Raw genomic sequence first — 230,686 nt, forward strand, 5'->3', positions numbered from 1 at the left:
ATAAGATTTATTGAAACTACAGACTTTAGAAGCTTAAAAATAGAGTTTTTCCTGATGTAACAATACTTTTACATTAATGATTAACTGTCAAATAAATTAAAACGAAAAACTCATTAGAGCAAATCAAAGCTTGGTTTGAAGCAGGTGATATTTGAACGCAGCAACAATTTTATGATATATGCGATTGTTTTTATTATAAAGATGGTGGGCACATTACTAATAGTAAAATTATAAATACCATAGGAGATATTCATCTCAAGTTTTAGGACGGAGAAGAAATTACTATAGAAAACTTCAGTCCTGAAAAAACAAGACCTATAAGCTACATAAAGAAGTAAAAGAACAGATGCTAAGTTATTTCAGTGAAAGTGAGGGATAGTGATGTTTTAGTTTATGGTAACAAGATTTCTAAACAACTTTTTTATGTGAGAAGAGAAAGTACCTCCTAGATAATTTTATACATCTAGCAGGTATTTATATGCTTCAAGCTACTTTATTGTAAATTTTCTTTCGAAATAAACTAGCAATAATGGTATAAATTAAACAATGTATTGGTGAGCTTTAGATATTGTGGCTTAATTCTTTTATTGTCTTAGTGGTAAAAAACTAATACTCTATCTTATAAAGTTTTTGAAATTGGTTGCTTTTACTGTAGTTTAGGTTAATTAATAGTTTCTTATCAACAATTTTGTTAGTCACTTTAAATTTTACTAGATTGCCTGTCTTTTTAATATTTTGATAGTTAGTGTTTTATTTTTCGTTTACTAACGATATGAAATAAAATAACCTATCAATGGTGAAATACAAAAATGATGGGCAGAAAATCGCTAACAGATATAAGACAAAAAGAAATTATAAATGCATTTTATGAAGTAGCAAAAAAAGACGGACTAGAGAACGCTTCTATAGGAAAAGTAGCAGAAGCCATGAAAATAAGTAAAGGGCTTGTGCTACATTATTTCGAAAGTAAAGAAGCTTTGGTTCTTTCGTTAAATACTTTTATTTTAGATAGATATGTTGTTTTTTTAAATGATAGCTCTAAATATACAATGACTTCCAAAGAAGATATTGAATCATATATAGATTTACTATTTAGTAGAGATTGGGGAGGGTATATTGATGATGGGGTTTTTTATAGTTTTTATGCATTAATTTATCAAAATGATACTGTTAAAGAGAATTTTAGACTGCATCATGAAGAGTTAGTTAAGGTATTGAGAATTAAGCTTAGTGAGGCAGTACTAAACGGTGTTTTGAAGAATACTAAAATTGAAGAATTAACGCGACTGATATTTTCATTGGTTGACGGTGCATACTATACATTAGGAGCTTTTGTGAAAGAAGATGAAGAGTATTTAAAAAGGGTTGAGTTATTTTCGTCTCATGCAAAAGGCTTATTGGTATATTATTAGTCTTTTTTTTGTTTTGTTTTCAATGTTGCAATAACTGCTATTAGGCCCCATGCAGCATTTAAAAAGATTGCAGGAAAGTCATTTCTGGGTATTCCGTTGACAATCAAAGCACATGCTCCTAATATGTTTAAAACATGATATGTTGGTTTATCAGATTTCAGTCGATTTAAGCTCAAAAGGGCATAGGCTATTAAGTAAATTATAGCGCCAAACCAACCAATAATCGAATAAAAATACATACTTAAATAAAAGTTAAATAATTCAAAATTAAACTAATTAATTGTATTTACTTGTTAAGCCAATATCAAAAGGTGTCCAAAAGCATGATTTTAATCCACTCTCTTTAAATGCTGAATTCACCCAGCTATTACATGTTTTGAAACAGGAATAACGTCCTTTGGCATGGTAAAAATTATCTTTATTTGAATAACCTTTGTTTTTTAGAATAATTGTAGAACCGTATTTGTTTTTTTGAAATGAATTATAGAGGTAGTTATTTAATTTTTTAAGCGCTATAGTACTTATTTTTATTTCAATCCAAGTTGATCGTTTTTGCTGATAACGTGTTACATGGATTAAAGTTTTATTTTTTAAAAACAAAGCTTTAATGCTGTTTAGGATGCTAATATCTTTCCAGCTAGGTGTGTTCAGATAAAAGTTTTCTTCACCCCAACCAAAAGCAAAATAGGTGTCGTTATTTTTATAATATAAGCTGTTTAATAATTTATTTTGAATATTTTCTTTTGGAATTAAGATGTCTAAGTGAACTCCATTTGAGCTCAGGTAAATAGTTTTTTCTAACTTCTTATTTTTACTTAACCGTTTAACTGTAATTAAGGACAGTATTATTGAAATAAACAAATAGGTTAGAGGAATAGTTAAAAGTGTAATTAGGCACTTCTTAAGTAATTTGATTTTTATGACGTTGAATGATTTTGAAATAATAGTTTAGTATTAGTTAGGAAAGTTACCTGTTTCTAAGTTACTCTTTCCTATGTTTTTGATGAAAAAAAAACAAAAAAGCGCTTGTTTTTTTAAATGTTTTTGATAAAAATGTTTTTTTATCAAAAATAAACCATACCTTTGACCTGTTCAAGTGGAACACCTTTTCAATCTTAAGGTAGTATTTAGTATTTAGTTTTTTGAGTTTACTCCTCTTACTTCCCTTATTACATCTTACTTTATTTTTTTAAGTGTTTTTTTAAATTCTTTTACTTTGTATCAGATGGTCAAAGTTATAAGTTTTATAATTAAGTATATGGTTGTTCTTTCTTTAACAAGATAGTATTAATAATTTAAAATTAAGTAAAGATGCAAGAAGGCACAGTAAAATTTTTCAACAATGCAAAAGGATTCGGATTTATTAAATGTTCAGAAACAGGAGAAGAAATTTTTGTACATAATTCAGGTTTGAATGATGATATTAGAGAAAATGATAAGGTACAATATTCAACAGAACGCGGAAGAAAAGGTCTGAACGCTGTTGATGTTGAATTAATCGAATAGTTTATTTTAAGGTATTTATAATGACAAAGGTTTGATAAAAAAAACTTTGTCATTTTGCCTTAATATTTACAAAAAATAGACCGTAATTTATAAATGATTTCCATAAAGGGGATCAGTAATATCAATCTTTAGCTTATTTCTCTAAAATATAGATTTAGAGAATAATCATTTCTTTTATTGAAAAACTATTTAGCTTTATAATGGTGGTATTTATTTTCGCCAATAGATAAATTTTATTGACCTAATGAAATAGAATTTATCATAATAGTTTTAATAGTGATTATTACTTTACTAATCACTTTTTCAATACCTTGTTCGTAACATTTTTTAATTTTCTTTTGAGGGTGTTTTAGCAGCTTAGGAAATAATTTTCTAAGAGTTTAAAGATAATGATGTAAAAACTTCAAAAAAAATGAAAAGTGTAAAACACAAACAAAATAGTGATAAAAAAAATATAATTAAGAAGAATAAAGTACTTCAAAAAATAAGAAGAACAGCGGAATTATCAACTGCAATAGAAACCAAACAAGAACTAGTTTATGTTTCAAAACATACCTTTAGCGAAAGTAAACTTCATCAAAAACTCAAAGCAACCATTGCGTCAAAAGGTTATGCAAATCCTACTGAGGTTCAGGAAAAATCGATAGAGCCATTACTGAATAAAAACGATTTAGTTGGTATTGCAGCTACGGGCACAGGCAAAACGGCTGCTTTTTTAATTCCAATTATTCACCAAATGCTATTAAGTAAAGAGAAAACGGCACTTGTTATTGTGCCTGTTAGGGAGTTAGCGCAACAGGTTAAGGAAGAGTTTATGTCCTTAACAAAAAAAATGGGCTTGTCGGCATCTTGTTTTGTGGGAGGTACAAACATAAATAAAGATATTGCAATAGCCAGAAATAAACATCGTTTTATGGTCGCTACACCAGGAAGATTGGGAGACTTAATTGACCGTAAAGCGATCGAATTAGAGGAGGTTTCAATATTGGTTTTGGATGAGTTTGATAGAATGTTAGATATGGGGTTTATTAGAGATGTTCGTAAAATTTCATCAATAATGTCAAAAAGAGAGCAAACCATTCTTTTTTCAGCAACTAAAGAACCGTCTCAAGAGAATTTGATCAATGAACTTGTTGATTCACCAGTTTATTTGAATGTATCATCAGGATTAAATTCTAGTGAGAATGTGGAACAAAATATGGTAGAAGTTTTAGCCTCAGAAAATAAATTTGATATTTTGTTAAAATTGCTAAATAAAGATACCTTTAAAAAAGTTATACTTTTTTTAGAAACTAAAAGAGGAGCCGACAGGATTCATAAAAAACTTCAAAATTCGGGCTTAATATCAGGGACAATTCATGGAGGTAAGTCACAGAGTTACCGCAATAGAGCCATAAGATTATTTAAATCAGGTGAAATAAAAATACTGGTAGCAACTGACATTGCGGCGAGAGGGATTCATGTAGATAATGTTTCTCATGTGATTAACTATCAGCTACCGATGACAATGGATAGTTATATTCATAGGATAGGAAGAACAGGTAGGTCAGGAAAATTAGGGAAGGCCTATACTTTTATTAATTAAATTCAAAAACATGGCAACCAAATCACAAATAACCTTACGGAAAAAAGAAAAAGAAAAACAAAGAGCTCGAAAAAAGAAATTGAAAATGGATAAAAAGGAGCTTAAAAAAAATACGGTAAAAAAAGAGCCTGAAATTAATTGGGATATTGCTCCTAAAAATAAAACGTTAACAGAAAAAGAGAAAGCGTTTAAGGAGTCAAATAAACTAAACTATTTGAAACCTTAAAAGGAATGTCTTTTGGAAAGATTATAGCTTTATAGAGTCTGTTCTTTAAGTTAAGAGTAGGTTGAGGTGAAAAATAGAAAGAATAAAGTTTCGCGATGATTTCAAATAATAAGTAACATTTGTTATTGTGTACGGTAAATAATAAAATAGAACTGAAAAACAAATTATTTTAGCGGAATTAGAGGAAAACAAAGGCAATGATAAGAATCATTACCTTTGTTTTTTAACTTTATTAGTATTGTTAAATAAGTTACAACAATACTTTTTTAGCCTAAGTCTAAGTAACTTATTTCAACAAGCATGTTCTTATTCTTGTTTATATTCACTATGCCACACAGCATCTTCAGGTCCATCTCCTTTATGGCCGTCTAGTTGGATAACAAAGCTTTTAGAAGGAAAATAAGGTGTGATATGTATATCTAATAAAACACGATCTTTTTGCGTTTGATCTTGTTCTATTTTCATAACTCTAAAACGTTCAATTAGTTTTGTAGGACCTTGTATATCATCTAAGAATTTAACAATTTGACGACGAAGATCGGCTTCGGTTCTTGAATTCCAGTTTTCAAAAGCACGACGGTTTAAAAAGTCGAATAAAACTTTTGTAATATGATCGAATACTCTAACTACAGAATAGGTTTGTAAGCCTAAATTATCTCCATTAAAAAGTGTTTTGGCAGAGAAAGCCATCACTTTACTATATTCGTTTACCATTGGAACAAGTCCTAATTTTTCAATCTCTGAAATTTCACTTTTTTTAAGGTCAAAACGCACACTTTCTACTTCATTAATATCACCAAATTTCTTACCGGCAACTACTTGAGACATTAAGGTGTCATATATTTTACCAGCTAAAGCTGATGAAGGAGGCACACACAGATCATCTTCTTCTCCTACAGCATCTTCTTTTCTTCTGCCAAGAAGCCAGTTACAAGTCATTAGCGTATTCGATTTATAATTTTCCTGCCCAGAATGATCTACATTAGCATACATATCAATCACATCATCAGGAGTTTCTAGGTCTTGAAAATCAGTTAACAATACGGCTTTATTTTCATAGGCAATTTTTGACCATTTATTAAGTACTGCATTTGAACCTAAATAGCCTGGAATAACTAGGATAGAGTAATTTGATCTTAAATCTAATCTATCAAAATTTTGCTTAATTTCATTTGAAACATAATCGATAAAAAGAGGGTTTTCTAAGTCTTTTACTTGATCAAGGTCTGCATTTAGTATCGTGATATTTTTCACCTTATCTCTATCGGTATTTTTATAAAATAACGCTGTTGATCTGTATGCAGTCTCTAAGTTTTTAGTCTTATCTAATACACTCTTTAGGTTGAAGTTTAAAAGTTCTTCGGTTTTTAATGACTTTTCCTTAGCTTTATCTATCATTTCATCAGTTTGGTCACTACTTTTTAAAATTTCTAACCAAACAGAAAGTTTATTTTTTAAATTCTTTCTCTCACCTTTCCATTGATCATCATTCAGAAAAAGGTTTTTCCTAGCTTTTCTTTTAGGGTTTAGGTTGGAGTAGCCGTCTATAATATTTTCTACAAAAGCAAATCCACCGTACTCTTTTATTTTTTCAATAGCATCAGCAACAGATTCTTGAGGTGAAGAAGATACAGTTTTTTGTTGTGAAGTTATTGGCTTGCTATCTATTTTTTTATTGCAAATAAAAGATAGAGCATTATATTTTTATAGCATACCAATTTTTTTTGGTACAGCTCAAATAATTTATTTATTGCTAAAAAAGAAAAAAAAATTATTTATTCTAGACAGAAAAAATCAAATAATTAGTTATCCTAATTTTTTATTAGGAAATCTTATAAATATTAAATTTAATGACATACCAATTTTTATTGGTAGTATTGGACGTTATGGAGCTTCAGCTTTAAAAATAAAACACCTAAATAATATTACCTCATATACTTTTTCTATATTAGATACACCATTTTGGTCCTTTATGGTTTGGTATATGGATAAAAATCGTCCTTTGCCGCCAGGTAGTACTTTTGACTCATATAGACAAAAAGATTTTGAACGCAGAAAAGCCGAAGGATTTCCTCCTCCGTTATACTATAGTACAGGTATTCTAACCCCAGAAGCTACGCCAGCGCAACAGTTAGAAAGAGAACAATATTGGAAAGATCAAGAATATTTTGCCCCACCGATTAAAAGAACAAAAGATTCAGAAATTTTCAATACGAGAACTCATAAAAATTGGAAGAAAGTTACCTATGATCATGGAGGTCGTGTAAAAAAGAATACTTGGCATGAATTCACGTTTAATAATAAAACGGTATACATGCTAACCAATGAAAAGGGAGAAGGGTATTTACCACCTGATGGCGAAGATTACAAAGTAGCCTCGCTTACAATAAAAGATTCTTGGTTTTAAAATAGGCATTGATAAAAAGAATCATATGATTCTAAAATAGCTACATCCAATACTATTTATTATGAAAGTAACAAAGTAAAAGTTTTTATGTATTCTGCAATAAAAACCCCCAAATTTGGGGGCGTTTGTTATATTTTAAGAAGGTCAACAATGGGTAAAAGTGTGGCAGCTATTTCTTTTATATCTGCGTTTTTATGTTTTTTAAACAGTTGTTGGGCGCTTTGCGTAAGAGCTTTAGCAGCCTTATAACAAAGGTCATTGTCATGTCCGTATTTTCGAAGTAGCTTATCGGCTGCCATGGTTAAAATCGCATTGTACTGTTTCTGTTTTTCTCTTTTAAAATTATTGGGTAAAGGTATCTTAAAATCAGGATGGTGTAGGTTAAAGTATTGTTTACCCAAGGCTGCTTTTTGTATTAGCTCATGATTTGATAAGCCAGCTACAATAATATGGTATGCCTCTTCTCCTTCCATAATTAAATCGTCTAGTCGGTAGTTCGTATTTTCTCTATTTCCAAAATGTACTACCTTCTTTGCATTGGCAATTTTAAATATAGTAGTTTCATGTATTTTGTTGTGAATACGGTTACTTTTTCTTACGGTTTTAGTATAGGTTTCGCCATAGTGTTTTAATATTTTTTCAGCTAGTTTTAAAGATACATTGGTTAGGTTATAGCGCTTTGTGGTCTTATCTACTAATTTGGTTACTTTGGTAGCAGCATTACTTTGTCCAAATACAGGTACTATACCAGTAAAGCTTTGGTTTATGTTTAAAAAGTCACCTTCTACCATGTATAAATTACCGTCAACAATATCACAAAAGCTTCCAAAAGCAGGAAATGGGTTGGCTATCTGTTGTCCTTCATTGATATAGCTGATCGCTGCTCTCCAAAGATTTTGAAGCCCTGTATCTTGTTGGTTTAGTTGTGATTGTATAATGTATTTTACGCCCAATCTTTCAGCTATTTGAATATTACTATGCTTTGTAAACTGTTTTAAGAAAACTTTAAACGGCGTATCAAGAACATGAAGCTTATTTTCTTTAGCCAATCTAAGTAGGTGCTTGTTGAGTTGCTGTGCGTAATAGGGAACCTTGTTTTTAAAGTTACTTTGCTTAGTGTAATGGTATTTTTCTGCGTTAGCTTTATAAAGAATATCAGCAATGGCTTTATGTTGCGGGGTAAAATGGCGCTGTTGCGCACTATCAATTCCGAGCACTTCTAATTTGGTATTTAAAGGTACATTTGCAAAAGAGTCTAGGTATTGACGTGTCCAAAATTCTTTTAAAGGGACGGCTTGATCAATTATTGCTTTAGTGATATTTGTTTCATAAATTACTTCTTCTTTTGCTAGCAATATGCTAATTCCAGAAATCACACTTTCGTATTGAATGTCACACGAAAAAGGCATCGGTATTTGGTTTGAAGTGTAGGTGCCGTTATTGTTTTCCGTTACTTCTGTAGATGCATTTTTTTGCCATTGCTCGAGTGTCCAATTAGGGTATATTGTTGATTGCAGTGTGTTATTGATAAACATTATTGGGGCGTTAATCCAAAACGCAAGATCATTGGGGTGCTTTTTTATCTTATGGCTGGGCTTTGTAAGTTTAAATGTTTTGTACTGATGGTAATTGTACAGATAATACCCCTTTTTAAATTCACCATGTATTGAGTGAACAAAAACTTTTTGCTTTTTAATTTTTCCTTCCACATCTTTTTCAATTGGAACAACTGTGATAATGTATGCTTTTGTTTTTCCATTTATTTTTTGCAAGAGCACTTTACTTTTGTGCTTAATATTCCAATTTGGGGCGCAATCAGCAGCAATAACCATGTTTTGCATTCTAACTGCTTTTGTTTTTTCTGCGGTGCCCCAATCAATATGGGCTTTAAAATTTGCATGTTGATTAGGAGATACGTTTTTTGTACAGTGAAGTAGAAGTGTATCTGCTAAAGTAGCATCCAGAAAATTTTTAGCAGCCTTTAATCCTAGTGCATCGTTTTGTAAGACTGGAAATTCATTATTTGGTATTGCTTTTGCAAGTTTCAAATCGTTATCACAGTTGCCTAATAATAAACTTCCAAGAACAAGTAATATTAGGGTAGATCTGTATCCCTTTTTTTTCTTTTTGATTCCCATATAATTTTGTTTTTAAGTATGGTATTTGGTTAAATATTGTATAGAGAAAAAATGCAAAATGCAATCTCGAAAAAGAAGCTGTGCTTTCTTTCTCATAACGCTATTTTTTTATTTTTTTTCAACGACGAAACTATATAAAAAAATATAATAAAGCCAGTGTTTACGGTGTTTTTGAGGTTGAAAATATTTTTTTTATTCCAATGAGTTTATATAGAATTACTTACTATAAAAGCTAGTGAAAAAAGTTTTTTTAGGCATTTATTTACGTTTTATTATTAAAAAATATAGTAACTTTGTAACCGCTCAAGAGACGTCTTGAGTTCTTTTTCATAGCAATTTTCCCGCTCAATTTTTGAGCGGGTTTTTTTGTAAAAAATGTTGAGGTTTGGAGTATGGTTTTTGCTATGTTTTTTTAGAATCTTTCTTAATGTAATGTATAAATGATCTTTATTGTATTACTATAAAGAAGATCTTCTGTCTTTAATTTTTATATGTTTTATAATATCGAAGTGAGGCACTGAGTAAATCCATGTAGAGCACTAAAAATTATGTTTATTTCTAATAAATCAATATAAAACATCAATTTACCTACAGCTTTTTTGGTCTCTTATTAAAAGAGGATTAATGCTAGGAGATTTGATAAAAACCACAAAAAAAGCATCAATTTTTAATTGATGCTTTGCGAAAGGTGGTCCCACATGGGCTCGAACCATGGACCCCCTGATTATGAGTCAGGTGCTCTAACCAACTGAGCTATAGGACCGGTTATTTTCGGTGTGCAAATATATAAACTTTTTTAGAATATCCAACAATTTTTAAACATTTCTGCTCATTAAATTAAGCCCTAATTGGCGTAGTCCCATTTTCGCTTCATCGTTAATTAAAAGTTTTTCAATACAACTAAAAGCTTTATTTGTGTATTTTTCAATAAGTTGCTTTGTAAGTGTAGGTATTTCGTTACGCTGAAAAATAGCGGTAACAGCAATTATTTTTTCTTTGTTATTTTTTTCATTACCGTTATAAAAAGAAATTAAATCTTTAATATCGGCATCATTGGCCACCTCCAAAGTTTTTAAATACAAGTAGGTTTTTTTGTTTTCGATAATATCTCCGCCAATTTGTTTACCAAAAGTTTTAGAATCTCCAAAAGTATCTAAGTAATCGTCTTGTAACTGAAAAGCAATACCTAAGTTCAAACCATAATCATATAAATATTGCGCTTGTGCTTCATCGGCTTTTGCTACAATCGCCCCCATTTTTAGAGCAGCACCTAATAAAACAGATGTTTTTAACGTAATCATCTGGAGGTATTGATCAATGGTTACATCGTTTTTCGTTTCAAAATCAATATCAAGCTGTTGCCCATCGCAAACTTCTAGCGCGGTTTTGCTAAACAATTGAGCCAGTTTTTGAAAAATTACGGGTTCGTAATTTTCAAAGTATTGATAGGCTAAAATTAACATTGCATCTCCCGAGAGAATCCCCGTGTTAAGATTCCATTTTTCATGAACTGTTTCCTTTCCTCTCCTCAAAGGAGCTTCGTCCATAATATCATCATGAATCAGCGTAAAGTTGTGAAAAATTTCAACTGCTAAAGCAGCAGGAAGTGCTTTTTTAAAATTTTCTGAAAAAATATCAGCGCCTATTAAAGTTAAAATAGGTCTTATTCTTTTACCTCCTAATTGTAAAATGTAGTCAATCGGTTCGTAAAGATTTTTAGGAGTTCTTGTATAGTCTTGTTGATGTAGGTGAGCTATAAATTCTGAATGATAATTTAATAAATCCAATTTTTAAATTTTTGATAAAAATAGGACAAATAAAGGTATTTGAAAAAAAGCAGTTGAAAAAAACAAAAAACCAAGGAAACTTTTTTTGTTTCTAAAGTTTCCTTGTGTACATTTGCAATCGCAAAGTAAGATTTATAATGGAGGATAAAATTTTAGAAATAGCAGGAGAGTTATTTTTAACCTTAGGTTTTAAAAGTGTAACCATGGATGATATCGCATCAAAAATGGGAATCTCAAAAAAAACACTTTACAAGTATTTTTCAAATAAAATAACGTTGATAAATGCTACTACTGCTTCCTTTCAAAACTCCATAGAAAAAGCAATTTCATTTGTAAAATCTCAAAATTACAATGCAATAGAAGAGGAGTTTGCAGTAAAGGCGATTTTTGATGAAATGTTTAAAAATGCAAAAGATTCTCCCATGTTTCAGCTAAAGAAATATTATCCAGAAACATATGGGTTGTTGATGGAAAGGGAATTACGCATGTTTCGCGAGTGTAATATTGATAATCTTACCAAGGGAATTGATCAAAAATTATACAGAAGTGATATAAAAAAAGAGGTGGTAAGCGGCTTCTTTTTTACCATTATACATCAAGTGTTCGAGTCAGATAGTTTTTTGAATATGCAGGAAATTATCAAAGCAGAATACGAGGTTTTAGAATATCATATACGAGCTATTGCTACAGAAAAAGGAATTAAAGAGCTAGAAAAACAATTAGAAATCATAAACAAAAAATAGTGAAAACAATGAGAAAATACATATTCAGTATATTCATGTTATTTTTTACTAGCATACTACTAGCACAAGAAACGGTATTACGTTTATCAATGCAAGAGGCAATTGATTATGCAATTAAGAATAACTACGAAAATAAAATAGCATCAAAAAACATTGAAGGTGCTAAGGAAAGAAAGTGGGAAACAACAACTATCGGTTTACCTCAAATAAATGGTAAATTAGACTATCAGAACTGGTTAAAACAACAGGTGGCTTTCCTACCAGCAGAGTTTACAGGTGGAGCGCCAGGTACTTTTCAGGCTATAAAGTTTGCACCCGATCAAACAATGAATGCTTCTGTAACGTTAACACAATTGATATTTGATGGCTCTTACCTTGTAGGGTTACAGTCCGCTAAAACTTACTTGAAAATATCAGAACAGGCAAAAGAGAAAACAGAAATGGCAACCAGAGAGGCGGTTATCAATGCCTATGGTAATGTGCTCATAACTGAAAAAACTATTCAAATCCTAGAAAATAATCTTCGCGTACTTAAAAAGAATTTATTCGAAGCTCAAAAAACATATGAAAATGGATTGATGGAGCAAGAAAAAGTAGAGCAGTTACAAATTACGTTAGGAAATGTAGAGAATAACCTTAGAAATGCAAAAAGAATGAGTTTGATAGCCTATAAAATGCTAAATATAGCATTGGGTAACTCGATAGAGAAGAGATTAGAGCTATCAGATACACTAGATAATTTGGTGGTTTCAAGTACTAACTTAGATCTTCTTGCGTATGAATTTGATGTTGAAAAGCACATTGATTTTCGTATGGTTGAAAATGAAAGAGAAAGCAAGCGATTGTTAATGAGGCTTGAGCAAAGTAAAGCCCTTCCAAGTTTATCAGCATTTGTAAACTATGGAGCTAACTCAAATTCAAATACATTTAGTTTTTTTGATGCAAAGCAACGATGGTTTGATTATTCTTTATTAGGGGTTAGCTTGAATTTACCTATCTTTAGTAGTTTTGGTAGACAAGCAAAAACAGCAAGAGCAAAAATTGAACTTGAAAATGCGGACATCAGAATGGAGGAGGCACGTCAAAAACTTAACTTACAAGCGGAGGTAGCTAAAAGTGAATACCAATTAAGCATTGGTAATTACGAAACCGCTAAAAAGAATTTAGGATTAGCTGAACGTATTGAAAAGAAACAGCAAATTAAGTTTTTTGAAGGGTTGTCAAGTAGTTTTGATTTGCTTCAGTCTCAAAATCAGTTGTATACTCAGCAAAATCAATACGTTCAATCTATGTTGAACGTTATTGCAAAAAAAGTAAAATTAGAAAACGCACTAAACATATCTATAAAATAATAAACGAATGAGAAGGATTTTACTACACACTTTTATTGTTTCTCTTCTAGCTTCATGTGGAAGTAAGGAGAAAACAGTAGACTCGGTTATAAGCACAAAGGATATTCAAAAAATAAGAGCTAAAAAAGATTTGCTGAATGAAAAGCAAGAATTGTTAGCCTCGCAAATTAAATTACTCGATGCTGAAATAGCAAAGCTAGATACGAGTAAAAAAGTTCCTTTAATCACCACTTTTAAAGTTGAAGAAAGTGTTTTTACGCATTACTTGGATTTACAAGGAAATGTTCAGACTAAGAAAAATGTTCTTGTGTATCCTGAAATGCCAGGTCAATTGGTGAAAATTTATGTTAAAGAAGGACAATATGTAGCAAAAGGGCAAGCTTTGGCAAAAATTGATGATGGAGGGCTTAGCCAGCAATTAGCTCAAATTGAAACACAAATGAATTTAGCGAAAACTACTTTTGATCGTCAAAAAAGACTATGGGATCAGAAAATAGGTTCAGAGATTCAATATTTACAAACAAAAACAAATTACGAAGCCTTAACCAAATCGGCTAATCAGATTAAAAAGCAATTAGATAAAAGTGTTGTAAAGGCTCCTTTTTCAGGGATTGTGGATGATGTAATTAAAGAACAAGGAATTATTGTAGCACCAGGGCCTGGTTCTGAAATTTTTAGAGTTGTGAATCTAAACGATATGTATATAGAAACTGATGTTCCAGAAAGTTATATTAGTTCTGTCAAAAAAGGAAAAGAGGTAAGAGTTGAATTTCCAGTGTTAGGAAAAACAGTAGATTCAAAAGTTCGTCAAGCTGGAAATTTTATAAACCCAGCCAATAGAACCTTTAAAGTAGAAATAGGAGTTGCTAATAAAGATAGAAGTATAAAGCCTAACTTAACTGCAAAGTTGCGCATCAATGATTATACGAATCCAAAATCAATTTTAATTCCACAAAGTATCATTTCTGAAAATGCAAATGGAGAACAATATGTGTATGTAATAAAGGATATAAAGAATTCGATTGGAAAAGCAAAGAAAGTAATTATCAGTACAGGAAAAACACAAGGAGATATTATAGAAGTGTTGTCAGGGTTGGAAGTAGGTTTTCAAATTGTAAAAGAAGGAGCACGAAGCGTTAAAGATAATCAAGAGGTTAAAATATTAGCTATTTCTGAAAAAATATAAAAATAAAACTAATGACTGAAAAGCAAAAACAACAAGTCAATAAAGAGTTTGGCATGTCTTCTTGGGCAATTAGTAATAAAACGACTATTTATGTTTTAATAACGCTAATTCTTATTCTTGGTATCTCAGCTTTTGTGAATATGCCAAGAGAAAACTTTCCTGAAATTCGAGAAACTAAAATTTATATAAGTTCAATATATCCTGGGAATACAGCAGAAGATGTTGAAAAATTAATAACGGATCCATTAGAAGATAAGCTGAAAACAGTTAGTAATGTTGTAAAGCTAACTTCAACTTCACAAGAAGATTATTCAATGATTATTGTTGAGTTTGATGAAAAAATTACTGTAGATCAGGCGAAGCAAAAAGTTAAAGATGAAATTGATCAAAAGGTCTCAGGAGAAGATTGGCCAACATTTAATGGAGCAAAGGTAGAACCCAACGTTTTTGAATTGAGTATATCTGAAGAAATGCCCATTTTGAATATTAATATTTCTGGAGATTACCCTGTTGATAAATTAAAAGAATATGGAGAGTATTTGGAAGATGAAATAGAGAATTTAATTGAAATAAAAAAGGTAGATATAAGAGGAGCGGAGGAAAAAGAAGTAGAGATTGCTGTAGATATCTATAAAATGATGGCGGCAAAAGTGAGCTTTCAAGATATTTTAAATGCAGTTAATAGTGGTAACCTAACCATGTCGGCCGGAAATTTAATAGCAAGTGGTCAAAGACGTACAATACGTATTTTAGGTGAAATTGAGCAACCACAAGAATTGCAAGATTTCGTGGTAAAATCTGAAAGAGGAAATTCTATATATCTAAAAGATATTGCAGTGATAACTTTTAAGGATAAAGATAAAACAACTTATGCTCGTGAATTTGGTGCTCCGGTTGTAATGCTCGATGTTAAAAAGCGTTCTGGAATGAATATGGTGGAGGCAGCAGATAAAATTCAAAAAATTGTAGAAGAAACAAAAAGAAATGTATTTCCAACCAACCTTAGAGTCACCATTGCAAATGATCAGTCTTCCAAAACAATAGGACAGGTTGATGATCTTGTCAATAATATTATTTTCGGGGTGATTTTGGTGGTGTTGGTATTAATGTTTTTTTTAGGATTCAAAAATGCTTTATTTGTTGGTTTTGCGATTCCTATGTCCATGTTCATGTCATTGATGATATTGGACTGGTTCGGCTATACAATGAATACCATGATTCTGTTCGGATTAATTATGGGGCTAGGAATGCTAGTGGATAACGGTATTGTTGTTGTTGAAAATGTGTACCGCTTAATGGACGAAGGAATGTCTAGGATTGAAGCAGCAAAAAAAGGAATCGGAGAAATTGCATTTCCAATTATTATATCAACATTAACAACGGTTGCAGCCTTTGTACCTCTTGCATTATGGCCAGGTGTTATGGGACAGTTCATGAAGTATTTTCCAATTACCTTGTCAGCTGTATTAGGGTCTTCACTATTTGTGGCAATTTTCTTTAATTCTGTAATGGTTTCACAGCTCATGACAGTGGAAGATAAAAATATGCCTATGAAGCGCATTATAACAATATCTTCTATTACTGGTGGCTTAGGATTACTAATTATTATTTTTGGTGGCGCCTATAGAGCATTAGGAACGATAATGCTATTTACAGCAATTATGCTTTGGGTATATAGGTTGGCATTAAGACCTTTAGCAAATTCTTTTCAAAATAAAGTTTTACCAAGATGGGAGCTTTTTTACGAGCGTGTTTTGAGAATTGCTTTGAAAGGATATAGGCCAACTGCAATTGTTGTAGTAACCATAGTATTGCTTTTTGTAGCTTTCATTGGGTTTGGAGGATCTATAAAAAGCCAACGAACCAAAGTTGAATTTTTTCCAGATAACACTCCAAATCAAATAGTTGTCTATATCGAGTATCCTCAAGGGACTGATATTGAAAAGACCAATATGATTATGAAGGATTTAGAAGAGCGTGTTTACGCTGTTATAAATTCGCCAGAGTATGTTGATAATGGGTATAATTTTTTAGTAGAGAGTGCTGTTTCTCAGGTAGGGGCAGGTTCAGGAAATCCACAGACAGATGGTGGTTCCACAGCAGAAATGCCGCATAGAGGAAAAATTACAGCTTCTATGAGAGAATATAAGTTTAGAAGAGGAGAAGATAGTAAGGAGTTACAAAAAAAGATAACAGAAGCTTTAAAAGGAATTTATCCAGGTCTTTCAATTTCTGTAGAGAAAGATCCTGTTGGTCCACCAGCAGGATATCCGATTAATATTGAATTGGAGGGTAAGGATTATGATCAACTCGTGGTTACAGCAGAAAAAATGAGAGATTATCTGAATACTAAAAATATTCCTGGTATTGATGAATTAAAGATTGATGTAAATAAATCTAAGCCAGCAATGTTGGTTAATGTAGATAGAAAAAAAGCAGGGGAACTAGGTGTGAGTTCTGTTCAAGTAGGACAGCAATTAAGAAATTCTATTTTTGGTTCCAAAGCAGGGGTTTATAAAGAAGATGGAGAGGATTATGATATTTACGTTCGTTTTAATAAAGATAACCGATATAATACAAGTGCTATCTTTAATCAGAAAATTACTTTTAGAGATCCATCTAATGGGCAAATTAAAACAATTCCAATATCTGCTGTGGCAACCCAAAAGAATACATCGGGGTATAGTGCAATTAAACATAAACGTGCAAAACGTATTGTAACTGTTTACTCAGCTTTAGCTCCTGGTTTTACAGATGCTACTGCAATTGTGGCTAAGGTTCAGAATGAAATGAAGTCTTTTGAAGATAAACCTGCCGATATTAAAATTGATTATACAGGGCAAATAGAGGAACAGGAAAAACAAATGTCGTTTTTAATGGGGGCTTTTTTCGCAGGATTAGGATTGATATTCTTTATTTTAATTTTCCAGTTTAATTCTGTGTCGAAACCAGCAATTATTATGTTGGCTATTTTCTTAAGTTTAATTGGAGTTTTTGGAGGATTAATAATTACAGCGAAACCATTTGTGATAATGATGACTATGATGGGAATTATTTCATTAGCAGGAATTGTAGTAAACAATGGAGTGGTTTTACTTGATTATACGCAACTATTGATTGATCGTAAAAAAATAGTACATAATATTAATAGTGAAGACTACCTAGATTTAAATGTTTTAAGTGAGGCAATTGTTAATGGAGGAAAAGCTCGTTTACGCCCAGTTTTATTAACTGCTATAACAACAATTTTAGGGTTGATACCCTTAGCAACAGGTTTAAATATCAATTTTTATACATTGGTTTCTGAGTTTAATCCCCACATTTATATTGGAGGAGATAATGTTATTTTTTGGGGACCTTTGGCTTGGACGGTAATATATGGTCTTTTTATAGCAACTTTCTTAACGTTAATTGTAGTTCCAATTTTATTTTATTTAATCACCAAGTTTAAAATGTGGCTTCGTAGTGTATAACAAAATATGAACGTTTTTAAAAGCTAAAGCAATTAATTGCTTTAGCTTTTTTTGTTATTTATAGTTTAGTATTCTTTTGTGATAAACCATAAGAGGTATTAAATATAAAGTAGGGCAATAAAATTTCTAAAAATTTAATGTCGCTTTGCTTTGTTAAATTTAATTTTGTTTTCTCCTTTAGGGGTAATTTTAATGCTATAAAAAATTATAGAAGAGACTTGATGATAAGAATTAATAGTTTGTAAAAAAGGAGTTGTATTTAAAAATGAAAAGAGGGTTTACATTAGAAGAAATTAAAAAAAAAATAGAACGATACTGTGTATATCAAGATCGTTGTCATAAGGAGGTTGAGAAAAAATTATTTGAATATTATTTAATTCCAGAAGCGAAAGAACAAATATTACTTCATTTACTAGAAAACAATTATTTGAATGAGGAACGGTTTGCAAAAAGCTTTGTAAGGGGGAAATTTAGAATTAAAAAATGGGGCAAAGATCGAATAATAAGAGAGTTGAATTATAAAAATATAAGTGCTACGAACATAAAAATTGCGCTAAAAGAAATAGACGAAGATGAGTATATGGAGGTGTTAAATAATTTAGCAGAAAAAAAGAATGGCGCAATGAAAGGCGAAGAAGTATACAAACGAAAGAAAAAAATTTTTGACTATTTAAAGTATCGCGGGTACGAAACAGACTTAATCATTGAAGTTTTAAGAAAATATTATTAATCTTTTATGTTATTCTAGCTTATCAAAAACACTGTCAAGTTTAATAGAATCATTGAACATTTTTTTCTTAAAAGTATGTTCAATTTTAGAGTTTAGACTGTTAAACGTTAAAAAAATATTTTCTACTTGTAAAACTACTTCCTTAGCGGTTATAGAAGGGATGTTACTCATGTCGGATAACCTAGAAACTTCGTTCTGAAAAACGTTTATTCTAGCGTTAAATGAAGGTGTTTTTAGTACTTCAATGTTAATACTATCTTTAGCTAATTTCGTAAGTTGCTTAAGTTCTAAAGAGTTGTTCAAAGCTTCTATTGAAGAAATACTTTCATAAATTTTTAAAAAGTCTTTTAAGTCAAAATATTCTTTCCAAGGCTTTATGTTATTTGAGGCGATACTGTCTAAATCTTTAGCTTTATGCTTTTTTTTTCGTTGCATTTTAGAGATTTTAACTAAGTCGTCTGTGGTATTTTTTTGCTTTTTAGAATTACAAGAAAAGAAAAAAACAAACAGTATAAAACTAAAGATATTAAAGGATATTATATTTTTAATCATGTTGGTAAAAATACTGAATTTGATGTGCATACCAAATAGAACTAATAACTTTATATTTTTATTAATGTTTAAAAAAGCATATTTTTCTTTTATGAAATCTTAAATTTAATACTTTTGTATGGTTGTGTTTTTGAATAATTAATAATGAAGAAAATATTAATCATAGGAGCCTGTGGGCAAATAGGGACGGCATTGACAGAAAATTTAAGAAAAGAATTTGGTAATGAAAATGTTATCGCTTCTGACATCAGAGAAGGAGCTAAGCACATAATGGAGTCAGGACCATTCGAAATTATTGATGCTACGGATAAAAACCGTATCCTTGATGTAGTTAAAGAGTATGGCATTGAAGAGATTTATTTAATGGCAGCAATGCTTTCAGCGACCGCAGAAAAGTATCCTCAAAAAGCATGGGACTTAAATATGAAATCGCTGTTGGTAGTTCTCGATTTAGCTAAGGAAAAACATATTAATAAAGTTTTTTGGCCAAGTTCAATGGCCGTTTTTGGAAGCACTTCACCAAAAATTAACACGCCACAACAAACCGTAACTGAACCAACTACTGTTTATGGGATCAGTAAAGTTGCAGGAGAGCACTGGTGTAATTATTATTATCAAAAATATGACGTTGATGTAAGAAGTATACGCTATCCTGGTATTATTAGTTGGAAATCGTTACCTGGTGGAGGGACTACAGATTATGCGGTAGATATTTATTTTGAAGCATTAAAAAATGGAAGTTTTGAGTGTTTCTTATCAAAGGATACAAGGTTGCCAATGATGTATATGGAAGATGCAATAAATGCAACTGTGGGTATTATGAGAGCAACAAAAGAAAAAATTAAAATCCGCACATCATATAATTTAGCTGCTATAAGTTTTACACCGAATGAAATTGCTGAAGAAATAAGAAAGTATATTCCAGATTTTGAAATCCAATATAAGCCCGATTTTAGACAAGATATTGCTGATTCTTGGCCTAGGATAATTGATGATTCAGCGGCGAGGAAAGACTGGGGCTGGGAGCATAATTATGACTTAAGCGAAATGACAGAAGATATTATTTTGAACTTAAGAAAACATGAGGAATTATTGATGTAAGGAATACGGAATTACTACGTCTTAAATTATCTAAGTAACAATAGTATAACTGTGAAGAGTTTTTACATGAAGACTCTTATTTAAAATGATTAAAAGATGAAGAAATTAATTGAAGAGAGCTTGGAAAAAGCCATATCTTACGATCAATATAGAACGTTGGTTAGTGACTTAATAGAACAAGGAAAATCTACTGGAGAAATTCAATCTGACGATTTGCTAAACTATAGTATTTTAAATGATAAAAGAATGAATCGTTTAGATAAAACGATCGAGATTTCGGAAAACACAAAGAATAAAGTTAAAAATGTTAAGAAAGAACAAACATGGCTCGTTTTAACAGAGGGGTGGTGTGGCGATGCAGCTCAAAACATTCCAGTAATAAATAAAATAGCAGAGCAGAATTCTAAAATTAATTTGAAGTTTGTTTTGAGAGATGAAAATCCAGAATTGATGGATCAGTTTTTAACAAATGGGGGAAAGGCAATTCCAAAGCTTATAGCAATTGATGATGAATCAAATGTGTTAGGTACTTGGGGGCCAAGGCCTAGTGAGGCAACTTCTATGGTGGCAGATTATAAAGAAAAATATGGAAAATTAGACCCAGAATTCAAAAAAGATTTGCAAATTTGGTACAACAAAAATAAAGGTAGGAATACCGAAAATGATTTGTTATCATTATTTAACTAGTTAAAATTAAAAGTTATTAAAACCGCTTAAGAATAGGATGCTTAAGTGGTTTTTTAAATGAATAAAAATTAGAATGTTTATAGAAAGTAGTGCATTGTCTGATGAGGCGAGAGTCTGGGTTTACCCAGCCAGTAGAAAGTTTTATGCTCAAGAGGTAGACGAAATAATTAATAAACTACATTCTTTTGTTTCCTCATGGAAAAAATCTTCAATGGATTTCCAGGCTTCTTTTGAGTTAAAATACAATCGTTTTATTATTTTTTTTGCTGAAAATAATATTCAGTTAACGAATAACGACATAGACGAACAAGTTTCCTTTATTTTAACATTGCAAAATGAATATAAGCTTGATTTGTTGGATAAAATGAATGTTTGTTTTAAACAAGGAGAGTTTGTTCAGTATAAAGAAATAAAAGCGTTTAAAAAGCTATTAAAAGAAAAAGCCGTTTCTCCTAAAACTATTGTTTTTGATAATTTAGTACAGTCAAAATATGATTTTGAAAATTATTGGGAAGTTCCAATAACTGACAGTTGGTATAATCGATTTTTATAGATATGAAAAAGATATGAAAATCAATTAATGTCTTAACCGTATCCATGTTTTAGATAACTAAGTTTGAAAAATATGAACTTTGGTGCCTCTTTTATCTGTAGGTATTTTAAAAATTTTATTTGTTATTTAAATACTATATGTTTTCACCATAGAGGTGCGTTTTTTCAAATTATCAAACTAATAATTAGTTAGTTTATTCGATTGAATATTAAAGAATAAAAAAGATTACATTTAAAAAATGACTTGTTTACATTGTTTTATTCAATATATAGCATTGTAAATTGCTTATAAAAACTAATATAATATGCTTAGTGTGAATTTTGCTTTTTGACTAAAAAGTTATCGCAGACGATTATAAATAGAAAGGATGATAATAATACATGAAGACAAAAAAACAAGTTTACAGAGTGTCAATGAACTTATCAATAGATTGAGCATTCTTAATAGAAAAATTGCCAATTTTTGTTCTCCTTAAGTCTGATAAATGTGCTCCAGAGTTTAGTGCTAAGCCAAAGTCATTAGCGATAGATCTAATATAGGTTCCCTTGCTGCAAACAATTCTAAACGCTATTTTAGGAAGCTTTATTTCAGTTATTTCAAATTCTTTTATTTCTATTTCTCTGGATTTAATTTCTGTTGTCTTTCCAGCTCTAGCCAATTCATACAGTCGTTTACCGTCTTTCTTGATTGCCGAAAAAATTGGTGGTTTTTGTTGAATTTTCCCAATAAACTTTGTAGTGGTCTCTTGAATTAGTTGGTGTGTAATGTGGTCAATAGGAAAAGTCTGATTAATTTCTGTCTCTAAATCATAACTAGGAGTAGTCGATCCAATTGTAAAAGTACCAGTATATTCTTTCACTTGACCTTGATACAGTTCAATGCTTTTCGTTTGTTTTCCCGTACAAATAATTAGGAGCCCTGTTGCTAAGGGATCGAGTGTGCCCGCATGACCTACTTTTATTTTTTTGAGATTAAAGTGCTTTTTTATATGCCAGCGTAGTTTGTTAACTACTTGAAATGAAGTCCACTCTAAAGGTTTGTCGATTAACAGAACCTGTCCATTTTTAAAATCTTCTACTGTTGTCATTTAAAGAATAAGGAATAAATAATAGCAATTAAACCAACCAAAAGGCAATACAGGGAAAAATAAGTTAATTTACTTTTTTTAACTAGTGCAATCATCCAGTTACAAGCTAGTAATCCTGCAACAAAGGCCGAAATAAATCCAGCGGACAAAGGAAGAATCTCTGAGTTTTGAAAGTTGATATCGCCCCCAACAATATCTTTGGCTACTTTACCAAGAATTAAGGGAACTACCATAAGAAATGAAAAACGAGCAGCTTTAGTTCTATCAATGCCTAACAAGACAGATGTTGAGATGGTCGCCCCAGATCTAGAAATACCCGGTAGCATTGCAATAGCTTGTGAAATACCGATTATAATAGCATTCGTAAATGATACTTTTTTACTAGTATTTTTTGCTTTGTCAGCTAGTAGCAATAACAAAGCAGTAACGAGAAGCATACAACCTACTAAAAGGATTTTTCCACCAAAAAAACTCTCAAGCTCTTTTTCAAATGACAAGCCAATAATTACGGCAGGAATCATTGATAAAATTATTTTAACAGAAAATTGAGTTTGTTCATTCCACTTAAACTGAAATAATCCTGAAAAAATTTCGAGGACTTCTTCTCTAAATATAACAAGTGTACTAAGTGCAGTAGCGGCATGTAATACAACAGTAAATGTAAGACTTTCTTGTGGTACGGAGTTGTCTCCAAAAATAGCTTTGGCTATTTCTAAGTGTCCACTTGACGAAACAGGTAAAAATTCTGTTAATCCTTGAATAATGCCAAGAATAATTGCTTCCAGTAAATCCATTTTATCTTTTTGGGCTGGCTAAAATAGCATAAATTTCAATACCAAAACCAATCAAAACTAGGGTTGGTGCTAAACGAATTCTTCTCCAACTGTAAAGTTCAGGGTTGAATACATCAGGATCGTCACTTCCTCCCCCTGCCATTAATATAAAACCAAGAGCTATTACGGCTAACCCGATAAGCATTATTGTGTAGTTTCTTTTACCGAAAAGAAAGCCGTCTTTAGTTGTCTTGTTATCTTTCATTGTTAATAGTATAAATCGTTTGTTTGTAAATTTAAAAAGCGTTGTGTAGCAAAAAAAGTACTGATCCAAGTAATAACAAAAGAACTTGTTAAAACACCTATCGCTATATATGATAAAGATTCATAGTCGTTTAATAAAGCTAGTGTTGGAACATATTTATCAACATAATAAATAATAATAAACAGCCCTACTAAAGCAACAAAGGCACCTAGTATTCCTAATTTGATGCTTTGCCAAATAAAAGGCCTTCGAATAAAAGCTTTCGTGGCTCCAACCATTTGCATGGTTTTTATGTTAAATCGTTTTGAATAGATGGCAAGTCTTATTGAACTATTAATTAGTATTATGGCAACAAGACTAAAGAAGCCACTTAAGACTAAGAGCCAAAAACTCACTCGTTGAATATTTTTAGTTAGTATGTCTACCAAGGGTTTGTCATAGTTCACTTCAGCAATATAATTATTATTCAAGTATTTCTTTTCAATAGACTTCATTTTATTTGGTGTAACATAACTAGCATTTAGGTAAATATCAATTCCATTTTTAAGGGGATTGTCTCCAAGAAATTCTAAAAAGTCTTCACCTAAATCTTTCTTGTATGTTTCTGCAGCTCTATCTTTAGTAACATAAACTATACGTTTGGTAAATTCTTCTTCCTTAATTGCTGTTTTTAAGTTATCTAATTGTTTTTTTGAAATACTGTCTTTCAGGAAAAGCGTCATAACAACTTTTTCTTTGAAATGATTAGCAACATGTGTAGACTTAAGTAAAATTAAACCAAGAATACCGATCATAAAAAGGACTAATGCAATACTAATGACAACAGATATGTATGAAGATTGTAATCGACGCTTCTGAAAAGAATCAAAAGATTTGCTCATTTTTCTGATATTTTTTATAACTCCGCAAGATATAAAATCAATTGGCAATTATCATGAATTGTAAAGATAAATTGCAACTTAATTTGTTAAAAATTAAGCTGTAATTTGTTTTGTTTTTTTTATCTGCGAGTTCTTGTTTTATTTATAGTTATTTGGAATTTCTTGGCATAATTCTATTAGGACACCATTCGTAGTTTTTGGATGTAAAAAAGCAACTAGTTTGTTGTCAGCTCCTTTTTTAGGTGTTTCATTTAAGACAGAAAACCCCTCTGCTATCAAACGTTTAATTTCAGCTTCAATATTATCAACAGCAAAAGCAATATGATGAATACCTTCTCCTTTTTTATTAATAAATTTAGCTATCGGACTGTCCTTTTTAGTAGCTTCTAGCAATTCTATTTTATTTGGGCCAGATTTAAAAAAAGAGGTTTTAACACCTTCGCTTTCTACTTCTTCAATTTTGTAATGAGGTTTTCCAAAAAGTGAAGCAAAAAGTTGGTTTGACTTTTCAAGATCCTTCACGGCTATCCCAATGTGCTCAATTTTATTCATAATGATTCTTTTGTAATTCATCCACTAAAAATATAATAGCTTGTGATTTTTTTGTAAAAATAGGAAATATAGGTGTTTGCTATTGAAAGATCTTTTGAATTTTAACTTTCACAAGCACTCATAAGTTTGTTTTCTGACGTGTTAAATAAGATTAAATGGTAGCTGAAAGAGAAACGAGTAAAATATTCCGTAAATTTGCAGTATGGAAGAAACAAATAGACAGCGTAAAATTGCAGGAGTACTGCAACAAGACTTAGTGAATGTTTTACAACGTGCTGCTCAAGATGGAATGCGAGGAGTAATTATATCAGTTTCAAAAGTTTCTGTTACAGCAGATTTGGGGGTGGCAAAGGTGTATTTAAGCGTTTTTCCTTCAGAGAAAAGAGATGAAATTATTGAAGGAGTAAAGTCAAATACAGTATCTATTAGGTATGAGCTTGCTCAAAGAACTAGAAATCAGCTTAGAAGGATGCCTGAATTGTTGTTTTATAGTGATGATAGTTTAGATTATATTGAAGAGATAGATAAATCATTAGGAGGAGAAGATATAGATCCTATAAAGAATCCGGAGATCTTACCTAAACGTCAAAAGCGTTAACTGAATAAGAGGAAAATTAAAAAAAAGACCCTACATTTGACGTATAATCTTTTTTTAAAAAAAGGCCATTGAATTTTCCTCTCTACATAGCTAAAAGATATTTATTTTCAAAGAATAGCACAAATGCTATAAACATAATAACGTATATAGCAACTTTCAGTGTTATTGTAAGTGCTATAGCTCTTTTTGTGTTGTTATCTGTCTTTTCAGGTTTAAGAACTTTTAGTGATACTTTACTCGAAGCATCTGATCCAGATATAAAAATTTTACCTAAAGAAGGAAAGGTTTTTAACGTGTCAGATTCGGTAATTGATATATTATCAGGTAAAAATGAGGTGGAAGCCTTTTCTATGATAGTAGAAGAGCGAGTTTCATTACGTTATAAAAACAAAAACCATATTGCTTTTATAAAAGGAGTTGATGAAAATTATACCAATGTTGTACCTATCGATTCATCTTTAAATGTAGGTACGTGGCTGGATCAAAAATATAAAAACATAGCGGTCATTGGAGCAGGTATTTCGTATAAGCTTTCATTAGCTGCGTTTAATTTTGAAACACCATTACAAGTTCTTGTCCCAAAGCCAGGAACTAAATTTATTACAAATCCAAATAGGGCATTTAATGCTATTGATGTTAATATTTTTGGGGTATATGGTGGCTCAGAGGAATTTCAAGATAAGTTTGTTTTTACCCATATTCAGGAAGCACAAAGTTTACTGAATTATGAACCGAAAGAAGTAACTGCTATCGAACTGAAAATTAAAAATAGGTTTGATGTGCGAACAGTAAAAAAAGAGTTAAAAACTCTGTTAGGTAATCGATTTGACATAAAAACAAAAAAAGAATTAAACGCCTTATATTATAAAGTAGTAAATACAGAGAATTTCATCTCTTATTTGATATTTACGCTAATTACAATTATCGCTCTCTTTAATGTAGTAGGGTCTATAATAATGATGATTATTGATAAAAAAAATAATCTAAAGACATTGTTAAGCTTGGGGGTTAACATAAACCAGGTTAAGAAAATATTTATTTACCAAGGTTTTTTATTAGTTTTTATAGGAATGTCAATAGGAGTTTTTGTAGGTGCTTTTTTGGTATTCATACAAATAAAATATGGGCTTTTTATGATCACAAATAGTTTGCCTTATCCGGTAGAGCTAAAATGGACAAATTTTTTCATTGTTGTTACGACCATCAGTTGCCTTGGAATTATGGCTTCAAAAATTGCTAGTTCAAGAATTAGTAAGGGATTCATTGAGGGGTAGTAAAATTGCTTTTAAAAAAATTATCCAAATTTTTCTTTAACCAATTCAAAAGTATCGAAAACATCACGAGGGTCATCACTGGTAACCATTTTTAATCGGTATTCTTTAAAGTGTGGAATTCCTTTAAAGTAGTTTGTATAATGTCTTCTTGTTTCTACAACACCTAGATGTTCTCCTTTCCAATCGATGGACATTTCCAAGTGTCTTCTAGCCATTTCTGCACGTTCTATAATCGAAGGTTTTGGTAAATGCTCTCCTGTTTTGAAAAAATGTTTTATTTCATTAAAGAACCACGGATAGCCAATAGAGGCTCTGCCAATCATACAGCCATCTAGACCATATTTATCACGCATTTCCAAGGCTCTTTCAGGAGAATCAACGTCGCCATTCCCAAAAACAGGGATGTACATTCTAGGATTATTTTTTACTTTAGCTATAGGTTTCCAATCGGCACTACCTTTATACATCTGTGCTCTTGTTCTACCATGAATAGAAATTGCTTTGCAACCTACATCTTGTAAGCGTTCTGCAACTTCTACTATTTTGATAGAATCATGATCCCAGCCTAAACGAGTTTTAACGGTAACAGGAAGCTTGGTGTGTTTTACCATAGCCTCAGTAAGTTTAACCATTAAATCAATATCCTTTAAAATTCCAGCACCAGCACCTTTCGAAACTACTTTTTTTACTGGGCAACCAAAATTGATGTCTATTATATCAGGGTTTGTCTTTTCTACAATTTCTACAGATCGTAACATGGAATCTAGGTTGGCGCCAAAAATTTGAATACCAACGGGGCGCTCTTTCTCATAGATGTCCAGTTTCATTACACTTTTTGCAGCATCGCGAATCAAACCCTCTGAAGAAATAAATTCTGTATAAACTACATCAGCTCCATTTTCTTTACATAAGGCTCTAAAAGGAGGATCACTAACATCTTCCATTGGAGCTAGTAATAAAGGGAAATCAGGTAATTCTATAGTGTCTATTTTAACCAAACCAAAAAATTTTGGCAAATTTAACTTTTATTTTTTAGGTACAAAAGTATCTTAATTTACTTGTTATATGTCTATAGGGGCTTAGAATACTCGTACGATATTAAATCCAAAGGCAATTTCTCCCTCGGCTTTACTAATGAAGCCCGTTTCATTAGTGGACTGCGCATTGGTAAATAGCAACTGAAAAACATGGCCTCCAGTTTCAATGTCCATACCAAAAGCATAAGCATTGGTATACCTTGAGTTATTGTGCCTATTAAAATTATGAATATATTCAGTGTTTAGACTTATTCGCTTACTAATTTTATAACGACTTCCAAAACCTAAGGCAAATTGGTTGTGATTTGCCTCTACGGTATTTCTTAAATCTTGTAAGTTCTCTCTGATAAATGTAGGGGCTATTTCCAGTGAAAGTTTTTTTGAAAAACTTCGGGAGAGTAATGCTTGTAACGAGTAGCTGTAACGATCAGCATCTTTCAACTCAGGGTATGTAATTTTATTAATTAATGTATTTCTATAAATACCAGTATAACCTGTTATATTTATTGGGAATTTATGAGTTTGTTTAGCAATTCTAAATTTAGAGTTTAAAGCAAAAGTTCTGTCAAATGATTCTCTTGATATACTCAACTGAATTCCATCCCAAAAGCTGTAGAGTAATTCCATTTTTGTATTAGCATTATCTAATCCAAGAAAAGTATCAAGTCCTTCACTAATTGGACCAAAACGATGAGACACGATCAAATAAAAATCGCCTTTTTCCGCTATTTTGGTTGATTGAAGGTTACCGATTTTAAGCGTTTTAAATGTAGGTGATATATATTCATCTATATACTTGTCAGTTTTTTCAAGTTCCTTTAAAAGATCGTCTTGTGCATTAAGAGTAGTTGTTATAAAAATAAAACAAAGAAGAATTAGTTTTTTATGATACATTGATTAATTTTTAATTCATTGAGTAATTCGTCGTAACCAATAATAATACCTTTGATAGTTACTTGACTGTTTGTTTTGGGTAAAGATTTTAATGTATTAGGACTTTTAAGCTGACAAAAAATAAAATTATCAATAATAAAGTTATTGCCATCAAGTTCAGTAATTATTCCTGAAATCTCTACAGGTCTGTTTTCCCAGCCTAGTGGTGTTTTTTTTATAAGGTTTAAAAAGTTTGAAGCTTTCCCTGAGTAACTAACTTCCATATTTTCAATGGATATTGGAGTCCTGTAAACATATTCAAAGCCAAACCAAAGAACAATGATCAACGTAAAAGAAATAAACAATATTAATTTATTTTTTTTCAGAAAGTTCATAATCGATAGTAACTATTATTTGATCTGCTATTTTTTTTCTTACAATGCTAGGAATTTTAATGTTAAATTCTTGTGGGGCTACCGTGAACATTCCTTTCAAAATGATTTTATTATTTAAAGACTTCTTTAGTTCAATTTTGGTCTGTATCATTTTCGAAATTCCTTTAATAGTAAGTTTTCCTCTTAAAATATGAGAAATTTTTTTCAAATGACTTGCATCAAATTGTTCTATTGTGCCTACGAAACTGGCTTTTGGAAACTCATCAGACTCCATATAGTTTTCATTGAAGTGTTCTTGCATTAGAGCTAGTCTAAATGAAAAAGTACTAATGTACAATTGGGTGGCTATTTTACCATCACTATTTAAAAGTACAGAAGTACTTTTACTAATGGCTTCAACAGGCTCAAAGGATTCTGTTGAAGCTGAAAATTTTGTAATTCCTGTTCTTGATATAAATTTTTGAGATAGACATACCGAATAAGTTAACAAGAATACAGCTAAAAGTGCTCTACTTTTCAAGATAACCATCATTTTTCCATTGATTGATTATTGAAATAATTGTACTGTTTTGTCCTGATGGTGGCATTGGGTTTGAACTATTGTTAATTCTGCTGATTAGATTCCCGTTTTCTGCAGCATTTTTTACTTGAGTGTAATTGGTTAATGGAAGCCCAGAAGCGGGAATAACAGCATCATGGCAAGCAGAGGTAGCACAACTATTATTGATTAATGTTTTAACATTTTGTTCATAAGTTGTTTTACTAGAAGGAGGGTCTACTGGAGTGGGTATAGGTTCTGTTATTTCTGAAGAAGAACAGTTGATTAAAAAAACACTAATTAAAACAAAAAAAGCATATTGAATTATTTTTTCCATTGGGTTTAAGTATTTGAATTCTTATTTGTTTATATGAAATATGATTTCATAAATTAAATTTAATTATTTGTTTTTCAGCAGTATAAATTTAATGAAAAGGAAAGTAATAACCATGAAGCGGAAATATAAGCTTTAAGAAAATTAAAAAAATGAATAACAATTAAATGACAGTATCCAAATTAAATTTGGAATTCAAAAGTTTATAATATTTTGAAATATAGATCATGCTATTATTTTTTATTTGTAAAAGGCTTTAAATAGCGTATCTTTGTTGGTCATCATTGGATATATTTTAAGTACATGAAAAATATTAGAAATTTCTGCATCATTGCGCACATAGATCATGGTAAAAGTACATTGGCGGATAGGTTGTTGGATTATACAGGGGCGGTTACAGAACGTGAAAAGCAGGATCAGCTATTGGATAATATGGATCTAGAGAGAGAGCGAGGCATTACAATAAAATCGCATGCTATTCAGATGGATTATGTCTACAATGGTGAACCTTTTATTCTAAATTTGATTGATACCCCAGGGCATGTAGATTTTTCTTATGAGGTTTCTAGATCTATTGCTGCTTGTGAAGGAGCTTTGTTGATCGTAGATGCAGCGCAGAGTATTCAAGCGCAAACTATATCCAATTTGTATTTGGCCTTGGAAAATGACTTGGAAATTATTCCAGTACTGAATAAGGTAGATTTACCAAGTGCAAACCCAGAAGAAGTTACAGATGATATTGTCGACCTCCTTGGTTGCGACTCGGAAGATGTAATTCCAGCAAGCGGAAAAACAGGTTTCGGGGTAGATAAAATTTTAGAGGCAATTATTAGTAGAATTCCTGCGCCATCAGGAAATCCGGATGCTCCGTTAAAGGCATTGATCTTTGATAGTGTTTATAATTCGTATAGAGGAATTGAAACCTATTTTAGAGTTATTGATGGTTCTATTAAGAAAAATCAACAGATAAAGTTCATGGCTACCGGCAAGCAGTATGGTGCAGATGAGGTTGGGACATTAAAACTGGAGCAGGTTGTTAAAAAAGAAATAAAAACAGGTGATGTAGGGTATTTAATTACAGGAATTAAAGCAGCAAAGGAAGTGAAGGTAGGAGATACGATTACGGATTTTGCGCAACCTACTCAAGATATTATTGAAGGTTTTGAAGATGTAAAACCAATGGTTTTTGCAGGGATTTATCCTGTAGACACAGAGGATTATGAAGAGCTTCGTAATTCTATGGAAAAATTACAATTGAATGATGCTTCTTTAGTTTTTCAGCCAGAAAGTTCTGCCGCTTTAGGATTCGGATTCCGATGTGGGTTCCTTGGAATGTTGCATATGGAAATTATTCAAGAGCGTCTTGAACGTGAGTTTAATATGACAGTAATTACTACAGTTCCTAACGTATCTTACCATGCGTTTACTAAGAAACAAATGGATGAGATTATTGTGGTAAACAATCCTTCTGACTTACCTGATCCTTCTAAACTAGATAGAGTAGAAGAACCATTTATCAAAGCATCGATCATTACAAAGTCTGATTTTGTAGGTCAGGTAATGAGTTTATGTATAGAGAAGCGTGGGCAAATAATTAATCAGACATATTTGACACCTGAACGTGTAGAATTGATTTTCGAAATGCCATTGGCAGAAATTGTATTTGATTTTTACGACCGCTTAAAAACAGTTTCTAAAGGATATGCGTCTTTTGATTATCATCCAATAGGAATGAAAAAATCAAAGTTGGTGCGTGTAGATATGTTATTAAACGGACAGTCCGTTGACGCTCTGTCGGCACTACTACATGCAGATAACGCTTATTCTATTGGAAAAAGAATATGTGAGAAGTTAAAGGAGTTAATTCCTCGTCAACAGTTTGATATACCTATTCAGGCGGCTATCGGTGCAAAAATTATAGCAAGAGAAACGGTAAAAGCTTTACGAAAAGACGTAACAGCAAAGTGTTATGGTGGTGATATTTCGAGAAAACGAAAACTTTTAGAAAAGCAAAAAAAGGGTAAAAAGCGTATGCGTCAAGTTGGGAATGTTGAAATTCCTCAACAAGCTTTTATGGCTGTTTTAAAGTTGAATGATTAATTTGTTTTTTCTCAGTCTAGAAAAGATTATAATTATTTGAGGAACTCTATTTTATGTATTTTTTGATACTAACAATGCTATTCAATTGTGCATGATATTTATGTGAATTTGTAAATTGTAATGTGTGTTCTTGTTTATTTCTTTATTGTGAAGAAAACATAATTCTTATACTAACATAGGTATATATAAAAGTGCCTTGGGTTAGAATAAATGTTATGGTTCTAGAGAATAGAGAGGTACAGGATAAAAGAAATCAACCTACTGGAAATTATTTTCTACATGATTTCAGTCTATGATTGTTTTTTGTCTTAAATCAATGTCTGTTATGATCACTGTTTTTCTACCTTGTTTTTTTCTAACCAAGAATTTAAAGCTTTTGTTGCTTCTTCTGTGTAGTCGCTAAATAATCCATCCACACCAGCGTTAAAAAATAAATGATATTCATTTTCAGGATTTCCTCCACTCCATTGGATATTTTCATTTCTGAACGTATAAGGATGCACTTGTAAACCATGAGTATGTGCTAGTTTTACAAAGTTTGTTGGTTCTAGTAAAGTATTATTGTTAGAATCACTCTTATAAGAAATAATAAAAGGCTTCCATGGCCCTATACCATCGGCATAGTTAGCTGTAAATTTCATGCCTTCTTTTGTCTTAAAAAATTCATAGGTTCTTTTATCGCCATTAACATAAAAATCATACGGAGCGCCATAAGAAATAAACTCTCCATCAGGAACATTAAAGTCCAATGATCCATCTTTATTTATGTTGTATGCTGAGATCAATTGAACTAATTTTACAGTTGATTTTGTGTTGATATACTGTAATGGTTCAACTTCGAAGCATTGAATAAAAATAGGAGAATCAAACGTGTTTAATTTGTTTTTTTCTAATGTTTTAATTAATCTATTTTCTATATAATGTTTCCCAAAAATATTGTTATGAAAATGAGGGTGTTTAATTTCTGGGTAAATTCCAATCACTTTATCAATATTATGTGTTCTAGCTACATGAATCACCTCTTCAAAAGTAGGGATGTCAAATTGGTTGTCAAATTCCGTTGATCTTCCTTTATAAGATTGCTTAGCTTTTAGTTGCTTTATTTGAGCTAAGGTAAAATCGATGGCAAACCAATCGGTTACCATTTTACCGTCTATATTTTTTGTCGTTTTTAAGCCTGCAAACGCTTCAATTTCACTTACATTTGTTGTCCCAGATAGCATTGGCTCGTGCCTAACAATTAAATGACCATCTTTTGTTAATACCAAATCAGGTTCTATGAAATCCGTTCCTAGTTCAATCGCTTTTGAGAAACCTTCAATGGTATGCTCCGGTAAAATAGATTGAGCTCCTCGGTGTGAAATAATTATTGGTTTATTTCTAGGGTTTTCGTTGCTGTTATTATTGTCATTTTCACAAGACACAAGTAGAAAAGAATTTAAAAAACTCAATAAGAATGCTTTAGGTAGATTCATTTCAAAATTAGATTATTTGCTTTCAAAATTAATAATAGTAGTTACTAACCTAATTTAAGATATAATCATTCTATTTGAAAATAAATTAAAGAAAATGTTACAAAGCTTAAAAAATTGTTAAGTTTAATCTAGGTTTACTAATATTGATTAGAAAAATCTAATTGTTTTCAATTCGCTAGACTCTCCAAAAGATTTCTTAAAAAAAATCCGTAGTTATTGATCATTGATTTATACTGTTCTTTTCAATATAAAAATCAGTTAATCTCTATTTGCTGCCATTAGCCTCATAACCCAATAGGCCAGCATGGCAAGTGATCCTAGTGCAGAGACCAAGTAAGTTCTTGCAGCCCATTTTAAGGCGTCTTTTGAACCAGCAAATTCCTCTCGGGTAACTATATGTTTGTTCTTTAGCCAATCTAAAGCTCTGTTACTTGCGTCATATTCAACAGGTAAAGTTACAAAACTAAATAATGTACCAACTGCCATTAATATAACTCCTGCAGCTAACAACCAATAGCCAGCACCTATCCCTTGTGCGGCACCAAGAATTATTCCTCCCATGATTAGGTACCCTGAAAATTTAGAAGAAATATTAACCATTGGAACAAGATTTGATCTCATCTTAAGCCATTTATATGCTTTTGCATGTTGTACAGCATGGCCTACTTCATGCGCAGCAACCGCAGCAGCAGCAGCATTTCTCTGGTTGTATACTCCTTCACTTAAGTTAACTGTTTTGTTTCTAGGGTTATAGTGGTCTGTTAGCATTCCGGGTACAGAAATTACTTTTACGTCATATATACCATGGTCATGCAACATTTTTTCTGCTATTTCAGCACCACTCATTCCATTTCTAAGTCTAATTTCAGAGTACTTTTTAAACTTTCTTTTTAACGTATTACTAACTACCCAACTGGCAAGTGTTATAATTCCGATAATGAAATAATATTCTAAACCCATATTTTTATTTTTTTATTATATTTCCTTTTAAGTTAATAAATTTACCACATAAATTATTCCATAATATACCAACTAAAAAGAACATGTCAAAATGACAAAACAACCGAATATTCTAATTGTCTATACAGGAGGAACCATTGGAATGGTAAAAGACTATAAAACAGGAGCTCTAAAAGCGTTTGACTTTACTCAAATATCAAAAAAAATACCAGAATTACAACAATTAAATTGCACTATAAATACCATTTCATTTGAAGAGCCTATTGATTCTTCAAATATGAATATAAAATATTATGTTGAGATAGCAAAAATAATAGCTGATAATTATGATTTTTTCGATGGATTTGTTGTTTTAACCGGATCTGATACAATGTCTTATGTGTCTTCGGCTTTAAGTTTTATGTTTGAAAACTTACAAAAGCCGGTAATATTTACAGGTTCTCAATTACCTATTGGAGATCTAAGGACTGATGCAAAAGAGAATTTAATTACATCTATTCAGATTGCAGGTTCATCTATTAACGGAAAAGCAATAGTTAGAGAAGTTGGCTTGTATTTTGAATATAAATTATATAGAGCTAATAGGACTACAAAAATTAGTGCAGAGCAATTTGAAGCTTTTACATCAATGAATTATCCTCCTTTGGCTGAAAGCGGTGTGCATTTAAACTTTAATAAATCTTTATTACTGAAGCTAGATAATGAAGATGAAAAGCTTATTTTTAGAAAAGGATTAAATAATAATATTGCTGTTTTAAAGTTGTTTCCGGGGATAACAGAAAAAATCGTTAGAAGCTATTTAAAGATAGAAGGTTTAAGAGGTATTATTATGGAAACATTTGGGGCAGGAAATGCACCTACGCACCCATGGTTTTTAGAGGTATTAAAAGAGCTTGATGAAAATAATATTTATGTTGTGAATGTGACTCAATGTAAAGGGGGAAGTGTTCTTTTGGGACACTATGAAACAAGTTCTGTTTTAAAAGATCTTGGAGTAATAGACGGAAAAGATATTACAACTGAAGCAGCAGTAGCCAAATTGATGTATTTATTAGGTGAAAAATTAACAAAAAAAGAGTTTGTAGAATATTTCGAGATGCCTTTACGAGGAGAGATTAGTACTTAAAAATATGCTTGTGTTCTCTGGCTTTTTTAGACTTTATTATTAACAATCAGGATTTAAAAAAAACTTATTTAAGATAAAAAATAATTTTTTTTTTAAAAAATCAACATTTTTTTGTTACTTGCCACTCTGAAAATAAAAAATACAATTAGTAGCGTAAAAAACACACTTATTCTTTAATATTTATTAGAATCATGGTAAAATTTGTATTTTTAACCCGTTAACTATTTAAAATTAATTATAACAAAATGAAAAAAGTAGTAAATATCCTAACTATCTCAGGATTTATGTTCTTAGGAGCTATTCAGTCGACTTACGCTCAAGAAGCAGTGGAAAAAACTTTTCACCAAGAGTTAAAACAACGTTTTATTGAAGGGGGTCCTGGGTTTATGGGAATTGTATTGGTAGCTTTAATCTTAGGTTTAGCTATCGCTATAGAAAGAATCATATATCTTAATATGGCTACAACCAATACAAAAAAGTTAGTTACTAGTGTAGATGAGGCTTTAAGCTCAGGAGGTGTAGAAGCAGCAAAGGAGGTATGTAGAAATACAAAAGGTCCTGTAGCTTCAATTTTTTATCAAGGTTTAGAAAGAGCTGACGAAGGATTAGATGCTGCTGAAAAAGCTGTAGTTGGATACGGAGGTGTTCAAATGGGATTATTAGAAAAAAATATTTCTTGGTTATCTCTATTTATAGCTTTGGCACCTATGCTTGGTTTTATGGGAACAGTTATTGGTATGATTGGAGCATTTGATTCGATTGCAATAGCGAATGATATTTCTCCAGCAGTTGTTGCAGGCGGTATTAAAGTAGCACTTTTAACTACTGTATTTGGTTTAGTGGTTGCAATTATCCTACAAATCTTTTACAACTACATTGTTTCAAAGGTAGATAGTATCGTAAATACAATGGAAGACGCTTCTATTTCTTTAATCGATCTATTAGCTAAGTATAAAAAGTAATTATTAGTTATGAATAGTAAAATATTAAAAATTATAGTAGCTGTATTATCTGTTGTAGGTATTGGCTTGTTTGGAAGAGTAGCAAGCATTGATTCAGAAAATGTTAGCGCTATTTCAGAAGCAGTATCGCCTTTGGTAACGTATTCAGTTGCGCTATTAGTTTTGGCAATCGTTGCTGCGGTAGTTGCTTCATTATTGGGGATATTTAAAAATCCTGCAGCTTTAAAGAAAACTTTATTAGGTGTTGTAGCTCTTGGGGTTGCTTTACTTATATCTTACATAATGGCATCAGACTCTGCCGTACTAGACGCTAATAATAGTGTAATAGCAAAAGAAGGTTCTGATATCTCAAAGTACACTAGTACAGGTATATGGATCAGCTTAATTCTTCTATTATTAGGAGGCGTATTCTTTGTATACGATTTAGCAAAGGGTCTAATTAAATCATAAATAAATATGGCAAGAAGAGAAAACCCAGAAATTAATGCAGGTTCTATGGCAGATATTGCCTTCTTGCTTCTTATCTTTTTCCTTGTAACAACAACGATGGATGTCGATTCAGGAGTTTCAAAAAAGCTTGCTGAAAAAACACCACCAGACGTAGAGTTACCGAAAATAAAGCAAAGAAATATCTTTGAGGTAAGTATCAATCGAAACAATCAACTTTTTGTTGAAGGGGAGATAATGGAACTTAAAGACTTAAAAGATGCAGCTGTAAAATTTATCGATAATGGAGGGGGAGTTGGAAATCCTATAGGAGATGCTAAAGAAGGTAAGGAATGTGATTATTGTAAAGGAGAAAGGGATGCTGAGTCATCTGATCATCCGAACAAGGCTATTATAGCGGTTGAAAGTGATAGAGCTACAGAATATGGAACTTATGTTACTGTTCAGAATGAACTATTAGCCGCTTACAGAGTTCTTCGTAATAGATTATGCCAAGAAAAGTATGGTATGAGCTTTACTGAACTTGAAGAAGCGTTTAAAGATAGTCAAAGAAAAGACAATGATTTAAGAGAGAAAATGGAAGTAATTAAAAAGAGTTACCCTCAAATAATTACTGACGTTGATCCTACAAGTGTTCAATAACAATTAAAACAACGAATATGTCTAAGTTTAGAAAGAAGAAAAAAGGACTACCAGCCTTATCTACTGCGTCCTTACCGGATATTGTTTTTATGTTGTTATTTTTCTTTATGGTTACAACCAAGATGAGAGAAACTAGTTTACTAGTCGATACTCCAAGGTTACCAAGTGCCACTGAAGTAAAAAAACTTGAGAACAAAAGTTTAGTAAGTACTATTTATGTTGGAAAGGCAAAGGATGCAAAGTATGGTGGAGGTTATGAAAGTATTCAATTAAATGATAAAATAGCTACTGCGGATGATGTTCCAGCTTTTATACTTAAAGCAAGAGAAGAAATAGCAGAAGCTGAACACCCATTTATGACTACTTCGCTGAAAGCAGATAAGGAGTCAAGCGTTGGAACTTTAGCCGATATAAGAGAAAAATTACGAGATGTAAATGCCCTTAAGTTGAGTTTATCAACGCATAAAGGTGATGCAATTAAAAAATAAGTAGTAGAAATCTTAATAGTTTAAAAAGTGCAATCATATTTTGATGGCACTTTTTCTATTTTATAGAGTTATATTAGTATAAAAATAGTATTTAATCGAATATCCATTTTAGTTATGAATACCAGAATACTTTTATTTATTTTGATATCAGTAAGTTTAAATATCTGTGCTCAAAAGGATTCCTTAGAATTAGATGATAAATATTTAGAAGATCAATTTTATATTGATATTACATACAATGTACTTTATAATCAGCCTAAAAACGTCAAGGAAAGTGATTTTTCATACGGCTTTTCAGCAGGATATATTCGTGATTTTCCAATTATAAAAAATGGAAAAGTTGCCATCGGCATTGGTTTAGGCTATGGATATGACAGGTTTGTTCATGGTTTAAAAGTAACCAAAGGAGAAAGTTCTAATGACTTTTTTGAAATATCGGAGTTTGTTGATAACAAAATTAATACTCATAATCTTGAGGTTCCGCTTCAGTTAAGATTTAGGTCATCAGATGCTAAAAAATACTCTTTCTGGCGAATATACTCAGGGATAAAGATGAGTTATAATTTATCAAATAGCTTCTCTCACAAGGTGTCTGAAACACTTGTAAAAGTCAATAATATAAATTCATATCGGAGGTTTCAAATAGGGGCTACATTATCTGCAGGATACGCTACCTTTAATTTTCACGTTTATTATGGTTTAATCCCGTTTTTGAATTCTGAAGCTTTTGTTAATAATGAAAGAATTAATACAAGAATAATTAAATTAGGGATTAGTTTTTTTGTTTTATAAAAAGTAAAACGCTAAAAATTGACAACAAAAGCCGATAAAAAAACCAGTATAAACCTCTTTGGGTGTATGGGCATTTAAAAATAATCTAGAAGTGCCTAAAAGACCGGATAAAAAAATAAAAGAAATAACAAGTGGTATGGTATTTACATTACTCATCTGTTGAAATATGATAAAAAAGCCTACAGTAGCACCAACTGAAAGTAAATGTATACTTGATTTAAATTTAAAATATAGTAAGATATAAGTTAAAATAAGACTAAGTACCGTACCATAGAATAAATAGCTTAAATCCTTCATAAAGGATAATTTCTTGAATAATTCAGCTAAAGAAAATAGTAATATAATCATAAAGAAAACGGGGATTTTTCTTTCTCTGATACTAAAAACATTATAAGATTTCAGATAACCGATAGATTTTAATAGAACTAAAAGAAGTAAAGGAACTACGTATGTAGTTATAAATATTATAGTTATTATAGTTAATTTCTGTTGATTTTGGATTCTAAATGGAGTCAACAGAAAGTACAAAAATATACCTATTGTAGGCATTACAATAGGATGTAAAATAGCTGATATAAACTTATGTCGTTTCATTAAATTTCTTTCCTTAAGCGAGCCACGGGTATGTCTAATTGTTCTCTATATTTAGCCACCGTTCTTCTTGCGATAGGATATCCTTTTTCTTTCAGTAATTTTGATAATTTTTCATCAGTTAAGGGCTTTTTTTTATTTTCTTCAGTAATTACGGTTTCTAGAATTTTTTTAATTTCTCTTGTAGAAACATCTTCTCCTTGATCATTTTTCATTGATTCAGAGAAAAATTCTTTTATTAATTTAGTACCATAAGGAGTAGATACATACTTACTATTTGCAACTCTAGAAATGGTTGATACATCCATGCTAATATCGTCTGCAATGTCTTTAAGAATCATTGGTTTTAATTTTCGTTCATCACCTGTCAAAAAATATTCTTTTTGATATTGCATAATTGCATTCATTGTTATCAAAAGCGTTTGCTGACGTTGCTTTATAGCATCAATGAACCATTTAGCAGCATCTAACTTTTGCTTGATAAACATGACAGCATCTTTTTGTGCTTTGGTTTTATCTTTTGAATCTTGATAACCTTTTAGCATGTTATTATATTCTCTTGAAACTTTTAATTCAGGTGCATTACGAGAGTTTAAGGTCAACTCTAGACTTCCTTCTGTAATTTTTATCGTAAAGTCTGGAACGATTTGTTCTGCAATTTTATTATTTCCATCGTAAGAACTACCTGGTTTTGGATTGAGTCTACTAATTTCTGAGATAACCTCTTTCAGTTCATCTTCGGTCAAATCAAATTTCTCAAGTAGTTTTTGGTAATGTTTTTTTACAAAGTGATCAAAAGATTCGTTTAGTATTTCAATAGCTAAAGACCTATATTTTGTTTCAGGTTTTGAATTTAGTTGAATGATTAAGCAGTCCTTCAAGTTAAGAGCACCTACGCCTATAGGGTCTAACTTTTGGACAACTTTAGTTAAAATATCTTTAACCTCTTCTTCAGTCGTAAAAATATTTTGTGTAAAAGCTAAATCATCTACGAGGTCTAATAATTCACGTCTTATATACCCACTATCATCAATACTACCAACTAAAAATTCTGCAATAGCACGTTCATTATCATCGATTCTAAAAGTATTTAGTTGATTTTTTAGAGACTGATGAAACGATGTACCCGCTGCATAAGGTACATGTTTCTCATCATCATCAGCTGAATAGTTATTAGATTGCATTTTATAGCTCGGGAATTCATCATCACTCAAGTATTCATCGATATTAATATCTTCTGCTTCTATTTTTTCATTTCCTGTATCGTCATAATCAGTATCATTTGAATATGAGTCCTCAAAATTATCATTCTCTTCTTTTCCAGTATCTAATGCAGGATTCTCTTCAATTTCTTGTTTTAAACGCTCTTCAAAAGCTTGTGTTGGCAATTGTATAAGCTTCATCAGCTGAATTTGCTGCGGAGATAATTTTTGTAATAATTTTTGATGTAAACTTTGTTTTAACATAAATACAAATATATGAATTCATCAAAAAAAAATCGCCATTCTAACGAGAATGACGATGAATATTTCTTAAGTATTTTTTTAAAATTCGGCATTTTGAGGTGTTCGAGGAAAGGGAATCACATCACGTATATTACTCATTCCTGTTGTAAATAATACCAACCGCTCAAATCCTAGTCCAAACCCAGAATGTACCGCTGTACCGAACTTTCTAGTGTCCAAGTACCACCATAGTTCTTTCTCATCAATTTCTAAATCTGACATTTTTTTCTTCAATACATCTAAGCGTTCTTCTCTTTGAGCACCACCAACTATTTCACCGATACCTGGGAAAAGGACATCCATTGCTCTAACAGTTTTTCCGTCTTCGTTTAAACGCATGTAAAACGCTTTAATATTCGCAGGATAATCAAATAATATTACTGGACATTTGAAGTGTTTTTCAACTAAATAACGCTCGTGTTCTGATTGTAGATCAGCACCCCATTCGTTAATAGGGAATTGAAATTTCTTCTTTTTATTAGGCTTCGAATTTCTTAAGATATCGATAGCTTCTGTATACGAAACTCTTTTAAAGTTATTGTCAACAACAAAATGAAGTTTCTCAAGTAATGTCATATCACTTCTTTCTGCTTGTGGCTTTGTTTTTTCCTCATTTGCCAATCGATCATTTAAAAAGTTTAAATCGTCTTGGCAATTATCTAAAACATATTTTAAAACATATTTAATGAAGTCTTCCGATAAATCCATATTCGCATCCAAGTCATAAAACGCAACTTCAGGTTCAATCATCCAGAACTCAGCAAGGTGTCTCGTTGTATTTGAGTTTTCAGCTCTAAATGTTGGTCCAAAGGTATAAACCTTCCCTAGGGCCATTGCATAGGTTTCTGCCTCTAATTGTCCAGAAACCGTCAAGTTCGTTTCTTTTCCGAAAAAATCTTTACTGTAATCTACATTACCATTTTCATCTAGTGGAGCTTTATTAGTTTCAAAGTTTGTTACTTTAAACATTTCTCCAGCTCCCTCTGCATCAGATCCTGTAATAATCGGAGTGTTTACATAGTAGAATCCGTTTTGTTGGAAGTATTGATGAACCGCAAATGATAAAGCAGAACGTACTCTCATAATTGCACTGAACGTATTTGTTCTAACTCTTAAGTGTGCTTGCTGTCTCAAAAACTCTAAAGAATGTCTTTTAGGTTGTAAGATAGTTTTTGAAACTTCATCTGGATCCGCATCTCCTAATATCTCCACATTTGCTACTTGTACTTCCACAGATTGGCCTTTACCTTGACTTTCAACTAAAGTTCCATTCACAGAAATAGCAGCACCAACAGTTATTCTTTTTAAAAGGGCTTCGTCTGTATTCTCAAAATCTACTACACATTGAATATTATTTATGGTAGAACCATCATTTAATTGAATAAAACGATTACTTCTAAATGCTCTTACCCAGCCTTTAACATGTACTTCTTGTAAAAATTTTTCTGAAGCTAATAATTCTTGTACGCTACTTCTTTCCATTATTTTCTATATTCTTGTGTCAAAGTAAGCAAAGATACTTTTTTGAGCTCAATTAACAAATGGAGATAAGTATATTTGAAGTAAGACTTATCAATTACTTTAAACAGTTTTCTTTGATCACTAAATAATTATTTATCGTCATCTTTTGGGGGGAAAATTTTAAACTTAGTTTCCTTTAGTACTTTTTTATTAGCTATTTTCTTTTCAAATGATAAAAGGAGTGAAGGCAATAATAATAAATTAGATACCATTGCTAATAATAGTGTAACAGAAACAAGCCCTCCAAGAGCTATTGTTCCACCAAAACTTGATATTGTAAAAACTAAGAACCCGAAGAAAAGCACAATTGATGTATAGAACATACTTACCCCAGTTTCTTTTAATGCAGCATAAACTGCTGGTTTTATTTTCCAATTATTGCTTAATAATTCTTGTCTATATTTTGCTAAGAAATGAATTGTATCGTCAACAGAAATACCAAAAGCAATGCTGAAAACTAAAATGGTAGAAGGTTTGATAGGTATGTCGAAAAATCCCATCAGTCCAGCGGTTATTAAAAGCGGAAGCATATTAGGTATTAACGAAATTAGAATCATTTGTGGCGATCTAAACATCCAAGCCATAAAAATAGAGATAAGCAGAATTGCTAGTGATAATGAAATAACTAAATTTTTTATTAGGTAATTTGTTCCTTTAAGAAAAACAAGAGCTTTACCTGTTAGAGATACATTAAACCGATCATTCGAAAAATTCTTTTTTATAACAGCATTCAAACGCTCTTGAATAATATCCATCTTATCAGTACCAATATCCTTCATAAAAGTTGTAATTCGAGCATAACGACCTGTTGAATCAACAAAATTATTTAGCATATTTGAGTTTTTTGCAGAATTCTTTGTATATGATAGGATATATGCTTTTTCTTGAGAAGTTGGAAGTTGATAGTATTTAGGATTCCCATTATAATAAGCTTGTTTGGAATACTTGACTAAGTTGTTTATAGATATTGGTTTAGATAGTTCAGGGAAGGTTTCTATAGTCTCATTTAATTTTTCAATTTTTTTCAGCGTAGAAAGCTTCATAACCCCTTTTTCTTTTTTGGTATCTATTAATATTTCTAAAGGCATAATTCCACCGAATTCATTCTCAAAAAACTTAATGTCTTTATAAAACTGTTTACCACGAGGCATATCTTCAATTAAACTACCTGAAACTCGAATTTTGTAGAGACCAACTATACCTAGTATGATAACAATAACTGTTGTTATATAAATACCAATTCGATCTCTTTTTACTGTTCGCTCCATCCAATTTACTACATTTTCCATCCATCTTTTTTCAAGATGGTTTAAATGCTTTTTTTCAGGAAGTGGCATGAAACTATATATTATTGGAATAATTAATAAGGCCAGTATGAAAATACTAATGATATTGACAGAGGCAAGAATTCCAAACTCTCTTAGTAGTTGACTTTTAACAAAAACAAATGTAGCAAAACCAGAAGCGGTAGTGATATTAGTCATTAATGTTGCATTACCTATTTTTGAAATAACTCTTTGCAAAGATTTAGCTTGGTTTCCATGTTTCTTTACTTCTTGTTGGTATTTATTAATTAAAAAAACTGCATTTGGCACGCCTATTACAATTATTAAAGGCGGAATTAATGCTGAAAGAACTGTTATTTCATATCTAAACCAACCAATGAATCCAAATGCCCAAACCACTCCAATTCCAACAACTAATAACGTGATAAACGTTGCTCTAAAAGATCTAAAGAAAAAGAAGAAAATAATGGCGGTAATCAATAACGCTCCAACAACAAAAATTCCCATTTCTTGAGTAATATTTAGAGAATTTAAGGTTCTTATATAAGGCATTCCAGAAATACGAATATCAATATCATTCTGTTTTTCAAATTCCTCAATTGTCGGTATTAAGACATCGATAATAAAATCGGCTCTTTCAGGCGTATTTATGATATCTTTCCTGAGATATATAGCAGTTTGTAGAACTCCTTTTTTATTATAAAGTAAGTTTTCATAAAAAGGCAATTTTTCAAATAATTGTTTTTTAATGTTAGAAATACCTTCGGTTGTATTAGGTGTCTCATTAAAAAGAGGTTCTATTTCAAATTTTCTTTGTGTTCGATTAGCTTTTAGTTTTTTTACATCCGAAATAGAAAGGGTAAAGTCTACTTGTGCTGACTTTTCAAAAGATTTTGTAAGTAGATTCCATTTCTTGAATTTATGAGGAGAGAAAACTGTACTGTCTTTAACTCCAAGAATGATAAGATTTCCCTCCTCACCGAAGATTTTTAAAAAATTATCGTACTCAACATTTGCCTTATGATCAGTTGGTAATAAGTTCGCCTCTGTATACGAAAAACGCATATGTTTGGTTTGACTGAGTAATAATCCTGTAATAACAGTAATCAAAATCAATACAAAATAACGATTTCGTAATATAAATCCCGCGATCTTAGTCCAAAAAGTCATCAAAAAAAATTTTTGCAAAGGTAGATAAATGAGTGTAATAAATAAAAAAAGAGTGCTAAAAACACTCTTTTAAATATTAATTAATTACCAGTATTAAACCGTCATTATTTCACTTTCTTTTACAACAAGTTTCTCTTCAATTTGTTTAATAAATTGATTGGTTAAGTCTTGAATATCTGCTTCGGCGTTTTTTTTCATATCATCAGAGATATCAGTCTTTTTTATATCATTGTTCGCCTCTTTTCTAGCATTTCTTACACCTACTTTTGCATGTTCAGCTTCTGCTTTTGCTTGCTTTGCTAATTCTCTCCTTCTTTCTTCTGTTAGAGGAGGAACGTTAATAATAATATTCTCTCCATTATTCATTGGATTGAAACCTAAATTAGCAACCATGATAGCTTTCTCGATTTCTTGAAGCATATTTTTTTCCCATGGCTGAATAGATATTGTACGTGCATCCGGAGTATTAACATTGGCAACTTGTCCTAGTGGTGTTGAAGCGCCATAGTAATCTACTTGAACATTAGCAAGCATTGCGGGAGATGCCTTACCAGCTCTAATACTTCTTAATTCCTTAATTAAATGATCAATAGCTTTATTCATTGCTTCTTTAGCCGTATCTAAAATAAAATCAATTTCTTCATTCATTATATTAGTATTTAGAAACCTCTATTTAAAAGAGGCAATTAATAATTTATCTGTTGTTAACTACTGTTCCAATCTGTTCTCCTGAAACAAGTTTTAGTAAGTTGCCTTTTTTGTTCATATCAAAAACAATAATAGGTAATTTATTTTCTTCACTTAAAGTAAACGCTGTCATATCCATTACTTTAAGGCCCTTTTCTATAACGTCTTTAAAGGTAATACTATTAAATTTAATAGCATCTTTATTCTTTTCAGGATCATCATTATATATACCATCAACTCGAGTTCCTTTTAAAATGGCATCAGCATTTACTTCAATAGCGCGTAATACAGCTGCTGTATCCGTTGTGAAATAGGGATTACCAGTCCCTCCACCAAAAATAACAACCCTTCCTTTTTCTAGATGTCTATTAGCTCTTCTTTTAATGTAAGGTTCTGCAATTTCTTTAATTTCAATTGCTGTTTGTAATCTAGTTTGAACTCCTTGATCTTCTAAAGCACTTTGAAGTGCTAAACCATTTATACATGTCGCTAGCATACCCATATGATCTCCTTGAACACGATCCATACCGTTACTAGCACCAGCGACTCCTCTAAAAATATTTCCACCACCAATAACGATGGCTACTTCTATATTTTTTTCAACAACCTCTTTAATCTCTTCAGCATATTCTTGCAGTCTTTTAGGGTCAATTCCATATTGTCTTTCCCCCATTAAAGCTTCACCGCTTAGTTTTAAAAGAATTCTTTTGTATTGCATAATCTTATTGAAAGTTGTGCAAAACTAATCATTTTTTTTAATTTTAGATTTTAATATACTAGAAAAAAAACCATCCCAGTTTAGGGATGGTTTAGAATATTTTAGAAATAAAAGATTATCCAAGAGTAACTCTTGCGAAAGTTTTAACTTCTACATTACCGTAAGTTTTGATATATTCAGCAACAGTTTTCTTTTCGTCTTTGATAAACTTTTGATCTAATAAAGCTTGTTCTTGATCTAAAGTAGTATTATCTGAGATAAATCTTTCAATTTTACCGGGTAAAATTTTATCCCAGATTTGTTCTGGCTTTCCTTCAGCTTTTAACTGCTCCTTAGCTTCTTGCTCAGCAGCTGCCAAAGCTTCGTCAGTTAATTGAAGTCTTGAAACGAACTGAGGAATATTTTTAAGAGTTTTTCCCAAACGGACTAACTCTTCGTTGTCCTTTACAATCGCAGCGATTCTGGCTTCTGTTTCAGCAGCAACATAGGCAGGGTCAAAATCTTTGTATGATAAAGTTGTAGCTCCCATAGAAGCAGCTTGCATAGCTAAATCCTTAGTTAATACGTCAGCTTTATCAACAGCTGCACTCAATCCAACGATAGCAGCAATCTTACCAACATGAGTATATGCTCCTACGTATGGTGCCTCAATTCTTTCGAAAGAAGTAATATCGATTTTTTCACCGATAACACCAGTTTGCTCAATTAATTTTTCAGTTACAGGGATACCTCCAAAATCAGCAGCTAAAAACTCTTCTTTAGTTTTGCAGTTGAAAGCAACATCAACAAATTCAGAAGCTAATTTTTTGAATGAATCATTTTTAGCAACGAAATCTGTTTCACAAGCTAATACTATAGCAACACCATATGTGTTGTCATCGCTGATTTTGGTGATAGCAACACCTTCAGTAGACTCACGATCTGCTCTTTTAGCAGCTATTTTTTGTCCTTTTTTACGTAAAACTTCAATTGCTTTATCAAAATTACCTTCAGCTTCTACTAATGCATTTTTACAATCCATCATACCAGCTCCGGTAGTTTCTCTTAATTTCTTTACGTCAGCAGCGCTTATTTTTGACATTTCTATCGTTATTTTTTAGTTGTAATTATTTTGTTAAGATCAAAGTTAAAAAAAATAAAGGTTTCAATGTTTCGAAACCTTTAAATGATGATTATTTTATTTAGCTTCTTCAGTAGTTGCTTCTTCCGTATTAGCTTCTTTTTCTGCCTTAGCTTTTTCTTTATCCGCTTTTCTTTCAGATAATCCTTCAGCGATTGCATCGGTAACGTAAGATAAAACTTTATCTATAGACTTAGATGCGTCATCATTAGAAGGAATTACAAAGTCAATTGGTCTTGGATCAGAGTTGGTATCTACCATTGCAAAAATAGGAATATTTAATTTTTGCGCCTCAGCTACAGCAATATGTTCTTTTTTGATATCAATTACAAAAAGAGCACCCGGTAAACGAGTCATATCGGCAATAGAACCTAAGTTTTTTTCTAACTTTTCACGTTGACGGTTAATTTGTAGTTTTTCCCTTTTTGAAAGTGCATCAAAAGATCCGTCTTGCTTCATCCTGTCGATAGAAGCCATTTTTTTTACAGCTTTCCTAATTGTAACGAAATTAGTTAACATACCCCCTGGCCAACGCTCAGTAATGTAAGGCATATTTACCGATTTAGCTTTTTCAGCTACAATATCTTTAGCTTGTTTTTTGGTTGCAACAAATAAAATTTTGCGACCCGAATTAGCTATCTTTTGTAAGGCTTTAGAAGCTTCATCAATCTTTGCTGAAGTTTTATACAGATCGATGATGTGAACACCATTTCTTTCTGTATAAATATAAGGAGCCATGTTAGGATCCCACTTTCTAGTTAAGTGACCAAAGTGTACGCCACTCTCTAATAATTCTTGAATGTTTACCATTTTAATAAATGTGTTTACGTTCTGTTTTCGCAATATTTCAGTAGTTTTTACGTCTGAAATATTTAGATACTAAACTGTTAATAAAAAAATATAATTTTGAAAGTAACAGTTCTAATAAACGATTAACGTTTAGAGAACTGGAATTTCTTACGTGCTTTTTTCTGACCAAATTTCTTACGCTCAACCATTCTTGGATCACGAGTCAATAGTCCTTCTGGTTTTAATACTGCTTTATTTTCTTCGTTTATAGCTACTAGAGCTCTTGTTATTGCTAAACGAATAGCCTCAGCCTGACCAGTAACACCACCGCCATAGACATTTACTTTTACATCGAAAGATTCTAAGTTCTCAGTCAACATTAAAGGCTGCTGAACTTTATATTGTAAAGTTGGAGTAGTGAAGTAGTTTTTAAACTCTCTTTTGTTTACGGTAATATTTCCACTTCCTTGTGAAACATAAACACGAGCTACCGCTGTTTTTCTTCTACCTATTTTGTGTACAGTTTCCATTATTTAAGATCGTTAAGGTTAATTGCTTTTGGGTTTTGAGCATCTTGCTTGTGCTCTGAACCTGCATAAACATATAAATTTCTGAATAACGCGCTACCTAGTTTATTTTTAGGTAACATTCCTTTTACTGCTTTTTCGATAATTCTCGTAGGATCCTTTTCAAAAAGTTCTGTGGCAGTAAGCGATCTTTGTCCTCCTGGATATCCAGTATGACGGATATAAGATTTATCAGTCCACTTTTTACCTGTTAAATTGATTTTTTCAGCGTTGATAATAACAACGTTGTCTCCACAGTCAACATGAGGAGTGAAATTTGGTTTGTACTTACCTCTAATAAGTTTTGCAACTTTAGAAGCTAGACGACCCAATGTTTGCCCGTCCGCATCAACTAAAACCCACTCTTTATTAACGGTAGCTTTATTAGCTGATACTGTTTTGTAACTTAATGTGTCCATATTTACACGATTAGTTTTTGTTAATGATTTTTTTTACCTTAAAAAAGGTCTGCAAAGGTACGATTAATTATGTTATTAACAAACAGTTGCTTGATTTTTAAATCATTGTTTTTAAATATGTCAAAAGCTGAATGATAGTAAGTTATAGTTTATCAAGTAAATCAAATTCAGTTTCTTTTATCATAAGCTTGTTGTTTTTGTCGTCTCAATAATAATTTGAATGTTTTTTTAATGTTTCTAAAAGAAGTAATTCATATAACTTTAAAAACCTATTTTTTTATGGTTTACTATTAGAGACCTCTCATCATTTGCTTCTATCAAACGGATATATGTAAAATTAATAGTATGAACTTTTTTTTGACTAACGACTAGCCACTGACGAACTTTATAAAATTACCGATAAAAATTGTCCCTTATTAAAAATATATAAACTGTCTGAAAAGAAATCTTTTCAGACAGTCCTTAACGTACAATTAGATTAATTATACTGTTGTTAACTTATCAACAGTTGATGCAGTAACCTCAATAGGACCTTCTCCTTTATAAGTCATTTTTCCAGTAAGAGTTTGTCCTTCATTTTCAGAAGAAACTTTTAACTCTACCGCTCTTTGATTTTCTCTAGCTCCAATAATGAAGTATCCAGTTGAATGCCAAGGACCACCCCATTTATTTTGCACACTGTAAACATTACCCATAACGAATGTAGCTTCCAAATCAATTGGTCCTTCTCCTTCATAAGTCATTGTACCAGTAAAAGTTTGACCCTCGTCATTAGACTTTATATCTAACGCAATTGGTTGTTGCTTATCACGTGAGCCTAAAACAAAAACACCTCCAGGATTCCATGGGGAATTTGGTCCTCCCCATTGATTTTGTACCTCATAAGCGCTACCTGCAGTTTCCTTACCTTGGAAAACAATAGGTCCTTCTCCTTCATAAGTAACTTCTCCTTTTAAATCTTTGGTATTTTCTACAGCACTTACTTTTAATGCTACTACATTTTGACCATCTCTGGCTCCAATAACCCAATTTCCACCATCGTTCCAAGTATTAGACCATTCATACTCTACCTTGTAATTATTTCCTATGACTTGTACCCCTTTAAATCCAATAGGACCTTCACCTTTGTAGGTTATAGTTCCAGTAAGAGTTTTACCACCATCAGTTGAATTGATATTGATATCCACTAAATCTTGATTACTTCTTGAACCTAAAACAAAGATTCCACCTTGTTGCAATGGAGAATCTCCCCATTTGTTTTGAACTTGATAAATAGACATTTTTAACTATTTTTGGTTAATTATTTATATAAAATATCTGTAATAAACAGATCTTAAGTTTATTACATAATAAAGCTAAATACAATTAACAAGAAAAACAAAGGTATTTCTAAAATAATTTAACACTGAATAGGATCGTTTATATCTACTTGTTAGTTGTTTGTTTTTAAATTAGTTAGCTCTATTAAAGATGTTAATTTAAGAAAAGTAATTTAGTGCTTTAGAAAAGCAATAGAAAGAAATTGATGAGTTTAAAGCTTTAGTTCAGATGTTATTGTAAGGTAAAAATGAAGCACGATATTACTTAAAAAAACACTCACTACATGGCATCTTTTAAGAAATGTTTTTTATGCCCAAGATTTAATAAACGAATTAAATAGTAGGTTCTCCGATACTTTAAAAACGAAAAAAGTTCTTTGACATAATTATGGTAAGAGAAATAAATATTTTTATTCGTTTGTAAGTGTTTGTATTCGGAAAAAAGTGTCTTTTAAACGGTATGAGCTTATTATTTTTATGGGGTTTTAGGTGTTTTGAATTAATATTATATCCGCTAGTTGTGCTTGATGTAAACCAACTGCAAAAACGGAACATATTGAATAAAATATCAAAGAATATAAATATATGATTTTCGGAATTAGTCTGTTGGTCTTTATTGGTCTTTATTATGATTTTGGAGTTAGAATTATGGTTGGAATTTTAAATAACTTACTTCCTGTAACAGATTTTTGTTGTATTCTCAAGTACTCGTTTTGACTATCTTATTTTATCGACGATTCCCATATTCGGAATGCTACATAACTTAACGAGAACTGAGTTTAAGTTAGCCAAATTAATAATGGATATTGCGACCATTTTATTTTCTGTGATCATAATGTTTGAAATCGGACTATTTATTTTAACATTCATTGGAAAACCTGAAAATCCTTTAGAGCCGCAATACATAGTAACTGAACCTTTTGAATTGTACACAACAATATATTTATTGGACTTGGAATTCCATTTCTGATTATAAAACTGATCAAAAAACAAAAAACACTATGCACAACAACACCTAAACTGCATTAAAACGCCCCATACTCGCGAGGCGTTATAAATAATTTAAAAATGAGATGAAGCATATTTTATGTATTTATTATGTTTAGTAATAAAGAAAACAGTTTTTTCATTATTTTTAATTTTTTAACGTGTTCTTATAATTTTTTTGTGTAATGTTTATTTCCGGCAGTTAATATTATCTGGTAAAATCTTTGATAGTGTGTTCCTGCTAAGCCGGATTCTTCAAAGTTTTCTTTTGTGAAAGTATAGGTGTAATTTCCTTCATTTTGAGTACTTTCTGGGTTTATAATTACTTCTCTCGATGATATTATTCGTCCTCTTTTGATTAATGGTATTTGAGTTTCTTTGTCCCAATCTTCGGGTAGTATTTTTTTTTAGAATAAACCAGTCTTTCTTCTTTCTTTGATACAAAATATTTGAAATAAATTAGTGTAGGTTTTTCAGCTTTATTACTTTTCAAGATGAAACTCATAGTGATCAATTTCAATAAAATAGAAATAAATTAATTATATGTAGGTGTCACAATAGGTGTCAAATTTTATTCATTATGTTACTTGAATACAAAAAATATCAATCGGTAAAATAAAGATTACACCAGTTTTAAGGGCTTTATTGTAAGGTCTTACTTGATTATAGAAAATTAAAAGAAAAATAACTTTACTCTTTCATAGAATAGAAGATATTGAAAGGCTTATAGCTTCTAAGCCTCTTATTGTTCTTGTTCCTGTAGCATATAAATTGGAAAAGAAAATCGATTCCTTAGCTAAGGAATTTAGGATAGGTTTCCAGTTTTGATCATTACCAAAGGTTGTCATAAATAGAGCATTTAGACTTTTAAGTCTAATAAAAATGCTATTAAGTTTTTTTTCGATCCCTCTTTTTTACTTTTTATACCATTGGATATCAATTAATACATTTTGATTGGTTTCATATTTATTTTTCAATATTGAGTTAGCCTTTTTTTGAGATAGTTTTATAAAAGTCGTGGTAATTTAGTTCGTTACTTTTACAAGTAGCAAAAAACGAGTACAATCCCGATTTTGCAATTTCATTTACATTAATATTCTGAAAGAATTTTGCATCAGTCTTTTTGGTATTTAAATGAAATGAGAGAAAAAGACTAAAAATAAAAAAGCAATAGGGAGTTTTTGTGTTAACGAGATTTTACTATTGGAATTCAATGTATACGTATTCGTTTTTGTAGCATATTTTATACTCAAAAATAGAATTCTTAGAATACATCCTATCAGTAGTGGTAATGGGTATGATTCATGAATATTTTGAGCAATTTTATACTTGTATAATAGATGGTCGACAGCAATAAAGCAATATATTCTATGATATTCTTGCCAAAAAGGTTTTTTTCTGAAAAGAAAATATAAAAAATGGATAACAAAAACCCATAAATTAGTTCGGTTGTATTTTTATTAAGTTTACTGCCGTAGTATTTTGAAGGTATTATTAGTAAATATATAACGTAAGAGTCTTAGGGTATAGTAAATAACTCCTGCGTTAAAAAGAAACCGATACTGAGAACATTAATAAAATTTGAAAGAGATGGTGTTATTGTATTTAGAGATTGATTGTAAAGTACAATACTTGCTATTAGGATAAGAGAGTTATTATTAAAGTAAAGGTCTTTGCAAGTTTGAATATTGAGGAAATTATTTTTTAAAAGCAAAGAACTACTTGGTTAAGTAGTTCTTTATTAGTGTGTAAGCGATTCTTCAATACTATTCTACTTTTTGATCTAATAAATCAAAAAACTGGTTTAATCTTGGTAATATAATAATTTTTGTACGTCTATTGATTGCTCTATTAGTAGGACTATTATTTTCAACTAGTGGTGTGTAGCTACTTCTTCCTGCTGCAATTAATCTACTAGGTACAACTTTGTACTTATTTTGCAATTCTCTTACAATAGCCGTTGATCTTTTTACACTTAAATCCCAGTTATCTTTTATGCTCGATTTTTTACCAACAGGAGTATTATCAGTATGTCCTTCAATCATCACATCCATCTCTGGTTGACCATTAACTACAGTAGCTACCTTTTCTAGTACTTTAGAGGCTTTTTCGTTAATAGTGTAACTTCCACTTTTGAATAGTAATTTATCAGAGATTGATATGAAAACTACCGTTTTTTCTACATTAACTTCAATGTCCTGATCATCAATTCCTTCTTGTAATTCTTTTTTGAGATGAAAAGCAACAGCTAGATTAAGAGAATCTTTTTTTGATGCAGCCGCTCTTATTTTGTTTATGTATTTATCTTTTTTACTTAATTGAGATAATGTTTCTTTAATGTTATCATTGGCACCTTGAGTAAGTACTGTTAAATCTCCTACTTGTTTTAGAGTTTCTTTTTTGTCTTTTCTTAAATCGTCAACGGTCGTTTGTAGGATAGCAGACTTCTCCTGAAACCTTTCTTTTTCTACAAGGCATTTTGTTAAGTTTGTTTTAGTGGCCAATAGCTCTTCTTTTGTTTTTTCATGAGCTGCCTTAGTAGCTTCTAGTTCTTTTGTAGAAGCACAAGAAACTAATAAAGATGTAGCTATTGACAATATGATTATTCTTTTCATTTTAAGTGATTTATTCAAAAATATAAATTGATTAAACAAATTTATAAAAATGAATAGACAAAAAAGACAATTAACAATCTTTTAAGAAACAACAAAATGTTATTTTTGATGAAAAAAGTGAATCAATGCGAAAGCTTCTTTTAATACTAACAACTTTTATTGTTTTACTTCTTACATCTTGTAAGATGAAAAAAAGTGACGAGCTCGATGAAAAAGATTTTACAGTTCTAAAAGGAGCTGTCTTTGGAACTACATACTACATAAAATATCTTGATGAAAGTAGTTACCAAAAATCGATTGATAGTCTATTTAAAAGATTTAATAAATCTTTGTCTACATATAAAGCTGATTCTGATATTTCAAAAATAAACAAAGGTGATACTACGGTTGTAGTTGATGAATTATTTATTGAAGTATTCGATAAGGCGAAGAAAATATATGAACAAACTGATGGTTATTTTGATCCAACTATTGGGAAAATCGTAGATGCTTATGGGTTTGGTTCAGGTAATGAGAAAAGAAGTCTTTCAAAAGAAGAGCTAGCTGTATTAATGGACGGAGTAGGGTTTGATAAAGTAAGGTTAAAAGATGGAAGAGTCTATCGTGAAAATGATGATATGGAGTTTAATGTGAATGCCTTAGCGAAAGGATTTGGAGTTGATGTTGTTGGAAGGTTTTTGGAAAGCAAAAAAATATTTAATTATTTGATTGAAATAGGTGGAGAAATTAGGGCAAGAGGAAAAAAGTATGGTGCGGGGTGGAAAGTTGGCATTGAAAAGCCAAATATAGATGGCACTAGATCATTCCAAAGAATAATTGAACTTAATAATGAGTCTATGGCAACATCAGGTAACTACAGGAAATTTAAAATTAATGAAAAAGGAGAGAAAATAGTTCATACTATCAATACAAAAACAGGGCTTGCTGTTGAAAGTAATTTGCTAAGTGTTTCAGTAAGAGTTAAAGGTGATTGCGCTAATGCTGATGCTTATGCTACAGCATTTCTTGCTATGGGGTTGGATAAAACAAAGAACTTTTTAAAATTACATCCCGAATTAAAAGTTGTGTTGCTTTACAATAATAAAAATAACGAGCTAGTTGAATACGCTAATTAATATGCTTGTGGAGAGTTATTCTATAAAATGAATTGTCTATTTGATTTTATTCAATGGTTAGCCAGTTATTCCTGGCTGTTATGAAGAATGAAGATATATGTGCTTTATTGCAAGAGAAAAAAATATTTTTATTTGCTGTATTCTTATTAATTCCTCTTTTTATTTCATAAATAAATATTAAAATTAGTGAATGTTCTTAAATTAATAACTATAAAGTGTTTTTTCATAAATAATTTTTAAAAAGAACTTTTAGTTTTGGGCTTAGAAGTTGTATAAATAGAAACTCCCTATTTGATTACATCATAAATTAACCCTTAAAACTCCAAAATGATGAACCCGAAAAATGAACACAAAATACGTAGTATTAGGCTTCAAATAGTTTCAATTTAAATATTATTAAATTTTCTTCTTCCAATTAACGTATTCAATTTTTAATAGATCGTTTAATGTTTAGAATCGAGATGCATTCTCTTCTTGTACATTAATGGTATTTCTTTTTACATAATGAAAGCTTTATTCTGTTACTTAAAAAGTGACGGTAGGGTATCAACATTCAAAAATCAAAAATAAATAACCCTTTAATATTCGTTTTATGAAAGTTTTAAATAAAGAACTTAAAACACTAAATCACTCAAGTCAAATAACTAACATAGCAAGAGCTATCCTAATAAAAGTAATGAAGTTTAGGAGAATGGTAGATTCTGGGGGGCATAAGTGCCCTACAGATTGTAATAAATGTCATGCTCCTCACTTGAATAAAGTTATCAGGGCTGTTAAAAGTAAACAAGCTATTAGTTTTGTATTGCCTGCTTTTCCTGGTAAATCTCCTAATCCTTCTAAAGTACTAGGTTCACTTCCTGATATGGCAGAGAAACAAGCGCTTAAATTTTTAAATAATTTATGTGAAGAAATTAAAAGCATTTATCCTCCAGGAGCAAGAGTTATCATTTGTTCAGATGGCCGGGTATTTAGTGATGTGGTGGGTATAACAGAGGAGAATATAACAAATTACCAAGCAGAAATAGAGCATATTATTAAGGAATCAGAATTAACGGCTATTTCTACTTTTAATTTAGATGATGTTTTCAAAGAAGTAAGTTTTGATTATGCAAGAGAAGTTTTATTGGAAAAATATGGTCAGAGTTTAGATGAACTTAAAAATAAAGTCAAACGAGGAGGGAATGACTCAGATGTTCCTTCAGATAAAGAGGCACATCGAATGTATTGCGGGCTTACAAGGTTCCTAGTAGAAGATTCAATGCATCCAAGTCAAGTAAAATCCAAAACATCTATTCAAAAAGAGTGTAAAATAAAAGCTTATCAAGCAATTATTCGGAGTAATGCTTGGACAGATTTAATAGCGGAGGAATTTCCTGATGCTATTAGGTTGTCTATACATCCTCAAATATGTGGTTCTAAGAAGATTGGTATTCAGCTTCTTGGGACTGAAACATGGATGACACCATGGCATGGTGTAGCTGTTAAAAGTGGTAACAGTTATATGCTAATGAAGCATAAAGAAGCGAAAAAATTAAACACAGTGTTAGTAAGTGATGAAAATGGCCGACCAAGCCATTTTGAGCTTGTTGAATAAATGCAAGTATTTTGAAAGATCAATTAAATAGCTAAAAAAGTTAAAATATGAATTTTAAAATTAAAAAGTTGTATCCGTTTGGTTTGATAATTGAACCTCTAAATGGAGAAGGTAGTATATTTGATATTGACATCGATCATATAAAAAAGAAACTTTCTGAAGAGCATTTGATTGCTTTTAGAGGTTTTAAAAGTTTTAGTAATGCTGAAGAGTTCTCTGAGTACTGCGAAAAGCATGGAGAAATTAGTTTATGGCCTTTTGGAAAAGTTTTAGAGCTTATTGTTCATGAAAAACCTAAAGATCATATTTTTGATAACAGTTATATTCCTTTACACTGGGATGGAATGTATAGAGAGCAAGTTCCTGCTACACAGGTGTTCCATTGTGTTCAGGCTCCTGGAGTTAATAACAAAGGAGGAACTACTTTCGTAAATACAAAGAGAGTGTTAGAAAAACAATCGGACAGTTTTATTGAATATCTTAGCAAGATTAGTTGTACTTATTCCAGAAAGATGGAATATTACGATAGCAAAACGGTAGCACCAATTTTGACTGAACATCATGAGAGAGGGTATAAGGTTATTCGTTATTGTCAACCCCCTAATAGTAATGATAGTTCTTTTGTAAACCATCCTGGATTTGAGATCGAAGGTATTCCAAAAGAAGAAATTAAGAGTTTTATATCAAAACTTAATGATGTTTTATACTCTCCGGAGAATATGTATACTCATCAATGGCAAACAGGAGATATTGTATTCTCTGATAACCATACTTTATTGCATGGTCGAGAACCTTTTACAAAAGATGCCCCAAGACATATTCGGAGAGTACAGTTACTAGATAAAAAGCCTTTAAACAATCCTCATTTAATACATACAAAATAATGAAACAAAAAACAGATATATTTATTATTGGAGCTGGCCCAGTAGGTCTGTTATCAGCATATTTAGCAGAAAAATCAGGTTTAAAAACAATTATTATCGATAAATCTGAAGCTCCTTTAGAGGTTGGAAGAGCAGATGCTCTAAATGGACGAACTTTACAGTTATTGGAAGTAGCAGATTTATTTGAGGATATATATCCTCTCGGCTTGCCTTGTAACACAAGTTCTATTTGGGAGAAAGGAGAGTTTGTGTCCAGACAATCAGGTTGGTGGGACGCTCTTGAGGGATGTTTCCATAAACATTTTTTAATGTTAGGTCAAGCATTTATTGAGCAATCACTTGATCAAAAACTAACGGCTATTGATGCTCCTGTACTTCGACAGACAGTTGTAAAAGATATAGTTGTTACAGATAAAGGTTGTGTTAGTACACTTGAAAATGGGGATGTTATTGAGTCTGATTATGTGATTGGTTCAGATGGCTCAAGATCATTTGTTAGGAATCATTTTAATATCCCTTTTGAAATAACAAGGCCTCAGATTGTTTGGGCAGTAATTGATGCTGTATTCGAAACTAGTTTCACACGAGTTCCTGAAATTATTGTTTTTCAAGCAGAAACATCTGATGTTGCCTGGATTCCAAGAGAAGGTAATATTGATCGATTTTATATCCGAATGGATAGAAAAGATTTTACGATTGAAGAAGCGATGGAAAGAATTAATATTGCAATGGCACCTCATACTATTAAAATTAAGGAATTAGTTTGGTTTTCTCAATTTTCAGTAAAAGAATCAGTATCTGAAAAATTTCTAATCGATAATCGTGTTATACTCGCTGGAGATGCATGTCATATTCATTCTGTTAATGGAGGACAAGGCTTAAATACAGGGCTTTCCGATGCATTTAATTTAATTTGGAAATTAAATATGATTAAAAATTACGGAACTGACAAGTCGTTAATTCAATCTTATGAGGATGAGAGAAAGCCTGTAGCATTAAGTGTAATAGAGAGTTCTGGAGAGTTAGTTCGCTCAACAAAATATTCTGATACAGGAACTCATGCAAAAGATTATGTGAAGATTGTTGAACGAAAAGCTGGTAATATTACAGGGATGGGAATTCGATATGGAGAGCATGGCATTGAAGGAACAAGAATCCATGATTTTAAAGTAAACAAAGGAAGTGAAGTTAAAAGATTATATACACTTTTAGATTATACTAAGTTTACAATGCTTTATTTTGGTAATGATTCAGTTGATCTTGTGATGCCAACTTATGTAAACTTTATTCAAATTCATTCAGAAAATCTAAAAGAAGCCTATTGGACCGATTACGACCAATATGAAAATCAGGTTATTATCGTTAGGCCAGATTCATATATTGAATCAGCAGGTAAAGCTAGTGAAGCTGCCTTACTATTGAAATCATGTGTTCGAAAATATTCAAAAGTCGAACATAGTATTTTGGTTAGCTAAGTTCTCAGTAGGGATTTCTTGATAAATATTCCATTGAGCAACTATTTTTCCTTCTTCAAGCATAAATAGATCGTATAGCGCTGAATTTTTCTTCAAGTAAATCCCTTCACTTATTGATAATATGAAATTTCCTTCACCGAAAACAGCATGTTGCTCTTGATAATGAGGGAATTTTGTCTCTTCGATTATATTTTCAATTATATTTTCAATCCCATCGGAAAAATTTTCATTGTGTTGATGAAAATTTTTTTCGAAAAATAAAGGTATAATTTTTACTATACCAGATTTGTCAAGAGTTATATAATTTTTGATTAACTCTTTTATAATAGATTTATTTTCTTCTGTTTTTTCAGTATCTTTTATTTCTTTTTTACCGTCTATTAATGTCCTGCCAGAAGTATTGGGCTTGCCTAAGTTGGTCATAACATTCCAGTGCTCTGAAATAAGATTATCGTTGTCAAAACGTATAATATGAAAAGCTGCTGTCTCGTTAAATCCAAAAGGAAGAGCATTCGACCATTTATGATGCATAATAATATGTTTGCCATCCTGAAGCATACGAATATTTTCAATTTTACTTCCATGTTTTTTTAACTTCGGAATCATGGCAATAAAAGCAGCTCTCCCTGTTGGAACCTTTAAATTATGTTGAATATAGTTTTCACAAACCATTCTTGATATTGTTGACTCATCATATGAGCTTACTGCTTCGTGATATTTTTTTGCATTAATTTTATTATTCATTTGATGAAGGGTTATTTTTTTAGTATTTATTTTGCAATTTTAATGAAATATTAAGTTTTTAACAAGGTTTTTGTTAGAAGCTTTAAGAAATGTTATTTTGTATTTATGTGGTTGACGGATAGTTGATATGAGTAGTTTCTTAAAACACTAAATCAATAAGATATTTTACTATTGTAGTTTTACGATTATTAAAAAATAATCAATACAGATTTTTCATTAAAAGAAGTAATCGCTAGGTGATCATTTTGAGAAAAAATTAGTTGCTAATGAAGTCAAAAAGTTAGATACCCTATCAAGGGATAGGTCTTACAAAAAAGCTGGGGCAACAACAGGTAGTTTACTAAAAGGAGATAAAGAGTTCCATTTAGGTGAGAATAAAAAACAACTCTTAACAAGTAAGAGATTAAATAAAAAGAAGTTTTAGACTCCCCATTGTTAATAAAATAAAAAGGTTAATAAAATAAAGGTTACAATGAATTTCTACTACTGAAATTTCGAGATATTAGAACAGTTTTGGCTCACGAATTATTTTTAATAGGTTTTCTGGGGATTCAATAATATAATCAGGTTTTAAAAGTGCTAATGTATCTCTTGTTCTATATCCCCAGGTAACAGCAGCGCAATGTGTTTTTGCATTTTGAGCAGTTTTTATATCAACTTCTGTATCTCCCACAAAAAGAATGTCTTTAGAATCCAGATTTAAAGACTTTGATATATCTAGTAATCCTTCAGGGTTCGGTTTTTTATATTGTTCTGATTGCCCTAGAACTTTTTCGAATTTAATTTTAGGGAAAAAATAATCTGCACATTTTATAGTTAAATGGTGTAGTTTATTTGAAAGTATACCAAGTTTAATTTCCGAAGCTTGTAGTTTTAGCAAAAGTGATGTAATTCCTTCATAGCTTCTAGAATGCTTATTGTATGTTTCTTCATATATTTTGTGAAAATCATGAAGCATGCTATTGATTACGGTTTCTTGCCTTTTCTCTTCAGGAAGTGACAATCTAATAAAGTTTTTTGCTCCATTACCTATAAAAGTATTGTATAAGGAAGTTTCATGTAGCGGAAATTTTTTTCTTGAGAGAAGCTCATTCATGATATTGCTATACGTTTCTATAGTGTTTAATAAGGTTCCATCAAGGTCAAAAACAACCCCTTTATATACTTTTTCGATGCTCATTGAGAGTTATATTATTGGTTTTCTGTTATGAAAACTTAATTAGTTGAAAATAATTGTCTAGTAGCTTTTTAATTTCAATTAAATTATCTTTGAGGTAAGGGGAGTGACTTTTTATTTTTAATTCCAAGACAACTAAGACAAGAACATAAACTTAATTTTAAAGAAAGTTTTTTCAGGCTTATTTTAAAAGTATTTATATTTCCTGATATTTTAATATTTATAACAAACGGGTAGGATTTCATTAGGAGCAAGTGCATACTTCTTTACAAGTTCAGGTTTCATTTTTTTCGCATAATGGACTTCTTTTACTTTAAAACCGATTGATCTAAGTTTATCAAAATAGTCCAGACCATATACACGAACATGGTCATATTGCCCGAAAACTTTAGTTCTTTCTTCTGGATCGGTTATTGAATCATCTTCGAAAGTAATTTCTCTATTTATATCTTGGGGTATTTGAAAGATTCCTAATCCATTATTTTTTAAAACGCGATACAATTCTTCCATAGCTTTTGTATCGTCAGGAATGTGTTCTAAAACATGATTACAAAAAACAACGTCAAATTCTTCATTTTTAAAAGGTAAATTACAAATGTCTGCCTTAACATCCGCAATCGGAGATTCCAAGTCTGATGTAATATAATTAAGATTTTTTTGTTTCTTGAAAACATCTAAAAAACATTGTTCAGGAGCAATATGTAATACCTTTAATCTTTTTTTACAGGAGAAAAAGTCAGTTTCATTTTTTAAATATAACCAAAGAAGTCTGTGTCTTTCCAATGATAACGTAGACGGGGAAAGGGCATTTTCTCTTTGAGCTTCATAACCATAAGGAAGAAATTTTTTAAAAGATCTACCATCAATAGGGTCAGTAAAGTTATCTCCCTTCAGCCACCAAGCAATTATTGGGCGTACCCAGTAGCTTACTTTAATTAAAAGTGGCCTAGGTATGGTGTTGAGAATAGTTTTAAAAATTGACACTCTAAAGAACTAAAGGTTGTTTTCTAAATTCATCTTCTTCAGTACTAGAGATACCTAAGGCTTTGTATATGTATTTAAATGTTGAAAGTAATTCGGGTTTTCCATCAACAATAGCAATATTATGCTCATAATGAGCACTTGGTTTATTGTCAAGCGTTGTAATTGTCCAACCGTCTTTATGTTGTTTTATTTTGTGTGTTCCTAAATTAGTCATAGGTTCTATGGCAACGACCATTCCTTCAACAAATTTTTTGCCTCTACCTCTTCTTCCGTAGTTTGGCATTTCCGGGTCTTCATGCATTTTTTTTCCTAACCCATGCCCAACGAGTTCTCTTACGACTCCATATCCATGTTTTTCGGTAAAACTTTGGATTGCATGTCCTACATCACCAACTCTATTACCGGCCTTAAATTCCCGTATACCAACATATAAACTTTCCTTTGTTACATCAAGTAATTTTTGTGTTTCAGGAGTAACTTCTCCTACAGCAAATGTGTATGCATGATCACCATAGAAGTTGTTTTTTAAAGCTCCACAATCGATTGAGATTATATCTCCCTCTTTTAGAGGTGTATTATTGGGAATTCCATGGACTACTTGAGAATTAGGGCTCATACAGAGTGTGTTCGGGAAGTCATACAAACCTAAAAAACCAGGAATAGCACCTTGTTCTCTAATGAAGTCTTCAGCAAGCTTATCAAGATGAAGAGTTGTTACACCTGGTTTTACTTCATGGGCAAGCATTCCCAATGTTTTTGAAACTATTAAAGCGCTTTCACGCATAATTTCTATCTCTTCTCTAGTTTTTGGTTTAATCATCGATAATATTATTGTAATACAAATTTACGCTTATTTTTGATATGGATGCTTATAGAGATTACCAGAAATAATTGTTAATATATCTTTTTCAATTGTAGATTCATCAATAGGATGTTCTACAAATCTTCCTATTTCTTTGCCGTTTTTGTAGAAGATAAAGGTTGGAACTCGTATTATATCATAATTTTTTTCTAAACCTTTTGCTTGCTTATTTTTATCAACAGCTATTAGTTTTAATTTTTTGTAATCGTAATTAGCTCCGTCAAGGAGTTTGTAAAAATTAGGTATTTCTCTTTGGCTATCGCCGCACCAAGTTCCAACAAAGCCAATGATAGTAATTTCCTTTAAAGCATCTTTCAAGCTATTCAGAATTGATTTATCAATCTCATAATAAGAATAGAAGTCATTATACCATTCACTCGAATAAGGTTCTTGTTCAAAGTGGTTTTTAGTCACAATACCAATTAAATCACCATCTTTATTTTTTTTAGCGTAAAAATTAGTTGTAGAAGCACAACAAGTTAGCATAAAATAGCTTAGGGTAAGTAGAAGTTTTTTCATTTGGATTATAATTTGCTTTAGATTAACGAGTGTTGTGACATTTCTGTAGGCTTTTCTATACCAAGTAAATGAAGTATTGTCGGAGCAATATCACCTAAAATGCCATTTTTAATTGAGGTTATTTCGTTGTCAATTACTATAAATGGAACAGGGTTTGTCGTATGTGCTGTATGTGGTGTTCCATCTGGGTTTATCATTGTTTCACAATTTCCATGATCTGCAATCAAAATAGTAGTGTAATCATTTTTCAAAGCATTTGAGATAACTTCATTTACACATTGATCTACTACTTCACATGCATTAACTGCTGCTTTAAAATTTCCAGTATGTCCAACCATGTCACCATTAGCAAAGTTTAGACATACAAAATCAACAATCCCTTTTTTTAATTCAGGAATAATAGCATCTTTGATATCAAAAGCGCTCATTTCAGGTTTTAAATCATAGGTAGCTACTTTTGGGGAAGGGCATAACAATCTTGTTTCTCCTTTGAATTCTTTTTCTCGTCCACCAGAAAAAAAGAAAGTAACATGTGGGTATTTTTCAGTTTCTGCTATTCTTATCTGGGTTTTACCAGCTTTTTCAAGAACTTCTCCAAGAGTGTTTTTAATATTACTATTATCGTAAACTACTTTTATACCTTTAAACGTATCGTCATAACGAGTCAACGTAACGAAGTATAAAGGTAATTTTTTCATGCTATGATCTAAAAGATTCTCCTGATTTAACGCTTGTGTTAACTGTCGACCTCTATCTGTTCTGAAGTTAAAGAACACTACAACATCATCATTTTGAATGACAGCTAATGGTTGTCCATTTTCATCAACCATTATGATAGGTTTAATGAACTCATCAGTTACTCCTTCATTGTAACTAGCTTGAATACATTCTTCAGCATTTTTCGACATTGAGCCTTCACCTTTTACAAGTGCATTATATGCCAACTGAATTCTTTCCCAGCGCTTGTCACGATCCATGGCGTAATAACGTCCCGTTACTGAGGCTAATTTACCAGTGGTTTGGTTCATGTGATCTACGATAGATTTGATGAAAAACTTTCCAGATTTAGGATCACAATCACGCCCGTCTGTAAAGGCATGTAGAAATACATTTTTTAAACTAGCGTCATTTGCGGCTGAAATTAATTCTTTTAGGTGACTGATATGTGAGTGAATTCCTCCATCAGAAACAAGCCCAATAAAATGAACATTTTTATCATTTGTTTTGGCATATTCAAAAGCATTAACTAATTCTTGTTCTTTGGCTAAAGTTCCTTCGAAAACAGCTTTATTTATTTTAGCTAGGTTTTGATAAACAATTCTACCAGCACCTAAATTCATGTGACCAACCTCAGAATTTCCCATTTGTCCTTCAGGAAGCCCTACATGTTCCCCATCAGTTCTCAGTTCTGCATTCGGAAATTTTTCATATAGTGAATTTATAAAAGGTGTTTTAGCATTGTAGATGGCAGAAACTTTAGGATCTTGAGTAATTCCCCAGCCATCAAGAATCATTAAGATAACTTTTTTATTCATTTCGACTTAATTGATTGGTAAAAGTAATAAAGATTTTTGGTCAAGTATAAAAAAATACCAAATCCAATTTGAGATTCTAAAGCGAATAAGAAAAGAGACACAAGTTAAAATTACGATGAAAAATAATCAAGTAAGTGGTTGAAAAAACAAAGATATTGTTTGTTTTAAATAAATATATTTTACTAGCCTATAAACAAACCTCTAATTATGTCTGAATAATATTTACTTTTTTCGTTATTAAATACGCTCGATCACCTTTATTTATTGTTAATCAAGAGGTATTCTTAGAACGATTTTACCTATTAGGTCCAGCTTGTTCTTGTTTAATTAAATTTAAATAATAAAGTTTTTCATAAGTCTCAATTTTTTGAGATACATAAAAAAACTTAACTTTGCTTACTTTCAATGGTTATCTTATGAACACTCACTTTGAATTAAATGAAGTAACCAAGAGGTTGCCTAAGCATTTACATAAATTCGTTGTTAAACAGCCGTATCATGAATATACTGCTCAAAATCAGTCTGTTTGGAGGTATGTAATGAGGATGAATGTAGATTATTTGAGTAAGGTGGCTCACGGATCCTATTTAAAAGGGCTTGAAAAAACAGGAATTTCACTTGATAAGATTCCTCACATGGAAGGAATGAATCGAATTCTAAAAGAAATTGGCTGGGCAGCCGTTTCTGTTGATGGTTTTATACCTCCAAATGCTTTTATGGAATTTCAAGCTTATAATGTTTTGGTTATAGCTTCTGATATGAGGACTATCAATCATATAGCGTATACGCCAGCCCCTGACATAATTCATGAAGCAGCAGGACATGCTCCTATCATAGCAAACCCTGAATATGCCGAATATCTTAGAAGATTTGGAGAAATAGGATCAAAAGCGATTTCATCTTCGAAAGATTACGAAATGTATGAAGCCATTCGTCTTTTATCTATTTTAAAAGAAAATCCCAATTCAAAACCTAAGGAAGTCAATGAAGCCAATGAAAAGGTAGAGTGGTTGCAAAATAACTTGGGAGAACTTTCTGAAATGGCCAAGATTCGTAATTTACATTGGTGGACAGTAGAATATGGTTTAATAGGAACATTACAGAATCCTAAAATTTATGGAGCAGGTTTGTTGTCCTCAATAGGGGAAAGTAAATGGTGTTTACAGGAAGAAGTCAAAAAGCGTTTTTATAGTATTGAGGCAGCAGAAGTAAGTTTTGATATTACTAAGCCACAACCACAGCTATTTGTTACACCAGACTTTGCTAATCTTAGTCTAGTATTGGAACAGTTTGCAAATAAAATGGGGGTTCGAAGTGGAGGCTATGAAGGGATCAAGAAATTAATTGATTCAAAAAATTTAGGAACTATTGAATTAAGTACAGGGATACAAATTTCAGGAGTTTTTACCAATATTATTTCAAATGAACATAACCATCCTTTGTACATACAAACAAAAGGACCTACAGCCTTATCTAACAGAGATAAAGAGTTGATTGGGCATAGTATTAATTATCACTCCGAAGGATTTGGAAGCCCCATAGGAAAGTTGAAGGGAATTAATATTCCTATTGAAAATATGAGTCCACGTGATTTGGAAGCCTATGGTATTTATGAAGGTAAAAAAGTAACACTCGATTTTGATGGTGGAATTAAAGTTGAGGGAGAGGTAATTACAGGAACAAGAGATCTGAAAGGTAAAATTTTATTAATTTCCTTTAAAAATTGTAAAGTGACATATCATGATGTAGTTTTATTTCATCCTGATTGGGGAATTTATGACATGGCGATAGGAGTTGAAGTAGTTTCTGCATTTGCGGGCCCAGCTGATCCATGTTCTTTTGAAAATTTAGGTCAGGTTTCCGAAACTAAGACTCATAAAATAGATTATTCAAAGTCAGACCTAGAGCTTTATTCTCTATATCAGAAAGTGAGAGATATGCGAAGCGAAGATAAAGTTGTAGAAAGTGATATTGAAAGAATTTTATTGAAACTTATTTCGGATTTCAAAAATGATTGGCTTTTACCAATAGAACTTTTAGAATTAGCAGTAAAAAATAATTTGGAAATTAAGTACAATATTCTTTCTTATCTTGAAAGACTAAAAAATAATAAAGAACACCAAGTATTAATTGAAAACGGTTTGAAATTAATCGACGTTGAAGTGAATTGATATGAGGTTACTTAACTTGTTTATAAATAAAAATATGAGTAACGAAATTAAACAATATATAGAAAAAGGAGCGGTTGTTTTAGATGTTAGAACAATTCAAGAATGGAATGAAGGACATTCAGAAGGAGCTAAACATATCGTTTTAAATACGATTCCTGAGCATGTAGAAGAAATTAAGTCTTGGGATAAACCAGTAATTGCTGTGTGTAGAAGTGGAGGAAGGAGTGGTCAAGCTACTGAGTTTTTAAGTACCCAAGGAATTGATGTCATTAACGGAGGTCCTTGGCAGAATGTTGATAAGCATCTATAATATTCGGTAACATAAAAATAAGGTCGTCAAGATATATTCAGACGACTTTTTTTATTAATTATTTTTTTAAAATTGATTAGTACAATTAAATTTAAGATCTCTTGTAGAGATATAACTCCATTTCTGGGTTAATGTTTATATCACAAAAATCTTTTGAAAAGTTGTTTGTTTGATTGTCTTTTGTATTACTTTTCTTTAAGGTAAAAAGAAAATTTCATTATAATAAATTGTATTAAAATTAGCTCCTTAAAACTCAATAAAAGGGAGACGCTGTTTTAATTTTTTCATTTTAAGAGATAACTTATCAAGAAAAGCTTGATGTTGCTCAGAATTAATGTTAAATGGCTTGTGGTCTAACCCTTTTTGAATGCTTTCTACTTCTTTCATGGTTCCTTTAGTTTCGTTTGAGATCCATACATTTTTGAAATAATTCCAAATATAATCGACTGAAACAGGAGTTGGGTGAATCATGTCTTCTTTATAGAAACGATAATCTCGAAGTTCATCCATCATTATTTCGTAAGAAGGAAAATAATAAAGATTCTTTTTTGCATTGATCACTTCATGAATAGCAGCGATGAGATGCGATTTACTTCGTTGATTTTCTATGAAACCATCTTTTAGGTGTCTAACAGGTGAAACAGTAAAAATGATAGTTGTATCAGACTTTACAGATCTTATTAAAGAAATTAACGCATTTAAACTTTCAATAATATTATGTATTGACAAAATTTCCTTTAAAAATTTTTTCTGAGGAACCTTATGACAATTTGCTACGATTTGATTGTTCTCAATAAATCGATATACCCATGATGTGCCAAGGGTAATGATGATATGAGAAGCATCTGTCAAGGCTTTATTGGTTATAGAGATAGACTTGTTTAAGTTTTTGATGAGTTTTTGTTGGGATAGAGAGCTCAATTTAGAATGTGCATCAAAGGAATGCCATTGTCCGTTTTGAAAAAAGAGTTCATTTTTTTTGTATTGCTTTCCATTAATTGAATTCAGTATTAGCTTTTCAATAGCTTTGGGTTGAAATAAAATTCCAAAAGGGTTTTGAACCACCTGAAACTTATAATAAAAAAGTTTATTACCTATGTTCTCAGAGAAACATGAACCCAGTAATAATAATTTTGATTGATAATTAATTGTATTGTATTGCTGCTGTTTTAGAGGTATTTGCGTTTGAAGAATCATATTTGTAAAACCTGATAATGTAACTTAAACTGTAATTTAAATATAAAAAAGGTTCAAAGAAATAATCCTCTGAGCCTTTTTTATATTTAAATTGAATTTTTTTATAGGTACTCAACTGCTTTTTCTAATACCTTAGGAATTCCTCCAGGATTTTTACCTCCTGCTGTTGCAAAAAAGTTTTGACCACCACCACCACCGTGAATTAATTTTCCTAGTTCCCTTACAACTTTACCAGCGTCATAACCACGATCGTTAGCCAAATCTTTAGAAATATAGCAGGTTAACATAGCTTTTTCTTTTGATGGAGTTGTAGCAAATAACAAGAATAAGTTGTCTATTTCACCACCCAATTCAAAAGATAAAGTTTTGATTCCATTGGAGTCTAGGTCAACTTGAGTTGCCAAAAATTGTACACCATTAACTTCTTTCAATTGATTTTTAATATCACCTTTTATATTTTTCGCTTTGTCTTTTAAAAGCTGTTCAATTTGCTTTTTAAGTTTGGTGTTTTCATCCTGTAAAGAACTAATTGACTTTACAACATCTTTTGGGTTTTTTAATTGTTGCTTTATATTGTTGTAGGTGCGTTCTACATCTTCGAAATAATCTCCAACTGCAATATTGGTAATTGCTTCGATTCTTCTAATGCCTGCAGCAACAGCACCTTCCGATTTTACTTTAAAGTACCAAATATCACCAGTTTGTTGCACGTGTGTTCCACCACATAATTCCATTGATTTTCCGAAGCGAATCGTGCGAACACAGTCTCCGTACTTTTCACCGAATAAAGCAATAGCACCTTCTTCAACAGCCTGCTCCATTGGAATACTTCTTTTTTCTTCTAAAGAAAGGTTTTCACGAATACGAGCATTTACAAACTCTTCAATTTCTTGTAATTGATCGCTATCAATCTTAGAAAAATGAGAGAAGTCAAAACGTAAGTATTTAGGATTTACTAACGAACCTTTTTGTTCGACATGATCTCCTAGAATAGCACGCAAAGCTTGATGTAGTAAATGTGTTGCTGAATGGTTGCTAGCAGATAATTTTCTATATTCATCGTTTACTACTGCTTTAAAGGTTTCATGTAGATTTTTTGGTAGGTTTTTAGTGAAATGAATAATTACATTATTTTCTTTTTTAGTATCAGTAATATAGATAACATCCCCATTAGGTGCTTCTAAGGCGCCTCTATCTCCTACCTGCCCTCCTCCTTCTGGATAAAAAGGAGTTAAATTGAATACCAATTGATATTGATCTCCATCTTTTTTAGTTGTGACTTTTCTGTAGCGAGTAATCTTTATGTTTGATGTCAAGGTATCATAACCTATAAATTCTTCGATATCATCTTCTATTAAAACAATCCAATCTCCAGTTTCACTAGCTGAAGCAGCTCTAGAACGATCTTTTTGTTTTTTTAACTCGGTATTAAAGTCTTTAAGATCAACAAGAAACCCTTTTTCTCTAGCAATCAACTCTGTCAAGTCTGAAGGAAACCCAAAGGTGTCGTATAGTTCAAATGCTTTTTTACCTGAAATAGTTTTGCCTTCAGTGGTTTCAATAACTCTATCTAATAACAACAATCCTTGGTCTAAAGTTCTCAAGAACGACTGCTCTTCTTCCTTAATTACATTATGAATTAAAGTATTCTGCTTTTTAATTTCAGGAAAAGCATCCCCCATTTGATGGGATAACGTTTCCACTAATTTGTATATGAAAGCTTCTTTTTGATTTAAAAAAGTAAATCCATAGCGAATGGCTCTTCTTAAAATTCTTCTGATAACATATCCAGCTCCGGTATTACTTGGTAACTGCCCATCAGCAATGGCAAAAGAAACGGCTCTAACATGATCTGCAATCACACGAATTGCTACATCAACCTTTTCATCTTTGCCATAAGAAACATCAGTAATAGTTTCTATTTCTCTAATTAAAGGAGTAAACACATCAGTGTCGTAATTAGATTGAACATTTTGTAATACCATACACAAACGCTCAAAGCCCATTCCTGTATCAATATGCTTTGAAGGAAGTTCTTCAAGAGAACCATCAGCTTTACGATTGTATTGCATAAAAACTAGATTCCAAATTTCAACAACTTGAGGGTGATCTTCGTTAATCAATGATTTTCCATCAACTTTAGATTTCTCTTCTTCAGATCTGATATCTACATGGATTTCTGAGCATGGACCACAAGGACCTTGTTCTCCCATTTCCCAAAAATTATCTTTTTTATTACCCATTAAAATTCGATCTTCAGGAATAATAGCTTTCCAAAAATCATAGGCTTCTTGATCCATCTTCGTACCATCTTTTTCATCTCCTTCAAAAATAGTGACGTATAAAATGTTTTTGTCAATTTTATAAATTTCAGTAAGAAGTTCCCATGCCCAGCTAATAGCTTCTTTTTTAAAATAATCACCAAAACTCCAATTTCCAAGCATTTCAAACATGGTATGGTGGTAGGTGTCATACCCAACTTCTTCTAGATCATTATGTTTTCCAGAAACACGTAAACATTTTTGAGAGTCAGATATTCTGTTGTTTTTTGGGGTGGCGTTACCTAAAAAAAATTCTTTAAACGGTGCCATCCCTGAGTTCGTGAACATCAAAGTAGGATCGTTTTTTAGTACCATTGGTGCTGAAGGAACTATATCGTGTTGTTTTGACTTAAAAAAATCTAAAAATTTAGTCCTTATTTCTTGTGATTTCATACCACTACCCATATCATAAAATTGTTAATCTTTGTCTAAAAAAAAACTCGAAAAAAAATAGAGTTTTAAAACATTTTGTAAATTTGGCTGCTACGATTTGATAACCTAATAAAAATGTTGTTCGTTAAAGAGCACAAAAATAGTATATTTACCATTATGGCGAAAGTAAAATATTATTATGATCCAGATACTCTATCTTACAGAAAAATAGAAAAGAGAACTAGTGAAAAGTATAAGCAAGCTTTTTTAGTTGTCTCAGGTTTTTTTTTGATAGCTTTCTTAGGATTCATAGGTTTCAGTCAGTTTCTGTTAACACCCAAAGAGCGATCTCAGAAAAGAGAGCTTGAAAATTTAAAATTGCACTATGAACTTTTATCAAAAAGAATGGAAGAAAGCTCTCAGATATTAACTGAATTACAAACTAGAGACAATAATATATATAGAACTTACTTTGAAGCAACACCAATAGCGGAAGAGCAAAGAAAAGCTGGTTTTGGTGGTGTTAATAGGTATAAACATTTAGATGGTTTCGAAAATAGTAATATGATTAAAAATGCTACAAAAGAGCTAGATGTTTTATCTAAACAAATGGTAGTTCAATCAAAATCTTTAGATGAGATTGTTGCTTTAGCAAAGGAAAAGGAAAAGATGTTAGCTTCAATACCAGCTATTCAACCTTTAAAAAATGAAGATTTGAAAAGAATGGCTTCTGGGTTTGGTATGCGTTTACATCCAATACTTAAATCTTGGAGGATGCACAACGGTATGGATTTTACCGCTCCCACTGGGACTCCTATTTACGCATCAGGAAATGGAAAAGTTATAAGAGCTGCGAGAAGTGCTTCTTTTGGGAATGTGGTTTACATAGAACATGGCTATGGCTATAAAACCATATACGCACACATGAGTAAAATCATTGCAAAACGAGGTCAAAGAGTTAACAGAGGTGACCTAATAGGTTATGTAGGAAATACAGGAAGATCTGCAGCTCCTCATCTGCACTACGAAGTACATAAAAATAATAGACCTGTAAACCCTATTTACTATTACTATGGAGATTTATCTCCCGAGGAGTTTATTGCTATGCAAAAAGCATCTCAACAGAAAGGACAATCATTTGACTAAAAGAATGCATGTAGACCTGCCAAATAAAAGGTATTTTAAAATCGGAGAGGTAGCGAAGGCTTTTGGTGTTAATACATCTCTAATTCGTTTTTGGGAAAAAGAGTTTGATATTATAAAGCCAAAAAAAAATGAAAAAGGAAATAGATTATTTACTAAAGAAGATATTGAAAATTTTAAATTGATCTTTAATTTAGTGAAAGAGAGAGGGTTCACATTGGATGGGGCAAAACAAAAGCTAAAGAAAAATCCAGATAAAGTAGTAAACAATTACGAAATTATTAGTAGATTAGAATCAGTGAAAGCGGAGTTGATAAAAATAAAAAATCAATTGTAAGCACAAAAAATCAAATTATCATGAAAAAATGGATGTTACCTATTGTTATTGGAGTAATTTTCGTTTTGTGGTCTGTATCGGGTTACAACTCAATAGTAGGTCTAAGAAATAATGCAGAAACAGCTTGGTCCAAAGTAGAAAGTTCTTATCAAAGAAGAAATGATTTAATAGGGAACTTAGTGAAAACTGTTCAAGGGGCTGCAGATTTTGAAAAATCTACCTTAACAGAAGTGGTAAATGCTAGAGCAAAAGCAACTCAGACAACGATTAATGCTGGAGATATTACTCCTGATAAGATAGCACAGTTCCAACAAGCGCAACAAGGTTTAACTGGTGCTTTATCTAAGTTATTGGTGTCAGTAGAGCGCTATCCAGAATTGAAAGCAAATCAAAACTTCTTAGAATTACAAAGTCAATTGGAAGGAACGGAAAATCGAATTAACGTTGCAAGAGATAGATATAATGATGAGGTGAATAAATATGACACTAAAATAGATAAGTTTCCAGGAGTAGTACTAGCTGGTGTTTTTGGTTTTGATCAAATGCCTAGATATAAGTCTGATTCAGGAGCTGAAAAAGCACCAAACGTAGACTTTAAATTTTAAGGTTCATGTCAAAAGTTGAAAATTTCCTTTCAGCAAAAGAAGAAAAAGAAATTGTACAAGCCATAAAGGAAGCAGAACGAAATACTTCAGGAGAAATAAGAGTACATATTGAGAAAACTACAAAATTATCTCATTATTTAAGGGTTCAGGAAGTCTTTCAAAGTTTAGATATGTATAAAACAAGTGAACGTAACGGTGTTTTATTTTATGTGGCTGTTGAAGATCGAAAGTTCGTCGTCTATGGTGATAAAGGAATTAATAAAGTTGTTCATCCAAACTTTTGGAATGCTACTAAAGAATCGGTACAAGAAAATTTTAAACAAGGAAATTTTAAACAAGGAATTATTGATGGAGTTCTAAAAGCAGGCGAAGAGTTAAAAAACTACTTTCCAAGAAAAATTGATGATGTAGATGAGTTATCAAATGAAATATCTAAAGCTTAAAAAAAATTGAAAACGACAACTTTTACTGTAGTCTTTTTATTTACATTTTGTAGTATTCTAAATGCCTTTTCTCAAGGATTTCAAATTCCCGAAAAACCAGGAAATATTCAAAATCAAAAAGGGGTATATGATTATATCAACTTATTAACCTCTTATGAGAAATCCTCGTTAGAGAAAAAGTTAATAAAGTATTCTGATACAACATCGACTCAAATTGTAGTAGCTACAATTAATTCAACAAAAGGAGAAGATATTGGTTTTTTGGCTACAAATTGGGCGCATAAATGGGGAGTAGGTCAAGAAAAGGAAGACAATGGCGTATTTATTTTATTAGCAAAAAAAGATAAAAAAATTACCATTAGAACAGGTTATGGTATAGAGCATCTGTTAACTGATTATCTGTCGAGGCAAATTATTGAATATGATATGCTACCTTATTTTAAAGAAGGAAATTACTATGAAGGTTTTGATAAGGGGATTGATACTGTTTTTAGAGTACTTCAAGGTGAATATAAAGAAACGAGAAAGAAATCCGATTTATCGGATTTTGATCCTGGATTAATTATTTTCATTATTATTCTGATTATCTTTTTTATCACTGTTTTCAATGGTAATAAAAATAATAGAGGTGGAGGTAGAGGAAATCGCAACAGCCCAAAAAGAAATATTTTTGATACGATTATTTTAAGTAATTCTGGACGTGGCAGTTTTAGTAAAGGAGCACCTTCTAATGGAGGTGGTTTCAGTGGTGGTTTTGGCGGTGGTGGCTTTGGTGGTGGTGGTGCTACCGGAAGTTGGTAGCTAATTTTACTTTAAAAGATCTCTTTCTAATAGTGTTCAAATATCTTTCAAAGATTTTTTGCCTATTTTTTAATTAAACAAACTTCTTATTTTGTATTAATTTGCTTTTTGACTAAATATTCTTAATAGCATGAATTGTATATTTAATTCTGTAAACTATTTAAGATTTCTTGATTAAAATGTTAAATTGATACACTCTTGCATTTAATTCAAGAAAAAAGACGTTTATAGTCGAATATGCGTCGTTTAGGGTATTTTTTATAATTCAACATGAAAACTTATATATTTTTGTGGTATAAAAACTACTTAACTTAACCTAGTTTAACCTACTAACCAAGCGTAGTATATATAATTACTACTAAAGAAGCCGCAATTAATTAATTGCGGTTTCATTTTTTATACCTTAAAAAAGGTGTTTGATAGTGTTTATTGCTAATCATGGTCTATAAAAAAACCCGTAATAAATTACGGGTTACTAACCAAACTTACATAAAAACTACTCTTATAGAGTACTAATTATCTCTTATTCACTAAAAAAATAGTGATTATATTTTTAGTTTATAATTCACAACATTGTTAACTTCTCAACACTTTATTTTTATGTTAATTAATAGGTGAACTATAAGCTTATTATTTTAGGTTTTATACTATCATAAGCGAGTGCAAGTTACAGTGAAATATCTATTTGTTTTTAAAAAAAATGTTAAAAAAAAATAAATTATTACGGTTTTCCGTAAAGTTGTTTGGCCTCAAATAGTTATATTTACTATGTACAATTATTTAGGGGAAATTTTAATTGTCGAAAACTACTCCTGCTGCATTTTTTATGTAGCAGGCAGTAGTATTTTTTTGAAAAATATTAAAATAATCACAATCAAACTAACTAATAAATAATTTATACTTTATAAAATTTATTATCAATAACAATAATTTTACTTTTGATATAGTTCTATTAGTCTAACACATTTTGTATAATGAAGAATTATGTTTTAATTTTACTTAATTGTTTCCTTTTTTTTAATTGTGCCAAAGACTATGGGAAATTAATTTTTATTTGTCGTTTACCAAATAGTTTAGCAGAAGTTTCAGGGTTGGAACTATCAGATAATTCTAATTTATTATGGATGCATAATGATAGTGGAAATAAATCTCACTTATATGCAATTGACACCACAGGGCTGATATTGAATAAAATAGCGTTAAATGTAAAAAATAAAGATTGGGAGGATATTACTTCAGATGAGGAGGGGAACTTATATGTTGGAGATTTTGGAAATAACAATAATAAACGAAATGATTTGTCTATTTACAAAGTTTTAAAAGAAGATTTAAAATCAAAGAAAAAAATAAATGTCATTAAGATTGATTTTTCATATCCAGATCAAAGTAGTTTTCCACCTCCAAAAAAAGAACGTTTTTTCGATGCAGAATCACTTTTTTATAATAATGGTTATTTATATGTTTTCTCAAAAAGTAGGGTTAAAAATAGGTATGGAGAAACAACGCTTTATAAGATTAGGGCAGTACCAGGAAAACATAAAGCAATTCTTGTAGGAACGTTTAAAACATGTAATGACGATAATACATGCTCAATAACAGCCGCAGATATTTCTCCAGATAAGAAAAAAGTAGTTTTATTAAATCATAAGTCTATTTACGTTTTTAGTGATTTTAAAGGTGATAACTTTTTTGAAGGAAGCCTTGTGAAATATGATTTTAACCACGTATCTCAAAAAGAAGGAGTGATCTTTAAAGATAATAATACTGTTTTTATTACGGATGAAAAATCTAGAGGTAAGGGGGGGAATTTATATAAATTTAATTTAAGAAATTAAATAAAAGTAAAGCCCATCCAATTGTCAGCAACAAACCACCGATCGGTGTAATAGGTCCAAGAAATCGTAATTTTCTTTTTTTGTATTCAGAAAGAACCAGTCCGTATATACTAAATGAAAATAGAAAGGTGCCTAGAATAAAGCAAAAAGCTAAAGAAGAACTGACACTAGGTAGGTTCATACCAATAACTAAGAGTACAATTGCGTGGTACATTTGATATTTAACACCAGTTTCAAATGACTTTATTTGATTTTTGTTAAGCTTTTTTTTAAGTGCATGAGCAGCAAAGGCTCCTAGAATTATTGCTAGCATTCCAAACGTAGCAGAAAACACAAGAACGATTTTATTTATCATATTGTTTTTAGCAAAAAAACAAAAACATCTTGTCTTATGCTAAATTTTATGAGTTTTTTATTGCATTAAAAAAAGTTTTGGTTTTAAAAGTTAAATCCAAGGCTAAATGAAATTCTATTTTCATCAGAATTACCTTTAAAGTAAGATAAGTTTAAGGTAAAGGACTCAATAGCACTTAACCATAGAGAGCCACCATAACTTGTGTGCCATTTTGTATTTTTTATTTCAAGTGGGGTCCAAATTCTACCGTAATCAAAACCTAAAGTCATACCCGCTTTTAGGGGTAAAAAAGTTGATTTAATGTCACCAAAACGTAAACGGAGGTCGTTACTGTGATAAAAACTCTCTTTTCCTGTAAATCGTTGTCTATTAAAACCTCTTAAGGTTCTGTCTCCACCTAATGTCGCTCCTTGATAAAATTCAAATTGATTACCGATGTTAATTTGAGTTCCTAATTCAGAAGCAAAAACTAGTGATCGATTACTTATTAAGTTTTGATAAATTGCTAAAGCGCTTTTAAAATAACCAAACCCTCTGTTAATTTCATTTAATTTACCTTTGGCTCCTATAGTCATTTCAAAGTTCATCCCTTTGGTAGGAAAGCCGACTTGATCAATACGATTATGATTAATTTTAATTTCGCTACCTATAAAATAATTAGGTCTAAAAATATTTAAAGAGCTTTGGTTAAACCCATAGATATTCCTATTTAGTGTGTTTTGTACTTCAATACCTTCAATTAATGATTTTAGTTCAACACTGTTTCCTCCTCGAAAGCGTTTTAATAAAGAGGGAGAAAAATATACTTCACTTCTTTTTACACGATAAAAATCAAGATCATGATTTTGATTAAATCTTGATAGGTTACCCCATCCAAAAAAATTAATTGCATAGTTGTCGCTAGTTGCTTTAACATTTAAAACCAAATTCCAATTGCCTATGGCTTCATTGAATTCTCCGTTATATTCGAAATCATAACCACTGATACCAGAATAATAATTTGCAGAGAAGTCATGTTTACTTGCAAAAGGTCTCTTTTTAAAGCCTTGTCGAGTGTAAATTAGTTTAGTTCCGAAAAATATTCCATCATCAGGGTTACTTCCGATATTAGGTAAAACTATCGTAGTATTATTATTTAGGTCTCTGTGGTTATAGGTGTTTTTATAATAATTGTTTGAGCTTAAATCAGCTGTTTCTTTACTCTTTTGGATGCTGTTTTTTTTAGATTTAAAATCATAGATTTTAGTTTTTTTATTCCAGCCAGATACTAAAGAGTTGTCAATGTAAGTGTCGTTATCTTGGCCACCTATTAAACGAATGAGTATGCCATTTTTAACCTTACCATTAATTTTAAATAAATCTTTTCCTTTAAGTCCGTATAATTGAATTTCTTTAGTTTCCTTTAGAAAAAAAGATCTTTTATAAATTGTGTCTTTTTTATGGATTACGGTTATTCTAGTTTCTTGATTATTTATTCGGTTTGCAACAAAGATGTCATTTTTGTCAGTTCCTACAATTTGAACAGTTTTAGAAAGCTTATTGTAGTATCTTTTAGCAATATCTTTTAGCTTATTTCTTCGAGATTTAATTTTTTTAACTATTTCTTTCCCATCTATAGCAAAGATCTCTTTTGGTAATTTTTTAATTGAAGATTCTATTATTGAATCCGTTAATTTTTCCTGAATATATATAGCTTCTTTTAACCAATCTTTTAAATCTAATTTATTTAAAAATTCAGTATCAAAGAAACGAGGATAATTGTTGTACCATTTCATGTCTTTAATATCATAATCAAAACTTTGCATATTTTTAACAAGTGGAGTAAATTGTTTGAAAATCGGAATCATTATACCATCAAATTTTGAAAATGGTTGATCTCTATCCCTAGGTATTGGTCTATAGTATGTTGTGCCTTTTTTTGTTTTAAACGAGGCCCAACGCCACTGATCTTCATGCCTATCCCAATCTCCGATAATCATATCAAACAAACGAGAGCGAACTGCCCATCTTTGGTCTACGTGATGTTTGCCATTTTTTCGGATTTTTTCTAGAATATCAAAGGTACTTATGATTTTTTTTGAGTTTCCAAAGCTATCAACATCGTCACGATTTTTAGCAGGACGTTCTTCTAGTAAATACATTCCACCTCCAAATAAGTTATTATAAGATCCAAGCATTGGCTGTTTAGGCATGTAATAGGCTCTTGGATTTGTGTGGTATATGTTAATGCTATTTGCCATATCAGGAATTACGAAAGCGGCGTATGGGTGAGACATGGTAAAGATGTCTTGAACAACGTTAATTAGAAAAGTTCCTTTTAAAATGCCCCCCATTATTCTACTACCGTCTTTTACCATGGACCTTAAAACATATTGTTTTCCATTTTTGTCTTCTAATCGTAAAGAATTTGTTTGATTGCCACCACCACGGCGAATAGGTTTTAATCCACCAAAAGTATTTTTCAAATCAAGAACAGGAACTTTGACTTTTGTTCCGTATTTTTCTCTATGTAAATTACCCCAAAAAAACTTATGAAAACCATTAACATTGGTGTTTTCGGTTGGGTATATTGAGGTCGTAATGGAATCGTTTTGTTCGTTATATTCAGAAAAATCGAATTCTTTTTTAGAAAAGTCAGCTCTTGCTTCTATTATTTTTCTGCTAAATAACAACTTGTTTTTATCTTCTTTATTAGCTGAGTAATATTCTAGTACAGCAGAGCCATCTTTGTAAAAATTTAATTTTGCGTAACCATGGTTTCCATATGTGAATAATGCACCATAACCAATTAGTGCAGGAGATTGCTTTGATCCAGAGCCACTTACGACTTGTTTGAAACCGTTGTTTTCAATATATTGCAAATTGTGCTCGTGTCCACTTACGAAAACAATATTATTTTTGAAGTCCTCAGCAACTAGCTGAATTTTATTAATGAAATCATGATAATTTTTATTAAAATTATCAGTTTGAATTCCAACATGAGATCTAAGTGTATTCTTTAGTGTGCCTAATATTGGAAATGGAGTCATGTGGTCTTTAAAAGAGAAACTACCTCCATGAGGCCCGTTGCTGTATAAAGGGTGATGCATAGCGACAATGATGTTTTTGAAACGATTTTTTTTAAAGATTTTCGATAATTCATTAAGAAATCGTTCACGAGTTCTGATTGTACAATTCTCATTTATTGTTGGATGATTATTCCAATCTGTTAGAAACCATTTGGAATCAATTGTCACAAGTATAAGATTATCGTTAATGTTGACGTTATCTATACCGCATCCGTCTTTAGGGAGAAAACTATTTTCACCTAAAGTTTTTTCAATTATTTTTTCTTGTCGCTTTAAACCTTTAACACCATTATTGTACCAGTCATGATTTCCTGGAATAAAGATTGGATTTCCTTTGAACTTTTTCAGGGCATTTAATTGAATTTTTAATCGATATTCTGCTAAAGGTCTCTCAGGACTATTTTTTTTAGGCATCCCAACAGGATAAATATTGTCTCCTAAAAAAATTGCAGTTGAATTTTTACTTGCTTGATTAAGTGCTTTTTCAAATAAATCTAGAGGGAGTAACTTCTCGTCCATTTCGGCATTTCCAGCGTCTCCAATCAAGTAAAAAGAGTGATCTAATTCTTTATCAACTTTTAGTGATTTTGAATCTTCTTTATTTTTGTATTTTGCTTTGTATGATGCACATGATATAAATAAAAATATAAATAAAAAGAAAGCAATTGGTTTGTTATTTCTATTATTCATAATGTTGATGTTTAAGTGCTTTAGTGTTAGTATTGTCGTAATTATAGAAATTTAAAAATGCTCAAGGAGCCAAAGTAGAATTGTTTTTATGAAATACATAGAGGGGAATTTGTACAGATTTTTCATATTCTACAGTTAGCAAAGTTATGAAAGAATTACACAATAAACTTATAGTAAAAGTATTAAATAAATAAAGAATAACTTTAACTACTGTAATATAGTATTTAGACAATAAACCTAAACGATCTGTTTTGTTTAGATCATTTAAATGACGGTTTACTTAAAATAGAGATATTGTTATTTAATTCTACACGAAAATCTATTCTATTTAATCTATCTTTTTAAATCTTGCTATTTCAATTTTATTTGAGTCAAAAAAATATAATTGGTTGTGTTTTATCTCATAGAAGTTTGTTTGTCCTAGTGTCTTAAAAAAAGAATTTTCAAATTTTATGTTTTGACACATCATTTTTGTACTAATTATTTTTTTTTCAAATATTAATGTGTTGTTAGTTAGTTTTTTAATAAGTTTTTGGAACCTATTACAGCTACTTTTACCGATCATTTTCATTAGAGAAAGGTTAATCTCAATTCTTGGTTTTTCTTTATTGGATAAAGTGGAAGTGGTATTTTTGTTTAGATGTGTAAGTATCCAAATATCATTTAAATTAAGTTTTTTATCGGGTATTTTCGATAATATTTGAATAAGTTTATATTTTCTTTTGTTAGAGTTCTCATTATTTAGTTTCGATTTATTTGGAATAGTAGAAACCAGTAGTTTATAAATGTAGCCAGGTTTGTAATCGAAATCTTCTATATGTTCATAGAATATATTCCAGTTGTTTTGATCTAGTTTATCACTTTTTTGAATTTCTAAACATACTTTAGAAGAAGTAAGAGTTTTACAAGTTTTTTTCTGGCTATTTATCCAGATAATTTGATGTGGTATTTTTTTATGAGAGCTACAATAGGTAAGTGTTAAGAATAGTATGAAACGGAGTAATTTGAACATAAATTTTATAATTAAAGGACTTTACTAAAAATATATAATTTATTTTGATGACTCACGTAATGATTAAAGTTTTATTGATTTTGGTATACTTTAATTAAAAAAGTGAGAAAAACAAAACTGTTTTTCTCACTTTTTATATGTTTCTATTTATATTACTTGCTATTTCAAAGCTTCTAAAGCAGCATTAAACACGGGATCAAAACCGGTAGTGAAATAGGCACTAGCTTCTTCATTAGTTGGTATTACTTTGGTGTCTGGTGTAACACCAGTTCCTTCTATAACATTTCCTTGGCTATCTTTAAATGCCATTAAAGGCATGTAGAAATCAAGATAGTAGTTATTTGATCTGCTTCCTCCATTATAATCATCATTACCACCAAGTCCAGCTGTACCTCCAAGACTATTGTCACCTAAAATAGTAACATGATTCCCTTGTGATTTAATCATCATTGTACTAATTTCAGCCATACTCACAGACCCCTTGTCAACAAGTACAGCAATAGGGATATCTTGTTTTAGACCAAATTTGTGAGGAGCGGTTACATTAGGAAACCATGGACTGTAATTAAACCTACCATTACCTTCTTTGGTTCTTTGATACCCCCAAACAGCCTGTTTTGTAAGAAACCTGTCAGTGAAAATTCTTGCATCATTTACATATCCGCCACCATTACCTCTTAAATCTATAATGATCTTTTTGGCAGTACCGTTCGTTATAGGATTAAATAATCTTTTGAAAATTTCAAAAGGATAACTTATGTCTAGAAAAGATAATATAATATCTAGATCAAATGTGCCAGTTTCACCTTCAAATTCGAATCCAGATACAGTTCTATATTTATCTGTTTTTTCTAGATATGCCGAATAGAGGTTATCAAGGTTAATTTTTTGATCTCTTGTTTTATTTGGGTCTCCGAAATAGGTATTTATTAAAGAATCAATATCAGAAAAACTTTTTGTGTAGTCTTTTTTATTAGACCTTATAAAAGTGATAAGGGGTAGAAGGCTGCCTTGAAGATCATCTACAAGTTCTGTGTTTCTAAACTTATCTAGTCCATTTACATAAGTTTTATACTCATCTGAGGCTATGATGTTTTTTATTAAGGTTTTAAAATCTTTAAAATTATCATTTATCAAAGTTTCAATTAAAGTACCAAATTCATTATCTAGTTTTTTAAGATCACTAAAAAATACTTGGTTAATACCGCTAAGATTATTGATATCATTTAACCTTGGAAATTTTGTTTCGATTCCCATTGGAGTTATAGAGAAGCCCTCCAGTCTTATATACATTGTTTCAGGATCGTCTATTAAAAAACCTGATAATAAAGGTCCTCCAGAAAATCTTGTTGCAGGGTCTAATTTATTAGACATTACTCCTTTTGATACAAAAATTCTAGGGTTTTTTAGTTCTTGAAACAGATTAACAAAACCATCTTCTTTAGTGTATTTATATTTCGTGTTTTTTCTGAAAAACTCTGAAACTTGGTCACTACCATATAAACCAGTAGTACTAGGTAATGGAATATTTACCGTTAGTCCAAAATGTTCGTCAATAATATTATCGTTAATAATATCGGCAAAATATTTAAAAGCAATTTCCGCTTCATCCATTGCTAAGGCAGGATTAACATCTGATCTACCAAAAGTGGTTAAGGCTTTAAATTTTGGGCTATATTCTCTATATACCTTATCCCAATTGGTTTCTTGTTCATTGAAAAAATTATAATTATTATTCATGGTGTCCCAAAAGGTTTCAAATAATTTATCATAACTTGTCACATCAAAATAAGATCGATCTAACTCTGCTATCTCAAGCGATTCTTCACGGCATCCTTGAAAAGCGATTAAAACAATGGAAAGCGTTACTATCTGTAAAAAAAAAGTGATTTTTTTCATAATAATTTAAAGGTTAAAAGTTATAAGATAATCCTAATCCGTAATTAGAGGTAGTGTAGTAGTACTTTGAGGTTTGTCTAAGTTGATTCTTTTGATTATCTGATAGACCATACATAAAAGAATATTCTACAAAAAAGCTTAAGTTTTTGTAGAAGTTGTACCCTAAACGAGTTTCGGCTTGTAAACCATAATCTACACGATTGAAATGGTTTTCATTAGTGTCAAAGTTATAAGATTCAGAAATGCTAGCGACTGTGTCTTCTAGATCAACATTATCGCCGTATTCAGCAAAAATTCTAGCAGATGAATCTCTGTCTAATGAATTCCACCATCCAACATAGGTTCCTCCAAGAATTTCAAAATTAAATTTTGTGTTTTTCAAAACATTTGCTAAAGGTTGAATTCCTACCATTACAGGGATGTTGAAATACCTAGTTTCGTATAGTGTTGTTGTGCTACTTAAAGATTCTGTTCTTCTAAAACGATAGTTTTTGTTAAGGTATGTTAATCCTGTTTGAATACTGATATTTTTATAAACTTTGAAGTTTACACCTGCTTTGAAGTAATTACCACTTTCATTTTGATATTCAGTATTGATTCGGTTACTTGCTTTATAGGTTATATCATTATCATTTAACCCTCCGGATAGACTTACCCGAACTTTGTTTTGCGCTGAGAGCGATAAGTTACAAACAGTAGCTACTAAGAATAATAATAGCACGTGCTTAAATGATGGAATGATACTTCCATCCATTTGTCTAGTTTTCATAAAAAATGCTTTTGTCTATTAGTGTAATTGAAAAAAAAGGATTTTTGATTATTTAATTTTTCTAACTACATTGTGATATTACAGCAAATTTATGATAACAAGAGTTATTTTTCAATAAAAAAATAACAAAATATTAAGGAAAAGATAAAATTGGTATGTTTTTTGATGTTAACATGTTGTTTTACAGTCATTTGTGTAAATGTTAAAATATTGTGCTTTGATTTTAAAATAGTTGAGAGAAGTAGTTTGGTAATTATTTGAAAAATTGAAAGACCGCTTTAATAATTATTGTGTCTTTTTTGTAGGTTTTATAGAAGTATTTTCTAGGAAGAGGAAGCAAGCTTCTTTGTAATAATTAGCTTGCTTCTTTTTGTTAGGTGTTGCTAATAAAATCTGTGTTTTAATAAATAATAAAACTTAATTTTTTTAGTTAATTAATCCGCAAAGTTCTTCAAGTTGATTGTTTTGAAGCGAGATGTTTCTTTTTTTTAATGAATTTCTCAATTCGTTTATGCTAACCTCTCCTCCAGACCATTCGTATCCTTCTGAAGCGATATTTTGAACACTTAAAAACCATGTTGTATTGTCGCTTTCGTTGTTTCCAGCACTGCGTAATCTGTATCCTTTATGACCTTCTTGCGATGTAATATTATCATCTTTTTGTAAGAGTTTTCCGTTAAACCCTTTAAAAGTACTAATCATTAAATCACCAATATGCATTTCAAGCGTTTCGTTTCGATCTACAGCGGTAATCCAGTTTGCAGAATGGGGAGCCTGTGTTAAAAGTGACCAATCATAATCATCTCTAACACTTGCGTAAATGGTACTGCTGATGCAACTATTGTGGGGAGACAATGATACGTGTGTGTCATTTATTTTAGTAATATTCCATATAAATTCGGAATCATTATCGGGATCGATAGTTAATTCTGAATAACGCCAATTGCATCTTACGCGAACATTATTACCTCCTTTAACAGAATATATTTGAGCCTGAAAAGAGGTGCCTGTTGAGGCTCTTGCGAAAAATAGAGGAAACTCCTCTAAAGTGACTTTTTTTATCATCTGTTTTATTTTAATTATTCCAAAAAGATTCCATACCCTCTACTTCACTAGGAAATGCTTTGGCCTCATCTGAAACTCGTTGCCAGAGAATTATTGAGGCGTCTAAATCTAAAGACATGATAAAAGGCATAGTGATGCTTACGTCTTTATTAGTGGCAATAGCCACATCATCTTCTATAGCTTCCCATGCTCCTGTTACTTTTGAGGTGGCAATTTCAACACTTGTAATAATTTCTCCTAAAGGTTCCCAGAAAACACCAATGGAACTACTGTTTAGAGACATTTCTTTATCAACTATAGTGTTATCTTTCATAAATTCTTCGACCTGATTATCTAGATTATTTGCAGAATTTGCAATAACTTTTGTGTCATCTGCAAGTGATATTAAAAGACTTTTAGTCTGGTTTTGAATAGCAATCGGCACTTCGTCACCTTTGATTTCTTTAACTTGGTTATTTAGTTCAGAAAAATTTGCAATTGCTTTGTCTGCATAATCAGCCAAGTCAATCGATTGCGAAATTAAATTTTTGAATGTTGATTGCGACCATAGTTCTGATGAATCTAATAGATCAGGATATCCAGGGATTGTTTTAGACACGACATCTTCTAAGTTTTTTAATTTAAAAACATTTCCAACACGACTGTTTATGGATTCCCAGTTCTTTTTTGATATTGTATATAAATCAGTAATTTCATTATTAGCTAACATTTTCTTTCTTTTTTGAAGTTAATGACTTAAGGTTTTTAATGGCAGGTAAAATGGTTGTTCCTGCAAAATCCATGGTAATTTTAGTTACTTCTGAAAAATCAACACCAGGATTTATTTCTGGTTTTATTGAAATTTTCCATTCGCTAAATGGAGTGGGTCTGAAGTAAGCATATTTTACTTCGTCATCGATTTCCCCATCAATTATTACTTGTCCATAGGAGTCATTGTCGAACACCCAATCGGTGTTAAGGCTATCTTGAACTACTGAATATTTAAAAGCTCGCTCTAAGCTTTTGCTATTAAATTGATATTGTAAGCCATTATATTGGTCTAAATAGTTACCTGAATTCGTTATGGAAATGGATACGCTATTATTTCCATTTTCAAATTTCACGCCCTCGAGCCAAACTCTAATGCGGTCTAATCGAACTCTTTCGAAACCATTAAAATCACCTCCATTTATTGGGACCGTCCAATGTGCTTGATTGTTTTCTTTTAAACTTTTTAGTATGTTTTCGTTGTTGATAACAAATTTTGCATTGTCCATGTCCTGTGGAGGAGGATCGAACTTATCCAAAGCAGAGGCTTTGTCAATTTGAATTTGGGTTAGATCGTTTAATCCAGTATTTAATGTGTCGACATCATCTATTATTTTTGGGCATATCGTTGACTCTTGCAATGCCCAGAAAAAGTATGATTGTTGATAAGATTTTAGAGCAGAGAAGAGAGAACATTTGCTGTCAAGGTATTTTTGATAGAACTGTTGCATAACTTCCAGGGTAGCTTCTTGTCCTACCTCAAGCTTTGCTATCAATTCTTCAAGATTTTTTTTCTTTTCTTCGGTGTAATGTAATTGAAAAAAGAGTGCAGCTAATTCTTGATCAGCCTTCATTGATGCTAATTGTGCAGCGCTAAGTGCTTGACCATAAACAGCCAGTATTTGCATTGCTTCGTCATATTCTTTTGCATACTCTATTTTAAGATCAATGGGGTCTTTCATCGCATTACTTGCTTGTATCTGAAAAACCGTCCAGTCGGTTGTAGACGACATGTCTACTTTATTGTAGTAGTCGTCTAATTTTTGAATGGTAGACATTTGACTTTCTGCTGTGCTCATATCAGTCATTACAGACTTAACAGCGTTAGCTATTTCAATGGCCTTTTCAATGGTTTCTACTAGGTCTTTTAAGTTTTCCATAGTTTCAGCCAGTGAACTAGCGAGTTGCGCAGCTTCAACACCTGATTCAGCAACCTTTTTTACGCTGGTCACAGAGGATGCGGCTGAACCTGCTGCTAATGGATCTCCAATGGCCATTAGGCCTATGGAGGCTCCAAATGTAACAATAGAGCCAATGATATCAAACATTCCGCTAATAATTACCTTTCTTTTATAATCAGGAATACCAATTGTTTCAAACTTAGTAGCAGTCGCATCTACTGTTGTTTTTTGTGTATTGAAATTTGTTAATGCAGCTTTAGCGGCTTCATTAGCATTGTTGCTATTTTCTTTGGCTTGCTCTAACAGTGCTTGAACGAAGTTTATTTCATCTTCCGTATTCGCAACCATTGTTTTTGCCATTTCAATATTCTCCTCTGTAAGGTTTTCTTCCATGCTAAGAATCATATAATCACTTTCATATTTAGCTGCGGCTTCCGCAAATGCAGCTGAAAGTTTTTCATATATGGTAGAGGTAAGGTAAGGAATGAATCTAGCGCCATTTTCCTTTGCGCTCATTTCGGCATTCAGGAGTGAAGAGATAGAGGTGCTTCTATAAAATAATTCTTGAAAATCATTTGATTCACTAGCCCATCCTTTAATCCATAGAAACATTGATAAGGCTATTTCAGGTTCTTGATCGTACAAGAGAGAAGCGTAAATAAATAAATTATTTATATAATAAGTGAACTCCTGCTTAGGAAAAAGGTTTATTCCTGAGTTTAATGAGATTTCTTTTATGTATGCATTGTTTTTAGATGCGCCTATTAATGACCCCGGAGTGATATTATCTTTGTCAAGATAAAATATTTCTGGTTGCACTGTAGTGTCAAAAATACATTTTATTTTAATTTTACTAGAAAGTTCTCTTCCAAAAACGATTAACTTTTCACTACACGAATCTTGGTAGTCTAAAGTTATACATGCATTCCCGTGGGTAACAATATTGCGAGCATAAATGTAAAGTGAAGATGAGTTGATTACCCAGTTTGTGTATTCTGGAATCTCTAAGGTATCCGCATAAAGAATAACATTTACTATATTCTCTACATCATATAGCTTATCTTTAACTTCTTTTAGGTTTAGGTATGTACTACTAAAAGTTATCTTTCCACCTTCGTTTGTAAAGTTGGAGGCGTTAGGGATGGCATTTGCAGCTTTTTTTTCCAAGTCAGCATAAAAGGTCGCCCAATCTTCAATTGTTGAAGATTGAGGCGAAATAATTGTTGTCATAGATTTCATGTTATGCAGCTTCTTGCTCAACAGTGATATATGCATTTACTCTGTAAGCATCGGCTTCCTTTCCAACAGCTTTCCATTGTTTAATTGCGCTATCTACACCTAAACTCATAATAATAGGTAATGCTTCTGCTATGTTTTTTATTACGAGTTCTTTGATGTTTGTTAAGTCGTCAGAAATAGCGCCCCAAACACCTTGAATTTTTTGTATGATAGGAAGTGCTCCGTTAATAGAATTTATGTTTTCTGATAAACCTTGATTAGAAATGGTTAATGATTTCATCAAGTTGGCGTTTACTTGTAGTTCAGCTTCAAGAGCATCAATTTCTGCTTGTGCGGCTTTTGCTCTTTTGAGTGCTTTAGTGGCTTTGTCTCCATAGAGGCCAGCTACAACAGAAGCTGCAATTGTTCCTATAGGAAAAACCCAAGCATATGAAGGAGATGTTGCAGCTACAACTACGTCATGATCATATTCTTTGTTTGCGGCATCTAAGATCGCTTTTTGATCTTCAATTTCTTTGGTAAGTCGTTTTACGTCTTCACTTGTCTCTCCATATTCTTCGTTGTAATATTTGTAGAGTCCTGATTCTCCATCTGGTCCTGAAAGAGTAATACTGTCCTGTTTAGTTTGATTAGCAAACTCTCTTATTTGCTTAGATACTTCTTCTGCTTGTGCGCGGTAACTGTCTGTTTGTTTAATTAATACATCTAAAATTGCAGTTAATTTCTCTTTTGACTTCTCGTCATCTGGATTTTCTGTTAGCGCATCTGCTAAAGGGATAAGTGGTGCGTAGTATGTTTCTGCTTGACTTGCATAAGAAACGATATCTGATGCTAAAGATATGCTTTTAGGAAATGTGTCTTCATTCCAGGTAGTTACATGGTTAAAGATATCGTCATAAGCCTTTATTAAAGGTTCAAAATCACTTAAATTTTCTGGAGCACATGATCCTAGATACGCTCTAAAGTCAGTAATAGTGTGTGGCATTATTTCTTTGCTTAATGCATCTGTTACGTAAGCTTGAATTGAATACCATTCGCTTGATGATAAGGCGAAAGCAGGTCCTCCTTCTTGAGATGGTTCTGCGATTCCTCCTGGTCCTATGCTTAATTGTGTGGTTATCATTTTAATTTAGTTTTTAAGTTAATGATTTAGTTTTAGTTATCTATTTATTCGAAAAAAGAAAGAGTAGTTGTCTTTTGTTCGGATAAATCAGAAGAGTAAAATCCTCTTCTCTAAAATAAAGTTCTAAAGTGATTTCTATTTAATTTTATACTTTGAAAGTAGTAAATTGGAGCTTGAGTGTGTTTAATGCTAGTACGAGTTTTTAATAAGAAGAAATGAGTTTTCTTATTAATCTCAAGTAATAAAAAAGCTTCACATCTCCGTGAAGCTTTTTTTCTTTTGGTAGCGGGAACAGTCCTGCAGGTGGTGGGAAATCTGTTTTAATACAATCGGGATTTTTAAGAAAAGAGCCAATCATTCTTTTGTTTGTGCAGACCCAAATCATGAGCATTATGAAACTTCTAAATATTGGCTACAAAAACAAGGATTTGTCATCAAAGGAATTTCGTTAGATACCACTGGTGGCTTACAATACAATTTCTTTGAACATTTTTATCCTGAATATGGGATTTCGGATTTTATCGCCTTGTTTTTAGACCTATCTTAAGGAAATGCGGCTAAAGATCCATTTTGTAAGAATTCCAAAGCATTGTGATTAAAACTTATTATAGTTGCATCACTACATCCCGAGCAGAATATGTATCCTAAAAACATAATTAGTGTTATCAAAATTGTGAATAAGCTAAAAGTAAGTCAACCAGAAGTTAATGATTTTATGGGACGTTTTTTACCAGAGGAGTATTTTGATGAATATCTATCGCTAATGGGGGCTTCGGAAGAAAAAACCTTCCAATCTATTATTATGTTCTTAAAGTCGGCTTTAGAGTAGCTCAATACTCCTGTATTACGTTATGTTTTAGAAAAAGACAGTTTAAATCTTCAGCAGTTGCGATCTCGCTCTACAGCTCTGTTCATACATTGTGAGGAACAGCGAATGCCGAAGTTAAAATTTGTTTTGAGTATTCTAATTAAACAATTACTAGAGTTCGCCATGAAACCCAAAGTAGCAGGACAACCGTATTTACCCATTCAGTTTATTTTTGAAGAGTTTAACGCTATGTATTTTGATATTGAAAACTACCTTGTAGTGCTTCGTAAAAAACAATGTTCTATTGTGATTGTAATTCAGGATTTTTCACAGCTAGAAAAGCTAGGTTCATCGGCTATTAAAACGGTACTTTATAATTGTGTAAGCCGCATTATTTACCCTGGAGTAAGCCCAGAAGTGGCTTTATGGGCTCAAAATCTTATCGTAAATACAACCATAGTAGAGGGTGATAATGTGTATGGAAAATTACTGCTCCGTGCACAGGAAATACTTACGTTAAAATCCAACCAACTACTCTTTCTTCATGGAAATCAGAATCCAACTATCTTGACATTAAAACCTTGGTTTAAGCAGTATAATTTGAAAAGATGAACAAAAGATTAATTACATTCCTTCTAAAAGTCTACTTTTCTAATGATTATTTTTTCTTCTTTACTTAAATCAATAGACTTTTTTATTTTATATGCCAAATGACAAATATAATTTTCGCTTAACTCAATCTTTCTTATCAAAAAATCTTTATTATTAACACTTGTACAATTATTACTTATTCTAAATGAATTAAAAGGTATATAAATTCCTTCTCCACTAGCCTTTACAACAGACTCTTTCTTAGTCCAATATTCATAAAAAGCAATATTACTATTCGAAGAATTTTTAATTTCTTTATACTCTTCATCAAGCATATGCTTTTCAAAATCTTCATAATTTATATTTTTTATGAACTCAATGTCAATTCCAATATTGTATAAAGTATCTGACATAAGACAAACAACAATATCATTTGAGTGAGAAATATTAAACCCAACTTCTTTATTTTTAAAATATGGTTTATTATAACTAGTAACCTTAATATTCTCTCTTATATAATAACTATTATTCACTTCCTTTATTTGTCTTATACCTTCATATAACAACTTTCTTCCTATAATAAATTGTTGAGATCTCTTCAAGCATTTAAAGTTTAATAGCCTTTTCTGATCCTCAATCGAACAATAATTAAAATAATTATTAAATAGTATGTTACTTTTTTTTTTCTTAACGTAAGAATAAATTAAATAAAACAAAATTCTAAGTTGATGTAATTAGTTTTTATTAAAAAGATTGTACGTGTCAAATATTATATAATATACAGACCTTCCTGAGTAAAATAATACAACGATATTCAATAAATTAAAAAGAATAAAAATAATGGAACTTAATAATTTGGGTAAAGAAAAATTATCAAATATCATATCTATGTAATAGATATTTTCTTTTTCAAAAAGAAAAACTATACTAAAAACAATAAACTGATAACAAATAATTTTTCTAAAAATGTTTCTATTTTCAATTAAAAAAGCACTGGAAAAACCAACGAGTATAGTAATCGCTATAATCCACCCATAATTATTGAAAATGATTTGGGGTAATGTTGCTAGCAACAATGGTATATCCTTTATTAACTTCTTTATCATTTGTTGAGGTTATAGGTTTATTTTATATGCGATTTTTTTTAATTCTTTCGGATTATTTACAAACTGTGTTTGATGATACACTCCTTTCTTCCAACTTTCTAGTTGATCTAGATAATGCTTTGAGTTTATTTTTCCGCTCTGTCCACCAGCTATAACGCTAAAGCCTATAATATTACCTTCTTCCATTTGAAAAACAGACCTGAAAGATGAATGTGCCTTTGAATTTAAATTTATAGTATTATTATTCCCTTCAATACCTGTTACTTTTTTCCCAAATCCAGGTAAAAAAGAGATGTTCGGAATAATTAAAAAGTCATCAGAAACCCCTCTCTTTTCTATGTTTAAAATTGAATCCGTTTTCTTGAAAATGGTGTTTACAATAGTTTTTTTCAGATTTTGTTCTGCAGAAAGTTTATTTTCATTATTTAAATACTCTAAAAAGCATCTTAAAGAACTAATTTGTTGTACCCCCAACTTATTAATTGTATAGTTTTCAATTTCTATATTTGTAGCCTCTTTAAGTATTTTATAAGTTTTTGAAAATTGTTGTTCGCTAGAAATTTCTCCATTCCATTGACTTAACCCATCAATAATATATTGATATGAATTGAGAATTGTATAATTTTTAGTAAGTTCAATATATTCTTTATAAGCAACATCTACATTATCCATTTGCATTTTCATGCTAGTTGTTAAATCCCAAGAACTATTATTTTTTAATAAAGAATTTATACGTCTCACTCTATAATCATTTTTAAACCAATAATATCCAAAATAATAGTCATTTTGAATAGGTTGTTGGTTGGCCGAAAAAAGATAGCCTTTTTCAGGATTTACGTTTTTCCATAATGTGTCTAATTTTACATTATTTTTTATTTTTTTAACTCCATCTAAAAGCCCTCCTTTATAAAAAAGATTATTAGTCATTGATTGACCAGCACAAACAATTCCAATAGTGTCATTAGTATCAGAAAAAACAAAATTTTGAGGAGGATAATCATATTCTCTTAATGCTTCTTTAAAAGTATACCAATTTTTACTTTTGTTAACATTATAAATTGATCTGAAAGAATAACTTTTTTCAGATGGATACCATTTTTGAGCGTAGTAAATACTATCTTCTTTAATTACTTTTCCGTGTATAGTAAACTGTTCAGTAATTCGTTTAGGTTGTTTTCCTTTTATAGAAATTTGGTAATACTTTTTCTTAAAAGGTATCCATTTACCGTCATATAAGTACAAACTATCTTCTTTTACTTTCAGAAGATACCTGTCTATAAGATCCCATGAACCATTGGTAACACCCCAAGAAACTTGATCATTATGACCACTGACTATCAGTGGAGAACCTGGCACTGTATAACCATATAACTTTCTGTCATTACTAACCAAATGAGCTTCGTAAAATGTATTAGGTAGTGTTAAAAACAAATGTGGATCATTAGCTATAATAGCATACTTGTTTTTAGTTTTTGTTTTATGAATTACCCAATTATTACTACCTATATCATCTTTTATTGTTACTTTTTTAGTTATACTATATTTTTTTGTAATTGTTTTATTTCTTTCACTTTGAACTTTATATCGTGCTGATTGAGGTAATATCGTAATCAAATTTTCGGGATGCAAGGGAAAAAAGACATCAATAATTTCTTCAGGAAGCTTATCAAAAACCTCCTGTTGTTCCTTATCAAAATCATGGTATGTTAGATTTTTACTTAAATACCAAGAAATTAACAAACAATATTCTGGTTTCCATTTTCTAGGAGTAGTATCAAATATTTTATATAAAGGATCATTTAACTCATTTTGATCTAGATAGTTATTAATACCTTTTGCATAAGAAATGATATAATCATAAACCTCTTTATTGGTAATTTTATATTCATTAAGTAATTCAACAGCTTTTTTTTGGAACTGATAAGGTTTCCAAAATGAATCAGATCCAAATGTTTTAGCCCCAAAAACTTCTGATAGTTCTCCTAAAACCATTCTTGTAGTAAGTTCCATTTGAAAATACCTGTCTTTGGCGTGCATATAACCAAGACCATATGCTAACCCTTTTTCATCATTCGCATATATATGTGGAATTCCAATTGTATCAACAAATATTTCAACATTTGCTAATCTAGGTATTTTTATCTGGTTTTTTTCTTCAGTGGGTATCGATAATAAACCCGATTTGTACGAAAGTAATTCCCCTATACTATTTATAGGAGTAAACTTATAGGAGGTTAATAAAATCCATACCAAGCATACGATTAGTATACCAACTTTTTTCCAAATTTTAAGTGTAGTCAATATTAATTGTTTTTATGTAGGAGTTATTTAATTCTTTTTTTAATTTCACTCGACCCCATTTCTCTTTTACGCTGTTTTTTAATTTTAGAGTTACCAAAATTATAGGTAAATGTTACTGTGACTACTCTAGGTTCAAAATCATAATTTACTCTTGAATAAAAATCATTATCTAGAGATTCAAAACCGAATTTTTTACCAAAAATGTTATTGAATCCAAATTGAATTTTACTATTCCAACTTTCTATGTTTTTTTCAGCAATTAAATTTACTCTTTGAAAATCATGAATTTCTCTAACCCCTGAAACTCTGTTAGAATTATACAGAGCAAACAGTTCCATTTTCATTGTTTCTGTTAACTGAAAATTTTGACTTGATTTAATTACATAATAAAAATCGTTCCTGTTTTCTCCATCATTTTTTTGATTTTGAAAAGATGTTTCCACATTGTTACGAATATTCCACCAATCATTTATTTTAATAGGTGCTGATATGTTGACCGAAAAGGTATTTATTTGATCAATATTAAGTGTTGTTAAAACTTGTTGGTTGGTATCCTCTAAAAATACAGGCTGTACTCGAGCCATTCCGTTAGTAGTTCTCGTATAATTAAGCCCTAATAAGTATTTCTTGTATTTATAATTCAATAAAACACTATTGCTAAAAGAAGGCTTCAATTCTATATTACCATTGAAAAATGTATTAGGGTCTAAAAACAATAAAAACGGAGCTAAATCAAAATAGGTTGGTCGGGTAATTCTCCTTCCATAGGAAAACTGAATTTCATGATGTTCTTTTATTTTTTTAGATAGGAATAAACTTGGGAAAAATTCGTTTAGTCTGTTGTCTAAAACGGTTCCTTGATTTTCGAGTTTTAAATCCTGACTTGAAGATTCAAATCGTAAACCTATATTAAGTTTAGTATTATCATTTATTGTCAAATTTACAGAAGAATATGCTGCTATGATATGTTCTTTAAGAGTTGACTTTTCACTCAATTCTTCATTTATTATTAAATTATTATTTACCAAATCTTTTACATCTACACCATTTTTTAAAAATGAGTTTGTGTATTTCCCTCCAAACTCTAACTGAAATTTTTCTAAATCCTTAGTATAGTCGAATTTTCCTATCCAAATATCGACTGGAGTTTCTTTTGATGCTGTAACAAATTCATTAAAAATAATCTCATCATCACTATTTCGGTAAACGTTATTATAATCTGTTGGGTTCTCACTATAATAATTTAAATAATCAATATCAAAGTTTAAATTTTGAGTATCATCCATCTGTATAGTTGTATTAAAATTTGTGATAATTAAATCCCTAACACTATTTTCATTATTAAGAATATTTGTAACAACTGTTTGATTATTCTCGTTAAAAAAATTGGTTGCTGAAACTTCTTGTTTAAAGAGACTTGTATTTCCATTTACTAAAAGCCCTAAAATTATCTTTTCAGAAAGGTAGTAATCAAACCCTAATGCTCCTGCATAACCTGTAATAATAGGTTTTCTACTACTTTTAGTTGAGCTACTAAGAGGGTTGGCATCAGATGTTAACCGAGTTACATTGTTAAGCGTTCTAGGTGAATTATTTCTATTAAAATTAAAATTTCCGTAGAAATTAATATTGGATTTTCGATGGTTAAAATTAAATCCAAATCTTTCCTTATCACTTCTTCCATAACCTATTCCAGCCATTATACTCCCATTGGTTCCGATACTTTGTTTCTTACCTTGTTTTATATTAATTAACCCTCCTGTAAATTCAGCATCATACTTAGAAGGTGGATTACTAATAATTTCAATAGAGTCAATGTCTTTTGCATTAGTAGAACTTAGCATTTGTAATAAAGATTCTATAGGAACTCTCGTTAACCTTCCATTTAAAAGAATCCCTACTTCTTCTTTTCCATTTAACGTTAGAGTATTTCCGTCTGAACTTACATTTAAACCTGGTAATCTTTGTAACACATCAATTGCTGTACCTGATTCTGCCACTAAAGTACCTTTAACATTCACTACCAAACGATCTACCTTTTGCTGAAAAATAGGTTTTTTCGATGTAATTACTACTTCTTCTAAATTTTCTACCTCTTCATTAAGCATCAATGTTTCTAAGTGAATATTCTTATTAATATTTATAGATTTTACTAACTCTTGAAAACCTATAAAACTTATTTTCAAAATATAATTATCTGATCTAATATTTTTAATAATGAAATTGCCAGAATCATCTGTTATTTCTCCTTTTATCATACTTTCATTTTCGTCTTCTAATAAAAGAATATTTACATATGGTAACGGATTTCCATTTTGATCTATCACCTTTCCTTTTACTTCAAATTGTGCATGCAACATATGCGATAACAATAAGAATATAAAACACTTAAACCTCATCTAATTTACTACTTGATTATTACTTTTAAAGTATCCTCTTTTTTTTGCTATTGCTATTCTATTGCTTAAGTAATCCCATAATTGAGGAAAACCTGTTTTTATAGGTTTTTCAATTTTACTAATAACTGTTTCATAGCTTATATTATTTTCTTTCCAACTCTGCCCTTCATTTTCTAAATTCAAAATCACTGGCATTGCTCTGTCTAGTGCATTGGCTAATTGTGATTCTTTAGTATTTCCAAATTCAAATTCTTCCCATAATTCTATAAAGTTAGTTCTAATGGGTTCTGGTAAGATTCCAAAAATTCTATTCACCGCTTGCAATTCTTTTTCTTTTCTTTCCTTCCATCCTCCTTCTACAAAAAACATAGTATCACCAGTGTCGATTTCTCCAATATCATGTAATAACACCATCTTCACAACTCTTAAAATGTCTATATTTGATGGGCAATATTGTTCTACTGACAAAACAAAAACAGCTAATTGCCAACTATGTTCTGCTGAATTTTCATACCTATTTTCACAATGTAAAGGTTTTACTTTTCTAGTAACAGCCTTTAACTTATCAATTTCAACTATAAATTGAATAATATTTTCAAGGCTATTAGCTTCTAGTGTATGTATCATTTTCTTGTTTAATTTTAACGATTAAATATCTGTTCCGAAATAACGATCTCCAAAATCACCTATTCCAGGAATCATGTATGCTTCTTTATTTAAATTCTTATCGATTGCTGAGGTTACTATTTTAACTTTTGGATACTTTTTATGTATTGTATGAATTCCTTTTGGAACTGTTAAAAGGTTTACAAAAATAATTTTATCCTCTTTCACACCATGTTCTAATAATACATTAATTGCTACTAATGCTGTTCCTCCTGTTGCTAACATTGGATCCATTAAAAGCACATTGCTGTTAGATATGTTATTAGGTAGTGCAGTATAATATAAATGAGGAAGTTTTGTTATTTTATCTCTTTGAATTAAGATTTTTCCAATAGATGCATCTCTTATAATTTCTCTGAGAGATATTTCCATACTTTCGCCAGCTCTCATAATTGAAACTCCACAAACATTATTTGACACTCTTAATCCTTCATAAGTTTCACCTACAGGGGTTGTTACATTTTTCTCTTCAACTGGAAGTAAATCAATACTTTTTTCTATAAGCTTATTAATTACTTGCTTAGCATAAAAAAGGAAATCTACTTTTTTTATGCTTTTATCTCTAATATTGGTATGTAGTAATTTAAGATACTTACTCTGGTTGAGAAGAAATAAGTTTTCATTAATAGTTGAAACTTTTTTTTGATCTTGGTAATAGGCTACAATATCATTTTCATCTATAGATTTTTCCTGAAATGATGGAGGTAGTTCGGGTGTTTGCGTAAATTGAGCTGCAGCATTTCTATACAGGCTTTTTTTATTACTTTTTTCCCATACTTTTTTTAATACATATACCAATTTTGGATTATGTTCTTCTTCCTCCTCTATTGCTCTTATAATTATTCTTCCCCATTCCTTATTTGAAAAACAATCATAAAAAACTTGATCAAATTCTTCTTTATACAGATTATGCAATGATTCTATTTTTTTTTCTTTAGGAAAGTTTCCTTTAGAAAAAAGAATTCCTAAAATCCCTATCCAAAATTGCTTAATCACGTCCTTCTGATGTTCTTCTGGTAAAACCTCTGCTATATTTTCCATTGCATGCAATGACGTTATCAGATGAAGTATTACAAAGTCACCAGGAGCAGATAAATAGAGTATTGTAACCATATAATATAATTCTTCCCACAATGTCGATGAACCTTTTTCTATTAACCATCCTGGTGTTTCATATATTAATGGATGTCCTTTTCCTACCATACAAGCTATTCGGTACTGCAATCCAGATCTTTTTAGCTCTCTATGCATATATTTTGCTGTATCAGAAATTGTTTCATCTTGAGAATCTTTAACCCAATTTTGTAATTCCTTGGTATTCTCTTTCCAATATCTAGCTATTCCTAAAATAGAATCAATTGGAGAAGTAGCTGTGGTCTTTTTATCAAACTGCATATTGGTAGCATTACAGTTTACATAAGTATACGCCATATAAGCTAAACCTTCTATGATCATACATCTATTTCTTACACTTATTCCCCAACCAGTATGGATAGTTGCATGAGTAAAAGCTCCTACCCAACCAGAAAGTAATACAGGCAAATATTTTTGTAGCAGTATTATCATCCCTAATTCTTCTTCTTCTCTTTTGAAAAAACTCACATATGAAGAAAAACTAGTACGTTTACCAAGATATTTTTTCCAATTATCATGGGTAATTTTATGTAAAGATGGCCTAGATAGCTCTAATCCATAACCATATGCTGTCTCTTTTGCATGATTATCATAATAAGATTGAATTTTTTCATCGCTAGTATTTAAACCTGCCAAAGCAATTACAGCATGTTTAGAATGATTAGTTAGATGACCATTAAACTCTATGTGATATTGTTCATCATTTAACAATGTTTCAACGGTTTTAGACAATCTTATTTCTTCTTTATTTTTCATTATAAAACAGCCTCTTTAGTTATACTTACATATACAGAAGCTAAATTCCCAGCAAACTCTGCATTACTAATAAGTACAGACGCGTTTGCTCTTGCTGTTCTTCCTTGAGTTTCTCTATCAATAATTTGCATCAAATATTTTGTAATAGCATTACCTGAAATCTTCTTTTTTTCTGCATTTATAATAGCTTTATTTAAAATATCTTCTACTTCTCTTTCGTCAATAGCATCTTCGTCATTAATTGATTTTGTAATAAGCATGCTATTTTTGTTCCCAAAAGCCCAATGCATTTGTATAACATCTGCTATTTTTGTTATGTTATCTATTCTATGAGGGCTTTTAAACCCACTTGATTTACAGTAAAATGCAGGAAAGTAATCAGATTGATATGAAATAATAGGTACTCCATGTGTTTCAAGATATTCCATTGTTAAACCTAGATCTAATATGTTTTTAGCTCCAGCACATACCATTGCTACTTTCGACTTAGTAAATTGCATAAGATCTGCCGAAATATCCATCGTTTGTTCCGCCCCTCTATGAACCCCTCCTATACCTGCTGAAGCAAAAAAATTAATATTTGCTAATTCTGCTATCATAATAGTTGAAGCTACAGTAGTTGCTCCACTATTTCTCTGGGCAAGCAAAATTGAAATGTCTCTATTACCTATTTTTGGAATATTTTTAGCCTTGGAAAATTGTTCTATTTCATTAAAAGACATTCCAATTAATATCTCTCCATCTTTTATTCCTATGGTTGCTGGAATAGCTCCTCCTTTTCTTACTGCTTCTTCAACTTTTTTTGCTGTTAAGGCATTATCTGGATATGGTAATCCATGAGTAATTACATTAGATTCTAAAGCAACAATAGGACTTCCATCGTGTAAAGCATCAGCTACTTCTTCACTAAATTTTAAAGGAATATTATAATTTTTATTCATGATTTTTTTTGCTTTTTAATGATCCATAGTTTGGGTATTTTTCTAACCACATTTGTTTAGCTACAATTTCTTTTTCATAAACTAATGCATCCCACTCACTAGGAGAAATCGGTTGAATAGCTAATGATACTACATCTTCATCACAAGAAAATGTTTCGGTAATTAGTTGTGTAATTTTTTTTATAAAGTGCGCTTTTCTTTCCTTATCAATTTCAACGGGAAAGTGCTTTATATCGATATGTGGCATGGTATATTTCGTTTTATTGTTCAATCTATTGAGTGTAGTATTTTCTGTAATATTTGTTTTTATACTAGTATTTATAGCAGTAATTAACTCTTCTATATAAGGTTCTTTTAAAATAGTGTAATGATCTCCGCTTAAGTGTATTATATTTGGTTTTCTTTCGGTAAAGAAAGGAGATTCTTCTAAGAAAGAATAATCATCTCCTCTGGCTTTTAATATGGTTATAGGTGCTTTAACTTTACGTTCTTTAAGCTCTTTAAAATTGTATTTAAACTCATATGTTAGCTTCACAATTTCTGTAATTCTAGTAACTAACTCTTTTGATAGATATTTAAATGTGTTGCAGATAAAAGTTGTAAAATCGTTTTGATTTTTTATTGTAGTTAAACATTTTTTAAGGTTTTGGTCATTAATTTTTCCAGCAAAAACCGAAAATAAAATTGTTACAAAAGCTGGATTTTTAAAGGATGGCTGATGGCTATTTACTGTTTCTTTTTCACTCCATATTTTGGGAGACCCAGGGGCTATTAAAATTAAATTCTCTACATGCTTTCCTAATTTTTCTAATTGATAACATGTTTCAAAAGCGACTCGAGCACCAAATGAAAATCCAAAAAGTGTATATGGGCCTTCAGGTTGTTTTTTAAGAATTTCTTCTACATCTTTTTTTGCCATACACGAAATAGCACTATACGGTTTTTCTCCTTTGTTTATTCCTAAAGCTTGTATTCCGTAGAAAGGTTGATGTTTTCCCATTTTTAATGCCATGGGCTTCAAATTTAATGTATATCCTCCTAGTCCAGGCCAGCAAAAAATTGGAGATTCATGACCTTTTTCTTGTAAAGGGATTAGTCTAGATAGGCTAATTATTTTCTTATCGTTAATTTTTCTTGCTAGTTTTTCAATCGTAGAATATTCAAATAATATTTGCATCGGAAGCGTCATTTCAAAAGCTTTATTAATTTTATTGAGAAGCGCAACAGCTGATAATGAGTTTCCTCCAAATTCAAAAAAATCATCTTGAATTGAAAGTTCTTCTACCTCCATGATTTCTTTCCAGATTTTCGCAATCATTTTTTCAGTTCTATTTTTGGGAAGAATAATAGCTCTTTTATGATGCTTTAGATATTCATCTGCTTTAAAATTTATTGCTTTCATATCTAATTTCCCATTGGGAGTATGAGGCAATTTATCTAATATGATAAGGTTGTTAGGTATCATATAATGGGGAAGTGTATTCATTAGGTCTTCTTTTAACATTTCTTCAGGTCCCTTCATATGAACAATATCTTCATTCATATTTTGTGAATTCATTTGGTCATTATTAATAAGCCCTCCAATACAGAAATAAGATTCTCCTAGAGGCTGCTTTAATTCCTCTAAAATCCTATTTATTTTATTAGCTGAAGGAAGATTATTACCAGATTTTGAACTGTAGCCAGAAGACATAAACCCAAAATACAAGGGATTCATTTGTAAATGCTGTAGTTTCTTTCCTAGTACAATAAATTTTTTCCAAGATTTTTTTGCTGTACTTACCATTGAAATTCCTATGCTTGCTCTTTCATAGACTTCTTGATTTATAGCAATTACTTCTTTTTTTAATATAATATCTTTAGAAAGAAATTTTAATGCATTGTTAGTATATGAATACAATCCTTTTTCTAAGTCTTTAATTGTATTTAAATGTGTTTGTACATATATAGAAACCTCATCTTTATTTGTATAAGAGGAATTAGGAACGATATTAAAAGTACCTAAATAGTAATCTTCATCTAAACAATTTAAAGAGGGTTTGATTTTAGGATTAAAAGAGCCTTCATTTACATATAATCCATATTTAGGTAGTATTTTTTCAAAAACACCTAGCATATGTCCTACCTCTATTTCTAAGACCTCTTGTATATTGTTTTTATAAACAGGCTCGATAGCACTTTTCTTTCCTAAAAAATGTATCTGTATTTGTGCATAATTTTTTGGTTGGATTTTTCTTATTTGAATTAGCTCGTGATGAATAGGATGATAATAATATATCCCACAAGATAAACCGCAAATATTGTGTATTTCAAGATACATTTGTGTTGCATATAATGCTCCAGGTGAAGCATAACTGTATTTTGGCAATAAGCGTTCTTTACTTTTGAACTGTCCAAAATACCTTAAAAAAGAACTTAGTTCATTAAATTGTAATGATGCTAAGCTTTTTATTTTTTGCTCTTTTTGTGGTGTTTTTAATAAATTGATCACTTGTTGTTTTGAAACATCTCCTCCATTATAAAACCTATATGTTTTTCGCGAGAATGTGAATCTTTTTTGCTCAACAGAAGCATCTTTAAAAAATAGTTTTATATTTTTTTCTTCGTTTTCTTCATACGGTCTACATCCTAAATTAGATAATTGGGCTTTGATTTGTAATTTGTTTTTCTTGGATTGATGGTGATTCCCGTGATTTCCTTGATCCATTAATGCTGCTTCATTTGCATCAAGTTCAATAAATGCCATAAGGTTTTTAATCCTTGTTGTTGGATTTTTCTTAACTGTTACTAAAGCATTTTTAACCCAGCTATGTTTTTCGATAACTGTTCTGATTTCATCGAGTTCTATTCTATACCCTCTTAATTTTATTTGATTATCTACTCTTCCTATGAATTGTACAGTTCCATCTTTATTCCAAAACGCTCTATCGCCTGTTTTATATAATTTTGATTGTTTATTTTCTGAAAATGGATTTGCTATAAATTTTTCTGTAGTTTCTTCAGGTTTATTGAAATATCCTTTAGCTAATTGTATTCCTTCTATGTATAATTCTCCAATCTCATTATTAAAAATTCGCTCTTTATTTTCGTTTAAAATATAGAATTTCGTATTTGCTACAGGGGTACCTATAGGAATGGTATGAAAAGATTCATTTTTAATTGCTGGACTCACCTTATATGATGATGCGTTAATAGTACATTCTGTTGGTCCATATAAATTAACTAAATCACATATAGGGAATGTGTCCATAAATTGAAGTGCTAATTTTTTAGACAACGCTTCCCCGCCACTAAATATTTGCGTAAGCGAAGTACATTCTTTAAACTCATCATAGTGAAGTAGGGCTCGTAATAATGTAGGGACGCATTGTAAGGTAGTTACCTTATGCGTTTTAATTTTATCAATAATCCTTTCAGGATCCCTGTGGATGCCTTCTTCTCCTATAACTACAGTACATCCGCATGCTATGGCTAAGATTTCCCATTGTGCAGCATCAAAACTAATAGGTGTTTTTTGTAGTATAATTTTATTCTCAAGAGCATATGCTTCTTTTATCCATTGCATTTGATTTACAATAGCTTTATGTTGAATCATTACGCCTTTTGGAGCTCCAGTACTTCCAGAAGTATATATTACGTATGCTAAATTTTCAGGTTGAGTTTGGTTTAAAAAAGTGAATTCGCTTAATTTTTTTTTCGTGTGTATTTCAATTTCTTCTAAAGTAACAATTGTAATATTCTTTGAAGTTAAATTTTGCAAATCAGATTTTAATGATTCTTTAGTAATAATGTATTTTGTATTGCTATCCTGAATCATATATTTAATACGTGCTTCAGGATATTCAGTAGCTAAAGGCAAATACGCATTATTGGAAAATAAGACTCCCCAAACCCCTATCATTAACTCTAATGATGATTCTAGATATATTCCTATACACTGTTTATTAGGAGCTCCTATATAGTATAAATAATTGGCTAATGCTTTGCTTTTTTCTATAAGCTCAGTGTAAGTTAGCGCTTTTTGATTTTGAATGATAGAAATTTTACTAGCATTAGCATTGCCATAATTTAAAAGTAAATTGGTAAGACATATTTCTTTACTCATTGCTTTTTTTATTTTTTATTATTTCCTCCTTTTGGAGATATATTGATTTAATTGAAGTATTTAGAGCTTTTATAAATTTATTTCATTACTTTTCCTCCTTTTAAAAACATATTGTAAACATTTCTATATCTCATCAATAAAACAATCGTCGAAGATAAAACTCCAATTATTAATCCACTCCATATACCTTTCATTCCATAAGATTCATAAGTGAAATAAGAAATAGAGAACCCAATTACCCAATAAGATAAAAAACATAAAGTAGCTGGAGTTTTTGTATCATTGAATCCTTTTAAAAACCCTAATACAACGACTTCTATCCCATCGAAAAAGTGAAATATAGCTAACAAAATTATTGCTTTAGAAGCCATTTGGACAACTGTAATATCATTTATATAAATTAATGGTAATAAATCTTTACATAGGTATAATATTATAAAGAATAGGATCTCTAAGCTTATGATAATCTTTAAGGAAGACCAAGAAATGAGTTGAATCTCATTTTTGTTTTTCTCTCCAATCATTTTTGAAATTCGTATTGAACTGGCTGTTGCAATTCCTAAAGGAACTACAAATAATAGTCCTGACAAGCTTAAAATAATTTGGTTTGCTGCTTGAAAGTTTTCCCCTAAAATTCCCGAAAGCAATATTGCAGCAGAGAAAAGGCTTATTTTAAAAAGTATTTGAATACTAGAAAAAGCCCCTGTTTTGGTTACACTTAGTATAGTAGTTATATTTAATTCGTTAATATTTAACCTTTTAATATACTGTCTTATACTTTCTATTTTTAAAATAAATAGTATCGCTAATGCCAACATTATAATCCTAGATATAAAAGTTCCTAATCCAGCACCATATACCCCTAATTTTGGAAATCCAAAAGCTCCAAAAATTAATGCGTAGTTTAAAAAAATATTTATCAAGTTCGCTATGATGATACAAAACATAGGATATTTTGTTTTGGATAATCCATCGATAAATTGCTTTAACCCTTGAAAAATCATAGAAGGAATTAACGACAACGCCACTATTTCTAAATAAGGAATAGCGAGTTTTACAACTTCAGCTGATTGCTTCGAATTATAGATAATATATTTTGAGTTCCATATACAAAGAAATAATACAATCCCTAATGATGTACAAAGCAATAAACCATTATAAAATAATTTTGAGATTTTATCATAATTTTTTTCACCTAAGGCGTTAGATACTAAAGGTGTTATCATAATAGAAAACCCTATTCCAATGGCTAATCCTATAAAAATAAAACTGTTTGATAGTGATATAGCTGCTAAGGATGAAGCTCCCAGTTTACCAACCATTACATTGTCTATAAATCCTAGTAATGTAAAACCTAACTGTCCTAAAATAATTGGAAAAGCAATGGCGAGTGTATTCTTAACTTGTTTCATTTATAAAGAATATTCGTTTAGTTTTTCAATAATTTTTTTCTCTAGATTTTCACTGCGACTATAATGCTTTATTGCAGCAACATTTTTTGAAGCTTTTTGGAATATTTCAATGTGATTACGAAGCGTATTTATGTTTTCCCTTTGATTAAAATTAAAGGTTGTCTTCTTTAAATCGTTCATTGTTTCGGCAGAAACCCATTCACTTACTTTTTTTCCATCAAAATATGTATCTCCTTTATATTTATAATATAATTTTGCCTCCCATTCTAGCATTTTTATTAACCTTTTCTTTAAAACATCATCTATTCTAACGATTCCATAATACACTTCATTTCTAATAATTTTCCCTAAAAATTTAAACGCATTTTGCCAGAAATCATGATAACATTCTTCAAAAGCTATTTTTGAAATATCTAAATCTTCAACATCTTCTTTATATGTAGTTTTTATTTTAAAAATTAATTCAGTTATGTTTTTTTTATCATAAAGAATCGTATATCCTCTGCTTAGATACGAATAAAATGTTTTAAGCTCATGAATAATAGTTCCTTTATTTTTTAATAATCCTGTTAGTTTAAATTGTTTCAAAAGAAAGAAAAACTTCACCATACTAAACTTCTTGTAACTAATCGGAATAATATCGAATGAGAAGTAATTATCTAGCATTACCCTATTAATCATGTTTTTTTCAACGGGGTTATTAATTACCAGTACGGAAAGAGGATTCCCAAAATCGTATAACCACTTTATATTTTCAGAGTTTAAATACTTTTCTGGCGCTGTTGTAAATACAAATAAATCGAGATCTGAAAACTCATCACTATTACTAAGATCTCCATTATGTAGAGACCCAAAGGAAATAATAGCACAGATGTCCTCATTTTTTTTGGCAAAATGTTTAATTTCTTCTACCATTACATATCAGTTTTAATTGTACTTAATTCAGGGATATCTGCATGGTCACCTATATTTAATTTTGATCCTACAGATGAATAATGTCCTACCCTGCATTTTTTCCCAATATGTGTTTTTCTTCCAATCAAACATTTTTTTCCAACAACAGTATTGTCTCCAATTACTGAATATTCGTCTAAGGAAGTAGCATCATGAATAATTACATTTTCTCCAATAATACAATCTACTCCAATATTTACTCCAAATCCAATAATACTATTTTTACCAATCTTTACGCCTTGAGCAATCTTACAACAAGCTCCTATTTGAACATTATCGCCGAATTCTCCCATAGTTAAAACTAGTTTTCTATTTTTAATAAAGTGCCCACTAATTAATGTAGAAGTTCCAATAAAAATATTTTTACCAAACGTAAATTTATTAGGATCCATAATAAGCACATCAGACGCAATAATCATTGTTTTTATATTAGTAACTCCTAGCAGTCTATAATAAATAATCTTTATAAAATCTACTCTATTAGCAATATCATTAAGAAACTTAGAAGTAGTAACAATATTGGCTGTAAGGTCTTTTAGCAACCATTTTATAAAAGGTATAGAGAAGATTTTATAAGCTCCAGGAACAACCTTTGGTGTTAGGTAATATGTTAAGCCTGTTAAAAAAATAATTAAAATAGGAGCCAGTAATAATGTCACTATAAGTAATAGTATTTTATTTATTGTGTTTTCATAAGATACTAATACATAACAAAATGGAATTAATGATATGCCATAAATTAGAAACCGTAGAATAAAAACAAAAAGTAAGCGAGTTGTAAAAACTTTAAAAAAATTCATATTATTTTAATCTTTTTATGTTAAAAACCTATAACAATTCAATAATTTATGCCAAACGCAAAGTTGGTTAATTACCACAAAGCATCAGCTACACAAAAGTGTAGTTTTTAATGAGAATTGTTTTTCAAGAAGGTCTTGATTAGATATTAAGTATTTATTCTCTTCATAAAATGCTATAAGACCAGTATATGAAAAGCTTACAGGGATAGTTTCAGAACCCAAGTAATTAATTGATTTACCGACTATTTTAGTTTTTATTCCGAATAAAGACATAACTCTTAATAATTTGCTATCACATTCTGCAAAAGCAATATTTTCAGCATGACTACACACTGGAGAGATGGCACAAACCATTAACTTTTTAAACAGATTGGTATCTTTTATTCCTTTTTTAATAGCAAACCTACCAATATGCCATATATCATTAAAAGGCTTATCCTCGATAGTTAGTAATGGATTTATTCCAAACAAACTCTGTATTGGCAGCTTATCTATAAAGTTCCATCTTAAAACCCTAATAGACCCAGTAATTTTTCCTGAACTATTTCTGCTAACAAATATTTTGGAATTTTGTATATATTCAATCTCTTCCTCGTAAACAGATTTAATATCTTTTTTAATGCTTTTAAAGCTGTCTTTATTTATGTGATGATTAAAATTCTCCTCAACTACAAATTTTGATAGGTTATATATTTCATTTATAGATAATTCTTCTAAGTAACTTGTAAAGGTCATAGTATATTTTTTTGCTACAAAACTATATAGTTGCCTCTTACAAAGCACTACACAAATTAGTAGTAGCAGTAGTAATAAAAATGTAATTAAAACTCTATTTTTTATTAAATAAAGACTCCTCATTTTAGTTTAAAATGACTACATTTGAATTTTAACCATTTGAGCTATGGCAGATGTTAATGATTTTTTTTCTTCACGAAATACCGTGACCAACATTTCTAGGAATGAACGCAAGCAAACGGCTAATTATTTAGAAACAATTAAAGCCTTTGCTAGAGCTACCTATAAAAGTATCTATGTAATAGATTATGAAAAAAAAGGATTCGAATATGTTTCTGAAAATCCTCTTTTTCTATGTGGACATACTGCTGAAGAAGTGCAAGAAATGGGATACCTTTTTTACTTCAATTATGTTATTCCTGAGGATGTAGAACTATTACTTAAAATAAATACAGTTGGCTTTAATTTTTATGAAAACATACCATTAAAAGAAAGAATATTCCATTCTATTTCGTATGATTTCCATTTAAAAAATCAAGAAGGAAAAACATTTTTGATTAATCAAAAATTAACTCCTATTTTCTTAACGGATGAAGGGAAAATTTGGAAAGCGATTTGTATTATTTCTCTTTCCAACGAACAAAATTCTGGAAATATTAAAATATATAAAAAAGGAGCAAATAAAATTTTTAAATATGATTTAAAAGGTGATTTTTGGAAAACTGAAGAGAAAGTTGAGCTCTCTAATCGAGAAAAAGAAATTTTAAAATTCTCTGTAAGAGGATATACAATTAATGAAATGGCTGAACCTATGTATGTGTCTCCAGATACTGTTAAGTTTCATAGAAGAAAATTATTTGAAAAATTAGAAGTTACTAATATTTCGGAAGCCATTGTATACGCCACCAATAATAAATTAATCTAATCAGCATTAATAGAGGAAAAATAAAATTCTGGAAATCGTTTATACTCTTTATTTGTTGCTATTTTAAAAAGAAGATGTGTACACATACTTGCCACTATCCATGAACCAATAGATAATTGCGGAGGAGACAACTTTTCTTTTTCATTTAAGTACTCATGCAATACCTCATCAATCCAGAATTGTGATGTTCTCCAGAATTTCAAATAGCTAGAAATGTATTCAACTACTCGAAGTTCATTGATTTTTTGTCCTTTTTTTGCAATAGCTTTTAATGATAAACCTTTTGGAGATATTACTGTTACTAATCCTCCCCAACCTAAATTATAAGGATGTAAAACAGGAATATTTTTTCTTTGGCAAACTTCATCAAAAAGTAATGGAACATCTGAAGTGAAGTCTAAAGCATTAATAGCTATTTTATGCCTATCAATATAACTTTCAACATTTTCTGTTGTTAAGAAACAATTATACACATTTATATTAGCCTTATTATTAATTGATAACAATCTTTTTTTAATTGCATCTACCTTATCTATATTAATGTCATCTTCTACGTAATTTTGCCTATTTAAATTTGAATTTTCAACATAATCTCCATCTATTATAGTTATATTCTCAAAACCAAAGCGTAAAGCACACTCTGCTATAACACTACCAATTCCAGACCCTCCTAATAAAATAGGGTAATTTTTAATTAGTGCTTGTTCTTCTGGTTTAACATATATTCTATTCCGACTATATCTAACTTCCATCTTTAATTTGAACGTTTTATTCAAATCAAATTTAGATTGAAAATAATAATATATTACTACACTAAAAGGTAGATTTTAGTAGTTCTTGAAAAAATTCCGCTAAAAGGGGTTAAGGGGAAATTCCCCTTACAAGTCAGCGTGTTGGTAACGGAAACTTCAGTTTTACTGTTTCCGTCAACACGCTTACTTGTTTTAAATCTAAACCTTACAAATTATAAATTTCTTAGATTTTTGCTTACAAACATGCTATGACTCTTCTGATCGCTTTGATTACTCAACAATGAAGTATTTTAAATTAAGTTTGTATCTGTTAGCTCTTATGGTAAGTTTGACACCTAACATTTCTTCTTATCAAATGCCTATTGTATATGCACAACAAAAAGAAAATCCTCGAAAACCCCGAATACCGCCTGTTGGAAATACACTAGGGCTGTTACCTGGACCCAACACTAAAAAATAGAAAAAGATGAAGGAGAAGGAGCGAAATATATACTTAATAAATTGCTCCCCGCCTCAACCAACATCTTCTTAGTGCTTCTATTTTTATTCGGAACATCGTTACTTATTTGTATAGGATTGTTATTCTTTTTTAATGAGTTTAATCCTGATTTACTAGATAAAACTAAGGAAGGATTATTCTGGTTTGGTATGGGGACTGCCATATCCATTTTAGGTTATGCTATCGTTCGACTTATTATTGGAATTAATTTCTTTACCTGATTTTGATTACCATTGCCCTCCAGTAGAACTTTGACACGTCCTACTAAAAGATCTAGAAGATCCATATTTGGATTGTCCTGAACAATAGCTATCTGCTACTTTGGTTTGTGTGTATTCATAAGTTTATAGCAGTAGGCTTTTTTGTATTCTGTTCCATAAACGGTATAAGTTCCATCTACAGGAGCAATCATTTGATGATATATATCCTTAGCATCGGCAACTCCACTATATAAAATGAAAGTAAGAGGGTTTGTTTCTTGTTTGTTTTGTGAAAAATGTAAATCATTATATTTTGCAGTACATCCAGAATAGTAATCGTCATTTATCCAACGAAAAGCAGTATACGCCTGACTAGAAGTAGGTTTCGTATTGGAATCACACTTATCGTGACTGGCGTAATTGTTATCTTCATCTTTGCAACTTACTGAACGATATTGTGTTCCTGAAAAATTACTATAGGTATTCCAACCATTGGCATCTGTATATGAACTGGTATAGACATCCCAATCAAAAGTACAAGTATCTGTATAGGTGTATGACACTGAACCTTCATTTACCACCTGACAGTTACTATTATAATTGGTACAGTTTGAAATATTATTATTCTGCGAGTTACACATAGACCCTGAGAAGCAAATTCCTAACTGCGTATTGCTAGTATTCACTGTTCCCGTTCCACATTCATCAATGGTTCTTGGAGTCTCACTTGGATCTCTGTAATAGTTGTAATCACTACATGGCTTTTGACACTCATACCCTTCAGAATCTTAAATTAATGGAGATAACGGTGTGTTGTATATTCCCTCTGCTTCAGCCGAAGGAATTAGTAAATCGGCAATAGTATTTGTATTGTTGGCTAATCCTTCATTATTACTGTTTTCACACCAACTTATGTAACTACCTGAGTAGGTTACGAGTTGTCTGGTATATCGATAACCATATCCCTATTCTTTGTAACTGTCATTTTCATAAAGACTTTTAGAGGGATTGGCGATAAAGGTTTTATGTCTCTAACAATAATTACCCCCCCCAAAAAAAAACAATCCCACTTTTCACATTTAAATAGATGCCATCCTGTAGCGGTGGGTCTGTATCCATAGTTTCCTACATTGTAACCATTAGCAGGATTACAACGCCGTTTTTCAGTTTTGTTACTGGCATTTCCAGTATAATAATGGTTGTCTTCATCTCCTTGATAATTAATCATTCCTTGCGTATTCCAATCAAAATTTGTAGTTCTATCAATCCATAGTCCTTGTGTTGCTAATCGTTCTCCTGTAAATCCAGATTTCACCACACATTTTTCTCCATAATTTGGCGTAATCACACATTGTGCATCACATCCTTTAATACCCCTTCCAAAAATACTATTTACATCATTTGCCGTACCCACTTCACAGGCGGTAATTCCTAAAACATTTTTCTTAGCTAAAAATGCATCCAATTCCGTTCGGGTTTTATTCGGAATAAACAATCTTTTATTTACTGTATTGGTTAATCTTAATGTCTTACCATCTTTATCTACTTCTTTTATAGCATCTGCACTTCCGCTTACGTAACGGTTATTCCACCTATGCTTAATAATTGATACCCCCCTAAAACTTCATTTGAATTATTAAGGTACAAAACATACATATGTTCACGATAATTGATCTGTTCGCATAGATATATTGCTCTAAAACATGTATCTGCATCGCTTGAACTTGCAATTTTTTGAAATGGGGATGGTTGTCTTTTTTGGTATGACAGTGTTACTTCTCCGATAGAAAATAATGGTAAGGCTGAAGTTTTCATAAGTATCAAATAGTTTTAATTATTTGACACTCTCAAATCGAAAAGAAAAAACAGCAAAGAGCAATTGAAATAAGAGCTTATGTCGAGAAAATCTTTGTTATTTTTTCTTGAAGATTAACTTTGTCAAATAAGAAACTATGCTTATGAAAATGAACTCCATTATGCATGTCGTGATGAAGTAGATTCTTTATAAACTCCAAAAAAGGACTATATTTCAAGTCCTAATTCATTTGCCAATTCATCATAAGCAGTTTGTTCAAAAGAAAATCAGGCTAAAAAGTTTTTTAAATCGCCTTGAATGCTTAATGGATACTCTGTGAATTCTTCATAGTTTTCTCGAATACGTTCAATTTCATTATAGTGCGTATCATAAAACTGATGTGTATCTACATAATAAACTAAAGAAGTAACCATACCGGAGATACATCCATAACGGAATAAATACTCAAAAAAGCTGACAATATATTCACAGGTGTAATCCAAGGCTTCTTTGGCTACTTGAGCTTTGATAGTGTTGGACTCATTTTGAATAATCGCTTCTAATTTTTCTTTTACTAAAAATTGGGCTGTTTGTGTTTTCATCATACAAGTGGTTAAAGGTTATTACACAAGGCTATTTCATCCCAAAAGCAATCATCTTGACAAGAAGGAATTGGAATAACTCTTATGCCGAGAAAATTCTTGTAAAGTGATATTGCTTGGGATAGCCTTGCAGTTTAAGTAACCGACCACTTGTACTGTAAATTCACAAAAACACCACTATAAAAAAGAAAAATAAGCATACTTATAAAAAAGTTCCAAAATCCTCCACGAGCGCCAGCCACATAGTATAGCAAGTCTTTAAATCACCTTTTAGGTCTTTTGCAGAGTGGTTTTTTGGGGGTTCGATATGGAGACTTTTATGATTTCGGATATATTGCAAGGTCAAATACGGTTTTTTGGCTTCAACTTGCAATTTTTCGTCTATCAAAACAGGGTTCGAAGCTAACTAATTTTGTTGCATTTAGATATTTTCGAGTGCATTTTTGCTTCGATTTAGAACAATGGTAATAGATATATCGCTTGACTGTAGCAATATCTTTTTTTGTGATTTGATAACCACAGGAACATTTTCAAGGGTGTTTCGCTGTTTGTTTTTTGTTGCATGTAGGACATTTATATTTTACTTTTTCTTCGGCAGTAATCCCCGCTCCACATTCTCCGCAGTGAAGCATCCCTGTATAAGCAAAACTACAATTGGTAGCACTTCTTCTTCCTGATTGTTGTAATAGTTTCTGAATTTTTTCAAACTGACTAAAATTAATCATTTGTGGGTGATTCCCTCGTTGTTCATGAGAGCCATTATATACCTTTCCGTAATAAAATGGGTTGGTAAATACTTTTTGTATACTAGAAAGACTTAATGGTTTATTGCTAAAGATTCCTTTTAAGTGAAGCGTGTCCTTACAGAGTTTACTTAATTGAGACAAGCTATATTTCCTTGATAAATAGTAATAAAAAAGCTGTTGCACTTTATCAAATCGATCGGAATCTTTGATAACTGTTTTTGTTTCCTTACAATTTTTGTAACCGATAGGAGCCATATTACAAAATCCTCCATTTTGTATTTTAATCTTATTCCTCCGTTTCACATTTTTAGATAAATCTAAACTGTGTTGATTTGCCATTCTCATTTCAATAATAAGAGGTAGCATATTATCTGTTGGCAAATACCGTGAATACGGTGTTTGTATTAACTGGAAAGTTTCTGTTTGTAATTGATGTATCAAATAGCCACCGTCAATCATGTTACGTGAGAGACGGTCTGATTTCCATGTTAATATTCCGTTAATTGAACTTTTTTTAAGGTAGGAGAGCATTTGTGTAAAGGCGTGTCGATTATTTGGAATATGCGCCGAAGCAGCATCTTCATAAATACTATAAATTTTAAAATTCATTTTCTGATCAAACTCCTTGAGTTCTCGTATTTGAGATTCTAAAGATGCAATTTGCCTATCTTCTCTACTTTGAGATTTTCGTAAATAGAGGCAGAAACGTATGTTTTTATAATCAATAGTATTCATAGAGTTTTATAAGCAATAAAAAGGAAGATTCTGGCTTCCCAAATAAACTATCATTGGCAGAATCCTCGTTTTTGGCTATAGTTAATGGGGAAGCATGTAAAGTTTATTCTCTATTTTTAATTTGTAAAGAACTAATAGCATTTAATACATGATTTTTCCCTTCGGAAAAAGCATAGATGTATAATAAATCTGATAGTTCTTCTTTCGCTTGTTTTTCTGTTAAGTCAATATCAAACTCTTCTTTATACAGTTTTATAAAATCAGTTAGTGCTTTACGTGGAAGTTGTATAGGCATCAAAAAAATAAAATAACGAGATTAAACTCATACAGGTAACTGGTCATTTTCACCAAAAGAAAATTGTACAATTTAAATCCTTTTAAAAGGTATATCCGATGTTATAACTTAGGTATTAGTTCTTAATCAATTTTTAATATGATAGATTATTGGAGTGCACCAAGTTTTGATGATTTGTATCAAGACTTTATCACAGGAAGTATTGGAGGGAAAATTTTCATGATGAAGAAATTCGAAAAGGAAGATACCATACTAGGAAAAGGAGCTGTTATTTTACTACAAAAAGCAACTTCTTTTTTGTTAGCGTTACTAAAGGAACAATACTTAATTGATAAAAACGCTATGATTGGTGATATTAAAATGCTTTTAGCTTTAGTGGAACAACAAAAAATAAAGGAACTTAAACAACGTAATAAAAAAAGAACACAAAATCGAATTAAAACTCAAAAAACAAAAATACAGTTATATAATATATTGCGAAAACATAAAAGAATTAAGCCGATGAAGTTTTAAATTAAGTTAAAAAGGGTCAAGTAAAATCGCTATTTGTTGTACCTATGTTGTACCTCTAAAACCAAAAAAGACTTCACATTTCTGTGAAGCTTTTTTCCTTTTTGGTAGCGGGAACAGGACTCGAACCTGTGACCTTCGGGTTATGAGCCCGACGAGCTGCCTACTGCTCTATCCCGCGATTTGTGGGTGCAAATTTAATCTTTTTTTTAAAAGAACAGCTTTTATTTTGGTTTATTTTAATGTTTTTAGTCTGTTTATTTTTAACGTGCTGTTTGTTAGGTTTTTGTTTCGGTTGGTTTGTGCTTAGTCTGTTTATTTATGATTTATAGGTGTTGATTTGTTTGAATAGTCAATTTTGAATTGATTGTAAGTATAATAATACGTATTTGAATGAATGTTTATTGAGAAAAGAATTAGAGGTTTTCAATCAATAGGACTTGAGAAAACTCTTTTTTATCTTTGTAAAAAGTAAAAATGTATAGTAGATGAAAAAAGAAGTATTAGTTTGGAAGGATATCATAGGTTTTACAGTTAATGGAAATCTAATACCTGATAGAAGGGTAGAAAAAACAGATTTTGAATGGATTGAAATTTTAACACCAGAGCAATACAGAATAACAAGAGAAAAAGGTACTGAGAGGCCGCATTCAGGAGCACTGTGTACAGCTTATGAATCTGGAAAGTATAATTGCGTATGTTGCAAGGCTCCGTTATTTGATTCTAGTATTAAATTTAATTCAGGAACAGGTTGGCCAAGTTTTACGCAACCTATTAAGAGGAACGCAATACAGTACATTAAGGATATTTCCTTTGGTATGATTAGGGTTGAGGTGCTTTGTAATACCTGTGATGCACATTTAGGGCATGTTTTTCCTGATGGTCCAGAGCCTAGTGGACTTAGGTATTGTATTAATTCCGAATCAATGATTCTTGAAAAAAATAATAGTAATGGAAAAGGGGGGTGATTATTCTCTTAAATTGTTAAAAACTTTAATGAAATGAAACGTTATTAACTCCGACTAATCATATGTAAGAAAAATAAACACAATCAATATTTTTATTAGAAAACATCCGTAATATTAAACTATAATAAAAAAATATAATGGCAGAGATAAGACATAATAAAGAAGAGAAAAAGTTTATTCTTAAGGTTGATGGAGAGGAGTCTAAAGTAGAATATGAATACAAAGAGGGGAAAATGTTTTTGATTCATTCTGAAATTCCTGAAAAATTGAGGGGAAAAGGAATTGGAAAAAAGCTTGTTTTAGAAACATTTGAAAAGCTTAATGAAGAGGGGTATAAGGCTGTTGCTGTATGTCCTTACGTAAAACATGTTAAAAGTAAAGATGCTTATTGGAATAAAATTATTGAATAGCAAGTTTTAGAAGATGTTATTTAAAAAGAATATCCTAGTTAAGAAGATAAAAAGCAATTTTGTAAAAACGTAGAAATGAAAAATATCAAAAAAGCATATATAGCAGGAGGTTGTTTTTGGGGGATGGAAGATTTGTTTAGGGGTCGTTACGGTATTATAGATACAGAAGTCGGGTATTTGGGAGGTTTGAATGAATTTCCTACATATAATGATCATCCAGGTCATGCTGAAGGAGTTGAGTTAACGTACGATCACGATAAAACAAATTTTAGAGAAATATTGGATTATTTTTATAGAATTCATAATCCAACAACTATTGATCAGCAAGGAAATGATCGTGGTTCGAGTTATAGATCTGCAATCTTTTATCAAGACCATGAGGAGAAAAAAGTTGCTGAAGATTTTATTAAAATAGTTGATGCATCTGAAAGGTGGGGGAATAAAGTGGTCACTACTTTGGAGCCTTTTACAAAATTTTGGTTAGCAGAAGATTATCATCAAGATTATTTAAAGAAAAACCCAAATGGCTATACCTGTCATTTTGAAAGGTTTGAGTCTTCCTTTATAGGTGATTAACTAATATTTATTAAAATAAAAAAGCTTCGTGTAAACGAAACTTTTCTAGTAGCGGGAACAGGACTCGAACCTGTGACCTTCGGGTTATGAGCCCGACGAGCTGCCTACTGCTCTATCCCGCGATTTGTGAGTGCAAATATAGCTATTTTTCTTTGTTTTTTCCAAATGAAAGAGGCTTTTTTTGTGAAAAAAATGCAATCATTACGTTATCAATGGATTGTAAAGGTGTTTTCTTACTTTAAAAGCATGTATCTTTGCGGTATGACACATAAAGCAGGATTTGTAAATATTATAGGTAATCCCAATGTTGGAAAATCAACATTAATGAATGCCTTGGTAGGTGAAAAATTATCGATTATTACTTCAAAGGCACAAACCACAAGACATCGTATTTTGGGAATAGTCAATGGAGATGACTATCAAGTCGTTTTTTCAGATACTCCAGGAATCATAAAACCAGCATATGAATTGCAAGAGTCAATGATGGATTTCGTGAAATCCGCTTTTGAAGATGCTGATGTTCTTATCTACATGGTAGAAATTGGTGAGAAAGAGTTGAAGAATGAAGAGTTTTTTAAAAAGATAATTCATAGTAAAATTCCAGTGATACTGCTTTTGAATAAGATTGATAAGTCAACTCAGCAAGAAGTTGAAGAAAAAGTAGATTACTGGAAGAAAAAGGTGCCTAGTTCATTTGTATATGTAATATCTGCATTGGAAAAATTTAATGTAGAGACCGTATTCTATAAAATAATAGAATTGTTACCAGAAGCAGCGCCTTTTTATCCTAAAGATCAGTTGACTGATAAGCCAGAACGTTTTTTTGTGAATGAGGCAATAAGAGAAAAAATATTGCAACACTATAAAAAAGAAATCCCTTATTCAGTAGAAGTAGAAACTGAAAGTTTTATTGAAGAACAAGACATCATAAAAATAAGAGCGGTAATTATGGTTGAACGTGATACTCAAAAAGGTATAATAATAGGCCATAAAGGAAGTGCCATTAAAAGAGTTGGTACAGATGCTAGAAAAGATTTACAACGATTTTTTGATAAAAAAGTTTTTCTTGATTTATATGTAAAAGTCAATAAAAATTGGAGGTCAAACGATCGTCAGTTAAAGCGTTTTGGGTACAAAGATTAAGCATAACCTATTAAATTAAATCAAGTAACTGTTTAATTTAATTAAGATATTAGTATTTTTTGTAGTTAGCATTTTGTTTTTGAGGTTTTAAGTTTTTTTAATGTTAAAATGTAATGCATAACTAGCTCTTAGTTGTAAGGTTTTGTTTAAATGCTTGATTTTTTAGGCTTTATTTCAGATATTGACAATGTAGAATATTGAACCGATAAATATTAGTTGGTTTTTATGGAAATAGTATTACTAAATAAACTTTAAAAAGTAATAGGTTAGAAGAAAAAGAAATCTAAAGTTGTAGACAAAAAACAAGGCTGCCTTAATGGTTTTTTATTGTCGCGGAAAATATTTTTGGACATTCATATTAATGTTGAAGAGTGTGTTGGAAAAGTTTTAGTTTTAAGACAACTTTTGACAGGTTTTGTGAATAAAAGAGTCCGTAAACTAAATAAATGAATTAAAAACCGTACAAGTTTTTCAAATCTAAAATTTATTTAAATTTTGGATTCTTATCTTTAAGAATGAGATTGTTTACCCTTAGCAGAAATTTTTTATAGATTCTTATATTTTAATCAGCGTTTTTTGATATCGTAAGAAAAATTTTATTTAGGCTAAACGTTTTGACTTCTTTCAGTTGGATATTTTATTTTATTTTGCAATAGACAGCTTTTTTTAATGTTTTGTTTTACAGAAATACTACCTTTGCAAAATGAGCAATATAGTAGCAATAGTAGGAAGGCCAAATGTAGGAAAATCAACACTATTCAACCGCTTAGTAAAGCGTCGTGAAGCCATTGTTGATTCTGTAAGTGGTGTAACCAGAGATAGACATTATGGAAAGTCAGAGTGGAATGGTAAAGAGTTTTCTGTTATTGATACAGGAGGTTATGTTGTTGGTTCTGATGATATTTTTGAAGAAGAAATTAGAAAGCAAGTCCAATTGGCTATTGATGAAGCTGATATTATTATGTTTGTTGTAGATGTTGAACAAGGCATTACTCCAATGGATGATGCTGTAGCAAAGATTTTGCGTCAGGTAAAAAAGCCCTTGTTTATGGTTGTAAATAAGGTTGATAATGCTATGAGAGACGCTGATGCTGTAGAATTTTATAATCTGGGACTAGGAGATTATTATACAATTTCATCAATTAATGGAAGTGGGACAGGAGAATTACTTGACGCTATTGCAGAAGAAATACCTCAAGTTGAAGAAGGTGCAGAAACAGAAAATGATCTCCCTAGATTTGCTGTTGTAGGAAGACCCAATGCGGGTAAGTCATCTTTGATAAATGCATTAATAGGGGAAGATAGAAATATTGTAACGAATATTGCGGGAACAACCCGTGATACTATTGATACTAAATACAGTCGTTTTGGATTCGAATTTAATCTGGTTGATACCGCAGGAATAAGAAAGAAATCAAAAGTTAAGGAAGATCTTGAGTTTTATTCTGTGATGAGAGCTGTAAGAGCAATAGAACACTGTGACGTAGCTCTTATGGTAATTGATGCAACAAGAGGCTTTGAAGGGCAAGATGAGAAGATATTTTGGCTTGCTGAAAAAAATAGAAAAGGGGTTGTTGTACTGGTAAATAAATGGGATTTGATAGAAAAAGAAACTAATACAATGCGCGATTTTGAGCGTCAAATCAAAGAAAAAATAGCACCTTTTACTGATGTTCCTGTTATTTTTATTTCAGCATTAACTAAGCAACGAATTTTTAAAGCTATAGAAACGGCTGTTGAAATATATGAAAATAAAAAACGTAGAATTCAAACTAGTAAGTTAAACGAAGTAATGTTGGATATTGTTCAACAAAATCCTCCTCCAGCAATCAAAGGTAAGTTTGTGAAAATAAAATATTGTATGCAATTACCAACACAAACGCCACAATTCGCTTTTTTTGCGAATCTGCCTCAATATATAAGAGATCCTTATCGAAGATTTGTAGAAAATAAATTAAGAGAACATTATCGTTTTACAGGAGTTCCTATAAGTATCTATTTTAGGCAAAAATAAACGAAGAAAATCTCACTAAAATATTTTATATTAAGCTTAGATGTATGATTCTATTGAAAGATCGAACACTTTTTAATATCTATAACTTCGGTAAAAAGAAGTTTTTTTAATAGGTACTGTTTATTAAAAGAGTTTTATTAATTACGTAAGGGGGAAGTATTTCATTTTAAGAGGCCTTGCTTAATGTGTTATGGTTAAACAAAAACTATTTTGTAATTTTGTATTCAGGGGAAAACTTAAATCATGAATATCAGAAATATAAATGGAACTCATAACATAGAGCTTCCTTTGCAATTACAAGTAAGTTTCAGAAAAGTACTTGATTTATATGTAAAGTATGGTAGTGAAGCAATGAAAGACCATCCTTTTCATGAATCATCAAAGGTGATGATTAATGAAATTGAAAAATATCCAGAATTAATTAATGGATTTACAGATATTTCTTTAATAGAGAAGCATTTTGATACAATAAGTTTATTATTAGATCCTTTGTTTCCTGAAATTCTCACAAATAATGAAATAAAGATAGCCTCCATTCCATTTTCTTTTGTTTCTTTTAAGTTTACAGAGCGTTTTAAAGGCATTTTGAATAATGCAGGTGAAAAGTATAATTTAAAAGTTAGAAATCTTGAAAATAACTTGATGTATATTTATGCTTGTACTTTTATATTGGAAAGTGTTTATGACACCCCCGTAGATCTAAAGCGTCCTTTTTTCTTTGATATCCCTGATCAAAGATTCGGTATAATGAAACATTATAGGGCTACCTTCAACGCAGATTTTGTAGAAGTATATCCTACAGAAAACGCCCCGAAAATAAATAAAGAAGATATAAAGTTACTCTTAGATAATTTTGATAACATTGATATTTGGAGAGAGAAATTTCCTCCAAATTCATATATTTTCAAAGGATTTGGTATAATGAATCTTTTTGATGTTACTTCAGACGAAGCTATTACATCAATTAGAACAAACCTTCTAAAGAAAGAAGATATTAATATAATTGATAAGTTGAGAACTAACTTAAGCGAGTTTTATTCAATAAATGATTTAAAAGTAGGTTTTTCTCAGTTTGATATTAGTAATTTGGAAACAAAGCCACCTCGACTTAAGAAGTCAGATAGTATTTTAGTTGATGAGGGGGCAACGATAAACCCTAATGATTTTTTCTGCGATACGATAATATCTAAAGTTTTTAAAGAGAATGAAGATGTTGTAATATCTGATATTGAAAAGTATGGTCAGAAATCAAATAAAAACCAATTTTATCAACGACTTAAAAAGACAAACATAGGGAGTATAATCCTTATTCCTATTAAAGCGTCTAGTAATAAGAATTTAATACTCTTGGAAATAGCATCACCGAGAGCTTATGAATTAAATTCTGTTAACAAACAAAAGCTAAAGGATATTATTCCTGTTTTTAAGGCTGCTTCAGAAAGAAGTTCAGAAGAATTTATGAATACATTAGAAGCAACTATACAAGAATATTATACATCTATTCATTCATCGGTTAAATGGCGTTTTTATGAAGCTGCTGAAAATTATCAGAACGCAGTTTATATGAATGAAGAAGACGCTAAAATTGAGCAAATTATTTTTGAAAATGTATTTCCTTTGTATGGTCAGATAGATATTAAAGATTCCTCTATTGCTAGAAATAAGGCGATAAAAGAAGATCTTATCACGCAACTTACATCGGCTATAAACGTATTAAACAAGGCATGTCAAACCGAAAAACTAACGATTTATGAGGAGTTAATTTTTCGAATTGAAAAGTATTTACTCGATGTTCAAAAAGGACTTAAAGCGGGTGATGAGGTTGGAATATTAGATTTTTTAAAAAAAGATATTTATCCTGTTTTTAAGCATATCAAGAATATCAATGACGATTTTAAAGCGCTTGTTAACAGTTATACGGCTACTTTAGATAATAATCTTCATGTCGTATATGATAAAAGAAAATCATACGAAAAAAGTGTTTCGCAAATTAATGATAAGCTCGCAAAGATTTTAGATAAACGGCAAGAAGAAGCTCAGGAGATGTTTCCTCATTATTTCGAAAGATATAAAACAGATGGTATTGAGTACAATATTTATATAGGTCAGTCTATTACCAATGAAAAGAAGTACGATAGCTTATACCTTTATAATTTGCGTCTATGGCAATTAATAACTATGTGCGAAATGGAAAATATAGCGCACGGTATGAGGAAAACGCTTTCACATGATTTAGAGGTTGCTTCATTGATTTTAGTTCACAGTAATTCGCTTGCCATAAAGTTTAGAATGGAAGAAAAAAAGTTCGATGTGGATGGTGCTTATAATATTAGGTATGAAATCATAAAGAAAAGAATAGATAAGTCTCTAATAAAAAATACGAATGAACGTTTGACTGTTCCAGGAAAAATAGCTATTGTGTATTCTCAAGATAAGGATGCGGTTGAATATTTAAAATACATCCGATTCTTACAGTCTAAGAATATGTTAGGTGCTGTTGAAGTATTGGAATTGGAAGAGCTTCAAGGAGTCTCTGGACTAAAGGCACTTCGAGTAGAAGTCGTTTATTCATCAGATACCGATACCAAAGAAACAATAACAATTGATGAATTATTATTGAATGAGTTTAAAGAGTCATTAAAAAAAGAATAGGCGTTATTTAATAACGTGCCCTACTGAGTAAAAAGCTATTGCAAAAGCAATAACACTTGTAATAATTCCAATCATAAAAACAACATAAGTCGTTCGTAGAATGTTGTATTTTCGGTTTAGTACAATTCCTAAAAAGTAAAGATCCTTAGTCAATGCTCCATATAAATAGTCTCTGTCTTTAAGCATTTCGTCCATAGCCCATTCAAATTCAGGTAAGCTCATTTTGTGGAAATTACCAAAGAAAATTAAATTAACTTTCTTTTGTGCGACATCTTCTTTTGTGAACTTTCCTTTAGTAACATTAGGTCTTGTTGCAAGTATGGAAAGAATGATCGATATAACAGTGAAAATTATAAAAATAATGCTTGGGATTATGAGGTAAGAGTTTGATGGATTGTCTAATTTTGGAATCAATGTAGATAAAGCCATTGAAATGATAATTGCATTAACGGAAAGTAGAATATTGGCTTTTGTGTCAGCAATATTGCTTAGGGTGATATGATTTCTTAAAGCCACTCTGAACATTGTATCGACACCTCTTTCAGGAAGTTTTGTTTTATTTTTTTTAAATTCTAATTCACGTTTCTTCTGTTTCGTTTTTGAAATTTCTTGTTTTTGTTTTTCTTGTTCCTTAAATAGTTGGACTAAATTTTTATTTTTTTGCTTAGCCCATAGTTTAATTCCTGAATTTGTGTAAAACTGATGTTCTAAACTTAAAAAATTAATATTATTTTCAATCCATTCATAATTTGAGTAATAGATGTCTTTTGTCAATTGAAACTCTTTTTTCAATAATTCAGAAAATTCATTATAATTTTTACTCCCAATATGAGAGCTATCTGCATCTTTTAATATTTCTTCAAGTAAGTTCTTTGGTTCAACAGTAATCTGGGTAGCTAAAATAGTTTCGCTGACTTTGGAAATTAGATTTTTTTTGTTTTTTTTACTCAAAAAATCTGAAGCAATTTCTGTACTTTTTTTTTCATGTTTTTTTATGTCTTTTGAGTAGCCTGTATCGTGAAACCAAGTAGCAATAAGTAGAATTTCTAAGTCTTCATCTACTACTTTCTCTAAGGTAGCAAGTTCAATAGTTTTTTCAACAACTCTAAGCGTATGAGAAATACTGTGGTAAACAAATTTTTTATCTAAGTTATTCTTTAAATAATTTAAGACATAACCTTCTACTTCTTCTAAAAAAACACTCATTTCTTGTAGTTTAGTTTGTAAAAGTAGTTAATCTTTATTAAATAAGATGGATAAGAAGGTAGTAGGTTGTTTTAATAATATAAAATTATGAGTTTTGATAAAATTATAAACCTTCCTTATATTTGTACTTGAGTATTTAAAATTTTTGTTTTTATGAAGATTAATGTTAGCAATACCTTTAATTTAGAGCTTCCAGCTGATAAAAATAGAGAGAATGACAGAAGACAAGTTTTAGAAGCGTGTTTTTCTTACGTTAATCCTAAAAAGACAAAAGCTCCGGAACTAATACACGTATCTGATGAAATGTTGAATGAGTTAGGTATCTCTAAAGAAGATTCTCTTTCGACTAATTTTATAGAAATTTTTACTGGTAACAAAGTTTATCCTGAGTCAAAACCATATGCTATGTGTTATGGAGGGCATCAATTTGGAAATTGGGCAGGGCAGTTAGGCGATGGCAGGGCTATCAATTTATTTGAAATAAATCATAATGATAAACAATGGGCTGTTCAATTAAAAGGGGCAGGAGAAACGCCTTATTCAAGATCAGCAGATGGACTAGCTGTTTTACGTTCGTCTATTCGAGAATATTTATGTAGTGAAGCGATGCATCATTTGGGGGTTCCTACAACCAGAGCATTATCTTTATGTCAGTCAGGTGATCAAGTTTTAAGAGATATTCTTTACAATGGAAATCCTGCTTATGAAAAAGGGGCTATCGTTTGTAGAGTTGCACCAAGTTTTATTCGATTCGGAAACTTTGAGATACAATCAGCAAGAAAAAACCATATATTACTAAAAAAATTAACAGATTATACAATCAAGCATTTTTTTCCAAAAATTACAATTACAGGTAAGGATAAATATCTTGAGTTTTTTAAAGTAGTATGTAATAAAACAATCGATATGATTATTCATTGGCAGCGAGTTGGTTTTGTACACGGTGTCATGAATACAGATAACATGTCTATTTTAGGATTAACTATAGATTATGGCCCGTACGGATGGCTTGAAGGTTATGATCATACTTGGACCCCAAATACTACTGATGCGCAACAAAGACGTTATCGTTTTGGAAATCAAATGTATATTGGGCTTTGGAATTTGTTTAAGCTTGCAAATGCAATTTATCCCCTGATAGAAGAAACTAAATCTTTACAAAATATACTAGATTCGTATAATGATTTGTATGAAGAGCGGTATGTAAATATGATGCGAAAAAAGTTGGGGTTTGAAATGGCATTAGAGGAAGATAATAAAATTATTAATAAACTCGAGATAGCACTTCAATTGATAGAGACAGATATGACTATTTTTTTTAGAAATTTAGGGCTTGTTAATAAAGAGTTTAAGGCTTCAGAAGCTATTGAAATAATTAAAGATGCGTTCTATAGTTTTACTGATTTTAAGAATCAGGTAAAACAAGAGTGGATAGCTTGGTTGGAACTTTATTTAAAAAGATTAAAAAAAGAAGAGATTTCAAATAAGCGAAAGCTACAAAATATGAATTTAGTAAATCCTAAATATGTATTTAGAAATTATATGGCACAATTAGCGATCGATAGGGCAGAAGTGGGCGATTATCAATTGATTGAAGAATTTTATATGATGCTTAAAAAACCTTATAATGAACAACCAGAGTTTCAAAAGTGGTTTTCAAAAAGACCAGATTGGGCCAGAAATAAGGTAGGATGCTCAATGCTTTCTTGTAGCTCTTGATTTAAGTAAGTCTTCTCATACTAATGTTATATTGAAATTTCAAAAAGAAAAGCCATAAAAACTGTTTTTATGGCTTTTCTTTTTAAAATAGCTTTTTGAGATTAAAGCCATAGCAGAGGTAGATACCTAATTGATTGTTTAGAGTAGTAAAGCTTGTTTTGTTTGATACATCATTACTACTTGAGTTCTGTATAATCCCTTCTAAAAATTGATCATTCAATGAATAAAAGTATCTGCTCCCAAAAGTAAGCGTGTTTTCATTTCTCAAATAAAGAGTAATGCTTATCTCAGGTATTAAATATACATTACCACTTTTTAAAGAGCTGTTTGTTGCTGTTATTTGATCTGTGATCTCACCTTTCTTAGCATAAATATCGACTTTTTTTGTAAAAGTAAGCCCAGAGCCCATACCTAAACTTAGATCTAGGTTTTTTTTCAAGTTAAAACTATAACCTGCTCCTATGGTAGCGGTATGGTTAATATAATTATGATCAATTAAGAATGCTCTATTCTTATCTAACCCTTCGATCATTAATGTATTAATAGATACTGAATATCCTAGTTTTATATTTGTTCTAAAAGCGGTTCTGTATATGCCATTTAAAATGAATGAATGATTGTAGTTTTTTTTAATATTACTATTTTGAAATGTAAGGTTTGTATCTTCAATTTTAGTATCTAAAAATCCAAATTCATAACCACTTGTAATATAAATACCATTGTGCGTATATTTTTCTTGAGCAGTTACATTCAGAACTAAAAGTATTATTATTAAAAAATAGGTTTCGTCTAATTTCATTATATGAATTTTATTGTTTGATTATTTCAATGGTATTAGGTCTATTGAATACAGAGCAATTACTCGAAGACACCCATTTTCCTGTAAGCATTTTTTGATTGGATAGAAAATTCAGGTGGTAATTATTTTTTTTACACCAAAAAGTGCCAGAGATATCTGTAATCTCTTCTATTACTCCAACTGTTTTTATATCAATAAGATTATTATTTGTAGTTACTTTTATTTTAAATAAAATATAACTGTGTTGTTCGGGTATTTTAGTAATTTTTAAGGTACCATTAGTATTGTTGTCGTTTATATTATCTATTGCTACAGTGAATCTATATTTATCATCTTCACAGTCAGGACAGTTTATTATGCCATCCCATAGACCAATTAATGGATTATTGCTTTGTGAATGTATTTCGGTATAGCTAATATCTATGGATTTATAGCATCCAATAAGAATAATGCTAATTGAGAGTATTATTATTTTATTTTTCATTTTCGTTACTTTAAAAGGTAAAGACATTGTTAAGTGTAACTGAGGTAGCGTTTAAACCTGTTGTTCTTGAAAAGTTAGAGATTCTGAATTCTAAAGATTTAAATTGAAACTTTTTTTTCTTATTTATGTTAAAACTAAGAACACCGTCACTAGGGGAAAACTTGAGGCCAATACCAGTTTTATTGGTTTCAAAAGAAGATAAATCATAATCAGATGTGTAGTATTCAGCACTCAAGTCATGTTGTCCATAAGGTTGAAAGTGGTCTGCTTTTGTTTGTGTATGAAATCTGTAAAACGGATAAAATGTTAATCCACTACCTAATTTTAAAGGTATTTCTAATTCTAAAGTATGACCTGTAATACCAAAATCATCATTATAAAAGCGATAGAAGAACCGAGTAATTAAAAAATTATTTAAATAATAGTTTGCTCTGATACCTAATGCTTTTTTGATTCTCCTTTTAGGTAAGTGTTCAATTTTAACTAATTTGTTTTTTTCAACTGAAATACCGTCATTAAAATATACTCTATGAAAGGGGGTGCTTAGTAAGCCCCTTTGAATAATTATTTCTGCAGTTAAAGAAGCATTAAGGCGTTGGTTGATATTTCCACCAAATGTAATACCAATGTTATAAGTAAAACGAGTATCAGATTCATAATCTGTTTTTGTTAAACTTTTGGGGTTTCTATAATCATCATCATCATCATCGTCATCATCGTCATGGTCATCATCATCATCGTCATGGTCATCATCATCATCGTCGTCATCGTCATGGTCATCATCATCATCGTCATCAAAAAAGTTATAGTTATTGTTGTTTTTATCAAAATAATCAAAATAATCAAAAAAATCATCATCATCATCATCATCATCGTCATCATCCGAATAGTTTACAACACCTTTATTTCTTCCAGCTCTAATTTCACCAGGATATATCAATAGCCATTTATCAATAAAAATACCAGCATTAATGCTTAAAAATTTATTGCCATCTTTTGAGTTTTTTTGCCATGTAATTTTTCCATAATTTGAATTTACGTCAAATTCTTCTGAATGACCATATAAAACAGATACAATAGTTTGTTTATCAGGAATGTTTCTGTTAAAGTTTAAAGAAAAATACTTTCGAGTATCTTCACTAGCTAAACTATTACCTCTTTCAATATTTGTTGAGCTAGTACTAGCGCTTGTTGTTGATTCGTTTCCGTATTTATCAATATTGGCAGTACTAGCAGATGTATAGTGATCAAGCCCTATAGAAGCGCCAAAAGTAGATACTTTATTAACAGGAATAGAGATAGTTATTTGTGGAGCGCTATTGTCAAGCTTTTCGGTACCGAGACCACCTGTTACAGCCCCATTATTTCCATCTTGTTCATAGTAGTTATATAGAATGTTTACCTGGGTTTTATCGAGTTGTTTTATGTTTTTTTGAGCAAATAAAATAAATGAAGACCATAAAAAAATAGTTGTAAAGGTTACTTTTTTTAGTTGCATCCACAACCTCCTCCCGCTTTACTACCATTGGCGCCAGCGGCTCCCTCACGATAGTTTTGTGAATTTACTTCGTATTGCTCTATTTTTCGAGCAGATAAAGCCATATCTTCATTATTTAAGTACATCTTTTGATAAGGTTTTATCGTTGTACAGTTTACAAATACTATAGGAAGAAGTAGCATGAAAAATTTTCTATAAATCATTAATTATAGTTTAGTTTTAAATTGTTAGATGAATGAATTTTACCGTCATTTGTAATTAATAAGCAGTCAATACCCTTTAGCTTATTGATCATAGAGAGTCCGAGTTCTTTACCCATAACAAAAACAGCGGTAGCTATAGCGTCTGCTAATTCAGCGTTTTTACAAAAAATAGTAACACTTTTTAGTCCACTTACAGGCCATCCTGTTTTCGGGTTTATTATATGTGAATATCTTTTGTTGTTAAATTCAATATATTTAGCATAATTACCTGACGTTACAACGGAATTATCAAGTAAATTGAATTTGCCAATTTTATTCTGTATTTCATCTGGATTAGCAATGTTAATAACCCATTTTTTTGTAATAGGATTAATGCCCCATGTAGTTATGTCTCCTGCAGCATTTATCAACCCTGCTTTAACTCCCATTTTTTTTAAAATATATTTTACTCGCTCAGCTGTATACCCTTTACCAATTGATCCAAAACCTATTTTCATTTTTCTTTTAGACAAAAAAATAGTACTCTTTGATTCATTGATAATGATATTTTTATAGTTGATTTTAGATACAGATTCTTTTATTGTCATACTATCAGGTATGCTTGGCATTACCTTGTCAAAATACCAGATTCTATCAAGAGATGCATAGCTAATATCAAATAAGCCATTGGTAAGTTCAGAAATTCGTTTGCTTCTTTTTATAAGCTGTACCAATTCTCTGTTAACTTTGACAGGTTTTAAACCTGCATTTTTATTAATTTTAGTAGTCTGTGAGTTATCTTTCCAAGAAGAGATTAAATTTTCAATTCGAATGGTTTCTTCGATAGCTTTATCAAGATATTTGTCAGCTTCTATTTTGTTTTGAGCTACCACTGTAAATTCAAAGTCGACGCCCATTAGAAGTTTTTTTCGATGATACAAATTTTGTGATTGTACAAATAAAGTTGTCAAAAATAGCGTGATAATGAAGTGGATCATTTAGCTAATCGTTTAAATAATTTTCAATATAATATTCAGCTGTTTCACTCTTATACCCGTCAATTGAAGTGAGTATTTTACCTTCTTCGTTTAGAACAATAACTAGGGGAAATATTCCCTTTTTATTGTATTTTTCAGCTGATTTTTCAATGTACGATAGCTCATTTCTAGTTAGTTTATTTCTATTTAATACAAAATCAATATTGACTAAAATATATTCTTTATTGGCTTTATCCTTAAATATTTTTGTTTCAAAAACTTCATTTTTTAGTTCTATACAAGGTTTACACCAATCAGATCCCGAAAAATAAACAAACGTCTTTTTGTTTTCTCTATGAGCTTTGTCTATTGCTTGCTCAATATTTTTATACCAAACTGCTTTGGATTTAACCGCTTGTGAATTGACTGTAGCTACAAGTAGAAGAAATACCAGCGTACTTATTTTTTTTATCATAAAATCAAAAATTTCGGCAAAAGTAGTTTTTATTTAGAATAAATTAATATAGTTTTGCCGAAATTTTTGATAAAAACTTAAAGTTTTATGGTTCGATTAACTATTCTAAAGTTCTTTGTTCTAGTTTGCTTGGTTAGGAATAATTATGGCCAAGAGGTTGTTGTTGGTTCAGGAAGTTGCGGTTCTTCTCAAACTCAAAATATGCCTGTAAAATATGATAACGGTGCTTGGAATGGTGGTAAAAACAATAGCTGGTCTCTTATGCTTTTCAAAGGAGCTGAATTAAAACAATCAGGAAATATAAGCACCATTGGATTTTACCCTAATTGTAAAAATAGAAATCTAGATTATCCAGTTGTTTCAAGACAGAGAATTTATTTTAAAGAAACATTGGATGATAAGATAACTGACGTTTCAAAACCTGATTTAACTACTTATACGTTGGTATTTGAAGGAGATATTAATTGGAAAAGAAAAACTACATTTAATACAGTTAGGAATGATATTGTTTTAGATAAATCGTTCAATTACAATAAGATTAAAAACTTATTAGTTTATTTTGAAAACGAGTCAGGTGTTAATGTTGAGATGTGGGGAAGTATTCCTTTTTTATCTACTTACCATGGAACTGACAGAGGTGTTTATGCAATATATAAGCTTTCTGAAAAGGCTAAATCTACAGGGAATATAGAAAAATCTTTACCCATAACCTATTTTAAATTTTCAGTATCACAGCCTGCTATACAATTACCTAATAACCAAACAGTTTGCGCAGGAGATATTTTTGAATTTTCAGGAGTTTCAGCAATGAATTATCACACACTTTTTTGGTCAAGTTCAGGTTCTGGTACTTTTGAAGATAATTCAATATTAAATCCAAAATACTCAGCAAGTAGTGCTGATATTAAAAGTGGAAATATAATTTTAAAACTGACTGCTGAAGGAGGAAGTGGAACGGTAACAAAGAGTGTTATTTTAACCTTTAAAAAAAAGCCAATAGCTTCCATAAAAAGAAGATGATTTTAAAATGATTGATACACCTTAATATTGAAGAATGAAGCAAATATTTTTAACACTAATTGTAACGCTAGTTTGTATATTTTCTATTAGTTCACAAACTGTCACTATAAATGGAGATTCAAGTAGACCTGATATTCCAATAAATGCTACTGAAAAATATAGTTATAGTCAATTTATTTATTTGGGAGATGAAATCAACTATTCAGGATTGATAAGAAGTATAACATTTAAGTTATTAGGTAAAATGCCAGCAACACTGATTAATCAATTATGGAAAGTCAATCTTGCAGAAATAATTAATGATGATTTTTCAAATACACAGACAAATCCGTGGTTAGCTCCATTATATAAACCTTATGAAGGCTTGGTAGAAGTTTATAACGATTATGTTTTTTATGATCCAAAAAATAAGACCGTTAAAATTGTTTTTAAGAAGCCTTTTTTTTATCACAAATCTAAAAACCTTCTAGTTGAAGTTTACAAATATGCAGATGGAGAAACTAATAATATATTTTTTAAGATAAATAATAAATTTTCAAAAAAGAGAGGAATTATAACATCAAGTAATGTAGAGGCTTTTTATGATTCTTCTTCAAGAATAAGAACAGCAGTAAATTCGGTTCCTGCAGTTGATATTGAAATAATGCCTGGTTCGCCATCAATGGAACAATCGTTATTTGAATATTGTGAAGGTGATAATTTAGAGTTAACAGCAGAAGATGCTGGGACTGAAGCTACATATTTATGGACACTTCCAGATGCTTCAATAATAGAAAATAAAGACTTAACAATTAATAATCTTTCAAAGTCTCATGAAGGTATTTACATTTTAGAGGTAGTAAAAAAAGGATGTTCAAATTTGGCATTATTAGAACTAAAAGTAAATAAATTACCCGTCTTCAACCTATCTAAATTTGAAGTATGCGTAGGGCAAGAACTAAATTTAATTGATTTTGGATCCCAATCTACTTCAGGGATATTTCTTTCTTCTGATGAAAATATTGCTACTGTTACAGATGAAGGAGTTGTAAAGGCTATAAAATCAGGGATTACTTTTATTAGTTACGAAAATAAAAAAGGATGTAAAGTTAAAAAGAAGCTAATTGTAAATGATATGACCCTACCTACTTTGACAAGCAATTTGTCATCAGATACGACTTGTTATGGGGCATTAGTAGAGTTTACAGCTAGTGGTGGTATTGAGTATGAATTCATGGTAAACGGTATCAAGAAACAGTTAAGATCAACTAGTCATATTTTTAAGACAGCTTCTTTAAATAACGGAGATAAAGTAAAAGTAAAAGCTTGGAATAAATCTGGTTGTAGTTTTGAAAGCTTAGAATCTACAATTAAAGTGAAAAGAGCGCCTTATATTAATAAAATAGAAGGGAAAGATGAACAGCTTTGTGAAGGTGAAGATGCTTATTTTATTATTGAAGGTATGAAAAACTCAATCGTAACTTACGCTATTAATTCAGGAGCTTTAAAAAAAGTAACATTATTTGAAGGAAGTGCAATTGTTAAAGTATCAAATGTAGAGACTAGTCAAGAGATTCATTTGAAAAGTGTTTCGTTGGATGATTGCCAGACACTTTTAAATAACAAAGTGAATATAGAAGTAACCTCCCGACCAATAGCAATAATAAAGAATAAGAGTTAATAAGAGGTATGCGAAGAAAAATAACTACCATTTTTATATTATTTAAAGTTTATTTATAAAAAACATGAAAAAAAATATTTTAATATTAATTCTTATGTATAGTTGTCAAACCATATTCGGATTACATAATATTAGATGTGCTAAATTTTATTCTAAAGGTAAAAAGTTTGACAAAGGGATTACTGAAATAACCATTTGTGAGGGAGAAATATTACAATTAACTGCAGAGCCAGTAGCAAATGCGACTTACGAATGGGTTACACCAGATAACGAGGTAATATATGACATTGATTTAATTCGAATGAACACAACATTACTTATGTCAGGTAAGTATTCATTGGAGGTAAGAGTTAATAATTGCAGTGATATGTCATTTATTAATGTAAATATAATTCCTAAACCTAACGCAGGAATTGATTCTACATTAGAATTATTAGAAGGTTTAGAGCCTTCGGAGCAAGAATTGTTTGAAGCTTTGGAAGGTACACCAGAGTTAGGTGGCAATTGGACTAAATCTGAAAATGTATATCGTTATACTGTAAAATCAAATAATGTGTGCAATTTTTTTAGTACAGCTACAGTAGTTGTTAAACGTAGTATAAAATTAATTAATGGTTTTTCCCCAAACGATGATGGTATCAATGATACTTGGAAAGTTATATCCGATCTAGAAAAAAGGTACCCAAACAATTCATTAGTTGTATTTAGTGTAAACGGAAATAAAGTCTACAAGGCAAGTCCTTATAAAAATGATTGGAATGCAGTTTCAAATGAAGAATTAACTATTAATCACAATAAAAAGCTTCCTCCTGGATCGTATTACTATATCCTTGAACTCCAAGATTCAAATAAGAACACTTTAAAGGGTTGGTTACAAATAAACTACTAGAGTAGGGTGGGTTTCATATTTTCATTTAAATAGTTTAGAGGTTAATTAAAATTAACCAAAGTTTACATTGAAAAATGGAGAATAAAATATTACCTACATTCTAGTTTTTAGCATTGTATGCTTTTAATTTATTGATAATGAATTTTAAAAAAGATAATATAAATAATCCTATACTTAGTTAAAAATGATAATATGAGCAAAAAATTACTTTTTACAATTTTAGTAATTACATCACTAAAATTACACTCTCAAGAGGAAGTTACTGTCGGTACTCCTATTTGTGGTACATCAATTACGTCAATAGCACCAGCTAATTATGACTTTGTACTAGACAAAAAAAATAGCTGGGTAAATATGCTTTACCCTTCCTCAAAAATTAGAGCCTCAGGTAATATCAAGGGAATAGCTTTTTTTTCAGATTGCATGGTAACATCAAATTGTACATTTAACGAAGCAAAAAATCAAAAAATTTTTCTAAAAGAGGTTGATTCAGCTCAGTTTTTATCAACACAAGAACCAGATTTATCAACTTATACATTAGTTTTTGATGGTAATATTACCTGGAAAAGAGGGTTAAATAGTGTTGAAAATTCAAAAACACAAATAGTATTTAAAACTCCTTTTCAATACTCAGGAAATAAAACGTTAGCTATTTATTTTTTAAATGAAAATAATCAAGCTTTAGGTGGATTTATAGGTTGTGGTTCGTCTCCTTCTTTTTTATGTTTTTCAGGTGAAGAAAATTCACTTCGATATGAAAATTTTAAAAAAGATCAAAAGTCAGGAACTGGAAATTATGACAGTGCCTTACCAATTATTCGTTTATATTTCGATAACATAAATATAGATGACTTTACCCCATCTACGTCTAAAACTCAAATTACTGCTAGTCCGACCGAAATTTTAGCAAATGGATTCTCCTCTAGTTTAATAACAGTGCAGTTGTTTAATGCGAACGGTGATATTTTAAATCATGGAGGGCATTCAGTTAGTCTAAATACTACAGTAGGTGAGTTGAGTAGTATAGTGGATAATAATGATGGAACTTATGTTGCTTATTTAACGAGTAGTGTTCTTCCTGGAACAGCAACGCTATCAGGCAAGTTAAATGGCATGGATATAGACACTACTGTCGAGGTAGAATTTAAGAAAAGTACAGATAATCCAATAGATCCGAGCTTGCCTATGGACTCAATTAAGTTGTCAGATCTTGTTCAGGCTTTTTCACCAAATGGAGACGGTAAAAATGATGTGTGGAGAATTTTGCCTAATATTTCAACCAAATATCCTAATAATTCATTACAGATTTTTAATCGTAAAGGAAACTTAGTTTTTCGAGCTAAACCATATCATAATGATTGGGGAGGAATATCTGAAGGTAAACTCACATTTTCTAGTGATTCAAAGGTAGCGGTAGGCCCGTATTATTTTATTTTAAATACGGGTACAGAAATAACACTTAAGGGGTGGGTATTTGTTAATTATTAAAAAAAATAAGATGTATTTTAAAAAAATAATCATAATAGTTATTAATATTGTTTGGGGGTCTTTTGTTTTTGGGCAGACAAATGTAGATTATTCATTGTATAATTATAGTCTTAATTTGGTAAATCCTGCATTTGCGGGACAACAAAAAAATGCTGAGTTAATAGTTAATTCAAAAATGCAATGGGTGGGTATAAAAGATGCACCAAGAACTAGTACTTTTTCTTTAAATATGCCTTTTAAAAACGGATTAGGTATTGGATTTAGTGTAATAAATGATAAAGTATTTGTACTTAGTCAAACCAAATTAGCTTTAGATATTTCTTATCAATTGAAATTAGCAGAGACTCATAAGCTGCAATTTGGAATCAAAGCACTAGCGAATATTTATAATGGAGATATCAATAAGATAAAAACAGAAGAGCAAAACGATCAGCTTTTTGCTGAGGCAATTAATAAAGTGAGTCCTAATTTTACAATAGGAGCTGCTATTACTACCGATGATTACTTCATGCATTTATCAATAAATAATATTTTGATTGACAATAAATATGAAACAATAATTGGATCCAAAAAGGCCAATAGACTAGATATATCTATTGGAGGAGGCTACAGTTTTATACTAAATAATAATTTGATGTTAATACCTTCAACTTTAATTAGAGTTGAAGAAGGAGCTCCGCTATTTTTTGATATAAATGGAGTGTTAGAAATAAATAAAAAGTATAATATTGGATTGTCATATACTTGGAATAATTCTTTTCATATCAATGGATTGTTACCTGTTGTTGATTGGATTCAATTGGGGTATGGATACCGTTTATACACTAACGATTTAAGAGCAGAACAAAACGGAACTCACGAATTTATAGCCTTATTTAATTTAGATAATATTTTATAAAAATAATAATGATGTTAATTATTGATTATAGGGTTATAGAACCTAATGATCGGTATTTGTTTTTGAAATAAGAATAATTTTCATACCCAAAGCTAAAATAAACAGGATTTTTTTAAAGTTTATTTCCACTTTAAAATATTATTGTAGGAAGATTAAAAATCCTGTTTATTATTAAAGTTGTTTTTCTTAATAGGTAGGTTTGTGAGTTTATCATTAACTAAGCGAAATATTCCAAGAGGATTCTCATCCTTTAATTCAATTGGTAGTAAATCATCAGGCCAATTTTGAAAACTGATAGGTCTTATCCATCTTTTTATGGAAGTTGTTCCAACAGCCGAAAACTTTGGGTTAGTTGATGATGGATAGGGACCCCCATGAACCATAGAGGAGCATACTTCTACTCCTGTAGGGATGTCATTTATAATAATACGACCAACTTTATCTGTTAAAATTGAAAGTAAATGATAATGTTCGGATAGTTCTTTCTTGCTGCCAAGAATAGTACCAGTTAACTGCCCATTTAGATTGCTAATAGCATTCTTTAGTTCTTCTATATTTTTGCACTTTACAATTAATGAGAACGGACCAAATACTTCTTGTTGAAGCAAATTATTCTTGATAAAATCGTCTCCATTTACTATTGCAATCGTTTGTTGAGCATAATTTTTATTTTCAATTTCACTATTATAAGTAGTTTTTATTAAAACATTCTCTCCGCAAATTATTTCTTTTCGTTTGATATTATAAGCATTTCTTATTCCAGGATTTATCATGCACTTTGGAGAGGTTTTTTGAACTTCTTGTACTAATTTTTCTATAAAAAGATCAAAATGTTTGCTATCAATTCCAAAAATTAGACCTGGTTTTGTACAAAATTGTCCGGCATCTGTGGTAATGGAACTGGCATATATTTTAGATATTTCTTCTGTTTTTGATGCAAGTATTGAGGGGAGTACTATAACAGGGTTAACGCTTCCCATTTCTGCAAATACAGGAATTGGAACTTTTCTTTTGGAAGCTATATCAAATAAAGATCTACCTCCTTCAATGCTTCCTGTAAAGCCAATAGCTTTAATTAATGAATGTTTTGCTAGTATTTGTCCAACTTCTATTCCACTGGAGTTTAAATTTGAGAAAACACCGTTTGGCATACCTGTTTCTTTAGCAGCTTTTATAACAGCGGATGAAATTAGTTCACCAGTTCCGGAATGCATCGGGTGTGATTTTATAATAACGGGACAGCCAGCAGCTAGTGCAGATGCCGTATCACCACCAGCAGTCGAGTAGGCAAGAGGAAAGTTACTAGCACCAAAAATAAGGACAGGTCCAATGGGAATATTCATCCTTCTTAAATCAATTTTTGGTAATGAAATTCTTTGAGTGTTGCTTTTATGAATACTAGCTTCAATCCAATTTCCTTCATTTAATAATTTACTAAAGGAATGCAGTTGAAATATAGTTCTTGTTCGTTCTTTAATTGCTCTTTCTTTTGAAAGACCTGTTTCAGAACAATAAGTTTCTATTAGTAGATTCCCAATGTTCAAAATTTCTTCAGCTATTTTATTAAGGAACCTACTTTTTTTAGTGCTAGAAAAGGTTTTAAAAATTGTAAAAGCGTCATTAGCCAGCTTAACAGCTTCATTTATTTCTTCGTTAGAAGCTTCATAAAATATGTAATCGTTTTGTTTTTGTAGTTCAGGGTTATAGGTTTTGTATGTTTTTGTGCCTTTTGCGGATAGCTTAAAACCTACATAGTTTTGACCTGAAATACTCGAGTTATGAAACTTATATGATGCCATTTCTTGTAATTTATGAGGCAATATAGTAACTTATGAATAAACATAAGACATAGTCAATTATTTAGTAAATATATATTTTTGTTAATATTATAATTTTTTGTTTTTTGAAAAATTAACATTTTTTAGCTTGTTGTTGTTTATATTTGATACCTATTAGATATTTTGATGAAGATTAATGTAATTCTACCGTTGATGTTGTTTTTGTTTGGAGTTCACACGAGAGCTCAAGAAACACTTCCGATCTATTTTGATTATCTCTCAGATAATGTGTATTTAATCCATCCAGCAGCAGCAGGAATTGGAGAATGTGGAAAGGTAAGGTTAACAGCAAGACAGCAATGGGCAGGTGTAAAAAACGCTCCAGAATTACAAACTTTAAGTTTCCATTCTAAAACAGGTATGGACTCAAAGGCTGCATATGGTTTTGTGTTATTTAATGATAAAAATGGATTTCATTCTCAAAAAGCATTTCAGGGAACATATGCATATCATTTACCGTTAGGAAATGAAAATCAATTCAATCAGTTGTCTTTTGGACTTTCAATGTCAATAGTTCAAAATCAGGTTGATCAAACTACTTTTTTTAATGACCCCACTATAAGCCAAATTGTAGAAAGTAATATGTATTATAATGCAGATTTTGGAATAGCATATCATTATAAAGGGTTTTCATCATATATAACAATAAAAAATATTTTGCTATCAGCAAAAGGTCAATTAAACTCAGAATTTGAATCTCTTAACCTGAAAAATTTTATAATTAGTGCAGGTTATTTTTTCGGAAATGAAAAAAGAATTCAATTAGAACCAACGATGATGTTACAATATAAAGACCATACAGGGGAAAAAGTTTTGGATTTGAATATGAAATTTTACAAAAAAATAAAGAATAATAGAGCACAATTATGGAGTGGAATATCCTATAGAATAGGATTTGGAGGAGATGTGTTTGGAAATACGAATTATATTTCACCATTTATAGGGATAAATTATAATAAACTTATGTTTGGTTATACATATACTAAACAAACTGGAGACATTGTATTTGGTAACGGTAATTTCCACCAATTGTCATTTGGAATAAATGTACTATGCAGAAAAAGAAGAGCGTCAGCTTGCCCTAATATTAATGGTAGTTTATTTTAAAAATAAACCTCTTTGATTTCTATTTCGGATTTATAATTTTCTAATATTTTTTTTAGTACACTAGCCTTTTTATTCACAAAAAAATTGTGGAATGGCTTAATTTCTTTTTGCTTATTGATTAAGTTTTTCGATTCCAATATATTTTTTGTTTGCAGAGCTACAGCATTACCTGAGTCAATAATTATAACAGAGGGGCCTACAATATCCTGTATTTGATTTTTTAGATATGGGTAATGAGTACAGCCTAAAACAATGTGGTCAACATTCGCTTTAATCATAGGTTTAAGATATCTTCTTAAAAGTATTTCCATATCTTTTGAGTTTATATTCCCTTTTTCAATTAAGTTTACTAAACCTTCTCCTACTTGTTCTATTATAGCTAATTCAGTACTTAAGCTAGAAGAAGTTTTTTCAAATAATTTACTGTTTAAAGTTCCTTTGGTGGCAAGAATACCAACAGCATTTGTTCTTGTTTTTAAAGCTGCGGGCTTTATTGCTGGTTCAATACCTATAAAAGGTATTTTATACCGATTTCTTAAAACATCAATAGCATTGGTTGTTGCGGTATTACATGCTACAATAATTATTTTACAATTTTTACTTAATAGGTATTCTGTATTTTTTATGGCAAATTCAATAATTTGTTCTTTGTTTTTATTTCCATAAGGTGCATTCTTACTATCAGAGAGATAGATAGTACTTTCATTCGGCATTAAGAAATGTATTTCTTTCCAAATAGACGTTCCGCCAATTCCGGAATCAAATAAACCAATAGGATACTCAGAATGTTTCATTGTTACTTACAAAAATAAAAAACCTACTTTTTATATGAAAGTAGGTTTTTTAATTATATCCTTTACAACGTGTATTAGAAACCTAATTTTGCTTTTACACTTTCATAAATATCTTCCCCTTTTTCAAAAACAATAAGACCACTACCAGGTGCAGAGTCAAATACATAAATGAATCCTTTTTCAGCAGCAACAGCTTTTATTGCTTCTTGAGCTTTTTTTATAATCGGAACTCTTTTTTCTTGAAACTTTTTTGACAATTCCTGAGTTGCTTGTTGTTCAGCTTGAGCTATTTTTTGTCTTTCTTGTTGAATTTCTATAACTCTTTTTTGATTTTCTTCTTGAGTTTGACTTTTACCCTCAGCGTCATATTTAGCTATTTTAGCTTGATGTTTTTTGATCATACCTTCAATGTCATCACTGTAAGTTTTCTTTAACTTATCAAGCTCAATTTGCATTGCCTTTGTTTCTGGCATATTTTCTAACAATTTAACAGTGTCAATATGCGCATTTTTTTGAGCGTTAGCAACACCAGCCAATCCAATTGTAAAAACTGCAGCTAATAATAACTTCTTTAAATGTTTCATTTTTGTTGTTTTGATTTAATAATTGTCTTTATTCTTGATTTATTTGTTTTCTTCTTGATTTTTCTTTTCTTCGGCTTTTTCTTTTTCCTTAGCTTTTCTTAAAGCCTCTTTTTTCTCCATTAATAGTTTTCTTTTATCTGCCTGAGCTTTTAAACGAGCCTTTCTTTGTTCTTCAATTTTCTTTATTCTTTCTTCTCTTTCCTTTATTTTCTTTTGCTTGAGTGCTTCTCGTTGCTTTTGCTTTTCGCTTATATTTTTGTTAGCTAAAAGTTCTTTTTTAGCCTCTATTTTTTCTTTTTTGTTTTGTTGTTTTTGATCAATTCTTATTAATTTAACAATCAGGTCGCTAATATCGTGTTTTTTATTAGAATATAGCATGACTAAATCCGAAGATTTATCAAAAACAAAATCATACTTCTTTTTTGAGGCGATGTCTTGAACAGCATTATAAACTTGATCTTGAACAGGTTGTATAAGTTGCTTTCTAAGGTTAAACATATCACCTCTTGGGCCAAAGTATAAAGATTCAAGACGTCTTAACGCTTCTTGCTTTACTTGAATGTCTTCTTCACGCTCTTCAATAAGCTCTTTTGTAAGTATAGCCTTTTCATTAGACAAGTCGGTTTTTAAAACTTCTATTTTGCGAGCTTCTTTATCTAATTTATTTTTCCATTTTTCAACTTTAGCATTAAGTGCATTTTGAGCTTCAATATATTCAGGAATATTATCTAGAATGTAGTCCATGTCAATATAAGCTAAGCGCTGACTTTTTTGGGAAAAAGCTACAGTTACAATAAATAAAAGAACTGTTATAAAAATGTTTTTTTTCATTTTGATATAATGTATTTTGAAAAAATCGTGCCAAAAATCAGAAAAACTATAAATGACTGATTTTAGAACTGTCTTCCAATTATAAAATGTGTTTGCCAACCTGAATTTTGAGTTGGGTCAATAGTATCTTCAAATCCTGGTAACGGATCAAATCCATAACCAAAATCGATACCTAACAAACCAAAAGCAGGCATAAAAATACGAACACCAAGACCTGCTGAACGTTTTAAATTAAACGGGTTATATTCTTTAAAATTGTCATATGAATTACCTGCCTCTAAAAATCCTAATGTATAAATAGAAGCCGATGGTTTATCTGTTATAGAATAACGTAATTCTAATTGAAATTTATTGTATATAGAGCCTCCATCAATAGATGAGATCCTATTATTTTCGTAACCTCTAAGACCAATAACTTCTCTTCCATCTAATTGTCCTTGAGCAATACCATCTCCACCAACAAAATAGCGCTCTACTGGAGTTATTCCGAGTTCATTGTTATAAGTTCCTAAGTACCCTAATTCAAAGTTTGACATTAAAACCAACTTATTAGCTAGCTGACTATACCATTTACCTTTTGCAGATAGTTTGTAGTATTCAAGCCATTTATATTTGTCTGCAAAATAGGCTTGTTCTTCGGGTGATCCAGAATAAGCATCATCTGGTTTCGAATAGTCTTTACCAGTTATTAGTGAATAAGGAAGCGTTGCTTTTGCACGAATCGTAAATTCAGAACCGTAGGTTGGAAAAATTAAGCTAGGCCCAGCAGAATTTCTTGAAAAAGCTATTGTATAAGCTAAGTTATTGAGATCTCCTTGATTAATAAAATCAGTTCTGGAAGAGCCAACAGGATAGTTATAATTATTAAGAGCTATTCGCTGGTAGCTAATTGATTGAGACAGACTGAAAAAATCATCAGGCCATTTCAATCGTTTAGAGAGTCCTACTTGAGCTCCTAAGATGCTTAGACTCTGGTCTCTATCTACAGTATTTGTTCTAAAGTTAAACCTATACTGGTTTGATGTATATATCGAAAAAGATAGTGATTGAGGAGTTTTACCTCCTAGCCAAGGCTCTGTAAATGAAAAGCTGTAAGTGTTGAATGTTCTACTAGCTTGTAAACGAAGCGATAAACTCTGTCCATCTCCCATAGGTAATGGCTTATATGCTTCTTTGTTGAATATGTTTCTTATTGAGAAATTATTAAAAGACAAACCTAATGTCCCAATAAAAGAGCCTCCTCCATAACCTCCTTGAAGTTCAATTTGACTACCACCTTTTTCAACAACAGAAAAATCAATATCAGCAGTTTTATCCTGGTAATTAGGTTTTACATCGGGAGTAACATTTGTGTCAAAGAAACCTAATTGCCCAATTTCACGAATTGAACGAATAATATTTTGTCTACTGAAAAGATCACCAGGTTTTACACGAAGTTCTCTGAAAATAACATGGTCATTTGTTTTATCATTACCAGAAACTGTTACTTTTTTAATCGTTGCTTGCTCATCTTCTCTTATTCTTACTTCAACAGTAATTGAATCATTTTTCACTTTTGTTTCTACTGCATTAACTTGAGAAAATAAAAAACCACTATTGTGATATAATGTCTGTATATCCTGAGAAGTAGGAGTTCCATCTCCTGAAATTCTTTCCTTTAGTATTTTACCATTGTAAATATCTCCCTTTTCTATTTTTAAACGATTTTTTAATTGTTCGTCAGAGTAACTTTTATTACCGACAAAAACGATATCTGCAAACCTATATTGACGTCCCTCTTCAAGTTCTATGTCTAAGTTTATAGTATTATCATTGTTCCAGCTAACCTTGTCTGACAAAATTCGTGCATCTCTATAACCTCTTTCACTATATTTTTCAAGTATATTTTCTAGGTCCTCTTTATAGTCATCTACGATATATTTTGATGATTTCCAGAAGCGTCCTAAAAATTTACGCTTGGTGTTTTTCATGGCACCTCTCAACGATCTACTTGATAAAGCTTTGTTGCCAGAAAAATTTATTTCTTTTATTTTTATACGATCACCTTTATCTATAAAAATACTCATACTTACTGTATTCACATCAGAAGTATCTTTCTTTGTGTCAACAGAGACTTTTGTTTTTAAAAAACCTTTATCAGTGTATTTTTTCTTTATGTAATTTCTTGTCGTTACAATTAAATTATCTGTAACCATAACTCCTTTTCTGAGCTCAGTTTCTTTTTCCAAATCTTTAGCTTTGGATTTACTAACACCACTAATTTTAATTTTTGCCAGTTGAGGTAGTTCTTGAACATCAAATTGTAAATAAACTGTTTCCCCGTCTCGTTTTGATAAGTAAACATCTACTTCACTGAATTGCTTACTTTCGTATAGTTTTTTTATTGCACTTGTAAGCTTATCACCAGGAAGTCTGATTGGTTGACCAGTTATTAATCCACTATATACTCTTACAGTTTGTTCATTGAATTTTTGTAAACCAGTCACTGTAATACCCCCTAAAATATATTGTTTCCCTTTTTCATAATTAACAATATTGGAGGTGTTTTTAATATTGTTTTTGGTCTCTTGAGCCTTTACTTTTATTACCGTAAAAGCAGTAATTATGAGTGCAAATAAAAATGAATTTCTATTCATTGGTTTTAATCTGTTCACTTGTTTTTCCAAATCGTCTCTCCCTATTTTGATAATCTAATATGGCATTATAAAGATTTTCTTTTCTAAAATCAGGCCATAATACATCCGTAAAATAAATTTCTGCATAAGCCATTTGCCATAATAAAAAATTACTTATTCTATGTTCCCCACTTGTACGTATCATCAAATCAACGTCAGGCAAATTAAATGTATATAAATGATTATTTATAATTTTATCGTTAATTTTTTCTATTTCTAATTCATTATTAACAACTTTTTTAGATATGTTTTTAATAGCATTAACAATTTCTTCTCTAGCTCCGTAGCTAAGGGCAAAGGTAAGTGTAATTTTATGATTGTTTTTAGTCTCTTGAATTACATTATTCAGGACTTTTTGAGCAGTTTTCGGTAAAATTTTTGTGTTTCCTATAGCGTTTACCCTTACATTTTTTTTCATAAATTCGGGTAATTCTTTTTTCAAAGTAGTAATCAATAGACTCATTAACGCATCCACCTCAAGTTTTGGCCTACTCCAATTTTCTGTAGAAAAAGCATACATTGTTAGATACTTAACTCCTAATTCTGATGCGGTGTCAGCGGTTTCTCTTATTGCAGTAAGGGCGTTACGATGACCAAAAATACGTTGCATTCCTTTACCTTTTGCCCATCTACCGTTTCCATCCATTATAACAGCGATATGATTAGGGACTTTATGTAAATTAATACTTCGTAATTTTTCTTTCATATATGTTAATTAGTTAACCCACTATAACATTGTGGTCTTCCAAAGGTATAAACAATTGATATTCCCGTAAAGGTATATAAATCATTTCCATTTCCTCCAAAATCTAGATTGTTAATTTTCGGCGTGCTATAATCTATCTCATCTGTAAAAGTATATCTAGCTCCTATTTCGAAAGCAATTGCAAGGGAGTCAAATAATAAACCTTTAATTCCTATTCCAAAAGGAATTGCAAAAGAAAACTTATTTTGAAAATATATTTCATCATCAAGAGCTCTTTTTGAGGCAGTACCATGATTAAATGCAGCTAACTGAGCAAAAATATAAGGAGTGTAAGTTGTTCTATAGTCACTTATATTATAATCATAAAAGTTAAATTCAGCCCCTGCTGCGAATTCATGAATATTATTTGAAAAGCTTCTGTTTTGTAGTTTTCGGAAAGAATTATCTGAATTACTGTCATTTCCTTGAAGAGAAATATAGGTATAGTTCCCTCTAAGGGCTATTCTTGGGTTTATGTTAAATTTGTACATAATACCACCAGAAAGCTTATTTGGGTAAATATAGTTCGTCCTTCCAACATCTCCAATAAAGTTAGAACCGCCAAGCAAAATACCCACTTCATGGCTCTGTGCAAGGGTTATAGTTGAAATTATTACTGATAATATGAATAAAACTCGTTTTTTCATTATAAAATTGGCGTGCAAATATAGTAAAATGAATTTGCTTTAAAAAGTTAATAAATTGTCTTTTCTGATTAACTTTTTTTTTGCTAATTTATTGTAGGAACTTTTCTTAAAGTGCTTTATTTCTAGTATCTTCTCCCCAAAGTAACTTACTTCTTAGTGTTTTTAAATATGATTGGTTTTTTAAAATCACACTTTTGATCGTGAACGGAGCTCTTTTTATGAGTATTTTTGTGTCTTGATTTACAGTGGTAATTCTTGAGTCTAGTGTTAATAAAAAATCTTTTTCTCGTGCACTAACTTCAAGTTCAATGGAGGTTTCATCTGAAATTAACATTGGTCTGGCATTTAAATTGTGTGGAGCAATTGGAGTTATGATGATACTTTTTGAATTAGGCAGTACTACGGGGCCTTGACAGCTAAGTGAATAGCCTGTAGAGCCTGTTGGGGTAGCTATAATAAGCCCATCAGCCCAATAATTTGTTAAATATTCTCCATTCAAAAATGTTTTAATTCCAATCATAGAAGTGGTGTTCTTTCTGGCGACAGTTATTTCATTTAATGCGAAATTCAGCTCAGTGAACTCCTCATTTTTTGGGTTGGTTTGAATTTCTAAGAGGGTTCTTTCATGAATTGTATATTCTTCATTTAATATTAATTTGATCGCTTGATCAATTTGATTTTTTTGAACAGTTGCTAAAAAGCCAAGACGCCCCGTGTTTATTCCTAATATCGGAATGTTTAAATTTCTGATGTAGGTTATAGCCCTTAAAATTGTCCCGTCTCCACCAATAGTAAAAAAAAGATCAAAAGAATCTGATAAGTCATTAAAATGGGTGTATGTTGGATATTTTTTATCAAGTGTATGTTCTTTTGTAAGTAGGTCGTAAAAATCCTTTTCAAAAAATACAACGATATTATGTTGGTTCAATATAGTTAGTAATAATTTGATTTCCTTTTCGGCAGATATAGTATAAGATTGACCGTAAATAGCTACTTTTTTCAAAATATTAGTTCTAATTTTAAAATTTTAATTTTTAGTTACATGTCAAGGTATTTCCTTAAGTATCTAGCTCTATCCTTGAGTTCTTCTAAATAAGAATCATCTTCATGTTGGGTAATAACCGTGTAACCATAACGTCTAAAAGTTTGTATAATATCATTGATAATATCTGTTGATATTTTTAAGGTAATCTGAACTGTTTCTTGATGTTCAAAGGAGATATACATTCCTAAAAGTTTCCCCTTATTACTTTCAACTATTTGAGAAATTTCACTCATTGAATAGTCTGTATTATTTTTTTCTACTACCAATGTTTCACTATCTAGATGAAGGAAAGGACTGTCGACAAAAGCATTTAAAATGTCTCCTAATTCATAATATCCAATATACCCTAACTCCTTATCCAAGACAGGAATTAAATTACAATCATTGTCGGCAAATAAAGAAATTAAATCTAATAAGCTTGCTTTTTCACTAGTATAAAAATGATCAAGTAAATAGTCGTAGTTTTTTAACCCGTCGTTTTTATTTTCAATTGTTTGAATATCACTACTAGGTAAACAGCCTACTAATTTTCCATTTTTCACTATTGGAATGTGAGTTATGGGCAACTCCCTACATAATTCAAGAGCATCCGCTATAGTGTTATCAAGGTGTAGTTCTTGAATTTCGTTTAGTATAAAATCGTTAATATTCATCATTACGGATATAGGTTAAAATGATTTAATGATTTACCTTTGCCTTCAACAAAATCTTACTAAATATTATTAAGTATTTTTTACAATGACAAAGTTAAGTGTAAATATAAATAAAATAGCAACGTTACGTAACTCAAGGGGAGGGAACGTTCCAAATTTATTACAAGTTGCTAAAGATATTCAAGAATTTGGAGCGGATGGCATCACGATTCATCCACGACCAGATGAAAGGCACATTCGATATGCAGATGCAATCGACTTAAAGCCTCTTGTCACTACAGAATACAATATAGAAGGAAATCCAATTACTAAGTTTAAAGATTTAGTTAATCAAGTTAAGCCAACCCAAGTTACGTTAGTTCCAGATGGAGATGATGTTTTAACTTCAAACGCAGGATGGGATACTGTGAAGCATCAATCTTATTTAAAGGATATTATATCTGAGTTTAAGGAAGTCGGTATAAGAACTTCTATTTTCATAGATACAAATTTGAACCTTATAGAGGCAGCATCAACTACAGGAGCTGATCGAATTGAATTGTACACAGAGGATTATGCTACGGAATATGCGAAAGGAAACTACCAAGTCGTAGATAAATATTCGAAGGCTGCTAATTTAGCAAATGATTTAGGCTTGGGCATTAATGCGGGTCATGACTTAAATTTGGAAAATATAGAATTCTTCAAACAAAATATTCCAAATTTAGCAGAGGTGTCAATAGGTCACGCTTTAATTTCTGAAAGTATTTATCTGGGATTAGAAAATGTGGTAAATATGTATTTGCATAAACTCAAATAACTTCGTTAAAAAGAGATGGGTATTTTACATTCAAAAATAGTTGGTAAAGGAGTTCCTTTGTTGATTTTACATGGATATTTTGGTATGGGTGATAATTGGAAGTCTCATGCAAATAAATTTGCAAACGAAGGTTTTGAGGTCCACTTAATTGATCAAAGAAATCATGGTAGAAGCTTTCATTCAGATTTATTTAATTACGAATTATTAGCCAATGATTTATTAAACTATATTCAATACCATTCGATTCAAAAACCGCATATATTGGGGCATTCAATGGGAGGAAAAACAGCGATGTTATTTGCTGTTAAATATGCTGATTTGTTAAGTAAATTAGTAATAGCAGATATCTCGCCACGACAATACCCTCCTCATCATCATGATATTTTAACAGCGCTTAACTCTGTTGATTTTAATATTCAAAATACAAGAAAATTAGTAGATTCAAAATTATCTGAACTAATACCAGAAATGGGAGTTCGTCAGTTTTTACTTAAAAATGTTTACAGAAAAAATAAAGAGGAACTCGATTTTAGATTTAATTTAAAAGTATTGACTGCTAATAATCAGGAGGTAGGTCGACCCTTGCCTTTAAATACAGAATTTAAAGGGAGTGTTTTATTTTTATTTGGATCCAAATCAAAATATATTACTTCTGAAGATATTCCCTTAATAAAAACACATTTTATAAATTCAGAAATGCAAGAAATAATCAATGCGGGCCATTGGTTGCATGCAGAAAATCCAACGGATTTTTTCAATCAAACTCTAGTTTTTTTAAAAAAATAGAGCGCTAGTAGAATTAGTTATCTTATTTTACTACTCAAAAAACGTTGAATAAAACTATGAAATGTTATTTAATTTTAAAAATTGCATGTATTTTTCTAATTTTTTAAATATCCTCTAATAATTTATCTATCTACATCAAGTATTTAAAGGGTTTTTGAGGTGGAAGCCATAGTAATTTTACGCATTTACAAAACATCTTTTTTTTACGAGATTCACTATGAAAAACCAAACCTGATGTATTGCTTTATCGGTTCTAGTTAATAAATATGATGTTTTTGTTATTTGGAGTTTTTCTTTTTACTCTATTTTATCATTACTTGTAGGTTTTATTTGTTGTTTACCAGCTGTTTAGTTTTATATGGGTTTGGTTTATATCCTCAAAAGTACATTTATGTATGTGTTTTTGTATAATACATATTAACCAAACTAAACCAAACACAGATGCCCAAAAAAAAGAAATTACACCTTGCTCAGCAAGAAATTTATTTAGGTCAAATGATCGATCCCCAAAGTCCTTTATATAATACTGGAGGATATACTGTTTTAAAAGGACAATTAAATGTAGAGTTATTTAAGAATATTTTAGAAGAACTCCCTAGCTTTTTTGACGTATTTTCCATGAGGTTTAGTAGTTCTAGTAAAGGACCCTCTTATCATTTAGAGGATAAAATACAGAACATTCCTGTTGAAGAGGTTGATTTGTCACATTACGAAGATCCTGTAGCATCAGGGAAAAAATGGATTCAAAAAGAGTTTGACACCCCGTTCAATATTGAAGTGGGTATGCTTTGCAGGTTTGCTTTGTTAAAAATATCAGAGGAAGAATATTGGTGGCAGATGCTTTTTCATCATCTTATTATTGATGGATTTGGATTTACTGTATTGGTAAATCATGTAACAGATAGATATGATCAGTTGATTCAAGAAACAGCCAAGGAATTAAATTATCCATCGTATGTAGAGGCAATCAATAAAAACATAGCTTATTTGTCTTCCAAGCAATTTATTACTGATAAAGAGTATTGGGAGTCAAAATATAAAGAAGTACCCAAGACCCTTGTTACCCCGAAGAACATAGGTAAAGAAGAATTTTCTGGAGGAGAACGATTCTCATACGCTGTTTCAGCCTCAGATAGATCTTTGTTTGAACGATTAACAAAAAATACGGGAGCAAGTTTGTCACAACTTACCATTGCTGCATTGCTTTTGTATTTTGGTAAAACAACAGCAGAGAAGGGTATTTCTATAGGAACACCAATTCATAATAGGGGGGGGAGAACAGAGCGTAATACTTTAGGAATGTTCGTCTCTGTGTTAGCTTATAAAGGGAATTATGATTCAGAGCAATCTGTTTTAGAATGTCTTGCTGAGATAAAAAAAACACAGCGTAATGATATTAGGCACCGTAATTATCCAATTTCATTTTTAAATAGAAGCCTTAATATACTCTCCGAAAGCCGTCAACATATTTTTGATGTCATAGTAAATTATGAACCACTTGGTTTTAGGGAAAAATTAGCTTCAGGTATAGATGTTGAGATAAAGCATATGACCAGTACAAAACATTTACAGTACCCTTTATCCATACGTTGGTGTGATTATGGAGCTGAGATTCCATTGGAGCTTAAGGTTGATTACATGACGCGTTACTTTAGCAAAGAAGATATTGTATTTTTTGTAGATAGGTTATTTTTTATTTTAAGACAATTTGAAGAAAGCTTAGCGAATCCCTTAAATGATATTTTAATAGTACCTAAATCGGAACAGCAATTATTATTGAAAGATTTTCAATCCATTGCTACGAGTTACAGTGCTACGCAAACTGTGGTGGATTTATTTCGTCGTCAGGTAGCAAAGCATCCAGAAGCAGAAGCTCTTATTTTTGGGGATTCGAGCATGACTTATCAGGAATTGGATGTTGCTTCGAATCAATTAGCAAGCCATCTTTTATCATTAGGGGTAACTAAAGAGCAGTTGATTCCTTTGTGCATGGAGCGCTCATTTGATTTGGTCATAGGTATTTTAGGTATTTTAAAATCAGGAGGAGCGTATGTTCCAATAGATCCAAAGTATCCTCAAAGTCGTATTGATTTTATCTTAGAAGACACAAAAGCATCCCTTATTTTAACAGTATCTTCTTTAGAGGATCTTTTCGAGAATAGCTTATCGATAGGAGATATGGTTCGACTAGATGAGCTTGATTTAGCCACTTATGAATCAGCGCCGATTGCTATAGCAATTGATTTAGACCAATTGATGTATGTTATTTATACATCAGGTACTACAGGAGTTCCTAAGGGAGTTTTGTGCTGTCATCGCGGAGTTTCCAATTTAGCCATGGCTCAAGTAAGGGAGTTGGAGTTAAGTTCTCAAGATAGTTTGTTGCAATTTGCCTCGGTATCCTTTGATGCGTTTGGTTTTGAGGTATATGCAGGTTTTATAGTAGGTGCGAGGATTGTCATGGTAACCGATGCGACTATCCATTCAAAAGAAGCTATGGTTCAGGTGCTGAAAGAGTATCAGGTAAGTGTTTTAACATTGCCTCCTACTTATCAACAATTATTAGAAGATGAGTTGTCATCTGTTAGAGTTTTGGTTTCTGCAGGAGAGCCATTATTAGGACCATTAGCTCAACGTTTGCAATCAAAAGGAGTAAAGGTAATCAATGCATATGGCCCTACGGAGAATTCTGTGTGTGCTACTTGGTCAAAGAATCCTATTAGGGAAGATGGAATGGTTACTATAGGAAGTCCATTACCCAATACAGAGACCTATGTTTTAGATGAGGCATTGAGGTTGGTTCCTGTAGGAGTTGTTGGTGAGTTGTGTTTGGCAGGAGTGCAGTTGGCTAAAGGTTACTTGGGAAGACCGGAGTTAACGAAAGAGAAGTTTGTTGCCCACCCATTTAAGGAAGGTGAGCGCCTTTATAAGACGGGCGATTTAGCGAGATGGTTTTCAGATGGTACGCTTGAATTTATAGGTAGGAAAGATGATCAGGTAAAAATACGAGGCTATCGAGTAGAGTTAGGAGAAATTGAGACGGCTTTAGATCAACAGGAAGGGGTTGCTCAATCTGTTGTTGTATTGCGAGAAGATGATAAATCTCATAAAGAGTTGGTAGCGTATTTGGTGCCCTCTCAGGAGGCAATTGATCTTCCAGAATTAAAAAGTTCTTTACAAGACATTCTGCCCGATTATATGTTGCCAAGTGCATTTGTTTTGTTAGAAGCATTTCCTTTAACCACTAATGGAAAGGTTGCTAAAAATATGTTACCTACTCCAGATTCAGATGCATACGATACAGAGAGTTACGTAGCACCATCGACTTCAACTGAGATTGCATTAGTAGGTATTTGGGAGAAATTGTTATCTGTTGATAAAGTAGGGGTTAACGATAACTTTTTTTCATTAGGGGGAGATTCGATCCAAGCGATTCAGTTAGTTAGTTTAAGTAAGTCTCAAGGAATTCACTATGCTGTAAAAGATCTTTTTAAGTATCAGACTATTGGGGAGTTGTCAAAGCACGTTTCTCAGTCAGAAAAGGTGGTAGATAAGGAAGAAGGAGTGTTATCCGGAGTATTATCACTTCATCCAATTCAGCAACAGTTTTTTGAGAAGAAGTTTCATAATAGTGATCATTACAATCAGTCTGTTTTATTGAACTTATCCAAAGATGTTTCATTAGCATCAGTATCTTCAGCAGCAAACACATTATTATCCCATCACGATGCACTTCGTTTGTGTTATACTGCTGTTGAAGATTCTTTTTTACCGACTCAGTTTTATGGTGATTGTTCAGCAGTTGTTGTTTCAGAGCGTGTAGATACTTTATCAGCAATTGCTACTTTAGGAGCAAACTATCAATCATCTTTGAATATCAGCAAAGGAGATTTGGTTCGTTTTGTTTTTATAGAAACTCCTGATGAAGCCTCATACAATCGCTTGTTAATTGTGGTTCATCATTTAGGAATTGATGGTGTTTCATGGCGAATTCTATTAGAGGATTTAAACTTTTTGTTAGCTAATTATCATTTAGGTGTAGAAAAGAATCTACCTTCTAAGGGTAGTTCTTACCGACAATGGATTACTGCATTGGAGCTTTATGGATCTTCTTTGAGTTTGGAGGGAGAGTTTAGTTATTGGTCTGATGTTTTATCTATGTGCAGAGAACTTTCTGTAGATAAGGAATGTTTATCATCGGTTACCTACGCGCGTAGTACGGATTATAATCAGGTTATAGATAGTTCATTGAGTGATTCATTGCTTAAAGAAGTCCATTCTGTTTATGGAACAGATATTAATGATATCTTACTAAGTGCTTTGTCGATGACATTGAGTGCATTGGTTGAAGGAGATGATTTCGTGATCGCCTTAGAAGGACACGGTCGAGAGGAATTATTTTCACACTTAGATATCAACAGAACAGTTGGGTGGTTTACGAGTTTATATCCTTTTAGTTTACCTCTTTTAGGTGAATCTGAGGATATTGGTTCTTTAGTAGCGACCGTCAAAGATCGACTGCGAATGGTTCCTGCTAAAGGAATCGGTTATGGTGTTTTACGATATTTATCTAATTCAGCATCGATTCGTTCAGATTTATCTGTACCTTTTGAATCGATTGTATTTAATTATTTAGGGAGCTTTGAATCTTCTATGAGCTCAGATTCCTCAGAATATTTTCATTTAAGTACTGAAAGTATTGGTTCACCAATTGGTTTGTCTAATCAGAATCCACATAAGATTGCGATTAATGGTTTTTTATTAAACGGCTGTTTACAATTTTCTTGGAGCTATAGTAAGGATCATTATGAAGAGGCTACGATTGTAAGACTAGCGGATGGTTTTAAGGATGCTTTAAATTGTATTGTAGCCCATTGTCATGGTATTTCAGAGGCTATACCAACAAGGATTGATTATTCGTTGCCATTGGATATTTCATTTGAGTCGTTACAAAGTTTTAAGAAATCTTCGATTCATCCGTATGCTATTTCAGATATATATCCATTGAGTCCTTTACAAGAAGGCATGTTATTTCACAGTTTATACGATGAAGGCTCTAATGCTTATGTTGTTCAGCTTGCGTGTGATTTTGTTGGAGCTTTATCGTTTCCTTTATTTTTAAGTTCTTGGCGAGGTATTATTTCAGATCATACGATTTTACGCACGGGTATTTTCAAGGATTCGTTAAGTATTCCTGTACAATGTGTTTATGAGTCTACTACAGCACCTGTCTACGAGTTAGATTTTCGTGATTTAACAGGAGTTGCTCAAGAAGATAGGCTAAGGTCATTTGCTGTCGAAGAGCAATCATTGATAGGTTTGAGTATGGATCAGGGTTCTTTATTCCGCATAAGTTTGGTTCGGTTATCAGATGATCGTTTCCGTATGTTTTTCACGAATCATCATATTTTATGGGACGGTTGGTCTTTATCACGTTTGTTTGGTTGTTTTGTAGAGAATTACCAAGCGCTTTACCAGGGAGGTGATTTGCCATCACGAGCAACGGATCATTATGGTGATTATATTCGTTATTTAGCGAAAAAGAATCCTTTTGAGTCCTTATCATATTGGCGCTCTTATATGGGAGCAATTGTCAGTCCTACTTTCTTGCCTTTTTTACGAGATGTAAACCAGCGCAATAAGGTATCAGGTAATTCCTTTGAGGAGTTTTGTGTTCCTTTATCATTAAATGATTCTCTTCACGCTTTTACAGACGAGCATCGCATAACGGTTAATACATTTGTTCAGGGAGCTTGGGGTTATTTATTATCAAAGTATACAGGTCAAGATTCGGTTTGTTTTGGAGTTACAATTTCAGGACGAGATCCAAAGCTAAGCAATATCACAGACCGAGTAGGTCTTTATATTAATACGATTCCACTATGCATGAGTATTCGTTCAGATCAAGATGTTGTTTCGTGGTTACAATCAATTCAGAGTTCACATACGATCTGTAGAGAAGAACATGGTTATGTTTCTTTAAGAGATATTATAGATGAGAGTCCTGTTTCAGGAGAATTATTTGATAGCCTAGTTGTTTTTGAGAATTACCCTATAGATGCATTGAATACAGAAGAGTTATTGGGCTTTGGTATAGAGAATATCAAGGGAGAAGAAGCTACGAATTACACGCTTTCATTAAGTTTTTCTGAGAATGAATCAGGATTATCCTTTAAGATAATGTACCATAAAGATTTGATATCGAATAGTGTTGTTCAAATGATTGCAGGTCATTTACAAGAATTGATGAAGCAGATGCTAGTACCAAATGTATTGATAGACGATTTGTCATATTTAACAGTTAATGAGAGCTCTTTATTATTGGAAGACTTTCAATCCATTGCTACGAGTTACAGTGCTACGCAAACTGTGATTGATTTATTTCGTCGTCAGGTAGCAAAGCATCCAGAAAGAGAAGCTCTTGTTTTTGGGGATTCGAGTATGACTTATCAGGAATTGGACATCGTTTCGAGCCAATTAGCGAACCATCTTTTATCATTAGGGATAACTAAAGAGCAGTTGATTCCTTTGTGTATGGAGCGCTCATTTGATTTGGTTATAGGTGTTTTAGGTATTTTAAAATCAGGAGGAGCGTATGTTCCAATAGATCCAAAGTATCCTCAAAGTCGTATTGATTTTATCTTAGAAGACACAAAAGCATCCCTGATTTTAACAGCGTCTTCTTTAGAGAATCTTTTCGAGAATAGCTTGTCGATAGAGCATATGGTTCGACTAGATGAGCTTGATCTGTCTACCTATGAATCAGCGTCGATTGATATAACAATTGATTTAGACCAATTGATGTATGTTATTTATACATCAGGTACTACAGGAGTCCCTAAGGGAGTTTTGTGCTGTCATCGCGGAGTTTCTAATTTAGCAATGGCTCAAGTAAGGGAGTTGGAGTTAAGTTCTCAAGATAGTTTGTTGCAATTTGCCTCGGTATCCTTTGATGCGTTTGGATTTGAGGTATATGCAGGTTTGATAGTGGGCGCGAGGATTGTCATGGTAACCGATGCGATTATCCATTCAAAAGAAGCCATGGGGCAGGTGTTGATAGAGCATCAGATAAATGTTTTAACACTACCTCCTTCTTATCAACAATTATTAGAAGATGAATTATCATCTGTTAGAGTTTTGGTTTCTGCAGGAGAGCCACTATTAGCGCCATTAGCTCAACGTTTGCAATCAAAAGGAGTAAAGGTTATCAATGCGTATGGGCCTACGGAGAATTCTGTGTGTGCTACTTGGTCAAAGAATTCTATTAGGGAAGATGGAATGGTTACTATAGGAAGTCCATTACCCAATACAGAGACCTATGTTTTAGATGAGGCATTGAGGTTGGTTCCTGTAGGAGTTGTTGGTGAGTTGTGTTTGGCAGGAGTGCAGTTGGCTAAAGGTTATTTGGGAAGACGGGAGTTAACGAAAGAGAAGTTTGTTGCCCACCCATTTAAGGAGGGTGAACGCCTTTATAAGACGGGTGATTTAGCGAGATGGTTTTCAGATGGTACGCTTGAATTTATTGGTAGGAAAGATGATCAGGTAAAAATACGAGGCTATCGAGTAGAGTTAGGAGAAATTGAGACAGCTTTAGATCAACAGGAAGGGGTTGCTCAATCTGTTGTTGTATTGCGAGAAGATGATAAATCTCATAAAGAGTTGGTAGCGTATTTGGTGCTTTCTCAAGAAACAATTGATTTTTCAGAATTAAAAAGTTCTTTACAAGACATTTTACCCGATTATATGTTGCCAAGTGCATTTGTTTTGTTGGAAGCATTTCCTTTAACTACTAATGGAAAGGTTGCTAAAAATATGTTACCTGCTCCAGATTCAGACGCATATAATACAGAGAGCTATGTAGCACCATCGACTTCAACCGAAGTGGCATTAGTAGGTATTTGGGAAGATTTGTTATCTGTTGATAAAGTAGGAATTCATGATAATTTCTTTGCTTTAGGGGGGCATTCTTTATTAGTGATTAAGTTGCTTTCAAGAATAAAAGCTGCCTTTGCTGTTTCCTTGTCTGTATCAGATGTTTTTTCTGCGAGTAATTTATTTGAGTTATCAGCTGTTATTGAAGCTTCTGATCAAGTACTCACTGAAGTGATTCCTATTTTAGAAAATAGGTTAAAGGTTCCTTTATCTTCTGAACAACAAAGGCTTTGGTTTTTATCAGAACTTGGTCAATCAGATCAATACATTATTCCTCTTTCATTAAGAATTCGTGGGGTTATTGACAGCGCTATTTTAGAGAAGAGTCTAAATTATTTAGTGGCACGTCATGAGTCTTTACGTACTACATTTAGAAAAGATGAATCGGGGGTGGTATTTCAAGAAGTTCGTAATGTTTTACAATTATCTATCGTAGAAAAAGATATGGTTCATCTAAATGGTGAAGATAAAGAAGTACTTGTAAAGAATGTTTGTAGAGATTTTCTAATGCGTTCTTTTGATTTAGAGCAGGATGATTTGATAAGAAGCATGCTGGTTCGTATATCAGCAGAAGATTTTATCTTTTGCTTATCGGTTCACCATATTATTTTTGATGGTTGGTCTTTACAGATTTTAATGAAGGAATTAGCTTCTGTTTACGAATCGTTTCTTGAATCTGCCTCACCCGTATTACCTGATTTGCGTTATCAGTATTTAGAATATGCTAACTGGCAATTATTAAATGTATCTTCGGGTTACTTATCTTCAGGCTTGTCTTATTGGGAAGAGCGTTTATCAGGTCACATAAATTTATCACTCCCTGTAGATTATAAAAGACCCAATATGGCGAGTGGTTCGGGTAATACTGTTCAGCGAGAGATAAGTTTTGAATTGAAGTCATCATTAACAGATTATAGCCAGGGTTTAGGCGGTAGTTTATTTACCGTTCTATTAAGTAGCGTTTACTTGTTACTGCACAAATTCAGTGGTCAGGAAGACATTTGTATAGGTATTCCAACAGCGAATCGATCAAGGAAAGAATTTGAGAGTATTATTGGTTTTTTTGTAAATACTTTTGCTAGTCGTTTATCTTTTTCATCATCAGAAAGTATACGTGTTATTTTTGAAAGAGTTTTGACGGGGTTGCTAAGTGATCGAGAATATGAAAGCATTCCTTTTGATAAGGTAGTAGAGGCTTTACAGCCAGATAGAGATACTTCAGTGACTCCCTTTTTTCAAGTTCTTGTGAACTATCTTGTTTTTGATGGAGGTTTTCGTCTAGGAGATACAAATGTTTGTGGGGAGTCTATTGATTACAATATTTCAAAGTTTGATTTAGAAATAGAGTTTGTGGATTATCCAGGTAATTCTTTGGCTATTTTATTGAATTACAACACGGATATCTACAAAGAGTCAACGGCTGAAAGAATGCTAGATGGTTTGGTGTATGTTTTAGAGCATTTTGTGTCTAAAGAGCATCAAAGTTTAAGAGATTTTAGTATTGTTTCTGCTTCGGAGAGCTCATTATTATTGAAAGATTTTCAATCCATTGCTACTAGTTATAAGGTTACGCAAACTGTGGTGGATTTATTTCGTCGTCAGGTAGCAAAGCATCCAGAAGCAGAAGCTCTTGTTTTTGGGGATTCGAGCATGACTTATCAGGAATTGGATGCAGCTTCGAATCAATTAGCAAATCATCTTTTATCATTAGGGGTAACTAAAGAGCAGTTGATTCCTTTGTGCATGGAGCGCTCATTTGATTTGGTCATAGGTATTTTAGGTATTTTAAAATCAGGAGGAGCGTATGTTCCAATAGATCCAAAGTATCCTCAAAGTCGTATTGATTTTATCTTAGAAGACACAAAAGCATCCCTTATTTTAACAGCGTCTTCTTTAGAGGAACTTTTTGAGAATAGCTTGTCTATAGGACATATGGTTCGACTAGATGAGCTTGATCTAGCAATTTATGAATCAGCGCCGATTGCTATAACAATTGATTTAGACCAATTGATGTATGTTATTTATACATCAGGTACTACAGGAGTTCCTAAGGGAGTATTGTGCTGTCATCGCGGAGTTTCCAATTTAGCCATGGCTCAAGTAAGGGATTTGGAGCTAAGTTCTCAAGATAGTTTGTTACAGTTTGCCTCGGTATCCTTTGATGTATTTGGTTTTGAGATATATGCAAGTTTGATAGTAGGTGCGAGGATTGTCATGGTAACCGATGCGACTATCCATTCAAAAGAAGCTATGGTTCAGGTGCTGAAAGAGTATCAGATAAGTGTTTTAACACTGCCTCCTACTTACCAACAATTATTAGAAGATGAATTACCATCTTTATCGTCTATTAGGTTTTTGGTTTCTGCAGGAGAGCCATTATTAGCATCATCAACTCAACGCTTGCAATCAAAAGGAGTAAAGGTAATCAATGCATATGGCCCTACGGAGAATTCTGTGTGTTCTACTTGGTCAAAGAACCCTATTAGGGAAGATGGAATGGTTACTATAGGGGGGGCATTACCCAATACTGAAATGTATGTTTTAGATGAGGCATTGAGGTTGGTTCCTGTAGGAGTTGTTGGTGAGTTGTGTTTGGCAGGAGTGCAGCTGGCTAAAGGTTATTTGGGAAGACCAGAGTTAACGAAAGAGAAGTTTGTTGCCCACCCATTTAAGGAGGGTGAACGCCTTTATAAGACGGGTGATTTAGCGAGATGGTTTTCAGATGGTACGATTGAATTTATTGGCAGGAAAGATGATCAGATAAAAATACGAGGCTATCGAGTAGAGTTAGGAGAAATAGAGACGGCTTTAGATCAACAGGAAGGGATTGCTCAATCTGTTGTTGTATTGCGAGAAGATGATAAATCTCATAAAGAGTTGGTAGCGTATTTGGTGCCTTCTCAGGAAGCAATTGATCTTCCAGAATTAAAAAGTTCTTTACAAGACATTCTGCCCGATTATATGTTGCCAAGTGCATTTGTTTTGTTAGAAGCATTTCCTTTAACCACTAATGGAAAGGTTGCTAAAAATATGTTACCTGCTCCAGATTCAGATGCATACAATACAGAGAGTTATGTAGCACCATCGACTTCAACTGAGATTGCATTAGTAGGTATTTGGGAGAAATTGTTATCTGTTGATAAAGTAGGGGTTAACGATAACTTTTTTTCATTAGGGGGAGATTCGATTCAAGCGATTCAGTTAGTTAGTTTAAGTAAGTCTCAAGGAATTCACTATACTGTAAAAGATCTTTTTAAGTATCAGACCATTGGGGAGTTGTCAAAGCATGTTTCTCAGGCAGGAAAGGTAATAAACAGGGAAGAAGGAGTGTTATCCGGAGTATTATCACTTCATCCAATTCAGCAACAGTTTTTTGAGAAGAAGTTTCATAATAGTGATCATTACAATCAGTCTGTTTTATTGAACCTATCCAAAGATGTTTCATTAGCATCAGTATCTTCAGCAGCAAACACATTATTATCCCATCACGATGCACTTCGTTTGTGTTATACTGCTGTTGAAGATTCTTTTTTACCGACTCAGTTTTATGGTGATTGTTCGGCAGTTGTTGTTTCAGAGCGTATAGATACTTTATCAGCAATGGCTACTTTAGGGGCAAACTATCAATCATCCTTGAATATCAGCAAAGGAGATTTGGTTCGTTTTGTTTTTATAGAAACTCCTGATGAAGCTTTATACAATCGTTTGTTAATTGTGGTTCATCATTTAGGAATTGATGGTGTTTCATGGCGAATTCTATTAGAGGATTTAAACTTTTTGTTAGCTAATTATCATTTAGGTGTAGAAAAGAATCTACCTTCTAAGGGTAGTTCTTACCGACAATGGATTACTGCATTGGAGCTTTATGGATCTTCTTTGAGTTTGGAGGGAGAGTTTAGTTATTGGTCTGATGTTTTATCTATGTGCAGAGAACTTTCTGTAGATAAGGAATGTTTATCATCGGTTACCTACGCGCGTAGTACGGATTATAATCAGGTTATAGATAGTTCATTGAGTGATTCATTGCTTAAAGAAGTCCATTCTGTTTATGGAACAGATATTAATGATATCTTACTAAGTGCTTTGTCGATGACATTGAGTGCATTGGTTGAAGGAGATGATTTCGTGATCGCCTTAGAAGGACACGGTCGAGAGGAATTATTTTCACACTTAGATATCAACAGAACAGTTGGGTGGTTTACGAGTTTATATCCTTTTAGTTTACCTCTTTTAGGTGAATCTGAGGATATTGGTTCTTTAGTAGCGACCGTCAAAGATCGACTGCGAATGGTTCCTGCTAAAGGAATCGGTTATGGTGTTTTACGATATTTATCTAATTCAGCATCGATTCGTTCAGATTTATCTGTACCTTTTGAATCGATTGTATTTAATTATTTAGGGAGCTTTGAATCTTCTATGAGCTCAGATTCCTCAGAATATTTTCATTTAAGTACTGAAAGTATTGGTTCACCAATTGGTTTGTCTAATCAGAATCCACATAAGATTGCGATTAATGGTTTTTTATTAAACGGCTGTTTACAATTTTCTTGGAGCTATAGTAAGGATCATTATGAAGAGGCTACGATTGTAAGACTAGCGGATGGTTTTAAGGATGCTTTAAATTGTATTGTAGCCCATTGTCATGGTATTTCAGAGGCTATACCAACAAGGATTGATTATTCGTTGCCATTGGATATTTCATTTGAGTCGTTACAAAGTTTTAAGAAATCTTCGATTCATCCGTATGCTATTTCAGATATATATCCATTGAGTCCTTTACAAGAAGGCATGTTATTTCACAGTTTATACGATGAAGGCTCTAATGCTTATGTTGTTCAGCTTGCGTGTGATTTTGTTGGAGCTTTATCGTTTCCTTTATTTTTAAGTTCTTGGCGAGGTATTATTTCAGATCATACGATTTTACGCACGGGTATTTTCAAGGATTCGTTAAGTATTCCTGTACAATGTGTTTATGAGTCTACTACAGCACCTGTTTACGAGTTAGATTTTCGTGATTTAACAGGAGTTGCTCAAGAAGATAGGCTAAGGTCATTTGCTGTCGAAGAGCAATCATTGATAGGTTTGAGTATGGATCAGGGTTCTTTATTCCGCATAAGTTTGGTTCGGTTATCAGATGATCGTTTCCGTATGTTTTTCACGAATCATCATATTTTATGGGACGGTTGGTCTTTATCACGTTTGTTTGGTTGTTTTGTAGAGAATTACCAAGCGCTTTACCAGGGAGGTGATTTGCCATCACGAGCAACGGATCATTATGGTGATTATATTCGTTATTTAGCGAAAAAGAATCCTTTTGAGTCCTTATCATATTGGCGCTCTTATATGGGAGCAATTGTCAGTCCTACTTTCTTGCCTTTTTTACGAGATGTAAACCAGCGCAATAAGGTATCAGGTAATTCCTTTGAGGAGTTTTGTGTTCCTTTATCATTAAATGATTCTCTTCACGCTTTTACAGACGAGCATCGCATAACGGTTAATACATTTGTTCAGGGAGCTTGGGGTTATTTATTATCAAAGTATACAGGTCAAGATTCGGTTTGTTTTGGAGTTACAATTTCAGGACGAGATCCAAAGCTAAGCAATATCACAGATCGAGTAGGTCTTTATATTAATACGATTCCACTATGCATGAGTATTCGTTCAGATCAAGATGTTGTTTCGTGGTTACAATCAATTCAGAGTTCACATACGATCTGTAGAGAAGAACATGGTTATGTTTCTTTAAGAGATATTATAGATGAGAGTCCTGTTTCAGGAGAATTATTTGATAGCCTAGTTGTTTTTGAGAATTACCCTATAGATGCATTGAATACAGAAGAGTTATTGGGCTTTGGTATAGAGAATATCAAGGGAGAAGAAGCTACGAATTACACGCTTTCATTAAGTTTTTCTGAGAATGAATCAGGATTATCCTTTAAGATAATGTACCATAAAGATTTGATATCGAATAGTGTTGTTCAAATGATTGCAGGTCATTTACAAGAATTGATGAAGCAGATGCTAGTACCAAATGTATTGATAGACGATTTGTCATATTTAACTATTCATGAAAGGGATAAGTTAAGCTTATTTTCCAATACTTTGGAGGTGCCTAATCAACATAAATCAGTTATAGGTATGTTTTTGAATCAGGTAAGAGAGTTTCCAGATAGGACAGCTATTACCTTTGGAGAAGAGTCGATGAGTTATGAAGAATTGCATGAATGTTCTGATAAGGTTGCGTGTTATTTACAACAACAAGAATCAATTATAGAAGGTAGTATTGTTGGTGTTTATATGGAGCGTTCAATCGATTTGATCGTTGGTATTTTAGGGATTTTAAAAACAAGAAGTGCTTATGTTTCTTTAGATCCTTCTTATCCATCAAACCGATTGCAAACAATTATCTCAGAATCTAGATTGAGTACGGTACTAACTTCTGTTGATACTAAGTTAGATTTAGAACTTCGCTCTAACGTTATATCTTTAGTAACTATAGATTCAATTTTATTAGCAGAAGCGTTATCATCACTGAGTTTAAAGATTCCTTATTCTGAACAAGATGCAGTTTATATTCTTTATACTTCAGGCTCTACAGGAGTCCCTAAAGGGGTAACAATGTGTAATACTTCTTTGGTAAATTTATTAGAATGGCAGGAATCTCAGTTTGAGAATAAGTTGAGTCGTAAAGTTTTACAGTTTGCAAGTATTAATTTTGATGTTAGTTTTCAAGAGATAGCGAGTACGCTTTGCTTTGGACATGAGTTAGTTATGATTGGTTCAGAGGAGCGAAAAGATATGGAGCAACTTATACAGGTAATTAATATACATGCTATTACGCATTTGTTTGTGCCTTTTGTAGTCTTGGAGAGTTTAGCATTGAGTGCAAGATCAAATGGATTGTGTCCGAAGAGTTTGGAAGAAATTATTACAGCAGGAGAACAGCTACGTCTTCATTCTGAAATTAGGGATTTTATTGATGAGATAGGATGTAAGTTAATCAATCAATACGGTCCATCTGAGACTCATGTTGTGAGTAGTTATTCTATTACTAATATTTTAACGGCTAATTCACTGCCTTCAATAGGAAAACCTATTTCAAATACGGAGCTTTTAATATTAGATGATTCTCATGATCTTGTTGCTGTAGGTGTTATTGGTGAATTATGTGTTTCAGGAATTTCTTTAGCAAATGGTTATTTATACAAACCAGAGTTAACGAAAGAGAAGTTTGTTGCCCACCCATTTAAGGAGGGTGAACGCCTTTATAAGACGGGCGATTTAGCGAGATGGTTTTCAGATGGTACGCTTGAATTTATAGGCAGGAAAGATGATCAGGTAAAAATACGAGGCTATCGAGTAGAGTTAGGAGAAATTGAGACAGCTTTAGACCAACAGGAAGGGATTGCTCAATCTGTTGTTATATTGCGAGAAGATGATAAAGCTCACAAAGCGCTAGTAGCGTATTTGGTGCTATCTCAGGAAGTAATTGATTTTTCAGAATTAAAAAGTTCTTTACAAGACATTCTACCCGATTACATGCTACCGAGTGCGTTTGTTGAGTTAGATGAATTACCATTAACACCCAACGGAAAGGTTGCAAAGCAATTATTGCCTGCTCCAGATTTAGAGGCATACGATACAGAAAGTTACATGGCGCCATCGACTCCAACCGAAGTAGCATTAGTAGGTATTTGGGAAGATTTGTTATCTGTTGATAAAGTAGGAATTCATGATAACTTCTTTGCTTTAGGGGGGCATTCTTTATTAGTGATTAAGTTGCTTTCAAGAATAAAAGCTTCCTTTGCTGTTTCCTTGTCTGTATCAGATGTTTTTTCTGCGAGTAATTTATTTGAGTTATCAGCTGTTATTGAAGCTTCTGATCAGGTGCTTACCGAAGTGGTTCCTATTTTAGAAAATAGGTTAAAGGTTCCTTTATCTTCAGAACAACAAAGGCTTTGGTTTTTATCAGAACTTGGTCAATCAGATCAATACATTATTCCTATTTCTTTAAGGGTTCGTGGGGTTATTGATAGCGTTATTTTAGAGAAGAGTCTAAATTATTTAGTGGCACGTCATGAGTCTTTACGTACTACATTTAGAAAAGATGAATCGGGGGTGGTATTTCAAGAAGTTCGTGACGCTTTACAATTATCTGTCATAGAAAAAGATATGGTTCATCTAGATGGTGAAGATAAAGAAGTACTTGTAAAGAATGTTTGTAGAGATTTTCTAATGCGTTCTTTTGATTTAGAGCAGGATGATTTGATAAGAAGCATGCTGGTTCGTATATCAGCAGAAGATTTTATCTTTTGCTTATCGGTTCACCATATTATTTTTGATGGTTGGTCTTTACAGATTTTAATGAAGGAATTAGCTTCTGTTTACGAATCGTTTCTTGAATCCGCCTTACCCGTATTGCCTGATTTGCGTTATCAGTATTTAGAATATGCTAACTGGCAATTATTAAATGTATCCTCGGGTTACTTATCTTCAGGCTTGTCTTATTGGGAAGAGCGTTTATCAGGTCACATAAATTTATCACTCCCTGTAGATTATAAAAGACCCAATATGGCGAGTGGTTCGGGTAATACTGTTCAGCGAGAGATAAGTTTTGAATTGAAGTCATCATTAACAGATTATAGCCAGGGTTTAGGCGGTAGTTTATTTACCGTTCTATTAAGTAGCGTTTACTTGTTACTGCACAAATTCAGTGGTCAGGAAGACATTTGTATAGGTATTCCAACAGCGAATCGATCAAGGAAGGAATTTGAGAGTATTATTGGTTTTTTTGTAAATACTTTTGTTAGTCGTTTATCTTTTTCATCATCAGAAAGTATACGTGTTATTTTTGAAAGAGTTTTGACGGGGTTGCTAAGTGATCGAGAATATGAAGGCATTCCTTTTGATAAGGTAGTAGAGGCTTTACAACCAGATAGAGATACTTCAGTGACTCCCTTTTTTCAAGTTCTTGTGAACTATCTTGTTTTTGATGGAGGTTTTCGTCTAGGAGATACAAATGTTTGTGGGGAGTCTATTGATTACAATATTTCAAAGTTTGATTTAGAAATAGAGTTTGTGGATTATCCAGGTAATTCTTTGGCTATTTTATTGAATTACAACACGGATATCTACAAAGAGTCAACGGCTGAAAGAATGCTAGATGGTTTGGTATATGTTTTAGAGCATTTTGTGTCTAAAGAGCATCAAAGTTTAAGAGATTTTAGTATTGTTTCTGCTTCGGAGAGCTCATTATTATTGAAAGATTTTGCTTTTTCAGGTATTCTTTATTCAGAGGTAGAGGTTAGTGTTTGTGAGCTGTTTCGTCGTCAGGTAGCAAAGCATCCAGCTACCGTTGCAATTGTTTTTGAAGAAGAAGAGTTGACGTATCAAGAATTAGATGAACGAAGTACTCAGTTAGCTTTATACTTACAACGTATAGGAGTAGAACAGGAGACTCTTGTTGGTGTTTTTATGGATAAATCTATAGAGTTAATGATTAGTATTTTCGGAATATTAAAGTCAGGAGGAGCTTATGTTCCTTTGAATACGGAGTATCCTAAAGAAAGGCTCAGTTACCTTATAGAGGATAGTATTTTCAAGGGTAATAAAGAAGGAGCTCTGAAGCTGATATTAGTTCAATCAGATTTAGAACTCCCATCATTATCATTTGAAGATAAATTGACGAGTGTTGTCATAGAAAAGGAATGGGCAGCTAATCGCACTATTATCAATACAGAAGGGAATTTAAAAGAATCTTTAGTAGGAAGTAGTTTAGCCTATGTTCTTTATACTTCAGGATCTACGGGCAGGCCTAAAGGAGTGATGGTTGAGCATCAGAGTATTGTTCGTTTAGCTATAGATAGTCAGTATTCAGTATTGGATTCTTCAAGTGTTATTCTTTCAACAGGCTCATTATCATTTGATGCAACTACTTTTGAGTTTTTTGGAGCTTTGTTAAATGGAGGTAAGCTAGTGTTATCAAAGAAAGAGAGTTTATTAAGTAGTGATTCTTTTTCAAAGTTATTGAAATCTCATTCAGTAACTATTTGTTTTTTAACTACCAGTTGGTTAAATCAATTGATAGATACCGATATAGCTATATTTAGTAGTCTTGAGACTCTTTTAACAGGTGGTGAGCGAATGTCACCCTATCATATAAAAAAGTTAAAGGACCGCCATGTTAATTTGCGAGTTCTCAATGTTTATGGACCTACAGAGAATACAACATTTACCACATTTTATACCATCGATAAAGTTACAGGGGATGTCCCTATTGGTAGGCCAATTAGTGATGATCATGTTTATATTTTAACTACTGAATTTGAATTGCAACCAATAGGTGTTTATGGAGAATTGTGCGTTGGTGGTAGAGGTGTTTCAAGAGGGTATTTAAATAATCCTGATTTGACAAGAGATAAGTTCATACGCAATCCATTTGGTGAGGGCGTTTTATATCGAACAGGAGATTTGGCTCGATGGAGAGAGGATGGTAACCTAGAGTTTATGGGGCGTAAAGATCATCAAGTAAAAATAAGAGGTCAACGAATAGAGTTGGAGGGGATTGAGGTGCTGTTAAACAGCGTGTCTTTTATTGAGGATAGCGTTGTTGTTGTTAAAGAAGATTTAGGAGGTAAAGAATTAGTGGCCTATTGTTTAGTTTCAGACGAGCTAAGTTTTGATCGAGATTATATAAAGAACCAATTATCAGCACTATTACCAGATTATATGGTTCCCAAATTTATCATTAGTGTTGAAGAGATTCCTTTAACATCCAACGGTAAGAAAGATCGAAAATACTTTGAGGAAAAGTCGATTGAATTTATGGGAGAAAGTTACGTAGCGCCATCAACCCTAACTGAGATTACATTGGCGGGTATATGGGAAGAGTTGCTATCTGTTGATAAAGTTGGGATTTATGATAACTTTTTTGCCTTAGGTGGACATTCTTTATTAGTGATTAAGTTGCTTTCAAGAATTAAAGTTTCGTTCGAACATAAAGTAACTGCTCAACAAGTTTTTCAATTTCCGGTACTAAAAGATTTGTCTCGTCTAATAGAAAATTCAGAAGAATTAATTATTCCTTCAGGGTTGGTGAAGATTAGTAAGCAAGATAATGTTAAAAAAGAAATGATTTTTTGTGCTCCAGGGGCAGGAGGCAATATTGTGTCTTTTTATGCTTTGGCCGAAGTATTGGAAAATGATTACACCGTTTATGGTTTTCAGGCATATGGATTGGATGGTATAACAGCATCTCATACGAATATCAAGGAAATTGCTACCCAAAATATTAAAGATATGCAAGCTGTAGATCCAGAAGGGCCGTACCGTTTGGCAGGGTATTCCATGGGGGCCAGTGTGGCACATGAAATGACACTTCAGCTTCAAGAAAAAGGCTTTGAGGTGAGTGAAATTATTTCTTTTGATGGTTTGCCGAACGCTGGGATTATGAGCTCCGAAGAGAAGACTTCCATCGAGGTTGCTTTTATCAAAGATCTTATAAGTATTTATCAGATGCTTGTTGAAGCATTTATAGAAGAGTCATTTTTTACGAGTACTATCGAGGAAGAAGAATTAAAATCTTTAAATGAATCAGAGCAGTTAGATTTTATTTATTATCGACTTGTAAGTTTAGGATTTGATGCTATGAGTAAAATGGAGTTTCATAATTTTGTATATATGTTTTTAAAGCATCAAGGTATTTGGAAGGAATATTTGCCTAATGAGAATCGAAAATATCATGTTCCTGTTACCTTATTCAGAGCAGAAGAGGGAGCTATTGGTGTAAAAGATGAGGATTATGGATGGAGTCATATGACAGAGAAAGAAGTCACTATTTATAAATTATCAGCTTCTCATATGAATCTTTTAAATCCACCACATGTTTATAAGATAGCAGAACAACTAAAAGAAAATAAGTACAAGAGAGAATTAAGTAATTCAGTTTTGATGGATAAATAAAAATAGTAGGTCTGCAGTAATACCATGCTGCAGACCTCTAATTTTTGTTTGACGGGATCATTTTATTCATAAGTTAAATCTTTTTTCTTTAAAATTGGTAGGGCATAAAATTTTAGTTAATACAATTTTAGGGCATGTAGTTTTCACCTTTTACTGGTTTAAATTATAGTATAAATACTTGTTTTTTTTGTTATTCTTTTAGGGTATTTTAGAAAATATTAACCAAAATTTATAAAAATGAGTACAAGGAAAATAATACTGCTGATTGTCTTTATTTTATCTTTTTATTTAGAAGCTGTTTCACAATGTAGGATTTATCAAAAAACAGGTGTTTATTACACAGGTAATCCTGAAGGAGGGAAAGAACTAGGTTTTATCGCTAAAGATAGAGTTTATAAGAAGACTAGTGATTATCATAGAGGAAATCCTGAAGGTGCAGAAGAGTTAGGATTCATAAAAAATGAAAGGGTTTATCAGAAGACAAGTGACTATCACAGAGGAAATCCTGAAGGTGCAAAAGAGTTGGGGTTCATAAAAAATAAAAGGGTTTATCAGAAGACAAGTGACTATCACAGAGGAAATCCTGAAGGCGCAAAAGAGTTAGGTTTCTATTCCAATAATCACGTTTATCAAAAAACAAGTGATTATCATAGAGGGAACCCCGAAGGCGCAAAAGAAATAGGAGTTCTAGGTCAAGCAGGAAGTGATGGAGCAAAAGGAGCAGCAGCTCAATTATTGTTATTTGCTGATTAATTTTTCTACTACATAGAATAAAGATCGTTTTTATAAACGATCTTTATTAAAATTAGAAAAAAGTTAGTTTTGTAGAAAACGAGGCAGAAATTAATATTTTCCACCCCGATTTATTTCCACCCCCTAAAATGCAAATAATTATATTTTAAAGTTTATTTATTGAGTAAGATTACATGTAAAATTAAATTTGTTTTTCTTTTAAGCGGTTCATAAAGATGATTTTACTTATTGGTTTGTTTATCAGTTGTTTATTTTGTTTATACATGTTGTAATATATCTAATCAAGACAAAAGTTTCTAATTAGACAATTATCATATGCCAAAACTGTCGATTATTTTAAAGAACGACGGTACTTTTAATTTATATTTGTGCTAGATTGAGTAATTGTTTATACAAATATACAAACAAAATTATATAAAACAAACATATTTCTAAATTTTAAAGAAAAAAGTTATTTTAAATGATTGATTTTACTGATGATACTTATAAGAGAGTTCTGAAAATAATTCAGATAAACAATATGAACATAAGATCCTTTGAAGAAAGGATTAGTGTTTCAAATAACTCGATAGGTACCGCTATTCGAAGAAAAGCATCATTTAAAAGTAATGTACTAAACAAAATTCTAATTTCGTTTCCTGAAATAAATCCTACTTGGCTTCTTACAGGTAAAGGAACAATTTTTTTGGAAAAAAACTTGGATAATTTTGTTAATGAACCTTCCATAAGTTATGAGAATCCAGAATTAAATCTCCTTATCAAAGAAAAAATTGTAGAAACTATCCTACAAAATAAAGAAATAGCTGATTTTCTTGTGAAGAAAATTAATCAAATTTTAAAAAATTAAATATTTTATTTGAATTTTCTATCGTGTTTTTGGTATAAAAATCTTACAGTTATTCATTTGAATAAACACTTTTAGATACAATAATCTTTATTTAGAATCTATATTTATTTTACCTGTAATCGATTTGAACTTTAAATAACTATATAATAATCATTTTGTTTTTAAAATAGTGATATTTTGAGTTTTAAGGTATTTGTAATTAGTTTATTTGGACAGATAAAAAATCCACACAAGATCCTTTTTGCCATAGACTTTAAAAATTAAAGATTAATGTGTTGAAAAGAATTTTTTATAAAGGAAAAATAAAGTTTCTATTTATTTTTGAAATAAAGATGGCTTTCAATATAGATAGATTTGTATTAATTAAAAATCGAACATATTATGAAAGAAATCTTACCATTTCATTTAGCCATTCCTGTACAAGATATAGAGAAATCTAAAAACTTTTACAAAGAGGTTCTGGAATGCTCTGAAGGAAGGAGCTCTAGTACTTGGGTAGATTTGAATTTTTTTGGACACCAATTGGTTCTTCACAAAAAAGAGAATCTTGATAAAAAGGAAGAGAATACGACTAATTTAGTAGATAGTAAAAATGTTCCTATTCCGCATTTCGGAGTAGTTTTAACTATATCCATTTGGAAGAAACTTGCAGAAAACCTTAAAAATAAAGAAGTGAAGTTTATCATTGATCCTTACATACGTTTTGAAGGAGAGGCAGGAGAGCAGGCAACGATGTTTTTTTTAGATCCGTCAGGAAATGCTATTGAGTTTAAAGCTTTTCAAGATATAGCAAACCAATTATTTGCAAGATGATAGATAATTTTGAAAAACATTCCGCTATCGTATGTATAGATTTTCAAAAAGAATATCTATATACTACTTCCGAGAAATTTCCCAATAGTATTGATGCTCAATTCCCACAACTATCTAATAATGTTAAAAATTTACTCTCTAGAGCAAGAGATAGAAATATGTTTATCATTCATGCGAATGAGAAAGATGATAAAGAAAAAAGCAAATGGATGCCTTGGTGGTATACGTTACACCCATTAGGTTTTGGTGATGGACATGGTGATATAGCTCCTTTTGCGAAACCCTTGCCAAATGAAGTACTACTTACTAAGCATACTTTTGATTTATTTGCCAGTGTGGGGGATGAATTTGATATTTATGCCCAAAAACATCAAATAAATCGATTGTATTTCTGCGGAGTACTCACGAAGGCTTGTGTTATGTTTTCTGCAAACTCTGCATTTTTAAGAGGTTATGAAGTATATGTTTTAGAGGATTGTTGTGGAGATCGATCTGTTACAGAACATAAAGCAGTATTAGATCTGTATGATCAGTATCATATAAAAGTAATTAATTCGAATAATTTATTTCTTTAACAATAAATGAAGAGTATTTTAATTTCGCTTTTTAATAAAGACGAGAGTATTTGGGTAACGTATTTAGAAAAGTACTTGCCTGGTTATAAAGTGTACAGAGCAGAGATAGATGCGTATGATCCCGAAATGATTGATTACGCTGTCGTTTGGAAGCCAAAAGAACATTTTTTTGAAGATTTAAGGAATTTAAAAGTTGTATTTAATACTGGGGCAGGTGTTGATAACCTGATGAAGTTTAGTCAGCTATCTGAAGTGCCGATAATAAGAATTGTCCCTGAAGGTTTAAAAGATTCTATGCTGCAGTATATACTTTTTAATGTATTGTACTACCATCGGAATATGTATGTATTAGAGGAAGCACAAAAACAACGAAATTGGATTGCTTTACAAGAACCAAAAGCAGAAGACCTAAATATAGGAATATTAGGATTAGGATTTATTGGTAGTGAAATAGCTAGTTTTTTAGGGACTATGAAATATAATGTTTTAGGTTGGAGTAGAACTAAAAAAGCGATTAAAGGAATAGCTACTTTTTCAGGGAAAACAGGGCTTAAAAATATGGTTAAAAAGAGTGATATCTTGATTTCACTTTTACCATTAACACAAGAAACAAAAGGATTAGTTAATAGAGATTTACTAGAAGACTTACCCAAAAATAATTTCTTTAAAGGAGCATTTTTTATTTCATGTGGTCGAGGAGGAGTACAAAAAGATAATGATATACTTTGGGCATTAAATAATGGTGTTTTAAAAGGAGCAACTTTAGATGTTTTTCAAAATGAGCCTTTGCCTAAAAAATCCCCTTTGTGGAGCCATCAAAAAATAAGAATTACACCGCATTTAGCGGCTCTAAATAACCCTGAAGATTCTTGTGGATTGATAATGAGGCAGATAATGAAGGTTGAGAAAGGTGAGAAGTTGAATAATATTGTTGACTTTAGAAAAGGGTATTAATATTATTTTAAGTAGTTGTCTTCTATTGAAATTTCTGATAAAATAATATGAGACTTAGTATCCCCGTATTTCATTAATTTATCAATTATTTCTTGTAAATGAAGCCTGTCCTTAAGAACTAAAAAAAGCATGACGTTTTGCTCACCAGTAATTCGATATGCTTTTTTTACTTCAGGAAAAGTTTTAATAATACTCAAGAAACTTTTTAATTTTCCGTGAAATAAATTAACTGTCATGAAAGTTTCAATATCATAGCCCAATAGTTTATAATCTAGTTTGATATCATAAGATTTTATAATACCATGGTCTTCCATCTTTATAATTCGTTCCTTTAGTGCAGGCGGGGATAGATAAACCTTTTTAGCCACCTCTGAATAACTCATTCTGGCATTTTCTTGGAGTATATTTAAAATTTTTTTATCTATTTGATCCATTATTTCTATTACTAAAAATTAGTACTTAAATGTAAGCTAAAATAACAAATCAATTACAAGTAATATAGGTGTCTAATATTATATTATGCTTAATATTTTTTTGTATGGTAAGAAGTAATAGTCAATATGTAAATTATTAATTGTAGTACTAATTTGCTTTTAATTACGTGGTGAATAAAAGCCTAATAGAACATTTACTATGTTACAAAAATTTATTACTCAAACTGAAATTGAGTATTTTTTACTTATTTGAATAAGAAATATTCCATTAGGTTTGAAAATTTAAGCAGAAGTTATCTCTACTCTAGGTGAATGTTTTTATTTAAGCAATTGAAAGTCCTCCATCAACATCTAAAATAGTACCTGTAATATATCTAGCATCCGTACTCGCCAAAAAAAGGATGGCACTAGATATTTCATCCACATCAGCTCGTTTTTGTAAAGGAATGTTGGGAGTTTGACTTTTTAAGATGTTTATAACTTTTTCTTCAGGATTGGCAACTGACATAAAACCAGTTTTAACACTTCCAGGACTTATCGCATTCACGCGTATATTAAATTCACTAAATTCTTTTGCAAAAATTTTAGTAAAACTCTCAATGGCTGCTTTAGAGGCAGTCAAAACAGAAGTTAATGGTAAACTTTGCTTTGTTAAAAAAGAACTTGTTAGTACAATATTTCCTCCTTTTTTAATGAGACTTTTAAGTGCTGATAAACTGAAAAAGGTTCCTTTAACATTAGTGTTCATTACTAGGTCATAGTCTTTTTCACTAATCTCATCAATTTCCCCAAACTTTCCAATACCTGCTGTAATAATTAAGATATCTATTGCTGTATGATTGTTTTCGAGTTTTTTTTTCAATTCATATATACTCTCTTTTTTAGTGATATCAACTTTAACGTAGCTAATGTTGTGTTCATTTTGAATAGCTATATTTTTTTGCGCAGATATTAATTTATTTTTATTACTTCCAGTAATAATAACTGTTGCATTAAGTTTTATAAATTGCTTAGCCGTTTCAAGTCCAATACCACTGGACCCCCCGATAATTAAAACTGTTTTGTTGTTAAAATCCATGAGTTATGATTTACTAATTATTTCTTTGGTAGCACGATAAGCTGATTTTACAGCACCTTCCATGTAACCTGGGTTTACTGTTGAAGTTTCTGCTCCTGCGAAGAATAATTTTTGTCCCATTTCTGGACTTATTATTTCTCTATCCCCATTATGTTGATGTGCATATAAGCCTTCATTTATATTAGTTAATTCTTTATTCATACTCTCAATAGCCCAAATGGTATCTTTATAAGAGACATAATTTTTCGCTTCGTTTCCAATTATCCTACTTAAATCTTTAATAACTTGGTTTTTTCTCTCTTCTTCACTCGAGTTTAATTGGGAAGGAGATAAATTCAAAAAACCAACTAATCCGTAAAGATTACCTTTATTGTTTACATGGTCTTGGAACTCTCTTACAATCCCAATATTACTAATACCATAACCAGCCAGACCTTTTGCTCTCCAGAAAGGTTCTTTATATTCTATGGAGAACTTTACTGAATCAGCCATCCATGTATGTGTTTTTAACCTGATTTGTTTTGAATTTTCTGATAAATTTGGTGAAAAATTTATTGTTGATGCTAATAGTCTAGGAGGTATCGTTATCACAACATTTTTGGCTTTAAATATCCTTTTATCGCTGGTAATTATTTCAATATGATCATCATTATCTTGAATAGTAGTTACCTTACTGTTTAATTCAATATTTTGAGTCCCTATCAATTTTTCAAGAGACTTGATAATTTCATATGTTCCACCAGCTACTTTATGATATTCTTGTCCTCCCATCATTTGATGCACATCAAATACTTGAGTTTTATCCATAAAGTTCATTTCATAAAATCCCTTACCAGTTATATATTGAGGATAAAGTTCAATATTTAAGCTCTGTATTAATTGTTTTAAAAAAGGATCATTGAAAACCCAAGTAGCACCCATTTCTAAACCAAATCCAGATGCACTTTTTACGGTTTTTATGCGTCCCCCAAGTTGGGTGTTTGCTTCTAAAATTTGTACTTTTAGATTTTGATCTTTTAGAAGATGCGCAGTTGTCAAACCAGCAAGTCCACCTCCTATAACTATTACATCTTTCATAATTTTAAACTAAAATTGTTTTCTATAATTTAAGAGTTATTGTCTCTCCCAAGCCTGCATAAATGTACCTATTGTTAAAAGTTTTCTCAAAAAACGTCATAGCTCTCTCTCCACTACAATGACTAGGAGCAGCATATTTAACATGATACGTTTTATCTAGTTTAGTAATTAATTGATTTAGTTCACTATCTTCTTTTTGAAGTAAATGAAATCCTCCCGTAATAAGGTTTGTTTTAGGATTAATTTTTTGAGATTCTTTTATAATATTTTCGAGACCTGTATGCCCACAACCTATAATTATATTTTGTCCAGAAGGAGAATCTATTGCAAGAGATATTTCTGATAACTCGAGAGTTCCCTTAAAATCTGATACTAGGAAAATAAGATGAAAACCAGGGATTATCTCAGTATTTTTTGTAATTAATTTGATGTTAGCTTTAGACCAAGCTTTACCAAAATGCATTATTTCTTCAGGATGTCCATTATAGTATTGTCTGTGTTTTGGAGCATTGGGATCTTTTTTATAAAAACTACTAGGTAAACTAGCTCCATAAATACCAAAATTTTCTGTTGGAGCATAAATTTTAATAGCAGGGTTCTCTTTTAATAAAAAATCCATGCCTCCCATGTGATCGCTATGCCTATGAGACAGTACAGCAAAATCAATATCTTTTATATTTATGTTTAATTTTCTAATATTTGTTTCAAGTACTTCAGCATTGTTGCCAAGATCAAATAAGATTTTTTTTCCTTTATATTCTATGATACTTGAATATCCCCAATCCATAACCAAATGATCATGCTTGGTAAAAGAATCATTCAAATTTGTGATTTTTAAAGTCTCTGTTTGTTTGTTTGTTTGTGATTTACAACTAATGTTGAAAGTCAAAAAAATCAATAATATCGTGTTTGTTAAAATATGTTTCATAGTTATACTTTTTATTTTAGAGATGTTGTTTTGTTCCTACTGCTAAAGGGTCTACGATTTTTTCACCAAATTCGTTTATGAAACGATTAATAGCTCTCCATCCAGTACAATGTCCAGGAATTATAACTTTAAAATTGAATTGTTTTAATTCTTCAATGGTTTCATCAATCAAGTTTTCGTTGGGGTATACTAAATGTAATCCACCTACAAGAGCGTAAAGAGGTTGGTCTTTGAAAACTTCTGCGGCATGTTTACATACGTTTACAATTCCAGCATGAGAACACCCTGTGAATATAGCTATTCCTTTATCTTTGATATTAACAGCTAGGAAACGTTCATCTTCAATATCTGGGTCAGGTGTCCAATTTCCCTCATCATCTTTTTTGTAATGATTAGATAAGCCATTTTCAAAACTGTTTCTCGGTATTTCTCCGCTGACATAGAAATAATCATCTACGATAGTTTCTTCTTTTGAAGATGTTTTTACATCGGCTCCTTTTTTAGTTAAAAAATCAACAGAAGGAACATCTGTATAAGGTAGCATATTACCATCTGGTAATTTAGCTGCTCTTTTAACAAAGGCGCCTGGGTGCACATATAAAGGAACAGGATTATCTTTCTTATCGGCTTTAATCAATTCTAGAGCTTTTGGTAAAGCTTCAGCATGATCAAAATGGCCATGAGATAAAACAATAGCATCTGTATTTTCTAATGATACTCCCATATGGTTTGAATTACGTGCTAGACCAGATGGATCTGGACCTGCGTCAAATAACACAGATTTAGTTCCATTTTCAGTTTCGGCTTCTAAGAACAACGATAATCCGTGATGCGCAGAGCATAATAAAGGTCCACTTCCTATTTCTAATCCGCTATCCATTAATACCTTTAGTTCGCTGTCTACATGATCTGGCCGCGAAGAAAACATATCAGTTGTATTGTCTATTAAAACACTTACAGTTAGGTTTTTAATTGATTTCATTGGTTGAGAATTGATGTTTGTTGTTTTTTAGTATTAAATTATCTGATAATAACAGAGAATACACTCTTTTATTATCAGATATTTTTTATTTCCATTCGAAAGGAGTAGACTTCCAGTCGTATCCGTTTCCGTTTTTTAATATTCTCCCAAATCCAGGAAAATTGGTATGTGAACCCGCTACTAATAAATTATCAGTGGCTACTTTATCCAAAATCATTTTACGAGAACTTCTTACTGCATCTGGATTTACATCAACCTTAGAAGTCCATTCAGGATGTGGTAAATGTACCCATGGATGAACAAATGTATCGGCTAAATATACAAATCCATCACCCTCTATTGCAAAATGACCTGGAGTATGACCAGGAGCTTCCAGCATAGCAAGTCCGGGAGCTAGTTCTTGCCCCCCTTTTTTTACTGTGAATTGATTTTTCATGTTGTTTATTACAGTTTTAGCAGAGTTGATGAAGAAATCTTTCGTTCCTTGATCTACATTGATGTTAGATAGGTCGATTGTGTTATCATTCCAAAAATTATATTCTTTTTCAGACAAGATAATTTCTGCATTTGGAAAAATAGCTTTTCCTTCTTTATCAAATAAATACCCAAAGTGGTCAAAATGTAAATGTGTTAATATTACTCTATTGACATCTTTTTCTTTAAACCCTGCTTTGTGGAAATTTCTTAAAAAATTTCCAACAGTATCGTAAATACCTTCACTCGTTCCTACATCAATTAGAGTAATATCATCATTTTCTTTGATAACCATTGCATTTACTTGAACAGCTGTTGTATCAGAAGAAAAACCATTTGATGTTGTCAGCTGATTTAAGGATGTTTCATCTGCTTCTTGAGCAAAAAAAGAATTAGGAAAATATAAGGAACCATCGCTGATTACTGTTATTTCCTTATTTCCAATTTTTTTTCTGTAGAATCCATCTCCCTGTCCGTATTGTAAAGTAGGAGTAATCAAATCTTCATTATCATCATCACTACATGAAATTAATGCTGTTGGAGCTGCTATTGCTGCGCTTGCTATTATAGAGGTTCTTTTTAAAAATGATCTTCTTTGGATATTCTGTTTTTTCATAATTTGAAGTATAAGAATTTAATCGATTTTTAAATAGAAGAGCTTTATTAAAAGTCTTTCTATTTTCACAATCTTGATATTTATTTTATTTTTTTAATCTTTTAGCAAGAGCTTTAGCCAAAGGAGATGCAGAAGCTGGGCTCTGCCCGGTCATAAGTGCTCCATCAATTACTACATTAGGTTCCCAGTTAGCTTTACTTTTATAGTTAGCTCCTCTTCTTTTTAATTCTTGCTCAAGAGAGAATAACAGATGTCTGTCTAATTCAATTTCAGCATCTTCAGCATCTTTAAAACCTGTTAAGTTTAGTCCCTCTACTAAGTACTTACCATTTGATAATTTCACATCTCTTAAAATAGCTGGAGCATGACATACCATTGCTATGGGTCTTCCTGTTTCATAAAAGTCTTTTATTAATTTGATCACAAATTGATCAGAAGCTAAATCCCAAAGAAGCCCGTATCCTCCAGGGAAGAAAGCAGCATCAAAAGTATTGTAATCAATATTTCTTAGTTTTCTAGTTCTTTTAGCGGCAAACATTGCTACAGGATCATTCAAGAATTTTTTAGTATACTCTGTAGTGAAAGGGACTTTCATACTCAGTAAGTCAATAGGAGCTTCACCTCCATCAGGAGAAGCAAATACAACTTCATATCCAGCTTCTGTAAGAATATAATAAGGAGCAGCCAATTCAGTGAACCATGTTCCAGTTTGTTTTCCACTTAACCCCATATCGTCAAAAGAAGACATAACAAGGAGTACTCTTTTTTGCTTGTTACCTGTGTTTACTTTTAAAGTTGTTTGTGCGAATGTATTTGTCACTAAAAGCGTGAATACAAATACGAGGATTGATTTTATATTTTTCATTTTTTCTAATTATTACTGGTACAAATTTACAGGTGAATACCTTGTTAAAATGGTAATTTAAGTGCTATGAATGGTAAGATTATTTTTGTATTATTTAATGAGTTTGTGTTATAGAACTGTTCTTGTTTTGTAAATAGTTTTTTAATCTTTTTATCGTTTGTTTGTTCAATGTCAGTAATATAATTAAGTAAATAGAAAAGGAAAGCTTGGTGATCATTTAGTGTTAGATTTAAAATCATATGAGCTTAAATAGCTTTCTTTATATTTCTTAAAAAGAGAAAAGCTTTTAATAAAGCTTTTCTCTTTTTACAATTTTAATATTTGTTTTTCATTTTATTTTTTCAATCTTTTAGCAAGAGCTTTAGCCAAGGGAGGTGCAGAAGCTGGGCTTTGTCCGGTCATAAGCGCTCCATCAACTACTACATTAGGCTCCCAGTTAGCTTTACTTTTATAGTTAGCTCCTCTTCTTTTTAATTCTTGTTCAAGAGAGAATAACAGATGTCTGTCTAATTCAATTTCAGCATCTTCAGCATCTTTAAAACCTGTTAAGTTTAGCCCCTCTACTAAGTACTTGCCATTTGATAATTTCACATCTCTTAAAATAGCTGGAGCATGACATACCATTGCTATGGGTCTTCCTGTTTCATAAAAGTCTTTTATTAATTTGATCACAAATTGATCAGAAGCTAAATCCCAAAGAAGCCCGTATCCTCCAGGGAAGAAAGCAGCATCAAAAGTATTGTAATCAATATTTCTTAGCTTTCTAGTTCTTTTAGCGGCAAACATTGCTACAGGATCATTCAAGAATTTTTTAGTATATTCTGTAGTAAAAGGGACTTTCATACTCAGTAAGTCAATAGGAGCTTCTCCTCCATCAGGAGAAGCAAATACAACTTCATATCCAGCTTCTGTAAGAATATAATAAGGAGCAGCCAATTCAGTGAACCATGTTCCAGTTTGTTTTCCACTTAACCCCATATCGTCAAAAGAAGACATAACAAGGAGTACTCTTTTTTGCTTGTTACCTGTGTTTACTTTTAAAGTTGTTTGTGCGAATGTATTTGTCACTAAAAGCGTGAAAACAAATACGAGGATTGATTTTATATTTTTCATTTTTTCTAATTATTACTGGTACAAATTTACAGGTGAACACCTTGTTAAAATGGTAATTTAAGTGCTATGAATGGTAAAAGGGCAACTTAAAGTAATGTGCTTATAAATTATAAAAGTTATTCAGGTTTAATTTTAAAAAGAATCAATGTTTTTTTCTTGAAAAAGGAAAATATTATAAAGAAATGAAGGGAAAACTAAAAAGTTTTCCCTTGATGTTGAAGTATAACTACTTCATATTGAAATCAATTAATCTATTTTTTAAATTATATCCAGTTTAGCTGTCATTTTAACTTTGTTTGTTATTGAATAATAATTAGGAGAAAGTTTAATGACTTGATCAGCGATCTCTTTTAATTCTTCAGAACTTCCATCACCTTTTACAGTAAATAGGTATTCAGCTGAGTCAAATCCAGCAGGTATTTTTTCATCAATACCAAGAAAACCACGTAAATCAAGTTCTGTTTTAATATCAAGAGTAAGATTATCTATTTTTATACCTTTAGATGATGCTATTGCGATAAATGTTATCGTCATACAAGATGATAACCCAGCAAGAAAATAGTCTAAAGGAGCTGGTGCAGAGTGTTTTCCTAGAAGTTCCTCTGGTTCGTCAACAAAAAAGGAGAAATCATGTTTAACAGTAGAAGAACCCAATTTAAAATCCTTTGTTTGAATTTTTATTTCTGTACCAGATTGCCATATTGCTTGGATACTACTTTTTAAAATTCCATTATTATAGTCCTTTTCTACTGTATTTTTAAAATTTTGTAAAGCCTCTGTGTTAATGTTATTAATCATGATATTTTTTATTTTATTTTTTTAATCTTTTAGCAAGAGCTTTAGCCAAAGGAGATGCAGAAGCTGGGCTCTGTCCGGTCATAAGTGCTCCATCAATTACTACATTAGGTTCCCAGTTAGCTTTACTTTTATAGTTAGCTCCTCTTCTTTTTAATTCTTGCTCAAGAGAGAATAACAGATGTCTGTCTAATTCAATTTCAGCATCTTCAGCATCTTTAAAACCTGTTAAGTTTAGCCCCTCTACTAAGTACTTACCATTTGATAATTTCACATCTCTTAAAATAGCTGGAGCATGACACACCATTGCTATGGGTCTTCCTGTTTCATAAAAGTCTTTTATTAATTTGATCACAAATTGATCAGAAGCTAAATCCCAAAGAAGCCCGTATCCTCCAGGGAAGAAAGCAGCATCAAAAGTATTGTAATCAATATTTCTTAGTTTTCTAGTTCTTTTAGCGGCAAACATTGCTACAGGATCATTCAAGAATTTTTTAGTATACTCTGTAGTAAAAGGGACTTTCATACTCAGTAAGTCAATAGGAGCTTCACCTCCATCAGGAGAAGCAAATACAACTTCATATCCAGCTTCTGTAAGAATATAATAAGGAGCAGCCAATTCAGTGAACCATGTTCCAGTTTGTTTTCCACTTAACCCCATATCGTCAAAAGAAGACATAACAAGGAGTACTCTTTTTTGTTTGTTACCTGTGTTTACTTTTAAAGTTGTTTGTGCGAATGTATTTGTCACTAAAAGTGTGAATACAAATACGAAGATTGATTTTATATTTTTCATTTTTTCTGATTATTACTGGTGTAAAGTTACCTTTGATTATCTTGTTAAAATGGTAGTTTTTGAACAATAAATGGTAAGATTTGTTTTCTAGGTGAATATGGTTTTCAATGAGCATATTAATACCATTTATAACTTGAAAATGCCGGGCTAAAACATTCTTTTTTCTCTTTCTACTTCAAAAAAAACGAGCTATTGTTATGTTTTAATTTTATACAAATAAAGATAATATCCTCTTTTCCTTTTATGGTGATTTGAAATGGTGTTATTCTTTAATTATAGGGCATAGGATTATTCGATGTTAATTAAAATAAGAAGAGAACGATCTTATAAAATATCGTTCTCTTTCCATAACAGACTTACTTATATATTGGTAATAGAGGTGTTTATTTAATTTTTCCTATTTATTTAATAATTTTATAAATCAAGAATTTTTTTGAGCTTAGTATATATATCATTAGGAATAGGATCTATCCCTTTTTCATAACTTATAACCTGTTGTTTACTTATACTTAAGCGTAGAGCAATATCGTAAATAGTAAGCTTTTTTAATCTTCGTTGTTCTTTTAGAAAATTGTTTTTATTAGTGTTAATGTGATTTTTATTTTCCATTTTCTTTTAGTTTTTGAAGAATAATATTTTTGTAAATGAAAGACTACCTTCAACAGTAAATTTAAAACTTACAATCATGTTAGTTTTGTTGAGGTAGTCTTTTAAGTTTAGATGAAAAATAATATTCATCTAATATTTATCCGGCAAATAATGTAGTTTTAATTAAGCCTTTAAAACATCCGAAAGAGCTTCTGCTAATGGTGCTGCTGAAGCAGGACTTTGACCAGTCATAAGTGCTCCATCAATCACTACATTAGGTTCCCAGTTAGCTTTACTTTTATAATTAGCACCTCTTCTTTTTAATTCATCTTCTAATGAAAACAATAAATGGTGTAATAATTCTATTTCTTCATCTTCACTATTTTTAAATCCAGTAAGGTTTACACCTTCTACAAGATATTTTCCGTTAGATAATTTCACATCTCTTAATATAGCTGCAGCATGACATACCATAGCTACTGGACGATCTGACTCATAGAAATCTTTGATAAGCTTAATTACGTGTTGATCAGAAGCTAAATCCCAAATTAAACCGTATCCTCCTGGGAAAAATACAGAATCAAATGTATTATAGTCTATATTTCTTAATTTCATTGTGTTTTTTGCAGCAAATACAGCAGCATCATCTTTTACAAATCTTTCGGTGTACTCAGATGTAAATGGAGCTTTCATACTTAATAAATCAATAGGAGCCTCACCACCATCAGGAGAAGCAAAAACTACTTCATGACCTGCTTCAGTTAAAATATAATAAGGAGCAGCTAATTCATGAAACCATGTCCCTGTTAATTTACCGCTTAACCCCATTTCGTCATAAGATGACATTACTAATAGTACTCTTTTTTGTTTGTTTCCAGTATTCATAATATTTGTTTTAAATTATTTTATTGTTTAAATTATGTTTCAAAATTACTTTGATATTGTTTCTTAAAATGGTAAAAAAAGGCTTTTAAATGGTAAGTTTTATCAAAGTTTAAAAATGATTTTAGCTGAAAGTGAATCCTTTTTAGATTAAAATTATGTTTAGGCTATGCTATTTAATCTAAAACTATCTTTAATAAAATAACTATTTGCTACAAGTCTTTTTTTTAATGTTTTAAGTTGTGATTTCTTTATATGTAATAGAACTTTTTTTGTGAGATATAAATTAGTTTGTTATTATTTTTGGTTGAATAATGCTAATTTTTAAGAACCTTTTGAGCTATCTCCTCTTAATTTTTTACTTAGGTAAAGTTATGTTGGATTTATTGTTTAAAATGGTAAATAAAGTCTTTTAAATGGTACTTTTTTTAGGAGGTATCTTAGATTTATTATAGTGCATACCTATTCAATAATTATCTTTTTTATTTCTTGATTAAGCCATTTTATTCCTTTTGCCAATTTTTATTTGTACAACTATTGATCCCATTATCATAAGTTTTATTTAACCCCATTCAATACATACCTTTATTATTAAACTTACTTTTTTTGGGCTACGATATGAAAAATATGCCAGTGTTTTGGGTTTCTTGTATTTAAAGGATCGTCATGTTCTTCCTCTCTTATGATTTCAATAGAGAAATCATTAAGTATTTTTAGTACTTCGTTATATGAGTGATGAGAACGTTTTGGTTTTAAGGCCCAAGTATCTCTATCGCCGAAGAATTGTCCTGTGAATCTTCCTCCTTTTCGAATTGATTTTTTAATTTTATTCCAAAATAAGTTGAAGTGTTTAGGTTCACAAAACGGTAATGCAAAACTTGCATTTATAAGATCACACGGAGGTAAGACCATTTCTTCAAAACTCACTTCCTTTGTCTGTAAATTAGCTTTTAAACCTTTAGGTACTCTCGACCATAAATATTTTGATGCTTCTGGGTGATTATCTGTCGCTAAAACTTTCCAGCCTCTTTTTAGTAGTTCAATAGAATCTCTGCCTTCGCCGGCTGCTAAATCAATTGCAAAACCATCAGTAATTCCTTCTTTTTTAAATAGGTCTAAGCCTTGTAAGAGTGTTTCACGCGCCCCTTTTCCAACCACAGATTTATAGTATCCTGACCAATCCTCAATCTCTGAGTAGTCTTGAGCCCGCATTGGAGCCAAGTTACCTGCAACTGATTTCATTTGTTTTAATTTCATAATCTTTATTACGTTTTAATTCTGCAAATGGGACTATCCACAATGCTTTACCTCAAAAACAAAAGTATTATTGCTATTTAAGTAAAAATGGTAATAAAGGAGTTTTTCATGGTAAGTTAGAAAACAACCATTTAATTAAAGTACGGTATGTTTTGGATCTTGAAAAATAAAGATTATCAGTTGAATAAGTTCTTATATGAAAGTTTTTAATTTTTTATAGAAGGTAGTTCGTTTTATTTGCAAAACAGTTTTTATAATTGTTTTGGGAACCCCGTTTTATTGTAATTTTTATAGAATACTTGCTCTAAATTCTTTTGGAGATATTCCAACTGATTTTTTAAAATATTTAGTAAAATAAGTGGCCTGATCAAAACCTAAATCATAAGCAATCTCCTGTATTGAAAGTCTTCTATTAGCTAAATTACGTTTAGCTTCAAGTATTTTAATATCTTGTATAACCTTCGCAGGAGTCGCATTTAAGTGCTCTTTGGTAACTTTAGCCAGCCTCTTTTTATTACTATTTAATAGTTCATAGTAGGTTTCTAATGATAAAAATTCATTCACGTTTTTATATACTTCATTTTTAAATTGATAGGCAAGTTGAAAATCTTCATTAGTTAAGGAATCGTTTTTTGTCAAAGAAACCTTAGTTCTTTCAATAGAAAACAATATACTTCTAAAAAGAGAAAATATTTGCTCTTTTAAATACTTGTCATTCATTTGTATTTCCTCTCTTATTAACGAGCAAACAGTTAAAAATCGCTTTTTTTCAAGGGAGTTTATAGTCATATGAGGAACATCAATTTCGTTGAAAATAGTTAAAGATATTCTTTCCAGTAGCTTATGATCAAATTGGTCAATAAAAAAACTATTAAAATGGATAAGCGTTCCCTCGTTTAACGAGTCAGGACAAAAATTATGAATTTGATTTTTAGAAATAAAGAAAAGGGAATCTTCTTTATGTTCAATAACCTCATAATCAACATAGTGTCTTCCTGGAGTTTCAAAGAGAATAAGCTGGTAAAAAGAATGCTTATGAGGAATTGATGCATGTGTTTTGTTTTTGTTGAAGTAGCTTCCTCCGTCATTTATTTCGAAATGAAGTTTAGTAAATCCTTCTCGATGTAGATGGTATTGTTTGATAACTTAAAGTTTTAATATTGAGGGGTGAAAATACTAAAAATTGATATAAATTTTTAATATAGAAACGAGTATTTTAAATGAGATATTATATTTCTTTAAAGCTTTTGTCTACTTTTCTTAGGGGTGATTTTTTTAATCTTTTAAATTTTTGAAAGGAGGTTCAAGTAAACCTTTTTTGCTATTGATATTGTTTATTTCTTACATTTTAGAGTAAAGCTTTTACATTGTAAATTTTAGCAATATTTAGCATTTATTTGAAAAAATATAGGTTTTTATTTTAACTAAAGTTTAAGTTTTACACTAATTCTTTTTAGTTAATTTTGCCTCGACTCAAAAGACGTTTTGAGTTTCTTTTTCATAGCAATTTTCCCGCTCATTTTTGAGCGGGTTTTTTATTAAGTAAAAAATTACTCAGAAGAGAAGGGTTCGGTAAAAGTTATTTTAAGATTGTTAGAACTTGGGAATTATATAAAAACATAGAATATCATTGATTCTTAATCTTTCCTACTACTATAAAAAATATTCCCTATTGATAGTCTTATAAGTTTTTTAACTATAAAATTCCCTCTCATGCTATGCTAATAGGTGGTAATTTTTCTGAGTTCAATAAAAAATAGCATCTTTTTTAGCACGAAAAGGAGTAGAATTTATTTTTTTGAAGTAAGGTCTACATATTTTAAAAAACTAAAATTCGTCTGAAAATAAGTAATTATAAGCCTTTACATTATCTAAGTATGCACCATCAAAGCCGGCATCTATAATTTTTTTAATGTATGAATTATCATTACCATATATTATTGACTGCCACTCTTTAGACCAATATTTTACGAATATTTCATTCTCATATCCTTTATATGGTTTAACTAACCAATGCGGGTTATTAATGCTCCAATTATTATTAAAGTAATATCGATATTTTTCTGCTGATCCAATATTCATGTAGGAAATAACAAGGCGTTTTCCTCCGTTCTGTTTCTTTTTAATTTTACGAAGGTCTTCTTTTGTTAATGGTTGTTCATGAAAAAAAAGATCAATGAGAATCACATCAAAATTGGTGGTTGCTATGTTGTCTAGTAATTCTTGTTTTGTATTGTATCTACTTGAGTTTATTAGATACAAATAATTTTGAGCATCTTTTAAAGTTAAAATATCATTTTTATTTTCCTTACTAATTCTACCTGGTATGTGCGTATAGTCATAATTAAAATTTAAACGAGGAAAACATAAAAAACCTTCATTTCTATTTTTATTAATAGCATCCCCAATCAAAGAGTTATCAGATAGATAGTCAGAAACAAGAACTCTTTTACGTTCTGAAAATTTTTGCAGCATGGTAAGTCTATCATATATAGGGAGTTCGTGTCCATCGTAGAAAAGCGCTTCTATGCCAAAACCATTTATTGCATTTGTAAACTCTAGGTTTAATTCACTAGAAGAGTTGTACTTCGTAAAAGCAAGTTCAATACCATTTTGAGGAATAACAATAAAGTTTGATTTATTTTTTTTTGCATATTGAGATATTTGAATAACAAATTCTTGCATGCTTTGCTTGGGGTTTTCAGGGAATTCTGTTTCGGTTTTCGAACAAGAAGAGAATAAAAATAAAACAAATACAGGTGTAATTAATAATTTTTTTAGAGTAGCCATGTCGGGGGATTAAAGAGGTTACGGCGTAAATTTACTCAATATTAAGATTACAATATTTGCGATTTTTGCATATTCTAATCAAATTCTAGAAAATAATAGCATTCTACATTATCTAGATAAGCTCCATCAAAGCCTGCTTCGACAATTTTCTGTACGTAGGAATCTTTGTCTTCAAAAATAATTTTCTGCCAAGATTTTTTCCAAAATTTAACCCAAAACTCATCTTCATAACCTTCATAGTTTTTTTTGAGCCATGAAGGAAAACCAATACGCCATTTAGGTTTCCAGTAATACCTGAATTTTTCTGCAGCTCCTATGTTAATATATGATATAACAAGTCGTTTACCTCCGTTTTTCTTTATTTTTAAACTTTCGATTTCTTGTTTGGTAAAAGATGTTTTATCGAAAAATAAATCAATTAAAAGAAGATCGTAATTTGTATTTTTTAATTTATTTAAAACAGCTTCTTTTGATTCAAAATTTGAATAATTGATTAAGTAAAGAAAATTACAAGTCTGAGATAAAAAATTAATATTAGTGTCATTTTCATTATTAATATTATCTGGCACTATTGAGTAATCATAGTTTTCTTTTTCTCTTGGGAAACTTGTAAATCCCTTTTTTTGGTTTTTTCGAATAGAGAGCTCTGCAGTTTTTTTGCTTTTAGTGTAGTCGCTGACAAGAATTTTTTTGGTTTCTTTTAATAAATTTAGAGCTGTTAACTTTTCTTCTGTATTTGAATCTTCATTGGAGTAAAATAAGCTCTCAATACCAATGCCGTCAATTGAGGATAAATATTCTTTATGCATCCCATTGGATACTTCGAGTTCATTAAAACACAATTCAAGCCCATTTTGAGGGATTATACTAAATTTCGGATTTAATTTTTTTGCAAATTTTGAAATATCTATTACAAAAGATCTCATTTTTTCGGCGGTTCGATCTATTTTTTTTGACGTAGTGTAGTCGTTTTTATTTTCCAAATTATAATTAGTATAACTGAAGAAATAAAATAAAGGGAAAGCAAAAAAATATGTCAAAACGATTTTTTTCAAAGAAAAAGAGGTATAAGTTATAATGATCATTAATTTAATATCCAATATTAATTAAAAGATTTAGCCTTCACAAAAAAAATAAAAAATAATTTAAAGTAAAGAGGCTTGCGATAACTATATTTTGAGATGAGTATGTTTTTTTCTTATGAACAAAATCATTTAATAGTAAACTGTAAAATTGAAAAATGGATTGTCATCAGCCTAATTTTTATTTGAAGGCGGCAGATATTTGGGGATAATTTGTTCTTGGTTTAACATTCTAATTTTAATATTTTAATGTTAATTTTAAGATTGTTTTCATCAATAATAGTATAATTCCATAAAATTAAAGATTAACAAGAACCTTAGATTCAGGATTTAAGACTTAAAAGATTTGAAATTAAAAAAACAATGTTTCTTAAATGTCTAAAAGTCTTGGTTCTCAATAAGAAAAGTGGTAATTTTGCCCCCGATTTTAAAGAAACAGAGTTTAAGATGAACATAACAAAAGAAAATGTAGATGCACTAAATGCAATTGTAAAAGTTGATATTGTTGCAGACGATTATAAAGATAAAGTAACAAAAGTTTTGAAAGATTACCGTAAAACTGCAAACATACCAGGCTTCAGAAAAGGGCATGTACCTATGGGGATGGTCAGAAAACAGTACGGTAAAGCGGTTATGATTGATGAGGTGAATAAACTTTTGCAAGAATCATTGAATAAATTCTTAGTTGAAGAAAAGTTAGACATCTTAGGAAATCCTTTACCTAAGGTAGATGAAGGTTTTTCTTGGGATGCAGAGCAGTTTTCTTTCGAATTTGAGTTAGGTTTGGCACCAGAATTTGAACTAGATTTAAAATCAAATAAGGTGAAGTCATATAATATTGTGGCAACAGAAGAACTTATAGAAAAAGAGTTAGAAAACATACAAACTCGTTATGGAAAATTAATCTCTCAAGAAAAAGTAGAAGAAACTTCTAATGTTACAGGATTATTTGTTAACGAAGAAAAAGAAATTAATAAAAAATCAACATTTTCTGTAAGTGATTTAAAAGGAAAGAAAAACAAAGAAAAGTTAGTTGAATCAAAAGTAGGTGAAGTTGTAGTTTTTGATACAAAGAAACTATTTGAAGATGATCATAAATTGCAAAATTTGTTGGGAGTTTCTAAACAAGATTCTGAGGATTTGGATGTTAAAGTGAATTTTACTATTGAAGAAATTAATATAACAGAAAAAGCAGAATTTGATCAAGAATTATTCGAAAAATTATTTGCTGATGGTAGTGTAAAAACAGTAACTGAGCTAAAGGAAAAAATTAAAGAAGACGCTGAAAAGCAATTCCAACAACAGGCAGATCAACAATTACTCAATTCAGTAACAGAAACATTGGTTGAAAATACAAAATTTGATTTGCCAAAAGAGTTTTTACAAAAATGGCTCCAAACTGCCGGAGAGAAGCAGTTGACTGCTGAAGAAGCAACAACAGAATATGAAAAATCTGAAAAAGGACTTCGTTATCAGTTGATTGAGGGGAAAATCATGAAAGATCACGGCATAAAAGTAGACTATCCTGAATTAGTTGAGTATGCAAAAGGGTTTGTTAAAATGCAAATGGCTCAGTTTGGAAATGCAAATCCAGAAGAAAAAGAACTAGACGATATTGCAGGAAGAATTTTATCTAATCAAGAAGAGGCTCGTCGTTTACAGGAGCAATTGGTTTCTCAAAAATTAGTAGGCTTTTTTAAGGAAAATATGGAGTTTGATGCTAAAGAAGTTTCATACGAAGAATTTATCAAGGAAGTTTATAACGTCGATGCAAATAAATAGAAGAAGCTAGATTTATTAAAAAAACCTGAACATTTGTTCAGGTTTTTTTAGTCAAACACCTTCCACATTATGTTTGTGGAATACTTCTTATATTTACATTTTATAACCAAAAAACTTTTAACAATGGATTACGGAAAAGAGTTTGAAAAATATGCAACAAAACATCACGGAATTAGTAGCACTTATTTCGGAGAAATAACGAGTAGCCTTACGCCATATATTATGGAAGAACGCCAATTAAACATCACTCAAATGGATGTTTTTTCTCGTTTAATGATGGATAGAATTATTTTTTTAGGTACTGGGATCAACGATCAAGTCGCAAATATTATTCAAGCTCAATTATTATTTTTAGAAAGTGTTGACGCTACAAAAGATATTTCGATTTATATAAATTCTCCAGGAGGAGGTGTTTATGCTGGTTTAGGTATTTATGATACAATGCAATTTATAAAACCAGATGTTGCCACAATTTGTACAGGAATGGCTGCCTCAATGGGTGCAGTACTTATGTGTGCAGGAGAAAAAGGAAAACGATCTGCTTTACCTCATTCTCGTATCATGATTCACCAACCTTTGGGCGGAGCTCAAGGACAAGCTTCTGATATGGAAATTACTGTTAAAGAGATTGGTAAACTGAAAAAAGAATTATATAATATTATTTCACACCATTCTGGTCAGACATATGATAAAGTGTTTGAAGATTCTGATAGAGATTATTGGATGAAAGCTGAAGAGGCAAAAGAATATGGAATGGTAGATGAGATTTTAACAAGAAAATAAACTATTGAAACCAGTCAGATAGAGGCTGACTAAAATTGATAAAATGTCGAAAGAAGAAAACTTACAATGTTCCTTTTGTGGAAGAAAAAAGCCTGAAACCGATCTGTTGATCGCAGGTCTTGATGCTCATATTTGTGATAAATGTATTGAGCAAGCTTATGGAATTGTTCAAGAGGAAATTGCCGAAGCAAAAACTAATAATTTATCTTCCGATTTAACGCTAAAGAAGCCAAAAGAGATAAAAGCATTCTTAGATGAATACATAATTGGTCAAGACGAAACTAAAAAGGCAATGTCGGTAGCAGTATACAACCATTATAAACGGCTATTGCAAAAAGTGGATGATAATAATGGAGTTGAAATTGAAAAATCAAATATTGTATTAGTAGGTGAAACTGGAACAGGAAAAACATTAGTTGCAAGAACGATAGCAAAAATGTTAAATGTTCCTTTTTCTATAGTCGATGCAACAGTTTTAACTCAAGCAGGATATGTTGGTGAAGATGTTGAAAGTATTCTAAGTCGTCTTTTGCAGGCAGCAGATTACGATGTAGATAAAGCTGAGAAAGGAATTGTTTTTATTGATGAAATTGATAAAATAGCTCGGAAAGGAGATAATCCTTCGATAACTAGAGATGTTTCAGGAGAAGGGGTACAACAAGCTTTACTTAAATTATTAGAAGGTGCGGTTGTTAATGTTGCCCCTAAGGGAGGAAGAAAACATCCAGAGCAAAAGTTTATAGAAGTTAATACAAAAGATATTTTATTTATTGCAGGAGGTGCGTTTTCAGGAATTGATAGAATTATTAGCAAGCGTTTAAATATGCAAGCGGTAGGGTATAGTGCCTCTATTGATGAAGATAAAATAGATGAGAGTAATTTATTGCAATACATAATTCCTTCAGATTTGAAGAGTTTTGGTTTAATTCCAGAAATAATTGGAAGATTACCTGTGTTGAGCTATATGAATCCTTTGGATGTTAAAACGCTAAGAGCAATTTTAACAGAGCCCAAAAATTCAATTATTAAGCAGTATCGAAAACTTTTTTCGATGGATGGTATAGAATTTACCATAACAGAAGGAGCTTTGAATTTTATAGTTGAAAAAGCAATTGAATATAAGTTAGGAGCCCGTGGTTTACGTTCTCTTTGCGAAGCAATTTTAACGGAAGCGATGTTTGAGCTACCAAGTACGGATGAAAAAAAGTTTACTGTTGATAAAGAATATGCTGAAGCAAAAATTACTAAAAATGCATTAGCAAAATTAAAGGCGGCTTCATAAAGTTAGTTTAATATAAAAAATAAAAAGAGTCTTAAAAGGAGACTCTTTTTATTTTTTATAGATTATACTTAATTCTTTTATCCAGGTACTTAGCTCTCTTAAATTAAGCTTGTACTTGCGTTGTATTTCTTCTTTTTTATGTAATAAGTACGTTTGATTTAACACTTTCATTTCATATTCTGAAACTACAGCCTGTTTAAACTTCTTAAAATACTCTTCTGTGTTATTTTCGTTCTTTATTAATGCAAATTTTCCGTATTTAGATATCCAATTATCAAATTGATCAAGATTTAAATCATATTTCTTAATAATTTTTTCTTTTTTACTTTCTAAATAGTTAGTGTCTAATACCAGTGCTTCAAATTCTTCAACAGTTGCTCTTTGAAACTTTTTATGAAGATTATTTGGGTTATCAATTGCATATTTTGATTGATTTAATTGATCAATATGTATTTTTCCTAGTTGGTTGATCCAACTAGTAAGTTTCTGAGGGGTGATGTTATATTTTTTACTTAAATCATCAATTTGATTCTTCAAGTAAACAGGGTCTAGAACTAGTTTGTCAAATTCATTGACTACAGAATATTTAAATTTTTCAAAATAGTTTGATGCTTCCCCGTTTCCATTTGCAGTTTTATTAGGGAGGGTAGTAGTATCATTACTTTTTGTTATACCAACTATATTTAAGCTACTATCCTCCATTTCAACTTCAGACGTTTTGTTGACTTTTTTAGTCGTTTTTTTTATTGAAGACCCGCTTTTTTCTTCGTAGGATAGTTTCTCATCTTTATACCAATTATCAGAGAATTTATTGAATGTATTTTTTGAAACTAAAATTTTACCCTCTTTATTATTACTTATATCCATATTGATTAAAGAAGAACATCCACTTATATCTATGGTATTAAGTTCATTACTACTACAATATAAATCTTTTAGTTCTGGTTTATTTCCTAGTACGAGTTTGTTTAGTTTATTATAGTCACAGTTTAAAGAGCGTAATAATGGCGTATTGCTAATATTTAATTCGGTTAATTTATTATTGCTACAGTTTAAGAATGAAAGGTTCGGGTTATTCGATAGATCAATCTTTTGAATCTCATTATCTGAACAATCTAGTCTTTTTAAGTTTATAAAATGCTCAATTCCCGTAAGATCCTTGATTTTATTTTTAACATTGGGTAAGTACTTATTTTTTAAGGGAGAATTAATGTTTAAATTGACAATATATTGAGCATCACTGACTAAAATATTTCCGTTCAATCCATTTGAATCGTAATTCAAGTCAATTAAAGCTTCCTCTAGTCCTAAGTCTGGAATTTTTATTGTTTCCTGTGCAAATGAACTCATAGTAAATATAAGAAATATATACACATAGTATTTATTGGTTAACTTCATAATATCTAGTTTTTTGGGGTTAAATTTATATATTTATCAGGTCTTAGACAATTAAAAAAGGTTAAGGTTTATATGTAGGGAACAAAACGACTATCTTTGCAAATTATTTCAAAACCTTATGATAACTCAACAAACTATTGACAAAGTTTTTGATGCAGCCAGAGTGGAGGAGGTAATAGGAGAGTTTGTACAACTAAAAAAAACGGGAAGTAACTTTAAAGGTTTAAGCCCGTTTACAGATGAAAAAACACCTTCTTTTGTGGTTTCACCAGTGAAGCAAATTTGGAAAGACTTTAGTACTGGAAAAGGAGGGAACTCAGTTTCTTTTTTAATGGAACATGAACACTATTCATATCCAGAAGCAATTAAGTGGTTAGCAAAAAAATACAATATTGAAATAGAAGAAACTGAACAATCAGATGAGCAAAAGAAGCAGCTTAACGAAAGAGAAAGTATGTTTTTGGTTTCAAAGTTTGCAAAAGACTACTTTAACGACTTATTGATGAACTCTCAAACAGGAAGAGCTATAGGTCTTTCTTATTTTAAAGAAAGAGGGTTCAGAGAGGAAATTATTCAAAAATTTGATTTAGGATACTGTAAGGATGAATGGGATAACTTTACTAAAGCGGCAATAGCCAAAGGGTTTGATATAAAATATCTAAAGGCTACAGGATTAACTATTGTAAAAGAGGGTGGAGATGTAGCAAAAAAATTTGACCGGTTTAAAGGAAGAGTTATGTTTCCAATACATAGTATGTCTGGAAGAATCCTTGGCTTTGGAGGACGAATTTTAACAAATGACAAAAAGGCAGCTAAGTACTTGAATTCACCTGAGAGTGAAATTTATCATAAGAGTAAAATTCTTTATGGACTTTATCATGCTAAAAAGGAGATAGCAAAACAAGATAATTGTTTTTTAGTTGAAGGATATACGGATGTCATTTCATTTCATCAATCTGGAGTTGAAAATGTAGTAGCCTCTTCAGGAACTGCATTAACTCCTGATCAAATTAGATTAATCAATAGACTGACCAAGAATATAACTGTTTTATTTGATGGTGATGCTGCAGGTATAAGGGCATCTATAAGAGGAATAGACCTAATCTTGGAACAAGGTTTAAATGTGAAGGTAGTTTCTTTTCCAGATGGAGAAGACCCTGATAGTTTTGCAAAAGGACAATCTAGTGCTGACCTTAAGAGATATCTTGATGAAGAAGCTCGTGACTTTATTGAATTTAAGGTTTCATTATTGATGAAAGATGCTCAAAATGATCCTATAAAAAAGGCAACTTTAATAAGAGATATTGTTACCAGTATATCTAAAATACCTGATGGAATTCAAAGAGAGGTATATGTTCAAGAATGTGCAAGAATAATGGATATTTCTGAACAGGTTTTATTTGATGAATTGGCACAATTATTGCATAAGGTTGTAGGGAGTAGAAATTCAAAGTCAAATTTTTCAAATTCAGTAAAAACATCAATAGCTGAAAGAAGTGATACTCAAAAAGGAAGTAGATTAGAAATTCTGAGAGCAAAAGGTATAGGTAAACAATTTCAAAAGGTAGACCAAGTATCAATATTAGAAAAAGAGATCATAAGAATTTTATTACTTTACGGTAATGAAATTGTTGATTTTGTAAATTGGGTTGATGCTTTCGATAAATATGGAAGACCTATTTTGGAGAAGGAGGAATATCAAAGTACCGTTTTTAACGAATTGTATTTGAATTTACAGGAAGATGAAATTGAATTCTCTAATGAGTTATTTAAACTAACGTACCATGCATTAGTTAATCAACTTAATCAAAGAGAAAAAATAGTAATAGATGAACTAATTATGCACGAAAATGTTGACATTTCGGGATTGGTAACAAATATACTGATGGATGAAGAACGCTATGTTTTAAGTAATTGGGAAAAGAAAGAGGTTTTTGTTACGGAAATAGATAAGATTTTACCGAAGTTGGTAACAGATGCAATATTGAATCTTAGAAGAGTTTTGATAGAGAAAAAAATAAAAGGAATTTTAGAAGATATACAAAATCAGAAAAAAATACCTGATTTAGAAGAGGTTAGAAATTACACAGAATTGAAAAAGTTATTATTTGAAAAATTAAATAGGGTTATCTAACTTATTTTTGTTTAACTTAAAGATAGAATTTTTTTAAAACTAGATTTCTTTATATTTTTGCCGAAAATTAACAAAAGAAAGAGCAATATAAAATCAAATATCATGAAAAAGGTACTACAAGTCGTTGAATTATTTAGATTAATTTTTATTCTTCCCTTTAAAATATCTAAAGGGAGAAAAAAGCAAGCCTATAAAAAAATAAAACAGCAAATGATATCTGTTAACTTACTTTAGAAAATCAGGAATTTTACAAACGGGAATAGGGTTAATTTTATGTTGATTTATATTATTTAGCCGTGTGTAAATTTTGTAAACTTCTAATTGACGCCCCGTAAAGTCTTTTGCATTTTTATTTCTAGCCTGCATAGCCATGGCCCATTCAAGTTCATCGTAAGTAGCACCAATTTGATCTTCATCTGTTCTACTATCACCAAATAATCCATCAGTAGGTTGCGCTTTCTGAATTGAATCAGGAACATTTAATTTTGTTGCTAGTTTATAAACTTCTGATTTTAAAAGATCTGCGATGGGGCTTAAATCAACACCACCGTCCCCATATTTTGTAAAAAAACCAACTCCAAAATCTTCAACTTTGTTACCTGTCCCAGCTACTAATAAACCGTGTAGTCCTGCAAAATAGTATAAGGTAGTCATTCTAAGTCTTGCTCTTGTATTTGCTAAGGTTAAATCTAACTTGGGAGAAGAAACTGTTTCAGGAAGGGCCGTTTTAAATTCTTCAAAAGTACTTGTTAAATTTACGGCAACATTACTAACATTTTTGTAGTGTTGTTTTAAATGTTTTATATGCTCGCTGGCACGATTAACTTGACTCTCTGCTTGATGAATAGGTAGTTCAACACATAGTGTTGATAGACCAGTTCTAGCGCATAATGAGGAAGTAACAGCACTGTCAATTCCTCCTGATACTCCAACAACAAAACCGTTTACTTTTGCATTATTAGCATAATTTTTTAACCAATTAACAATGTAGTCTATAACTTTAGGAGTATCCATAAAAAATCTTTTTATTTCGTGTGAGTTCTTATTAGTGAACTAATTTATTAAATTCGACGTTTAAAAGTTAAATGTAAAATAATTATAATTAATGCGAAAAATTATAGCTCTTTTTTTAATTTTTATTGGAATGTCCTGTAATAATGAAAAAAAATTAGAAGTTGATACGTCAGAAATTAAAGTTGATTTTAAAATAGAGCGGTTTGACAAAGATTTTTATAAAAGCAACAAAAGTTTAACTGAGCTTAAAACCTCTTATCCTTTTTTATTTCCAGAATCTATAGAAGACTCTGTTTGGGTTAATAAAAGAAAAAATACTGATGAATTAGAACTATTTGATGAGGTACAAAATGTGTACGAAGATATAGGAGAGGTTCATAAAAAAATAAAAAAGTTATTTAAGCATGTTAAGTATTACAATAGAAGATTCCATGTTCCTAGAGTGATTAGCATACTTTCAAATATAGACTATCAAAGCAGAGTCGTTTATAGGGATAATCTATTACTTATTTCTTTAGACGTATATCTTGGTAGCCAACACAAATTTTATAGTGATTATCCATCCTACATAAAGCAGAATAATACAAACGAATATATGATTGTTGACATAGCCTCAAAGATTATAGATCAACAATTAGTTTTGAAAAGGAATAGAGCATTTGTCCATAAAATGATTTATCAAGGAAAAAAAATGTATTTAAAGGATGTTTATCTAACGATGATACCTAGTTATTTAAAAATTGGTTATACCGAAGAAAAATTTGATTGGGCGCTTGAAAATGAAGAGCAAATTTGGCAATACTTTATAGAAAAAGATCTTTTGTTTAGTACGGATAAGAATCTAGATAGAAGGTTTCTTGATATAGCTCCTTTTTCTAAGTTCTATCTGGAACACGATAACCTATCTCCAGGAAGAATAGGAGAATTTATAGGTTGGCAGATAGTTAGATCATTTATGAGAAATAATGATGTATCTTTGCAAGAGTTAATACGTATAGAAGAAGAAGAAATCTTCAAAAAATCTAAATATAAACCAAGAAGATAATGAGTGTTGTACATAAATCAAAAATAACTTTTACCGTGGGGTTGGATGAGAATAGAGTACCTGAACAAATTTCATGGAATGCGGAGGATGGAGGTATAAATAATGAATCTTCAAAAGCTGTTATGTTGTCGGTTTGGGATCATAAAAAAAAGGATACGTTACGGATGGATTTATGGACTAAAGATATGCCCGTCGATGAAATGAAACAATTTTTCCATCAAACATTGGTTTCTATGGCAAACACTTTTGAAAGAGCCACAGATGATGATAAAATGAGTGCTACAATGAGGGATTTTTGCGATTATTTTGCAGAAAAATTAGAAATTATAGAGAAGAAATAAAAAAGCTATTATAAATAGCTTTTTAATATTGCTTTATTTGCTTAATAACGGATTTGTAGTCATTCTCATTGTTTACGAAATCAAGGCAAGAAACATCTACAATTAAAATATTAAGATCTTGTTGTTGTGTATTTATAAAATTGATATAGCCGTCGTGGATTTTTTGTAAGTAGCTCGATTCAATATTTTGCTCATAATCTCTTCCTCTTTTTTTGATGTTTTGAAGTAGTCTATCCGTATTTTGATATAGGTATATATAGAGATCTGGTTTGGTAATTTCTTTATAAATCATATTAAACATTTTACGATACAGTTTATATTCATCATTTTGCAATGTGATTTGAGCAAATATTAAAGATTTAAAAATATAATAATCAGATACTATAAAGTTTTTAAAGAGGTCAAATTGAGCTAAGTCATCTGATAATTGCTGATATCGGTCAGCAAGAAAACTCATCTCAAGAGGAAAAGCATAACGTTCATTATCATTGTAAAATTTAGGTAAAAACGGGTTGTCTGCAAATCTTTCGAGAACTATCTTTGCATTAAATTCATCAGCCATCATGTTTGTTAATGATGTTTTACCTGCACCTATATTCCCCTCAATGGCTATATAATTATACTTTTCTGTAATTGGAATTGGTCGACTAAGTTTATTTGTTATGGGGGTTATTTTAGAGTCATCATTACAGTTATCCAAACAATTGGATATAGTTGTTTTTTGTATAGGGTGTAATATTTTTCCTGCAATTTCTACAAGAGGAGCAAGGACAAATTTGCGTTGTAGCATTCTCGGATGAGGAACAATCAAGTCTTTTGTAAAGATTATTTCATCTTCAAATAAAAGTATATCGATATCAATATTCCTGTCAGAATATCCGCTTGATTTACTACGTTTTCTACCCAAGTCAATTTCGATTTCTAGAACTTCATTGATTAAAGTCTCTGGTGGAAAATAGGTAGATACTTCAATACATGTGTTATAAAAGTTACTGCTTTCAAATCCCCATGAAGGTGTTTCATAAACAGAGGCTATTTTAAGGATAGAGCCTATTCTATCCGCAATCATATTTATAGCACTCTGAAGATTATCAAGTTTTTGTCCTTTGTTTGTGCCTAACGAAAGATATGTGATTCGTTGTATTTTCAATAGATCAAGGTTTAATTAAAAAGAATTGATTTTAGCTTACAAAGAAAAATAAAAGGAGATTAAATTACATATGAAAATTTACTTTTTTTGAGTAGGGTATTTACGTTTTTGATTGTTTTAATAGTGAATTTCTTAATAGAGTAAGGTTTTTGAGAGATCTTGGTTGGGGAATCGAGATCTTAAATTTTAACAAAAATCTCTTAATTTAAAAAAGGCTACTTTTATAGTAGCCTTTTTAATTTTTATATCTTAAAGAAATTAATCTTTCTTAACTTCCTTTTCTTTATTTTGTTCATGCTTAGGTTTTCTCTCTGGCCTTGGAGGTCTTTGAAGTAAAGCTTTCCTTGAAACTTTTTCTTTTCTAGTTTTTGGATCAGTACCAAAATATTTTACGTCAATAACGTCACCAATTTTAACAACATCAGTAACATTATTTGTTCTTTCCCAAGCCAATTCAGAAATATGAAGTAATACTTCATTACCAGGTGCTTCTAAATATTCAACAACAGCTCCAAAATCAAGAGTTTTAACCACTTTTACTTCATAAACACTCCCTTTATCTGGTTTGAAAGTTATGGCTTTTATTCTTGATAGTACCTTATCTATTCCTTCTTGATTAGTTCCTAAAATTTCAACAATACCTTCTTCAGTAACTTCGTCTTCATTTATAACAATAGTAGTTTCTGTTTCTTTCTGTAATTCTTGAATATGTTTTCCTCCAGGACCTATAATTGCACCTATGTATTCTCCTGAAACTCTTACGGTTACCATTTTAGGGGCATGAGGTTTAACATCTGTATTAGGCTCAGCAATAGTACTAGTCAATTTTTCTAAAATATGTAAACGACCATCACGTGCTTGTTGTAATGCTTTAACTAATATTTCATAGGAAAGTCCTTTGATTTTAATATCCATTTGACATGCTGTAATACCATCGGAAGTTCCTGTAACTTTAAAATCCATATCACCTAAATGATCTTCGTCTCCTAATATATCTGATAAAACTGCATAACGGTCACCATCAGAAATTAACCCCATAGCAATTCCAGAAACTGGTTTTTTTAATTGAACTCCAGCATCCATCAATGCCATTGTACCAGAACATACCGTTGCCATAGAGGATGATCCGTTTGATTCTAGAACTTCCGAAACAACACGTACTGTGTAAGGACAATCTTCAGGAACCATACCTTTTAATGCACGTTGAGCTAGGTTTCCATGCCCAATTTCACGACGAGAAGTACCTCTTAATGGGCGAGCTTCACCAGTTGAAAATGGAGGGAAATTATAATGTAAATAGAATCGTTCCTCATCTTGAATGGTAGGAGAGTCTACCATATTAGCATCTCTAGAAGTTCCAAGCGTAACAGTTGCTAATGCCTGGGTCTCTCCACGCGTAAATATTGAAGATCCATGAGTTTTTGGCAAATAATCAACTTCACACCAAATAGGTCTTATGTCGGTTGTAGTTCTACCGTCTAAACGTAGTCCTTCGTTTAACGTTAAATCTCTAACAGCCTCTTTTTGAGCTTTATTAAAATATTTTGAAATTAAATTTTCTTTTTCTTCTAATTCTTCTTCACTATAGTTAGCTATGATATTTTCTTTTACTTCTGAGAAAGCTAATCCTCTTTCCTGCTTAGAGGTACCTTTTTTTGCAATATCATAACACTGTTGATAAGCAGCTTCTCTTATAATAGCTTCAAGTTCTTCATCTGATTCTTCAGGTTCATATTCTCTGGTTTCTTTTTTACCTACGGCTTCAGATAATGCTATTTGTGCTTGGCATTGTACTTTAATAGCTTCGTGTGCAAATCGAATAGCATCCGCCATTTCCTCTTCAGAAACTTCATCCATTTCACCCTCAACCATTGCAACGAAATCAATTGATGCTCCAACCATTAGGTCAATGTCTGCTAATTTTAATTGATCAAAACTTGGATTTATAACAAATTCCCCATCTATTCTTGCTACACGAACTTCTGAAATAGGAGCTTCAAAAGGGATATCAGACAATTGAATTGCTGTAGAAGCAGCCAGTCCAGCTAAAGCATCAGGCATTACATTTTCATCATGAGACATAAGTTGAATCATAACTTGCGTTTCAGCATGATAATCTTTAGGGAAAAGAGGACGTAGTACGCGATCAACTAATCGCATTGTTAAAATTTCTTCATTACTAGGTCTAGCTTCACGTTTCATAAAACCTCCAGGATATCTTCCTGAAGCAGCAAATTTTTCTCTATAATCTACTGTTAACGGTAAGAAATCCATATTTGGATCTGATGTTTTAGCAGATACTACTGTAGCAAGTAGCATAGTATCACCCATTCTAACAACAACAGAACCATCTGCTTGCTTTGCTAATTTTCCAGTTTCTAAGGTAATGGTTCTTCCATCTCCAAGTTCTATGACTTGGCTAAATACTTTTGGAATCATAAATGTTTTCTAAAATTTTAATTTGTTGTTTGTGTTGTTGTATATGTTGCTGTTTCAATGGAAGTTTGAAATCTTTTTTTGTTTTGAATTTGTTTTAAAGGTAGGTAAAATATTTGAATTGATTGCAATTAAAAAGAGGCAGGAAGTTCCTGCCTCTTTAAAAGGATTATTTTCTAATACCTAACTCTTTAATTATCGCACGATATCTGTTTATATCTTTCTTTTTTAGATAGTCTAGTAAACTTCTTCGTTTACCTACCATTTTTACTAATGAACGCTCTGTATTGAAGTCTTTACGATTCTTTTTTAAGTGCTCTGTTAAATGGTTTATTCTAAATGTGAATAAGGCGATTTGACCTTCTGCTGTTCCGGTGTCATTATCTCCTTTACCGTGTTTAGCAAAAATGTTTTGTTTTACTTCTTTTGTTAAATACATGCCAATATTATTTAAATGATTATTATGTACACAATGATAAAATCATTGAAGATGCAAATGTACAACTATTTTTTAAAAGATAAATCACTAGTAGGAAATTAAAACGTAGAGCTAAGTGTTTTATATACTTAGAATTTTATTTTATTAAGTGATTTTATTTCCTTTTTGATTTTAAAGTGTTGTTATATAGTTGTTTATTCTTTTTTTAAGAAAAAGAATTACAGTTAAATTGGGATAAAATTCTTAACTTGCACCCTTATGTTTTATAAACATAAAATTTTAATTTTTTAGGGGAAAAAGAAAGCCAGCTTTTGCTGGCTTTTGTTTTATGCTCTTACTGGTTGATTTTGAATTAAGTCTATATACAAGTTAACTTGTTTTTTTAAATTTTTTCTTTCGTATATAGCATCTAAGAACCCATGCTCTAATAAAAATTCAGAACGTTGGAAGCCTTCAGGTAAATCCTTTCCTGTTGTGTCTTTAACTACACGAGGACCAGCAAATCCTATCAAAGCATTCGGCTCAGCAATATTAATATCACCTAACATAGCAAATGATGCAGTTGTTCCACCCGTTGTTGGATCAGTACATAAAGAAATATAAGGAACTTTTGCATTAGCTAATTGAGCTAATTTTGCAGAGGTTTTTACTAATTGCATTAAAGATAAAGAAGCTTCCATCATTCGGGCTCCTCCAGACTTTGAAATCATTAAAAAAGGAATGTTGTGTTCAATGGAATAATCAATAGCCCTTGCTATTTTTTCACCCACAACACTTCCCATTGACCCACCAATAAAAGAAAAGTCCATAGCCGCAATCACCAGCTCTTTTCCTAAAGATTTTCCTACAGCTGTTCTAACAGCATCTTTTAAACCTGTTTTCTTTTGAGCACCTTTTAGTCTATCTGGATATTTCAATGTATCTTCAAATTTTAAAGGGTCTTTGGATGATAACTTGGGATTTAGTTCTGTAAAGTTGTTGTTATCGAAAAATAATTCAAAATATTCTTTACTACCTATGCGAACATGGTATCCGTCTTCAGGACTTACATATAGATTTTTCTTAAGTTCTTCAGTATCTATAATTTTTCCACTAGGAGTTTTGTACCATAGTCCTTTTGGAGTGTCTTTTTTTTCTTCTGTTGGAGTTTGTATTCCTTTGTCTTTACGTTTAAACCAAGCCATAAATTATATAATTAGTCTTTAGTTATTTTTTATTGGTATCAAGACAAAACTTACTTATAATAAAAGTGAAGTTTGTAATGCGTTTTATTTATGCAAATATCTAAAAAAAATATTACGATAGGGTATTTACATTATTTAAATCCTCAAAAGCTTTTTTTAGTCTATTTCTAAATGTAATTTCGCCTTCACGAATCCATTTTCTTGGATCATAATACTTCTTATTAGGAAGATCATCTCCTTCCGGATTCCCTATTTGAGACTGTAAATATGGGCTTTTTTGTTTCATATAATCTCGTACACCTTTTGTAAATGCATACTGTAAATCTGTGTCAATATTCATTTTTATAACACCATAACCAATAGCCTCACGAATTTCGTCTACTGTTGATCCAGAGCCACCATGAAATACAAAATCTATTGTATTATTAGGAACATTATATTTTTTAGAAATATATTCTTGTGAGTTTTTTAAGATTTTTGGAGTTAATTTAACATTTCCAGGTTTATAAACTCCATGCACGTTACCAAAAGCGGCGGCAATTGTGAATTGATCGCTAATTTTCATTAACTCTTCATAAGCATAAGCAACTTCTTCGGGTTGCGTATAAAGTTTAGAACTGTCTACATCTGTATTATCAACGCCGTCTTCTTCTCCCCCAGTAATCCCTAATTCAATTTCTAATGTCATACCCATTTTACTCATTCTAGTCAGATATTTTTTACAAATAGCAATATTTTCTTCTATTGGTTCTTCGCTTAAATCAATCATATGAGAACTAAATAGTGGTTTGCCTGTTTTTGCAAAGTGTTTTTCACTAGCGTCTAATAGTCCATCTATCCATGGAAGTAACTTTTTAGCCGCATGATCTGTATGTAGTATTACTGGAATGTTGTATGCTTCTGCTAATAAATGTATATGCTGTGCACCTGCAACAGCACCGACGATCGCTGATTTTTGCTCATCGTTTGTTAAACTTTTTCCAGCATTAAATTGAGCTCCACCATTTGAAAATTGAATAATTACTGGAGAGTTTAATTCTTTTGCTGTTTCTAAGACCGCATTTATTGTATTCGAGCCCACAACATTTACCGCGGGTAACGCGAAGTTTTTTTCTTTTGCTAGTTTAAATATCTCTTGAACTTCTTTACCAGTTGCAACTCCAGTTTTTATCATTGTGTCGTTTTTTTAATTTATGTAGATTCTGAGAAACAAATCTACACTTTTTTAGGAAATAATGTATTTTTTTGATTATTGGTTTTTTTACTAGAATGGATAGTTTATCCCAAAACTTACTTGGGAAATATTGAAGCTAAAATTACTGAACCAACGATCTGATTTTTGCTTATAAGGCTCGCGTATTTTAAAACCATGATCTAATCTAAGAACAAGAAGCTTTAAGTCAAATCGCAAACCAAAACCTCCACTAAAAGCCAAATCTGTTATGGATTTAAAACTATCAAATTTTGCATTAGTATCAATGAATTCTGATCCTGTGATATCCCAGATATTACCTGAGTCTATAAAAAGAGCTCCATTTAAAGATCCAATTAAACCAAAACGATATTCTAAACTACTAATAAATTTTAAACTTCCAATATTATATTCTAAGCCAGGGGGGGTAGTTCCAGGCCCAAGGGAATAAGCCCTCCAGCCTCTTATGTCGTTTTGTCCTCCAGCAAAATAGCTTTTGGTGAAAGGTATGTCGGAATTGTTATAAGTGAAAATAGCGCCTAAAGAAGTTCTATGTGCTAAAACAGAGTTTTCCCCTAAGCTCCAATATTTTTTATATTCAACATCTGTTTTGAAGTATTGAGCGATTGGAATTTTGAATAGGGTGTTTTGATTGTTGGTATTCTTTGCTTTAGATAGTAATCCTAAAATATTACCTGCATTAGCTACACGAATTTTAAAAAAAGAAAAGTTTTGATCTTTTAAATTTTTTTGATTGTTGTACGTAAAACTATATGCTATTTCAGGAATCAAAAAGTCAGATGTTATGATATTAAGACGTTCTCTAATATTCAGGGCAGTTAAACGTTCTGAAGGGTTGGTAATAGCAAATTGGCTATTATTTAATATTTCTGTTAAAGAATTTCTTATGCCTTCATAATTAGAGAAAGTATTGTCAAAAAATACGTTACCGTTGGAAAACGTAGTATAAATATCTCTTAGTTTAGAATATTCTGATTGATAAATAGAGAAGTAATTATTGGTATTTAAATTTCTAATGTATTGAGTATTCAAGAACTCTAGCTGTATTGTCTTAGTAGCATTAAATTTCCACTTATAATCAATACCAATATTTAGATTTTGTCGATCTAGTCCAATATTTTTTTGAAGACTAATTCCTCCATGAAAATTGGTTTTGGGAAACATTCTTTTTGGAACAAGTTTGTGGAGATTAAAAGGGGCAACAAACCTAGGAATTTCAAGAGATATATCTCCACCGACCTCCCATCCAGGGCCATTATTAGAATTAAAATAGGCTCCATGAGCTGAAATTTTAAAAATTTCAGCACCTTTAAAAGTATTTCTGTTAGTGAGTGAAAATCTACCAGAGATGTCAAAATTACGAACGTTAGATCTTGATAATTCAGAATCAATTCCTAAAGTGTATTTTTCAGCAGGAGTTAAAAATATATTGGCTTCTAATTCATGATCATTTATTTCTTTAAATCTTATTGAGGTTGATTTAAAGTTTTTGAGTCCTCTCAAATGAGTTCTTGTTAGGTTTTTAAGCGTGTCACTGTAAACGGCACTAGGTTTTATGAATAGTGATTGTGCTAGGTATTTTGGGTTGTACTTTAATTTGTCGAAAGCATAAAAGTTGATTCCTTCGTATGAAAGTGTATCATTTATAATGTTGTCTTTTTTATTGTAAGTATAGTCTGTAAAAACATTAATGTTTTTTATTCTTTGTACCTTGTATGGCTTAGAAATATATTCTCCATTTGATTCGATAAGCCTATCAGTCAAAACTAATTCAATATTTGTTTTGTAGGCACTTGTATCTTCAACCCAATAATTTACACTTCCGTTTTTGTCAAAATGATAAAGACCGTTGTTTCTAAAAAGCTTTGTTAGTCTTATTGTTTCATTAACGAAATTAGCATCATCATATTTTTGATTTGATTTTAGAAAACTATAATCTTTGTTCAGATTATAAATAGAATCTAAAACAGGTGATTTTATAGTTTTAAAAATTGTATCTAAAAACAATGGTTGTCCTTTTTCTATCTGATAAGTTAAACTTCCCTTTTTTCTAGATATTGAATCTTTCTTAACTTGTATTTTTGCCTTGAAATAACCGTGATTTTGATAATAAGTTTTTAAATTTCTTAAGCTAATATTTGTTTTTTTATCATCGATAATAATAGGTTTTTGACCGCTTTTTAAAAACCAGTTATTTAGTCCGATAGCTGATTTTGCAACAGCAATACTTTGTTTTTCAGAAAAAAAACGTTTAAAAAAGTTATATGTTTTTGGATATTTTTTACCCCAATCGCTTGGCGATGTCGGTCCTTCAGGGTTGCCTAAGTTATAGAAGTTCAATGCTAATGGAAGTCCAAAGGTTTTTTGATTAGGACGTTGAATTAGTAATTCATTTAGTTCATTTTTAGATGTTTTTACACTATCTAAATAAATAGTATTTTTTATTAAAAGTAATTCATTCTCTTTTAAGTGTTTTACGGTATTACATCCTACTAATATTGCAAATAGTAAAAAATAAAAAGAGAGTTTTTTCATTAACTTTGTTTCCTGAAATTGATAATCAAAAATACTATTTTTTTTGAGGGTTAAAGTGTTAAATTTTAATTAATGGGCTTAACAAAAAGTAATATAAGGTTGATAACTAGTTTACAACAGAAAAAATATAGACAAAAGCATAAGTTATTTATAGGAGAGGGAATAAAAGTAGTGAGAGAACTGTTGGCTTCTAATTTGAAGGTAAATAGAATATATTGTACTGATAATACTTTTAATTTTGTTCAAGGAGAATTGGTTACAATTATATCTGAAGGCGAACTGAGAAAAATAAGTAACTTAAAAACACCAAATAAAGTTCTTGCCTTGTTTGAAATTCCGAAATACGATTTACCAATGATTTCTGGTTTTACTGTTGCTTTAGATGGAATTAATGATCCTGGTAATTTGGGAACAATAATTAGGTTGTGCGATTGGTTTGGCGTTGATAATTTAATTTGTTCTACCGATACAGTAGATTGCTATAATGCTAAAGTTGTGCAAGCAACAATGGGATCTATAATTAGGACACATATATACTACACAGATCTTATAATGTTTCTAAAAAACACAAAACTTCCTAAATATATAGCAGATATGAATGGAGAAAATATTTATACTTCTGATTTACCCCCTGAGGCTATTCTTATTATGGGGAATGAAGCAAATGGAATTTCAAAAGGGGTAAGGGCTATTGTTGAAAAGCAGCTAACAATTCCAAAATTTGGTGATTTAAGGGAAATAGAAAGCTTAAATGTAGCTACAGCAACTGCCGTTTTTTTAAGTGAGTTTCGAAGAAGGTAAACCTATTTTTTTATTTCAAGGCTAAATATTGAGACAATAGAGCTAATTCATTTTACTTAATAAAATTGTAAAACCATTGTGGTTTTTTCAAGATACTGCTGTTTGTCAATTTATCCTTAAATAAAGAATAAGAGCCGTAGTTTTACTTTAGAATAGCTGTTAAATAACTACTCAAATTCAAATTAATTAACTGGATTTGTTATTACTTTAAATAAATAATATATGATAAAAAACTATTATTGAGGTTAAATTTTTCAGTTACTTTTATTTATTTTTTTAAAAAACATCAAACTAAAGTATTTACAATTACTTTAATGTAGCTTAATGTTTAAAATAAACCGTTAATTTGTGCGTCTATTTTGTCAACTACCTTTCCTAAATCTTCTTGATTTTCAACAAAGTCTAAATCATCAACATCTACAATAAGGAGTTTTCCTTTATTGTAAGTAGAAATCCAAGCTTCATATCGTTCATTTAATCTACTCAAATAATCAATACTTATAGAATTTTCGTATTCTCTTCCTCGTTTATGAATTTGTTCTACTAAAGTAGAAATATTTGCTCTTAGGTATATTAAAAGATCAGGGGGAGTAACTAAGTTTTCCATTAACTCAAATAATGAAGTATAGTTTCCATAATCTCGATTAGTCATAAGGCCCATTGCATGAAGGTTTGGAGCGAAAATATGAGCATCTTCATAAATGGTTCTATCTTGGATAATATTTTTGCCAGTTTTTCTAAATTCTAGAATCTGGCGGAATCTACTATTTAAAAAATAAACTTGTAAATTAAAAGACCAGCGCTCCATTTCAGCATAAAAATCATCTAAATAAGGGTTTTTATCAACGGATTCGAAATGAGGTTTCCAGTTGTAATGTTTAGCTAATAATTTTGTTAATGTTGTCTTTCCGGCACCAATATTACCCGCAATGGCTATATGCATAACTTACAAATTTCTTAATGTAAAATTACACAAAAAAATGGCTAAAGAAAACGTTTAACAAATCAATTTATACCCAAAACCTCTAATATTAACGATTTGGATATTAATATCTCCTTGTAATTTTTTTCTTAACTTAGAAATGAAAACATCCATACTTCTAGCATTAAAAAAATCATCATTTCCCCATAATTTGTTTAAAATAAAAGATCGATCGAGTATTTCATTTCTTTTTTGAGAGAGGTGGAATAGTAGTTCTGCCTCTCGGTGTGTAAGGATGACTGTAGTATCTTCGAGCTGTAAAGTTTGTTTGGTGAAATTAAATGTATAGGCACCTATGGAGATTTTTTCATGGTCTATTTTTAACGTATTTCTGCGCAGAAGAGCATGTACCCTAACAATGAGTTCCTTCATGGAAAAGGGTTTTTTTAAATAATCATTGCCACCATGACTAAAGCCTTCTAAAACATCTTTAGTTTGTGATTTTGCCGTAAGAAATATAATAGGAATCTGATTGTTTTCTTCTCGAATTTCTCGTGCTAGTGTAAAGCCATCTTTCTTAGGCATCATGACATCTAGTACTAAAATATCAGGATTTTTTTGTTGGTATAGCTCCTTGGCTTTTATACCATTTTCCGCAAGATAAACTTCAAAGTCTCTAGTCTCTAAACTTTCTTTTATAATTTGTCCTAAACTAGGTTCATCTTCTGCCAAAAGAAGTTTTATCTTATTCATCATTGGGGATATTAATTTTAAAAATGGTGTGTTTAGCGTTAGATATCAGGTGGATATTACCTCCATGTTTTTCAATTATTTTTTGGGTGTAATATAAGCCGATACCAAACCCTTTTACATCGTGTGTATTTCCTTTAGGAACTCTATAAAATTTATCAAAGATTCGTTCTTGTTGACTTTTTTCAATTCCTTTTCCATTATCCGCTACCGAAATTTCAATAGTATTTAAAACAATATTTACATTTATTTCAATTCGTCCCCCGCCATATTTTATCGCATTATCGATAAGGTTCGATATCGCATTTTCGAAATGAAAAGTATCTATTTCTAAAGTAAAATCGTTACTGCTCGAAGAAAAAGAAATCTCTTTACTCTTGGCTAATGGTTGGTATTTTTTAGCAGTTTTCTCCACCAAATCGATCAGATTAATTGCTTCTTTTTTTAGAAGTAATTTTTCGCTATCTAAAGTGGCAGTTTCCAGTAACTTTTCTACCATTTGATGTAATTTTTTCAATTGCAAAGATGATATGGAAAGGTATCTTTTTGTTTTCTCTTTGTCTTCGATTATATTGAAATTATCAATGGCCTCAATTGCAGTAGATACCGTAGTTATTGGTGTTTTGAACTCGTGCGTTATATTACTGATCAGATCGTTTTTTATTTCTGCAAGTTCTTTTTGCCTGTTAATTATTTGTAACAAATAAAATAAACTGGCAATTACAGCTAAAGATAAAACCAATGATAATAAAATTCCGGTAGAGCTTCTTTTTAAGGTTTCATAGGTAGGACTCCCATAAAATAAGATGAGTTTTTCATTTAGACCTAAGAAAGTAGATTTAGCTGCTGCTTTTAGGGTATAGTTGGGTACTTTTACCTCTTTGGGAGGCTGAATTTGTTTCCCGTTTTTTATATGTGTTACATAATAGGGAGTTTTAATTCCTTTCTTGTTTAAGGTTTTTTGTAATATAGAATCCAGAATTTTATGATTAATGGAATCATTTTTAATAGAGATTAAAATAGTTTGTAACCCCTTTATTAAATCTTTACTGTCTTTAGCTTTTTTTTCTGAAAAAATAAAAACATCTGAGTTTTCATTTTTAATATTGGTAGAAATATTCTTTTTTGTAGGGTTAGCAAAGTTAGAGAAGTGCTGTAGTTTGCCTAAATCTTTTATTATAGAGTCAAAATTATCATGACAGTCAAAATCGAAATGAAATTTTTTTTTTGCAGTCTTATAAAATAAGGTGTCTATGTGTTTTAGTTTATCCAAATCTTTAGGATCGGTAGAGGTAAAAGAAGATTGTATAGATATAAAATCTGATTTCTGTTTTCTTTTGGGCATAATTTTTCCGATAATGGAATCCCAAGGAATTTCTCTTTTCTCCTTATTATCTTTATTACTAGATGTAACAATGGTATATGAATTTTCTTTCGAAATTTTAGCAAAGTATTCTTCGATGGCGCTATCTATACTTTCTTGGATTTCATTAACTACATACTGTTTGTTCTGTTCGTAATTTTTATAATTCCAGTACAACTGTACCGCTATCGTTGTAATGATAGTAGCCGTTATTAAATAAAGAATCCAGTTGTTTCTTGTACTTTTCATGGTTCAAAGATAGGTACTTATCTCTTACTTTTTCTAAGGCTTAACACTAGTTAACACTAGTTAACCCAAAAGAAGAGGAACAAAATTCATATTTGTAGCATGAAAATAAATAAAAATCAAATATGATACGATTAATACTAATGCTTTTTCTTTTAATCCTGAGTCAAATCGGTATTTGTCAGTCTGAAAATGCAAATCTTTTTAAAGAAAATGAAAAGAAGTTTTCTGTAGACCATTTAAAATATAAAGTAGATTCTATAGAGGAACTTGTATCAATCAATTGGGAACATGTCCAGCAATTATTTGAGAATAATGAATCGAATAAATTAGTGTCTTTGAAATTTGAAGTTAGTATTCCTAATGCTTCAGGCTTTCCAAGAGATGTCTACAGTTTTAAGGCATCCGATTATACGATTAACTTAGATAGATTGTTAAATCGATCTAAAAAAGGAATGCAAGGAATAATACAAACAATACATAAATATAAGAGATAGAAATCATGAGAATACAATTTTTCACATTATTAGTAATGTTAGTTTTAGGGGTAAATGCACAAGATTTTCAGGGCAAGGCTACCTATAAAACACATAGGAAATTTGAAATGAATTTAGGAGGAGATGGACAAAATGGACAAGGAATGAATGCAGAAATGCAAGCGCGAATACGCGCACAGCTGATGAAGCAATTTCAAAGAACATATACCTTAAATTTTACAAAAACAGAATCTACCTACAAGCAGAATGAAGAATTAGATGCGCCACAAGTTCAAACGAGCGGGATGCAAATTCAAGTCTCTGGATTGGGGGGAGGAACGGATGTGTATTACAAAAATACAGCAGAAAAGAGGTATGTCAATAAAACGGAAATTAGTGGTAAACGTTTTTTGATCAAAGACAAACTGGAGCAGCCTAAATGGGAAATGTCAGGAGAAACAAAAAATATTGGAAATTATACTTGTTATAAAGCCACTCAAAAAAGAGAAGAAACTAGAACTTCATTTTCGATAACAGATGGGGAGAGAGAGGAAAAGGAGGAAAAAGTCACGGTAGAAACTGTAGCATGGTATACTCCTGAAATACCAGTAAGTAACGGTCCAGAATATTTTTGGGGTCTACCAGGTTTAATTTTAGAAATTCAAGATGGTGACCATACGATCGTTTGCTCAGAAATCGTGTTAAACCCTGAAGAAAAAATAGAAATAAAAGAACCTAAGAAAGGAAAAAAGGTGAGTCAAGAAGAATATGAAAAAATTATGAAAAAACACTCGGAGGATATGATGGAACGATTTAAGAACCAAAGAGGAGGTGAAGGTACCATGATATTCGAAAGTCGATAGTGATTAAACCTTTTATGTTCTTCGTAGTCTTAGATAGAACAGCAAAATAATACTACGAAGAACATGAAAACAACACTATGGTATACCTTTCTTTTTGTAAGTACCATAATTTGGTCGCAGCATTCCTTCCAAGGAAGAGCGTCGTATCAATCTAAAACATCTATGGATTTGGGAGAGTGGGGTAAAAAGATGTCAGAGGAACGAAAAAAAAGAGTTAAAGAACGTATGGCGTCGTTTTTAGAAAAGTCGTATACCTTACATTTTACAGAAAAGGAATCGGTGTATGCCGAAGATCAAAAGTTGGAAATACCAGGAAGTGGTAGAGGATTTCGATTTGGTGCATTTATAGGTGGCGGAAGAAAGTATAAAAATTTTACAAGTGGAGTGTTCTTAGAATCTATTGAGTTTTATGGGAAAAATTTTTTGGTGGAAAATAGTGCAGACAAACCAAAATGGCAATTGGAAAACGAAACGAAACAGATAGGTAAATATACTTGTTTTAAAGCTACTTTAGTAAAACAAGATGACCGTATGGATTGGAGTAGAATTCGTGGTAGAAACCAAAGAAAAGGTAAAGAGGAGCCTTCTTCTTCATCCATACCTGCAAAAAATAATAAGGAGCAAAAAGACGAAGTAGTAGTTACCGCATGGTATACACCCCGAATACCGGTAAGTAATGGTCCAGGAGAATATTGGGGTTTACCTGGACTTATATTAGAAATTAATGAAGGGAACACTACGATCTTATGTTCTGAAATTGTTATGAATCCTGAAAAAAGAGCAGAGATCAAAGCTCCTACCAGAGGGGATGAGGTGTCGAGAGAAGAATACAATAGAATTGTAAAGAAAAAAATGAAGGAAATGCAAGAAATGTTCCAAAGAAGGCGTCGAAATAATAGAGGAGGAGGGAGATAATCGGGCTACGCCTAAAGGATAAAAAACACATAAATTTTAGAATGAAAAAAATATTAATAGTGGTCATTTGTATGGCGACCTGGACAAGTATTGCCCAAATTACTATGCGGGGTATCGTAAAAGATAGTATAGGAGTTGGCCTAGAAATGGCAAATGTAATAGCTATCAACAAGCAAACAAAAAAGTTAGATTCTTATGGGTTTACCGACAGTAAAGGGAACTATAAACTAAATCTAAAAAAGAATGCAAACTATACTGTTAAAGTGAGTTATGTAGGAAATAAAACAGTTAGTAGAGATGTTGCAACCAAAGAGGAAAATCTTCAAATGGATTTTACATTGGAACCGGACGATTCATTAGACGAAGTGAATGTTACCTATAAAATGCCGGTAACCGTAAAAGGAGATACCATTGTTTATAATGCCGATAGTTTTACATCGGGTACAGAGAAAAAGTTGGGAGATGTGCTTAAAAAGCTACCAGGTGTTGAGGTGAATGATGAAGGGGAAATACAAGTAGAAGGAAAAAAAGTTAGTAAAGTTATGGTAGAGGGGAAGGATTTTTTTGATGGCGATAGTAAACTTGCTACGAAAAATATCCCTGCAGATGCTATCGATAAGGTAGAGGTGTTAAAAAATCATAGTGAAGTTAGACAGTTAAGTGGTGTAACGGATAATCAAGATAATATTGCTATCAATTTGAAACTAAAAGAAGGAAAAAAGAATTTTTGGTTCGGGGAGGTTTCTGCAGGCTTAGGGATAGCTACTGAAGACGAACGCTATATAGCACATCCTAAATTATTTTATTACAGTCCTAAATATAGTGTTAATATCATAACCGATGTTAATAATATTGGCGAAGTACCTTTTACTATTCGCGATTATTTCAATTTTACTGGAGGATTTAGATCTATGGGAAGTACTAATGGAACAGAATTCAACGTCGGTTCTAACGACATTTCTTTTCTAATGCTTAGAAATAATAGGGCGAAAGAAATCGAAACACAATTTGGTGCAGTTAATTTTAGCTATGCACCAAAAAAAACATGGGATATAAGTGGTTTCGCTATTTATTCTGGTAATCGTACAGACATGGAAGAAAACACAGAAAGATTGTATTCAAATACCAATATCGATCGGAATAATTTACCTCCAATCTCGGATAAAATCATTGATACAGAACGCACTAGTGATGTAACTACGCAAAGAAGTAATATAGGACTTTTTAAATTAAGCTCTAGTTACAAGCCTAATTCGGATAATCAGTTCGATTATGATATCTTAACTAAGGTCTCTGATCAAAAACAGAATATTTCTACACTCTCTACCCGAACCTATTTAAACGCAGATGAAGAAATTGTACCGATACACCAACGTACAGAACAATCTCCTTTTTCTGTGAAACAAAATTTGAATTATTACTATACGTTAGACAATAAAAATATTTTTGCGCTAGAAATGCAGCATCTATGGCAAAATGAAGATCCATTTTATAATGCCATTCTTGAAGAGCTATCTTTTGCCAATTTAATAGGTTTGGATATTTCTGCAAATCCTTTTAATGTGGAACAAGAAAAATTTGTAAAAACTAACAAGCTAGATGGGAAGTTGGATTATTACCATATCTTAAATGCAAAGAGCAATCTAAATTTCACACTAGGAACTACTTTAAGTACCCAAAAATTCAATTCTACTATTTTTGAAACGTTAAATGGTAACCGTACACCCATAACTAATACAGATGCTGTGAATGACGTTGACTTTTCTTTTGAAGATGTATTTTTGGGATTACACTATAAGTTTGTTTCGGGTATTTTTACTTTTAACCAAGGATTCACGTTACATAATTATCTAAGCAAGAACACACAGTTAGGAACTGAGGTGAAGAATGAATTCACTCAAATTTTACCCGATGCCTCGATAAAAGTGAATCTTAAAAAGTCGGAAACGTTACAACTAAGCTACAGAATGCAAACGACCTTTACCGATGTAAATAGCTTGGCAAAAGGATATGTATTCAATAATTATAATAGTTTATATGCGGGGAATAGAGACTTAGAAAATGCACTATCGCATAATATAGACTTGAGTTATTTCAGCTTTAATATGTTTAGTTATACTAATATTTTTGCTGTGATAAGTTATAATAAACGAATCGACGATATTGCGTCGAATACAGCGTTTTTAGACGTCAACCAAATAAGAACTTCCGTAAATTCATTATTTCCAAATGAAACAATTTTTGGGAGATTTAATTATGACAAAAGTTTTCGAAAGTTTAAACTAACCATAGGAGGAGATATTACGTATTCTAAATCTAATAGCTTGATAAAAAATGGTGTAACTGGAGAGGTTACGAATAGGTTGTTTAAAACGTTCCGTCAAAGTTATCAAACAAAATTTAGTACAAATATTAGAAATGCTCCAAATTTTGATATTGGATATAATGTGCAAATTAATAACTCTGATATCGGAGGAACCAAAAATATATTTACTACCCATAGTCCATATCTTAATTTAGAAGTACGTTTTTTAAAGGAGTTTAATTTTACTTCTAAATATACATTTAATCAAGTCGTAAATCAAGGTCAGGTAATTGACGAATATGGCTTTTTACGAGCGGATATAACGTATCAGAAGAAAGATAGTAGTTGGGAATATAAAATAGGAGTTACCAATATATTGGATTCTTCTGGTTTAAATCAAAATAGCAGTAATGATATATTTGTTAGCAATAGCACCTACCTAATACAACCTAGAATTGGAGTTTTGAGCATAAAATATAATTTGTAATCCATATAAAATTAATTAATAACCTTAAGAAATTAGATTTCTTGAGGTTGTTAATTAATCATTAGCTTTTGCATTGTTCTATATTTCCCATTTTGGATTTCTAAAAGATAAACTCCTTTACTCACGGAATTAAAATAGATATATTCTGAAAATTGCTTTGATTTTTCATTAAAGCTACTTTTATCTATTAGTCTGCCTCTTAAGTCATATAAATTCAAATAAATTTGAGAAGGATCTTTTTTTTCAAAGGACAGTTTGAAATTACCGTCTGAAGGGTTCGGGAACAGTCTAAACTTATTAAAAACGAAATCTTTTGTGGAAGCAGTGGGCTCATCAATTATTATTGTATAATCTTCTACCTCACCATCAAAATTTGTTTCACAAGGCAAGGGAATTTCATCTCCTTGATATTTTGTTGAAACCCTCATTGTAGTACTTCCAAGAATAGCATTGCTTGGTATTGTTATTTCAAGAGGACTATTACTTGTCGCTCCGTTGGCACTATTAAATGTTTGTCCTAAATCATATTTTTCGTTTTCTTCTAATACGCAATTTTGATTCCAATCAAACCATACATATGTTGCAGTAGTAAAACTACCGTCTGTATTCGCATTTACAGTTAGTAGATATGAAGATTCTTTGTTTACATTTGTAGAAATAGACTTGAAATCACTGTAGCCATCAACATCTTTACTAGAAGTTTCGTTTTGAATAGTATTAAATTTAACAAATGTTGTTGCAGAGTCATATGTTAAGCTTCCATTAGATAAGCATAAAGTATTAGCAATATTAATTTTAAGTTCTAAATTTCTCTGTACCGAATTGGAATTCGCGTTAAGTGTCATTATATATTGATCAGGTGTCACATTATTAAGACCTGCCAGAGTTACTTTAATGGTACCATTTGACCGTATTGAAGATGGGGTTATATTCACTTGTGCTCCATTTGGAGCGTTAGAAACGGATAGATTAACAGTTTCGTTAAATCCATTAATTGCAATATAATTAATATCAAATGTAAAGCTAGAGGTAGCTGTATTGCAAATAGCGGCATCCCCAGTATTATTTTTTAGTACGTAAGTTGGAGTTGAATTAATTAAAAATTTTGAAGTTATATTATAAAAAATATTGTCGGCAGCTTCGATCATTAAAACAGCTTCATCCGTATCAGGAACAGAGGCAGGAATCATTATTGTCTCTGCCCCATCATTATCAATATTCGTAGCTAAATCAATATCAAAAGACGTACCTCCATTAGTAGATAATTTAATATTCACTTTTTGACAATTAATGGGAGAAGTGTTAGTTTGACCAACAACCCAATTGATAGTTCTTACACTATTTTGGGCCCAGTAGTTCTGATCCTCTATTGTAAAAGGAGGTGCATCTACTACAGATACTTTAATATCATCCCTTGCAAAGGCTCCAGCTCCAGAATTATTATCTCTTACCGTAAATGAGAAATTCATTTCTCTTGGTACCGAGGGTAATACTTCCCATGTATTGGAGTTACTACTATTTAGAATTGTTTCAAAACTAGGGAAATACCTGTAAGGAACGTTTTTTGAAGGCAAAGATCTAAACAATGGACCGCCCGAATTTGTAGCCAAAGGAGGCATTGTAGCTATTTCTGTATCGATTTGTTCCCAGTTATATGTTAAACCTGAGTTACCATCAGTATCTGTTCCAATACCCTTTAAAATGAAAGGTGTTGATTTAGGAATTGACACATTATTGCCAGCGTTTGCAGTCGGAGGAGTATTATTCGTATTTGTTTCTATTGCACAAGAACCATTAGATAAAATAGTATTCCACATTTGTTCAATACTTATAGAATGAAAGTAAGCATCACTATTGTTTTGTATATTTGGAGAGCATATGCCTGCATAAGCCATAATTGTAGAGCCACTTCCAGGTTCAACAGCATTTTCACTAGATCTATTTCCAGTGCAGGAATTATTAAATGTATGAGAGGCACCAAACTGATGTCCAATTTCATGAGCGACAAAATCAATGTCATATGGGTCATTTATGGGTTCTGATTGTCCTGTTACACCTTCAGCTTTTCTACTTGAACTGCAAATAACACCAACACCAGCTAGTCCGCCTGCTCCAGTACTGAAAGTATGACCAATATCGTAATTTGCTGAACCAATATTTGAATCACAAACTACTTGACTTTGATCGATGAGAGTATCAGCATCATCATTGTCTAAATTATCAGTTTGAGGATCTAAGAAAATTAGTTTATCGTTATCATTTACAATAATCATTCTTACTGACAAGTCTCTTTCATAAATTTGATTAACTCTCGCTATTGTTGTATTCATGGCAGAGAGTACAGCTGCTTTTTTATCATTATCTGAGGCATTGGAAGGTATGTTTTGATTTGTTAAATGAAATTGAGAATATTCTCCGGTGCTAGCGATGGCAATTTTAAAAGTTCTTAATATTCCATCACTGTTACTCCTTTTTTTAGAGTGACTTGAAGTGGTTCTGTCAAATTTTAGTCTATTTTTATTTGTTATTTTGCATTGAGGTTGATTTTTATGGTTTTCAATATCGCTTTTTCGATAACCAATGAATGTTTTGTTGTCTTTTGTATAAGGATCTATATACAAGGATTCTTTGTTTGAATATGAGATAAGAAAATGTAGACCGTCAGACCCAATAGTTATTTTTGTTTTAATATTAGGATTATCTATACCTTTCCCAGTGTATGTTTTAATATTCGGATATTTTTTAGCCAATCTCTCCTGAAGTATAGGGGTTTCTTTTATACTAAATCTTATTTTTTTTCCTTGGCTATCAGGAAGTATCACGGTATTTTTTGAAAAGCTACTAGATTCTATTTTTTCTTTAAACTTGTTAATGTTAAGAGAGAATAATTGATAGTCTTTTAAAGTTTCTTTTCTTGGATAAATTTCGGATTTTCTCAATTGTTTACTTTTTTCTATTTTTTTCCAGTAATTTTGTGCATTAATGATGCCAATTGAAGCTAATAAAAGTAACAATGTTGCGAATTTTTTCTTCATGTTTTTTGTTTCAATCTAATTTAAAAGAGTGTTTCAATCAGGAAATGGGTCTAAAGTTAAAACTATGAATAAATATATTTATTTGAAAGATTTATTAAAAAAAGATTTTAAAGAAGTATGGGATTTACAGACTTCCTTGTTAGACAGTATTGTACAAAAGAAAAAAGAAAAAAGAAATTCTAGTAACAAAGAAATTGTAACCCCGAATTATTTCTTATTTGTTGAACATCCTCACGTATACACTCTTGGGAAATCTGGTGACCTCAGTAATTTATTATTAAATGAAGATCAATTAAAAAATAAGTCGGTAACTTTTTATAAAATAAATAGAGGAGGGGACATTACATATCACGGTCCTGGTCAAATTGTAGGGTATCCAATTTTAGATTTAGAAAATTTTTTTACAGATATTCATAAATATTTAAGACTCTTAGAAGAGGCAATTATTTTAACACTTGCAGATTACAATATTAAGTCTGAAAGGAGTGAAGGTGAAACAGGTGTCTGGCTAGATGTAGGAACTCCTTTTGCAAGAAAAATTTGTGCGATGGGAATAAGGGCCAGCAGATGGGTTACAATGCATGGTTTTGCGTTAAATGTAAATACGGATCTTGGCTACTTTGATCATATCATACCTTGTGGAATAAGGGGGAAGGCGGTTACCTCAATGCATGTAGAACTCGGAAAAAAAATTGAAGAGGAGGAGGTTAAGAAAAAAATATTAAAATATTTTAAAGATTTATTTAAGGTGGAAGAATTTATAAAAAAAGAGGTTGAATAACAACCTCCTTTTTTTAATTATAGATTAACTTACTTATTTTAAAGCTTCGATCTCGATAGACATTTCCATTAAATCATTAATGAATTTATCCTTAAGGGCTGCATCAAATTTTTTTGAACTGTAAGTAATACCAAAATCTGTTCTATCGATGCTAAAAGTATCGCTTTTCAAAGTGGCAACTCCATCATTTTCTGTTACTGTCATTGGAATTGTAATACTTTTAGTAATATCTTTTAAGGTTAAATTTCCAGTAACATTAATTTTACCTTCATTTTCTTCAGAGCTTACTATTTTAAAACTAGCAGTAGAAAATTTATCAACGTCGAAAAAGTCAACACTTTTTAAATGACTTTCTAGTTTTTCTTTGCCATTTTCAGCTTGTAAGTCAGCACATGAAATAGTATTCATGTCTATTGTAAACTCTCCAGTTTTAAGAGTGTTATTTTCTATATTAAAAAAACCATTTTTTATCAAAACTGCGCCATTGTGAGTTCCTGTTGGTTTTGAACCTTTCCAGTTTACTACTGATTTTGAAACATCAACTTTATAAGAGCTATTAACCTCTTCAGCTTTTTCAACTTCTTTAACTTCCTCCTTTACTTCAACTTTATTTTTTTCATTTTTACATGCTACAACAGTAAAAGCTGCTAAAGCCATTGATAGAATTAATTTTTTCATGATATAGGTTTTTAATAATTAAGTTTTTATTTTTAATTTAGAACAAATATAAATAAAAACAGTTTTAATACTTGTTATTTTTTATTTATCAGCTGATTAATAACATATGAAGCAGCCTGCAGACCAAACGCAGCTGGCATATAACTTATTGTACCGTAATAAGATTTTTTGAAGTTTGTTCCATCTGTTAGTTTTAAGCTTTCCGGAATTTGAATTTCATCTGAGTAAACAGCTTTAATACCTTTGTCTACTTTTCTTTCTTTTAGCCTTTTTTTTAAGTTTTTCGCCATTTTGCAGTTTTTAGTTTTACTGATGTCTTTAACTTTTATTTTTGATGCATCTAGCTTTCCTCCGGCTCCCATAGAGCTTATAAGCTTTACCTTTTTTCTTCTTGCAGCAACAATAAGGTTTACTTTTGGAGTTATACTATCAATACAATCGATAACATAATCAAAATTTGGCGATACAATTTCAAAAGCTTTTTCAGGCGATATGAATTCTTCTATTACTTTTAATTTGATGTTAGAGTTAATATCTTTTATTCTTTCTGCCATTATAAAAGCTTTTGATTTTCCTATAGTGCTATTTAATGCTGGTAGTTGGCGATTCTTGTTTGTCTCATCAAAAATATCACCATCGACAATTGTTAATTTATTAACTCCAGCTCTAACTATGAATTCTGCTGCAAACGAGCCAACACCACCTAAACCAACGATTAATATATTGGCATTTTTAATTTTTTTCAAGCCTTCTGTACCAACCAATAACTCAGTGCGTTCTAACCAACTCATAATGTGAAAATTTTATTAAAGTTTTTATTTATCTGTTCTATAACAGAGTTAATGTTTTGTTTTTTTATAGTAGCAAAAGTATTGTAAATATCAATAATAGATTTTTTTGAACTATCACTTTCTAGTAAAATTTTTGAAGAGTCAATTTCTTTAACAATCAGTTGAAGATTTTTATTTACACTAAGAGCATTACCGAAAGATAAAAAGATGTTATTTTTAATTAAATCATTCGCTATTTGATGATTTTTATTAAATCCATGGATTATCCACGGCTGTTTTGGGTTAAGCATTTTCTTTAAATTAATTATGTCATTATAAGCTCTGACACAATGAATAATTAATGGTTTATTATGTTTTTCAGATATTTTAATATGCTTCTTAAAAACACTAAGTTGTGTTTTATATTCTGTTGTAGCTAATTTGTCTAAACCGCATTCTCCTATTGCTAAACAGTTTTTTAGGTTTATTTTTTTTTGTAAAAATTGAAATTCTTTTTCTAGTTCCTCTTGAGAAATAAATCTAGGATGAATACCTACAGAAAAGTACTGATTAGAAGATACGTCTTTAGGGTATTCATTTACAATTGAAATTATATTTTTTTGACGTTTTGGGAAGTGGGTGTGGACATCAAAAAAAGACATATTAATTCTTGTTTTTTGAGTCAATTATTATAGTTACTGGACCATCGTTTATAAGAGCTACTTTCATATCTGCCCCAAATTTTCCTGTTTGAACCTTTCTACCTATTTCATTTTCCATCTGTTGAATGAATTTTTTGTAGAGGGGAATAGCTATATCTGGTTTCGCTGCTCTAATATAACTAGGACGATTCCCTTTTTTTGTAGAGGCATGCAAGGTGAATTGACTTACAATGATAATATTACTTTTTTTATCAATTAGGGATAGGTTCATAACACCATTAGCATCATCAAAAATTCGAAGGTTAGAAATTTTTTTAGACAACCATTCTATGTCTTCTAAAATATCATCATTTGCTATTCCTAGTAAAACCAATAATCCATCATTAATTTTAGCGACTCGTTCTCCATCGATAGTCACGCTTGCTTTCGTGACTCTTTGTATTACTGCTTTCATTATTTTATAAAGCTATGTTATATGCTGTGTTTATTTCCAAATATCTGTTCTGTAATTCTCTTCCTCTCCCTCTATAATTTGCAAGTAGCTTTTATACCTTGACCAAGAAATCTTTTCATCTTCAAGAGCTTTTTTAACAGCACATTTTGGTTCATTTAGATGTATACAATTATTGAATTTACAGTTTTCTTTTAGTTTGAAAAATTCTGGGAAATAATCACCTAATTCATCTTTTTCCATATCTACAACACCAAATCCTTTTATTCCAGGTGTATCTATAATTTTAGCTCCAAAACCAAGCTCGAACATTTCGGCAAAAGTGGTTGTGTGTTGTCCCTGCTTGTGTTGTTCGGAAATTTCTTTGGTTTTTAGTTGTAATAAGGGTTCTATAGCATTCACTAATGTTGTTTTTCCAACACCAGAATGACCTGCAAACATGCTTACTTTATTTTTCATAAGTTCTTTGATGAGGTCGATATTCGTTTGTTTTATTGCAGACACTTCAATGCATTGATAACCAATGGTTTCATAGATATCTTTTAAATATAAAACTTCGGCTTTTTCATCAATTTCAAATGTGTCAATTTTATTGAAAATTAAAATAACGTTAATAGAGTAAGCTTCAGCTGTAATTAAGAATCGGTCAATAAATGTTGTTAAGGTAGGAGGGTTATTAATTGTTATAATCAGAAATACTTGATCAATATTTGCAGCAATTATATGAGTTTGTTTAGAAAGGTTAACTGACTTACGAATAATGTAGTTTTTACGATCTATAATTTTAGTTATAACACCTGTCTCTTCATCCGTTTTAATTTCAAGTTTAAATTCTACTTTATCTCCTACTGCAATCGGATTCGTACTTTTTATGCCTTTGATTCTAAATTTTCCTTTAATCCTACACCTGTAAAGATTTTTCTCAGATTTTACCAAATACCAACTTCCTGTTGATTTATATACGATTCCAGTCATAAAACAAAGATGAGAATAAAAAATGAATGTAAGGTGTTTATTTTTATTTTGAATTTTTAGCAATTAACTATTTTAACAGGATAGGTGAGTGGTAAATGTTAAGTTTTTTAGTTAATGTAATATTTTTATAGTCAGTTTAATTTGTTAATATTTTGATTGGGCAGTATTATAGTTCTAATCTTAAAAGCACTAGATTTGTTTATTAAATTATTTTACAAAATGAAAAAACTATTATTTGCGCAAATTTTATTTGTTTTTGTTTCATTATCTACCTACGCTCAAAAGTATGAATATAAGATTATTACTACTGTTGAGTCTATTATTCCAAGTGGATTAGGAAGGTCTAGAATAATATCTTCAAATGAAGATAGAAATTACAAAGACTTTACCACTGAAAGATCTGAGGAGGGAGATTCAAGAAATAAGTCTGAAAGATCTAAAATTAGGGTAAAGAATTTTGAAGAAACAAAATTACTTAACTTCTTCAATCTTGGAGGTATTAGATTTCAAAATATTGTGGCTAATGATGCAGTAATTTCTTCTAAAATCAACACTATGATCGATGAGGGTTGGGATTTAGCTTTTGTTAATAGTGGTACGGAAAGTTATGGAGGTAAAGGTGATAAAAATGGAATTTTTATCACAAGGTTTATTTTTAAGAGACTTAAGTAATAAAACTAATAAAGGCTGTCTTGTTTTAAATTTAGACAGCCTTTAAATAACAGTATTGTTTATTTCAGGTAGCTGTTGTTAAACACTTTCTTTTTTTAAGTTTTTTATGATTTTTTCCTGATGATTAATACTTTCTTGGTGTATTGCTTTAAACATTTTTAAAACAAATTCTTCACTTAAATCTCTGTCTTTTCCTTCAAGTATCATATTACCTAGAATTTCATTCCATCGTTTCGATTGCAATACAGCAACATTTCTTTCTTTTTTAAGTTGACCAATTTTACCTGAAACTTTCATTCGTTTTCCAAGAATATCAATTAGCTGATTGTCCATTACATTAATTTGTGCTCTAAGATTTTCAAGATTTTCCTTATAACTTTCATCAGTCGTTGTTTCTTTTCGTACCCTTAAATTTACCATAATTTGTTTTAGTGAATTAGGTGTCACTTGCTGAGCTGCATCACTCCATGCGTTATCAGGATCAACATGTGTTTCAATCATAAGTCCGTCAAAATTCAAATCTAATGCTGTTTGGGAAACATCAAAAATCATTTCTCTATTTCCTGTAATATGAGATGGATCGCAAATTAAAGGTAGGTCAGGAAATTTATTTTGAAATTCAACAGCAATTTGCCATTCAGGAATATTACGATACTTTGATTTTTCATAAGTAGAGAACCCTCTATGAATTGCCCCTAATTTTTTAATTCCTTTTGAATAAAGTCTTTCAATACCTCCAAGCCATAATGCTAAATCTGGATTAACAGGATTTTTTACTAAAACAATTTTGTCAGTTCCCTCAAGTGCTTCTGCTATTTCTTGCATTATAAAAGGACTTACGGTTGATCTAGCTCCTATCCAAAGTAAATCAATATCATTTTCAATTGCTAGTTTTACGTGGTTAGCATTTGCTACTTCTGTACAGGTTTTCATTCCTGTTTCTTCTTTAACACGATGCATCCACTTCAACCCTAAAGCACCTACACCTTCAAAATTTCCAGGGCGGGTTCTTGGTTTCCATATTCCAGCTCTAAAATAGTTTACATCAGAGTTCTTTAGCTCGTGTGCTATTTGTAATACTTGATCTTCAGTCTCGGCGCTACAAGGTCCAGCTATTACCAAAGGGTGAGACAACTTCATGTTATCTAACCATGTTCTGAGTTGTTTAGAATTTTTCATGTATTGTTCTTTTAGGCATTTGAAAGAATACCGTTTAAAATTTGTTTTATGTGATTTGTATTTTGCATTTCTGCATGAATTTGATCGAAATTATTTTTCTCCATAAGTTCTTTAAAGTTTTGTAAGTTTAATATATATTCTTCAAGGATTTCAATAACATTTACCTTGTTTTGTTTGAATATTGGAGTCCACATTTCAGGTGAGCTTTTAGCTAAACGAACTGTTGAGGCAAAACCACTGCCAGCCATATCAAAAATATCGCGTTCGTTTTTTTCTTTTTCGATAACTGTTTTTCCTAACATAAATGAGCTTATATGTGATAAGTGCGAAACATAAGCAATATGTTTGTCATGTGATCTAGGGTCCATATAGCGAATACGCATACCAATTTTTGTAAAAATAGAGAGCGCTTTTTCTTGAAGTTTAAAAGCTGTTTTTTCTACTTCACAAATAATGTTAGTCTTCCCTCGATACAGGTCTTTAATTGCAGCTTTTGGTCCTGAAAACTCTGTTCCAGCAATAGGGTGAGAAGCCAAAAAATTTCTTCTTTTTGGATGATTTTCTACGCTTTTACAGATATCAACTTTCGTAGAACCTACATCGATAACAACAGCATCTTCAGAAATTAGATCAAGTACATCTTTGATCAGATTTAAGGATGTGTCAACAGGAACAGAGATAATTATTACATCAGCATTATTTAAAGACTCTAGAGATGTTTTTTTTTGAATAATACCAAGCTCAAGAGCTTCATTTAAATGATTCTCGTTGGTGTCAATTCCAAAAATAGTAGCGTCTTTAAATTCTTTCTGAATATCAATAGCTAAACTACCACCGATTAGTCCTAAACCTATAATATATACTTTCATCTAAAATCTTGTTATAGCTTCTTTTATTTTAGTTTCTGATAGACATAATGAAAAACGTATGTACCCTTCTCCTTGACTTCCAAAAATACTTCCTGGAGCCACAAAAATATTTTTATCATAAAGTAAGTGGTCAACCATACTTTCTGACGACTTTCCATTTTGTAATTTAGCCCATACAAACATGCCAATTGCATTTTTATCATACTTACAGTTTAAAATATCGGACAGTTCAAAAATTAATTTTTGTCGCCTTTTATATATTTCATTTTGCTCAGAAAACCAATTTTCTTTTAATTCAAGCGCCTTAATAGCTCCTTTTTGAATTCCATAGAACATGCCTGAATCCATTTGAGTTTTTACTTTTAGTATTTCGTTTACAAAAGATGGGTTACCTATCAATTTACCTACTCTCCATCCTGCCATATTAAATGACTTACTTAAAGAGTTTAATTCTAAAGCAACATTCTTTGCACCTTCAATCTGAAAAATACTTTGAGGTTTTTTGTTAAGAATAAAACTATAAGGATTATCATTTACAATGATAATTTTATGTTTTTTACCAAAAAGAACTAGCTGCTTTAGAGTTTCTTCTTTTGCTTTCGCTCCAGTGGGCATATGTGGGTAATTAACCCACATTAGTTTAACTCTTTTTAAGTCTAATTTCTCTAGTTCGATAAAATTTGGTTGCCATCCATCATCTGATTTTAAATTGTAGAAAATAGGCTCCGCACCAACTAATTTGGTAACGGAACTATAAGTTGGGTAGCCTGGATTTGGTATTAACACATGATCCCCTTCATTTAAAAAAGCTAAAGAAATATGCATAATTCCTTCTTTACTTCCCATTAAAGGTAGTATTTCCTTTTGAGGGTCTATTGTTACGTTATACTTTTTTTTATAAAAGCTTGCAATTGCATCACGAAATTCAGGAAGTCCTTGATAACTTTGATATTTGTGTGCATTTTCTTCTGTTAGACTATTTTGAATAGCATTTATAACAGCTTTAGGTGGGTGCATATCTGGGCTTCCGATTCCCATATTAATTATTGGTTTCCCTTCTGATGTCAGTTGGTTTACTTCTCTTAATTTTTTTGAAAAGTAGTATTCTTGAACGGTTTTTAAACGATTGGCGGCTATTATCATATTCTTCCGTTTTTATATTCACCTAATATTTTGAAGTTATTAGCCATTATCTCAATAATTGATTTGGCTTTAATATAATTTTCATATCGTTTGAAAGTTACATCAACAAAAAAAGCATATTTCCAAGGTGTTTCTACTATGGGAAGTGATTGTATTTTAGTTAAGTTCAATTGACAATCGCTCATTACATTTAAAACAGTAGCAAGACTTCCTCTTTGATGTTCTAATTCAAAACGTAATGAGGCTTTATTTATTTGTTTGATATTGTTAATTGGTTTTTCGATTTGCAGAATAACAAATCTTGTCTCATTATTTTTTATCGTTTGTATTTCATCTTCTAGTATTTTTAAATTAAAAATTTCGGCAGCTATTTTAGGTGCAATAGCTGCAACTCCATTTAGTTTTTGATGTTTAATCGTTTTCGCAACAGCAGAAGTATCAACATCTTCTACTAACTTAATGAAAGGGTGTTTTTTAAAGAACTCTTTACATTGCAGTAGAGCCATTGGATGAGAGCAAACTTCTTTGATATCGGTCAGCTTTTGACCAGGTAATGCCATAAGATGATGATGGATAGGTAAATAGTATTCTCCTGTTATGTTTAGGTTATATTTGTCAATTAAGGCGTAATTAGGAATAATAGATCCGGCTATGGTGTTTTCAATTGCCATAACAGCTTCATCTGATTCCTTTTGTAAAAGACTGTCAGTGAGAGCATCAAAGGATAAACATTCATTAATGAAGATTTCATTATTGTAATGTTTCTTTGCCACTATATGGTGGTTGCTTCCTTGTATTCCTTGAATGGCTATTTTTTTCATTATAAAGCAAAAAAAAGTCTCGATTACATCGAGACTTTATATTTAAAATTATTATTTCTGTTTTAACAATATGATATAAAGTCTCTCCTTTTACTAAAAAAGTAAAAGTAAAAATAGAAACCTTGCCATATGTTTTGTAACATGTTTGTCGTCTTTTTGTATGAGAAACAAATCTTATAATTTAATTTCATATATCCAAATTTTATTGATGTTTTTTGTTTATTGCGTAGGTATAATTAAGAAATCGAATAACTTTTATCTCAGTTTTTATAATTTTGGTTATAAATTCTTAAAAAAGGTCTAAATTAAGAAAGCACTGAAGATAAATTCAGTGCTTTCTTGGTTTAAAGTTATATTTTAAATATAATTATTTAATAAACTTGGAAATCAATGTTTTTTGACCATCATACACTTCCAAAATAAACATTCCAGGATTTAATTTAGATATGTTTATTTTATTAGATTCCAAGTTTCCAAATTGAACAGTACTTCCATCAGGAGTTGTAATATTGTATGTTTTGCCTCCAGTTTTAGAAGCTACAGTTATTTCTATAAAATCAATTGCTGGATTTGGGAATACATTTAAATCTAATACTTCTTGATTGATTATTGGTTCACCTGATAAAACAAAATTTTGTGATATTGTTGATATGTTACTAGAGGCTTCTTTAATGTTTATCATATAATCTTCAACTTCTCCATCTGCAAAATTTTCACAAGATGTTGGATTTCCACCATATTTCATAGAAACACGCATTCTTGTTTGTCCTAATTTGGCATCAGAAGGTATTGTTATTGTCGAAATTCTATTTCCAGAAGAGTTAGAGTTTCCACTGGCAATTTTCTCTCCTTTATCGTTAAAATCACCATCTCTATTGTAGTCTATCCATATTGTAAAATACTCGTTGTAAGCAGTGCTTCTAAATCCTGCGCTCACTACTAGTTGGTTAGAGCTACCTCTTGTAACATTTGCAACTTTTGATGTAAAGTCTCCATACCCTCTATTCGTGCCAGAGGCATTAGTCATTCCACCAAAAGAAACATAGTCAATCCACTCATGAGAGGCTCTATTACCATTAGATTGACAGTAGTTTACTTGTGATGGTTTGGTACTAAATTTTATAGAAGAACTGTAGTTAGATTTTCCTGAAGTACATTTAGAACGTATTTGAATTTCGTACTGGGTTGAAGCAGATAAGTCACTTAAAGTACTTGATGCAGAAGACACTGCTTTATTAGTCCATAAAGATGATCCAACATTACGATAACGCAAATCGTAAGTTGCACCAGGTAAAGTAGTCCAAGAAATTGTAGCTTGTGTGCTGGTAACTGATGAAGTTGAAATCTCTTTTGGTCTAGTAGCATTACAAGTAACATTGGTTCCAGTAATACCTGTTACTATTAAGGAGTAGTTTTGGCTTCCACCTGTCAAAGAACCTTTATGAGATACGGTAATAGTATATTCTCCTGAAGCATTATTGATATCAATTCTTTCGTATGGATCAACATTATTGTCTCTTCTTGCTGATGAAGTTGGACTTGTTAGTTCATAGGGTAAATAAGTGGTTTCTCCTTTAGAAACTCTAATGTCCAAATCATTTACTAATACAGGAGTAGTGGAGTTAACAGTGGTATTAGCAATACCAGGTCTGTCAGTCCAAGAAATAGAAGCTAATAAAGGACTTGAACCGTCAGAGTTTACCGTAATAGTATATGTTTGACCAGAAGTTAATGTTAATTCTTCAATTTTAGATTGATTTCCTTTTTGAGTTATTGTCTCTGCTGCTTTTTTAGCATTTAATAACCCCCATCCGAAAACAGCATCAGGTCCAGAAAAACCAGCATCGTCGGCAGTATGTAAAGCCAAGCCTTTTAAGGTCGACGCTCTCATAAAATCACCATTATTTAAGTTTTTATAATGTTGTTGAAGGAGTAGTAATGATCCAGTTACGTTAGGAGCAGC

At 31.1% G+C, this 230,686-nt stretch carries 193 protein-coding genes, 3 tRNA genes and 1 pseudogene (1 of these 197 running past the window's edge); 73 read left to right on the forward strand and 124 right to left on the reverse strand.

Going from position 1 to position 230,686, the window contains the following annotated elements; genetic code table 11:
- Window positions 1–809 precede the first annotated feature (809 nt).
- Complete coding sequence (locus tag ACSIGE_RS11325; RefSeq protein WP_440879982.1) at window positions 810–1,412, forward strand: TetR family transcriptional regulator; 603 nt, start codon at window positions 810–812, stop codon at window positions 1,410–1,412.
- Here ACSIGE_RS11325 and ACSIGE_RS11330 read toward each other — a convergent pair.
- Window positions 1,409–1,651 (reverse strand): CBU_0592 family membrane protein, encoded by a 243-nt coding sequence (locus tag ACSIGE_RS11330; protein WP_440879983.1) that lies wholly within the window; start codon window positions 1,649–1,651, stop codon window positions 1,409–1,411. The two genes, ACSIGE_RS11325 and ACSIGE_RS11330, sit on opposite strands and share 4 nt — an antisense overlap.
- Window positions 1,652–1,688: 37 nt before the next feature.
- Window positions 1,689–2,273 (reverse strand): DUF2459 domain-containing protein, encoded by a 585-nt coding sequence (locus ACSIGE_RS11335; protein WP_440879984.1) that lies wholly within the window; start codon window positions 2,271–2,273, stop codon window positions 1,689–1,691.
- 450 nt (window positions 2,274–2,723) lie between these two features.
- Between ACSIGE_RS11335 and ACSIGE_RS11340 the strand changes: the two genes are divergently transcribed.
- The 3 genes from ACSIGE_RS11340 to ACSIGE_RS11350 all read left to right on the forward strand — a co-directional run bounded on the left by ACSIGE_RS11340 (window position 2,724) and on the right by ACSIGE_RS11350 (window position 4,729).
- Window positions 2,724–2,918 (forward strand): cold-shock protein, encoded by a 195-nt coding sequence (locus tag ACSIGE_RS11340; protein WP_440879985.1) that lies wholly within the window; start codon window positions 2,724–2,726, stop codon window positions 2,916–2,918.
- 412 nt (window positions 2,919–3,330) lie between these two features.
- A complete protein-coding gene (locus ACSIGE_RS11345; protein WP_440879986.1) occupies window positions 3,331–4,503 on the forward strand; it encodes a DEAD/DEAH box helicase in 1,173 nt (390 codons plus the stop codon).
- 10 nt (window positions 4,504–4,513) lie between these two features.
- Window positions 4,514–4,729 carry a hypothetical protein gene (locus ACSIGE_RS11350; RefSeq protein ID WP_440879987.1) on the forward strand — a complete coding sequence of 72 codons (216 nt, stop codon included), beginning with the start codon at window positions 4,514–4,516 and terminating at the stop codon, window positions 4,727–4,729.
- 306 nt (window positions 4,730–5,035) lie between these two features.
- Here ACSIGE_RS11350 and ACSIGE_RS11355 read toward each other — a convergent pair whose 3' ends face one another.
- The gene (locus tag ACSIGE_RS11355; protein ID WP_440882214.1) at window positions 5,036–6,397 is read right to left on the reverse strand and encodes a DUF5458 family protein; all 1,362 of its coding nucleotides are present in this window, start codon (window positions 6,395–6,397) and stop codon (window positions 5,036–5,038) included.
- Between the two features lie 82 nt (window positions 6,398–6,479).
- Here ACSIGE_RS11355 and ACSIGE_RS11360 point away from each other — a divergent pair, with 82 nt between their 5' ends.
- Window positions 6,480–7,136 (forward strand): hypothetical protein, encoded by a 657-nt coding sequence (locus tag ACSIGE_RS11360; protein WP_440879988.1) that lies wholly within the window; start codon window positions 6,480–6,482, stop codon window positions 7,134–7,136.
- Between the two features lie 128 nt (window positions 7,137–7,264).
- Here the strand turns inward: ACSIGE_RS11360 and ACSIGE_RS11365 are convergent, their stop codons facing one another.
- From ACSIGE_RS11365 to ACSIGE_RS11375, 3 genes are all read right to left on the reverse strand, one after another.
- Window positions 7,265–9,274, reverse strand: coding sequence for a hypothetical protein (locus ACSIGE_RS11365; RefSeq protein ID WP_440879989.1), 2,010 nt, complete (start codon window positions 9,272–9,274; stop codon window positions 7,265–7,267).
- A gap of 689 nt (window positions 9,275–9,963) precedes the next feature.
- Window positions 9,964–10,037: transfer RNA gene (locus tag ACSIGE_RS11370), tRNA-Ile, on the reverse strand.
- A gap of 52 nt (window positions 10,038–10,089) precedes the next feature.
- Window positions 10,090–11,061: a polyprenyl synthetase family protein gene (locus tag ACSIGE_RS11375; RefSeq protein WP_440879990.1), complete on the reverse strand. Its 972-nt coding sequence runs from the start codon at window positions 11,059–11,061 to the stop codon at window positions 10,090–10,092.
- A gap of 137 nt (window positions 11,062–11,198) precedes the next feature.
- On the opposite strand from ACSIGE_RS11375, the gene ACSIGE_RS11380 reads away from it, so the two are divergent.
- The 5 genes from ACSIGE_RS11380 to ACSIGE_RS11400 all read left to right on the forward strand — a co-directional run bounded on the left by ACSIGE_RS11380 (window position 11,199) and on the right by ACSIGE_RS11400 (window position 18,545).
- Window positions 11,199–11,804: a TetR/AcrR family transcriptional regulator gene (locus ACSIGE_RS11380; protein WP_440879991.1), complete on the forward strand. Its 606-nt coding sequence runs from the start codon at window positions 11,199–11,201 to the stop codon at window positions 11,802–11,804.
- A gap of 8 nt (window positions 11,805–11,812) precedes the next feature.
- Window positions 11,813–13,156: a TolC family protein gene (locus tag ACSIGE_RS11385; protein WP_440879992.1), complete on the forward strand. Its 1,344-nt coding sequence runs from the start codon at window positions 11,813–11,815 to the stop codon at window positions 13,154–13,156.
- 7 nt (window positions 13,157–13,163) lie between these two features.
- Window positions 13,164–14,342, forward strand: coding sequence for an efflux RND transporter periplasmic adaptor subunit (locus ACSIGE_RS11390; RefSeq protein ID WP_440879993.1), 1,179 nt, complete (start codon window positions 13,164–13,166; stop codon window positions 14,340–14,342).
- 11 nt (window positions 14,343–14,353) lie between these two features.
- Window positions 14,354–17,815 carry an efflux RND transporter permease subunit gene (locus ACSIGE_RS11395; RefSeq protein ID WP_440879994.1) on the forward strand — a complete coding sequence of 1,154 codons (3,462 nt, stop codon included), beginning with the start codon at window positions 14,354–14,356 and terminating at the stop codon, window positions 17,813–17,815.
- Between the two features lie 265 nt (window positions 17,816–18,080).
- The gene (locus ACSIGE_RS11400) at window positions 18,081–18,545 is read left to right on the forward strand and encodes a regulatory protein RecX (RefSeq protein WP_440879995.1); all 465 of its coding nucleotides are present in this window, start codon (window positions 18,081–18,083) and stop codon (window positions 18,543–18,545) included.
- A 9-nt stretch (window positions 18,546–18,554) separates the two neighbouring features.
- On the opposite strand, the gene ACSIGE_RS11405 is transcribed toward ACSIGE_RS11400, so the two are convergent.
- Window positions 18,555–18,980 (reverse strand): hypothetical protein, encoded by a 426-nt coding sequence (locus tag ACSIGE_RS11405; protein WP_440879996.1) that lies wholly within the window; start codon window positions 18,978–18,980, stop codon window positions 18,555–18,557.
- Window positions 18,981–19,241: 261 nt separating this feature from the next.
- On the opposite strand from ACSIGE_RS11405, the gene ACSIGE_RS11410 reads away from it, so the two are divergent.
- The 3 genes from ACSIGE_RS11410 to ACSIGE_RS11420 all read left to right on the forward strand — a co-directional run bounded on the left by ACSIGE_RS11410 (window position 19,242) and on the right by ACSIGE_RS11420 (window position 21,438).
- Window positions 19,242–20,198, forward strand: a complete 957-nt coding sequence (locus tag ACSIGE_RS11410; protein WP_440879997.1) for an NAD-dependent epimerase/dehydratase family protein — start codon at window positions 19,242–19,244, stop codon at window positions 20,196–20,198.
- 96 nt (window positions 20,199–20,294) lie between these two features.
- Complete coding sequence (locus tag ACSIGE_RS11415; RefSeq protein WP_440879998.1) at window positions 20,295–20,885, forward strand: thioredoxin family protein; 591 nt, start codon at window positions 20,295–20,297, stop codon at window positions 20,883–20,885.
- A 73-nt stretch (window positions 20,886–20,958) separates the two neighbouring features.
- A complete protein-coding gene (locus ACSIGE_RS11420; protein WP_440879999.1) occupies window positions 20,959–21,438 on the forward strand; it encodes an ABC transporter ATPase in 480 nt (159 codons plus the stop codon).
- Window positions 21,439–21,838: 400 nt separating this feature from the next.
- Here ACSIGE_RS11420 and truB read toward each other — a convergent pair whose 3' ends face one another.
- The 5 genes from truB to mce all read right to left on the reverse strand — a co-directional run bounded on the left by truB (window position 21,839) and on the right by mce (window position 24,996).
- Window positions 21,839–22,525, reverse strand: coding sequence for a tRNA pseudouridine(55) synthase TruB (gene truB / locus ACSIGE_RS11425; RefSeq protein WP_440880000.1), 687 nt, complete (start codon window positions 22,523–22,525; stop codon window positions 21,839–21,841).
- The gene (locus tag ACSIGE_RS11430; protein ID WP_440880001.1) at window positions 22,522–23,319 is read right to left on the reverse strand and encodes an undecaprenyl-diphosphate phosphatase; all 798 of its coding nucleotides are present in this window, start codon (window positions 23,317–23,319) and stop codon (window positions 22,522–22,524) included. Before ACSIGE_RS11430 ends, truB begins: the two co-directional genes overlap by 4 nt.
- Window position 23,320: 1 nt before the next feature.
- A complete protein-coding gene (locus ACSIGE_RS11435) occupies window positions 23,321–23,563 on the reverse strand; it encodes a DUF3098 domain-containing protein (protein ID WP_440880002.1) in 243 nt (80 codons plus the stop codon).
- A gap of 2 nt (window positions 23,564–23,565) precedes the next feature.
- Entirely contained in the window at window positions 23,566–24,444 is an 879-nt protein-coding gene (locus ACSIGE_RS11440; RefSeq protein ID WP_440880003.1) for a cell division protein FtsX, read from the reverse strand.
- 138 nt (window positions 24,445–24,582) lie between these two features.
- Window positions 24,583–24,996 (reverse strand): methylmalonyl-CoA epimerase, encoded by a 414-nt coding sequence (mce, locus tag ACSIGE_RS11445; protein ID WP_440880004.1) that lies wholly within the window; start codon window positions 24,994–24,996, stop codon window positions 24,583–24,585.
- Window positions 24,997–25,198: 202 nt separating this feature from the next.
- Here mce and rbfA point away from each other — a divergent pair, with 202 nt between their 5' ends.
- Both rbfA and ACSIGE_RS11455 read left to right on the forward strand, forming a co-directional pair.
- A complete protein-coding gene (rbfA, locus tag ACSIGE_RS11450; RefSeq protein ID WP_440880005.1) occupies window positions 25,199–25,594 on the forward strand; it encodes a 30S ribosome-binding factor RbfA in 396 nt (131 codons plus the stop codon).
- 68 nt (window positions 25,595–25,662) lie between these two features.
- On the forward strand, window positions 25,663–26,868 hold the full coding sequence (locus tag ACSIGE_RS11455; RefSeq protein WP_440880006.1) for an ABC transporter permease: 1,206 nt from the start codon (window positions 25,663–25,665) through the stop codon (window positions 26,866–26,868).
- Between the two features lie 20 nt (window positions 26,869–26,888).
- Here ACSIGE_RS11455 and dusB read toward each other — a convergent pair whose 3' ends face one another.
- From dusB to ACSIGE_RS11480, 5 genes are all read right to left on the reverse strand, one after another.
- Complete coding sequence (gene dusB / locus ACSIGE_RS11460; protein ID WP_440880007.1) at window positions 26,889–27,866, reverse strand: tRNA dihydrouridine synthase DusB; 978 nt, start codon at window positions 27,864–27,866, stop codon at window positions 26,889–26,891.
- 81 nt (window positions 27,867–27,947) lie between these two features.
- The gene (locus tag ACSIGE_RS11465; RefSeq protein WP_440880008.1) at window positions 27,948–28,799 is read right to left on the reverse strand and encodes a DUF5777 family beta-barrel protein; all 852 of its coding nucleotides are present in this window, start codon (window positions 28,797–28,799) and stop codon (window positions 27,948–27,950) included.
- Window positions 28,781–29,173, reverse strand: a complete 393-nt coding sequence (locus tag ACSIGE_RS11470; protein WP_440880009.1) for an OB-fold protein — start codon at window positions 29,171–29,173, stop codon at window positions 28,781–28,783. The genes ACSIGE_RS11465 and ACSIGE_RS11470 overlap by 19 nt, the downstream gene beginning before the upstream one ends.
- Window positions 29,151–29,693 (reverse strand): YceI family protein, encoded by a 543-nt coding sequence (locus ACSIGE_RS11475; RefSeq protein WP_440880010.1) that lies wholly within the window; start codon window positions 29,691–29,693, stop codon window positions 29,151–29,153. Before ACSIGE_RS11475 ends, ACSIGE_RS11470 begins: the two co-directional genes overlap by 23 nt.
- Window positions 29,683–30,048, reverse strand: a complete 366-nt coding sequence (locus ACSIGE_RS11480) for a hypothetical protein (protein ID WP_440880011.1) — start codon at window positions 30,046–30,048, stop codon at window positions 29,683–29,685. The genes ACSIGE_RS11475 and ACSIGE_RS11480 overlap by 11 nt, the downstream gene beginning before the upstream one ends.
- A gap of 300 nt (window positions 30,049–30,348) precedes the next feature.
- Between ACSIGE_RS11480 and lepA the strand changes: the two genes are divergently transcribed.
- Complete coding sequence (gene lepA, locus ACSIGE_RS11485; protein ID WP_440880012.1) at window positions 30,349–32,145, forward strand: translation elongation factor 4; 1,797 nt, start codon at window positions 30,349–30,351, stop codon at window positions 32,143–32,145.
- Between the two features lie 329 nt (window positions 32,146–32,474).
- Here the strand turns inward: lepA and ACSIGE_RS11490 are convergent, their stop codons facing one another.
- Window positions 32,475–33,620, reverse strand: a complete 1,146-nt coding sequence (locus ACSIGE_RS11490; protein WP_440880013.1) for a glycerophosphodiester phosphodiesterase — start codon at window positions 33,618–33,620, stop codon at window positions 32,475–32,477.
- A 258-nt stretch (window positions 33,621–33,878) separates the two neighbouring features.
- Window positions 33,879–34,580, reverse strand: coding sequence for a zinc metallopeptidase (locus ACSIGE_RS11495; RefSeq protein ID WP_440880014.1), 702 nt, complete (start codon window positions 34,578–34,580; stop codon window positions 33,879–33,881).
- A gap of 91 nt (window positions 34,581–34,671) precedes the next feature.
- On the opposite strand from ACSIGE_RS11495, the gene ACSIGE_RS11500 reads away from it, so the two are divergent.
- The 6 genes from ACSIGE_RS11500 (at window position 34,672) to ACSIGE_RS11525 (ending at window position 39,037) form a co-directional block, all read left to right on the forward strand.
- Entirely contained in the window at window positions 34,672–35,706 is a 1,035-nt protein-coding gene (locus tag ACSIGE_RS11500; protein ID WP_440880015.1) for an asparaginase, read from the forward strand.
- Window positions 35,707–35,951: 245 nt separating this feature from the next.
- Window positions 35,952–36,668: a MotA/TolQ/ExbB proton channel family protein gene (locus ACSIGE_RS11505; protein WP_440880016.1), complete on the forward strand. Its 717-nt coding sequence runs from the start codon at window positions 35,952–35,954 to the stop codon at window positions 36,666–36,668.
- 9 nt (window positions 36,669–36,677) lie between these two features.
- Entirely contained in the window at window positions 36,678–37,118 is a 441-nt protein-coding gene (locus ACSIGE_RS11510) for a hypothetical protein (RefSeq protein ID WP_440880017.1), read from the forward strand.
- A gap of 6 nt (window positions 37,119–37,124) precedes the next feature.
- The gene (locus ACSIGE_RS11515) at window positions 37,125–37,757 is read left to right on the forward strand and encodes an ExbD/TolR family protein (RefSeq protein WP_440880018.1); all 633 of its coding nucleotides are present in this window, start codon (window positions 37,125–37,127) and stop codon (window positions 37,755–37,757) included.
- A 17-nt stretch (window positions 37,758–37,774) separates the two neighbouring features.
- Entirely contained in the window at window positions 37,775–38,245 is a 471-nt protein-coding gene (locus ACSIGE_RS11520) for an ExbD/TolR family protein (protein ID WP_440880019.1), read from the forward strand.
- A 114-nt stretch (window positions 38,246–38,359) separates the two neighbouring features.
- A complete protein-coding gene (locus tag ACSIGE_RS11525; RefSeq protein WP_440880020.1) occupies window positions 38,360–39,037 on the forward strand; it encodes a porin family protein in 678 nt (225 codons plus the stop codon).
- 593 nt (window positions 39,038–39,630) lie between these two features.
- Here the strand turns inward: ACSIGE_RS11525 and rpoN are convergent.
- The 12 genes from rpoN to ACSIGE_RS11585 form a co-directional block, all read right to left on the reverse strand.
- Window positions 39,631–41,094 (reverse strand): RNA polymerase factor sigma-54, encoded by a 1,464-nt coding sequence (gene rpoN, locus ACSIGE_RS11530; RefSeq protein ID WP_440880021.1) that lies wholly within the window; start codon window positions 41,092–41,094, stop codon window positions 39,631–39,633.
- Window positions 41,095–41,172: 78 nt separating this feature from the next.
- The gene (asnS, locus tag ACSIGE_RS11535; protein WP_440880022.1) at window positions 41,173–42,615 is read right to left on the reverse strand and encodes an asparagine--tRNA ligase; all 1,443 of its coding nucleotides are present in this window, start codon (window positions 42,613–42,615) and stop codon (window positions 41,173–41,175) included.
- A 128-nt stretch (window positions 42,616–42,743) separates the two neighbouring features.
- A complete protein-coding gene (locus ACSIGE_RS11540) occupies window positions 42,744–45,110 on the reverse strand; it encodes an efflux RND transporter permease subunit (protein ID WP_440880023.1) in 2,367 nt (788 codons plus the stop codon).
- 93 nt (window positions 45,111–45,203) lie between these two features.
- Complete coding sequence (gene frr, locus ACSIGE_RS11545; protein WP_440880024.1) at window positions 45,204–45,758, reverse strand: ribosome recycling factor; 555 nt, start codon at window positions 45,756–45,758, stop codon at window positions 45,204–45,206.
- Window positions 45,759–45,804: 46 nt separating this feature from the next.
- A complete protein-coding gene (gene pyrH, locus ACSIGE_RS11550) occupies window positions 45,805–46,515 on the reverse strand; it encodes a UMP kinase (RefSeq protein WP_440880025.1) in 711 nt (236 codons plus the stop codon).
- Between the two features lie 115 nt (window positions 46,516–46,630).
- Entirely contained in the window at window positions 46,631–47,596 is a 966-nt protein-coding gene (tsf, locus tag ACSIGE_RS11555; RefSeq protein ID WP_440880026.1) for a translation elongation factor Ts, read from the reverse strand.
- A gap of 96 nt (window positions 47,597–47,692) precedes the next feature.
- Window positions 47,693–48,445, reverse strand: coding sequence for a 30S ribosomal protein S2 (rpsB, locus tag ACSIGE_RS11560; RefSeq protein ID WP_440882215.1), 753 nt, complete (start codon window positions 48,443–48,445; stop codon window positions 47,693–47,695).
- 122 nt (window positions 48,446–48,567) lie between these two features.
- Window positions 48,568–48,954: a 30S ribosomal protein S9 gene (rpsI, locus tag ACSIGE_RS11565; protein ID WP_440880027.1), complete on the reverse strand. Its 387-nt coding sequence runs from the start codon at window positions 48,952–48,954 to the stop codon at window positions 48,568–48,570.
- Complete coding sequence (gene rplM, locus ACSIGE_RS11570; protein WP_440880028.1) at window positions 48,954–49,409, reverse strand: 50S ribosomal protein L13; 456 nt, start codon at window positions 49,407–49,409, stop codon at window positions 48,954–48,956. The genes rpsI and rplM overlap by 1 nt, the downstream gene beginning before the upstream one ends.
- A gap of 482 nt (window positions 49,410–49,891) precedes the next feature.
- Window positions 49,892–50,689, reverse strand: coding sequence for a lectin OAA family protein (locus ACSIGE_RS11575; RefSeq protein ID WP_440880029.1), 798 nt, complete (start codon window positions 50,687–50,689; stop codon window positions 49,892–49,894).
- Window positions 50,690–52,413: 1,724 nt separating this feature from the next.
- Complete coding sequence (locus ACSIGE_RS11580; RefSeq protein ID WP_440880030.1) at window positions 52,414–52,563, reverse strand: hypothetical protein; 150 nt, start codon at window positions 52,561–52,563, stop codon at window positions 52,414–52,416.
- Between the two features lie 918 nt (window positions 52,564–53,481).
- Complete coding sequence (locus tag ACSIGE_RS11585; protein ID WP_440880031.1) at window positions 53,482–54,330, reverse strand: OmpA/MotB family protein; 849 nt, start codon at window positions 54,328–54,330, stop codon at window positions 53,482–53,484.
- 185 nt (window positions 54,331–54,515) lie between these two features.
- On the opposite strand from ACSIGE_RS11585, the gene ACSIGE_RS11590 reads away from it, so the two are divergent.
- The 4 genes from ACSIGE_RS11590 to ACSIGE_RS11605 all read left to right on the forward strand — a co-directional run bounded on the left by ACSIGE_RS11590 (window position 54,516) and on the right by ACSIGE_RS11605 (window position 59,398).
- Entirely contained in the window at window positions 54,516–55,445 is a 930-nt protein-coding gene (locus ACSIGE_RS11590; protein WP_440880032.1) for an FAD:protein FMN transferase, read from the forward strand.
- Window positions 55,446–56,037: 592 nt separating this feature from the next.
- Window positions 56,038–57,039, forward strand: a complete 1,002-nt coding sequence (locus tag ACSIGE_RS11595) for an L-tyrosine/L-tryptophan isonitrile synthase family protein (protein WP_440880033.1) — start codon at window positions 56,038–56,040, stop codon at window positions 57,037–57,039.
- A 47-nt stretch (window positions 57,040–57,086) separates the two neighbouring features.
- Window positions 57,087–57,923, forward strand: coding sequence for a TauD/TfdA dioxygenase family protein (locus ACSIGE_RS11600; protein WP_440880034.1), 837 nt, complete (start codon window positions 57,087–57,089; stop codon window positions 57,921–57,923).
- On the forward strand, window positions 57,923–59,398 hold the full coding sequence (locus tag ACSIGE_RS11605; protein ID WP_440880035.1) for an FAD-binding protein: 1,476 nt from the start codon (window positions 57,923–57,925) through the stop codon (window positions 59,396–59,398). Before ACSIGE_RS11600 ends, ACSIGE_RS11605 begins: the two co-directional genes overlap by 1 nt.
- On the opposite strand, the gene ACSIGE_RS11610 is transcribed toward ACSIGE_RS11605, so the two are convergent.
- The 6 genes from ACSIGE_RS11610 to gpmI all read right to left on the reverse strand — a co-directional run bounded on the left by ACSIGE_RS11610 (window position 59,366) and on the right by gpmI (window position 65,219).
- A complete protein-coding gene (locus tag ACSIGE_RS11610) occupies window positions 59,366–60,142 on the reverse strand; it encodes a nuclear transport factor 2 family protein (RefSeq protein ID WP_440880036.1) in 777 nt (258 codons plus the stop codon). The genes ACSIGE_RS11605 and ACSIGE_RS11610 overlap by 33 nt on opposite strands.
- Before the next feature lie 502 nt (window positions 60,143–60,644).
- A complete protein-coding gene (locus ACSIGE_RS11615; protein ID WP_440880037.1) occupies window positions 60,645–61,322 on the reverse strand; it encodes an HAD family hydrolase in 678 nt (225 codons plus the stop codon).
- Between the two features lie 210 nt (window positions 61,323–61,532).
- Window positions 61,533–62,303 (reverse strand): class I SAM-dependent methyltransferase, encoded by a 771-nt coding sequence (locus ACSIGE_RS11620; protein ID WP_440880038.1) that lies wholly within the window; start codon window positions 62,301–62,303, stop codon window positions 61,533–61,535.
- A gap of 1 nt (window position 62,304) precedes the next feature.
- Complete coding sequence (gene map / locus ACSIGE_RS11625; RefSeq protein ID WP_440880039.1) at window positions 62,305–63,123, reverse strand: type I methionyl aminopeptidase; 819 nt, start codon at window positions 63,121–63,123, stop codon at window positions 62,305–62,307.
- A 30-nt stretch (window positions 63,124–63,153) separates the two neighbouring features.
- Window positions 63,154–63,684 carry a TlpA family protein disulfide reductase gene (locus tag ACSIGE_RS11630; protein WP_440880040.1) on the reverse strand — a complete coding sequence of 177 codons (531 nt, stop codon included), beginning with the start codon at window positions 63,682–63,684 and terminating at the stop codon, window positions 63,154–63,156.
- Between the two features lie 17 nt (window positions 63,685–63,701).
- A complete protein-coding gene (gene gpmI, locus ACSIGE_RS11635; protein WP_440880041.1) occupies window positions 63,702–65,219 on the reverse strand; it encodes a 2,3-bisphosphoglycerate-independent phosphoglycerate mutase in 1,518 nt (505 codons plus the stop codon).
- A gap of 416 nt (window positions 65,220–65,635) precedes the next feature.
- On the opposite strand from gpmI, the gene ACSIGE_RS11640 reads away from it, so the two are divergent.
- Both ACSIGE_RS11640 and ACSIGE_RS11645 read left to right on the forward strand, forming a co-directional pair.
- Complete coding sequence (locus ACSIGE_RS11640) at window positions 65,636–67,390, forward strand: aromatic amino acid hydroxylase (RefSeq protein WP_440880042.1); 1,755 nt, start codon at window positions 65,636–65,638, stop codon at window positions 67,388–67,390.
- 34 nt (window positions 67,391–67,424) lie between these two features.
- Window positions 67,425–67,700: a rhodanese-like domain-containing protein gene (locus tag ACSIGE_RS11645; protein ID WP_440880043.1), complete on the forward strand. Its 276-nt coding sequence runs from the start codon at window positions 67,425–67,427 to the stop codon at window positions 67,698–67,700.
- A gap of 246 nt (window positions 67,701–67,946) precedes the next feature.
- Here the strand turns inward: ACSIGE_RS11645 and ACSIGE_RS11650 are convergent, their stop codons facing one another.
- Together ACSIGE_RS11650 and alaS are read right to left on the reverse strand one after the other, a co-directional pair.
- Entirely contained in the window at window positions 67,947–68,897 is a 951-nt protein-coding gene (locus ACSIGE_RS11650) for a GSCFA domain-containing protein (RefSeq protein WP_440880044.1), read from the reverse strand.
- A 101-nt stretch (window positions 68,898–68,998) separates the two neighbouring features.
- Window positions 68,999–71,611, reverse strand: a complete 2,613-nt coding sequence (alaS, locus tag ACSIGE_RS11655; RefSeq protein ID WP_440882216.1) for an alanine--tRNA ligase — start codon at window positions 71,609–71,611, stop codon at window positions 68,999–69,001.
- 156 nt (window positions 71,612–71,767) lie between these two features.
- Between alaS and ACSIGE_RS11660 the strand changes: the two genes are divergently transcribed.
- From ACSIGE_RS11660 to ACSIGE_RS11685, 6 genes are all read left to right on the forward strand, one after another.
- Window positions 71,768–72,736, forward strand: a complete 969-nt coding sequence (locus ACSIGE_RS11660; RefSeq protein WP_440880045.1) for a M23 family metallopeptidase — start codon at window positions 71,768–71,770, stop codon at window positions 72,734–72,736.
- A 4-nt stretch (window positions 72,737–72,740) separates the two neighbouring features.
- Window positions 72,741–73,070: a MerR family transcriptional regulator gene (locus ACSIGE_RS11665; RefSeq protein ID WP_440880046.1), complete on the forward strand. Its 330-nt coding sequence runs from the start codon at window positions 72,741–72,743 to the stop codon at window positions 73,068–73,070.
- A 20-nt stretch (window positions 73,071–73,090) separates the two neighbouring features.
- On the forward strand, window positions 73,091–73,675 hold the full coding sequence (locus ACSIGE_RS11670; RefSeq protein ID WP_440880047.1) for a LemA family protein: 585 nt from the start codon (window positions 73,091–73,093) through the stop codon (window positions 73,673–73,675).
- A gap of 5 nt (window positions 73,676–73,680) precedes the next feature.
- The gene (locus ACSIGE_RS11675) at window positions 73,681–74,118 is read left to right on the forward strand and encodes a TPM domain-containing protein (protein WP_440880048.1); all 438 of its coding nucleotides are present in this window, start codon (window positions 73,681–73,683) and stop codon (window positions 74,116–74,118) included.
- Window positions 74,119–74,124: 6 nt separating this feature from the next.
- The gene (locus tag ACSIGE_RS11680; RefSeq protein ID WP_440880049.1) at window positions 74,125–74,919 is read left to right on the forward strand and encodes a TPM domain-containing protein; all 795 of its coding nucleotides are present in this window, start codon (window positions 74,125–74,127) and stop codon (window positions 74,917–74,919) included.
- 974 nt (window positions 74,920–75,893) lie between these two features.
- Window positions 75,894–76,754 carry a hypothetical protein gene (locus ACSIGE_RS11685; protein ID WP_440880050.1) on the forward strand — a complete coding sequence of 287 codons (861 nt, stop codon included), beginning with the start codon at window positions 75,894–75,896 and terminating at the stop codon, window positions 76,752–76,754.
- Here ACSIGE_RS11685 and ACSIGE_RS11690 read toward each other — a convergent pair.
- The 9 genes from ACSIGE_RS11690 to ACSIGE_RS11730 all read right to left on the reverse strand — a co-directional run bounded on the left by ACSIGE_RS11690 (window position 76,738) and on the right by ACSIGE_RS11730 (window position 89,902).
- Window positions 76,738–77,109: a DUF423 domain-containing protein gene (locus ACSIGE_RS11690; protein WP_440880051.1), complete on the reverse strand. Its 372-nt coding sequence runs from the start codon at window positions 77,107–77,109 to the stop codon at window positions 76,738–76,740. The genes ACSIGE_RS11685 and ACSIGE_RS11690 overlap by 17 nt on opposite strands.
- A gap of 83 nt (window positions 77,110–77,192) precedes the next feature.
- Window positions 77,193–80,867, reverse strand: a complete 3,675-nt coding sequence (locus ACSIGE_RS11695; RefSeq protein ID WP_440880052.1) for a metallophosphoesterase — start codon at window positions 80,865–80,867, stop codon at window positions 77,193–77,195.
- A 328-nt stretch (window positions 80,868–81,195) separates the two neighbouring features.
- Entirely contained in the window at window positions 81,196–81,879 is a 684-nt protein-coding gene (locus ACSIGE_RS11700) for a DUF4377 domain-containing protein (protein WP_440880053.1), read from the reverse strand.
- A 159-nt stretch (window positions 81,880–82,038) separates the two neighbouring features.
- On the reverse strand, window positions 82,039–83,778 hold the full coding sequence (locus ACSIGE_RS11705) for a S41 family peptidase (protein WP_440880054.1): 1,740 nt from the start codon (window positions 83,776–83,778) through the stop codon (window positions 82,039–82,041).
- A gap of 13 nt (window positions 83,779–83,791) precedes the next feature.
- Window positions 83,792–84,547, reverse strand: coding sequence for a porin family protein (locus ACSIGE_RS11710; protein WP_440880055.1), 756 nt, complete (start codon window positions 84,545–84,547; stop codon window positions 83,792–83,794).
- Window positions 84,548–84,973: 426 nt separating this feature from the next.
- Entirely contained in the window at window positions 84,974–85,612 is a 639-nt protein-coding gene (locus ACSIGE_RS11715; RefSeq protein WP_440880056.1) for a hypothetical protein, read from the reverse strand.
- Window positions 85,613–85,622: 10 nt separating this feature from the next.
- Complete coding sequence (locus tag ACSIGE_RS11720; protein WP_440880057.1) at window positions 85,623–86,321, reverse strand: hypothetical protein; 699 nt, start codon at window positions 86,319–86,321, stop codon at window positions 85,623–85,625.
- Entirely contained in the window at window positions 86,311–88,770 is a 2,460-nt protein-coding gene (locus tag ACSIGE_RS11725; protein WP_440880058.1) for a hypothetical protein, read from the reverse strand. Before ACSIGE_RS11725 ends, ACSIGE_RS11720 begins: the two co-directional genes overlap by 11 nt.
- A gap of 10 nt (window positions 88,771–88,780) precedes the next feature.
- Window positions 88,781–89,902, reverse strand: a complete 1,122-nt coding sequence (locus tag ACSIGE_RS11730) for an alpha-xenorhabdolysin family binary toxin subunit A (protein ID WP_440880059.1) — start codon at window positions 89,900–89,902, stop codon at window positions 88,781–88,783.
- Between the two features lie 673 nt (window positions 89,903–90,575).
- Here ACSIGE_RS11730 and ACSIGE_RS11735 point away from each other — a divergent pair.
- Complete coding sequence (locus ACSIGE_RS11735; protein ID WP_440880060.1) at window positions 90,576–90,731, forward strand: hypothetical protein; 156 nt, start codon at window positions 90,576–90,578, stop codon at window positions 90,729–90,731.
- An 18-nt stretch (window positions 90,732–90,749) separates the two neighbouring features.
- Window positions 90,750–91,322, forward strand: a pseudogene (locus ACSIGE_RS11740) (type IV secretory system conjugative DNA transfer family protein); the annotation flags it as partial.
- Window positions 91,323–91,345: 23 nt separating this feature from the next.
- On the opposite strand, the gene ACSIGE_RS11745 reads toward ACSIGE_RS11740, so the two are convergent.
- The 12 genes from ACSIGE_RS11745 to ACSIGE_RS11800 form a co-directional block, all read right to left on the reverse strand.
- Window positions 91,346–91,903: a 4'-phosphopantetheinyl transferase family protein gene (locus ACSIGE_RS11745; protein ID WP_440880061.1), complete on the reverse strand. Its 558-nt coding sequence runs from the start codon at window positions 91,901–91,903 to the stop codon at window positions 91,346–91,348.
- A gap of 132 nt (window positions 91,904–92,035) precedes the next feature.
- On the reverse strand, window positions 92,036–92,407 hold the full coding sequence (locus ACSIGE_RS11750) for a hypothetical protein (RefSeq protein ID WP_440880062.1): 372 nt from the start codon (window positions 92,405–92,407) through the stop codon (window positions 92,036–92,038).
- Between the two features lie 9 nt (window positions 92,408–92,416).
- Window positions 92,417–94,708 carry a penicillin acylase family protein gene (locus tag ACSIGE_RS11755; protein WP_440880063.1) on the reverse strand — a complete coding sequence of 764 codons (2,292 nt, stop codon included), beginning with the start codon at window positions 94,706–94,708 and terminating at the stop codon, window positions 92,417–92,419.
- A 23-nt stretch (window positions 94,709–94,731) separates the two neighbouring features.
- Window positions 94,732–97,107 (reverse strand): outer membrane beta-barrel protein, encoded by a 2,376-nt coding sequence (locus ACSIGE_RS11760; protein WP_440880064.1) that lies wholly within the window; start codon window positions 97,105–97,107, stop codon window positions 94,732–94,734.
- Entirely contained in the window at window positions 97,108–97,734 is a 627-nt protein-coding gene (locus ACSIGE_RS11765; protein ID WP_440880065.1) for an HD domain-containing protein, read from the reverse strand.
- 21 nt (window positions 97,735–97,755) lie between these two features.
- Window positions 97,756–99,663 carry a uracil phosphoribosyltransferase gene (upp, locus tag ACSIGE_RS11770; RefSeq protein WP_440880066.1) on the reverse strand — a complete coding sequence of 636 codons (1,908 nt, stop codon included), beginning with the start codon at window positions 99,661–99,663 and terminating at the stop codon, window positions 97,756–97,758.
- On the reverse strand, window positions 99,663–100,604 hold the full coding sequence (locus ACSIGE_RS11775) for a pseudouridine-5'-phosphate glycosidase (RefSeq protein ID WP_440880067.1): 942 nt from the start codon (window positions 100,602–100,604) through the stop codon (window positions 99,663–99,665). Before ACSIGE_RS11775 ends, upp begins: the two co-directional genes overlap by 1 nt.
- Window positions 100,597–104,709: an amino acid adenylation domain-containing protein gene (locus tag ACSIGE_RS11780; RefSeq protein WP_440880068.1), complete on the reverse strand. Its 4,113-nt coding sequence runs from the start codon at window positions 104,707–104,709 to the stop codon at window positions 100,597–100,599. Before ACSIGE_RS11780 ends, ACSIGE_RS11775 begins: the two co-directional genes overlap by 8 nt.
- 77 nt (window positions 104,710–104,786) lie before the next feature.
- A complete protein-coding gene (locus ACSIGE_RS11785) occupies window positions 104,787–106,121 on the reverse strand; it encodes an MATE family efflux transporter (RefSeq protein ID WP_440880069.1) in 1,335 nt (444 codons plus the stop codon).
- A complete protein-coding gene (locus ACSIGE_RS11790) occupies window positions 106,122–107,036 on the reverse strand; it encodes an aminoglycoside 6-adenylyltransferase (protein ID WP_440880070.1) in 915 nt (304 codons plus the stop codon). It lies immediately after the preceding gene.
- A complete protein-coding gene (locus tag ACSIGE_RS11795; RefSeq protein WP_440880071.1) occupies window positions 107,036–107,875 on the reverse strand; it encodes a hypothetical protein in 840 nt (279 codons plus the stop codon). The genes ACSIGE_RS11790 and ACSIGE_RS11795 overlap by 1 nt, the downstream gene beginning before the upstream one ends.
- An 84-nt stretch (window positions 107,876–107,959) precedes the next feature.
- Window positions 107,960–108,610 carry a hypothetical protein gene (locus ACSIGE_RS11800; protein WP_440880072.1) on the reverse strand — a complete coding sequence of 217 codons (651 nt, stop codon included), beginning with the start codon at window positions 108,608–108,610 and terminating at the stop codon, window positions 107,960–107,962.
- A gap of 166 nt (window positions 108,611–108,776) precedes the next feature.
- On the opposite strand from ACSIGE_RS11800, the gene ACSIGE_RS11805 reads away from it, so the two are divergent.
- A complete protein-coding gene (locus ACSIGE_RS11805) occupies window positions 108,777–109,535 on the forward strand; it encodes a response regulator transcription factor (protein ID WP_440880073.1) in 759 nt (252 codons plus the stop codon).
- On the opposite strand, the gene ACSIGE_RS11810 is transcribed toward ACSIGE_RS11805, so the two are convergent.
- A complete protein-coding gene (locus ACSIGE_RS11810) occupies window positions 109,532–110,287 on the reverse strand; it encodes a ThiF family adenylyltransferase (protein ID WP_440880074.1) in 756 nt (251 codons plus the stop codon). The genes ACSIGE_RS11805 and ACSIGE_RS11810 overlap by 4 nt on opposite strands.
- Window positions 110,288–110,567: 280 nt before the next feature.
- On the opposite strand from ACSIGE_RS11810, the gene ACSIGE_RS11815 reads away from it, so the two are divergent.
- Entirely contained in the window at window positions 110,568–110,747 is a 180-nt protein-coding gene (locus ACSIGE_RS11815; protein ID WP_440880075.1) for a hypothetical protein, read from the forward strand.
- Here the strand turns inward: ACSIGE_RS11815 and ACSIGE_RS11820 are convergent.
- The 7 genes from ACSIGE_RS11820 to ACSIGE_RS11850 all read right to left on the reverse strand — a co-directional run bounded on the left by ACSIGE_RS11820 (window position 110,737) and on the right by ACSIGE_RS11850 (window position 115,159).
- Window positions 110,737–110,955 carry a hypothetical protein gene (locus ACSIGE_RS11820; RefSeq protein ID WP_440880076.1) on the reverse strand — a complete coding sequence of 73 codons (219 nt, stop codon included), beginning with the start codon at window positions 110,953–110,955 and terminating at the stop codon, window positions 110,737–110,739. The two genes, ACSIGE_RS11815 and ACSIGE_RS11820, sit on opposite strands and share 11 nt — an antisense overlap.
- Before the next feature lie 147 nt (window positions 110,956–111,102).
- Window positions 111,103–111,672 carry a hypothetical protein gene (locus ACSIGE_RS11825; RefSeq protein WP_440880077.1) on the reverse strand — a complete coding sequence of 190 codons (570 nt, stop codon included), beginning with the start codon at window positions 111,670–111,672 and terminating at the stop codon, window positions 111,103–111,105.
- 245 nt (window positions 111,673–111,917) lie between these two features.
- Window positions 111,918–112,451, reverse strand: coding sequence for a hypothetical protein (locus ACSIGE_RS11830; protein WP_440880078.1), 534 nt, complete (start codon window positions 112,449–112,451; stop codon window positions 111,918–111,920).
- Between the two features lie 107 nt (window positions 112,452–112,558).
- On the reverse strand, window positions 112,559–112,801 hold the full coding sequence (locus ACSIGE_RS11835; RefSeq protein WP_440880079.1) for a hypothetical protein: 243 nt from the start codon (window positions 112,799–112,801) through the stop codon (window positions 112,559–112,561).
- Window positions 112,802–113,068: 267 nt separating this feature from the next.
- Window positions 113,069–113,383 (reverse strand): DUF7222 domain-containing protein, encoded by a 315-nt coding sequence (locus ACSIGE_RS11840; RefSeq protein WP_440880080.1) that lies wholly within the window; start codon window positions 113,381–113,383, stop codon window positions 113,069–113,071.
- 530 nt (window positions 113,384–113,913) lie between these two features.
- Window positions 113,914–114,864, reverse strand: coding sequence for a recombinase family protein (locus ACSIGE_RS11845; protein ID WP_440880081.1), 951 nt, complete (start codon window positions 114,862–114,864; stop codon window positions 113,914–113,916).
- A 103-nt stretch (window positions 114,865–114,967) separates the two neighbouring features.
- The gene (locus tag ACSIGE_RS11850; RefSeq protein WP_440880082.1) at window positions 114,968–115,159 is read right to left on the reverse strand and encodes a hypothetical protein; all 192 of its coding nucleotides are present in this window, start codon (window positions 115,157–115,159) and stop codon (window positions 114,968–114,970) included.
- Between the two features lie 138 nt (window positions 115,160–115,297).
- On the opposite strand from ACSIGE_RS11850, the gene ACSIGE_RS11855 reads away from it, so the two are divergent.
- Window positions 115,298–115,672: a hypothetical protein gene (locus tag ACSIGE_RS11855; protein ID WP_440880083.1), complete on the forward strand. Its 375-nt coding sequence runs from the start codon at window positions 115,298–115,300 to the stop codon at window positions 115,670–115,672.
- Between the two features lie 102 nt (window positions 115,673–115,774).
- Here the strand turns inward: ACSIGE_RS11855 and ACSIGE_RS11860 are convergent.
- Window positions 115,775–115,850 (reverse strand) — tRNA-Met (locus ACSIGE_RS11860).
- 307 nt (window positions 115,851–116,157) lie between these two features.
- On the opposite strand from ACSIGE_RS11860, the gene msrB reads away from it, so the two are divergent.
- From msrB to msrA, 3 genes are all read left to right on the forward strand, one after another.
- Window positions 116,158–116,637 (forward strand): peptide-methionine (R)-S-oxide reductase MsrB, encoded by a 480-nt coding sequence (gene msrB / locus ACSIGE_RS11865; protein ID WP_440880084.1) that lies wholly within the window; start codon window positions 116,158–116,160, stop codon window positions 116,635–116,637.
- Between the two features lie 137 nt (window positions 116,638–116,774).
- Window positions 116,775–117,047 carry a GNAT family N-acetyltransferase gene (locus ACSIGE_RS11870; RefSeq protein WP_440880085.1) on the forward strand — a complete coding sequence of 91 codons (273 nt, stop codon included), beginning with the start codon at window positions 116,775–116,777 and terminating at the stop codon, window positions 117,045–117,047.
- Between the two features lie 75 nt (window positions 117,048–117,122).
- A complete protein-coding gene (msrA, locus tag ACSIGE_RS11875) occupies window positions 117,123–117,623 on the forward strand; it encodes a peptide-methionine (S)-S-oxide reductase MsrA (RefSeq protein ID WP_440880086.1) in 501 nt (166 codons plus the stop codon).
- Window positions 117,624–117,672: 49 nt separating this feature from the next.
- Here msrA and ACSIGE_RS11880 read toward each other — a convergent pair.
- Window positions 117,673–117,745 (reverse strand) — tRNA-Met (locus tag ACSIGE_RS11880).
- Between the two features lie 139 nt (window positions 117,746–117,884).
- Between ACSIGE_RS11880 and era the strand changes: the two genes are divergently transcribed.
- The 3 genes from era (at window position 117,885) to ACSIGE_RS11895 (ending at window position 123,432) form a co-directional block, all read left to right on the forward strand.
- Window positions 117,885–118,766, forward strand: coding sequence for a GTPase Era (era, locus tag ACSIGE_RS11885; RefSeq protein WP_440882217.1), 882 nt, complete (start codon window positions 117,885–117,887; stop codon window positions 118,764–118,766).
- 703 nt (window positions 118,767–119,469) lie between these two features.
- On the forward strand, window positions 119,470–120,780 hold the full coding sequence (der, locus tag ACSIGE_RS11890; RefSeq protein ID WP_440880087.1) for a ribosome biogenesis GTPase Der: 1,311 nt from the start codon (window positions 119,470–119,472) through the stop codon (window positions 120,778–120,780).
- 243 nt (window positions 120,781–121,023) lie between these two features.
- Window positions 121,024–123,432: a GAF domain-containing protein gene (locus tag ACSIGE_RS11895; protein WP_440880088.1), complete on the forward strand. Its 2,409-nt coding sequence runs from the start codon at window positions 121,024–121,026 to the stop codon at window positions 123,430–123,432.
- A gap of 3 nt (window positions 123,433–123,435) precedes the next feature.
- On the opposite strand, the gene ACSIGE_RS11900 is transcribed toward ACSIGE_RS11895, so the two are convergent.
- Window positions 123,436–124,638: a Pycsar system effector family protein gene (locus ACSIGE_RS11900; protein WP_440880089.1), complete on the reverse strand. Its 1,203-nt coding sequence runs from the start codon at window positions 124,636–124,638 to the stop codon at window positions 123,436–123,438.
- A 153-nt stretch (window positions 124,639–124,791) separates the two neighbouring features.
- On the opposite strand from ACSIGE_RS11900, the gene ACSIGE_RS11905 reads away from it, so the two are divergent.
- Window positions 124,792–126,357 (forward strand): protein adenylyltransferase SelO, encoded by a 1,566-nt coding sequence (locus tag ACSIGE_RS11905; RefSeq protein WP_440880090.1) that lies wholly within the window; start codon window positions 124,792–124,794, stop codon window positions 126,355–126,357.
- 82 nt (window positions 126,358–126,439) lie between these two features.
- Here the strand turns inward: ACSIGE_RS11905 and ACSIGE_RS11910 are convergent, their stop codons facing one another.
- The 6 genes from ACSIGE_RS11910 to ACSIGE_RS11935 form a co-directional block, all read right to left on the reverse strand.
- Window positions 126,440–127,156: a hypothetical protein gene (locus ACSIGE_RS11910; RefSeq protein WP_440880091.1), complete on the reverse strand. Its 717-nt coding sequence runs from the start codon at window positions 127,154–127,156 to the stop codon at window positions 126,440–126,442.
- Window positions 127,157–127,166: 10 nt separating this feature from the next.
- A complete protein-coding gene (locus ACSIGE_RS11915; protein WP_440880092.1) occupies window positions 127,167–127,640 on the reverse strand; it encodes a hypothetical protein in 474 nt (157 codons plus the stop codon).
- A 10-nt stretch (window positions 127,641–127,650) separates the two neighbouring features.
- On the reverse strand, window positions 127,651–129,138 hold the full coding sequence (locus tag ACSIGE_RS11920) for a DUF3570 domain-containing protein (protein ID WP_440880093.1): 1,488 nt from the start codon (window positions 129,136–129,138) through the stop codon (window positions 127,651–127,653).
- A complete protein-coding gene (locus tag ACSIGE_RS11925; RefSeq protein ID WP_440880094.1) occupies window positions 129,129–129,341 on the reverse strand; it encodes a DUF4266 domain-containing protein in 213 nt (70 codons plus the stop codon). The genes ACSIGE_RS11920 and ACSIGE_RS11925 overlap by 10 nt, the downstream gene beginning before the upstream one ends.
- The gene (locus tag ACSIGE_RS11930) at window positions 129,341–130,237 is read right to left on the reverse strand and encodes an FAD:protein FMN transferase (protein WP_440880095.1); all 897 of its coding nucleotides are present in this window, start codon (window positions 130,235–130,237) and stop codon (window positions 129,341–129,343) included. The genes ACSIGE_RS11925 and ACSIGE_RS11930 overlap by 1 nt, the downstream gene beginning before the upstream one ends.
- Window positions 130,238–130,322: 85 nt before the next feature.
- The gene (locus ACSIGE_RS11935) at window positions 130,323–130,772 is read right to left on the reverse strand and encodes a thioredoxin family protein (protein ID WP_440880096.1); all 450 of its coding nucleotides are present in this window, start codon (window positions 130,770–130,772) and stop codon (window positions 130,323–130,325) included.
- An 87-nt stretch (window positions 130,773–130,859) separates the two neighbouring features.
- Here ACSIGE_RS11935 and ACSIGE_RS11940 point away from each other — a divergent pair, with 87 nt between their 5' ends.
- The 5 genes from ACSIGE_RS11940 (at window position 130,860) to ACSIGE_RS11960 (ending at window position 136,727) form a co-directional block, all read left to right on the forward strand.
- Window positions 130,860–131,792 (forward strand): hypothetical protein, encoded by a 933-nt coding sequence (locus tag ACSIGE_RS11940; protein WP_440880097.1) that lies wholly within the window; start codon window positions 130,860–130,862, stop codon window positions 131,790–131,792.
- 34 nt (window positions 131,793–131,826) lie between these two features.
- The gene (locus tag ACSIGE_RS11945; protein WP_440880098.1) at window positions 131,827–133,452 is read left to right on the forward strand and encodes a hypothetical protein; all 1,626 of its coding nucleotides are present in this window, start codon (window positions 131,827–131,829) and stop codon (window positions 133,450–133,452) included.
- Between the two features lie 64 nt (window positions 133,453–133,516).
- Complete coding sequence (locus ACSIGE_RS11950) at window positions 133,517–134,341, forward strand: gliding motility-associated C-terminal domain-containing protein (protein WP_440880099.1); 825 nt, start codon at window positions 133,517–133,519, stop codon at window positions 134,339–134,341.
- Window positions 134,342–134,533: 192 nt separating this feature from the next.
- Complete coding sequence (locus ACSIGE_RS11955) at window positions 134,534–135,829, forward strand: gliding motility-associated C-terminal domain-containing protein (RefSeq protein ID WP_440880100.1); 1,296 nt, start codon at window positions 134,534–134,536, stop codon at window positions 135,827–135,829.
- 10 nt (window positions 135,830–135,839) lie between these two features.
- Complete coding sequence (locus ACSIGE_RS11960) at window positions 135,840–136,727, forward strand: PorP/SprF family type IX secretion system membrane protein (RefSeq protein WP_440880101.1); 888 nt, start codon at window positions 135,840–135,842, stop codon at window positions 136,725–136,727.
- A gap of 152 nt (window positions 136,728–136,879) precedes the next feature.
- On the opposite strand, the gene ACSIGE_RS11965 is transcribed toward ACSIGE_RS11960, so the two are convergent.
- Window positions 136,880–138,526 (reverse strand): aldehyde dehydrogenase (NADP(+)), encoded by a 1,647-nt coding sequence (locus ACSIGE_RS11965; RefSeq protein WP_440880102.1) that lies wholly within the window; start codon window positions 138,524–138,526, stop codon window positions 136,880–136,882.
- Between the two features lie 165 nt (window positions 138,527–138,691).
- On the opposite strand from ACSIGE_RS11965, the gene ACSIGE_RS11970 reads away from it, so the two are divergent.
- Entirely contained in the window at window positions 138,692–139,672 is a 981-nt protein-coding gene (locus ACSIGE_RS11970; protein WP_440880103.1) for a PorP/SprF family type IX secretion system membrane protein, read from the forward strand.
- Here ACSIGE_RS11970 and murI read toward each other — a convergent pair.
- The 8 genes from murI to ACSIGE_RS12010 form a co-directional block, all read right to left on the reverse strand.
- The gene (murI, locus tag ACSIGE_RS11975) at window positions 139,669–140,466 is read right to left on the reverse strand and encodes a glutamate racemase (RefSeq protein ID WP_440880104.1); all 798 of its coding nucleotides are present in this window, start codon (window positions 140,464–140,466) and stop codon (window positions 139,669–139,671) included. The two genes, ACSIGE_RS11970 and murI, sit on opposite strands and share 4 nt — an antisense overlap.
- 74 nt (window positions 140,467–140,540) lie before the next feature.
- Complete coding sequence (locus tag ACSIGE_RS11980) at window positions 140,541–141,050, reverse strand: OmpH family outer membrane protein (RefSeq protein ID WP_440880105.1); 510 nt, start codon at window positions 141,048–141,050, stop codon at window positions 140,541–140,543.
- 39 nt (window positions 141,051–141,089) lie between these two features.
- A complete protein-coding gene (locus ACSIGE_RS11985; protein ID WP_440880106.1) occupies window positions 141,090–141,881 on the reverse strand; it encodes an OmpH family outer membrane protein in 792 nt (263 codons plus the stop codon).
- Between the two features lie 62 nt (window positions 141,882–141,943).
- Window positions 141,944–144,517, reverse strand: coding sequence for an outer membrane protein assembly factor BamA (gene bamA / locus ACSIGE_RS11990; RefSeq protein WP_440880107.1), 2,574 nt, complete (start codon window positions 144,515–144,517; stop codon window positions 141,944–141,946).
- Window positions 144,510–145,262, reverse strand: a complete 753-nt coding sequence (locus ACSIGE_RS11995) for an isoprenyl transferase (RefSeq protein ID WP_440880108.1) — start codon at window positions 145,260–145,262, stop codon at window positions 144,510–144,512. Before ACSIGE_RS11995 ends, bamA begins: the two co-directional genes overlap by 8 nt.
- Window positions 145,263–145,267: 5 nt before the next feature.
- Complete coding sequence (locus tag ACSIGE_RS12000) at window positions 145,268–145,948, reverse strand: DUF6089 family protein (protein ID WP_440880109.1); 681 nt, start codon at window positions 145,946–145,948, stop codon at window positions 145,268–145,270.
- 106 nt (window positions 145,949–146,054) lie between these two features.
- On the reverse strand, window positions 146,055–146,951 hold the full coding sequence (locus ACSIGE_RS12005) for an NAD kinase (protein ID WP_440880110.1): 897 nt from the start codon (window positions 146,949–146,951) through the stop codon (window positions 146,055–146,057).
- Window positions 146,952–146,986: 35 nt separating this feature from the next.
- A complete protein-coding gene (locus ACSIGE_RS12010; protein ID WP_440880111.1) occupies window positions 146,987–147,649 on the reverse strand; it encodes a CBS domain-containing protein in 663 nt (220 codons plus the stop codon).
- A gap of 82 nt (window positions 147,650–147,731) precedes the next feature.
- Between ACSIGE_RS12010 and ACSIGE_RS12015 the strand changes: the two genes are divergently transcribed.
- From ACSIGE_RS12015 to ACSIGE_RS12050, 8 genes are all read left to right on the forward strand, one after another.
- Window positions 147,732–148,445: a pyridoxine 5'-phosphate synthase gene (locus ACSIGE_RS12015; RefSeq protein WP_440880112.1), complete on the forward strand. Its 714-nt coding sequence runs from the start codon at window positions 147,732–147,734 to the stop codon at window positions 148,443–148,445.
- A gap of 15 nt (window positions 148,446–148,460) precedes the next feature.
- Complete coding sequence (locus ACSIGE_RS12020; RefSeq protein ID WP_440880113.1) at window positions 148,461–149,231, forward strand: alpha/beta fold hydrolase; 771 nt, start codon at window positions 148,461–148,463, stop codon at window positions 149,229–149,231.
- Between the two features lie 441 nt (window positions 149,232–149,672).
- A complete protein-coding gene (locus tag ACSIGE_RS12025) occupies window positions 149,673–169,124 on the forward strand; it encodes a non-ribosomal peptide synthase/polyketide synthase (RefSeq protein ID WP_440880114.1) in 19,452 nt (6,483 codons plus the stop codon).
- 237 nt (window positions 169,125–169,361) lie between these two features.
- Window positions 169,362–169,877 carry a hypothetical protein gene (locus ACSIGE_RS12030; protein ID WP_440880115.1) on the forward strand — a complete coding sequence of 172 codons (516 nt, stop codon included), beginning with the start codon at window positions 169,362–169,364 and terminating at the stop codon, window positions 169,875–169,877.
- 460 nt (window positions 169,878–170,337) lie between these two features.
- On the forward strand, window positions 170,338–170,724 hold the full coding sequence (locus ACSIGE_RS12035) for a hypothetical protein (RefSeq protein ID WP_440880116.1): 387 nt from the start codon (window positions 170,338–170,340) through the stop codon (window positions 170,722–170,724).
- Window positions 170,725–171,105: 381 nt separating this feature from the next.
- Window positions 171,106–171,537 carry a VOC family protein gene (locus ACSIGE_RS12040; RefSeq protein WP_440880117.1) on the forward strand — a complete coding sequence of 144 codons (432 nt, stop codon included), beginning with the start codon at window positions 171,106–171,108 and terminating at the stop codon, window positions 171,535–171,537.
- Window positions 171,534–172,112, forward strand: a complete 579-nt coding sequence (locus ACSIGE_RS12045) for a cysteine hydrolase family protein (RefSeq protein ID WP_440880118.1) — start codon at window positions 171,534–171,536, stop codon at window positions 172,110–172,112. Before ACSIGE_RS12040 ends, ACSIGE_RS12045 begins: the two co-directional genes overlap by 4 nt.
- Window positions 172,113–172,118: 6 nt before the next feature.
- Window positions 172,119–173,066, forward strand: a complete 948-nt coding sequence (locus ACSIGE_RS12050; protein WP_440880119.1) for a 2-hydroxyacid dehydrogenase — start codon at window positions 172,119–172,121, stop codon at window positions 173,064–173,066.
- Between the two features lie 2 nt (window positions 173,067–173,068).
- On the opposite strand, the gene ACSIGE_RS12055 is transcribed toward ACSIGE_RS12050, so the two are convergent.
- The 16 genes from ACSIGE_RS12055 to ACSIGE_RS12130 all read right to left on the reverse strand — a co-directional run bounded on the left by ACSIGE_RS12055 (window position 173,069) and on the right by ACSIGE_RS12130 (window position 188,667).
- Window positions 173,069–173,500 (reverse strand): Lrp/AsnC family transcriptional regulator, encoded by a 432-nt coding sequence (locus ACSIGE_RS12055; RefSeq protein WP_440880120.1) that lies wholly within the window; start codon window positions 173,498–173,500, stop codon window positions 173,069–173,071.
- A gap of 322 nt (window positions 173,501–173,822) precedes the next feature.
- Window positions 173,823–174,578, reverse strand: a complete 756-nt coding sequence (locus ACSIGE_RS12060; RefSeq protein ID WP_440880121.1) for an SDR family NAD(P)-dependent oxidoreductase — start codon at window positions 174,576–174,578, stop codon at window positions 173,823–173,825.
- A 3-nt stretch (window positions 174,579–174,581) separates the two neighbouring features.
- The gene (locus tag ACSIGE_RS12065; RefSeq protein WP_440880122.1) at window positions 174,582–175,655 is read right to left on the reverse strand and encodes a flavin monoamine oxidase family protein; all 1,074 of its coding nucleotides are present in this window, start codon (window positions 175,653–175,655) and stop codon (window positions 174,582–174,584) included.
- Window positions 175,656–175,677: 22 nt separating this feature from the next.
- Entirely contained in the window at window positions 175,678–176,478 is an 801-nt protein-coding gene (locus ACSIGE_RS12070; protein ID WP_440880123.1) for an MBL fold metallo-hydrolase, read from the reverse strand.
- Between the two features lie 121 nt (window positions 176,479–176,599).
- On the reverse strand, window positions 176,600–177,565 hold the full coding sequence (locus tag ACSIGE_RS12075) for an MBL fold metallo-hydrolase (RefSeq protein ID WP_440880124.1): 966 nt from the start codon (window positions 177,563–177,565) through the stop codon (window positions 176,600–176,602).
- A gap of 85 nt (window positions 177,566–177,650) precedes the next feature.
- Window positions 177,651–178,655 (reverse strand): MBL fold metallo-hydrolase, encoded by a 1,005-nt coding sequence (locus tag ACSIGE_RS12080; RefSeq protein ID WP_440880125.1) that lies wholly within the window; start codon window positions 178,653–178,655, stop codon window positions 177,651–177,653.
- Window positions 178,656–178,740: 85 nt separating this feature from the next.
- Window positions 178,741–179,520, reverse strand: a complete 780-nt coding sequence (locus ACSIGE_RS12085; RefSeq protein ID WP_440880126.1) for a type 1 glutamine amidotransferase domain-containing protein — start codon at window positions 179,518–179,520, stop codon at window positions 178,741–178,743.
- 333 nt (window positions 179,521–179,853) lie between these two features.
- Entirely contained in the window at window positions 179,854–180,633 is a 780-nt protein-coding gene (locus ACSIGE_RS12090) for a type 1 glutamine amidotransferase domain-containing protein (RefSeq protein WP_440880127.1), read from the reverse strand.
- A gap of 258 nt (window positions 180,634–180,891) precedes the next feature.
- Window positions 180,892–181,431, reverse strand: coding sequence for an OsmC family protein (locus ACSIGE_RS12095; RefSeq protein WP_440880128.1), 540 nt, complete (start codon window positions 181,429–181,431; stop codon window positions 180,892–180,894).
- Window positions 181,432–181,444: 13 nt separating this feature from the next.
- The gene (locus tag ACSIGE_RS12100) at window positions 181,445–182,224 is read right to left on the reverse strand and encodes a type 1 glutamine amidotransferase domain-containing protein (protein ID WP_440880129.1); all 780 of its coding nucleotides are present in this window, start codon (window positions 182,222–182,224) and stop codon (window positions 181,445–181,447) included.
- Between the two features lie 414 nt (window positions 182,225–182,638).
- Window positions 182,639–182,833, reverse strand: coding sequence for a helix-turn-helix domain-containing protein (locus tag ACSIGE_RS12105; RefSeq protein WP_440880130.1), 195 nt, complete (start codon window positions 182,831–182,833; stop codon window positions 182,639–182,641).
- Window positions 182,834–182,995: 162 nt separating this feature from the next.
- Complete coding sequence (locus ACSIGE_RS12110; RefSeq protein ID WP_440880131.1) at window positions 182,996–183,697, reverse strand: type 1 glutamine amidotransferase domain-containing protein; 702 nt, start codon at window positions 183,695–183,697, stop codon at window positions 182,996–182,998.
- 594 nt (window positions 183,698–184,291) lie between these two features.
- Window positions 184,292–184,951: a methyltransferase domain-containing protein gene (locus ACSIGE_RS12115; protein ID WP_440880132.1), complete on the reverse strand. Its 660-nt coding sequence runs from the start codon at window positions 184,949–184,951 to the stop codon at window positions 184,292–184,294.
- A 288-nt stretch (window positions 184,952–185,239) separates the two neighbouring features.
- Window positions 185,240–185,740: a helix-turn-helix domain-containing protein gene (locus tag ACSIGE_RS12120; protein ID WP_440880133.1), complete on the reverse strand. Its 501-nt coding sequence runs from the start codon at window positions 185,738–185,740 to the stop codon at window positions 185,240–185,242.
- 1,038 nt (window positions 185,741–186,778) lie between these two features.
- Window positions 186,779–187,741: an endo alpha-1,4 polygalactosaminidase gene (locus tag ACSIGE_RS12125; protein WP_440880134.1), complete on the reverse strand. Its 963-nt coding sequence runs from the start codon at window positions 187,739–187,741 to the stop codon at window positions 186,779–186,781.
- A gap of 74 nt (window positions 187,742–187,815) precedes the next feature.
- Window positions 187,816–188,667 carry an endo alpha-1,4 polygalactosaminidase gene (locus ACSIGE_RS12130; RefSeq protein WP_440880135.1) on the reverse strand — a complete coding sequence of 284 codons (852 nt, stop codon included), beginning with the start codon at window positions 188,665–188,667 and terminating at the stop codon, window positions 187,816–187,818.
- Between the two features lie 603 nt (window positions 188,668–189,270).
- Here ACSIGE_RS12130 and tig point away from each other — a divergent pair.
- From tig to clpX, 3 genes are all read left to right on the forward strand, one after another.
- Window positions 189,271–190,605: a trigger factor gene (gene tig, locus ACSIGE_RS12135; RefSeq protein WP_440880136.1), complete on the forward strand. Its 1,335-nt coding sequence runs from the start codon at window positions 189,271–189,273 to the stop codon at window positions 190,603–190,605.
- Between the two features lie 123 nt (window positions 190,606–190,728).
- Entirely contained in the window at window positions 190,729–191,388 is a 660-nt protein-coding gene (gene clpP, locus ACSIGE_RS12140; protein ID WP_440880137.1) for an ATP-dependent Clp endopeptidase proteolytic subunit ClpP, read from the forward strand.
- A 43-nt stretch (window positions 191,389–191,431) separates the two neighbouring features.
- On the forward strand, window positions 191,432–192,670 hold the full coding sequence (gene clpX, locus ACSIGE_RS12145; protein WP_440880138.1) for an ATP-dependent Clp protease ATP-binding subunit ClpX: 1,239 nt from the start codon (window positions 191,432–191,434) through the stop codon (window positions 192,668–192,670).
- Window positions 192,671–192,718: 48 nt separating this feature from the next.
- On the opposite strand, the gene ACSIGE_RS12150 is transcribed toward clpX, so the two are convergent.
- Complete coding sequence (locus ACSIGE_RS12150; RefSeq protein WP_440880139.1) at window positions 192,719–194,068, reverse strand: leucine-rich repeat domain-containing protein; 1,350 nt, start codon at window positions 194,066–194,068, stop codon at window positions 192,719–192,721.
- Window positions 194,069–194,186: 118 nt separating this feature from the next.
- Here ACSIGE_RS12150 and dnaG point away from each other — a divergent pair, with 118 nt between their 5' ends.
- The gene (gene dnaG / locus ACSIGE_RS12155) at window positions 194,187–196,202 is read left to right on the forward strand and encodes a DNA primase (protein ID WP_440880140.1); all 2,016 of its coding nucleotides are present in this window, start codon (window positions 194,187–194,189) and stop codon (window positions 196,200–196,202) included.
- A gap of 225 nt (window positions 196,203–196,427) precedes the next feature.
- Here the strand turns inward: dnaG and nadE are convergent, their stop codons facing one another.
- Window positions 196,428–197,216, reverse strand: a complete 789-nt coding sequence (gene nadE / locus ACSIGE_RS12160; RefSeq protein WP_440880141.1) for an NAD(+) synthase — start codon at window positions 197,214–197,216, stop codon at window positions 196,428–196,430.
- 91 nt (window positions 197,217–197,307) lie between these two features.
- On the opposite strand from nadE, the gene gldB reads away from it, so the two are divergent.
- Both gldB and gldC read left to right on the forward strand, forming a co-directional pair.
- Window positions 197,308–198,261, forward strand: a complete 954-nt coding sequence (gene gldB / locus ACSIGE_RS12165) for a gliding motility lipoprotein GldB (protein ID WP_440880142.1) — start codon at window positions 197,308–197,310, stop codon at window positions 198,259–198,261.
- Window positions 198,261–198,602, forward strand: a complete 342-nt coding sequence (gldC, locus tag ACSIGE_RS12170) for a gliding motility protein GldC (RefSeq protein WP_440880143.1) — start codon at window positions 198,261–198,263, stop codon at window positions 198,600–198,602. The genes gldB and gldC overlap by 1 nt, the downstream gene beginning before the upstream one ends.
- Before the next feature lie 22 nt (window positions 198,603–198,624).
- On the opposite strand, the gene folK is transcribed toward gldC, so the two are convergent.
- From folK to tamL, 6 genes are all read right to left on the reverse strand, one after another.
- The gene (gene folK, locus ACSIGE_RS12175; RefSeq protein WP_440880144.1) at window positions 198,625–199,752 is read right to left on the reverse strand and encodes a 2-amino-4-hydroxy-6-hydroxymethyldihydropteridine diphosphokinase; all 1,128 of its coding nucleotides are present in this window, start codon (window positions 199,750–199,752) and stop codon (window positions 198,625–198,627) included.
- Between the two features lie 258 nt (window positions 199,753–200,010).
- A complete protein-coding gene (locus ACSIGE_RS12180; RefSeq protein ID WP_440880145.1) occupies window positions 200,011–202,191 on the reverse strand; it encodes a polyribonucleotide nucleotidyltransferase in 2,181 nt (726 codons plus the stop codon).
- A 166-nt stretch (window positions 202,192–202,357) separates the two neighbouring features.
- Window positions 202,358–202,627, reverse strand: coding sequence for a 30S ribosomal protein S15 (rpsO, locus tag ACSIGE_RS12185; RefSeq protein ID WP_440880146.1), 270 nt, complete (start codon window positions 202,625–202,627; stop codon window positions 202,358–202,360).
- 326 nt (window positions 202,628–202,953) lie between these two features.
- Entirely contained in the window at window positions 202,954–203,811 is an 858-nt protein-coding gene (gene accD, locus ACSIGE_RS12190; RefSeq protein ID WP_440880147.1) for an acetyl-CoA carboxylase, carboxyltransferase subunit beta, read from the reverse strand.
- Between the two features lie 112 nt (window positions 203,812–203,923).
- Complete coding sequence (fbaA, locus tag ACSIGE_RS12195; RefSeq protein WP_440880148.1) at window positions 203,924–204,985, reverse strand: class II fructose-bisphosphate aldolase; 1,062 nt, start codon at window positions 204,983–204,985, stop codon at window positions 203,924–203,926.
- A 90-nt stretch (window positions 204,986–205,075) separates the two neighbouring features.
- Complete coding sequence (gene tamL, locus ACSIGE_RS12200) at window positions 205,076–207,559, reverse strand: translocation and assembly module lipoprotein TamL (protein WP_440880149.1); 2,484 nt, start codon at window positions 207,557–207,559, stop codon at window positions 205,076–205,078.
- A gap of 72 nt (window positions 207,560–207,631) precedes the next feature.
- Here tamL and ACSIGE_RS12205 point away from each other — a divergent pair, with 72 nt between their 5' ends.
- A complete protein-coding gene (locus tag ACSIGE_RS12205; protein ID WP_440880150.1) occupies window positions 207,632–208,360 on the forward strand; it encodes a TrmH family RNA methyltransferase in 729 nt (242 codons plus the stop codon).
- A 328-nt stretch (window positions 208,361–208,688) separates the two neighbouring features.
- Here the strand turns inward: ACSIGE_RS12205 and ACSIGE_RS12210 are convergent, their stop codons facing one another.
- Genes ACSIGE_RS12210 through ACSIGE_RS12220 form a run of 3 tightly spaced genes read right to left on the reverse strand, consistent with a single transcriptional unit; the run spans window position 208,689 to window position 211,644 of the window.
- Window positions 208,689–209,303: a deoxynucleoside kinase gene (locus ACSIGE_RS12210; protein ID WP_440880151.1), complete on the reverse strand. Its 615-nt coding sequence runs from the start codon at window positions 209,301–209,303 to the stop codon at window positions 208,689–208,691.
- Between the two features lie 54 nt (window positions 209,304–209,357).
- Window positions 209,358–210,035 (reverse strand): response regulator transcription factor, encoded by a 678-nt coding sequence (locus ACSIGE_RS12215; protein ID WP_440880152.1) that lies wholly within the window; start codon window positions 210,033–210,035, stop codon window positions 209,358–209,360.
- Window positions 210,028–211,644 (reverse strand): sensor histidine kinase, encoded by a 1,617-nt coding sequence (locus ACSIGE_RS12220; RefSeq protein ID WP_440880153.1) that lies wholly within the window; start codon window positions 211,642–211,644, stop codon window positions 210,028–210,030. Before ACSIGE_RS12220 ends, ACSIGE_RS12215 begins: the two co-directional genes overlap by 8 nt.
- Before the next feature lie 122 nt (window positions 211,645–211,766).
- Between ACSIGE_RS12220 and ACSIGE_RS12225 the strand changes: the two genes are divergently transcribed.
- From ACSIGE_RS12225 to ACSIGE_RS12240, 4 genes are all read left to right on the forward strand, one after another.
- Window positions 211,767–212,138 (forward strand): hypothetical protein, encoded by a 372-nt coding sequence (locus tag ACSIGE_RS12225; protein ID WP_440880154.1) that lies wholly within the window; start codon window positions 211,767–211,769, stop codon window positions 212,136–212,138.
- 5 nt (window positions 212,139–212,143) lie between these two features.
- Window positions 212,144–212,980 carry a GLPGLI family protein gene (locus tag ACSIGE_RS12230; RefSeq protein WP_440880155.1) on the forward strand — a complete coding sequence of 279 codons (837 nt, stop codon included), beginning with the start codon at window positions 212,144–212,146 and terminating at the stop codon, window positions 212,978–212,980.
- A 63-nt stretch (window positions 212,981–213,043) separates the two neighbouring features.
- Entirely contained in the window at window positions 213,044–213,895 is an 852-nt protein-coding gene (locus tag ACSIGE_RS12235; RefSeq protein WP_440880156.1) for a GLPGLI family protein, read from the forward strand.
- A gap of 41 nt (window positions 213,896–213,936) precedes the next feature.
- Window positions 213,937–216,687 carry a carboxypeptidase regulatory-like domain-containing protein gene (locus ACSIGE_RS12240; protein ID WP_440880157.1) on the forward strand — a complete coding sequence of 917 codons (2,751 nt, stop codon included), beginning with the start codon at window positions 213,937–213,939 and terminating at the stop codon, window positions 216,685–216,687.
- A 50-nt stretch (window positions 216,688–216,737) separates the two neighbouring features.
- Here the strand turns inward: ACSIGE_RS12240 and ACSIGE_RS12245 are convergent, their stop codons facing one another.
- A complete protein-coding gene (locus tag ACSIGE_RS12245; protein WP_440880158.1) occupies window positions 216,738–219,722 on the reverse strand; it encodes a reprolysin-like metallopeptidase in 2,985 nt (994 codons plus the stop codon).
- A gap of 64 nt (window positions 219,723–219,786) precedes the next feature.
- Between ACSIGE_RS12245 and lipB the strand changes: the two genes are divergently transcribed.
- Window positions 219,787–220,503, forward strand: a complete 717-nt coding sequence (lipB, locus tag ACSIGE_RS12250) for a lipoyl(octanoyl) transferase LipB (protein WP_440880159.1) — start codon at window positions 219,787–219,789, stop codon at window positions 220,501–220,503.
- A gap of 33 nt (window positions 220,504–220,536) precedes the next feature.
- Here the strand turns inward: lipB and ACSIGE_RS12255 are convergent, their stop codons facing one another.
- The 5 genes from ACSIGE_RS12255 to rsgA form a co-directional block, all read right to left on the reverse strand.
- Complete coding sequence (locus ACSIGE_RS12255) at window positions 220,537–221,181, reverse strand: YceI family protein (RefSeq protein ID WP_440880160.1); 645 nt, start codon at window positions 221,179–221,181, stop codon at window positions 220,537–220,539.
- Between the two features lie 74 nt (window positions 221,182–221,255).
- Complete coding sequence (locus ACSIGE_RS12260) at window positions 221,256–221,972, reverse strand: tRNA threonylcarbamoyladenosine dehydratase (protein ID WP_440880161.1); 717 nt, start codon at window positions 221,970–221,972, stop codon at window positions 221,256–221,258.
- Window positions 221,969–222,613 (reverse strand): TatD family hydrolase, encoded by a 645-nt coding sequence (locus ACSIGE_RS12265; protein WP_440880162.1) that lies wholly within the window; start codon window positions 222,611–222,613, stop codon window positions 221,969–221,971. Before ACSIGE_RS12265 ends, ACSIGE_RS12260 begins: the two co-directional genes overlap by 4 nt.
- Before the next feature lies 1 nt (window position 222,614).
- Window positions 222,615–223,067, reverse strand: coding sequence for a D-aminoacyl-tRNA deacylase (dtd, locus tag ACSIGE_RS12270; RefSeq protein WP_440880163.1), 453 nt, complete (start codon window positions 223,065–223,067; stop codon window positions 222,615–222,617).
- 30 nt (window positions 223,068–223,097) lie between these two features.
- Window positions 223,098–224,039, reverse strand: a complete 942-nt coding sequence (gene rsgA / locus ACSIGE_RS12275) for a ribosome small subunit-dependent GTPase A (protein ID WP_440880164.1) — start codon at window positions 224,037–224,039, stop codon at window positions 223,098–223,100.
- Window positions 224,040–224,258: 219 nt separating this feature from the next.
- On the opposite strand from rsgA, the gene ACSIGE_RS12280 reads away from it, so the two are divergent.
- Window positions 224,259–224,711 (forward strand): hypothetical protein, encoded by a 453-nt coding sequence (locus ACSIGE_RS12280; RefSeq protein ID WP_440880165.1) that lies wholly within the window; start codon window positions 224,259–224,261, stop codon window positions 224,709–224,711.
- A gap of 78 nt (window positions 224,712–224,789) precedes the next feature.
- On the opposite strand, the gene ACSIGE_RS12285 is transcribed toward ACSIGE_RS12280, so the two are convergent.
- From ACSIGE_RS12285 to ACSIGE_RS12305, 5 genes are all read right to left on the reverse strand, one after another.
- On the reverse strand, window positions 224,790–225,890 hold the full coding sequence (locus tag ACSIGE_RS12285) for a chorismate mutase (RefSeq protein WP_440880166.1): 1,101 nt from the start codon (window positions 225,888–225,890) through the stop codon (window positions 224,790–224,792).
- 11 nt (window positions 225,891–225,901) lie between these two features.
- Entirely contained in the window at window positions 225,902–226,759 is an 858-nt protein-coding gene (locus ACSIGE_RS12290) for a prephenate dehydrogenase (RefSeq protein WP_440880167.1), read from the reverse strand.
- Entirely contained in the window at window positions 226,760–227,902 is a 1,143-nt protein-coding gene (locus ACSIGE_RS12295; RefSeq protein WP_440880168.1) for a pyridoxal phosphate-dependent aminotransferase, read from the reverse strand.
- Entirely contained in the window at window positions 227,899–228,723 is an 825-nt protein-coding gene (locus tag ACSIGE_RS12300; RefSeq protein ID WP_440880169.1) for a prephenate dehydratase, read from the reverse strand. The genes ACSIGE_RS12295 and ACSIGE_RS12300 overlap by 4 nt, the downstream gene beginning before the upstream one ends.
- 367 nt (window positions 228,724–229,090) lie before the next feature.
- Window positions 229,091–230,686 carry the 3' portion of a S8 family serine peptidase gene (locus tag ACSIGE_RS12305; protein WP_440880170.1) on the reverse strand. Its footprint extends 1,119 nt past the window's final position, so 1,596 of the gene's 2,715 nt are visible here — the last part of the coding sequence; its start codon lies off the right edge, out of view; it ends in the stop codon at window positions 229,091–229,093.

Origin of the sequence: Tenacibaculum profundi (assembly GCF_052050075.1) — a bacterium.
In the GTDB taxonomy this organism is placed as follows: domain Bacteria; phylum Bacteroidota; class Bacteroidia; order Flavobacteriales; family Flavobacteriaceae; genus Polaribacter.

Bases quoted from the DNA above. Each gene is read 5' to 3' on its own strand.
- ACSIGE_RS11325 (WP_440879982.1), top strand. From the start codon at position 810: ATGATGGGCAGAAAATCGCTAACAGATATAAGACAAAAAGAAATTATA.
- ACSIGE_RS11330 (WP_440879983.1), bottom strand. From the start codon at position 1,651: ATGTATTTTTATTCGATTATTGGTTGGTTTGGCGCTATAATTTACTTA.
- ACSIGE_RS11340 (WP_440879985.1), top strand. From the start codon at position 2,724: ATGCAAGAAGGCACAGTAAAATTTTTCAACAATGCAAAAGGATTCGGA.
- ACSIGE_RS11345 (WP_440879986.1), top strand. From the start codon at position 3,331: ATGAAAAGTGTAAAACACAAACAAAATAGTGATAAAAAAAATATAATT.
- ACSIGE_RS11350 (WP_440879987.1), top strand. From the start codon at position 4,514: ATGGCAACCAAATCACAAATAACCTTACGGAAAAAAGAAAAAGAAAAA.
- ACSIGE_RS11365 (WP_440879989.1), bottom strand. From the start codon at position 9,274: ATGGGAATCAAAAAGAAAAAAAAGGGATACAGATCTACCCTAATATTA.
- ACSIGE_RS11380 (WP_440879991.1), top strand. From the start codon at position 11,199: ATGGAGGATAAAATTTTAGAAATAGCAGGAGAGTTATTTTTAACCTTA.
- ACSIGE_RS11385 (WP_440879992.1), top strand. From the start codon at position 11,813: ATGAGAAAATACATATTCAGTATATTCATGTTATTTTTTACTAGCATA.
- ACSIGE_RS11390 (WP_440879993.1), top strand. From the start codon at position 13,164: ATGAGAAGGATTTTACTACACACTTTTATTGTTTCTCTTCTAGCTTCA.
- ACSIGE_RS11395 (WP_440879994.1), top strand. From the start codon at position 14,354: ATGACTGAAAAGCAAAAACAACAAGTCAATAAAGAGTTTGGCATGTCT.
- ACSIGE_RS11400 (WP_440879995.1), top strand. From the start codon at position 18,081: ATGAAAAGAGGGTTTACATTAGAAGAAATTAAAAAAAAAATAGAACGA.
- ACSIGE_RS11405 (WP_440879996.1), bottom strand. From the start codon at position 18,980: ATGCAACGAAAAAAAAAGCATAAAGCTAAAGATTTAGACAGTATCGCC.
- ACSIGE_RS11410 (WP_440879997.1), top strand. From the start codon at position 19,242: ATGAAGAAAATATTAATCATAGGAGCCTGTGGGCAAATAGGGACGGCA.
- ACSIGE_RS11415 (WP_440879998.1), top strand. From the start codon at position 20,295: ATGAAGAAATTAATTGAAGAGAGCTTGGAAAAAGCCATATCTTACGAT.
- ACSIGE_RS11420 (WP_440879999.1), top strand. From the start codon at position 20,959: ATGTTTATAGAAAGTAGTGCATTGTCTGATGAGGCGAGAGTCTGGGTT.
- truB (WP_440880000.1), bottom strand. From the start codon at position 22,525: ATGACAACAGTAGAAGATTTTAAAAATGGACAGGTTCTGTTAATCGAC.
- ACSIGE_RS11430 (WP_440880001.1), bottom strand. From the start codon at position 23,319: ATGGATTTACTGGAAGCAATTATTCTTGGCATTATTCAAGGATTAACA.
- ACSIGE_RS11435 (WP_440880002.1), bottom strand. From the start codon at position 23,563: ATGAAAGATAACAAGACAACTAAAGACGGCTTTCTTTTCGGTAAAAGA.
- ACSIGE_RS11440 (WP_440880003.1), bottom strand. From the start codon at position 24,444: ATGAGCAAATCTTTTGATTCTTTTCAGAAGCGTCGATTACAATCTTCA.
- mce (WP_440880004.1), bottom strand. From the start codon at position 24,996: ATGAATAAAATTGAGCACATTGGGATAGCCGTGAAGGATCTTGAAAAG.
- rbfA (WP_440880005.1), top strand. From the start codon at position 25,199: ATGGAAGAAACAAATAGACAGCGTAAAATTGCAGGAGTACTGCAACAA.
- ACSIGE_RS11465 (WP_440880008.1), bottom strand. From the start codon at position 28,799: ATGTATCATAAAAAACTAATTCTTCTTTGTTTTATTTTTATAACAACT.
- ACSIGE_RS11470 (WP_440880009.1), bottom strand. From the start codon at position 29,173: ATGAACTTTCTGAAAAAAAATAAATTAATATTGTTTATTTCTTTTACG.
- ACSIGE_RS11480 (WP_440880011.1), bottom strand. From the start codon at position 30,048: ATGGAAAAAATAATTCAATATGCTTTTTTTGTTTTAATTAGTGTTTTT.
- lepA (WP_440880012.1), top strand. From the start codon at position 30,349: ATGAAAAATATTAGAAATTTCTGCATCATTGCGCACATAGATCATGGT.
- ACSIGE_RS11490 (WP_440880013.1), bottom strand. From the start codon at position 33,620: ATGAATCTACCTAAAGCATTCTTATTGAGTTTTTTAAATTCTTTTCTA.
- ACSIGE_RS11495 (WP_440880014.1), bottom strand. From the start codon at position 34,580: ATGGGTTTAGAATATTATTTCATTATCGGAATTATAACACTTGCCAGT.
- ACSIGE_RS11500 (WP_440880015.1), top strand. From the start codon at position 34,672: ATGACAAAACAACCGAATATTCTAATTGTCTATACAGGAGGAACCATT.
- ACSIGE_RS11505 (WP_440880016.1), top strand. From the start codon at position 35,952: ATGAAAAAAGTAGTAAATATCCTAACTATCTCAGGATTTATGTTCTTA.
- ACSIGE_RS11510 (WP_440880017.1), top strand. From the start codon at position 36,678: ATGAATAGTAAAATATTAAAAATTATAGTAGCTGTATTATCTGTTGTA.
- ACSIGE_RS11515 (WP_440880018.1), top strand. From the start codon at position 37,125: ATGGCAAGAAGAGAAAACCCAGAAATTAATGCAGGTTCTATGGCAGAT.
- ACSIGE_RS11520 (WP_440880019.1), top strand. From the start codon at position 37,775: ATGTCTAAGTTTAGAAAGAAGAAAAAAGGACTACCAGCCTTATCTACT.
- ACSIGE_RS11525 (WP_440880020.1), top strand. From the start codon at position 38,360: ATGAATACCAGAATACTTTTATTTATTTTGATATCAGTAAGTTTAAAT.
- rpoN (WP_440880021.1), bottom strand. From the start codon at position 41,094: ATGTTAAAACAAAGTTTACATCAAAAATTATTACAAAAATTATCTCCG.
- asnS (WP_440880022.1), bottom strand. From the start codon at position 42,615: ATGGAAAGAAGTAGCGTACAAGAATTATTAGCTTCAGAAAAATTTTTA.
- ACSIGE_RS11540 (WP_440880023.1), bottom strand. From the start codon at position 45,110: ATGACTTTTTGGACTAAGATCGCGGGATTTATATTACGAAATCGTTAT.
- frr (WP_440880024.1), bottom strand. From the start codon at position 45,758: ATGAATGAAGAAATTGATTTTATTTTAGATACGGCTAAAGAAGCAATG.
- pyrH (WP_440880025.1), bottom strand. From the start codon at position 46,515: ATGCAATACAAAAGAATTCTTTTAAAACTAAGCGGTGAAGCTTTAATG.
- tsf (WP_440880026.1), bottom strand. From the start codon at position 47,596: ATGTCAAAAATAAGCGCTGCTGACGTAAAGAAATTAAGAGAAACTACC.
- rpsB (WP_440882215.1), bottom strand. From the start codon at position 48,445: ATGGTAAACATTCAAGAATTATTAGAGAGTGGCGTACACTTTGGTCAC.
- rpsI (WP_440880027.1), bottom strand. From the start codon at position 48,954: ATGGAAACTGTACACAAAATAGGTAGAAGAAAAACAGCGGTAGCTCGT.
- rplM (WP_440880028.1), bottom strand. From the start codon at position 49,409: ATGGACACATTAAGTTACAAAACAGTATCAGCTAATAAAGCTACCGTT.
- ACSIGE_RS11575 (WP_440880029.1), bottom strand. From the start codon at position 50,689: ATGTCTATTTATCAAGTTCAAAACAAATGGGGAGATTCTCCATTGCAA.
- ACSIGE_RS11580 (WP_440880030.1), bottom strand. From the start codon at position 52,563: ATGACAACCTTTGGTAATGATCAAAACTGGAAACCTATCCTAAATTCC.
- ACSIGE_RS11585 (WP_440880031.1), bottom strand. From the start codon at position 54,330: ATGAAAAGAATAATCATATTGTCAATAGCTACATCTTTATTAGTTTCT.
- ACSIGE_RS11590 (WP_440880032.1), top strand. From the start codon at position 54,516: ATGAAAAAAAGTGACGAGCTCGATGAAAAAGATTTTACAGTTCTAAAA.
- ACSIGE_RS11595 (WP_440880033.1), top strand. From the start codon at position 56,038: ATGAAAGTTTTAAATAAAGAACTTAAAACACTAAATCACTCAAGTCAA.
- ACSIGE_RS11600 (WP_440880034.1), top strand. From the start codon at position 57,087: ATGAATTTTAAAATTAAAAAGTTGTATCCGTTTGGTTTGATAATTGAA.
- ACSIGE_RS11605 (WP_440880035.1), top strand. From the start codon at position 57,923: ATGAAACAAAAAACAGATATATTTATTATTGGAGCTGGCCCAGTAGGT.
- ACSIGE_RS11610 (WP_440880036.1), bottom strand. From the start codon at position 60,142: ATGAATAATAAAATTAATGCAAAAAAATATCACGAAGCAGTAAGCTCA.
- ACSIGE_RS11615 (WP_440880037.1), bottom strand. From the start codon at position 61,322: ATGAGCATCGAAAAAGTATATAAAGGGGTTGTTTTTGACCTTGATGGA.
- map (WP_440880039.1), bottom strand. From the start codon at position 63,123: ATGATTAAACCAAAAACTAGAGAAGAGATAGAAATTATGCGTGAAAGC.
- ACSIGE_RS11630 (WP_440880040.1), bottom strand. From the start codon at position 63,684: ATGAAAAAACTTCTACTTACCCTAAGCTATTTTATGCTAACTTGTTGT.
- gpmI (WP_440880041.1), bottom strand. From the start codon at position 65,219: ATGAATAAAAAAGTTATCTTAATGATTCTTGATGGCTGGGGAATTACT.
- ACSIGE_RS11640 (WP_440880042.1), top strand. From the start codon at position 65,636: ATGAACACTCACTTTGAATTAAATGAAGTAACCAAGAGGTTGCCTAAG.
- ACSIGE_RS11645 (WP_440880043.1), top strand. From the start codon at position 67,425: ATGAGTAACGAAATTAAACAATATATAGAAAAAGGAGCGGTTGTTTTA.
- ACSIGE_RS11650 (WP_440880044.1), bottom strand. From the start codon at position 68,897: ATGATTCTTCAAACGCAAATACCTCTAAAACAGCAGCAATACAATACA.
- alaS (WP_440882216.1), bottom strand. From the start codon at position 71,611: ATGAAATCACAAGAAATAAGGACTAAATTTTTAGATTTTTTTAAGTCA.
- ACSIGE_RS11660 (WP_440880045.1), top strand. From the start codon at position 71,768: ATGGCGAAAGTAAAATATTATTATGATCCAGATACTCTATCTTACAGA.
- ACSIGE_RS11665 (WP_440880046.1), top strand. From the start codon at position 72,741: ATGCATGTAGACCTGCCAAATAAAAGGTATTTTAAAATCGGAGAGGTA.
- ACSIGE_RS11670 (WP_440880047.1), top strand. From the start codon at position 73,091: ATGAAAAAATGGATGTTACCTATTGTTATTGGAGTAATTTTCGTTTTG.
- ACSIGE_RS11675 (WP_440880048.1), top strand. From the start codon at position 73,681: ATGTCAAAAGTTGAAAATTTCCTTTCAGCAAAAGAAGAAAAAGAAATT.
- ACSIGE_RS11685 (WP_440880050.1), top strand. From the start codon at position 75,894: ATGAAGAATTATGTTTTAATTTTACTTAATTGTTTCCTTTTTTTTAAT.
- ACSIGE_RS11690 (WP_440880051.1), bottom strand. From the start codon at position 77,109: ATGATAAATAAAATCGTTCTTGTGTTTTCTGCTACGTTTGGAATGCTA.
- ACSIGE_RS11695 (WP_440880052.1), bottom strand. From the start codon at position 80,867: ATGAATAATAGAAATAACAAACCAATTGCTTTCTTTTTATTTATATTT.
- ACSIGE_RS11700 (WP_440880053.1), bottom strand. From the start codon at position 81,879: ATGTTCAAATTACTCCGTTTCATACTATTCTTAACACTTACCTATTGT.
- ACSIGE_RS11705 (WP_440880054.1), bottom strand. From the start codon at position 83,778: ATGAAAAAAATCACTTTTTTTTTACAGATAGTAACGCTTTCCATTGTT.
- ACSIGE_RS11710 (WP_440880055.1), bottom strand. From the start codon at position 84,547: ATGAAAACTAGACAAATGGATGGAAGTATCATTCCATCATTTAAGCAC.
- ACSIGE_RS11715 (WP_440880056.1), bottom strand. From the start codon at position 85,612: ATGATAAAAAAAGTCACTTTAGAGGAGTTTCCTCTATTTTTCGCAAGA.
- ACSIGE_RS11720 (WP_440880057.1), bottom strand. From the start codon at position 86,321: ATGTTAGCTAATAATGAAATTACTGATTTATATACAATATCAAAAAAG.
- ACSIGE_RS11725 (WP_440880058.1), bottom strand. From the start codon at position 88,770: ATGACAACAATTATTTCGCCTCAATCTTCAACAATTGAAGATTGGGCG.
- ACSIGE_RS11730 (WP_440880059.1), bottom strand. From the start codon at position 89,902: ATGATAACCACACAATTAAGCATAGGACCAGGAGGAATCGCAGAACCA.
- ACSIGE_RS11750 (WP_440880062.1), bottom strand. From the start codon at position 92,407: ATGATAAAGAAGTTAATAAAGGATATACCATTGTTGCTAGCAACATTA.
- ACSIGE_RS11760 (WP_440880064.1), bottom strand. From the start codon at position 97,107: ATGAGGTTTAAGTGTTTTATATTCTTATTGTTATCGCATATGTTGCAT.
- ACSIGE_RS11765 (WP_440880065.1), bottom strand. From the start codon at position 97,734: ATGATACATACACTAGAAGCTAATAGCCTTGAAAATATTATTCAATTT.
- upp (WP_440880066.1), bottom strand. From the start codon at position 99,663: ATGAAAAATAAAGAAGAAATAAGATTGTCTAAAACCGTTGAAACATTG.
- ACSIGE_RS11775 (WP_440880067.1), bottom strand. From the start codon at position 100,604: ATGAATAAAAATTATAATATTCCTTTAAAATTTAGTGAAGAAGTAGCT.
- ACSIGE_RS11780 (WP_440880068.1), bottom strand. From the start codon at position 104,709: ATGAGTAAAGAAATATGTCTTACCAATTTACTTTTAAATTATGGCAAT.
- ACSIGE_RS11785 (WP_440880069.1), bottom strand. From the start codon at position 106,121: ATGAAACAAGTTAAGAATACACTCGCCATTGCTTTTCCAATTATTTTA.
- ACSIGE_RS11790 (WP_440880070.1), bottom strand. From the start codon at position 107,036: ATGGTAGAAGAAATTAAACATTTTGCCAAAAAAAATGAGGACATCTGT.
- ACSIGE_RS11795 (WP_440880071.1), bottom strand. From the start codon at position 107,875: ATGAATTTTTTTAAAGTTTTTACAACTCGCTTACTTTTTGTTTTTATT.
- ACSIGE_RS11800 (WP_440880072.1), bottom strand. From the start codon at position 108,610: ATGACCTTTACAAGTTACTTAGAAGAATTATCTATAAATGAAATATAT.
- ACSIGE_RS11805 (WP_440880073.1), top strand. From the start codon at position 108,777: ATGGCAGATGTTAATGATTTTTTTTCTTCACGAAATACCGTGACCAAC.
- ACSIGE_RS11810 (WP_440880074.1), bottom strand. From the start codon at position 110,287: ATGGAAGTTAGATATAGTCGGAATAGAATATATGTTAAACCAGAAGAA.
- ACSIGE_RS11815 (WP_440880075.1), top strand. From the start codon at position 110,568: ATGAAGTATTTTAAATTAAGTTTGTATCTGTTAGCTCTTATGGTAAGT.
- ACSIGE_RS11820 (WP_440880076.1), bottom strand. From the start codon at position 110,955: ATGGATATGGCAGTCCCCATACCAAACCAGAATAATCCTTCCTTAGTT.
- ACSIGE_RS11835 (WP_440880079.1), bottom strand. From the start codon at position 112,801: ATGAAAACTTCAGCCTTACCATTATTTTCTATCGGAGAAGTAACACTG.
- ACSIGE_RS11840 (WP_440880080.1), bottom strand. From the start codon at position 113,383: ATGAAAACACAAACAGCCCAATTTTTAGTAAAAGAAAAATTAGAAGCG.
- ACSIGE_RS11845 (WP_440880081.1), bottom strand. From the start codon at position 114,864: ATGAATACTATTGATTATAAAAACATACGTTTCTGCCTCTATTTACGA.
- ACSIGE_RS11850 (WP_440880082.1), bottom strand. From the start codon at position 115,159: ATGCCTATACAACTTCCACGTAAAGCACTAACTGATTTTATAAAACTG.
- ACSIGE_RS11855 (WP_440880083.1), top strand. From the start codon at position 115,298: ATGATAGATTATTGGAGTGCACCAAGTTTTGATGATTTGTATCAAGAC.
- msrB (WP_440880084.1), top strand. From the start codon at position 116,158: ATGAAAAAAGAAGTATTAGTTTGGAAGGATATCATAGGTTTTACAGTT.
- ACSIGE_RS11870 (WP_440880085.1), top strand. From the start codon at position 116,775: ATGGCAGAGATAAGACATAATAAAGAAGAGAAAAAGTTTATTCTTAAG.
- msrA (WP_440880086.1), top strand. From the start codon at position 117,123: ATGAAAAATATCAAAAAAGCATATATAGCAGGAGGTTGTTTTTGGGGG.
- era (WP_440882217.1), top strand. From the start codon at position 117,885: ATGACACATAAAGCAGGATTTGTAAATATTATAGGTAATCCCAATGTT.
- der (WP_440880087.1), top strand. From the start codon at position 119,470: ATGAGCAATATAGTAGCAATAGTAGGAAGGCCAAATGTAGGAAAATCA.
- ACSIGE_RS11895 (WP_440880088.1), top strand. From the start codon at position 121,024: ATGAATATCAGAAATATAAATGGAACTCATAACATAGAGCTTCCTTTG.
- ACSIGE_RS11900 (WP_440880089.1), bottom strand. From the start codon at position 124,638: ATGAGTGTTTTTTTAGAAGAAGTAGAAGGTTATGTCTTAAATTATTTA.
- ACSIGE_RS11905 (WP_440880090.1), top strand. From the start codon at position 124,792: ATGAAGATTAATGTTAGCAATACCTTTAATTTAGAGCTTCCAGCTGAT.
- ACSIGE_RS11910 (WP_440880091.1), bottom strand. From the start codon at position 127,156: ATGAAATTAGACGAAACCTATTTTTTAATAATAATACTTTTAGTTCTG.
- ACSIGE_RS11915 (WP_440880092.1), bottom strand. From the start codon at position 127,640: ATGAAAAATAAAATAATAATACTCTCAATTAGCATTATTCTTATTGGA.
- ACSIGE_RS11920 (WP_440880093.1), bottom strand. From the start codon at position 129,138: ATGCAACTAAAAAAAGTAACCTTTACAACTATTTTTTTATGGTCTTCA.
- ACSIGE_RS11925 (WP_440880094.1), bottom strand. From the start codon at position 129,341: ATGATTTATAGAAAATTTTTCATGCTACTTCTTCCTATAGTATTTGTA.
- ACSIGE_RS11930 (WP_440880095.1), bottom strand. From the start codon at position 130,237: ATGGGCGTCGACTTTGAATTTACAGTGGTAGCTCAAAACAAAATAGAA.
- ACSIGE_RS11935 (WP_440880096.1), bottom strand. From the start codon at position 130,772: ATGATAAAAAAAATAAGTACGCTGGTATTTCTTCTACTTGTAGCTACA.
- ACSIGE_RS11940 (WP_440880097.1), top strand. From the start codon at position 130,860: ATGGTTCGATTAACTATTCTAAAGTTCTTTGTTCTAGTTTGCTTGGTT.
- ACSIGE_RS11945 (WP_440880098.1), top strand. From the start codon at position 131,827: ATGAAGCAAATATTTTTAACACTAATTGTAACGCTAGTTTGTATATTT.
- ACSIGE_RS11950 (WP_440880099.1), top strand. From the start codon at position 133,517: ATGAAAAAAAATATTTTAATATTAATTCTTATGTATAGTTGTCAAACC.
- ACSIGE_RS11955 (WP_440880100.1), top strand. From the start codon at position 134,534: ATGAGCAAAAAATTACTTTTTACAATTTTAGTAATTACATCACTAAAA.
- ACSIGE_RS11960 (WP_440880101.1), top strand. From the start codon at position 135,840: ATGTATTTTAAAAAAATAATCATAATAGTTATTAATATTGTTTGGGGG.
- ACSIGE_RS11965 (WP_440880102.1), bottom strand. From the start codon at position 138,526: ATGGCATCATATAAGTTTCATAACTCGAGTATTTCAGGTCAAAACTAT.
- ACSIGE_RS11970 (WP_440880103.1), top strand. From the start codon at position 138,692: ATGAAGATTAATGTAATTCTACCGTTGATGTTGTTTTTGTTTGGAGTT.
- murI (WP_440880104.1), bottom strand. From the start codon at position 140,466: ATGAAACATTCTGAGTATCCTATTGGTTTATTTGATTCCGGAATTGGC.
- ACSIGE_RS11980 (WP_440880105.1), bottom strand. From the start codon at position 141,050: ATGAAACATTTAAAGAAGTTATTATTAGCTGCAGTTTTTACAATTGGA.
- ACSIGE_RS11985 (WP_440880106.1), bottom strand. From the start codon at position 141,881: ATGAAAAAAAACATTTTTATAACAGTTCTTTTATTTATTGTAACTGTA.
- bamA (WP_440880107.1), bottom strand. From the start codon at position 144,517: ATGAATAGAAATTCATTTTTATTTGCACTCATAATTACTGCTTTTACG.
- ACSIGE_RS11995 (WP_440880108.1), bottom strand. From the start codon at position 145,262: ATGAAAGAAAAATTACGAAGTATTAATTTACATAAAGTCCCTAATCAT.
- ACSIGE_RS12000 (WP_440880109.1), bottom strand. From the start codon at position 145,948: ATGAAAAAACGAGTTTTATTCATATTATCAGTAATAATTTCAACTATA.
- ACSIGE_RS12010 (WP_440880111.1), bottom strand. From the start codon at position 147,649: ATGATGAATATTAACGATTTTATACTAAACGAAATTCAAGAACTACAC.
- ACSIGE_RS12015 (WP_440880112.1), top strand. From the start codon at position 147,732: ATGACAAAGTTAAGTGTAAATATAAATAAAATAGCAACGTTACGTAAC.
- ACSIGE_RS12020 (WP_440880113.1), top strand. From the start codon at position 148,461: ATGGGTATTTTACATTCAAAAATAGTTGGTAAAGGAGTTCCTTTGTTG.
- ACSIGE_RS12025 (WP_440880114.1), top strand. From the start codon at position 149,673: ATGCCCAAAAAAAAGAAATTACACCTTGCTCAGCAAGAAATTTATTTA.
- ACSIGE_RS12030 (WP_440880115.1), top strand. From the start codon at position 169,362: ATGAGTACAAGGAAAATAATACTGCTGATTGTCTTTATTTTATCTTTT.
- ACSIGE_RS12035 (WP_440880116.1), top strand. From the start codon at position 170,338: ATGATTGATTTTACTGATGATACTTATAAGAGAGTTCTGAAAATAATT.
- ACSIGE_RS12040 (WP_440880117.1), top strand. From the start codon at position 171,106: ATGAAAGAAATCTTACCATTTCATTTAGCCATTCCTGTACAAGATATA.
- ACSIGE_RS12045 (WP_440880118.1), top strand. From the start codon at position 171,534: ATGATAGATAATTTTGAAAAACATTCCGCTATCGTATGTATAGATTTT.
- ACSIGE_RS12050 (WP_440880119.1), top strand. From the start codon at position 172,119: ATGAAGAGTATTTTAATTTCGCTTTTTAATAAAGACGAGAGTATTTGG.
- ACSIGE_RS12055 (WP_440880120.1), bottom strand. From the start codon at position 173,500: ATGGATCAAATAGATAAAAAAATTTTAAATATACTCCAAGAAAATGCC.
- ACSIGE_RS12060 (WP_440880121.1), bottom strand. From the start codon at position 174,578: ATGGATTTTAACAACAAAACAGTTTTAATTATCGGGGGGTCCAGTGGT.
- ACSIGE_RS12065 (WP_440880122.1), bottom strand. From the start codon at position 175,655: ATGAAAGATGTAATAGTTATAGGAGGTGGACTTGCTGGTTTGACAACT.
- ACSIGE_RS12075 (WP_440880124.1), bottom strand. From the start codon at position 177,565: ATGAAATCAATTAAAAACCTAACTGTAAGTGTTTTAATAGACAATACA.
- ACSIGE_RS12080 (WP_440880125.1), bottom strand. From the start codon at position 178,655: ATGAAAAAACAGAATATCCAAAGAAGATCATTTTTAAAAAGAACCTCT.
- ACSIGE_RS12085 (WP_440880126.1), bottom strand. From the start codon at position 179,520: ATGAAAAATATAAAATCAATCCTCGTATTTGTATTCACGCTTTTAGTG.
- ACSIGE_RS12090 (WP_440880127.1), bottom strand. From the start codon at position 180,633: ATGAAAAATATAAAATCAATCCTCGTATTTGTTTTCACGCTTTTAGTG.
- ACSIGE_RS12095 (WP_440880128.1), bottom strand. From the start codon at position 181,431: ATGATTAATAACATTAACACAGAGGCTTTACAAAATTTTAAAAATACA.
- ACSIGE_RS12100 (WP_440880129.1), bottom strand. From the start codon at position 182,224: ATGAAAAATATAAAATCAATCTTCGTATTTGTATTCACACTTTTAGTG.
- ACSIGE_RS12105 (WP_440880130.1), bottom strand. From the start codon at position 182,833: ATGGAAAATAAAAATCACATTAACACTAATAAAAACAATTTTCTAAAA.
- ACSIGE_RS12110 (WP_440880131.1), bottom strand. From the start codon at position 183,697: ATGAATACTGGAAACAAACAAAAAAGAGTACTATTAGTAATGTCATCT.
- ACSIGE_RS12115 (WP_440880132.1), bottom strand. From the start codon at position 184,951: ATGAAATTAAAACAAATGAAATCAGTTGCAGGTAACTTGGCTCCAATG.
- ACSIGE_RS12120 (WP_440880133.1), bottom strand. From the start codon at position 185,740: ATGACTATAAACTCCCTTGAAAAAAAGCGATTTTTAACTGTTTGCTCG.
- ACSIGE_RS12125 (WP_440880134.1), bottom strand. From the start codon at position 187,741: ATGGCTACTCTAAAAAAATTATTAATTACACCTGTATTTGTTTTATTT.
- ACSIGE_RS12130 (WP_440880135.1), bottom strand. From the start codon at position 188,667: ATGAGATCTTTTGTAATAGATATTTCAAAATTTGCAAAAAAATTAAAT.
- tig (WP_440880136.1), top strand. From the start codon at position 189,271: ATGAACATAACAAAAGAAAATGTAGATGCACTAAATGCAATTGTAAAA.
- clpP (WP_440880137.1), top strand. From the start codon at position 190,729: ATGGATTACGGAAAAGAGTTTGAAAAATATGCAACAAAACATCACGGA.
- clpX (WP_440880138.1), top strand. From the start codon at position 191,432: ATGTCGAAAGAAGAAAACTTACAATGTTCCTTTTGTGGAAGAAAAAAG.
- ACSIGE_RS12150 (WP_440880139.1), bottom strand. From the start codon at position 194,068: ATGAAGTTAACCAATAAATACTATGTGTATATATTTCTTATATTTACT.
- dnaG (WP_440880140.1), top strand. From the start codon at position 194,187: ATGATAACTCAACAAACTATTGACAAAGTTTTTGATGCAGCCAGAGTG.
- nadE (WP_440880141.1), bottom strand. From the start codon at position 197,216: ATGGATACTCCTAAAGTTATAGACTACATTGTTAATTGGTTAAAAAAT.
- gldB (WP_440880142.1), top strand. From the start codon at position 197,308: ATGCGAAAAATTATAGCTCTTTTTTTAATTTTTATTGGAATGTCCTGT.
- gldC (WP_440880143.1), top strand. From the start codon at position 198,261: ATGAGTGTTGTACATAAATCAAAAATAACTTTTACCGTGGGGTTGGAT.
- ACSIGE_RS12180 (WP_440880145.1), bottom strand. From the start codon at position 202,191: ATGATTCCAAAAGTATTTAGCCAAGTCATAGAACTTGGAGATGGAAGA.
- rpsO (WP_440880146.1), bottom strand. From the start codon at position 202,627: ATGTATTTAACAAAAGAAGTAAAACAAAACATTTTTGCTAAACACGGT.
- accD (WP_440880147.1), bottom strand. From the start codon at position 203,811: ATGGCTTGGTTTAAACGTAAAGACAAAGGAATACAAACTCCAACAGAA.
- fbaA (WP_440880148.1), bottom strand. From the start codon at position 204,985: ATGATAAAAACTGGAGTTGCAACTGGTAAAGAAGTTCAAGAGATATTT.
- tamL (WP_440880149.1), bottom strand. From the start codon at position 207,559: ATGAAAAAACTCTCTTTTTATTTTTTACTATTTGCAATATTAGTAGGA.
- ACSIGE_RS12205 (WP_440880150.1), top strand. From the start codon at position 207,632: ATGGGCTTAACAAAAAGTAATATAAGGTTGATAACTAGTTTACAACAG.
- ACSIGE_RS12210 (WP_440880151.1), bottom strand. From the start codon at position 209,303: ATGCATATAGCCATTGCGGGTAATATTGGTGCCGGAAAGACAACATTA.
- ACSIGE_RS12215 (WP_440880152.1), bottom strand. From the start codon at position 210,035: ATGAATAAGATAAAACTTCTTTTGGCAGAAGATGAACCTAGTTTAGGA.
- ACSIGE_RS12220 (WP_440880153.1), bottom strand. From the start codon at position 211,644: ATGAAAAGTACAAGAAACAACTGGATTCTTTATTTAATAACGGCTACT.
- ACSIGE_RS12225 (WP_440880154.1), top strand. From the start codon at position 211,767: ATGATACGATTAATACTAATGCTTTTTCTTTTAATCCTGAGTCAAATC.
- ACSIGE_RS12230 (WP_440880155.1), top strand. From the start codon at position 212,144: ATGAGAATACAATTTTTCACATTATTAGTAATGTTAGTTTTAGGGGTA.
- ACSIGE_RS12235 (WP_440880156.1), top strand. From the start codon at position 213,044: ATGAAAACAACACTATGGTATACCTTTCTTTTTGTAAGTACCATAATT.
- ACSIGE_RS12240 (WP_440880157.1), top strand. From the start codon at position 213,937: ATGAAAAAAATATTAATAGTGGTCATTTGTATGGCGACCTGGACAAGT.
- ACSIGE_RS12245 (WP_440880158.1), bottom strand. From the start codon at position 219,722: ATGAAGAAAAAATTCGCAACATTGTTACTTTTATTAGCTTCAATTGGC.
- lipB (WP_440880159.1), top strand. From the start codon at position 219,787: ATGAATAAATATATTTATTTGAAAGATTTATTAAAAAAAGATTTTAAA.
- ACSIGE_RS12255 (WP_440880160.1), bottom strand. From the start codon at position 221,181: ATGAAAAAATTAATTCTATCAATGGCTTTAGCAGCTTTTACTGTTGTA.
- ACSIGE_RS12260 (WP_440880161.1), bottom strand. From the start codon at position 221,972: ATGAGTTGGTTAGAACGCACTGAGTTATTGGTTGGTACAGAAGGCTTG.
- ACSIGE_RS12265 (WP_440880162.1), bottom strand. From the start codon at position 222,613: ATGTCTTTTTTTGATGTCCACACCCACTTCCCAAAACGTCAAAAAAAT.
- dtd (WP_440880163.1), bottom strand. From the start codon at position 223,067: ATGAAAGCAGTAATACAAAGAGTCACGAAAGCAAGCGTGACTATCGAT.
- rsgA (WP_440880164.1), bottom strand. From the start codon at position 224,039: ATGACTGGAATCGTATATAAATCAACAGGAAGTTGGTATTTGGTAAAA.
- ACSIGE_RS12280 (WP_440880165.1), top strand. From the start codon at position 224,259: ATGAAAAAACTATTATTTGCGCAAATTTTATTTGTTTTTGTTTCATTA.
- ACSIGE_RS12285 (WP_440880166.1), bottom strand. From the start codon at position 225,890: ATGAAAAATTCTAAACAACTCAGAACATGGTTAGATAACATGAAGTTG.
- ACSIGE_RS12290 (WP_440880167.1), bottom strand. From the start codon at position 226,759: ATGAAAGTATATATTATAGGTTTAGGACTAATCGGTGGTAGTTTAGCT.
- ACSIGE_RS12295 (WP_440880168.1), bottom strand. From the start codon at position 227,902: ATGATAATAGCCGCCAATCGTTTAAAAACCGTTCAAGAATACTACTTT.
- ACSIGE_RS12300 (WP_440880169.1), bottom strand. From the start codon at position 228,723: ATGAAAAAAATAGCCATTCAAGGAATACAAGGAAGCAACCACCATATA.